The organism is Streptomyces sp. NPDC057287, from assembly GCF_042667905.1.
Taxonomy (GTDB): Bacteria; Actinomycetota; Actinomycetes; order Streptomycetales; family Streptomycetaceae; genus Streptomyces.
This window is the reverse complement of record NZ_JBHUYV010000003.1, coordinates 225,461-456,146: the sequence shown is the minus strand read 5'-3', so window position 1 is coordinate 456,146 and position 230,686 is coordinate 225,461. Positions and strand designations below refer to the sequence as shown.

The window sequence follows — 230,686 nt, the reverse complement described above, 5'->3', positions numbered from 1 at the left end:
ACTCGCCCCCGTGGTCGACCAGCACCTCCAGTTGCTGTTCCGGCAGTCCGAGCGCTTCGCGAGCCGGCTCGTCGACAGTCGCGGCTGGAAGGCCCGCCGACCGCTCGACGTGGAGGCCAGGACGTTCTGGAGCACGGCGCTGGGTGCGGTGCTGCTCGTCCGCGCCGGGGCACACGGCACCGTCGCCGACCTCGACCTCGCCGGAGCGCTGACCATTCACGACGAGCCCGGGCCCGGCTAGCCCGGCCGAACGGACCCCCCTCGCCTCCCGCCCGACACCTCGCGACGTCTCGTGTCCGACGTCGCCGGCCGCCGTGGCCCCGGCACGGTTCCGGAGGGCGACGGCGACGGACCGCATGGTCGGTATGCCAGGTTTGGGGGTAAAGGTACGCTGCTGCCCGTGGAGAACCGCGGCCTGGATCCCGTCCCCGACCACGAGCGCACCGGCCGGGTCCGCGCCCTGTTTCCCACCTGGGTGACGGCCAACATGACGGTGCTGCTGCTGACCGTGGGAGCCGGGCTCACCGTCTTCAACGGGCTGAACGTATGGCAGGTGCTGGCCGTGGCGGTCACGGCGCCCGCGCTCTCGTTCGGGCTGGTCGGGCTCGTGTCGATCGCGGGGAAGCGCGGCGGGGCCCCCGGCATGGCCCTGTCCAGGGCGGTCTTCGGGCAGCGCGGGAATCTCTTCCCCGGAGCCCTGCTGTGGGTGGCCCGATGGGGGTGGGAGACCGTGAACGCGGTCACCGGCTCCTACGCCCTGCTGGCCGTGCTCGATCTGCTGTTCGACATCCGGAGCACCCACACGCTGACCCTGATCACTCTGACCACGTTCGTCTCCGCGAGCTTCGTCGTCTCGGGGCTGGGCATCAGAGCACTGCGGATGTGCTCCCGGGCCTCCGCCTGGCTCTTCGGGGCCGCGAGCCTGCTCGTCCTGGTCCATCTGATCGGGTCCACCCCGTGGCGGACCGTCCTCGACCGCCCGCCGGGGCCGGCGGCGCTGATGATCGCGGGGGTCGGGACGCTGGCCGCCGGGGGCATCAGCTGGGTGCCCTCGGCACCGGACTTCGCCCGCTACCTGCCGCGCTCCGCCTCGGGCCGGGCGATGGTCGGCGCAGCCGTGGGCGGCGCCCTGGTGACCGTGCTGCCGATGGTGATGATGGGGGCGGTGATGGCGGTGAGCTCACCCCATCTGGCCGTCACCAAGGACCCCGTGGCCTTCATCGGCGAGCTGCTGCCGCGGTGGATCTCGGTGCCGTATCTCCTGACCGCGGTTGTCGGCATGGTCCTGATCAACGCGATGTCGATGTACTCGGCGGGCTTCACCGCGCAGACGCTGGGATTCACCGTCCCCCGCGCCTGGGCCGTGGGCGTGAACGCGGCGATCAGCCTGCTGCTCGGCGGAACGCTGATGATGGTGGCGACGAGTTTCCTCGGCACCTTCCTCTCGTTCCTGACCCTGCTCGGTGTGACGTTCTCCGCCTGGATCGGGGTCTTCGGCGTGGACCTGCTGCGCGGGCGGACGTACGACGCCGCGGCCCTCATGGACACCACTCCCCGCAGCGGCTACTGGTACACGGCAGGGTTCAGCCGGCCGGCGATGGCCGCCTGGGGCGCGGGACTGGTGTCGGGACTGCTGCTCACCGACGTGGAGTGGTTCAGCGGCCCCCTCGCCACGTCATGGACCGGGCGCCACGGGCTGGGCTGGGCGGTCACGATCGTCGTCGCCGCGGGGGTGTACGCGGCGCTGCCCCGCCCGGTGGACGGGACGGGCGGGGCGCCGGAACGGTTCTGACCCTCCGCCGGCGGACCGGCCCGCGGCAGAACGCTGCCCCGGGCCGGCACGGGCCGGACCGGGGCAGCGGTTCGAGGAGAGGGGCAGCGGGGATCAGCCCATCTCCTCCAGCGCCTTGCCCTTGGTCTCCTTCACGAACTTGAGCACGAAGGGGATCGAGAGCACGGCGAAGCAGGTGTAGATGATGTAGGTGCCCGAGAGGTTCCAGTCGGCCAGGCTCGGGAAGCTCGCGGTGATCGCCCAGTTGGCGATCCACTGCGCGGAAGCGGCGACGCCGAGCGCGGCGGCGCGGATGCGGTTCGGGAACATCTCGCCGAGGAAGACCCAGACGACGACACCCCACGACAGGGCGAAGAAGAGCACGAACACATGGGCCGCGACCAGGGCCACGACGCCCTGGGTGTTGGGCAGCTTGCCGTCGACGAGGTCCGCGGAGAAGGCCCAGGCCTCGAACGCCAGGGCGATGGCCATGCCGACGGATCCGACGAGCGCGAGCGGCCGGCGGCCCACCCGGTCCACCAGGATCATGGCGATCACGGTGCCGATGATGTTGATGATCGACGTGGTGAACGAGTAGAAGAACGAGTCGGTCGGGTCGATGCCGACGGACTGCCACAGCGTCGCCGAGTAGTAGAACGCGACGTTGATGCCCACGAGCTGCTGGAAGACCGACAGGCCGATACCGACCCAGACGATCGGCAGGAAGCCGAAGCGGCTCCCGAGCAGGTCGCTGAACTTGGACTTGTGCTCCCGGCGCATGGCCGTCTCGATCTCGTTCACGCGCGCGTCGAGGTCGATGTTCTTGCCCTCGACCTCTTCGAGGATCTTCCGGGCGCGGTCCTTCTTGCCGACGGAGATCAGGAAGCGCGGCGACTCGGGGATCGCGAAGGACAGCAGCCCGTACAGGATGGCGGGCAGGACCATCACCCCGAGCATCCACTGCCAGGCCTCGAAGCCGGCGATCTCACCGCGCTGGTCACCGTCGGCGATCTGCAGGATCCCGTAGTTGACCAGCTGCGAGATGGCGATACCGATGACGATGGCGGCCTGCTGGAAGGAGCCGAGGCGCCCTCGGTAGGCGGGCGGCGAGACCTCGGCGATGTAGGCCGGGCCGATGACGGAGGCCATGCCGATCGCGAAGCCGCCGATGATCCGCCACATGGCGAGGTCCCAGAGGGCGAACGGAAGTGCGGAACCGACAGCACTGATGGTGAACAGGACCGAGGAGATCTGCATGCAGCGGATACGGCCGATCCGGTCGGCGATGCGTCCCGCGGTCGCCGCGCCGATCGCACAGCCGATCAGCGCGATGGCGATCACCTGTGCCAGCGTCCCTGACCCGATGTCATAGCGGTCACGGATGGCCTCGACGGCGCCGTTGATCACGGAGCTGTCGTATCCGAAGAGGAAGCCGCCCATCGCTGCGGCTGCCGTGATGAAGATGACATGGCCGAGATGGTCCGGGTGGGCCTCCCGGGCTCCGGACTCCGGTCCGCGCGGTGTGCTGGTCACATGAACTCCTGATGCCTGGCCGCAACGTCAGGCGTGGGGGGGGTGATCCCTCCCAGTGGCGCACAACTTCTGGCCGAACACCACTTGAAGGTAAAAACAACATTGCTGAGGTTATGCGTTCAAGTTTCGAAGTCAAGGCTCGATTCGAGTGAAGGCGTCACTCACAAGTACCCAGGAACGCCCAAAACGTACGTTGAAGTGTTGAAGATTAGGTAAAGAGGATGTGACTGCCCCTCAGCCAGGGCGAATGGTCTCAGCGGAGCCGCTGACTGATCACCTTGGAGACTCCGTCGCCCTGCATCGAGACGCCGTAGAGCGCGTCGGCGACCTCCATCGTCCGCTTCTGGTGAGTGATGACGATGAGCTGGGAGCTCTCCTGGAGCTCCTCCATGAGTCGGATCAGACGCTGCAGATTCGTGTCGTCGAGCGCCGCCTCCACCTCGTCCATCACGTAGAACGGGCTCGGCCTGGCCTTGAAGATGGAGACCAGGAGGGCAACGGCCGTAAGGGATCGCTCGCCTCCGGACAGCAGCGAGAGCCGCTTCACCTTCTTGCCCGGCGGCCTGGCCTCGACGTCGAGACCGGTCGTCAGCATGTTGTCCGGGTCGGTGAGGACCAGCCGGCCCTCGCCGCCCGGGAAGAGCCGGGAGAAGACGCCCTCGAACTCGCGTGCGGTATCCCGGAACGCCTCTGTGAACACCTGCTCGACCCGCTCGTCGACCTCCTTGATCACCTGCATCAGATCGGCCCGGGTCTTCTTCAGGTCCTCGAGCTGCTCCGAGAGGAACTTGTGCCGTTCCTCCAGTGCCGAGAACTCCTCGAGAGCGAGAGGATTCACCTTCCCGAGTTGCTGGTACGCCCGTTCGGCCGCCCTCAGCCGCTTCTCCTGCTCGGCCCTGACGAACGGCTTCGGCTGGTTGCGCGGATCCTCCGGATCGGACGGGAGCTCCTCACCCTCCGCGGCGGGCGAGGGCGGCACCAGCTGCTCCGGCCCGTACTCGGCGGCCAGACCAGCCGGTTCGACACCGAACTCCTCGAGCGCTTTGGCCTCCACCTGCTCCATGCGCAGCCGCTTCTCGGCCCCGAGCACCTCACCCCGGTGCACGGAGTCGGTGAGCCGGTCGAGTTCGCCCTTGAGGTCGCGGCCGCGGCCGCGCTCGGCGGCAAGGCCCCGCTCGCGCTCGGCCTTCGCCGCCTCGGCCCTCCCCCGCTCCTCCTCCGCGCGTACGACCGAGACCTCCACGTGGGCGAGCAGCTGCCTGGCGCCCGACGCGACGGCGGTGGCCACGGCGGCCTCGTGACGGAGCCGGGCACGGCGCTGCTCGGCGCGGGCGCGGGCCTCACGCTCGGCACGGGCCCCGCGGTCGAGGGCGTCGGCCCGCCCGGCGAGCGCCTTCACCCGTTCCTCATGGGTACGGGCCTGGAGGCGGGCCTCCATCTCGGTCTGGCGTGCGTTGGCACCGTCGGCGGCGAGCCGGTCCCGTACGGAGGTGTCGGGCTCCTCCTCGACCGGGGTCTCCTCGGCCACGAACAGCCTCTCCGTCAGCTCCTCGGCCTCCTCCGTCGCGCGCTCCAGCGCCTCCTGCGCCCGGACGGCGGAGGCGGTCGTGCGCTCGGCCTCCCCCGCGGCGCCACGGGCCTGCCCGGCCAGCCGACCGAGCTGCTGCGCCACTCCGGACTTCTCCCGCTCGGCGGCCCGGCGCCGTTCCCCGAGCTCCTCCACCAGCGTGACGGACCCGGCGCGCCGGAGGGACGCTGCGCGCTGGGCGGACGCCAGCTCCTCGCAGCGCACGGCGAGCTCGGCCAGCTCGGCGGCGGCCTCGTCGACGGAGGCCTGCACCTCCAGCAGGCTGGGGGCGCCGGCGGACCCGCCGTGCGCGAAGTGGGATCCCAGCACATCACCCTCGGCGGTGACCGCGGTCAGCCCCGGGTGGGCGGCGACCAGCTCCTCCGCGTCCTCCAGCGTGCCGACGACCACCATGTCGCGCACCAGCCGTCCTACGGCGGCCATCAGTTCGGCGGGCCCGCGCATCAGGCCGGCGACGGCCGGGGCGGCGCATTCCCCGGCGACGAGGGAGCGGCCCGCCGGCGCCGCGGCGCCCGGCCCCGGTCCCGAGACCGCCGGACCGTGCTCCGCACCGGCCGACACCTGCCCGGAGACGGCGAGGGCCGGGGGTGTGTGCTCCGCCCCGGACGCCTGCCCGGGTACGTGCCCGGCGGGGCCGGCAGCCGGCTCCGTACCCTGCGCGGGTACGTGCCCGGCCCCCGCCCCGCCCGGCACCAGCGCAGCGCGTCCCGCGTCCTGCTTGCGCAGCAGCCGGATCGCGTCGGCCGCCGTGGCCGGGTCCGTCACCGCGATCGCGTCCGCCGCGGCGCCCAGTGCGGCCGCCACCGCGACCTCGTGCCCAGGAGCGACCGTGAGCAGCTCCGCGACCGGCCCGAGCAGTCCCGCGAGCCGGTCCCCCGCACCGAGCAGCACGCCGGTGCCGTCCTTGCGGCGCAGCCCCAGCGACAGGGCCTCGTGCCGGGCCGAGACCGCCGCGCGGCTGCGTTCCGCCGAGGTGACCGCCTCGCGCGCCGCGCTCAGCTCCGACTCCGCCGCGGTGAGTGCCCGCTTGGCTGCCTCGTGCTGCTCCGCCAGCTCCGCGTCGCCCGCGTCCAGGCCGTCGACCTCGGCCTTCAGCTGCTCGTACTCCTCCTGAGCCGCGACCGCCCGTTCCCGCGCCTCGTCCCGGGACGCTGCCAGCCGGTCGATCTCCGCCTGCGCCGAACCCGCCCGGCTCCGGGCGGCGTTGACCTGCCCGTGGAGCCGTGCGAGGCCCTCACGCCGGTCGGCGATGGCGCGGGCCGCGTCCCGGAGCCTGCGCTCCTCCGCCGCCAGCTCCCTCTCGAGCTCGGAACGGTGCGCCGTGGTGTCCTCCAGGGCGTGCTCCGCCGCTTCGAGTGCCGCCTCCAGCTCCGCCTCCTGCTCGCGGATCCGGGCGGCCTCACGCTCCATGTCCTCGGGGTCCCGCCCGCGCCGCTCCTCGTCCGGCGCCGAGGTGGCACTCTTCACCCGCGCGTCGGCCAGCGAGATCGTGCCCCGGACGCGCTCGGCCAGCTGCGAGAGTTCGTACCAGGTCTGCTGGGCGCGCTGCAGCCGTGGCGCCAGGCGGCGTACCTCGTCCTCCAGGTCCGCCTCGCGGGCGAGTGCCGCCTTGAGCTCGGCCTCCGCCGCCTCCCTGCGCCGTTTGAGGGCCGCCTCGTCGGCGATCTCTCCGCGCAGTGCCTCCCGCAGCCTGACCAGGTCGTCTGCGAGCAGTCGCAGCCGGGCGTCCCGCAGGTCGGCCTGGATGACGGCGGCCCGGCGGGCGACGGCCGCCTGTCTGCCCAGCGGTTTGAGCTGGCGTCGCAGTTCGTCGGTGAGGTCCTGGACACGGGCGAGGTTGGCGCCCATCGCCTCCAGCTTCCGCAGCGCCTTCTCCTTGCGCTTGCGGTGCTTGAGCACGCCCGCCGCCTCTTCGATGAAGGCGCGGCGTCCCGTCGGGTCCGCGTGCAGGACCGAGTCCAGACGGCCCTGGCCGACGATGACGTGCATCTCCCGGCCGATACCGGAGTCCGAGAGGAGTTCCTGGATGTCGAGCAGCCGGCAGGTGTCGCCATTGATCTGGTATTCACTGCCGCCGTTGCGGAACATGATCCGGGTGATCGTCACTTCGGCGTACTCGATGGGCAGAGCGCCATCGGAATTGTCGATGGTCAGCGACACTTCCGCACGGCCCAGCGGCGGCCTTCCCGTGGTGCCGGCGAAGATCACGTCTTCCATCTTGCCGCCGCGCAGGGATTTGGCCCCCTGTTCGCCCATGACCCAGGAGAGCGCGTCCACCACATTGGATTTGCCCGACCCATTGGGACCGACGACACAGGTGATCCCTGGTTCGAACCGGAGGGTCGTGGCGGAGGCGAACGATTTGAAACCGCGGAGGGTCAGGGCCTTGAGGTGCACGCCGCCGGACTCTACCTTTCGCTCTCGGTTTCGCTGATGAAGGTGCAGGGCACATCAGACGTTAAGCGAAGAGCGATAGGCCGGAGACGGGCCGGGGGGAAAGAAAGAAGGGACGCCGGAGCGTCCCTTGTGAATCCTGCACGGTACTGCGTACGCAGTCATCCGAGCACAGTCCTGCGTAACGGATCGTGGGCGGACCGGATCACGAGCGATCCTCGGTGTTCCGGGACGATCCGTGACGAAGACATTCGTTGGTTGGTCCCGAGCGGCTGGCGTGCGGCCCGACCGGCCCCGGCAGGGCCTTGGGGTCAGGTCAGCGCGGGCTCCGCCTGGGGTACGTCGATGTCGATGCTGTCGAGCAGCGACTCCTGGTGCTGAGCGGCGGCGTTGAGCGCGTCGTTCTCGTCCTGGATCCGTACGAGCTCGGATTCCAGGTCCTGGACGCGCTTCTGAAGCCGTCGCATCTCGGCGAGGAGTCGCGGATCGGAACCGCCGACGTAACCGAGAAGCGCCTTTGCCATGATGAATGGTCCTCCACACTGAGTGACCGACCGGATGCGGTGTGGGTCGTGAGGGAATCGCACCCGCGGTGCTCGGCAGTCTTCTGTATTCACTGCTGTTCTGCTGTCACCAGCTCTGCCGAACAGCTGAGGTGCGCGGGGTTTTCAGCGTCTCACCAAAAAGTTTGACGGTCAACACGATCACACGCCTGCGGGCCGGGTGTCCCGGGGGCGCGCGGCTCGACGATCATGCGGCGCGACTCTCGTACGGGTTCCCGAAGGGTGTGGAGATCTTCGTCAATGCCGCAGCCTGGCATGAGGCGCGCCTCTTGGCAACCATGCCCCGACGCCGACTTCTTTCGCAGGTCATTTCGGGTGCGCCGCTCTCACCGCCCCTCCCGGTCACCGGTCGGCACCCCTCCCTCGCACGGCGGATCCGGCCCCCTTTCCCAGCCGCGGTCAGCGGATCGCGAATCCCTCATATCCGCCGCGAGGCGTGTCCCAGATCTCAGTGACGCCGTCCACGCGGCCGGGTGTGTCGTCGGATCCGAGCCAGTCGAGCAGACGGTGGCAATTCTCACGCGGTCCTTCGGCCACCACCTGCACCCGGCCGTCGTCGAGATTGAGGGCGAACCCGGTGAGTTTTCCGATCTCCAAAGCATTTGCCCTGGTGAACCAGCGGAACCCCACTTGCTGTACCCGGCCGCGTACCCATACGACGAGTCGTGCATCTTCGTTCATGCCCGAACGCTAACCGGCCAATTGCTCGACGAGCACGTCGCCCCAATCCGCCATGGCGTAAGGTCCCCTCGCAATAGCCTCACCCGAACGGGTGAGCTTGATCTTGAATACGGTGACGTCGCCACGGCGCCCGGAGCACGAGGAAGGCACAGCGCATGGGACGGCATCGACGCGCAGGCGCGGCCCCCGCCGCTGAGCAGCACACGGCGGGCGCGGCGGAGGGGCACCGGAGTGCTCGCCGGAAGAAGCGGGCCGGCATACCCGTGCGCGCCGGGCTCCTCGGTGTGTCGGCCGCCGTGGCCGTCGGAGCGGTCGCTGTCGCCTCCGGCCTGCTGCCCGGCGGGGACAGCTACAGCGTCAGCGGGGGCGGGTCCTCCGACCAGGTCCACGCGGGCGGTGCTCCCGACCTGCTGACACAGGGCGACTCCTCCGCCGAACCGACCAGCCGCACATCGGCCTCCGCGTCGGCCGAGGCCGACCGGGGCCCGGGCAGGTCAGCCGCACCCTCCAAGTCCCCCTCGGCGACCCCGAGCGCGAAGCCGAGCAAGAAGCCGTCCGCCACCGCATCGAAGCAGGCGGCGAAGACGCCGGAGGGGACGAAGGCTCCCTCGGCCGCACCGAGGAAGAGCACGTCGTCCGGTCCGGCGGCCAAGGCCCCGGCCGCTCCGAAGACCTCGTCGGCCTCCCCGAGCCGCGCGGCTCAGGCTCCGGCGAGCCCGTCCACCGCCTCCGCTCAGGCCACCGTGCTCAGCCTGGTCAACCAGGAGCGCGCGAAGGTCGGGTGCAGCCCGGTCACCGCCAGCGCCTCGCTGACCGCTCTCGCCCAGGACTTCAGCGAGGACATGGCCGCCCGCGACTTCTTCGGCCACACCGACCCCGACGGCGCGACCCCCTGGGACCGTGCCGCCGCGGCGGGCGTACAGGGGCTCGGCGGCGAGAACATCGCCCGCGGCCAGGCCGACGCACAGGCCGTGATGGACGCCTGGATGAACAGCGACGGCCATCGCGCGAACATTCTCAACTGCGACTACAAGACGCTTGGCGTGGGAGTCCACCTCGGTTCCGGCGGCCCCTGGTGGACGCAGGACTTCGGCTTCTGACGCGTCGGCGGAGCGGTTCCGACGAGTCGCCGGCCCCAAGGGCGTTCGCGGCCGTGCGGTAGTCCGTCCCAGCGGCGCGGTCCACGCCGCTCCGATCGCTCCGCGCGTACAACCATGCGCCGTCCCGGAAAGTCTTGATCGTCAGCAGTCACAGCGTGACTCATGACGATCAAGACCGAAGGAACGCATGAACCGACCCAGACGCACGACGGTGGCCACCGCCGCCACCGTCGTGCTCGCCACCGCGGGCGGCCTGCTCACCGCGGCCGTCCCCGCCTCCGCAGCCGTGACGTGCGCCTCGCCCGTCTTCAAGCGGACGTTCTACGCGAACACCACCTTCACCGGTACCCCCAAGGGCACGGACTGCGACTCCGTGATCGACCAGAACTGGGGCACCGGCGCGCCCGGCTACAAGGGGATGCCCTCCAACGACTTCGGCGTCCGCTGGTCCATGACCCGCGACTTCGGCTCCGGCGGCCCCTTCACCTTCACCGCGTCCTCCCGCGACGGCATCCGCGTGTACGTGGACGGCGCCCGCAAGCTCGACCTGTGGAAGAACGTCGCCGACACCGTCTCCAAGACCGTCAACCTGACCATCCCGTCGGGCAGACACAGTCTCCGCGTCGACTTCGTGAACTGGACGGGCGCCGCGAACGTCAAGTTCGCGTACACGCCGCGCACCACGGCGACCGTCGACAAGGTCAAGCCCCTCGTGCCCACCGGGACCACCGTCGCCTACAGCACGGCGACCACGTCCACGAAGGTCAGCTGGGCGGCGAACAAGGAGATGGACCTCGCCGGGTACCGCGTGTACCGCCGGCTCAAGGGCGCCGCCTACCCCACGAAGCCCCTCGCCACGACGACGGCCACGTCGTGGACCGACACGACCGTCCCGAAGGACGGAAACGTCTACTACTACGAGGTCCGCGCCTACGACAAGGCGGGCAACACCTCCTCGGGCACCGCCGACCTCGGCATCACCACGCTCGACCGCACCGCCCCCGCCGCCCCGAAGGGCGTCGAGGACAACTGGGCCATCGGCAGCCCCACCAAGATCACCCTCTACTGGGACAGCAACACCGAGCCCGACCTCGCCGAGTACCGGGTCTACCGCTCGACCTCCCTCCCGGTCGCCCTCACCCCCGCCAACCGCCTGGCCTCCTCGGGCGGCGGCTACAGCGGACCGCTGCCGCAGACCGGCGACACCTACTACTACGTCGTCACCGCCGTCGACACGCACGGCAACGAGTCCCCGGCCTCAGGCACCGCCGAGTACTACAGCGACGACCTGACCGGCCCGGTCGACACCGCCCTCGGCGCGCGGGCCTCGGAGAGCGAGGCGGGCGTCACGGTGACCTGGGACGCCTCCGAACGGACCAACGCCGACTTCGCGGGCTACTCGGTCTTCCGGACCAGTCGCCCCGGCACCACCGGTTCGGTGCGCTCGGAGGTCGGCTCGGGGGTGAAGGGGACCAGCTTCACCGACGCAGCGCCGCCGGCCGGCGCCACCTACTCCTACCGGGTCGTCGCTCTGGACCACGAGGGGAACGGCGGTACCCCCTCCGCGGAGCTCTCCGTCACCGTCGCCGGAAACACGACCGCACCCGCCGCGGTCACCGGCGTGAGGGCGGTCCCGAAGGCGAACGGCGTCACGGTCTCCTGGGACGCGAGCAAGGACCCCGGCCTCGCGTACTACCACCTGCTGCGCGGCACCCTCGTCGACGGGCAGTGGACGTACAAGGCCGTCCCGCACCCCGCGGACTTCAAGCCGTGGAAGATCACGGAGACGACGTTCCACGACCACGTGCCGGCCGACGGTCAGCAGGTCCGCTACAGCGTTGTCGCCGTCGACCAGTACGAGAACCAGCTCACGCCCGCCACCGGCGCCACCGCGCTGGACGTCACCGAGCTGGACCTCCGCCCGACCGTCCCGGCCGCGCCCGGCGCGCCGCTCGTCTACTTCGGCGCCGACCAGAACGGCTGGATGTCCTGGGCCCTCGCCGCCTCCGAGAGCCTCGGTGAGGTCTCCGGTTTCGCGATCCACCGCTGGAACCCGCTGACGAGCACCTTCGACCTGGTCCGCACCGAGCCCATCGGCGCCGGCACCACGTGGCACTGGCTGGACCCCGCCCTGCCGCCCGCGAGCACGGTCTACTACCGCGTCTCGGTCCTCTACACGGACGGCACCACGTCCGGCGCGAGCGAGACCGCCGTCGTGACCCGCTGAGCGGACCGGTGCAGCGCTCACCAGGAGTGAGCGCTGCACCGGCGTAAGCTGTTGGGCATGGGTGAGACGGTTACGGAATCTGTTCAGGACCACGGTGACTCGGCCTTCGACGTCTTCTCCCGCCAGTGCCCCTCCCGCGGAACCCTGGAACACGTCACCGGCCGCTGGGGCGGCCTGACCCTGGGCGCCCTGTACGAGAGCGGCGCCCGCTTCAACGAGCTGCGCCGCCGGGTGGACGGCGTCAGCGAGAAGATGCTCTCCCAGACGCTGCACGCGCTGGAGCGCGACGGGCTGGTCCACCGGGAGGCCCGGCTGACCAACCCACCGCGCGTCGACTACGACCTGACGGCGCTCGGCCGTGAGGTCACCGCCCGGCTGATGGACCTCATCCAGCTCGTCGAGGGGCGCATGCCCGAGATCGTCGAGGCCCGGAGCAGGTACGACGCCGCACGCGAGGCCTGATCCGGGAACGTCAGGCGGGCCGCGGCGGACGCTGGCAGCGCGGGCAGAAGTAGCTGGAGCGGTTCATCCAGGGCCGACGGCGCATCGGCGTACCGCAGCGGCGGCAGGGCTCGTCCTCACGCCCGTAGGCGTCCAGCGACCGGTCGAAGTAGCCGGACTCGCCGTTCACATTGACGTACAGGCTGTCGAAGCTGGTGCCGCCCTGGTCGAGTGCCTCCCGCATGACGTCCCGTACGTGGCCGAGCAGCTCCGCCGTCCTCGGGCGGGTCAGGGTCGCGGTCGGCCGCTCGTAGTGCAGCCGGCTCCGCCACAGTGCCTCGTCGGCGTAGATGTTCCCCACGCCGCTGATCAGGGACTGGTCGAGCAGGGCACGCTTGACCGTCGTACGGCGCAGGCGCAGCGCCAGGCGGAAGGCGTCGTCGTCGAAGGCCGGATCGAGGGGGTCGCGTGCGATGTGCGCGATGACGTCGGGCAGACCGTCGGGGGTGTTCTCGTGCAGCGACAGCCCGCCGAAGGTGCGCTGGTCGACGAAGCGCAGCTCGGTGCCGAGCGCGTCGTCGAAGCGGATCCTGATCCGCAGATGTTTCTCGTCGGGGGCGTCCTCGGGCTGCACGAGCAGTTGACCGCTCATGCCGAGATGGCCCAGCAGCGAGGCCTCCACCTCGTCGAGGGGGACCCAGAGGTACTTGCCGCGGCGCATCGCCGTGCCGAACCGCAGGCCGCGGAGCCGGGCCGCGAAGTCCGCGCCTCCCGCGAGGTGCCGACGGACGGCCCGCGGGTGCAGGACCTCGACCGCCTCGACGGCGCGCCCGGCGGTCCAGCGCTCCAGTCCCCGCCGCACGACTTCGACCTCGGGCAGTTCGGGCACGGTGGGCGCTCCTTCACAGACGTGGCGGGACAGCGAAAACCCCCCGGTGCGCCGAGGCACCGAGGGGTTTCCGGATGGTTCAGGCCGGAGCGGCGTCCGACTTCGGCGACGGGTCGGCAGAGGTGTCGGCGACCCCTCCGTCGGCTGCGGCCTTGGCCGCCGCCTCCCGTGCTTCCGCGGCGGCGCTGATCTCGCGCCAGGCGGACTCCGCCGCCTGCTGCTCCGCTTCCTTCTTGCTACGGCCGGTGCCGGTGCCGTACGAGACACCACCGACGCGAGCAGCAGCAGTAAAGGTCTTCTCGTGATCGGGGCCGGTCTCCGTGACGAGGTACTCGGGGACTCCGAGGCTCTCGCTCGCGGTGAGCTCCTGGAGACTGGTCTTCCAGTCCAGGCCGGCTCCGAGGTTGGAGGACCTGTCGATCAGCGGGTCGAAGAGCCGGTGGACCAGCTCCGAGGCCGCGCTGAGGCCCTGGTCGAGATAGACGGCGCCGATCACCGCTTCAAGGGTGTCGGCGAGGATGGAAGCCTTGTCCCGGCCACCCGTGCCCTCTTCACCGCGGCCGAGCCGGATGAAGGAGCCGAGTTCGAGGCCGCGGCCCACTTCCGCAAGTGCACGCGAGTTGACCACCGCGGCCCGCAACTTGGCCAGCTGGCCTTCGGGCAGGTCGGGGTGGGTGCGGTACAGCGTGTCCGTGACCACCAGGCCGAGCACCGAATCCCCGAGGAATTCGAGCCGCTCGTTGGTGGGCAGACCGCCGTTCTCGTATGCGTACGAACGGTGGGTCAGCGCACGCACCAGAAGGGCGGACTCGAGGTGATACCCGAGCCGCCCTTCCAGAAGCGTGTGGGACGAGGCTGTGTTGACGTTGTCTGCCTGCTTCTTGGCGCTGGACAACTCAGACATCGGGCCTCTCACCAGCCGCTCAGACCTCGAGGACCTGGCGCTTGTTGTAGGTGCCGCAGCTCGGGCACGCAATGTGCTGGAGCTTCGGCTCCTGGCAACGCTCGCACGAAACCAGGGTGGGGACCGCAGCCTTCCACTGCGACCGGCGGTGGCGCGTGTTGCTGCGCGACATCTTCCGCTTCGGAACAGCCACGGCTACTTCTCCTGCTTCTCGTCGACGCCGGGTTCGGCGCCGCCCATGTTGTCCTTCTCGCCGTCCTGAACGGTCTCGGCGAGTCCTTGCAATGCCGCCCACCGGATGTCGGCGACGTCGTGGTGGTGGCCCGGATTCTCGTCCAGCCTGATTCCGCATTCGGAACACAGACCGGCGCAGGTCTCCTTGCACACCGGCTGCAGCGGCAGTGCGAGCACCACCGCGTCACGCAGCACAGGCTCGAGGTCGACTGCGTCGTCCTCGAGAAAGTACCTGTCCTCGTCGTCCTCGGCGTCGTCGACCGGGTCCGCGGTCCTGCTGCGGTTCCGGTCGTCGGCGTCAGGGTACGAGAACATCTCCTGGAAGTCCGCTTCGACCTCGAGGGCCAGCGGCTCCAGACACCTTACGCACTCCCCCTCGGCGGTCGCACGGGCGGTGCCTGTGACGAGCACCCCTTCCATGACCGACTCGAGGCGGAGGTCCAGCGCCAGGGGCGCGTTCTCCGGAACGCCGATGACCCCGTCGATGCCGAGGTCCTTCGGTGCTTCCGCCGTGCGGGTCAGCCGCTTCATGGCACCCGGACGCCGGCCCAGCTCGCGCGTATCGAACACGAGAGGGCTGCGGTGGTCGAGGTGGCCGTTCAGGGCTTTTCCTGCTTTCGAGATCATGTGCGTGGTGCGGCTTCGGGAGGGCCGCCCCTCTCCTGACGGAAAGAGGGCAGCCGGGATCGCGGACATACACGCGACCGAAGAGCCAGGATACTGGACGTACCGCCCAGCTCCCAATCCGGTACGACCCTCTCCGGTCAGCGCCCCTGTTCGTAGCGGCGCAGCTGTTCCAGGTCGATCATGCTGGTGTCGAAGAGGCTGGTCTCGTCGAGCGCGCTCTCGCCCTGCTGCGCGGGCACCTGGCCCTGCTGCGGCCAGCCGTACTCCTGCCCGCCCTGCTGCTGGTTCGGGTCGTACGCCTGCTGCTGGTAGCCGGCGTAGGGGTCGGGCTGCTGCTGCGGGTAGCCGTAGCCGTCCTGGACCTGCTGCTGGTCCTGGTAGCCGTACGTCTGGGCGTACTGCGGCTCCGGCTGGGCCTGGACCGGGAAACCGCTCTGCGCGGGGTCCTGGTAGTCGGCCACCGGCGCGTAGTCCGGCTGTGCGGGCTCCGCGTAGGAGGGCTGCTGGGGGCTCCGGCGCGGCTCCGGGGCGGACAGCTCCGCCAGGCCCGCCCAGTGGTCCTCGTCGCTGGTGTGCTGCCGGCCGCCCGCGGCGTCCTGGGCCGCCATGTGCGCGCCGAGGTCGTCGGTGGCGACCCGGCCGTGCAGCTTCTGGCGGCCCCGGCCGACGGCCTCCAGGGTCTTGGCGAGCACGGCCTCGAAGGCACCGAGCTTGGTGTCCACGTAGTCGTCGGCGCGCCGGCGGAGCGTCTCGGGATCGGCGCTGCGCTCGGGGGCCTCGGCGAAGTCCGGGTCCTGGTAGCCCTGCTCGTCGAGACCCTCGCCGCGGCCCAGGAGCTTCTCGCGGCCCCGGTCGACGGAGCCGATGGTCTTGGTGAGGACGACCTCGAAGTTGGCGAGCTTGCTGTCGACGTACTCGTCGGCCTCACCGCGGACCTCGTCGGCCTCGCGGCGGGCCTCGGAGAGGATCCGGTCCGCCTCGGCCTGGGACCGCTGGGCGACCTCGGTGCCGGACACCAGGGAGCCGCGCTCCGCGCGGGCGGACTCGATGATCCGCTCGGCCTCCTGCCGGGCCTGCTCGACGAGCTGCTCGCGGCCGCCGATGAGCTCCTCGGCGTGGGCGAGCGAGCCGGGCAGGGCCTCGCGCACCTCTTCGAGCATCGCGAGCAGTTCGGCCCGGTTCACCACGCAGGACGCCGACATGGGCATGGAACGGGCGTTCCCGACCGTTTCGACGATCTCGTCGAGCTTCTTCTGCACGTCCACCGTGTGCTCGCCACTCTCTGCTGCTGTTGGAGACGGACGGGACGACTGTAAGGCCAGTCGCCTCCCCTCCGACACCTGGTGACGGACGGTCAGCCCGTCACTTCCGGCCGAGACGGTCCACGAGCGCCCCGTGGACCGTCGGCGGCAGCAGGTGTGCGACGTCGCCGCCCCAGGCGGCGACCTCCTTGACCAGGGAGGACGACAGGAAGCTGTAGGTCGGGTTCGTCGGCACGAAGAGCGTCTCGACACCTGAGAGGCCGTTGTTCATCTGGGCCATCTGCAGCTCGTAGTCGAAGTCGCTGACGGCCCGCAGGCCCTTCACGATCGCCGGGATGTCGCGCTGCTTGCAGAAGTCGACCAGCAGGCCGTGGAAGGACTCGACCTCCACGTTGCCGAAGTCCGCCGTCACCTCGCGGATCATCTCGATCCGCTCGTCGACGGTGAACAGGCCCTTCTTGGACTGGTTGATCATCACGGCGACGTGCACGACGTCGTACAGCTTCGAGGCTCGTCCGATGATGTCGAGATGTCCGTTGGTGATGGGGTCGAACGACCCCGGACAGACGGCGCGGCGCAACGTGATTCCCTCGCTCTCCGGTGCGGTCATCGTGCGTCTTCGCACGTAGAGGCGGCGCGACCGTACCAAAACGTCGCTTCGCCGTAGCGACGCGACCGCTGTGGCTCGAATCCGCCGGGCCAGCCGAATTCACCGCCTCTGGTGCTCCGTTCCACCGTGACGAGAGCATCGTCCGTGAGCCACCCCTGAGCACGGAGTGTGAGCAGGATCTCCCGAAGATCGTCGTCGGTCACGGCGAAGGGCGGATCGAGGAAGACCACGTCGTACGGGTCCGAGGGTGCCGGTCCGGTCACGATCTGCTCGGCTTTGCCCGCACGGAATTCCGCGCCGGGCAGACCGAGGGTGCGGATGTTGTCACGGACGGTGCGCGCGGCCTTGGCGTCGGCCTCCACGAGCAGTGCGTGGGCGGCTCCGCGCGAGAGGGCCTCCAGACCCACGGCGCCCGAACCCGCGTACAGATCGGCGACACGGATGCCGTCGAGCGTGCCCAGGAGCGCTTCCCACGTGGAGAAGAGCGCCTCGCGCGCGCGGTCGGAGGTGGGGCGGGTGCCGGTGCCGGGCGGGACGGCCAGGCGGCGTCCGCCGGCCGTGCCGGCGATCACGCGGGTCATGGGTGTCTGTTCCTCGGGTCGCGGGCGGCACACAGGAAGGGACGTGTGCCGTGCTCCCCACGATATGGCGTCGCCGGAGATCCGCCCGGTCACCCCTTGTCGAGGTACTCCTCACGGTCCTTGTCGAGCAGGGCGTCCAGCGCGGTGCGCAGCTCCGGCAGCCGTTCGAGCCCGGGGTCGTCGGCGACGACCCGGACGGCCTCCTCGCGGGCCGCCGCGATGACCTCCTCGTCGTCGATGACGCTGAGCACCCGCAGGGAGGAGCGGACGCCGGACTGTGCCTGGCCGAGGACATCGCCCTCGCGCCGCTGCTCCAGGTCGATCCGGGAGAGCTCGAAGCCGTCGAGGGTTGCGGCGACGGCGGAGAGCCTGGCCCGGGCGGGGCTCGCCTCGTGCGCCTCGCTCACCAGCAGGCAGAGACCGGGGGCGCTGCCGCGCCCGACGCGGCCTCTGAGCTGGTGCAGCTGGGACACTCCGAAGCGGTCCGCGTCCATGATCACCATGGCGGTGGCGTTGGGGACGTTCACCCCGACCTCGATGACGGTGGTGGCGACCAGGACGTCGGCCTGTCCGGCGGCGAACCTGCGCATGACGTCGTCCTTGTCGTCGGGCGCCATCCTGCCGTGGAGCACCTCGACACGCAGCCCCGCGAGCGGTCCCTTCGCGAGCTGGTCCGCGATGTCCAGCACCGCGAGCGGCGGCCGCTTCTCCGCGTCCTCCTCGGGGGCGGCCTGCTTCGTGCCGGCCTTCCCCTTCTTCTCCGCCGCCCCGTCGGCGTCGTCACCGATGCGGGGGCACACGACATAGGCCTGGTGGCCGTTCTCCACCTCCTCCCGGACCCGCTCCCAGGCGCGGCTGAGGAAGTGCGGCTTGTCCTTGGCCGGGACGACATGGCTGGCGATCGGCGACCGGCCGGCCGGGAGCTGGTCGAGTACGGAGGTCTCCAGATCGCCGAAGACGGTCATCGCGACCGTACGGGGAATGGGGGTGGCCGTCATGACGAGCAGGTGGGGCGGCTGCTTCCCCTTCGAGCGCAGCGCGTCCCGCTGCTCCACGCCGAAGCGGTGCTGTTCGTCGACGACGACCAGACCGAGGTCGTGGAACTGGACCTTGTCCTCGATCAGGGCGTGGGTGCCGATCACGATCCCGGCCTCGCCCGTGACCAGGTCGAGCAGCGCCTTCCGGCGGGCCGCCGTGCCCATGGAGCCGGTGAGGAGGACGACCTTCGTGCCCATGTCGGAGCCGCCCAGCATGCCGCCCTCGGCGAGCTCGCCCATCATCTCGGTGATCGACCTGTGGTGCTGCTGGGCCAGCACCTCGGTGGGTGCGAGCATCGCCGCCTGGCCGCCGGCGTCGACGGTGCGGAGCATGGCCCGCAGGGCGACGAGGGTCTTGCCGGACCCGACCTCGCCCTGGAGCAGGCGGTGCATGGGGTGTTCGGTGGCCAGGGCGTCGAAGATCTCCCCGGTGACCTTCTGCTGCCCCTCGGTGAGGGTGAAGGGGAGCGTGGCGTCGAAGGCGTCGAGCAGTCCGCCGGCGACGGACCGGCGTGCCACGGCCGGGATCTGGGTGTCCGCGTAGCGGCGGCGGGCGAGCGCGACCTGGAGGACGAAGGCCTCGTCCCAGCGCAGCCGGTCCCGCGCGGCGGCGATGTCCGCCCTTGTCTGCGGGCGATGGATCCTGAGCAGTGCCTCGGGGAGCGGGACGAAGCCCCTGCCGTCGCGCAGCACCGGGGGCAGCGGGTCCACCGCCTCCTGCGCGCTGGGCAGGACCGTGTCGACCGCCTTGGCGATCCTCCAGGAGTCGAGCTGCTTGCACGTCGGGTAGATCGGCAGCAGCTGCCCCGCGAAGGCGTCGACGGCCTCGGTCACGTCGGCCACCTCGTCCTCGGACCGTGAGTCGAGGAGCTGGTAGGTGGGGTGTGCCAGCTGCATCTTGCGGTTGAACACGGAGACCTTGCCCGCGAACATCGCCCGCCGGCCGGGGAGGAGCTCCTTGTGGGGCTTGTGGACTCCGTGTCCGAAGAAGACCAGCTGGAGTCTGCCGCTGCCGTCGGTGAGAGTGACCTCCAGCCGCTTGCCCCGGCCGTTGTTGAACATCATGATCCGCGCGTCGGCGACCTGGGCGACGACTGTCACGTGCTCGTCCAGCGGCAGCTCGGTGAGCGTCGTGAGGCGGCCCCGCTCCTCGTAGCGCCGCGGGTAGTGGTGCAGCAGATCACCGACCGTGTGCAGGTCGAGGTGTTCGGCCATCACCTTCGCGGTGGCTCCGCCGAGCAGCTTCTTGAGGGGTTCATCGAAAGCGGACACGCGGACCATTGCACACCACGCCACTGACAGATGCCGCCCGGCGCCGCGCCCCGGGGCGGCGCCGGCCGACGCCGCCCGGCCCCCGACGTGTCACTCGACGCCGATCAGCAGGGGCGCAGCCTGGTGTCCGCCCCGGTAGACGACCGTGTCGACGGCGAGGTAGCTCTCGCGGACGTGCGCGGTCAGGCCGTCAGCCAGGTCATCGGGCATGTCCTCGCCGAGGACCAGGGTGACGAGTTCGCCGCCGGCCGACAGCATCCGGTCCAGGACGGTGCGTGCCGTGCCGGGGACGTCCTCGCCGATGACGGCGACGTCCCCGTCGATCAGGCCGAGGATGTCCCCGGCCTGGCAGATGCCCGCCATGGTCCACGACTGCCGTTCGGCGACGGCGAGTTCGGCGTAGCGGGTGGCTCCGGCCGCCGACGTCATGGCGACGACGTCCTCGTCGAAGCTGCGGTCGGGTTCATGGACGGCGAGCGCGGCGATGCCCTGGACCGCGGCGCGGGTGGGGACCAGGGCGACACGGATGCCCTCGGCCCTCGCCTGCTCGGCGGCGACGGCGGCGGTGTGGCGCAGCTGTGCGTCGTTGGGGAGCAGGACCACCTCTCGGGCGTGGGCCCTGCGGATGGCGTCGACCAGCTCGCCGCTGGCGGGCGGCTCGCCGGGCCGGGCCAGCACCGTGGTCGCCCCCGCCTCGGCGCACAGGCCGGACAGCCCGTCGCCGGGGACGACCACCACGACGGCGCGCTGCGCGGGTTCCCGGTGCGCCGCGCCCCGGTCGGCGGCGAAGTGGGTGATCCGGATCCGGTAGGGCCGGCCGGCCTCGACCCCGGCCTCGACGGCCGCTCCGGCGTCGTCGACGTGGACGTGGACGTTCCACAGGCCGTCGCCGCCGACCACGACGAGGGAGTCCCCCAGGGCGTCCAGCCGGCCGCGCAGCCGGGCGACCGCGTCGTCGGACGCCTCCAGCAGGTAGATGACCTCGAAGGCGGGGCCGCCGTCCGGGCCCGCGTCGGCGCAGTCGCCCGTCAGGGGCGCGGGCTCGGGCGCGGGCCGCACGCCACGCTCCTGCGCCCGTCCCCCGACCGCTTCCAGCAGGGCTCCGAGGACGGTCACCAGACCCTGTCCGCCCGCGTCGACGACGCCCGCGCGCCCGAGGACGGCGAGCTGACCGGTGGTGGCGGCCAGGGCCGCGCGCGCTCCGTCGTACGCCGCGTCGATCACGTCCCTGACGCCGGCGCTCCCCCCTGTGGCCCCGGCCGCCCCGGCGGCGGCGTCGGCGACGGTGAGCACGGTGCCCTCGACGGGGTGGGCGACGGCCTGCCGTGCCGCGGAGGCCGCCTCCGCCAGGGCGGTCCGCAGGTGATCCGCGTCACCCGACTCGGACAGCACGCCGGCCATGCCGCGCAGCAACTGGGCCAGGATCGTCCCGGAGTTCCCGCGGGCGCCGATGAGCGCGCCGTGGGCCATGGCCCGTACGGCGTCGGCGGGTGAGGGCACGGTCGAGCCCGTCTCGTGCGCGGCGAAGACGGCCTCGACGGCCGCGGCCGCCGACTCGACGGTGAGATAGAGGTTGGTGCCGGTGTCCCCGTCGGCGACGGGGTAGACGTTGATGGCGTCGATGGCCGCCCGCTCCCGGCCCAGAGCCTCCAGGGCCAGTGAGCACCAGGTGCGCACCGCGACGGCGTCCAGATCGTCGGGTGACTGCGGCACCGTTGGTCCTCCTCGGACGGCCGTGGTGGGGGCTGGCTGCACCGCAGAGTAGTCCTCGTCCGCAGGCCCGGCGGGCAGAGGTGCGGGACGGAGGGCCTGGGGAGCCGTGGTAGTTTCGTATCTCCGACGCAGCCGTTGTATGCTGCTTCGGTTGCCCGACGAGAGTCGGGACATTCCTCCGGTACCGCCACTTCAGTAAAATGATTCCGGCGCGCCGGAATTCACTGTAAGTGCATCTGAAGTTTTGGAGTGACCCGTGGCTGCCAACTGCGACGTTTGCGGCAAGGGGCCGAGCTTCGGCAACAGCATTTCGCACTCGCACCGCCGTACGTCCCGTCGCTGGAATCCCAACATCCAGCGCGTGCGTGCCGTGGTCGGGCGGACGCCGAAGCGGCTCAACGTCTGCACCTCGTGCATCAAGGCCGGCAAGGTCGCGCGCTGACGTCCCCGTCGTAGCGCAGCCTTCCGGTTGCCCAAAAAGCCGGTCCACCTCGGTGGACCGGCTTTTTGCTGTGCTTCACCGGGCAGGGCGCGTGAGCCAGCCGTGATCGACGGGGCCGATGCCGCCGCCCAGCGCGAAGCCGGCCCGGATCGCGCCCGTGACGTACTCCTTCGCGCCCCGCACCGCCGTCGGCACGTCCTGGCCGAGGGCGAGTCCGCAGGCGATCGCGGAGGCGAGGGTGCAGCCCGTGCCGTGGGTGTGCCGGTTGTCGTGCCTCGGCGCGCGCAGCCAGTGCTCCTCGCTTCCGTCCGTGAGCAGGTCCACGGCCTCGCCGGGCAGATGGCCGCCCTTGATCACCACCCAGCGCGGGCCGTACGCGAGGATCTCCGAGGCGGCCCGCCGCATCCCCGCCTCGTCGGTGACGGCGACGCCGGTGAGCTGGGCCACCTCGTCGAGGTTCGGGGTGGCGACCGTGGCGACGGGCAGCAGCTTCGTGCGTACGGAGTCGAGGGCTTCGGCGGCGAGCAGCGCGTCCCCGTGCTTGGAGACTCCGACGGGGTCGACGACGACGGGTGCGCCGGTCCCCGCGAGCAGTTCCGCGACGGTGTCGACGAGTGCGGCCGAGGACAGCATGCCGGTCTTCACCGCCTGGACCCCGATGTCGTCGACGACACTGCGGTACTGGGCGCGCACCGCGTCCACCGGCAGCTCCCAGGCGCCCTGCACGCCCAGCGAGTTCTGGGCGGTCACCGCGGTCAGGACACTCATGCCGTGGGCGCCGAGGGCCAGCATCGTCTTCAGGTCGGCCTGGATGCCCGCACCGCCGCCGGAGTCTGATCCGGCGACGGTGAGGACACGGGGCGGTATCGGGGCAGGTGCGGTCATGCCCAGGAATCTACTAGGCGTGCTGGGGACGTGGCGCCGTCCGTCCGAGGGCGGGCGGGACTTCCCCGGCACGCCCTAAGCGTCCTCGATGGATCCGAAATGGTCCCAGCCGCCCTTGCTCGTCCAGGGCGCCCCGTCGACGGTGACCTGGGGCAGCGCCGAGGGGTTGAGGACCTCCCCGATGACCTTCCAGCGTGCGGGGAGCTTCACGTCGGCCGGGAACGTCGCCACGATCGCGTGGTCCTCTCCCCCGGTGAGCACCCACTGGAGCGGGTCGACCCCGACGGCCTGCCCGATGTCGGACATCTGCGAGGGGATGTCGATGAGCCCGGACCGCAGGTCTATGCGGACCTTGCTGGCCTCGGCGATGTGCCCGAGGTCGGCGACGAGCCCGTCGCTGACGTCGGTCATCGCCGTGGCACCCAGCCCGGCCGCCGCGGGGCCCGCGTGGTACGGGGGTTCGGGGCGCCGGTGGGCCTCCACGAAGGCGCGCGGCGAGCGGAACCCCCGGGAGAGCACGGCGAATCCGGCGGCGGACCAGCCGAGCCATCCGGTCACGGCCACGACGTCGCCGGGGCGGGCGCCGGACCGGGTGACGGGTTCGTGGTTGCGCAGGTCGCCGAGCGCGGTGATCGCGACGGTGATGGTGTCGCCGCCGACGACGTCACCGCCGACCACGGCCGCGCCGGCGACCTGGCATTCGTCGCGCAGCCCGTCCATCAGCTCGGCGGCCCAGGTGACCGGCAGGTCCGCCGGCACGACGAGGCCGAGGAGCAGCGCGGTGGGCACGGCGCCCATGGCCGCGATGTCGGCGAGGTTCTGGGCGGCGGCCTTGCGGCCGACGTCGTACGCAGTCGACCAGTCGCGGCGGAAGTGCCGCCCTTCCAGCAGGATGTCCGTACTGGCCACGACCCTGCGGTCGGGAGCGGCCACGACCGCGGCGTCGTCGCCGGGTCCCAGCCGTACCGCCGGAGTGGTGGTGAGCCGGGAAGTGAGCTCTCTGATGAGCCCGAACTCCCCCAACTCGCCCACGGTTCCCTTCACCGAGTCTCACCTCTCATCTATCGCACCGGACACCTGTCCGGGCTGCTGCAGCGGCCGGAGGTCCGGACCCTGGACGGACGGCCCGCGGGGGCCGGTGGCCCCGGGACGTGCGGGCGTCACCGTCCCCCGTCCGCACCGGTGGGCTTGCGGTCGCGAGCCCCAACTGCTGTCGGTACCGTCAAGAGATACGTCAACTTCTGTGGTGCGTACGCCACGCTGTGGGCGTCAACCGGCCCGTAGGTCTCCCCGCGGCCCGGGGCAACGCGATAACGTGGCGTCCCTTTCCCCCACATGATCCTCGTGGCCGCCCTGGAGGTTCCGTGGTACAGGCGTACATCCTTATCCAGACCGAGGTGGGCAAGGCGTCGATCGTCGCCGAGACCATCGCCAAGCTCCCGGGAGTGATTCAGGCAGAGGACGTCACAGGCCCCTACGACGTGATCGTGCGCGCGCAGGCCGACACGGTCGACGCGCTCGGCCGCATGGTGGTCGCCAAGGTCCAGCAGGTGGACGGCATCACACGTACTCTGACCTGCCCGGTCGTCCACCTCTGACCCCTGTCTACGCTGGTCCGGTGACTCACACCCGCCGCCGGTCCGCCCGCTCACGTGTACTCGCCCCGTCCGCCGCCCTCCTCGTCCTGGCCGTGGCGGGCTGTTCCGGCGGTGCCCAGCCCTCGGTGGCGGTTCCCACGCCGTCGTCGGAGGCCGCCGCCGGGTACTGCGAGAAGCTGCACGAGGAACTGCCGGAGACCGTCGCCGGTCTGGAACGGAGTGATCCCTCGCCGGATTCGGACCTGACCGCCGGCTGGGGGGACGGGGCGATCGTACTGCGCTGCGGTGTCCCCCGGCCCGCGAGGATGGACGATTCCCAGTCCAAGGCCGTCGACGCGGACGGCGTCAACTGGCTGCTGGAGCAGAGCGACGACGCCGGCCCGCGTTTCACCACCACGTACCGCAAGGCGTACGTCGAGGTGACGCTCGGGACGGAGTACGCCCATGACATCACCCCGCTGTCCGCGTTCGCCGTCCCGGTGAGGAAGACGGTCCCCGACAGCCTCTGAGGGCTGTCCCGCACGGGACAGCCCTCGGAGCCGGGATCAGCGCAGGCCGGTGGAGCGGTTCAGCGCGGCCGTGATCAGCCGGTCCACCAGCTCCGGGTACTCGACGCCGCTCGCCTGCCACATGCGGGGGTACATGGAGATCGGGGTGAAGCCCGGCATGGTGTTGATCTCGTTGATGACGAACGTGCCGTCCTCGGTGAGGAAGAAGTCGGCGCGCACCAGGCCCTCGCAGGAGGCCGCCTCGAAGGCCTCGACGGCGAGCCGCTGCACCTCGGCGGTCTGCGCCTCGGTCAGCGGCGCGGGAACCATGCCTGCCGCCGAGTCGATGTACTTGGCTTCGAAGTCGTAGAAGTCGTGCGCGGTGACGGGCGGGATCTCGGCGGGCACGCTGGCGCGCGGTCCGTCCTCGAACTCCAGCACGCCGCACTCGATCTCCCGGCCGCGCAGCAGGGACTCCACGAGGAACTTGGGGTCGTGCCGGCGGGCCTCCTCGATCGCCTCGTCGAGTCCGGCGGCGTCGTCGACCTTGGTGATGCCCATGGAGGAGCCACCGCGGGCGGGCTTGACGAAGAGCGGCCAGCCGTTCTCGGCCGCGAACTCCATGATGCGCTTGCGGGCGGCGGGGCGGTCGGACTCCCACTCCCGGGGGCGGACGACCTCGTAGGGACCGACCGGCAGCCCGAAGGAGGTGAACACCCGCTTCATGTACTCCTTGTCCTGGCCGACGGCCGAGGACAGGACGCCCGCGCCGACGTAGGGCACCCCGGAGAGCTCCAGGAGCCCCTGGAGCGTGCCGTCCTCGCCGTAGGGGCCGTGGAGCATGGGGAAGACGACGTCGACCTCACCCAGGACCGTGGGCACCGCGCCGGGTTCACCCACGACGACGTCGCGGTTGCCGGGGTCGACGGAGAGCGTCACGGCGCCCTGCCCGGACTCCGCCAGCTGGTCCACGTCGGGCACCTGCCGGTCCGTGATGGCCATGCGGGCCGGATCGTCGGACGTGAGCGCCCAACGTCCGTCCCTGGTGATGCCGATCGGCAGGACGTCGTACTTCGTCCGGTCGATGGCGCTCATGATGGCACCGGCCGTGACGACCGAGATGCCGTGTTCGGAGCTACGGCCGCCGAACACGACGGCCACGCGCGGCTTGCGGCCCTGCGCGGAGCTCCGCTCGGAGCTCAGGGGGCTCTCAGGGCTCTGGGGGAGGTTCTGGCTGCTCATATCGCGACGAGCGTACCTGCTGGTAGGGCTCGAGTCAGCGTCGCTCGGGCTTGGCGCTGCGCGACATCAGCTCCTTGAGGGCGACGACCGGGGGCTTGCCCTCGTGGACGATGCCGACGACCGTCTCGGTGATCGGCATGTCGACACCGTGCCTGCGCGCCAGATCGAGCACGGACTCGCAGGACTTGACGCCCTCGGCGGTCTGGCTCGTGACGGCGACGGTCTCCTGGAGGGTCATGCCGCGCCCGAGGTTGGTGCCGAACGTGTGGTTGCGCGAGAGCGGCGAGGAGCACGTGGCCACCAGGTCGCCCAGTCCGGCCAGTCCGGAGAAGGTGAGCGGGTCGGCGCCCATGGCCAGTCCGAGGCGGGTGGTCTCGGCGAGGCCCCGGGTGATGAGGGAGCCCTTGGCGTTGTCCCCGAGCCCCATGCCGTCGGCGATGCCCACGGCGAGGCCGATGACGTTCTTCACGGCGCCGCCGAGCTCGCAGCCGACCACGTCGGTGTTGGTGTACGGGCGGAAGTACGGGGTGTGGCAGGCGGCCTGGAGGCGCCGGGCGACGTCCTCGTCCGAGCAGGCGACGACGGCCGCGGCGGGGCGGCGTTCGGCGATCTCCTTGGCGAGGTTGGGGCCCGTGATGACGGCGATCCGGTCGCGGCCGACCTTCGTGACGTCCTCGATGACCTCGCTCATCCGCTCGGCGGTGCCGAGTTCCACGCCCTTCATCAGGGAGACGAGCACGGTGCCGGGCTCCAGGTGGGGCGCCCAGTCGGCGAGGTTGGCGCGCAGGGTCTGGGACGGCACGACCAGGACGGCGAAGTCGGCGCCGCGCAGCGCCTCGGCGGGATCGGTCGTGGCCCGCACGGAGGCGGGCAGCTCGACGCCCGGCAGGTAGTCCGGATTGGTGCGGGTCGTGTTGACGGTGTCGACGATCTCGGCGCGACGGCCCCAGAGGGTCACCTCGCAGCCGGCGTCGGCGAGGACCATGGCGAAGGCCGTACCCCATGAGCCGGTTCCGAAGACGGCCGCCTTTGCGGGGTGCGTCACGTCATTCCCTTTCCCTCTGCCTCGCGCCGCTGTTCGGCGCGGGCCTTGCGGTGATCGTAGAGCTCCGCCGGGGCCTTCTCGCCGCGCACCTCCTCCAGCTGGGCGGTGACGGCGGCCATGATGGTCTCGGTCGCCCGGCGCAGGACGTCGGGCGTCGGTTCGAGGCCGTAGTAGCGGGAGAGGTCGACCGGCGGCCCGGCCTGCACCCGCAGGGTCTTGCGGGGGAACAGCTGGAGCTTGTTCTCCTTGGCGTAGGGCGGCATCGCGAGGTTGGCGCCCCACTGGGCGACCGGGATGACCGGGGCCTTGGTCATCAGGGCGACCCGGGCGGCGCCGGTCTTGCCTGCCATCGGCCACATGTCGGGGTCGCGGGTGAGGGTGCCTTCCGGATAGAAGGCGACGCATTCACCGCGCTCGATGGCGTCGACGGCTGCGCGGAAGGCGTCGAGCGCGTTGGTCGTCTCGCGGTACACGGGGATCTGCCCGGTGCCGCGCAGGATCATCCCGACGAAAGGCGTCCTGAAGAGTCCGGCCTTCGCGAGGAGCCGGGGCACGCGTCCGGTGTTGTACTGGAAGTGTCCGTACGACAGCGGGTCCAGGTACGAGTTGTGATTGACCGCGGTGATGAATCCGCCATCGGCCGGAATGTGTTCCATTCCCCGCCAGTCCCGCTTGAACAGAACCACCAGGGGCGGTTTCGCGATGACCGCCGCCAGGCGGTACCAGAAGCCGATTCTGCGGCGGGACACTCGGACGCCTTCCTCTAGGAACTGTGCTGCTGCGGGGCCGGCGGCCGTGCTGCCTCGCCCCCGGGCCCCTGCTGTGTGGAGAACACCGTACGCCTCACCCGTGGGGGCGGACCTCCGGGTTGTCGTACCGGCAGGCGAGAATATGGGCTGATGCGTACGGAGGGGGAGATCGCCACGAACACCGACCCGACCGGCTCCTGGTCACTGGTCGTTCCGCTGAAACCGCTCGCACGGGCCAAGAGCAGGCTCGGCCGGGCGGTGGGCGGGGAGCTGCGTCCCCGGCTGGCCCTGGCGTTCGCGCAGGACACCGTGTCGGCGGCGCTGTCCTGCCGGGCGGTGGGAGATGTGGTGGTCGTCACGGACGACCCGGTGGCAGGGGCGGCACTTGCGGCGCTCGGCGCGCGCACGGTGGCCGACGCCCCGGCGGCCGGGCTCAACGCCGCTCTGGAGCACGGTGCGCGCTCGGTGCTCGCCCGGCGCGGGGGCGCGGCGGTGGCCGTGCTGAACGCGGATCTTCCCGCGCTGCGCCCGGACGAATTGGCGCGGGTGCTCGAATTCTCTTCGACATTTCCCCGTGCATTTGTCGCCGACGCGCAGGGAATCGGCACCACATTTCTTTCCGCGACGCCCGGGGTGGAATTGAGTCCGGGCTTCGGCGGGGCGTCCCGGGCACGGCACCTGGCGTCGGGCGCGGTGGAGATCGCGCTGCCGGGACTCGATTCGGTCCGCAGGGACGTGGACACCGGCGAGGACCTCGCGGCGGCGCTCGCGCTGGGGGTGGGGTGGTTCACCGCTGGGCTGGCGGCCCCGGTGGCGCCGGCCGCGGACCGATAGGCTGCCGCTCATGCAGGCGACCTCGTTCACGTACGACTCCGAGACCCGCACCGGCAGCGTGCTGCTCGACGACGGCACACCGGTGGACTTCGACGCGCCCGCCTTCGACGCGGGGGCCCTGCGGCTGCTGCGTCCGGGGCAGCGGGTGCGGATCGAGACCGACGGCGCGGGCGCCTCGCTGCGGATCACCCTGGTGACGCTGCAGACGCTCTGAGCGCCCCGGTGAGGCAGCGACAGCCCTGACGGGGCCGCTGGAAACAGCCCGCGGGCCGGGCTCCCCGAGGGGAGCCCGGCCCGGCGCGTATGAGGAACGAGCGGTGCCCGGTCTCACTTCTTGCGTGCGGTGACCTTCTTGGCTGTGGTCTTGCGTGCCGTGGTCTTCTTCGCGGGCGCCTTCTTCGCCGTGGTCTTCTTGGCAGGCGCCGTCTTGGCGGCGACGGTCTTCTTCGTGGCCGTCGCCTTCTTCGCCGGGGTCGCCTTCTTCGCGGCCGCCGTGGTCTTCTTGGCCGCGGTGGTGGTCTTCTTCGCGGTGGTCTTCGCCGCGGTCGTCTTCTTCGCCGCCGCCGTGGCCTTCTTCGCCGCGGTGGTCTTCTTGGCGGTGGCCTTCTTCGCGGCCGCCTTCGCCGTCGTACGGGTGGAAGAACCGCCCGAGAGGCTGCCCTTGGGCGCCTTCTTCACGGCCACGTCGTTCTTGGGGAGCTTCTTGGAGCCGCTCACCAGGTCCTTGAACCCCTGTCCCGCACGGAAGCGGGGCACGGAGGTCTTCTTGACCCGTACGCGCTCGCCCGTCTGGGGGTTGCGGGCGTACCTGGCGGGGCGGTCGACCTTCTCGAACGAGCCGAAGCCGGTGACCGAGACACGGTCCCCCGCGACGACCGCGCGGACGATCGCGTCGAGTACCACGTCGACTGCGTCTGCGGCCTGCTGGCGGCCGCCGACCTTGTCGGCAATCGCTTCTACGAGCTGCGCCTTGTTCACGTCTTCCCCTTCGGAGACATTGCCAGAACGAAACTGTTCAGGCTTTTTCGCACGTTAGGCAGATATATACCGCAAATCAAACACGAAACGGGCTAATCACCCTAGTGCCGCAACGAAGTCGACCGCTGCGCTGTCCGCAGAGTCAGTCACCTTCGGGGAATCGGCCCTCATCGAGGTCCTTCATCAACCGGTCCAGACGCCTTGCCGCGCCTGGGAGATCGTGCTTAGCCGCGGCCGTGACGACCAGCAGCTTCCGGGACAGCGCCATCCGTACGCCCTCCGGGACTTGCAGTGTGCGCACCTTTGCGTGTGCTTCTTTCAATCGGTCGGCGACTTGGCCATAGAGCTCGAGTTGGCTGTCGCGTTCCATGCACCGATTGTGCCATCTGGGGCGAGTTGTCGCCCGAGGGGGTCTCAACAAGCGACTGCGCCCCCTGCCTTCCGGCAGGGGGCGCAGTTCGGGAAAAGCGCTGCTCAGGCGTCAATCGTACGCGGCTTGTGGGACGGCCTGGCCGCCTCATAAGTCGCAATGTCCGCTTCGTTCTGAAGAGTGAGGCTGATGTCGTCCAGCCCGTTCAGCAGACGCCAGCGGGCGTTCTCGTCGAGCTCGAAGTCGGCCGTGATCCCGTCCGCGAGGACCTGGCGCTTCTCCAGGTCGACGGTCACCTCGGCCGTCGGGTCGGCCTCGGTCAGCGCCCAGAGGCTGTCGACGACCTTCTGGTCCAGGACGACGGTCAACAGACCGTTCTTCAGGGAGTTGCCACGGAAGATGTCGGCGAACCGGGAGGAGATGACGGCCTTGAAGCCGTAGTTCTGCAGCGCCCAGACGGCGTGCTCACGCGAGGATCCGGTGCCGAAGTCCGGGCCGGCCACCAGAACGGTGGCGCCCTGGCGCTCGGGGCGGTTGAGGACGAAGCTCTCGTCCTTGCGCCAGGCCTCGAAGAGCCCGTCCTCGAAGCCGTCGCGGGTGACCTTCTTCAGCCAGTGCGCGGGGATGATCTGGTCGGTGTCGACATTGCTGCGGCGCAGCGGGACGGCCCGGCCGGTGTGTGCGGTGAATGCTTCCATGGCTCTCAGACTCCGGCGGGCGTGCGGTCGTCGGACAGATCGGCGGGCGAGGCCAGATGGCCCAGCACGGCGGTGGCGGCGGCGACCTGCGGGGACACCAGATGGGTGCGTCCGCCCTTGCCCTGCCGGCCCTCGAAGTTCCGGTTCGAGGTGGAGGCGGAGCGCTCGCCCGGGGCCAGCTGGTCGGGGTTCATGCCGAGGCACATCGAACAGCCCGCGTGCCGCCATTCGGCTCCGGCGGCGGTGAAGACCTTGTCCAGGCCCTCCTCGACGGCCTGCAGGGCGACCCGGACGGAGCCCGGCACGACCAGCATCCGTACGCCGTCGGCGACTTTGCGGCCGTCCATGATCGAGGCCACGTTGCGCAGGTCCTCGATGCGTCCGTTGGTGCAGGAACCTACGAACACGGTGTCCACGTTGATGTCGCGCAGCGGCTGCCCCGCGGTCAACCCCATGTACTCCAGGGCCTTTTCCGCGGCGTAGCGCTCCGAGGCGTCCTCGTACGAGGCGGGGTCGGGGACGCTGGCCGACAGGGGTGCGCCCTGGCCCGGGTTGGTGCCCCAGGTGACGAACGGGGCGAGTGCGGTCCCGTCGATGACGACCTCGGCGTCGAAGACGGCGTCGTCGTCGGTGCGCAGCGTCTTCCAGTACTCGACCGCGGCGTCCCAGTCCTCGCCCTCGGGCGCGTGGTCGCGGCCCCGCAGGTAGTCGAAGGTGGTCCCGTCGGGGGCGATCATGCCCGCGCGGGCGCCGGCCTCGATCGACATGTTGCAGATGGTCATCCGGGCTTCCATCGAGAGCTTCTCGATGGCGGAGCCGCGGTATTCGAGGATGTAGCCCTGGCCGCCGCCGGTACCGATCCGGGCGATGATCGCGAGGATGAGATCCTTGGCGGTGACGCTGTCGGGGAGTTCGCCCTCGACGGTGATCGCCATCGTCCTGGGGCGGGCCAGCGGCAGCGTCTGGGTGGCCAGGACGTGCTCGACCTGGCTGGTGCCGATGCCGAAGGCCAGCGCGCCGAAGGCGCCGTGGGTGGAGGTGTGCGAGTCGCCGCAGACGACCGTGGTGCCGGGCTGGGTCAGGCCGAGCTGCGGGCCGACCACGTGCACGACACCCTGCTCGACGTCACCCAGCGGGTGCAGCCGGACGCCGAAGTCCGCGCAGTTCTTGCGCAGGGTCTCCAGCTGGGCGCGGGAGACCGGGTCGGCGATCGGCTTGTCGATGTCGAGGGTCGGGGTGTTGTGGTCCTCGGTCGCGATGGTGAGGTCGAGACGCCGTACCGGGCGGCCGGCCTGGCGCAGACCGTCGAACGCCTGCGGGCTGGTCACCTCGTGCAGCAGGTGCAGATCGATGAAGAGGAGGTCGGGCTCGCCATCGGCGCGCCGGACGACGTGGTCGTCCCAGACCTTCTCCGCGAGTGTCCTACCCATCGCTTTCCCTCCGGCCGGCATCCTCGCCGGCCCAACTAGAGATTCGGGTACCGCCGCCCGGGCCCCCGAGCGGGGCGGTGGCTGCGGGCCGTTGTACGGCCGCATGTACAGGTTCGCAACTTCCGGGGAAAATTGAACTTGCGTTTCACAGAGTGAGACGCGAGTATCGTCGTATGGACAACTCTAGTGGCGTCGGCGTTCTCGACAAGGCAGCTCTGGTATTGAGCGCCCTGGAGTCCGGTCCGGCCACCCTCGCCGGGCTGGTCGCGGCGACAGGGCTCGCACGACCCACGGCACACAGACTCGCCGTGGCACTCGAACACCACCGCATGGTGGCGAGGGACATGCAGGGCCGCTTCATTCTCGGCCCCCGGCTCGCGGAGCTCGCGGCCGCGGCGGGCGAGGACCGCCTCCTGGCGACGGCCGGCCCCGTACTCACACATCTGCGGGACATCACCGGCGAGAGCGCGCAGCTCTACCGCCGGCAGGGCGACATGCGGATCTGCGTGGCGGCGGCGGAGCGGCTGTCCGGACTGCGGGACACCGTGCCGGTCGGCTCCACCCTCACGATGAAGGCGGGTTCCTCCGCACAGATCCTGATGGCCTGGGAGGAGCCGGAGCGTCTGCACCGGGGCCTTCAGGGTGCCCGCTTCACGGCGACCGCCCTTTCCGGCGTACGGCGGCGGGGTTGGGCCCAGTCGATCGGCGAACGCGAGCCGGGCGTGGCCTCGGTCTCGGCGCCGGTCCGCGGACCGTCGAACCGGGTCGTCGCGGCGGTGTCGGTCTCCGGCCCGATCGAGCGGCTCACCCGCCACCCGGGCCGGATGCACGCGCAGGCGATCATCGACTCGGCCGCGCGGCTGAGCGAGGCCCTGCGCCGCACGGGCTGAAATCCTCCCTCAACTCCTCCGGCCGCCCCAGCGTCGTGGCGGCCCAAGTCACCTGTAACGCACCCGAGATGAAGCTCCGTCCGCAGTTTTCCGCTCCGGCGCGAGCACCGTCCGTCGCGCAGGCACGCAGAAGAAGGCCCCTCACCGAAGTGAAGGGCCTTGTCGTACTGCTCTGTTGTACCCCCGACCGGATTCGAACCGGCGCTACTGCCGTGAGAGGGCAGCGTGCTAGGCCGCTACACAACGGGGGCGTGTTTACTGCTGACTTGCGCTGGGCTACCAGGACTCGAACCTAGAATGACGGTACCAGAAACCGTAGTGTTGCCAATTACACCATAGCCCATGGTGTGACAAGTACCCCCGACCGGATTCGAACCGGCGCTACTGCCGTGAGAGGGCAGCGTGCTAGGCCGCTACACAACGGGGGCCCTAGCGATCCTGCATCAAGAACGTGGGTGCGACCCAGATGTTCTCGCGGGAAGGATCTGTACCCCCGACCGGATTCGAACCGGCGCTACTGCCGTGAGAGGGCAGCGTGCTAGGCCGCTACACAACGGGGGCGTGTTACTTGGTTTTGCGCTGGGCTACCAGGACTCGAACCTAGAATGACGGTACCAGAAACCGTAGTGTTGCCAATTACACCATAGCCCACTGAAACGCAACCCCTGAGGGTTCTGTTTCTGTCTGCGCCTCCCTGCCGGACCTTTCGGCCCGCTCGGGCGGCGCAGGAAGAACATTACCCGAAGGTGTCCGGCGCTCCAAAACGGGTATCTCCCGCCAACAGGCCGGGGAGCTCGGCCAGCCCCGTGATCCGGACGAGCTCGGGGCGTCCGCCCCGTCCGCGCCGGTCCAGCCACACACCGGCGAGACCCGCGGCCACGGCTCCGGCCGCGTCGATGTCCGGCTGGTCCCCGACGTACACGACCTCGTGCGGGTCGAGCTCCAGCGCCTCGCAGGCCGTGCGGAAGGCCCTGGCGTCCGGCTTGTAGACGCCGAGTTCCTGTGCGCACAGCAGGACCTCGAAACGGTCACGCACGCCGAGGGCCCGCAGCTTCCGCTCCTGGTGGTCGACGGAGGAGTTCGACAGGATCGCGTGCCGGTGCGTGGCGGCCAGCGCGTCGAGGACGGGCACGGCGTCCGGGAAGAGCTCCCAGGAGCTCTCGTAGTGCCCGACGTACCGGTGGAACCACGCGTCGGCGTCCTCGTCGCTCAGCTCCGCGTCCAGGAACTCCCGCACCCGGTCCCGGCAGTGCGCGGGCCAGTCGGACTCCCCCGCGGCGACACGCGCCCAGTGGGTGGTGGCGATGCGCATCCAGCGGCCGTGGTGGTCCTCGTCACTCTCGGTCAGCCCCTCCGCCCGGAGATGCCGCAGCAGACCCGTCCGGTCCGAGCCCGCGTAGTCGAAGATCGTGTCGTCCACGTCCCAGAGGACCGCGCGAATCGCCATGTACGGGAACCTACCCGCCCGAAAACGCGGAGAAGCCGGAACGCGGGAATCAGGAGACCGCACTCCGCTGCCGACTTCCGGGGCCGGCCCGGTGGACCGCATCCGCCGCCGGCTTCCGGGGCCGCCCCGGTGCCGTGAACGGCCGGAGGCCGGGCACCCCGTGGGGAACCCGGCCTCCGGCGTGACTACGACCCGTTACGCGGCCAGCTTCGCCAGCGCCGCGTCGATGCGGGCGATCGTCTTCTCGCGGCCCAGGACCTCCAGGGACTCGAAGAGCGGCAGGCCGACCGTGCGACCGGTGACGGCGACGCGGACCGGGGCCTGCGCCTTGCCGAGCTTCAGGCCGTGCTTCTCACCGGCGGTGAGGACGGCCGTCTTCAGCGCCTCGGCGTTCCACTCGGCGGCGGTCAGCTCGGCGCGGGCCGTGACGAGCAGGGCGTCGGAGCCCTCCTTCATGGCCTTCGTCCAGGACGCCTCGTCGGTGACGGGCTCGTCCAGGAAGAGGAAGTCGACGTTGGCCGTGATGTCCGAGAGGACCGTCACACGGGTCTGGGCGTGCGGGGCGATCTCGGCGAACTGCTCCGCGTCGAAGGCCTCGGGCGCCCAGGGGGCGAAGGGTGCCTTCAGCCAGGGGCCGCAGGCCTCGGTGAAGGTCTTCACGTCGAGCATCCGCAGGTGCTCGGCGTTGATGTGCTCGGCCTTCTTCAGGTCGAAGCGCGCCGGGTTGGCGTTGACGTCGGCGATGTCGAACGCCGCGACCAGCTCGTCCCTGCCGAAGATGTCGCGGTCCTCGGCGATCGACCAGCCCAGCAGCGACAGGTAGTTGAGCAGCCCCTCGGGCAGGAAGCCTCGCTCGCGGTACAGGTTGAGCGACGCCTGCGGGTCACGCTTGGAGAGCTTCTTGTTGCCCTCCCCCATGACGTACGGGAGGTGGCCGAAGGCCGGGGTGCCCTTGGCGACGCCCAGCTCGATGAGCGCCCGGTACAGGGCGATCTGGCGCGGGGTGGAGGAGAGCAGGTCCTCGCCGCGCAGGACGTGGGTGATCTCCATCAGGGCGTCGTCGACCGGGTTGACGAGCGTGTAGAGAGGAGCACCGTTGGCGCGGACGATGCCGTAGTCCGGCACGTTCTCCGGCTGGACCGTGATGTCTCCGCGGACCAGGTCGGTGAAGGTGATCGCCTCGTCGGGCATCCGGAAGCGGACGATCGAGGTGCGGCCCTCGGCCTCGTACGCCGCCCTCCGCTCGTCGCTCAGGTCGCGGCAGTGGCCGTCGTAGCCCGAGGGCTTGCCGGCCGCACGGGCCGCGTCGCGGCGGGCGTCGAGCTCCTCGGTGGTGCAGTAGCAGTGGTACGCGTGCCCGGCGTCCAGGAGCTTGGCGGCGACGTCCTTGTAGAGGTCCATCCGCTGCGACTGCCGGTAGGGCTCGTGCGGGCCGCCGACCTCGGGGCCCTCGTCCCAGTCGAGGCCGAGCCAGCGCATCGAGTCGAGCAGCTGGCCGTAGGACTCCTCGGAGTCACGGGCCGCGTCGGTGTCCTCGATACGGAAGACCAGGGTGCCCCGGTGGTGCCGGGCGAAGGCCCAGTTGAAGAGAGCCGTCCGGACCAGGCCCACGTGGGGGTTGCCGGTCGGGGAGGGGCAGAAACGTACGCGGACAGGTGCGTTAACCACGCTTGATCACCTTATTGGTGAGAGTGCCGATGCCTTCGATGGTGACGGCGACCTCGTCGCCGACGTGCAGGGGTCCGACCCCTGCGGGGGTCCCGGTGAGGATCACGTCGCCCGGGAGCAGGGTCATCGCTTCCGTGATGTGGACGACGAGGTCCTCGACGGAGCGGATCATGTCGCTCGTACGGCCGAGCTGGCGCTGCTCGCCGTTGACCGTGGCCTGGATGGCCAGGTTGCCGGGGTCGACGTCGGTCTCCACCCAGGGGCCGAGCGGGCAGGAGGTGTCGAAGCCCTTCGCCCGGGCCCACTGGCTCTCCCGGCGCTGGACGTCGCGCGCGGTGACGTCGTTGGCGCAGGTGTAGCCGAAGATCACGTCCTTGACGCGCTCACGCGGGACCTCGCGGCACATGCGGCCGATCACCACGGCCAGCTCGGCCTCGTGGTGCAGCTCCTCGGAGAAGGAGGGGTACTCGATGGAGTCGCCGGCACCGATCACCGAGGTGGTGGGCTTGAAGAAGGCGACCGGCACATCCGGGACCTCGTTGCCCATCTCGGCGGCGTGTTCCGCGTAGTTGCGGCCGATGGCCACGACCTTGTTGGGGAGCACGGGCGGCAGCAGCCGGACCTTCTTCAGCGGGACCTTGGTCCCCGAGAGCTCGAAGTCGGTGTACGGGATGCCCTTGATGATGTCGAGGACGAGGCTGTCGGGGCTGTCGCCCTCGACCGCGCCGAAGGCGACATTGCCGTCGATGGAGAACCTGGCGATGCGCACGGGATGCTGTCGCCCCTCACTTGCTGGCTGGCTGAAGACTGACGCTCCAGGCTAACTCGGGAGAGGCGGACAGCCGCGCGCATGACGCCGGGGACGGCGGCCGTTCACCGGGCCGTGGCGACCGGGGCTTCCATGAGGATGGTGCGGCGCGGGTTGGCCGTCTGGGTGGGCAGGTCGACGGCGTGCTCCCGCTCTTCCGGCGTCCGCAGCGCTTCGGCGCCCTCGAGGTGCGCCAGCGTCGTGCGCCGGGGGTTGGCAATGTTGCGGAACGTCATCGTCGTCTTCATCTGCCGTGTGGACCCTTGTCGCTGGGGCGCTCCCCGGAGGTGCGCCGGTTGTCGGATTCGCTATCCCTGTAAAGCGTCAGGCTAAACATCCGATTCCCGGACGTGGCCGGGATGAGACGGCGATCATCATGTGAGTTTGCTCACGAAGTTGCTGACAATACCCTCATTCCGGACAGTTGATCCCGGGATGCAAACCCGACATTACGTCACTGAATCTGCTATTCCGCTCCCGATCATGGCGTCTGGGGCACCTGTCACCCCTGAAATGCGCACCCTTAATTGCCCGGTTTGACCCTGAACACGCTCCACGCCTTGTGACTCACCCATCACACGGTGTCATCCAGGTCACAGCCCGGTACGCGGGCCTTGTTGGAGATCCTCCACTGTGCTGGAATTCCACGCACCGCCGCGGGTTTCAGGCCCAGCGCGCAGGGGCGCAACGCAGCGCCGAGTGGCGGCGGGAGGGGGAAGTACGCCGGTCACTCACGACCACCATGGGGCGCGTCCAGCGCCCCACGACGCCGACACCGTTCCGCCGCGCCACGCGCGGAGGGGCGCCTGGTCCAGAGGTTGCGACGCTAGTGCAGGGACGTTTCAAGAGGGATGGCATGGGGTCGCCCCAGCCCCGCCAGGGCCGAGGGGAAACCCCGGCGGATCAGGAGCCGCGCGGCGGGAACGACCGCGGTTCCTCGCCCCAGCACGCCCAGAATCCCGGCGCGGCCGGTGACGGCGGCGACCGCGCGCAGCGCTCCGGCACGACGGGCACCGGCGGCGCGGAGGCCGCGGCGCCCCTCAAGCCGGCCGGCCCCACCACCGCCGGCTCGCGCATAGCCCTGCGCAACTGGCGCATCAGCACGCGTCTGGTGTCCCTGCTCGCCCTCCCCGTGGTCGCGGCGACCACTCTGGGCGGGCTGCGCATCAACGAGTCCATGAACGACATGGACCAGTTGGAGCACATGCAGCTGCTCACCAAGATGACCAAGCAGGCGACCGCGCTCGCCAACGCGCTCCAGGAGGAGCGCGACAAGTCGGCCGGCCCGCTGTCCAACGGCGTGAAGGCCACCGACTACAAGGTCACCCAGCCCCGGGAGCGCACCGACCGGGCGAAGGCCGCCTTCTTCGAGGCCACCGACGAGATCGGCAACACCCCCGGCGACGCCGCGCTGGACAGCATCCACGCGAGCGTCAGCCAGATCGGCGTCCAGCTGGGCAACATCACCAGCATCCGCAAGGACGCGTACGCCGCCGACAGCCCGAGCCTCAACACCGTCGACCAGTACAGCCAGCTGATCACCTCGCTGCTGAGCCTCTCGCAGGACATGGCGCAGGCCACCAGCAACCCCGAGATGATCAAGCGGACGCGTGCGCTGGCCGCCTTCTCCTCCTCCAAGGAGTACGCCTCCGTCGAGCGCGCGATCATCGCCGCGGCCCTGCCGGGCGGTGACAGCAACAAGACGCACCTCAACGACAACGACCAGGCGTTCGGGCGCAACGCGCTCGGCAAGGCGAACACGACCCTCAAGACCTTCGAGACGACCTACGAGTCCACCGGCAGGAGCTCCGCCGAGCTGCTGGCACCGCTGGACAACGGGAACCCCGAGATCACCGCCGCGGACATCTACGCGAAGAAGGTGCTCGACAGCCCGCTCGGTATGGAGGGCACCGGCAAGACCCGTACGTACATGGACTGGTACGACCAGAGCTCGAACAAGATCCAGGCCATGAAGACCATCGAGGAGACCCTCCTCGGTGAGATGGAGAGCAAGGCCCGCGAGCTCCGTGAGGAGTCGCAGCGGGACGCGATCCTCAACGGTGCGATCATCCTCATCGTCCTCGGTGTGTCGCTGGTCGGCGCCTTCGTCGTGGCGCGGTCCATGATCCGCTCGCTGCGGCGCCTGCAGGACACCGCGACCCGGGTCGCCCAGGACCGGCTGCCCGAGCTCGTCAAGCAGCTCTCCGAGACGGACCCGCAGGACGTCGACACCTCCGTCGAGTCGGTCGGTGTCCACTCCCGCGACGAGATCGGCCAGGTGGCCGCGGCCTTCGACGACGTGCACCGCGAGGCGGTCCGTCTGGCCGCCGAGCAGGCGCTGCTGCGAGGCAACGTCAACGCGATGTTCACCAACCTCTCGCGCCGCAGCCAGGGCCTCATCCAGCGTCAGCTCTCGCTCATCTCCGAACTGGAGTCCCGCGAGGCCGACCCGGACCAGCTGTCCTCGCTGTTCAAGCTCGACCACCTCGCGACCCGTATGCGCCGTAACGGCGAGAACCTCCTCGTCCTCGCGGGCGAGGAGCCGGGCCGCCGGTGGACCCGTCCCGTGCCGCTGGTCGACGTGCTCCGTGCCGCCGCCTCCGAGGTGGAGCAGTACGAGCGCATCGAACTGGCCGCGGTTCCCGCGACCGAAGTCGCCGGCCGAGTGGTCAACGACCTCGTGCACCTCCTCGCCGAGCTGCTGGAGAACGCCACGTCGTTCTCCTCGCCCCAGACGAAGGTCCGGGTCACCGGCCACGCACTGCCCGACGGCCGTGTGCTCGTCGAGATCCACGACACCGGCATCGGTCTCTCCCCCGAGGACCTGGCCGCGATCAACGAGCGGCTCGCCTCGCCGCCCACCGTGGACGTCTCGGTGTCCCGCCGCATGGGTCTGTTCGTGGTCGGCCGGCTGTCCCTGCGTCACGGCATCCGCATCCAGCTGCGGCCCTCCGACTCCGGTGGTACGACCGCGCTGGTCATGCTGCCGATGGAGGTCGCGCACGGTGGCAAGCAGCCGCCGAAGCCCGGCCAGCAGGGCAAGGGCCCGCAGGGCGGCGCCCCGGGCGGGCTCCTCGCCGGCGGTGCTCCCGCAGCGGGCGGCCAGCGCCCCGGACTCGCCGGTACCGGCTCGGCTCCCGCCAAGGGCCTGGGGGCGACCGCTCCGCGTGGGCAGGTCGGCGCGGGCTCGTCCCCGCGGGCCGCGCTCCCCTCGCGCGACGGCGGACCGCGCCAGCCGCAGCAGGGCAACAACCAGCAGCCTCCCGGTCAGCAGGGTCTCGGCCAGCAGGGTCCCGGACTGCCCAACCAGGGCCGGCCGGAGGGCCCGCGCCAGGGCGGCGGCCTCGCCGGCGCCTTCGCGGGCGGTGCCCGTCCGGGCGCACGCCCGCCGCAGGACCCCTCGGGCGGCGCGGACTCGGGCCGGCCCAACCTCTTCGGCCACTCCGGCCAGCAGGGCGGCCCGCCGGCACGGCAGGCGCCGCAGCCGCAGCAGGCCCAGCTCGGTCAGGGCAACCAGGGCGGCCAGCAGCAGCCCGGCGGCCCCGGCCGTCAGCTCCCGCCCTCGGGCGGACCCCGGGCCGAACTGCCCGGCGGCAACCCGCAGCCCCAGCGCCCGCAGAACACGAGCTGGGGTGTCGAGGAGCAGGGTGCTCCCCGGCGTACGCAGTCCGACTCTCCGCGCGGTCACGAGGAGCACGACGCCGGCCGGTTCGCCCGGCCGGGCACCTCCGGCCCGAACCAGCCCTTCGTCCCGCCGAACCAGCGTCCGCCGATGAACGACCGCCAGGGCCCCGGTGCCACGTCGGAGTTCGCCCGCCCGGACTTCTCGGCGCCGCAGGCCCCTCAGGCCCAGGACCCGGCGAGCACCGCGCAGTTCGCCCGCCCCGACTTCAACGCCCCGATGCCGCAGGACCAGGGGTACGGTGCGCAGGCTCCGCAGGCCCCCGCTCCGCGCCGGCACGACAACGCCGACTTCGGCGCACCGCGTCCGCCGGTCCCGCCCGCGGGTGAGCTGCCGCGCCGCCCGGGTCTGCCGCAGCAGCCCGAGGGGCTGCCGCCGGCCGGTCCCGGTGACGGACGTACGCCGCTGTACGACACGCTGGAGACGAACTGGTTCCACGGCCCGCAGCAGGGTGGCCAGCCGCCCGCCGCCGAGCCGCAGGCACCGGCCGCCCCCCAGCCCGCAGGCACCCCGCCTCCGCCCATGCCCCGGCGTGGCGCGGCCGACACCGGTGCCACCAGTTCGTGGCGTGCTTCGCCCAACGACGACCTCGTACGGCAGGCGGAGCGGGTCAAGAAGCCCGCCGCCGGCGGGATCACCACTTCCGGGCTGCCCCGCCGTGTCCCACGTGCCAATTTGGTGCCGGGCACTGCTCAACAGCAGAATCATCAGTCCGGACCTCAGGTTTCGCGTGCGCCCGATGACGTACGCGGCCGTCTGACCAATCTCCGCCGGGGCATCCAGCAGGGACGACAGGCCAACACAGGCTCGTCTACCGGCAGTTTCCAACTCGGCCCCACTCACCAGCAGGAGCGTTAGTTGAGCCCCATGAGTCAGGCCGCGCAGAATCTGAACTGGCTGATCACCAACTTCGTGGACAACACCCCAGGGGTGTCGCACACGGTGGTGGTCTCCGCGGATGGCCTGCTGCTGGCGATGTCCGAAGGTTTCCCGCGCGATCGCGCCGATCAGCTGGCGGCTGTCGCCTCCGGCCTGACGTCGCTGACGGCGGGGGCCTCCCGGATCTTCGAAGGCGGCGCCGTGAGCCAGACGGTCGTGGAGATGGAGAGAGGTTTCCTCTTCCTCATGTCCATCTCGGACGGGTCCTCGCTCGCCGTCCTCGCCCACCCGGACGCGGACATCGGTCTGGTCGGTTACGAGATGGCACTCCTCGTCGACCGTGCGGGGACCGTCCTCACCCCTGACCTCCGCGCCGAGCTACAAGGAAGTCTGCTCCACTAGGCGGCCATGCGGCATACACCTGACACGATCCCCCCAGGTACTACTCAAAACCCTCACCCGTCCGGCCGACACAGCCCCCCACCGGCCACCTTCAGACGGCAAGCCGACACCCTGCTGTCACGCCCGGAGGATTTATGACCCCGCCACCCGCCTCACCTGATCCGTACGGCGCGCTGCATCACGCGTCGTACGACGGTGAAGGCGACCAGCCGTTGGTCCGCCCCTACGCCATGACCGGCGGCCGGACCCGGCCTCGCTATCAGCTCGCGATAGAGGCACTGGTCAGCACCACAGCGGACCCCGCCCACCTCGGGACACTGCTCCCCGAACACCAGCGGATCTGCCACCTGTGCCGCGAGGTCAAGTCGGTGGCCGAGGTCTCGGCCCTGCTGTCCATGCCCCTGGGTGTGGCACGGATCCTCGTGGCGGACCTGGCGGAAGCCGGCATGGTGGCCATCCACCAGCCGGGCAACGGAGAGGCCGGCGGCGCGCCGGATGTGACACTGCTCGAAAGGGTGCTCAGTGGACTTCGCAAGCTCTAGCGGCGGGACCGCCCGCGCTACCACCTCGGCGAAGATCGTGGTGGCAGGGGGCTTCGGCGTGGGTAAGACCACGTTTGTCGGTGCCGTTTCGGAGATCAATCCGCTGCGCACCGAAGCCGTGATGACGTCCGCCTCGGCGGGCATCGACGACCTGACCCACACCGGGGACAAGACCACCACCACGGTGGCCATGGACTTCGGACGCATCACCCTGGACCAGGACCTGATCCTCTACCTGTTCGGCACCCCCGGACAGGACCGCTTCTGGTTCATGTGGGACGACCTGGTCCGCGGCGCCATCGGCGCCGTCGTCCTCGTCGACACCCGCCGCCTCGCCGACTGCTTCCCCGCCGTCGACTACTTCGAGAACAGCGGCCTCCCCTTCGTCATCGCCCTCAACGGCTTCGACGGACACCAGCCCTACACACCCGACGAAGTACGCGAAGCCCTCCAGATCGGCCCCGACGCCCCGATCATCACGACGGATGCCCGGCACCGCGCGGACGCCAAGAGCGGCCTGATCACACTGGTCGAGCACGCCCTGATGGCCCGGCTGAAGTAGTCGCAAGTCGGTAGCGATCTACGGAAGTTGCTGTAGTCACACGGGGGCGGCCTGTGTCCTTTGACACGATCCGCCCCCGTGTTCATAACATTTCGACAGAGAATTGGAGCCTCATCAATACCCGACGCGCACGACCGGTACCGCTGTGCTCATACGAGCCTCGCCTTTTGACGGGGCTCGCTCTTTATGCCCGTTTTATCTTCGGGCGAGCTTAGCCGGAATCACACATTCCGACTGTTTGGAACGCGACCGGTCCGCGTGCTGCAATGCCTCGAACTACTCAGTAGTACGGCCCCCTGAACGATAATTCCGGCACAACGTAGGTGCCGACGCCGAGAGGTTGTTGGTCGAGTGAGGCGAAGCAACGAGGGCTCCGCGGCACAGCCGGAGCGGGGCAACTTCACCCCGCCGTCGCGTGCTGCGCTGTCCCCGCCTGCGGACACGTCGTCCGAGGCGGAACCGGCGGCCGGCAGCACCAGCCGGCTGTCACCGCGCAACTGGCGGGTGCCCACCCGGCTGAACGCGATTCTCCTGATACCCGCGCTGGTCGGCCTGGTCATGGGCGGCTTCCAGGTGAAGGGGTCGGTCGACACCTGGAACGAGGCTCAGGACGCCGAGAAGACGGCCCTGGTCGTCCGTGCGGCCGCGGAGTACGGGCAGGCGCTGCTGAACGAGCGTGACCTCACCGCTCAGCCCCTGCTGTCCAACAAGCGCACCGCCGCCGAGGTGGAGAACGTGCGCGCCACCACGGACAGCGCCGCGTCGAAGTTCGACGCCGCCGTGCAGAACATGCCGGACAAGGAGGGTCTCCACCGCCGCCTGAAGCTGTTCAAGGTGGAGGAGCCCCTGCTCCCCGAGCTGCGCAAGGCCGCCTACGCCGAGGCGATGGACCCGGTGAAGACGGAAGAGGGCTACACCAAGGTCCAGCACTCGCTGATGGAGTTCTCCAACGAGCTCGGCCTGGGCACCGGCAACATCACCAGCTACGGCCGGACCGTGTACGCGATCGAGCTGGCCAAGGCCGCCGAGTCGCTCCAGCGCTCGATCGGCATGCACCTGCTCGTGCGTCCGAGCCAGGAGCAGCGCAACTTCAACGGCCAGGTCACCGCGTTCAGCTCGTACAACTACCTGGAGCAGATCGCCCTCGGCGAGTTCGTCTCCGGTGGTACGGAGGCCGACGCGGCCCGGCTCAAGGAAGTCATGGCGGGCAAGGCCGCCGAAGGCGCCAAGCAGCTGAAGGCCGCCGCCGCGCAGGCCAAGGCCGCCGGCGAGCCCTTCGTGGCACCGCCGAGCATCGACGGTTCGGTCTTCGACGGCATGGCCCAGCAGATCGGCCAGGGCAAGCAGCCGGACGAGCTCAAGGCCAAGGGCATCACCCCCGAGACCTGGATGGCGGCTTCCACCGCGAAGTTCGACGGCTACTCGACGGTCGAGAACGAGCTCGTCGACAAGGCCGTGGCCGAGGCGGCGGAGATCTCGACCGACGCCAGGAACGACGCCATCGTCAACGCGGCGATCGTGATCATCGCGCTGCTGGCAGCCTTCATCATCGCCGGCCTCATGGCCCGCCAGATGAGCCGCTCGATGCGCCAGCTGCGCACCGCCGCCTTCGGTATCGCCGAGCAGCGGCTGCCGATGCTGGTCGACCAGCTGTCGCGGACCGAGCCGGGCCGGGTCGACACCCGGGTGCAGCCGATCCCGATCAACAGCCAGGACGAGATCGGCGAGGTCGCCCGCGCCTTCGACCAGGTGCACCGTGAGGCGGTCCGGCTCGCTGCCGAGCAGGCCATGCTGCGGGGCAACGTCAACGCGATCTTCACCAACCTGTCGCGCCGCAACCAGTCGCTCATCGAGGGCCAGCTGACCCTCATCACCGACCTGGAGAACAACGAGGCCGACCCGGACCAGCTGGAGAGCCTCTTCAAGCTGGACCACCTGGCCACGCGTATGCGGCGCAACGGCGAGAACCTCCTCGTCCTCGCCGGCGAGGAGCCCGGCCGCCGCTGGAACCAGCCGGTGCCGCTGGTCGACGTGCTGCGGGCCGCCTCCTCCGAGGTGGAGTCCTACGAGCGCATCGAGCTCACCGGCGTGCCGGAGAGCGAGATCCACGGCCAGGCCGTGACCGACCTCGTGCACCTGCTCGCCGAGCTGCTGGAGAACGCCACCACCTTCTCCTCCCCGCAGACCAAGGTCAGGGTCACCGCGACCCGGCTGCCCGACGGCCGTGTCATGGTCGAGATCCACGACAAGGGCATCGGCCTCACCGCCGAGGACTTCGCGGACATCAACCACAAGCTGGCCAACCCGCCGACCGTGGACGCCGCGGTGTCCCAGCGGATGGGCCTGTTCGTGGTCGGCCGGCTGGCCGACCGGCACGGCATCCGCGTCCAGCTGCGCCCGTCGGGCGAGCAGGCGGGGACCACGTCGCTGGTCATGCTGCCGGACGCCATCACGCACGGTGGCGGTGGCGGGTCGGTCCAGGAGAGCGACTTCACGGTCTCCTCGATCATGCCCGAGCAGCAGCAGCCGCAGGCCTTCGACCCGATGCCGCAGCACGCGCCGATGCGTACGGCTGCGGAGCTCGGATTCGACGACTCGCGCTACGAGACCGCCGCGGCGGACTCCCCGCAGCTGGACCCGGTCAACCGCTCGCTGATGCGTGAGGAGCGCCGGGCCGCGCTGGAGGCGCAGACCGGCGGCGACCACCCGGCCTTCCCGGACAACGGCGCGGGACAGCGGCAGGACTACTCCCCGGAGCAGCAGCAGCAGTACGGCCAGGAGCAGTACGCCACCGACCAGTACGCCCCGCAACAGCAGGAGTACGCGCAGCCGGGTTACGAGGGCGGCTACGACCCCTACGCCGGAAACGGCTACCAGGAGCCGCAGCAGAACGCCTATCCGGAAGCGGCGTATGCCGCTCCGGAAGGTCAGCAGCAGCAGTACACCGACCAGTTCGCACCGCAGGACGACCGCTCCCACCAGGGAGACTGGCAGGATCAGGGTTCCTACCAGGGGGCCTTCGAGTCCACGGCGCAGCCCGAAGCGGAATCTCTGCCGAGCTCTCCCGCCGAGACGCAGGAGCGCGTAGGCTTCGACCGCCCGGGGCCCACACCGAATCCCGGTCAGGACCTGACCGAAGCGGGGCTCCCGCGCCGGGGCGCGGGCCAGCAGCACTGGCAGCCCACCGGTCGCGGAAACGATCAGCCCGCTCCGCCGGAACAGCGGCAGCGGCCGCAGCAGGAACAGCCCCAGGCGGAGCCTGCCGACGGGGAGGGCCCCGACGACTGGCGCTCGGCGAACGACGAGCGCTGGGAGCGGGCCGAGAAGCTCCGGGACCCGAAGGCGGGCGGAATCACTCCTTCCGGGCTCCCGCGGCGCGTACCCAAGGCCAATCTGGTCGAGGGCACGGCGGAGCAGACCCAGCAGGGCGGCCCACAGGTCTCCCGCGCTCCCGAGGACGTGCGGGGCAGGTTGAGCAACCTGCGCCGCGGTGTCCTGCGGGGACGTACCGCGGGGTCGGACACAAGTAATACCTACAACCAGGAGCGTTAGTGTGAGCCCGATGAGCCAGGCGGCGCAGAATCTGAACTGGTTGATCACCAACTTCGTGGACAACACCCCTGGGGTGTCGCACACGGTGGTGGTCTCCGCCGACGGACTCCTGCTGGCGATGTCCGAAGGTTTCCCACGTGACCGCGCCGATCAGCTGGCGGCCGTCGCCTCCGGTCTGACGTCGCTGACCGCGGGTGCCTCCCGGATCTTCGAGGGCGGCGCCGTGAATCAGACCGTTGTGGAGATGGAGCGAGGATTCCTCTTCATCATGTCCATCTCTGACGGATCTTCACTTGCTGTCCTCTCCCACCCGGACGCCGATATCGGCCTGGTTGGGTACGAAATGGCACTTCTCGTAGACCGTGCAGGAAGTGTCCTTACCCCGGATCTCCGTGCCGAACTCCAGGGAAGTCTTCTTAACTAATAGACAGACAGTGCGTTTCTCGTCACCGCGCCATAAGGTGCGGTGGCGCGGCACCACTGGGATGGCGACCGGCATTCGGAGGAGGAAACGTGGCAGCACCCACAGGCGGACACCCGTACGAGGGCGGTCAGCGGGTCCCGGGTGAGCAGGGTGACAACCGTTTCGACACCCCCTCCATGCCCGGCAGACAGGGCCCGCAAGACCCTTACCAGCCGTATCAGCCCTACCAGCCCTACCAGCAGCAGCCCCAGCAGGGCTCTCAGGGCGGCGACTGGCAGCAGCAGCCCCAGCAACCCGGTCCCGGGTGGCCCCAGCAGCAGCCTCGCTACCAGCAGCCGCAGCAGGACCAGCAGCCGCCGCAGCGGTACGACGCGCCCCCGTCGCGCATCCAGCCGGTTCAGCGGCAGGCCCCCGCGCCTGCGAAGCCCGCGGCGCACAACCCGCTGGTCCGTCCGTACGCCATGACCGGCGGACGGACCCGGCCGCGGTACCAGCTCGCCATCGAGGCGCTGGTCAGCACCACGGCCGATCCGTCGCGGCTGCAAGGGCAGTTGCCCGAGCACCAGCGGATCTGCCGGCTCTGCATCGAGATCAAGTCGGTCGCCGAGATCTCGGCCCTTCTCTCGATCCCACTCGGCGTTGCCCGGATCCTCGTCGCCGACCTGGCCGAGGCCGGGCTCGTCGCTATTCATCAGCCCGGCGGCGACGAGGCCGCCGGCGGCCAACCAGCCGTGACACTGCTCGAAAGGGTGCTCAGTGGACTTCGCAAGCTCTAGCGGCGGAGCAGCCCGCTCCACTACCTCGGCGAAGATCGTGGTGGCAGGGGGCTTCGGCGTGGGTAAGACCACGTTTGTCGGTGCCGTTTCGGAGATCAATCCGCTGCGCACCGAAGCCGTGATGACGTCCGCCTCGGCGGGCATCGACGACCTGACCCACACCGGGGACAAGACCACCACCACGGTGGCCATGGACTTCGGACGCATCACCCTGGACCAGGACCTGATCCTCTACCTGTTCGGCACCCCCGGACAGGACCGCTTCTGGTTCATGTGGGACGACCTGGTCCGCGGCGCCATCGGCGCCGTCGTCCTCGTCGACACCCGCCGCCTCGCCGACTGCTTCCCCGCCGTCGACTACTTCGAGAACAGCGGCCTCCCCTTCGTCATCGCCCTCAACGGCTTCGACGGACACCAGCCCTACACACCCGACGAAGTACGCGAAGCCCTCCAGATCGGCCCGGACACCCCGATCCTCACCACGGACGCCCGGCACCGCGCGGACGCCAAGAGCGCGCTGATCACACTGGTCGAGCACGCCCTGATGGCCCGCCTGCGCTAACCGGGCCACCGCACGGCGAAGGCCCCGTACTCCTCGTGAGGAGTACGGGGCCTTCGTCCGTACGGGGCCGGTGGGCCCGGGAACGGCCTCAGCGGCCGTTCTCAGCCCTGCCAGCTGTGCGGGGCGCGGAACCCGGGGGTGCGCTCCAGTCGGCGCCATCCGGCGGTGCTGCGGCCCCGGTGGGCCGGCGCGTCGGGCTGGGCGGCCGCGCGGGCGAGCAGGACCGCGGTGATGGCGGCGAGCTCCTCGGGGCCCGCTTCGCCCTTCTCGACGCGCAGGACCGAATCGGCGGCGGGAGTGATGCTCATGGTGTCTCCGTCTTCTGGGGCGGTTGTCGCGGACGTGGGCGGGGTCGCCGCTGCGGCTGCGACTACTGCGGGGGGTTGCCGTGCTTGCGGGACGGCAGGTCGGCGTGCTTGTTGCGGAGCATCGCGAGCGAGGCGATCAGTACCTCGCGCGTCTCGGCGGGGTCGATGACGTCGTCGACCAGGCCGCGCTCGGCCGCGTAGTAGGGGTGCATCAGCTCGGCCTTGTACTCCTTGACCATGCGGGCCCGCATGGCTTCGGGGTCCTCGGCGTCGGCGATCTGACGGCGGAAGATGACGTTGGCGGCGCCCTCGGCGCCCATCACCGCGATCTCGTTGGTGGGCCACGCATAGGTGAGGTCGGCGCCGATGGACTGGCTGTCCATGACGATGTACGCGCCTCCGTAGGCCTTGCGCAGGATCAGGGAGATCCTCGGCACGGTGGCGTTGCAGTACGCGTAGAGCAGCTTCGCGCCGTGCCGGATGATCCCACCGTGCTCCTGATCGACGCCGGGCAGGAAGCCGGGTACGTCCAGCAGAGTGATGATGGGGATGTTGAACGCGTCACACATCTGGACGAATCGAGCGGCCTTCTCGGACGCCTCGATGTCCAGGACCCCGGCCAGCGCCTGGGGCTGGTTGGCCACGATGCCGACGACCTGGCCGTCGAGCCGGGCCAGGGCGCAGACGATGTTGCGGGCCCAGCGCTCGTGGACCTCGAGGAAGTCGCCGTCGTCGACGAGCTCCTCGATGACCTTGTGCATGTCGTACGGGCGGTTGCCGTCGGCCGGGACCAGGTCCAGCAGGACGTCACCGCGCCGGTCGGCCGGGTCGTCGCTCGGCACGACGGGCGGGTTCTCCCGGTTGTTGGACGGGAGCATCCCGATCAGGTAGCGGACCTCGGCGATGCAGGTCTCCTCGTCGTCGTACGCGAAGTGTGCGACGCCCGAGGTCTCGGCGTGCACGTCCGCGCCGCCGAGGCCGTTCTGGGTGATCTCCTCACCGGTGACCGCCTTGACGACGTCCGGGCCGGTGATGAACATCTGCGAGGTCTCACGGACCATGAAGACGAAGTCGGTCAGGGCGGGGCTGTAGGCCGCGCCGCCCGCGCACGGGCCGAGCATCACGCTGATCTGCGGGATGACACCGGAGGCCCGGGTGTTGCGCTGGAAGATCCCGCCGTACCCGGCGAGGGCGGAGACGCCCTCCTGGATGCGGGCGCCGGCGCCGTCGTTCAGCGACACCAGCGGGGCACCGGCCGAGATGGCCATGTCCATGATCTTGTGGATCTTCGTGGCGTGGGCCTCGCCCAGCGCCCCGCCGAAGATCCGGAAGTCGTGTGCGTAGACGAAGACCGTCCGGCCCTCGACCGTGCCCCAGCCGGTGATGACACCGTCGGTGTAGGGCTTCTTGGTCTCCAGGCCGAAGCCGGTCGCCCGGTGCCGACGCAGCTGCTCGACCTCCTTGAACGATCCCTCGTCCAGCAGCAGCGCGATGCGCTCCCGCGCGGTCAGCTTGCCCTTGGCGTGCTGCGCCTCGGTCGCCCGGTCGCTCGGTCCCCGCCGGGCCTGCTCGCGCAGCGCCAGCAGTTCGGCCACCCGGCCACGCGTGTCGCTCGGCTCGCCCGGGATTTCGTCCACAACGGTCATACGTCGACCCTACGAACCCGACCGCGGAAACCCTGCCGTTCACTCCGGACAGTCTCCTGCCCGGTTTACTGGTGGCACCTGACAGAAGCCGGGTCCCATGCAGCCCATCTGCCAGCTCACGGGGCTCGCGCGTTGTAGAGCTCCGACAAAGCGTGAGATGTGGCCCCGGCCACATGCCGGGCCTCGCGCGCCACGCCGCGGATCCACCGGGCGGGCGACCGGGCACACCGCAATGGCAGGGGGCGCCGCCGGATCGTCCACTGTCGAGACGCGCTCCGGGCGACCGCTCCCGTCCCGCACGGGACCGCACCCGCTCGGGGCCGGAGGGACAGTACCCCCGCGACGGGCTCGCGGACGACCGGCACCCCGACCGCGAGGACACGCCCCGGCGCACGCCCCCTCCCGTCCCACCGCATCCGGTCGCCGACGCGTTCAGTTCCTGTTCACTCCATGCGCACGGCGATCGACCATGCGTGGCCAAAACCCTTCCGAGAGCGTCGAGTTGTGAAGAACGGCTAGTTCTTGAGAGCGCTCTCAGTCATAACTCTTGACGCTCGACGGAGGCGTCGCAAGAGTGGTGCGCACCGCAGACACCCCCCACTGCTCCACCTCCCCGCACCACCCTCTGCCCCCCCTGTCTGCGGCCCCCACACCTCGGGAGTTCCTCCGTGATTTCTCGCAGAATGTTCCTGACGGGCGCCGCCGCCTCCGCGACCGCGCTCACCTACCCCCTCTGGGGCAGCGCCCTGAGCCCCCGCACCTCGGCAGCGGCCGCGACGTGCGAGCTGGCACTGGAGAACCGCTCGCTGCCCGGCACCGTGCACGCGTACGTGACCGGCCACGAGCAGGGCACCGACCGCTGGGTGCTCCTGCGCCCCGACGGCAGCGTCTACCGCCCCGACTCCCCCGGCGCCCCGCAGACCCCGCTGCCGGTGGACTGCGCCATACCGCTGAAGGCCGCGGGCGCCGGCCCGGTCGTCCTGACCCTGCCGCAGATGTACGGCGCGCGGGTCTACTTCGTCCGTGACGACAAGCTGGACTTCTACCTCAACCCGGGGCCCTCCCTGGTCGAGCCGGCCTTCGCCACGCCCACCGACCCGAACTACGGGCGCACCTGGTCGTTCTGCGAGTTCACCTTCAACCCGCAGCAGCTGTACGCGAACATCAGTTACGTCGACCTGGTGACCGCGCTGCCGATCGGGCTGACCCTGGAGGGCGACACCACGCACACGGTGGCCCCGCTCCCGGACGGCGCGGTCCAGCGCATCGCCGACGACCTCACGGCCCAGGCGGCCTCCGACGGGCAGCCCTGGGACAAGCTGGTCACCCGCGGCTCCGACGGGAAGGTCCTGCGGGTCGTGTCGCCGCAGAACCTGATGGCCCCGTTCTTCGACCGGCCGGACCAGATGCCGTTCCGGGACCTGTTCACCGCGCAGATCGACGAGGTGTGGGAGAAGTACCGGTCCACCGACCTGAAGATCGACCTGCAGGGCGGCCGGGGCACGCTCGCGGGCCGTGTCAGCGGGGACACGCTGACCTTCGAGGGCGGCCACACGTTCGTGAAGCCGACGTCGAAGGACATCCTCACCTGCAACCACGGCCCCTTCGCGAACAACCCGGGTGACTCCGACGACAAGAAGGCGCTGCTGGCCCGGATCTCCGCCGGCTTCAACCGCTCGATCATGCTCAGCCACCCGCAGCAGCCCAACGGCACCACGGTCGCGGACTACTACAAGGGCGCGGTGACGAACCACTGGTCGCGCGTCGTCCACGCGAACTCCCCGATCGGCTACGCGTTCCCGTACGACGACGTACGCCCGGACGGCGAGCCGGACGTGTCGGGGGCGGCGCACGACGGCAACCCCCGCCGATTCACGGTGACCGTGGGCTCCTGACGCCCCCGCGGCACGGGGCCGCCCCCTGGAACAGCCGTGGAGGGGGCGGCCCTGCCGTGCGCGGTACCCGTAAGGCCCACGCCGGACTGCGCCGCCGCTTCGCGCGGCGGATCGTTGTCGGATGTCCTCCCTCGACGAACCGCCCGCCGGCGAGTCCGGTGCCCGGGTCCTCCTCCACGGCCTTCGCCTGATCGACGGCACCGGCGGCGCCCCCGTGCCGGACGCCTCCCTGCTGATCGACGGCGAGGTGATCCGGTGGGCCGGCCCCTCGGCGCGGCTCCCCTCGGACCTCGGACCCGTGCGACGGCTCGGCCTCGGCGGCCGGACCGTGTGCCCGGGCTTCATCGACACCCATGTGCACTTCGCCCTGCCCGGGCCGGCCGGCAACCCCCTGCAGGGCCTCTACGAGCTGCCCAGCTACCGGACCCTGAAAGTGCTGGACCGGCTCCGCGTCACCTTGGAGAACGGGGTGACCACCGCCCGCGACCTGATGGGCCTGGACGCGGGATTCCGGCAGTCCGTGGCGGAGCGGAGGATCCCCGGCCCCCGCCTGCTGGTCTCGGTCACCATGCTCAGTCAGCGTGCCGGTCACGCCGACTTCACCCTCGCCGGGGGCATCGACGGGCTCGCGCTCGCCGTCACCTTCCCCGGGAGCCCGCGCAGCCTGGTCGACTCCGTCGACGACATGCGCGCCCGTGTGCGCGAGCTGGTCGCGGCGGGCGCCGACTGCGTCAAGCTCGCCACGAGCGGAGGCGTCACCTCCCCTCACGACCGGCCCGAGTGGCTGGGGCTGCGGCCCGAGATGATCCGGGCGGCCGTCGAGGAGGCCCAGGCATACGGTGGCCTGCCGGTCGCCGCCCACGCGATCGGACGGCCGGGTATCGAGGCCGCCGTCCGGGCGGGCGTCAGCAGCATCGAGCACGGCTACGCCCTGGACGACGGACTGCGGGCCGAGATGGTGGAACGGGGCCAGTACCTGGTGCCCACGCTGCTGGAGACGACGCAGGACCTGGATCCCGCGCGCACCTCCCCGGCGGCGTACGAGAAGGGGGTCCGATGGCACCGGATCGCCCAGGAGTCGGTGGCCCGTTCGGCCGAGGCGGGGGTCAGGATCGCCATGGGCACCGACAGCGGGCTGGCCGTCGGCCACGGGAGGAACCTCCAGGAGCTGGCGCTGCTCGTGGACATCGCCGGGCTGACCCCCATGACCGCCATCGTGGCCGCGACGCGTGACGCCGCCCGACTGTGCGGCGTCGACGGGACGACCGGCACCCTGGAGGCGGGCAAGGCCGCCGACCTGGTGATCACCGACGTCGACCCCCTGACCGACATCGCGGCGCTCGGCGACCCCTCCCACATCCTGGCGGTGGTGAAGGAGGGCCGGATCGCCGTCGACCGGGCCGGTGTCCTGGGCGGCGTCCTGCCCGCGCTCTGTCCCTGAGGGCGCCGTCTCCGGGACCGGCCGGCCGGAGCCGTCCGCAGCTGTCACCGCGGAAGCGGAGCACGTAACTCCGCGGTTACGCCGATCTATTGACTTCGCAACAAGCGGAATGGAGAGTGCCGGGCACTGTACTTGTACATGCCATCGGACCGGAGGCGCCCGTGTGCGACCTGCACGACCCCAGCGACCACGACCACGCGGTACACACGGGCGACGGGCTGAGCCGCCGCCGGATCATGCAGATGCTCGGGGCCGCGGGAATCGCCACCACGGCGATGGGGGCGACAGCGGATCCGGCCATGGCGGCCGCCTCGGACGAGACCGCCGGTGCGGCGGTGGACGCCGCCGCCTACACCCCGCCCACCGGGCTCGCCCAGGACTCCGCGGCCAAGCGGACGGCCCTCACGTGGATCGAGCGGAACACGTCCCGGATCAACGCGCTGAACGACGAGATCTGGGAGCACGCGGAGCTGAGCCTGCGGGAGTGGAACTCCTCCCTCGCCGAGGCCGACTTCCTGCGCGGGGCGGGTTTCGACGTGGAGTTCGGCACGGCCGGCTTCCCGACCGCCTTCACCGCCACCTACACCCGGGGCAAGGGCGGTCCGGTCATCGGCTTCAGCGGTGAGTACGACGCCCTTCCAGGTCTGTCCCAGAACAGGGGCGTGGGCGAGCACGACCCGAAGGAGTACGTCCACGACCCGTTCGCGCCGGGCTACGGGCCCGGCCACGGCTGCGGGCACTGCGCCCTCGGGACCGCCGCGGCGGCCGCCGCGGCAGCGGTGGCGGAGGCGTCCCGCCGCCACAAGCTCGACGTGACGGTGAAGTTCTTCGGCTCCACCGCCGAGGAGCAGCTGATAGGCAAGACGTACGCGGTCAGCCAGGGCGTCTACGACGGGCTGGACGCCTTCCTCGACTGGCATCCCTCCACCGGCAACGCGACCGGCTGGGGCACCTCCAACGCGATGACGGCCGTCACCTTCACCTTCCTCGGCGTCGCCGGACACGGCGGCACTCCGCTCGGCAACAAGAGCGCGCTGGACGCCGCCGTGATGATGGCGACCATGTCGGAGTTCCTCCGCGAGGAGAGCATGGCGCCCTCGGCGCGACTGCACTGGGTGATCAACAACGGGGGCGACATCCCCAACGTGACCCCCGAGATCGCGGAGATCTGCTACTACGTGCGCGAGGGCAGCGTCGCGCGGGTCACCTCGCTCCTGGACAAGGTCATCGCCGTCTCGAAGGCCGCGGCGACCGCCAGCAGCACGTCGGTACGGCACCGGATCACCTCGGCGTGCTGGAACCAGCTCCCCTCGAAGGCATTCGCCGAGCTGATGTACGACAACATGCGGCAGATCGGCCCCCCGGTCTTCTCCGAAGACGCCCAGCGCCTGGCCAAGGAGCTCCAGAGCTCTCTGGGGCTGCCGGAGAGCGGGCTCCACGACAAGGTCGGTGAGCTGGCGCCGCCCAACCCGGTCTTCCTGGGCGGCGGTTCCACCGACGTGGCCGATATCAGCTGGCAGGTGCCGACGGTCTCCATGGGCGCGGCAGTCGCCCCCATCGGGTCGAAGATGCACACCTGGTCGACCGCCTCCTGCGCGGGATCGGCACCCGCCCACGCCGCGATCCGGGCCGCCGCCTCCTATCTGGCGGCGACCGCCGTCGACCTCCTGGTGAAGCCGGAGCTCCTGCGCGGGGTCAAGGAGGAGTTCGGTAGGCGGACCGAGGGCGTGACCTGGAGGACGGCGCTGCCGGAGGGCTACGAGCCGCCGATGTACGAGCCGCCGGCCTGGTTCCTGAAGAGGACGGGCCAGAAATGGCCGCCGCCGAACATCACCTGGCCGCCGCGCCGGATCGTCAGCAAGGAGAAGTTCGCCTCGCTCGGACCGGCGCTGGAGCCGCAGGTCTGAGCGAGCCGCGGGTGCGTCCCCTTCGGCGCGCGTCCCTCTCGGCGAGGGGGACGCGCGCCGTCGGCCGCAATCTGCTCGCGGGCCGCCCGGCGGCTGTCGCACCATGTCCTCCATGGGTACGGACATCTACGGGTTCATCGAGTGCCGCCGCGGCTACTCCGCGGACGGCGGCCCGGCGCCCGTCTGGCAGCCCGCCATCGAGCTGGGCCACCTCTACGACACCCGGGACTACGACGCGTTCGGCAGCCTGTTCGGCGTCCGGAACCACCATGGAGCCTTCGAGCCACTGGCTCCTGGGCGAGGGCTGCCCGAGGACGCCTCGGAGACGGTCGCCCGTGAGCACCTCGGCCACGGGACGACCTGGATCAGCTGGGCGGAGCTGGCCGCGGCCGACTGGGACGAGGCGACGGCCGAGCCGGACACGTACCTCCACCGCTACCGGCGGCGCTCCCCCGGCGACGCGTGGGTGTTCGAGGAGCGCGCCTTCCCCGTGGACCGTCTCGCGGAGCTCTCCGGGCTGACGCCGCCCGGGGGCGGCCATGGGTGGCCGGCGGGGACGGAGTGGGAGGACGGCGACGTCCTGCTGAGGATCGAGCCCTTGACCCGACGCCAGACCGTTCATACCGCGACCTGGGCACCTGTCCTGACCGTCATGAGGGTGCTGGCCGAGCTGCACGGCGGCACCTGCGTGCGCCTGAGCGTCTGGTTCGACTGAAACGGCCCTCGCCCCGTGGGACGGGACGAGGGCGTTCGTGCGTGCGGTCAGCAGCCGCCGCAGTTGTAGTACGTCACGTCCCAGTGGTTGCCCTCGTCGGCGTAGACGTTGCCCGAGCCCGACTTGTACTGGGGGGCGCCGTCGCCCCGCAGGCCGATGTAGCTGAAGACGCCCTTCACGTAGTTCGTGAGGCAGGTGGTCTTCGCGAAGTCGAGCTTGTAGCCGTTCCAGTGCGAGTACGTGCCACTGGCGTGCCCGGTCTCGGTGCCCCCGGTGATGTTGAGCGCGCAGCCCGTCGCGCTCTTCAGCGTCTGGGCGCCCTGCGCGCTGGTCAGGTTCAGCTGGTCGAAGGACGTACAGGTGGAGACGTTGCGGTTCGAGCAGCCGCCCGAGGAGGACCAGGTGACCCCGGACGAGGAGAAGCGGGAGGTCGCCTGCGAGTGGGTCAGCTTGGTGACGGCGTGCGCCTCGGTCGCGCCGCCGCCCAGCACACCGACGCCGGGCGCGAAGAGCGCTCCGAGGACGAGGGCGAGGGCGGTGAGGGCCGAGCGGAGTCTGGGACGGGTCAGCATGGGGGAAGTCCTCCTGCTCATGACAATTTGGGGGCAGGGAGATAGTGCCCCAGCTCTACGCGCGTCCGCCAGGGTGCGACGGGGATGCGCATAGCCCCTCCGCGACTTTCGGACCGGCCTGGACCCTTGATGTTGAACTTTGAACAAAAGAGGTCTACAGTCGAACTCGTTGAAGGTTAAACCAAACGTTCGGCGGGCTGTCGTACAGAACGCGTCGGACCACGTCCCGAGGAGGAGCCATGGCTCTGTTCAACCGCAAGAACACCGCCCCGTCCACCACCGCCACCCTCGCCGTGGACCCGGCGCTGGCCGCGCTGACCGGCACCTACACGATCGACCCGGCGCACAGCAGCATCGGCTTCACCGTGCGTCACGCCATGGTCACCAACGTGCGGGGCTCCTTCGGTGAGCACGAGGGCACCCTCGTCCTGGACGGCACGGCTCCCGCCGCCTCCACCGCGTCCATCGACGTCAAGATCGCCAGTGTCGACACCGGTATCGCCGACCGCGACGGCCACCTGGTCAGCGGCGACTTCTTCGACGCCGAGGCGTTCCCCCTCATGACGTTCCGGTCCACGCAGGCCGAACAGCTCGGCGGCGACACCTACCGCGTCACCGGCGACCTCACCATCAAGGACGTCACCCGCCCGCTCTCCATCGACCTGGAGTTCAACGGCACCGCCACCGACCCCTACGGGAACCAGCGCGTGGGCTTCGAGGGCAGCGCCGAGATCCTGCGCTCCGACTGGGGCCTGACGTACAACGCCGCGCTGGAGACCGGCGGCGTGCTGGTCGGCGACAAGGTCAAGCTGAACTTCGACATCTCCGCCATCAAGGCCGCCCCGCAGGCCTGACACTCCCTGACTGAGCGCGCCCGCCGGCTCTCCCCTTCACGGGGGAGGCGGCGGGCGCTCGGCATTCCGGGTTCAGCAGGTGGTGGTGGAGAACTCGACGGAGGCGTTCTCGTTGTAGGTGTCGACCAGGTTTCCCGACTGGTTGTAGCCGAACGAGTCCCACGGGCCGCCGTAGTTGGAGCGGAAGTACACCGTCACCGGGCAGAGCGTCTTGTTCCAGGCCGACGCGGCGTTGTTCTTCACGGCCGACCCCTGCCCGGCGCCGCTGGTCGAGAACGTGTAGCCGGCGAGGTCACGGGCACTGTTGGTGAGCGAGAAGCGGGAGCCTCCCAGGCCCGAGTTGTAGTACAGACAGAACGTACCCGACGAACAGGTGGCCGCCTCGGCCGAGGAAGCCGCCAGCGGGACGAGCAAGGTGGCTCCGAGTGCCGCGGCGACTGCAGAAACAATACGGTTCATCGAGTGACTCCATCATCGTCGGAACTGCATGGCCCGGCGCAAGGATCGCTCCGGTTGCGTCGGCCCTCCCACTCGCCTGCCGATGGCACCGAGCGGGAGAGTTCATTTTTTGAAGCATCGGACCGATGGGCCGGAGGACATGCGCCGAATTCCCATGGACATCGATGCGAGTCAAGGCGGCCGGATGCGTGATCCTGCCCGTCAACGGCTTTCGAGAGTGGATTCGGCCCGCGCGAGTTGGCTCTTCTTAGATGTGAGTGCTGCCGCGAATTCCAAGGCGTTCCCGGCGATCATGTCTTTCTGCAGAACGGCCTCCACGCCGAACCAGACACCGACGAGATCCGTCCTCCGCTTGCACTCGACATCAGCCTGCGCCGTCCTGAGCTCTTTCGGCGTGGGTGATTTCCCCCGGAAGCTGGAGTCACTCATTGCGGCGAGCGGGTCGGGGTACGCGTACCCCTTTTCCTTCATGCACGCGGACCAGGCTCCGAGCACCCGTGCGACGCGCGGGTCCGATCGTGAGTCGTCGAAGCTCGCGAAGTTGGCGCGCCGAGCCACCTCGCCCGGTCCCAGCTTCCCGGATCCCCCGGATATGCCCTCCGCCGCCTCACCGGCACAGCCTCCTGCCGGGACCCGCACCCCGTTCACCCGAAGCCCGTCCCCGTCACCGGCCCCGGATGCGGTGTCCCCGTGCAGGGCCACCATGAGCCGCGCCCGCTGCGGGGCGGCCAACGTCTTCATCTGAGCGGTGAGAGACCCCGGTCGCGTGGTGCGGGTACCACCGAGGCGGTAACCGTTGACCTTCGCCGGCCCGGCGTCCGTTATCCCGTACCGGCGCTCCGTCATGCTGCGGGGCCCCGGCGCGGGTCCTGGTGATTCGAGGGTGTGGTCCAGCCCCAGGCGGCGCAGGCACTTTCCAATGAGCACGAATTGCGCTTCCGTCAGCCTGGCCAGCTCCGCATTCGAGAACAGGTAGTCCTCTATCGGGAGATGCAGATCGTCATGCTTCACGCCGACCGGGGCACGCTCTTCCTTCTCGCTTCCAGCGCCCGGGCGCGACGAACAGCCGACCGCCAACATCGCGAGAACGCAGGAAAGCCCCACCAGAGCCATGCGTCGCGGGTCGTTCGTAAAACGTTTCCTCGCGCCCACAGCCCAGTCCCCCAAGAGATCTCACCGCCCGGCGATCGACTCATCAGAATTTCACCGGGGAGTAACGCCGCATGTACACGGACGAATACATCGGCAACTCGCACCGGCGGCTTCATTCCACACCCGGACATCCCCCGAGTTCATTCACCATCCAAGCACGCCTTCACCACGTGATCAACTGCCATTACCTCAGCCCGAGCTCGAAAGAAGAGAATGCGGGGATGCACAGCAATTTTTGAGCCAATGTTCCCCACCGGGTAAACCTGGGATATGTGGGGTAAACGCCTCATGCCGGATTCGGGCGTCCGTCGCGTGCGGCCGGTAACACCCTCGTGCTGAAACGTCCTGATGATCCGTGACCCGTGTGGTGAGGGAACCGTCCCTCAAGGTGCGGGTATCGGGCCAAGAATCGTGGACGACGGGTCGCGGCTCCGGCCGGGTTCGCTGTTCCCGGCGTGGCCGAAACGGTCGTCGGGCAGGCCCGAGTGGAGGGCGGGCGAACCGGCAGGCGGCGAAGGGCCTGAGCCGGTGCGCCCGCGCCTCCTGCTTCGGTCCGGGTCAGCGGCCCGTCGTGCGGCGGACCTTCAGCGCGTTGTCGGTGCGGGTGGTGGGGTTGCCGTCGGGGTCGTTCTGGACGCGCTCGTGCTCCGCGCTGACCAGCACCTCCCACTCCCCTTCCGGGAGTTCGAGGGAGGCGAGCACCTCGTCCGTGGTCGGCAGTTCCATGTCCGCGTGGTCGTGCTCCCAGGAGGGGAATCCGGCGTGGCCGACGACCAGCAGCACCCCGCCCGGCGCGACCGCCGACGCCGCCCGCCGCAGGATCTCCTCACGGGGCAGGTCGCCCATGGAGTGCAGGAACTGGGCGGAGACCAGGTCGTACTCCCCCTCGGGGAACGACGCGCCGAGGTCGTGCCACTGCCAGTCGATCCGGTCCGCGACGTCCGCATCGGCCGCGTGCCCGGCCGCCCGGTCCAGGGCGACCCGGGAGATGTCGGTCGCGGTGACCGTCCAGCCCTGCCGGGCCAGCCAGACCGCGTCGGCGCCCTCCCCGCAGCCCAGGTCGAGGGCGCGACCCGGCTTCAGCTCCTCCACTTCACGGACGAGGGCGACGTTGGGGTTGCCGCTCCAGATCCGGTCGCTCTCGCGGTACCGGTCGTCCCACATCTCGGCGTCGGTGCGGGTGCTGTCAGCGGTCATCGCGCTGTCTCCTGAAGTCCGTGTCGGCGGTCCCCGAGCACACGCTCGGTGACCTTGCGCTCGGCGTCGGCCGAGAAGGGTGTGCGACGGGCGTCCACCGCGCGGCGGGTGTCGTCGGTGACGAGGTCCATGTTGATCATCGAGGCCGCCTTCAGCCCGGCGGACGCAGCTCCGACGACCTGCTCCATGAGGTTGGCGACGTTACCGGCGACCCATACTCCGGGCACGTCGGTCGCCCCGGCGGGGTCGGCCGAGATGTACGTGCCGATGACGTGGTCGCCCAACGTCATCTCGGTGGGCACCAGGCCGAGGCCCTCCAGGACCGTCGAGCGCGCGGTGAAGCGCGGCTGGACGACGACCGCCTCGCGCGGGATCACGGTGCCCCCGGCCAGCCGCACCCCGGTGAGCCGGTCTGCGGTCGTCTCCAGCGCGGCCACCCGGCCTTCGACCACGGCGATGCCCCGGGCGGCGAGCTGCTCGTACTCCTCGTCACCGAAATCGGGCTGCTCGTGCCGGAACAGCACCACGTCGTCGGACCACTGGCGCCAGAGCAGCGCCTGGTGCACGGCCATGGGGCTGAGCGCCAGGATGCCGACCGGCGCGTCCCGCACCTCCCAACCGTGGCAGTACGGGCAGTGCAGCACGTCGCGGCCCCAGCGCTCGGCCAGGCCCTCCACCGGCGGCAGCTCGTCGACGATTCCCGTGGTCACGAGCAGCCGACGGGCCTCGACGGCTCCCCCGTCCGCCCGCACGACACGGAAACCCCCGTCGGGCAGCCTCTTCGCCGAGACGACCTCGCCCCGGACGATCTCGGCGCCGTAGTCCGCCGCCTCGGCCCGGCCGACGGCAAGCAGCTCGGAGGGCGGGGTGCCCTCGCGGCCCAAGTAGTTGTGCACATGGGCCGCCGGCGCGTTGCGGGGGCGGCCGCCGTCGATCACGAGCACGGAACGCCGCGCCCGCGCGAGGGCCAGCGCCCCGCTCAGCCCGGCGGCTCCACCGCCGATCACCACTACGTCGTACCGCTGGTTCATCCCACTCATGCGGATCACCTCCTGTTACGGAAGATGGTGCGCGCACGGCGCCAGTTCGACAAGCTTGCTTGCCGAACCGGCAAATTCGCACCAGACGGTCCTCCCCGGGTCCCTCTCCCCCACCCCCCATGCGTCGGCGAGCGCCCCGACCAGCAGCAGCCCGCGCCCGTACTCCGCGTACGGGGCAGGGCAGGGCTCCTCCCGAACCGCGCCGCCCCCGCTGTCGTCGACCTCGATCCGGAGCAGGTCACCCCAGGTCGGCCGTACCCGAAACCCCCGGCCGGGTGGCACGCCGTGGACCAGGGCGTTGGTGGCGAGCTCGCTCACGCAGAGCAGTACGTCGCCGAGGTCCACCTCGCACGCCCAGTCGAGCAGGGCCTCACGGACGAACTGACGCACGAGGGGAACGGACCTGCGCTCACGGCGGTAGAACGCCTCGCGGAAGGGGACGAGTCGCGTTGATTCATTCACGGGACGACTGTCACAGAACGTCACTACTGTGGGTCACCGCGTCAGGTCGTACACCGCTTCTGTACGAGCGCTGACGGGTCCGGCGGGGTTCGCGTACGGGGAGAGGCACTCCATGCACTCGGCGAAGAAGAACAAGCGGGTCACGTCCTGGCACCTCATCGGCGCACAACTGGCCGCGTTCAGGCGAGCGGCAGGACTCACGCAGACCTCCCTGGCCGACCGGTTCTGCGTGGGCGAGGACACGATCGCCTCGATCGAGCAGGGGCGCCGGGCCCTCCAGGCGGACTTCGCGTCGCAACTGGACGAACTGCTGGACACCAAGGGCGTGTTGCAGATCGCCGTCGCGAAGGTGCCGCAGAAGGAGCGGTTCCCGGCGTTCGTGCAGGACTTCGTGGAGTACGAACAGGAGGCCGTGACGCTGCTGTCGTATCAGAGTCAGGTGGTTCCAGGGCTCCTCCAGACCGAGGACTACGCCCGATTCCTCTTCTCCTGCCTCTACCCGCCGATCGAGGAGGACGAGGTCGAGGAATGGGTGGCAGCTCGGCTCGACAGGCAGGCGCTGCTCGAACGCAGGCCGCGCCCCATGCTGCATTTCGTTCTGGAGGAGAGCATTCTCCGTAGCCGGATCGGCAACCGCACGGTGTTGCGGGACCAAATCCAACACTTGCGCAGATGTATGGAACTCCCCTTTCTGGGACTCCAGATCATGCCGATGATGCTTCCTAAGCACGCAGGCCTGGCGGGACCGATGGTGCTCCTGGAAACGCCTGATCACGACCACATGGCATACATCGAAGGGCAGCGCGTCAGCTATCTCCACGAAGATCCTGATGACGTCAGTGTCCTGCAGCAGATGTATGGGATGCTGCGTTCGCAGGCGCTGTCCGTCGAGAACAGCGCACGCCTACTGGATGACCTGCTTGGAGAGTCATGACTCGCGCAACACGCGGTAAAGCCCTCGACTGGTTCAAGTCCAGCCACAGCAGCAGCCAAGGCGGCGACTGCCTCGAAGTCGCCTACGACTGGTGCAAGTCCAGCTACAGCAGCGACCAAGGCGGCAACTGCGTCGAGGTCTCCGCCCACCCCGCCGCCGTGCACATCCGCGACTCCAAGGTCACCGACGGCGCGGTCCTGACCGTGCCCCCGGCCGCCTGGGCCGCGTTCGTCCGCGCCGCCCTCTGAAACGGCTCAGCGGGAAAGTAGTCCCTGCCGGTCGCTCTGGTCCGGACCGGGTGGCACGGTGGGCCTTTCGGTGGAGATATCGACCGGTACCGGCGGCGCTTCAAGGACATCGGTTTCGGGCACGTCCAGGGGCAGGGACGGAATCGGCGCCGAAATGGCCACCGGCCGCAGTACGCGGGCGCGCTCGCCGAATCCGATCCCTATCTCCACGACTGCCGCATTCGACGGCTCGCGCGTTCTCGGCGGCTTCCTCGGCGTCGGCCGCACATGGTCCCGGAGCTTCCGGTCGGTGGAGTCCGGGGAGGCGGAGGGCGTGGGATGACGTCCCGGAGTCACTCGGGGAGCGGGAGCCTCCACGGCCCGCGGGGCGGAGCTGTCCGCCCGAGGCCGGCTCTCCGGCCGGACGGGGGAATCGGCGTGCAGGTTCAGCCCCACCACGGCGACCGTCACCGCAGCCGATGCCGCAACCGCCTGCTGCGTGACGCCCGTACGCGGGAACCTCCGCACGGACAGCCACACGGCCATGGCGAGAGTGAGGCCCCCGGCCAGGGCGTTGCGCAGCGAGCGCCTGGCCCTGGCGAGCAGTGACTCGGTGGCCCGGTAGCTCAGGCCCATGGTCCGGGCCACCTGTCCGACGTCGAGATCCTGGGAGTGCAGCCGCAGCGCCTCCGCCTGGCGCGCGGGCAGCAGCTCCGCGCTGCGGGCGGCCAGCCACCTGGCCTCCGCCCGGTCGCACGCCGCCTCCTCCACCAGGAACGGGTCGGCGGGGGCGGCGGAGAGGCTGTCGCTCAGTTCGGAGTCCCGGGCGACCTGGCGCCGCCGGTCGGCGCAGGCGCGTACGGTCGCGAGCCTGAGCCACGAGCGGACCCGGCCGTACTGGACGTCCGGGTCCTCCACCGCGCGGACCATCGCCTCATGGACGGCGTCCTCGGCCTCTTCGGCGCTCGCCGAGCGGCTGCGCGCCATCTCCAGCAGTTCGTCCCGGTGGCTCCAGACGAGCTCCCACCGGTTGCCCGGACCGTGCGGTCGACGAGCGGTACCCGAGTCCTTCACGTGCAAAGCCCTCTGGTCCGTGGTTCAGCGTTCACCATCTGCCCGGTCATGGTGCCCCACGACCCGTGTGCCCCGCGGCCTGGGTCGGCATCGGGGCACACGGGCTGGGTGTCGGATCAGGCCGAGAGCGTGGCGGCGGAGCCGAGCCCGGCGACGCCCAGCACGTTGGCGCCGACGGCACCGGCGACGCTGCCCGCGAGCGGCGCCACGCCCGTCAGGTCGGCGTTGAGGCCGCCCGCGATGCCACCGACGAGCGGCGCGTCGAGAGAAACCGCGCCGCCGAGGCCACCGGACACGTTGTCCAGGTCGGCGTCGGAGATTTCCTGGGTCTGCACCTGGGGGGCGGAGCTCATGATGTGAATTCCCTTCGCGTCAATTCCGAGATGGCAAGGACCGGCACCGTCAGGAAAGAAGGTCCTTGCCGCTTTCACGGTCGCCGACGCCCCGATGGGGCCCGAGGCATACGGCACATTTTTGTGCGGCTTCCGCGATGTGGAGGATGTAAGCACGGGAGATCGGGGGGAAGCCACCCGCCCGGCAGCCCCCGGTAAGGCTTTTGCACGTCGAAAGGCAGGCGCGCTCACATCGCACTTCGGACCGGTACAGCTTCTTCACTTCGCTGACCGACGGACGGCCGGGCGGCCAGCTCTTTAAGCCGCAGCGAACGAGACATTCCCGGCCGTGGACGCGCCGCCCCCGGTCCGGCCCCGTGGGACGGCCTCCGGAGGCGCGCCACCTGCGCGCACGGTGTGCAGATCTGCCGCAGGGGGCCTGACGGGGCGCCCCGCGCTGTCGGCGGACAGCGTGCACCGCACGTCGCCCCGGAGCTCCGGGGCGACGTGCGGGTTCCGGTCTCACACCGAGAGGCGCTGCTCGGTTCCGGAGCCGTCGGCAGCCGCCTCGGGGGTGATGTCGTGCTGCTCGCCCTCGGGGCGGCCCTTCCTGGGCAGCAGGAAGGTGATCGCGAGGAAGACCACCAGCAGACATGCCTGGACGATCAGCGCGCGGCGGAAGCCGCCGGCGAAGTCACCGGTCTCGGCCCGGGCGAAGAACACCGAGCCGAAGATCGCGACCCCGATGGAGCCGCCGATGGCCTGAACCGCCGACAGGACGCCGGAGGCGGATCCGATCTCGTCGTTGTCGACCGCGGCCAGGATGAAGCTGAACAGGGCGGCGATCACCATGCCGGCGCCGATGCCCGCCACCGCCACGCCGGGAGCGATGTCCCAGATCGAGAACGAGGCGGCATCGAGGCCGTCGAGCTCGAACCACAGCACCGCTGCGCCGGCCAGCTGGACGAGCGGTCCGATCTGCAGCACCTTGCGGCCGATCCTGTCGGCGAGGAACGCGCCGCTGACCGCACCGCCGATCGCGGTTCCCACCGCGAGGGGCAGATTGCCGAGCCCCGCGTCACCGGCGGTGAAGTGCTGGCCGATCTGGAGGAACAGGGTCAGTACGAGCTGGGTGCCGATCAGTCCGCCGAAGAACAGGGCGATGCCGCCGAGACCGACGGTGAAGGCCGGCTTGCGCAGCAGGCCCGGGGTCACCAGCGGCTCGCGGCCCTCGGTGGCCGCACGGCGCTGCTGGAGGGCGAAGAGGCCGAACCCGATCACCGAGGCGGCCATGCACAGCCACGTCCACACCGGCCAGTCCTCCTCCTGCCCCTGGTTGAGGGGCAGCACCAGCAGGGCGCAGGACACCACGACCAGGGCGGCGCCGGTCATGTCGACCCGTACCGTGCGGTCGCCCGCCTTCCTGGGCACGAACGCAGCGGCGACGATCAGTGCCGCGATACCGATGGGCAGGTTGATCAGGAACACCGACCGCCAGCCCAGCCCGAAGAAGTCACCCTCGATGAGGAAGCCGCCCAGGACCGGGCCGATGATGCCGCCCAGGCCGAGGACGGGTCCGAAGATCGCGAAGACCTTGGTGAGTTCGGGGCCGGAGAAGTTCTCCCGCAGCAGGCCCAGCCCCTGGGGCAGCAGCATCGCTCCGGCTGTGCCCTGCAGCAGGCGGAAGGCGATCAGCAACTCGATGTTCGGCGCGATCGCGCACAGCAGCGAGCTCGCGGTGAAGGCCGCCAGGCCGATCAGGAACATCCGGCGCCGGCCGTAGCGGTCACCGAGCCGCCCGCCGAGCACGAGCCCGGCACCCAGGGTGAGGGCGTAGCCACCGATCACCCATTGCAGTCCGACGGAACCGGCACCGAGGGATCTCTCCAGGTCCGGCCCCGCGACGTTGACGATCGAGGCGTCCAGGAGATCCATGATCTCGGCGACGATCATCACCGCCAGGATCAGCCAGCGCCACCGGTAGGGCGCGGTCGTCTCGTCGGACTGGGGCGAGGGGTCACGCACGTCAGATACCTCCATGGTGAAGTAATTCCATGGTGAAGGTAGATTGCAGTAGGTAGGTTGTCAAAGCGAGGTGGCCGGGTGGGCCTCACAGCAGGGGAGAAAGGTGGAGGTCGGCATGGACGACGCCGTGCGCGAGGGTGTCGCGGAGCAGCGTGAGCGGCTGATGGAATCGCTGAGGATCTACGGCGGCCACTACGCCGAGCTCAGCCGGCGCTTCGCCACCTGGCTGGGGCTGCACTCCACCGACGCGATCGCGGTCCTGGAGATCGCCGCCGCCGAGGAGCGTGGCACTCCCCTGTCACCGGCGCGACTGAGCGAGCGGATCTCCCTGTCCACGGGCGCCACGACCGCGCTGCTGAACCGTCTCGAAGCGGCAGGGCACATCACCCGCGCCCGGGAGCACTCCGACCGGCGCATCGTCACACTGCGCAGCGGGGGACACATCCAGGAACGGGCGGACGAGTTCTTCGGCCCGCTCGCCCGCCGCCTCGACACCGCGATGGCGCACTACCCGCCGCGATTCCTGGAACAGTTCGAAGCATTCGTGGCCGACCTGAACGCCACCATGGACAGCCACCTCTCGGAACAGACCCCGACGACACCGCGCTCCCCCGACACCCCTGACCGCCGGACCGCCTGAGCGTCCCACCCCCGGCCCGCCCGGCCGGCCCCCTCGCCCCTCGCCGGGCACTCTTCGTCGAATGCCTGTCGAATCTCTGTACGCACCCCCGCGCACCGGTGTACGGTCTCGGGCCGATGGGCTTTGGGAGCGCTCCCATAGCGCTGTTTCCGCTTCACCCCCACGAGGAGGAACGCTATGAAACGCCTACTCGCCTTACTGGCGACCTGCGCGACAGTCCTGGGCCTCACGGCAGCAGTGGCTCCCCAGGCGGTGGCCGCCCCCGGCTGCAAGGTCGACTACACGGTCACCAGCCAGTGGTCTGGAGGCTTCCAGGCCGGGGTGAAGGTCACCAACCTGGGCGCTCCCGTATCCGGTTGGACGCTCGGGTTCTCCCTGCCGGACGCCGGACAGAAGATCACCCAGGGCTGGAACGCCACCTGGTCGCAGTCCGGCTCCAAGGTCAGCGCCGTCGGTGTCGACTGGAACCGTTCACTGGCCACCGGGGCGGCGGCCGACCTGGGGTTCACGGGCACCTTCACGGGCGCCAACCCGAAGCCGACCGCCTTCACGCTCAACGGCGTCGCCTGCACGGGTTCTCTCGAGGAGCCCCCGCCCGTCCCGGTCGACGGCACTCCCGTGGACATCAACGGGCAGCTGCACGTCTGCGGCGTGAACCTGTGCAACCAGTACAACCGCCCGATCCAGCTGCGGGGCATGAGCACGCACGGAATCCAGTGGTTCAGCCAGTGCTACAACAACGCGTCCCTGGACGCACTGGCCCACGACTGGAAGGCGGACCTCCTGCGCACCGCGATGTACGTGCAGGAAGACGGTTACGAGACCGACCCGGCGGGCTTCACCAACCGCGTGAACGGACTCGTCGACATGGCCGAGGCGCGCGGCATGTACGCACTGATCGACTTCCACACCCTGACGCCCGGCGACCCGAACTACAACCTCGCCCGCGCGAAGACCTTCTTCGCGTCCGTCGCCGCCCGCAACTCCGCCAAGAAGAACGTGATCTACGAGATCGCCAATGAGCCCAACGGAGTGAGCTGGGCGGGCATCAAGAGCTACGCCGAGCAGGTCATCCCGGTGATCCGGGCCACCGACCCGGACGCGGTCGTCATCGTCGGCACCCGCGGCTGGTCCTCGCTGGGAGTCTCCGACGGCTCCAACGAGAGCGAGGTGGTCAGCAATCCCGTCAACGCCACCAACCTCATGTACGCGTTCCACTTCTACGCCGCGAGCCACAAGGACTCCTACCGTTCCACGCTGAGCCGGGCGGCCTCGAAACTCCCGCTCTTCGTCACCGAGTTCGGCACGGTGAGCGCCACCGGCGGTGGTGCCATGGACGTGGCGAGCACCACGGCATGGCTGGACCTGCTCGATCAGCTGAAGATCAGCTACGCGAACTGGACCTACTCCGACGCCCCGGAGAGCAGCGCCGCGTTCCGGCCCGGCACCTGTGCCGGCGGCGACTACAGCAGCAACGGCGTGCTGACCGAGTCCGGAGCGCTGCTCAAGAGCCGGATCAGCACTCCCGACAACTTCCCCACCAGCTGACCTTCGACGGGGGCTCCGCCCTGACCCGGAGCCCCCGTCGAGGACGGGGACACCGCCCGTCGCCCTTACGCACTCCTCACCCCCACCCCGGAGGCACACGTGCGCACCCTTCTCCCCCGGTCACCCCGCCGCTCCTGGGCCGCGGTCCTCACGGCCGTCCTGCTGACGGCGTCCGGCTTCACGGCGACGTCCGAGGCCGCGTCACCACCCGCCGAGGCGGACTGCGCGGGCCTGGTGATCTGTTCGGACTTCGAGGACCAGACCGGCCCCACCCCCTCAGGCGCGTGGCAGTTCACCGCACCCGACTGCCAGGGCACCGGCACGGCTTCCGTCGACAGCGCGGTCGCGCACAGCGGCAGCAGGTCGCTGCGGGTGGACGGCGGGTCCGGCTACTGCAACCACGCCTTCGTCGCCTCCACCGCCGACCTGTCCTCGGCCGGGCCGGTGATGTACGTGCGCATGTGGGTACGGCACACCACCGCACTGCCCTCCGCCCACGTCACGTTCGTCTCGCTGCCCGACGCCTCCCAGGGCGGGCGGAGCCTGCGGGTCGGGGGCCAGAACGGCGCCCTGCAGTGGAACCGGGAGAGCGACGACGCCACACTGCCGGCCCAGAGCCCGGTCGGCGTGGCACTGAGCAGGCCGCTGCCGACGGGCAGTTGGCAGTGCCTGCGGTTCGCGATCGACACGACGGCGCCCGGTCTCGACACCTGGCTCGGCGACGAGCTGGTCCCCGGCCTGCACGCGGACGGTGTCCCCACCCAGGACGTCGACCAGCAATGGCTCGTCCGCACCACGCCGCCGCGGCCCACCGCCCTGCGCCTGGGGTGGGAGAGCTACGGGACGGGCGACGACACCCTGTGGTTCGACGACGTGACCGTCGCTTCCGCACCCGTCGGCTGCTGACGCCCCTCCGGCCCCCACCGGGCCGGCAACGCCCCGGCGCTCCGGCCTGCACACGGCCGGGGCGCCGGGGCCCGTCATCCGCTCGCCGCTACGGGCGGACAGCCGGAGTGACCGCTTGCATGATCACCGCGCCGATGGCCTCGACCGCCCTGGTGTCGTCGCGCGGCGTCTGGGCGTCCCAACGGTTCCAGGTCAGGTCGAGATCGGTACGCCGGGCGTTCCACGCCGCGTCCGCGTTGCGCTTCATGAAGTCGTAGTACTGACCCCACAGGTTGTTCTCGCGGACGAACTCGCCCATTCCCCGGGCGAACTCGGACTGCCAGGTTCCCTCCCGTTGCCCGTTCGTCATGATGCCGCCGACGGTGCGGTCCCGGATGACCCAGTCGACGGTCCGCCGGGCGTCGTCGAACAGGGTCGACTGGCCCTGGTTCCGGTACAGGGCCTGCGCCGCGCCGACGAAGACACCTGCCGAGTACACGGTCTGTCCGTCCGAGACGCTTCCGTCGGCCAGCATGTTCTCGTGCACGCCGCCGGTCGAGCGGTCCAGCAGCCTCTGCCACACCCAGTCGAAGATCGCCCGTGCCCTGTCCAGGTACCAGCGGTCGCCGTTCGACTCGTATATCAGGCAGCCGAGAACCACCGCCGGACTGTTGCTGAGCGCACTCTTCTCACGCTTCTCGACACTCCACCAGACGCCGCCGCCGAGGGCGCCGTCCCACCCTCGGCCGTAGACCCGGTCGAAGGCGTACCGCGCCTGGTTCAGGTAGGTCTGGTTGCCGGTGATCCTGTGGCCACGGGCGAAGGCCAGTCCGGCCCAGAGCAGGTCGTCGTTGTAGTCGTTCCAGTCCCAGTCGTACAGCCCGCCCGAACCCCGGTTCTGCTGGAGGAACGTGTCGAGGAGGCGGCTGATCAGGTCACGGGTCTCCGTGCGCGGGGCGCTGTCATGAACGTCCTGCACCGCTTGGATGTCCAGCGCCTGGCGCCAGAAGTAGTCCTTGTCCGTCCTGGTGAGGGACTCCTTGTAGTACCGCTGATCGCCGTTGGAGACGAGGAACGCGCTGTTCAGCGCGGCGAAGGCCGCGTCGGTGTTGCCGGTGCCCGACGGCTTGGCGCCGGTGGCCCCTTCCGGGGGGCGCTCCGCCGTCTCGGCGTGGCTCGGCACGGTTGTCGCGACGGCCGCCGTGGCTCCTAAGGCTGACGCTGCCGCGAGGAACGATCTGCGTCTGATCATCTGCGTTCTCCTGGGGGCGAGTGTGCGGATGGGTTCGGGATTGCGGGAGTACCCCAACTGCCGTGCGGATCGTTGCCGGGAACCCCGGGGGGCTTCGCCTGCGGGGCACGGGCGAGCCCCGGGCGGCGGGGGCCGGGACCGGTCGGCCTCGGCCCCCGCCCCCTGGTCAGCTGCCGCAGTGCACGGTCGCCCCGGCCCAGTCAGCGTGGTCGAGGGCGTTGCCGTCACCGGCGTCGGTGACCCGGAGGGTCAGCCGTTCGGCGCCCGTGACGTCCACGTCCACGGAGACGGCGTCGAGGTCGTTCGTGATCTTCCTGCTCGTGTGGACGTCCTTCTCGTCGGCGAGGACCTGGAAGACGACGCTGCCGTTCGTCCCGGCCTCGTCGTCCAGGCCGACCTCGGCTGTGAACCGTGTGCACCTGCCGCCCAGGTACGCCTCGACGGTGGAGTCCGCGTGCACTCCCAGGCCCTTGGGGTAGGCGACCCCGCCGATGGTGAGGGGACCGCCGTCCCCGGTCCCCGCCTCGCCGTTGCTGAGGTCCCGTTCGACCGGCCCCCAGCCGTTGTCCGCCGTGATCAGGTCCAGCTCGGAGAGCTGGGTGGCGCCGGTGGGTGCCGGCGGGGTGCCGAGAAGGCCGAGAACGGCGTGACCGCCGGCCCGCGCGCCGCCCGTGGAGGTGGCCGTCACCGTGGCGACGGCCTGGTGCCGGCCGTTAGGGCTGTCCTTCCCACGCGTCAGCTCGATCCGCAGCGTCTTCTCCCCTCCGGCCGGCAGGTCGCCGATGCCCGCGGTGGCGGGGTCGGCGCTCCAGCCGGTGACCGGGTCGATGCTCGCCACGGCGTCCTTCAGCGGCCGGTCGCAGGGGTTGTGGACCGTCAGTGTCGCCGTGGTCGACTCCCCCGGCGCCACCGCGGTGTCGGCGGCGGCGAGCTTCGCCTCGGGGGCGCAGACGACGGGCCCCAGGGGCGTGCCCCTGCCCGCCTCGGCCCGGGTCATCGGGCGCAGCCTCAGGCTGTAGGCGTACTCCTGGGCCGGACGTACTTGGTACTCGGGCAGCACGGTGTGGAACGTCTCGCTCACTCCGCTCACCGCGTGGTCCAGGTGCAGGGTGTTGCCCTTCGGGCTGCGCTGGAGCGCGAACGGGTAGGCGGCCCGGTCGATGTCCTGGTACGGGGTCACCCCGGCGGAGAACACCGAGGAGTCGCCGGAGACCAGGAGTCCGCTGCTGCCGTCGGTCAGCGCCGCCCAGCGGACCTCCTCGTGGTTGCCGTAGTCCTGTGGGCGCGTGTAGCCGGAGAACTGCTCGTCCACGTCGGTGGAGTGGACACCCGCCGGGGCGCCGTCCTCACGGTCGTTGTAGTTCTCCTCGGGGCCACGCCCGTACCAGCTGAACCGGTCGTAGCGGTCCGGGAGCTGCAGTGAGAGGCCGATGCGCGGCAGGTAGGGAACGGTGCGAGCCCTGCCCTGGGCCTCCACCCGGTGGTCGATGCCCAGTTCGCCGCTTCCGGTGACCGTGTAGCGCAGCCTCTGGGAGAAGGAGGAGTCCTGCACTCCGGGAGCCGCCACGGTGCTGTCCACGGTGAGGACCACCGCGCCGTCCGTCTCGGTGATCTTCACGTTCTTCGGTTCGGTCCGCAGCCGGTCGAGCCCTGCCTCCCGCCACGCGCCGTCCTCCGAGTTGTACTCGTTGCTCAGCGGAGCGCGCCAGGCGTCCAGCTCGGGACCACGGCTCAGCAGCTCCCGGCCCTCCGCCTTCATCGAGAGCAGATCACCGCTGCGTCGGTCGAAGGTGTAGGAGAAGCCCTCTCCCGTGGCGGTGAGACGGTCGCCCGACCCGCCCGCCCGTACCTTGCCGGGCTTCTCGGCCTTCACCACACCGGCCAGTTGACGACCACCGATGTCGAACTGTTCGACGGAGACGGTGTGGCCTGCGGGGGCGGACTGCGTCCTCTTCGTCTGGACGGCCCGCACCGTCAGCTGGCGGTCGGCGTCCTGAGGGTTGTCCGGGGCCTCGGGCAGGCGTATCGCGGCCTCCTCGCCCGGCTCCAGCGAAAGCAAGCTAGTGCCCTGGTCGAGGGTGCGCGCTCCCTCGGTGACCGTCCACCGGAGGGCCAGGTCGTCGGTGTCCTTGAAGGAACGCTCGTTGTGCACGGTGACACTGTTCGGCACGACGGCCCCGTCCGCGTCCTTGGTCTGCGAGATGCGCAGAGGGGCGTGGACGGCGGCCAGCGCGCGTGTCTCCGGCTGCGCGGTGCGGTCGGTGCTCACCAGACCGTCGACACCGCCCGGACCCGAGCCGTACGACGCGTACTCGCCCTTCCGGGTGAGGGTGTCGAAGTTCAGGGCCAGGACGGCCTCGTCGGCGGGATCGGCGTCGAGCTGCGGCAGGGACAGTGCCTGGTGGTAGATGCGGACCTGGTCGATGACGCCGTGCGCCATACGGGTGTTGATGTTCTCCTGGCCGGTCTCGGGATTGCGGCCGATGTTGACCGGCTGGGCCGAGCGGGCGACGTTGCCCCGCCAGTTGGCCGTGGCGGACACGGAACCGTCGACCAGGAGCTTCAGCGTGCTGCCGTCGAAGGTGCCCGAGACGCGGTGCCAGGAATCCTGCCAGTCCGCCGGGACCTTCGCCGACACGGTGTGCCGCTGCCCGTCGTCGCCCTGGACGGTGAATTCCAGCGTCTCCTTGTCGCGCATGCGCAGGGCGTAGGAGTGATCGCCCTTGGCGGCGATGGTGAAGTCGCCGGTCCAGGTGTCCGGCTTGGCCCAGGAGTCGACGGTCAGCGCTCCGGAGACCTCGTCCAGTGCGGGGTCACGGTAGACCTCCACGAAATCGTCCAGCCCCGAGAGCGCGAGCGCCTTCCCGCTGTGTCCGTCGACGTGCTCCGGCTTCCCGGACAGGTGGGCGAGGATGCCGTTCCCCGAGGAGTCGGGGGTGGTGATCAGGGGCTGGGTGATGTTCTGTTCCGCCCAGTCCCAGATGAATCCGCCCTGCACCTCCGGGTACGTGCGCACCACGTCCCAGAACTCACGGAAGTTGCCGAGGGAGTTGCCCTGCGCATGGGCGTACTCACCCATGACGATCGGCTTCTCCGTGGTCTTCGCCTTCTCCTCCAGGCTTGCCGGGGAAGGGTAGCGGGGGCCCCAGATGTCGGCGTACGGGGCGTCGCCGTCCGGTGTGTTGCTCTGGTGGTAGAGCGGACGGCCCGGGTCGTTCTCCTTGAGGAAGTCGGCCATCGTGTAGTGCGCCTTGCCGAGGCCGGCCTCGTTGCCGGTGTCCCACATCAGGACGCTGGGATGGTTCTTGTCCCGCTCGTACATCGCCACGGCACGGTCCTGGAACGCCTTCTGCCACTCCGGCTTCTCGGCCAGGCAGTTGTCGGGGCAGTTGTCGTGGTGATGGGTCTCGATGTCGATCTCGTCGGCGATCCACAGGCCCTCGTGGTCGGCCCGCCGGTAGAGGTACGGGTCGGAGGGGTAGTGCGAGGTACGGACGGCGTTGATGTTGAGCCGCTTCATCAGGGACACGTCGGAGGAGGTGCGTTCGCGGGTGGCGTGGCGGCCGGTCTCCGGGTCGGTCTCCGCGCGGTTGACTCCCTTGATCAGGATGCGCTCCCCGTTGACCAGGAGCCTCTTGTCCCTGACCTCGATCTCCCGGAACCCGACCGGCTGGCTGGTGGTGTGCGTGACCTTGCCCGCCTCGTCGGAGAGCTGCACGACGAGGGTGTACAGGTCAGGCGTCTCGTCACTCCATTTGTCAGGGTCGGCCACGTCGGCCCGCAGGGTGGCCGTGGCGGCTCCGTCCCGCGCGTCCAGCTCGGCCGCCGTACGCGTCACGGCGCGGCCCCGCCGGTCGTAGAGCGTCCCGGTGACCTTTCCGCCGCCGAGCGCCGCGGACGAGCTGACATCGATGTCAGCGGTCAGTTCCGCGTCACGGTAGGCGTCGTCGAGATCGGTACGGACGGTGATGTCGCGGATGCGGGTGGCGGGGGTCGAGTAGAGGCCGACCGAACGGAAGATGCCGGCGAACCGCCACTGGTCGACGTCCTCCAGGTGGGAGCCGGCGCCCCAGCGGTGCACCTGGACGGCGATGGTGTTCCGCCCCGGGTGCAGGTGGTCGGAGATGTCGTACTCGGCAGGCGTGTAGCCGCCCTGGTCGTAGCCGACGTAGTGGCCGTTGACCCAGGTCAGGTATCCGCTGGTCACACCCTCGAACCGCAGGAAGGTCTCCCGCTCCCGCCAGTTGTCCGGCAGCTGGAAGGTGCGCACGTACGCGCCGGTCGGGTTGACGTCGTGCGGGACCTTGGGCGGGTCGTCGGGGTACATCTCGGTGGGGATGTTGCGGAAGACCGGGTGGTCGAGGCCGTCCGTCTGCCAGGTGTGGGGGACGCTGACGCCCCTCCAGCCCTCGCCGCCGGTGTCGTAGCCCTCCCTGAAGAAGTCCTTGGGGACCTCCTCGGGGCGGTCCGACATGTGGATCTTCCAGTCACCGTCCAGCGACTTGGTGAAGGCGCTCACGCCCTCGTCGGCACGGGCCTCGGCGACGGTGGCGTACGGGGTCAGATCGACGTGCGGAGGCTCCTGGCCGTAGCCGGTCGCCTCGGGGTCCTCCAGCAGCGAGTAGACGTCCGCGGGTGGGGGCTGGGAGGGGGTGGTGTCCGCCGCCGCGGGGGCCAACGGGGCGCTCAGCGCCACCGCGACCGCCAGCACGACACATCTGCGCAGTAAGTGGGGGTAAGGCATCCGGTGCTCACCTTCCGGTGCACGCGGCCGCAGGTCGGCCGACTGCTATTGCACAACTCTGAACGGGGAACCACACAAGGCACGGCCAGTTCCCAACTTTCCCGAACGTAACGCACCATCACAGCGCCCGTACAGGCTGCGGACAGCACCTGTTGACCCGATGCCTCCGTGACAGCCGTACGGACGCGCGGCCCGGCCGGCAGGGACGCGGGGAGCCGGTACGGCCGCCCACCCCGACGTCCTCGTGCCGTCGCCCCTGTTCGGAGCCCTTTCTTCGGCCCGTCGGCCTGGACGGCGCATGTTTGGCGCGGGTTGCCGGGAGCGTGCCTTCGGATGCCCGACTCGGGGAAGGCGGGGAGGCATGGACATCATGGCTCTGACGCACAGACAGCGATGGGCCGCAACTCTGGCGGCCGTCCCGCTCCTCGCGGCGTGCGGTGGGGATCCGGGCACACGCCCGGCGGGGGCACCACTCGCCCTGGAGCAGGGAGCGCGCCTGCTGATCACGACCGACAACGGGGTGCGACTGCGCCCGGCGGATGACGACCGGGCCGTCACCGACACCCATGTCGAGAGCAGTTGGTCCCACCGCAACGGCACCTGGATCCTCGATCTGTCCTGCCCGGGGCACGAGGAGGGGCACGCGGGCAGGCCGTGCCCCCGCATGCCCACGATCGGTGTCCCCGCCGGCGTCCCGGTCACCGTGAGCGCCAGGAACGCGGGCATCGACGCGGTCGGCGTATCGGCGGGCATGGACCTGACCACCGTCAACGGCGATGTGACGGTGACTCGCTCGGGCAGGGACGACGCCGCCGTCCGGCTCGCCACCCGCAACGGTTCCGTCCGGACGGGGGCGCTGCGCTCCGCACGCCTGCACGCCGAGACGGTCAACGGCGACGTGACGATCGGCAGCGCGACCTCGCCCGCCGGCCTCACCGCCGTCACGGCCAACGGTTCGGTGCGGGTGGCGCTGCCGCACGACTCCCCCGCCTATCGCACCACCGCCACCACGCGGAACGGCCGGACCTCGGTCACCGTCCCGAGCCCCACGGACGGGAACGGGCACGCGATGGCGCTCACCACCGTCAACGGTGATGTGACGGCAGCCCGCGACTGAGCGCGGCCGCCGACGTCGGTCGCGGTCGCGGCCGCCCGACGGCCCCGGCCGTGGGCTCACCTGCCGGCTGTACGCGATCCGGCAGGGAGGCCTAGGGTTCTCGGGGCGGCCGAAGCCAGTTGCGTTGGCTTCGGCCGCCCCTCGCGCACCGGTCAGGTGAGGCGGCGGCGCAGCCACCAGGCGCAGAAGCCGGCGAGCAGGCCCGCCAGCGCCGCGAAGACCGCCGTCTCGATCCACTGGAACGTCCAGTAGCGGTCGGCCGGGTGGTAGGCCACCTCCACGTAGAGGTCGGACTCGGCGAAGCAGCCCATCGGCTCGGCCTCGGGGCGGGCGCAGCCCTCGGCTCCGCGCACTTCGGCGCCCGACTCGTCGACCACCGGTGTCGCGCCGGAGACCACCCAGGCCCCGGGTGTGGCCAGGGCCACCGTCAGCTGGGCGTCGTCACCCATGCCCTTCAGGGTGACCTGCTGTGCGTCCCACGTGCCCGCGCCCCCTGTACCGCCCATGCCCACAGAGCTGAGGGCCACGTCCGTGTGCTCGGGAGCCATCAGGTGCGGCCGGACCACGTACGGCATGAAGATCTGGACCGCGGCGAACAGTGCGAGGGTCGCGGCCATCGCGGGGACCGTCCGGCGGATCAGGAGACCCGCACAGGCGCCCGCGGTGAAGGCGAAGGCCGCGTAGGCGAGGGGGACGATGCCCCGGCCGTCGAAGAGGAGCGGGGTGAAGCGGTCGCTGTTGACCCGGTCGAGCGGGGACGCCCACCAGGTCACCAGCAGACTGAGCACGCCCGTGAGGGTGACGGCGACGAGGCCGACGGCGGTGAGCTTCACCGCGAGCCAGCGCGTGCGGGTGATGCTCTGGTTCCAGATCAGCCGGTGGGTTCCGGTCTCCAGTTCCCGTGCGACGAGCGGGGCGCCCCAGAAGATCCCGACGATGCCGGGGACGGCGATCAGGAGGCCGGTGGCGAGGAAGGACAGGGGGTTGTACTCGTTGACGAACGCGTTGGTCGCGGAGCCGCAGTTGCTCCCGCAGCCCGCGACGGTGCTGTCGTAGGCCTCGCGGAGCTGGAGGCCGGTGATCACGAGGGCCGCCGACACCGCGGCGAGGGCGGCGAGGGCCACCAGGGTCTGGACGCGGTACTGGCGCCAGGTCAGCCAGATCATCGCTGTGCCTCCAGGGCGGATCGGCGGGCGGGGCCGGACGAGCCCTCCGCCATGTACGTGAGGACGAGGTCCTCCAGCCCGAGGGCCTCCAGGGCCCAGGCGGGGTCGTGGACCGGGGTGGCGGCCCGGACGATGAACGTGCTCTGCCGTTCGGTGTGCGTGGCCTGGAGGACCGTCATCCCGTCCGGCAGGCTGTCGGCCTCGCGACGCGCCGTGGTGAGCCGGAAGTGGGTGGCGAGGAGGTCGTCCACGTCTCCGGCGACCTGGACGCGGGAGGCCACCAGTGAGATCAGGTGGTCGCAGACGCGTTCCAGGTCGGAGACCAGGTGCGAGGAGAGGATGACCGCGGTGCCGTGCTCGGCGACGTGCTCCATGAGTCCCTGGAGGAACTCGCGCCGGGCCAGGGGGTCCAGGGCGGCGACCGGTTCGTCGAGGATGAGCAGTTCGGGCCGCTTCGCGACGGCGAGCGTGAGGGCGACCTGGGCGCGCTGGCCACCGGAGAGCTTTCCGACGCGCTGGGCGGGGTCGAGGCCGAGGTCCCTGATGCGGTCCTGCGCCAGCCGGTCGTCCCAGGCGGGGTTCAGCCGCCGCCCCAGGCCGAGGTGGTCGGCTATGGAGAGCGCCGGGTAGGTCGGGGTGTCCTGGGCGACGAATCCGACCTTGGCCAACTGCGCCGGGTCCACGGCGGGGCGCCCGCCGAGGACACGGACCGTGCCCGAGGTCGGGGTGATCAGTCCGCAGGCGAGCTGTAACAGGGTGGACTTCCCTGCCCCGTTGGGGCCGACGAGGCCGACGACGCGACCCGACGGCACGCTGATGGTGCAGTCCGAGAGGGCCTGGCGGCGGCCGTACCGCTTGCCCAGGCCTTTCGCTTCCAGAATGGCGGTCATTGCTCCTCTTCGGTGGATGTGCGGAAGGTGCTCAGGAACAGGGCCTCGATGCTCTCCTCGTCCAGTCCCGCGGTCCTCGCCCGGCTCAGCCAGCCCTGCAACTCCTGTCGCAGCGGCTCGTGTTCGGAGAGCGACGCGTCGCTGAGAGTGCTGGAAACGAAGGTGCCCACACCGGGCTTCTTGGCGACCAGACCCTCGTACTCGAGCTCCCGGTAGGCCTTGAGCACGGTGTTGGGATTGATCGCGACCTTGGCGGCGACGTCCTTGACCGTGGGCAGCCGATCACCCTCGAACAGCAGCCCCAGGCGCATGGCCCGGCGCACTTGGTGGACCAGTTGCAGGTACGGCGCGACACCGGACCGGGCATCGAGGTGAAACTCGATCACCGTCTCCTCTATTCATCTAGGTTCCTAGCACTATAGGACTCTAGATGCCCCAAGCCTGTCAACGAGGTTCAGGGAAGTGGGAGTTGAGACGCCGGCCCGCGACCGGTGGCCCTTGCGACGGGAACATGGCCGGCACACGGCGCGGTGTGCCGGTCCGGCGGGCGTGGATCGGCAGTCCGAGAGCCCGGAACCCGGGCGTTCCTGAAGTCCCCGCACCGCGGCGACATCCTGTCCGGCACCGCCGCGGTCGTGATCGGCGGACAGGTCCTAGCGCCCGACGACCGCGCCGTCGTAGACGTGGTCGGGGGTGGCGACCGCGGTGATCGCACGGGCGAGGAGCGTGGACGGCTCCACGCCGGCGGTCTGGATGTCCGTGTTGATCATGATGACCAGGGTGGCCTTCCGCGCGGGCAGATGGACGGTCACGGTCTCGTATCCCGGGATCGAGCCGTTGTGACCGATCCACCCGTTGGTCTCGAAGATTCCGAGCCCGTAGCTCGTGCCGGGGAAGCCGGTCGGCAGCGTCTTGAGCCGCTGTGCCTGCGTTTCGGGGCTGAGCAGTGCGCCGGTGGCGACGATCCGGGCCCAGCGGCGCAGGTCGTGCAGATCCGAGATCATCGCCCCGGCCCCCCAGGCCCAGCTGGGGTTCCGGTCCGTGGCGTCCGCGGTACGGCCACTGAGCGTCTGGTCGGTGTATCCGCGCGGGTGCGGCTCGGGGAACTCCGCCCCCTGCGGGAACAGCGTGCGGCGCAGGTGGGACGGGCGGAGCACCCGGTGGCCGATGAAGTCGGCGAGCCGGTGGCCGCTGACCTTCTCGATCACCAGACCGAGCAGGAGGAGGTTGCTGTTGGAGTACTGGAACTGCTTGCCCGGCGCGGAGGTGTTGGCGTGCTTGAAGCCGTAGGCGAGCGATTCCCGCGGGGTGAAAGAACGCTGCGGGTCGCTCAACAGGGCTTTGATGAAGCCGGGGTCGGAGGTGTACGGGAAGAGGCCGCTGCGCATCTCGGCGAGGTGGCGCAGCGTGATCCGGTGGCCGCCCGGCACGCCGTGGACGTAGCGGGAGATCGGGTCGTCGAGCCCGATCCGGCCGTCGTCCACGAGTTCGAGCAGCGCGGTGACGGTGAAGGTCTTGGTCTCGCTGCCGATCCTCACGAAGGAGTCTGCCGCCATCCGCTCGCCGGTGGCCTTGTCGGCCACCCCGGTCGCGCGGACGTAGCACCCCTTGCCCGGCATCCACAGTCCGACGACGGCGCCGGGGACACCCGCCTTCTTCCGTACGTCCTCGATGGTCCTGTCCAGGCGGGCGGTGAGCCCGGCACCGAAGCCGTCCGGCGGGCAGCCGTCCTCGTCGTGCCGGGCGGCGCCCGTCGCGGGGCCGGCCGTGGCGGGGAACGCCGTCATCGGGGCCAGTGCGGACGCCACGAGCAGGGCCGCGGCGAGCAGCCGGCGGGAGGGGGTACGTCGCATGCGGGGGCACCTCTTCGTGCGGGGGGAACGGACGGCAAGAACCTCACCATCCGGACCCGCCGCGGGCGCCCTTTCCCCTCCGTGCGCCGAGGAGTCCACTCATTCGGAGCCGCGCGCCCTCCCGGCACGGGTCACGGATGTTCGCCGGGCCCCTCGGCGTTGGTAGCGAAGCGGGTGGGCGAGAGTGCGGTGTCCTCCTCGCCCGGCTCCAGCAGGGTGGCCGCGGCACCCACGACGAGGGGGTCCGGCACGCCGACGGCGTCGGGGTCCTTCGCCGCGTAGTCGACGCGCGCGAGGAGGCTGCGCATCGCTTCGAGACGGGCCCTGCGCTTGTCGTTGCTCTTCACGACGGTCCAGGGCGCGTGCTCCGTGTCGGTGGCGCGGAACATGTCGATCTTCGCTGTTGTGTAGTCGTCCCAGCGGTCGAGGGAGTCGATGTCGGTGGGCGAGAGCTTCCACTGGCGTACGGGGTCGACCTGCCGGATGGCGAAGCGCGTGCGCTGCTCGGCACGGGAGACGGAGAACCAGAACTTGACCACGACGACCCCGTCGTCGACGAGCATCCGCTCGAAGGCGGGGCACTGCCGGAGGAACAGTTCGTACTCGGGCTCGGTGCAGAAGTCCATGACGCGCTCGACGCCGGCCCGGTTGTACCAGGAGCGGTCGAAGAACACGATCTCGCCGGGCGCCGGCAGGTGGGCGACGTAGCGCTGGAAGTACCACTGGCCCCGCTCCCGGTCCGTGGGCTTGTCCAGGGCCACGATGCGGGCGCCACGGGGATTGAGGCGTTCGGTGAAGCGATGGATGGTGCCGCCCTTGCCGGCCGCGTCCCGTCCCTCGCAGACCACGACGACCCGCGCGCCGGTGTCCCTCGTCCACCGCTGCAGCTTGAGCATCTCTATCTGCAGGATGCGCTTGACCCGCTCGTACTCCTTGCGGCGGAGCTTGCGGTCGTACGGGTAGTTCTCCCGCCAGGTCTTGATCGGCCTGCCCGCCTCGTCCAGCAGGATCGGCTGCTCCGGCCTGCTGGTGTCGACGGTCAGGCCGTGCAGGAGTTCCTTCTCGACCCGTTCACGGTTCACCATGTAAAGCCTGTCACCTCATCGCGCCCGCGCAAACCGGGGGAACGGGCGCGATGAGGCAGTGTCTACTTCATCTTCTCCGCGAGGAGCGGGACGACCTTCTCCAGCGCGTAGGAGGTCGACAGCACCGAGTCGGTGGCGAACGCCTGGCTGATGCCCTGGTCGTCGAAGACGAGGGAGTGTCCGGCCTTCACCGACGGGACCGCCTTGTACAGCGGGTCGTCACTGATGTCGGCGGCCGGGATGCCGATCGGGGCCATGACCGTCAGGTCGGCGTCGAGGAGGTCCAGGTTCTCCTTGGAGACGGAGACCGAGAAGGCCTTGCCGGCCTTGGCCTCGACGGCCGGGTTGTTCTCGAATCCGAGGCGCTCCACGAAGTCGACCCGCCCGGTGCCCGAGACGTAGGCGCCGTAGCCCTCGGAGGTGCGGGAGCCCAGTGTGATCGTGCTGCCCTTGAACTCGGGGTGCGCCTTCACGGCGTCGGCGTACTCCGCCTCGGTGTCCGCGATGAGCTTCTCGCCCTTCTCCGGGACACCCATGGCGGCCGCGACCATCTCGGTCTGCTTCTTCCACGTCTGCTTGTACTGGTCGCCGCCCTCGGGCACGCCCACGGTCGGGGCGATCTTGCTCAGGGTGTCGTAACGCGTCCGGTCACCACTGGACTTCGTGTCCAGGATCAGGTCGGGCTGCAGGGCCGCGATCTTCTCGTACTCCGGCTCGAGGGTACCGATGATCTCGGGCTTCTCGTCGTACATCCCCTTGGCCCACGGTCCGACGCCCTCTCCGCCGAACGCCAGCCAGTCGCTCGCGCCGACGGGCTGCCCGCCGAGCGCGAGCACGGTCTCGGCGTCGCCCCAGCCGAGCGCGACGATGCGCCGGGGGGCCTTGTCGACGGTGATCTCGCCGAACTTCGTCGCGACCTTCGCGGGGAAGGAGCCCTCGGCCGCTCCGCCCGAGGCGGACGCGGAGCCGGAGGCGGCGGTGTCGTCGGAGGAGCCGCAGGCGGCGAGGCCGACGAGGAGGGCCGCGACGACCCCGGCCATCAGGACCGGGGTACGGCGGGCGCGACGAGTACGAGGAGCGGAATCGTTCATGCTGCTTAGGCTAGCCTAACCTAATGCACGATCATGACGCGGGGCGGCCGGACGCTGCCTTCACGTGATGGCGTCCCAGCGGCACCACCATCGGCGTGGCCGACGCCGGGTCCTCCATCACCGAGCAGCGCATCCCGAACACCTCGCCGACCAGGGACTCCGTCACGATGTCGGAGGGGCGGCCCTCCGCGACGATCCGGCCGTCCTTCATGGCCACCATGTGATCGGCGTAGCGGCAGGCGAGATTCAGGTCGTGCAGCACCGCGACCATCGTGACGCCGTGCTCGTGGTTCAGGTCGGTGAGCAGGTCCAGGACGTCCAGCTGGTGGCTGGCGTCCAGGAACGTCGTCGGCTCGTCGAGCAGCAGGATGTCCGTACGCTGCGCGAGCGCCATCGCGATCCACACCCGCTGGCGCTGCCCGCCCGAGAGCTCGTCCACCGGGCGGTCCGCGAGGTCCAGGGTGCCGGTGGAGAGCAGCGCCTGCGCGACCGCCTCGTCGTCCTCGGGGCTCCAGCGCCGGAACCATCCCTGGTGCGGGTATCGGCCTCGCCCCACGAGGTCGGAGACCGTGATGCCCTCCGGTGCGGACGGGCTCTGCGGGAGGATGCCGAGCACGGCGGCGACCTCCTTCGTCGGCATCTCCTGGATGCTGCGGCCGTCCAGCAGCACGGCACCCTCCGAGGGTGCGAGCAGTCGCGCCATCGCCCGCAGCAGGGTCGACTTGCCGCAGGCGTTCGGGCCCACGATGACGGTGATGCGCCCCGGTGGGACGCTCACGTCCAGGCCGGCGACGATCTCGCGATCGCCGTAGCCGAGGCGGACGCCCTGGGCTCGAAGAGTGTGCTCAGCCACGGCTCGGCCACGCCTTTCCTTGGTGTCGTCATCCGTCTCGTACGTACGCGTGTCAGCCACCGGTGCCCCCGCGGTTGGCGCGGGCCAGGAGCAGCAGCAGGTAGGGGGCGCCGATGATGCTGGTCACCACGCCCACCGGGAGCTGAACCGACGGCAGCAGGTGCTGGGCGCCGAAGTCGGCGACCAGGACGATCAGGGCCCCGGTCAGCGCCGCGTGGGGCAGTGCGGCGCCCCGGCCCGGCACGAGCCGGCGGGCGATCGGCCCGGAGACGAAGGCCACGAAGCCGACGGGCCCCGCCGCCGCCGTGGCGACTCCCGCGAGGGCCGTCGCGCAGCCCAGCAGCGCCAGCCGACCGGGTTCGACGCGGGCGCCGAGACCGGCTGCCGCGTCGTCCCCGAGCTGGAGGGGGCCGAGAGCGCGGGCGGCGAGGGCGGTGAGCGGGACGAGCACGGCCAGTGCGGTCAGCAACGGCCACACCTGGCCCCAGGAACGGCCGTTGAGGGTGCCCGTCAGCCAGAGGTACGCCTCCTGCGCGTCGGTGGTGTCCGAGCGGGCCATCACGTACCAGACGACGCTGCTGAGCCCGGTGCCGAAGCCCACGCCGATCAGCACGAGGCGCTGGCCTGCGACGCCCTGGCGCCAGGCGAGCAGGTAGATGGCCGCACCGGCGGCGACGGACCCGGTCAGGGCACTGCCGGACAGGGCAAGGCCGCTGACCTGGAACAGCAGCGAGGCGGTGACGGCGACGGCACTCGCGCCGGCGCTGATGCCGATGACGTCGGGGGCTGCCAGCGGGTTGCGCAGGACGGACTGGAAGACGGCCCCGGACAGCCCGAAGCCGATCCCGACGAGGACCGCCAGCAGGGCGCGGGGCAGCCGGAGTTCCAGCACGACGAAACGCGAACCGCCGTCACCGCCTCCGAACAGGGTCTCCACGACCTTGCCGAGCGGCATCACCATGTCGCCGACGCTGAGCGAGACGGCGAACATCGCCGCCACGGCGGCCAGCAGACCGGCCGCCACCACGACGGAGCGCCCGCGTTCCCGCCCACGTGCGCGGGTCACCACGCGCACGGCGTCCGCGAGGCGGGCGTCGGGCGCCGCCCGCAGCCGGGTCCCGGTCACAGCTCCACCTGCTTCCTGCGCCGGACGAGCCAGATGAAGGGGACGCAGCCGATCGCCGCGGTGACCACGCCCACCTGGATCTCGCCTGGCGGGGCGACGACCCGGCCGACGATGTCGGCGACGAGCAGCATGACCGGGGCGAGCACCATGCTGTACGGGAGGATCCAGCGGTAGTCGGGGCCGGTGATGAGCCGGGCCGCGTGCGGCACGGCGAGGCCGACGAAGCCGATCGGGCCCGCGACGACGGTCGCCGCACCGCACAGCAGCACCACGGCGAGCGCCGACGTCAGCCGGGCGAGGCCCACCCGCTGTCCGAGGCCGCGCGCCAGGTCGTCACCGAGGGACAGGGCGTTGAGCTGCGGCCCCAGCAGCAGGGCGAGGACGGCGCCGGCCGCGATGAACGGGGACACCTGCACCAGGACGTCCCCGTCCCGGGCGGTGAGCGCGCCGAGCTGCCAGAAGCGGAAGCGGTCGTAGCCCTCGCGGTCCTGGAGCAGGACCGCGCTGGTCACGGAGGTGAGTACCGCGCTGGTGGCGGCGCCCGCCAGGGCCAGCTTCACCGGGGTGGCGCCCTCACGGCCGAGCGAGCCGACGCCGTAGACCAGGAGCGCGGCAAGGAGCGCGCCGAGGAAGCCGAACCAGATGTACTGGGTGACGACGGTGAATCCGAGGAAGCTGATCGAGCACACCACGGCGACCGAGGCACCCGCGTTGATGCCGAGGAGCTGGGGGTCGGCGAGCGGATTGCGGGCGACACCCTGCATCACCGTGCCCGCGAGGCCGAGCGCCGCACCGGCCAGCAGTCCGGCGACGGTGCGGGGGATGCGCACCTCCTGGACGATGAGCTGGCCCTTGACCCCGAGGTCCGGGTCGAACACGCCGTCCAGTACGTCGCCGAAGGGCACGTCGCCCGAGCCGACGGCGAGGCTCGCCAGCACGGTCAGCAGCAGGACGGCCACGGCAGCGAGCAGTCCGAGGGCCAGGACCGGGCGGTTGCGCGCGGGGCGCCGCTCCGGTGTCCGGGCCGTGTGTTCCTTCGCTCCCTGGAGCACCGGGCCGCTCACGGCCGGTCTGCCCGGGACGGCGGCATGCGGTGGTGCACTGTTCCTCGCCCTTGCTCGTCGCCCCCGGGACGGGGGGCACCCGCGAGCATAAGTAAGGTTAGCCTAACAGTGCCAGGTCAGCGATCCCCTGCTGCGGCCATGTGAGCTACGGAGAATCCCTTGTCGAACGCCGCGCCCGTGGCCCCCGCCACCGTCCCCTCCCCCGGAGGCGACCCGCTCGCCGGAGCGGTGCCCCTGCGGTCGGCGGAGCAGCTGCGGGAGATCCTGGGCGAACCCTGGCCGATCGTCATCGACAAGGTCCACGACGAGCTCACCGAGGACGACCTCGGCCTGCTGGCCCGCGCGCCGTTCTGCGCCGTGTCGACCTCCGACGCCGACGGCAACTGCGACACCTCCCCGCGGGGCGGCCAACCGGGCTTCACCAGGGTCCTGGACACACGCACCCTCGTGCTGCCCGACCTCCCGGGCAACCGGCGCGGCGACAGCTTCCACAACATCCTGTCCAACCCGCACGTGGGCCTGCTCTACCTGATACCCGGCGCGATGACCGTCCTGCGGATCAACGGCCGCGCCCGCATCCTGACGGACGCCCCCTTCTTCGACGAGATGGTGGTCAAGGGCCGGCGCCCCGACCTGGCCCTCGTCGTGGACATCGACGAGGTCTACCTGCACTGCCCTGCCTCGCTCAAGCGCTCGGGCGTGTGGGCGCCGGAGACGTGGGGAGGAGCGGCGGTCTGAGGGCCAGGGCTCGCCGGTCCGGTCCCGGCACACGGTGTGCCGGGAACCATGAGGCGGGACCGGCGCGGAACGCGCCGCGCTCGTCGGTCGCCTCAGCTGTCGCGGGCCTCCTCCACCGTGCTGACGACCGTGGAGACGGTGGATGCCGTGGCTCCGGCGGCGCCGTCGACCAGTTCGCCGAGTCCCCCGGCGTCGTCGAGCGCTCCGAGCGAGACGGGCTGTCCGGCCGCGTGTGCGACGTCCCCGTCTCCCGGGTGCGGACTGATCGCGGCGATGACCGCGCCGGTGGCGAACGTGAGAACGGCGAGTGCGCTTCGCTTCTTCATGCCGGATCAACGGCTCGCGGCCCCGGAGGACACGCCGGATCTCCACGCCACCCGCACCTTCCCGCCGTGGCCCCACCTCGCCGTCCCGCCGGACCGGCGCGCTGCCTACGCTGTGCGCATGGTGATCTACGCCCCGGCGGCGCTTCTTCTCCTCGCCTTCTGCGTGAGCGTCTCGCGTGAGCGCCGGAAGTTCAGCAATGCTGTGGTCCTGGGGCTGGCGGTTCTCTGCGCCCTGGCGGGCCTTCTGTACAGCATGGTCTCGTCGGGGTCCGCGTCGGCACGGGTCGTGGCTGTGTCGCTGCTGGTTCCGGGGGCCGTGGCCGTCCTCGTCCTGACGTACTTCCTCTTCGTCAACGGCGTACGGATGCTGCGCAAGGAGGGCAGGAGCCCGTCCAACCTGCTGTCGCTGCTGAGCGCCCTGGCGATCCTCGCCGTGCTCGCCCTGCTGGCCGTCGCCGCCGTGCTGCGGACCCCGGTGCTGATCGGGGTGGCGGCCACGGCCGGCGGGCTGGCGCTCTACTTCTCGTTCCTGTTCCTGTCCTTCGTCTGCTACGCCTTCCTCTACGGACGGCTGCTGGTACGCCGCAAGGCCGATTTCGTGGTGGTGCTGGGTTCGGGGCTCGTCGGCGGGTCCACCGTGCCGCCGCTGCTCGCGAGCCGGCTGAAGCGGGGGAGGGAGGTCCACGCCCGGCTCTCCCGGCGCGGCGGTTCCCCCGTGCTCATCACCTCGGGCGGGCAGGGACCCGACGAGGACCTGCCCGAATCCCACGCCATGGCGGATCACCTGGTGGCCGAGGGCTTTCCGGCTCACCTCATCGAGCGGGAGGACCGGTCGACGACGACGGAGGAGAACCTGCGGTTCAGCAAAGCGATCATGGAGGAGGCCAACCCCGGCTACCGGTGCGTCGTCGTGACGAACAACTACCACGCCTTCCGTGCCGCCCTCACCGCCCGACGGGTCCGGATCCGGGGACAGGTGGTGGGCGCGCCCACGGCCGCGTACTTCTGGCCCAACGCGACGATCCGCGAGTTCACGGCGGTCCTGATGGACTACCGGCGGAGCAACGCCGTGATGTGCCTGCTGATCGTCCTCGGCGGAGTGGCCGTCTGGTGGGCCCGCCTGAGGTAGGAGCGCTGACACGCTGCGAGGACGCTCAGAACCCGCCGCCCCCGTCGAACCCTCCGCCGCCGAAACCACCGCCGTCGCCGAAGCCGCCGCCGCCGAAGCCGGAGGAGTCGAAGTCGGAACCGGAGACGTCGCCGCCGCCCCAGTCGCCGCCTCCTCCGCCCCCGCCGAAGTCACCCCCGCCGTACTCCGCCGCGTACGCCGGGGTGGAGAGCATCGAGCCGAGCATGGTGCCGACCAGCAGGCCGGGGAGCAGGCCTCCGCCGAAGTAACCGCCCGCCCAGGGGCCGTACGCCGGGCCCGCCTCCCAGTAGGGGCGCCGTCGCCCGTCGCCGACGTCGACCGTGCGGCTCATGGGGTCCTCGCCCTCGCGCAGGCGGACCTCGTCCGCACCGCAGACCGGGACCTCCCGGGCCGATCCGCCGGACGGTGTCCACAGGACGTCCGCGACGGCGGGACCGTGGCGCGGGTCGAAGAAGCAGGGAGGGCGGCGCGCCGGGAGCGCGCGGCCCGTGCGGCGGGCCTCCAGCACGGCGAGCGAGAAGCGGCCGTCCTCCAGGGCCTGGGTGACCCCGCGTACGTCGGACGGGTGCTGCGCGTCGCCCATGCGGGACTTGGCGTCCTCGTAGGAGTCGAGCGCGCGCTCGTAGTCGATGCGCATCGCGTCGTCGGCGCCCTTCTCGGCGGGATGGAAGTCCAGCCGGTCCAGGGTTTCGCCGTACGCGGTGATGTCCTCGTCCACGACGACCCGGAGCTTCTCCAGGGCGGCCCGCTCCTCTTCCTCCTTGCGCTTCCTGCTGCGGCGGGCGACCGCGAACGCGGTGCCCCCGCCCAGGAGGACCAGGCCTCCGAGGACGACCAGACCCGTCACCGGTGCGCCGGTCCCGGCGCCGTTCCCGGAGTCGCCGCCGGACCAGGAGGCCGGGGCGCTGCCCTTGGCCTGTTCGACGGCCTTGTCGACGAAGGCGTTCAACTGGGTCGCGGCGTCGGCGTCCGCGCCGGGTGCCTTCACCGCCGTGCTGAGGTTCTCGACGGCCCGGGTCGGCATCACCTGCGGGTCGGCGCCCGCGTCGAACCCGTCGCCGAGGCGGACGGCGTAGACGCCGGTGATCCCGGTGTCGGTGCGCAGGTTCTGGAGGAGGTCCTCCGACGGGTACTGGGATGTCGCCGGCAGGACGGCCACGAAGACCGGCTTGTCGGCGTCCGTGATCTTCTTCTCCAGCGCGGCCTCCTGGGACGCCGAAAGCTGGTCGGCCGCGGCCGGGTCGACGTACACAGGGCCCTGGCGCAGGGCGCGGGCCGCGTCGTCGATGGTGGCGGGGGCGGCATGGGCAGTGGAGGTCATGGCCAGCAGTGCCACCGAGATCATCAGCAGCAGGCAGGCCCACAAGGGGGCGAACAGCCTCTTCCGCATACTCCGAAAGTAACCCGAACGGGCGACGAATGCGTCGCCCGCCCGGGTTCCGTTCGTGCTGTTACACGGCGCGGTACGCCGCGCGCAGCTTCGCCACCGCTCCGGTCAGATCACCGGTGAGCAGCAGGTGGTCGGCATCGGCGAACGGCTTGGACACCGCCGGGGTCAGCTTTCCGCCGGCCCTCTGCTGGACCAGGAGCCTCGCCCGGTCGACGATCTCCTTGCCGGCCGCGGTCCTCCCGAGGCCCGCCCGCTCGGCGAGCTGGGCGGCGACGGCGAGACCCGCGAGGGTGAGGTCACCGCCCGTCGGGACCTTCTTCAGGGTGGTCAGTCCCCAGCCGTACGGGAACTGCGGGTCGTAGGCCGCGTCGCCGACGTTGAGCGGCAGCTGCGACTCCGACTTCGGCCAGGTCACCGGGAGCTGTCCGGTGAAGGCCCGCTTGCCGTAGAGGACGTCGGCGACGCCGTCGCCCTCGGTGCCCGGCAGCCAGGAGGCCACCAGCGCGTCGATGTCGCCGAGCCGGTCCCCGATGAGCTGGGGGCGGCCCGAGACGATCAGGACCGCGCACTTCATGGCGGCGCAGACGGTGTCGACGGCGGCCTTGTCGGCGTCGGACAGTTCCAGGTCGTGGCCGTTGCCGACGTCCCCGATGCCCTCGGCGTACGGCTTCTCGCCGACGATCACGACTCCGGCGTCGTACCCCTCGGTCGGGGCGGAGGCGTCCTTGGAGAAGGTGGCCGAGGAGGTGTTCTTCTCGATGCCCTTCAGGATCGTCGTGCCGGTGGTCGTGGCGCCGGAGGCGCCCTGCCAGCTGACGGTCCAGCCGCCGGCCTGGTTGCCGAGGTCGTCGGCGTTGGAGCCGGCGACGTAGACCTTCTGCGAGGCCTTGAGCGGCAGCACCGCCCCGTCGTTCTTCAGCAGCACCTGGGACTTGGCCGCCGCCTCACGGGCGACCGCGCGGTGTGCGGAGGAGCCGACCTCGTCCAGGTTCGACGTGTCCGCGTACGGCTTCTCGAAGAGGCCGAGGCGGAACTTCTGGGTGAGGATGCGGGCGACGGCGTCGTCGATGCGGGCCTGGCCGATCCGGCCGGCGGTGACCTCGTCCTGGAGGGTCTTCGTGAAGTCCTGGTACGCGGTCGGGACCATGATCATGTCGAGGCCGGCGTTGACCGAGGTGCGGACGTCGCTCGCGTAGTCACCCGGGATCTGGTCGATGGCCTGCCAGTCGCTGATGACGAAGCCCTCGAAGCCCATCCGGTCCTTGAGCACGCCGTTGATCATCTCCGCGTTGGCGTGCATCTTCACCGGGCCCGCGTCGTCGCCGAGGATGTCCAGCGAGGAGTACGACGGCATGACCGTGCCGACGCCCCGCTTCACGGACTCGGCGAACGGCGCCAGGTGGACGGCTTCGAGCTCCTGGCGCGTGACCTTCGTGACGCCCTGGTCGATGGTGTACGAGCCGGTGGTGGAGGAGCCGAACTCCGTGCCGCCGTCACCGACGAAGTGCTTGGCGCTGGCCAGCACCTTGTCGTTGCGGTCGAGGTCCTTGCCGGACGGGCTGCCCTGCATGCCGGTGATGACCGTCTCCATGGCCTCGACCAGGGCCGGGTCCTCGCCGTACGCCTCGTAGGAGCGGCCCCAGCGCTCGTCACGGGTGACGCACACGCAGGGGGCGAAGTCCCACGGGATGCCCGTGGCGCGGACCTCGCTCGCGGTGACCGCACCCGTCTTCTCGGCGAGCTTCGGGTCACGGCCCGCGCCGATGCCGATGTTGTGCGGCATGATCGTCGAGCCGATCACGTTGTTGTGGCCGTGCACCGCGTCCACGCCGTAGATCAGCGGGATCTGGAAGCGGGTGGCCTGGGCGCGCAGCTGGTAGGCGTCCACCATCTTCGCCCACGCCTCGGGCGTGTTCGGGGTGGGCACCGAGCCGCCGCCCGAGAGCAGCGAGCCGAGGTCGTACGTCGCTATGTCGCCCTGCGACTTCAGCGCGTTGCGCTCGGCCTGGGTCATCTGTCCGGCCTTCTCGGCCGGGGACATCCGTGACAGCAGGTCGGCGACGCGCTTCTCCACCGGGAGCTTCGCGTTCTGGTAGGGCAGCCCGTGGGCGTCGATGACGACCTGTGGGTTCTCCTTGGGCGCCTTGGCACCGGTGACCGTGAGCTCCAGCGGGATCGTCTCCGCGGACTCGGCCCCCTTGTCCTTGGCGGTGGCCACGGTGACGGTGTGCGTGGTGCCGGAGGCGGTGCCCGCGGGGAAGGTGTGGGTGCCGGTGACCGGGGTGTAGTCCTTGCCGGACTCGGCGCTGCCGCCCTTGGTGGTGTACGCGACGGTGACGGGCTCCTCGGTGGGCACGGAGCCGGTGGTGGCGACGGAGATCCTGATGTCCGCCGAGCCGCCCTCCTTGACCGTGTGCACCGCGGAGTCGACGACGACACTCGACTTCAGGGCCGGGTCGGCCTTGCCGTAGAGCTCGACGGCGTCCATGGCGAAGGAGCCGGGGGCGCCGGTCGGCAGGGTGAGGGCGTAGCCCCACATCTCGTTCAGGCCGAGGACCTGGTCGATCCCGCCGACGGGCTGGTAGTCCGCACGGTAGACGAAGTCCGCGAAGGGGATCTCGACCTGGTGCCACCCCTCCCAGTCGTCGGTGAAGGAGGTGGTCCACAGCTCGGAGGCGCCGCCGTTCGCGCCGCCGTCCTTGATCTCGAAGTTGATCCGCTTGCCCGAACCGGGCGGCAGGGGGGCGGTGTTCTGGCCGTACCACCAGAAGCGGATGCCCTTGTGGGCGGTCCAGTCCTCGGGCGGCTGGTCGACGGCGAACTCGTGGCTGAGTCCGCCCCAGGCACTGATGTCGTAGGTGCCCTGGAGGACCTTGGCCCCCTCGGGGGCGTCGGCGCGCTCCTTGAACTCCAGCGCGGGGTGGTCGTCCGCGTCGCCGCCCCAGGTGAACAGGGAGTCGGCGGGCGGGTTGCCGAAGGGGACCTCGCCCTCGAAGCGGTCGACGAGGACGGGTGCGGGGTCCTCGGCGTCGGCCGCCGCGCTGGGGACGGCCCCGGCGAGGAGTGAGGCGAGGACGGTGGCGGCGGCGAGCGCGGCGGTCGCCGGTCTCGCGCGGTGGCGTGCGCGGGCGTGCGGTGTACGCGGCATGTGCGGCTCTTCTCTGCTCCGGTGGACGGTGGCCGGCCCGGGGGGTGATGGCCGGGGCTACTTCTGCTCGACCCGCACCCAGTCGGTCTCCGCCTTGATGCCGCCCTGGGCGACGCGGTCGACGCTGGACTGCGGGAGACCCCAGCAGGGCTGGGTGACCTTTCCAGCCGGCGGGACAGGCGCCGCCGAGGGCGAGGTCGAGGATCACGCCTGGTTGTGGTCGAACACCCACCGACAGGGATCAGCCGGTGCGGGATTCACGCGTGAGACGGATCGTGTCGCGGTACCACTTGGCGCTGTCCTTGAGCGTCCGCACCTGCGTGTCGTAGTCGACGCGGACGATGCCGAACCGCTTGTCGTAGCCGTAGGCCCACTCGAAGTTGTCCATCAGCGACCAGGCGAAGTAGCCCCGGACGTCTGCGCCCTGCCGGCGTGCTTCGGCCACGGCCTCGATGTGGTCGGCGAGATAGGCGGTGCGGTCGGTGTCGGGCACGGAGCCGTCCGCGGCGACGGTGTCGTCGAAGGCGGCCCCGTTCTCCGTGATGACGGTCGGCAGCGCGTAGTCGCGCTGGAGCCGTGTCAGCAGATGGGTGAGCTCGGTGGGGGTGATCTCCCAGTCCATGGCGGTGCGCGGCAGGTCGCGCTCCACCCCGCGGACGACGGGGAGGCCGTCGGCGTCGGTCGGCGATCCCTCCTCGGTGACTCCGGAGAACAGCGCGCCCCGGTAGAAGTTGACGCCGAGGACGTCGAGGGGGGTGGCGATGGCCTCCAGGTCGCCGTCCCGTACGGGCAGCTCGATCCCCTGGGCCGCGAGGTCGTCGACGACGTCCTGCGGGTAGCTCCCGTGGACGATCGGGTCGAGGTACAGGCGGGTGCCCATGCCGTCGGCGCGGCGGCAGGCCTCCCGGTCGGCCTCGCTGCCGGTCTCCGGGGTGGCGGTGCCCAGGTTGAGGGTGATGCCGAGTTCGAGGGGGTTGCTCCCCGCCGCCTCGCGCATCTGCCGGGCGGCGAGGCCGTGGCCCAGGAGCAGGTGGTGGACGGCGCCCATGGCGTCGCCCATGTCGCTGCGGCCGGGGGCGTGCGCCCCGTAGGCGTATCCGAGCATCGCCGAGCACCACGGCTCGTTCAGGGTCGTCCAGTGCTCGACCCGGTCGCCGAGCGCCTCGTAGGCGAGCATGGCGTACTCGGCGAACCGCAGGGCGGTGTCCCGGGCCGGCCAGCCGCCCGCGTCCTCCAGCTCCTGCGGCAGGTCCCAGTGGTAGAGCGTGATCCAGGGGGTGACTCCCCTGCCCCGGAGCTCGTCGACGAGCCGCTTGTAGAAGTCGAGGCCCTTGGCGTTGGCGGGGCCCCGGCCGCCCGGCTGGATGCGCGGCCAGGCGAGCGAGAAGCGGTAGGTGTCGACGCCGAGGCCGGCGATCAGCTCCACGTCCTCGGGCATCCGGTGGTAGTGGTCGCAGGCCACGTCTCCGTGCTCCGCGTGGTGCACGGCGCCCGGGACCCGGCAGAAGGTGTCCCAGATGGAGGGGGTGCGGCCGTCCTCGGAGGCGGCGCCCTCGATCTGGTACGAGGAGGTGGCCACGCCCCAGCGGAAGTCCGCGGGGAGTCCCTGGACGGCGGCGGGGTGCAGGCTGCTGCGGGGCGTGACGAGATTCATGGGTCTCCGTAACTCCGGTTGTGCTGTGGGGTGGTGAGCGGTGGTGCGGTCAGTGGTGCAGCCAGCAGGCGACCTCGCGGTCCTGGCCGGCGTCCGGCGCGGCGAGGACCGGGACCTTCTGGGAACACTGGTCGAAGGCCTTGCCGCACCGGGGGTGGAAGGCGCAGCCGGCGGGCATCGCGGACAGGTGCGGGGGTGAGCCGGGGATACCGGTGAGCTCGCGCCTGGGTCCGTGCAGCGCGGGGAAGGAGTGCAGCAGCCCCTCGCTGTAGGGGTGGCGGGGATCGCGGTAGATCTCGGCGGCCCCCGCCTGCTCCACGATGCGACCGCCGTACATGATGGCGATCCGGTCGGAGAACTCGATGAGCAGCGAGATGTCGTGGGTGATGAACACGACGGAGAACGACAGGCGCTCGCGCAGCTCCACCAGCTTGCGCAGGATCTGCCGCTGCATCACGACGTCCAGCGCGGTGGTGGGCTCGTCCATGATGACGATCTCGGGCTCCAGGGCGAGTGCCATCGCGATCATCACGCGCTGGCGCATGCCGCCGGAGAGCTGGTGGGGGTAGGCGGCGAGCCGGTCGGCGGAGATCCCGACGAGGTTCAGCAGCTCCTCGGCCCGGGCGGTCCGTTCGGCGGCGCGCATGCCGGGGCGGTGCGCGGTCAGGACGTCGGTGAGCTGACTGTGGACGGTGTGCACGGGGTTCAGCGAGTTCATCGCCCCCTGGAACACGATCGACAGCTCCTGCCAGCGGAAGGCGCGCAGCTCGTCCGGGCTCAGGGCGAGGAGGTCGACGGCCTCACCACCGGGCCGGTGGTAGTGCACGTCGCCGCCGGTGATCACTCCGGGCGGCGAGAGCAGCCGGGTGACGGCGTACGCCAGGGTCGACTTGCCGGAGCCCGACTCGCCGGCCAGGCCGAGGACTTCACCGCGGTGCAGGGTGAGATCGATGTCCCGCAGCGCGTGGACGCCGCTCACGCCGGTGCCGTAGTCGACGTTCAGGCCGCTGATGGTGAGGATCGGCTCGGCGGTCATGCGCTGTGCTCCTTGCTGGGCTTGCCGGGCGAGTCGGGTGTGCCGGACGGGGCCGACACACCGGGCGGCCGGGTCACGCCGTCGCGGACCACCGGGGTGAACGCGGGCGGCACCGGTTCCCCGGAGGCGGTGGCGCGGGCCACGGGGGTGAAGCCGACCCGCATCCGGACGGTGCGGGAGGAGCCCGTCGCCGTGCGCAGGCGCGGGTTGACGAACTCGTCGATGCCGAAGTTGATGAGGGAGAGCGCCGTACCCAGGAGCGCGATGCACAGGCCGGCCGGGACGAACCACCACCAGGCGCCCTGGGCGAGGGCCTGGTTGGACTGGGCCCAGAAGAGCACGGTCCCCCAGTTCCAGTGGGAGATGTCGGCTACGCCGATGAAGGCGAGGGTGATCTCCGAGAGGACCGCGAAGATGACGGTGCCGACGAAGCCGGACGCGATGACGGCGGTGAGGTTCGGCATGACCTCGAACAGGATGATCCGCCAGGTGGACTCGCCGGTGGCCCGCGCCGCCTCGACGTAGTCGCGGCGCCGGAGCGACAGGGTCTGGGCCCGCAGCACGCGCGCCCCCCAGGCCCAGGAGGTCAGGGCGATGACGGCGGCGATCAGCAGGTCCCCGGTGTCCTCGACGAAGCTCGCGATGATGATGATCAGCGGCAGGCCGGGGATGACGAGGAAGATGTTGGAGAGCATCGAGAGGATCTCGTCGGCGGCTCCGCCGAGGAATCCCGCGCTGACCCCGATGAGCACGGACAGCACGGTCGCCAGGATGCCGGCGAGGAACCCGACGAGCAGCACGCCGCGGGTGCCGACCAGGATCTGGGAGAGGACGTCCTGCCCGGTCTGGGTCGTCCCGAACCAGTGTTCCCCGGACGGCGGTTGCAGCAGCTGGTCACTCATCGCGTCCGGGTCGTACGGGGCGAGCCAGGGGCCGGCCACGGCGAGGATCACGAAGAACGCGAGGATCAGCAGCCCGGTGCGGGTCTTCCCTCCGCGCAGGAAGCGGAACCTCGCCCGGCCGGCCGCGGCGGGGGTGGGCGGGTCGTCCAGTACGGCGACGTCGGTGGCGGTGACGGACACAGTCGTCATGCCTCCTTACGAGTGCGGGGGTCGAGGAGGGCGTAGGCCATGTCGGCCAGCAGGTTCGCGGCGAGCACGGAGAGCGTGATGATCAGGAAGACGCCCTGCATGAGGGGGTAGTCCTTGGCTCCGACGGCCTGGAAGAGCTGGTAGCCGATGCCCGGGTAGGAGAAGACCATCTCGACGAGCAGGGTGCCGCCGACGATGAAGCCCAGCGAGAGCGCGAAGCCCGAGATGTTGGGCAGGACGGCGTTGCGCGCGGCGTAGGAGAACATCACGCGCCGCTCCGAGAGCCCCTTGGCCTGCGCCACCATGACGTAGTCCTCGGAGGAGACCGTCACCATCATGTTGCGCATGCCGAGGATCCATCCGGCGATGGCGCTCAGGACGATCGTGACGCCGGGGAGCACCCCGTGGTAGAGCGCGCTGGAGATGAACGGCCAGTCGAAGGCGGGCACCAGGGAGTTGTCGTAGCCCCCGGCGGCGGGGAAGATCTGCCACTTCACCGCGAACACCGCGATGGCTATGAGACCCAGCCAGAAGTACGGGATGGCCGAGATGAAGGTGGTCACGGGCAGCAGCCCGTCCAGCCAGGAGCCGCGCCGCCACCCGCTGTAGACGCCGATGCCGGTGCCGAGCAGGAAGCTGATCAGGGTGGTGATCCCGACCAGGGCGAGCGTCCAGGGCAGCGACTGGGAGATCACCTCGCCGACCGGGGTCGGGAAGAAGGTGAAGGAGAGCCCGAGGTCGCCGTCGAGCAGGTGCGACCAGTAGTCGGTGTACTGCGACCAGACGGACTGGTTCTCGTCGAGTCCGAACAGCGCCTTCAGCGAGGCGATGGCCGTGGTGTCGAGCTGTCCCTGGTAGCGGCTCATCAGAGCGTCGACGGGGTCGCCCGGCATCATGCGCGGGATCAGGAAGTTGATGGTGACGGCCGCCCACGCGGTGACCGCGTAGAAGGCGAACCGCTGGAGGATGTACTTCACTTCGCTGCTCCCTCGGCGGTGGTCCCTTCGTACAGCCAGCACGCGGCCCACTGGCCGTCGGCCAGGTCGAAGCGCGGCGGCAGCTCGGTGCGGCAGCGTTCCATGGCCTTGGGACAGCGGGGGTGGAAGCGGCATCCGGCCGGCGGGGCGATCAGGGAGGGCGGCTCGCCGCTCCCGGTCTCCTCCTGCGCCTCGGTGTCCGCGACCCGGTCGGGGTCCGGCGCGGAGGCGATGAGCAGCTGGGTGTAGGGGTGCGCGGGGTGCTGGGTGACGGTCTCGCTGTCACCGCCCTCGACGATCCGGCCGGCGTACATCACCAGGGTCGTGTCGGCGAAGTAGCGGGCGGACGCGATGTCGTGGGTGATGTAGAGGATCGCCAGGTGCAGGCGCTCCTTGAGGTCGCGGAGCAGGTTGAGGACGCCGAGCCGGATCGACACGTCCAGCATCGACACCGGCTCGTCGGCGAGCAGGACCTGGGGGTCGGCGCCGAGCGCGCGCGCGATCGCGACGCGCTGGCGCTGCCCTCCGGACAGCTCGTGCGGGAACTTGTCCAGGTACTGATGAGGAGGAGTCAGCTGGACGCGCTCCAGCAGAGCCGCCAGGTTGGTCTCCAGTTCCGCGTCCCCGCTCCCCGCCCGGCCGTGGATCTTCAGGGCGCGGGACAGGTGGTAGCGCACGGTGTGCACGGGGTTGAGCGAGGCGAAGGGGTCCTGGAAGATCAGCTGGACCTGCTTGACGTATCTACGGAAGGACCGGCCACGTCCGGCCTTCACCGCCGTGCCGCCCAGCTCGATCTCCCCCGCGGTGAGCGGGTACAGCTGGGCGAGCAGCCGTGCGACGGTGGACTTGCCCGAGCCGGACTCCCCCACCAGAGCCGTGACGGTGCCGCGCCGGAGCTTCAGCGAGACGTCGTCGACGGCGTGGACGGTACGGCGGCTGCGGGTGAGGAGGTCCTTGCCGGTGCGCCGTACGGGGAAGTGCTTGGTGACTCCGCGTGCTTCGAGCACCACATCCGTCGTGGTGCGCACGTCCTGGGACTGTTCGGTGGTCATGGCCGGTTCTTCCCGTGCTTACTTGGCGGGCTTCAGGTTCAGCACGACTTCCAGCGCGTCCTGCTGGGTGTGCTGCGGGGCTGCGTACGGGTCCGCCTCGGTCGGCCAGCCCACCCAGTTCTTCGTGGAGTACTCGGCGCCGATGGGGGCGGCGGCGGTCGGGATGAGCGGGGCCTGCTCGACCATGATCTTCTGGAGGGCGTTCATGGCCTTGGTGCGCGTCGCGTCGTCCGTGGCGTTGGCGTACTCCTTCAGCGCGGCGGTCGCCTCGGGGCTCTTGAAGCGGCCGAAGTTGCCGAGCTGGGAGGCCTTGCCGACGGGCTGGAGGATCGCCCCGTCCATGATGTTCTGGTACATGTCGTACGGGGTGGCGCCGCTGTTGGTCCAGTGCAGGGTGGCGTCGAAGTTGCCGACGGCGACGTCGTTCGTCCAGGCCTCGGCGGTCTGGGTCTTGACCTTGGCCTCGATGCCCAGCTGCTTGATGCTGTCCTTGATGATCGAGAGCCCGGTGATGTAGTCGTTCCAGCCGGCCGGGTCGGTGAAGGTCAGTTTCACGGGCTTGCCGCTCGGGTCCTTCAGGACGCCGCCGCTGAGCTTGAAGCCGGCGTCCTTGAGCAGCGCCTTGGCGCCGTCGATGTCGGGCTTCGTGGTGGCGCTCTTGTACTCCGGGGCGAGGAACGGATCACCGGCGGGCAGCGGGATGCCGGTCGGGTTGGTGATCTCCGGGTAGAGCGTCGCCTGCGCCTGCACGTGGATCGCGTTGCGGTCGACGACCATGGCCATCGCCTTGCGCAGGGCCGGGTTGTCGAACGGCTTGCGGGCGGTGTTGAACCACAGGCCGTGGATGCCGAGCCCCGAGGGGAACCAGAGCTTGTGGTTCTTCGGGTCCTTGGCGACGTACAGCTGCTTGTAGTTCGGCATGAAGACGAACGACCACTCGAGCTTGCCGTTGGCCAGGGCCGTGGTCGCGGCGCTGTTGTCGTTGTAGGTGCTGTAGCGCAGCTCCTTGACCTTGGTCTTGCCCTTCCAGTAGGTGGGCGTGGCGGTCAGGGTGGTGGTCTGCGGGGTGAAGGTCTTCAGCTTGTACGGGCCGGAGCCGACCGGGGTCCGGTTGGGCCAGGTCTCGGGGTTCTCGACCTTCTCCCAGATGTGCTTGGGCACGACATAGGTCGATATGATCTTGTTCTGGTTGACGAACTGCGATTCCTTGAAGGTCAGGACGACCTTCTCGCCCTCGACGGCGACACCGTCGTAGGGGATGCCGTTGCCGTTGAGCGCCGGGTGCTTCTTCAGCAGCTCGAAGGTGAACGCGACGTCCTCGGCCGTCAGCGGCTTGCCGTCGGCCCACTTGGCGCGGTCGTCCAGGGTGAAGGTGAGCTTGGTGAAGTTGGACTCCCAGTCCCACGCGGTCGCGAGCCAGGGGTCCGCCTTGTCCGTGGGGCGGATCATGTTGGTCATCGCCAGCGGCTCGTAGATCATGTACCGGTAGCCGAGGGTGGCGCTCGCCGAGGTGGCCAGGAACGGGTTGCTGTTGTTCGTCTGCGGCCCGTCGGGCTTCCCGAGGTTCAGCACGCCGGAGGCGCCTGCCCCGCCCCCCTTGTTCGCGCCAGAGTTGGCTGACGAGCAGCCGGCGGCGAGCGCGACCACCGCGATGGCGGCTGAGAGCGCTCTCAGAGTGTGACGACGACGTACGGACATGGCGACTCCAGGAGGACTGCGGGTCTGGGAGATCCGGTGGTGTGGGCAGCGCTCGAAGCGCCGGGTGCGGTGAGGTGTGTTCTGGTGCGGCGGGTTCGGGGATGCGGACGGGTGACCGGCGGAGCCGGGTCCGTTACGGCGCCGAGTGGCGCACGACCAGTTCGGTGGGCAGCACGACCGGTCCGTCCGGTACGGCGGTGCCGCCGAGGTGGGAGAGGAGCAGGCGGGCGGCCGCCTCGCCCATCTGCCGGGTGGGCTGGTGCACGGTGGTGAGGGGTGGTTCGGTGTGCTGGGCCATCGGGATGTCGTCGAAGCCGACCACCGCGATGTCGTCGGGTACGCGGCGGCCGGCGGCTCTCAGGGCGCGCAGGACACCGGCCGCGCTGATGTCGTTGTGGGCGAAGACCGAGTCGAACTCCGTTCCCGACGCCAGGAGTTCCTCCACGGCGAGCCGGCCCCGGCCCTCGGTGAAGTCCCCGTCCACGACCAGCCCGGCGGGCAGGACCGACCGGAAGCCCGCGAGGCGGTCGCGTACGCAGCCGAAGTGCTTCGGACCGGTTACGACCAGCGGTCTGGTGCGCCCCGCATCCCGCAGGTGACGGGCGGCGGACGCTCCTCCTTCGTGATTGGTGGTCACGACGGAGGGGAATTCGGGGTGGTGGCCCCGGTCGTCGATCAGCACGATCGGCAGCCCGGAGCGGTGCAGTTCGGTGAGCTGGTCGAGCGTGTTCTCCGGTTCGACGACGACGAGCCCGTCGAAGGCGCGCGCCGACACCTGGGTGGTGAAGCGCTTGACGGACTCCGCCCCCCGGGTGCACGTGAAGAGCAGCAGCCCGTAGTCGGCGGCCTCCACGGTGTCGACGATCCCCTGGAGCACCTCACCCATCCACGGCCAGGTGAACGACGGCACCAGCAGGCCCACCGTGCGACTGCGGCCGCGTGCCAGCCCGACGGCGCCGGAGCTGGGTACGTAGCCGAGGTCCGCGATCACTTCACGAACGCGGGAGGCCGTCGAACCGTCCACTTCGCCCTTGAGGTTGATGACCCGGGACACGGTCGTCTTGCTGACGCCGGCCTCGCGGGCGACATCGGCGATGGTGACACGCAACGGGGCCTCCAGGGACAAGGCAGGACAGGGGGTCGGCCGGGCTTCGGTACCGGTTCCGCAACCGGTACCGGAACCGGTACCGGCGTTGCGGCTGGAGTTAACCCCGCCGGAACAGAGGCGTCAATACTTCACACCGAGATTGGTCCGTACCCATGATCGAAGCAGCTCCCACAAGACTTTCGTTCACTTCTTGAACAGACGCAGCTCTTGACGTGAGCACGTAAGAGCAGTTCACTCACGGCTCGTTCGACGGCACCTTCCCCACACCCTGCCGAGAAAGGCAGCAGCCATGATTCGGACCAGCAGAACGGCGAGAGTCCTCGTCGCGACGGCGCTCGCGACCGCGGGACTGGCCGGCCTCTCCGCCGGCCCCGCGCAGGCGGCCGGCGAGACCGTGAACATCGTGCTGACCACCACGGACGACTCCGGCGGCCGGCATGTCACCCGCGGCCTCCAGGCCCAGACGCCGGTCGCCTTCGGCGCGGGCAACGGCGGCTCCGGCACCAACATCACCGTCGACGAGAACACCCGCTACCAGACCTTCACCGGCGGCGGCGCCTCGTTCACGGACACCGCGGCCTGGCTGATGAAGGGCAGCGGGGCACTGAGCCAGGCGACCCGTGACGCGACGATGAAGAAGCTCTTCTCGCCCACCGAGGGCATCGGGCTGTCGTTCGTACGCAATCCGATGGGCGGATCCGACCTCGCGCGTTTCGGTTACACCTACGACGACATGCCGGCCGGACAGACGGACCCGAATCTTGCCAACTTCTCGATCGCACACGATCTGCAGGACGTGCTGCCGCTCACCCAGCAGGCCAAGCAGCTCAACCCGGCCCTGACGACGGTCGCCTCCCCGTGGACGGCCCCGGCGTGGATGAAGGACAACGGGCAGCTCAACGGCGGCTGGCTGAAGGCCGAGAACTACGGCGCCTACGCGAGCTACTTCGTGAAGTACCTCCAGGCATGGAAGGCACAGGGCGTCCCGGTCGACTACGTCACCGCACAGAACGAGCCGACCTGCTGCTCCGGTTACCCCTCGATGAGCTGGAACGGCTCGGGGCTGGCCTACTTCACCAAGAGCGAGCTGCTGCCGAAGCTCCTGTCGGCGGGCCTGGCGACCAAGGTGCTGGCGCACGACTGGAACTGGGACAGCTACGACGCGTACGCCGCCCCGACGGTCGACGACGCCGCGGTGCGCAGCCATCCCAACTTCGGCGGGATCGCCTGGCACGGCTACGGCGGTGACATCGCGAAGCAGACGGCCGTGCACAACCAGTACCCGCAGCTGGACGCCTTCCAGACCGAGCACTCGGGCGGCACCTGGATCGCCGACCAGCAGCGCGAGGACATGCTCAACATCATCGACTACACCCGCAACTGGGCGAAGTCGGTCACCAAGTGGTCGCTGGCCGTCGACCAGAACCGGGGCCCGCACAACGGGGGCTGCGGCACCTGCGACGGGCTGGTCACCGTGCACAACGGGGACAGCAGGCACGGCCAGGTCGACTACACGATCGAGTACTACACGATGGGCCACCTGACGAAGTACGTCCGGCCCGGCGCCGCCCGCATCGCCTCCACCGCCGCCTCGACCGTCCCCAACGTCGCCTGGCGCAACCCGGACGGCTCGAAGGCCCTGATCGCCTACAACGGTTCGGCGTCCGCCCAGCAGATCACCGTCAACTGGGGCGGGCAGAGGTTCACCTACTCCCTGCCCGGCCGCACCTCGGCGACGTTCACCTGGTCGGGCACCCAGTCAGGCTCCTCCGGCACCGCCGGCACCCTCACCGGCGTCGGCGGCAAGTGCCTGGACGCCACGGGCAACACCGGCGCCGACGGGACCCCGGTCCAGATCTGGGACTGCTCCGGCGCGGCCAACCAGCGCTGGACGGTCGGCGCGGACGGCTCCGTCAAGGTGCTGGGCGCCTGCCTCGACGTCACGTCGGGCTCCACGGCCGACGGAGCAAAGGTCCAGCTGTACACCTGCAACGGCTCCGGCGCGCAACGCTGGACGTACAACGCCTCGACGGGGGACGTGGTCAACACGGCCGCGGACAAGTGTCTTGACGTGACCGGCCAGTCCTCGGCGAACGGCACCCGCGTCCAGATCTGGACCTGCACCGGGGCCGCCAACCAGAAGTGGCGGCTCCAGTAGGAGAAGGCTCCGGTCCGGCAGGACGCGCGACGGCGGTCGCGTGTCCTGCCGCGGCCGGCCGTCCCGTCCTAGTCGGTGGGCTCGACGCCGGCCCGCAGCAGACCGTAGGTGTACGCGTCCTCCAGCGCCTGCCAGGACGCCGCGATGACGTTCTCGGCGACGCCGACCGTCGCCCAGTCCCCTGTTCCGTCGCCCGTGGTGATCAGCACCCTGGTGGTGGAGTCGGTGCCGGTGCGGCCTTCCAGGATGCGCACCTTGTAGTCGACCAGCTCCAGCTTGGCGAGCTGCGGGTAGATCCGCTCCAGGCCGACGCGCAGGGCGCGGTCCAGGGCGTTGACCGGGCCGTTCCCCTCGGCGGTGGCGACGATCCGCTCGCCCTTGGCCCAGAGCTTCACGGTCGCCTCGTTGGCGTGGGTGCCGTCGGGGCGGTCCTCGACGATGGCCCGCCAGGACTCGATGCGGAAGTAGCGGCGGGGCCGGCCGTCCACCTCGGCGCGCAGCAGCAGTTCGAAGGAGGCGTCGGCCGCCTCGTAGGTGTAGCCCTTGAGTTCGCGCTCCTTGACCCGCTCGACGACCCGGCCGACAAGAGCGCGGTCGTCCCCCAGATCGATGCCGAGCTCCTTGCCCTTGAGCTCGATCGAGGCCCTGCCCGCCATGTCGGACACGAGCATCCGCATGGTGTTGCCGACGCGTTCCGGGTCGATGTGCTGGTAGAGGTCCGGGTCGACCTTGATCGCGGAGGCGTGCAGTCCGGCCTTGTGCGCGAACGCGGAGACGCCCACGTAGGGCTGATGGGTGGAGGGCGTCAGGTTGACGACCTCGGCGATGGCGTGCGAGATCCGGGTCATGTCGGCGAGCGCGCCCTCGGGGAGGACGGTCTTGCCGTACTTGAGTTCCAGGGCGGCGACGACGGGGAAGAGGTTGGCGTTGCCGACCCGCTCGCCGTAGCCGTTGGCGGTGCACTGGACATGGGTGGCGCCGGCGTCGACGGCGGCCAGGGTGTTGGCGACGGCGCAGCCCGTGTCGTCCTGGGCGTGGATGCCGAGCCTGGCGCCGGTGTCGGCGAGGACGGTGGAGACGACGGCCTGGACCTGGGCCGGAAGCATCCCGCCGTTGGTGTCGCAGAGGATGACCACATCGGCGCCGGCCTCGTGGGCGGTGCGCACGACCGACTTGGCGTACTCGGCGTTGGCGCGGTAGCCGTCGAAGAAGTGCTCGCAGTCGACGAAGACCCGGCGGCCCTGCTCCCGGAGGTGGGAGACGGTGTCGCGGACCATCTCCAGGTTCTCCTCCAGAGTGGTGCGCAGGGCCAGTTCCACGTGCCGGTCGTGCGACTTGGCGACCAGGGTGATCACCGGGGCACCCGAGTCCAGGAGCGCCCGCACCTGCGGGTCCTCGGCGGCCTTGCCGCCGGCCCTGCGGGTGGCGCCGAACGCGACGAGTTGGGCGTGCTCGAAGTCGATCTCCTGCTTGGCCCGCGCGAAGAACTCGGTGTCACGGGGGTTGGCGCCGGGCCAGCCGCCCTCGATGAAGCCCACGCCGAAGTCGTCCAGATGCCGGGCAATGGTCAGCTTGTCCGCGACCGTCAGGTTGATGCCTTCACGCTGCGCACCGTCGCGCAGGGTCGTGTCGAAGACATGGAAGGTGTCGTCGGGGGCTGTGGCCTTGGTGGTCATGCTGATCTGACTCCTGTCGGGTGAGCGGATCCGGACGAATCGGCTCCACTTGCCCCCATCATCTCGCGGGCCTCGCCCCGGCCGTGGTGTGGGCCGGAAAACGAAAAAACCCCTCGCGGGTGCGAGAGGTCTGCGCGCGGGTCTGGGGCACGATGTCCGTTCCGTACGTGGTGGTACGGGACGGTCACTGCGGACCGGCGCGCCTGCTGCCGATAATCATGGCGAACGAGGACACGCACGCAGTCTGGCACAGCGCCGTTCCCGCGTCTGTGCCCGTCTCAGGATGCGGGCGCGACGTCCGTCGCACGGGTGACGGCGGGGGGCGTGAGCGTCTCGTCCGCATACGTGCGCATCTCGTCCAGGACCCGCTCCCGCCCGGTGCCGGGGATCCCGACGGTGACGTGGACGCTGAACCCGTCCATCAGCGCGCGCAGCCGGGTCGCGGCCCGGTCCGTGTCGACGGTGGTGAACTCGCCGCGCGCGATGCCGTCGGCCAGCAGCTCCGTCAGGTCGCCGTGCCAGGCGTCCTCGATGGCCGCCTGCCGGGCGCGGGCGTCGTCGTCCGCGTCCTGCGAGCGGTTCCAGACCTCCAGCCAGAGCGTCCAGTGCGGGTCGCGGTGGCCGTCGGGCACGTACAGCGCGATGTAGGCGTCGAGCCGCTCCCGGGCGGTGCCGGGGCCGGCGAGCAGGGCCCGGCGTTCGGCGCCCAGCCGGGCCTCGCTCCACTCCAGGGTCTGGAGCAGCAGCTCGTCCTTGGTGCGGAAGTAGTAGAGGAGGTGCCCGCTGCTCATCTGCACCTCGCGGCCGAGCCCCGCCATCGTGAGCCCGTCGAGCCCGCGCTCGGCGACGGTGGCCATGACGGCGGCGAGCACGTCCTCCCTGGGCGGGGCGATGTTGCGGCGGCGCGGGGTTCGGGTCACGGTCTCAGGTCCTGGGCTGTTGCTGCGTGATGCAGTGGATGCCTCCACCACCGGCAAAGATCGTACGGGCGTCGACGAGCGTCACCGTACGGTCGGGGAACAGGTCGCCGAACACGGCGGCCGCCTCCTCGTCCCTCGGGTCGTCGAAGGCGCAGAGGACCACTCCGCCGTTGCAGAGGTAGTGGTTGATGTAGGAGTAGTCGGCCCATTCGCCGTCGGCGTCCCGGAGGACGGTCGGCGCCGGTATCTCCACCACCTCCAGCGGGCGGCCCCGGGCGTCGGTGGCGGCCCGCAGGATCCGGACCGTCTCGCGGGTGATCCCGTGGTCCGGGTGGGAGGGGTCGGGCTGGACGTGGGCGACGACGACACCGGGGCGGGCGAAGGCGGCGACGATGTCGACGTGGCCGAGGGTGCCGTAGGTGCCGTAGTCCCCCGTCAGGCCCCGTGGCAGCCAGATCGCCTTCTCGGTGCCGAGGCGGGCGTGGATCTCCTCCTCGACGGCCTTCCGGCTCCAGCCCGGATTGCGCTCCTCCCCCAGCTGGACGGTCTCGGTGAGCAGCACGGTGCCCTCGCCGTCCACGTGGATCGCGCCGCCCTCGTTGACCAGCGGCGAGCTGTGCACGGGCACTCCGGCCAGCTCGGCGACACCGCGCGCGATGTGCCGGTCGTGCTCCCAGCGCGCCCAGCCCTGAGCGCCCCAGCCGTTGAACGTCCAGTCGACGGCGGCGAGTCGCCCGCCTTCGTCGTCGACGACGAAGGTCGGTCCGATGTCCCGCATCCAGGCGTCGTCGAGGGGGCGTACGGCCGTCTCGACGTCCGGGCCCAGGAGCGCCCGGGCGCTGTCCTCCTGGCCGGGTCCGACGATCACGGTGACCGGCTCGAAGCGGCGTACGGCGCGGGCGACGGAGGCCCAGGCGGCGCGGGCCTCGTCGAGCTCGGCGTCGGTGGCGAACGTGGGGTTGGGGCCGGGCCAGGCCATCCAGGTGCGCTCGTGCGGTGCCCACTCGGGCGGCATGCGGAAGGTCATCGCGGGTCCTAGAGGAAGTAGAGGCGGTTGAGGGAGACGGACTCGGCGGCCGGTGAGCGCAGCGGGTCGCCGTCCAGGGTGACGAGCCCGGTCTCGCCGTCGACGCCGACCTGTCCGGTACGGGAGTTCAGGCGCAGGTCCGCGGGGCCGATGCCGCGCGTCCCGCGGACGGCCACCCGCCGGCGGCGGGTGGGCATCAGGTCGGAGCCGAGCTGGGTGGCGGCCTCCGCGACGAAGGCGACCGAGAGGTCGGCGGGCGTCGCCCCGTACGCGCCGAACTGCGGTCCGAGGACGAGGGGTTCGCAGGTGTCCGTGGCGGCGTTGGGGTCACCGGTGACCCCGTAGGCGGGGAAGCCCGCCTTCAGGACCAGCTGCGGCTTCGCACCGAAGAACTCGGGGCGCCAGAGGACGATGTCGGCGAGCTTGCCCGTCTCGATGGAGCCGACCTCGTGGGAGAGGCCGTGGGCGATGGCGGGGTTGATGGTCAGCTTGGCCATGTAGCGCAGCACCCGGGCGTTGTCGTCGCCGGGACCGTCGCCCTCCATCGGGCCGAGTTCGGCCTTCATCTTCGCGGCCATGGCGAAGGTGCGGCGCACGGTCTCCCCGGCCCGGCCCATGCCCTGCGCGTCGGACGAGGTGATGCCGATGGCACCCAGGTCGTGCAGCACGTCCTCGGCCCCCATGGTCCCGGCCCTGATCCGGTCACGGGCCATGGCGGCGTCACCGGGGAGGTCGGTCTTGAGGTCGTGGACGGAGACGATCATGCCGTAGTGCTCGGCGACGGCGTCGCGGCCGAAGGGGAGCGTCGGGTTGGTGGAGGAGCCGATGACGTTGGGGACGCCCGCCATCTTCAGCACGTTGGGCACGTGCCCCCCGCCGCAGCCCTCGATGTGGAAGGCGTGGATCGTGCGGCCTTCGAGCACGCTCAGGGTGTCCTCGACGGAGAGGCACTCGTTCAGCCCGTCGCTGTGCAGGGCGACCTGGACGTCGTACTCCTCGGCGACCCGCAGGGCGGTGTCCAGGGCGCGGGTGTGGGCGCCCATGTCCTCGTGGACCTTGAATCCGCACGCACCGCCCTCGGCGAGCGCCTCCACCAGCGGGGCTTCGTGGGAGGACGAGCCACGCCCCAGGAAGCCGATGTTGACGGGCCAGGCGTCGAAGGCGTTGAAGGCGTGCCGCAGGGCCCACGGGGAGTTGACGCCGACGCCCCAGACCGGGCCGAACTCCTGGCCGATGATCGTGGTCACGCCGGAGGCGAGGGACGCCTCCATGATGCGCGGGGAGAGCAGGTGGACGTGGGGGTCCACGGCGCCCGCCGTCGCGATCAGGCCCTCGCCCGAGACGATGGTCGTGCCCGTGCCGACGACCACGTCGACCCCGTCGAGGGTGTCCGGGTTGCCGGCCCGTCCGATCGCGGCGATACGGCCCTCACGGATGCCGACCGAGACCTTCCGGATCCCCAGCACGGCATCGATGACCAGCACGTTGCTGATGACGACGTCACAGGTCCCCCGGACGGCGGCGGCCTTCAGGTGCAGGCCGTCGCGGGCCGTCTTGCCGAATCCGGCGAGGAACTCGTCCCCCTGCTTCTGGGCGTCGGACTCCACCCGGACGGTGAGCCCGGAGTCGCCGAGCCTGACCCGGTCGCCGGCGCGCGGTCCGTGCACGGAGGCGTACTCGTGGGGATCCATCAGTTCTCCTCCGCTCCGAGGTAGCCGCAGGCCGCCGCCCTGCGCAGCGCCTCCTCCTTCGCACCCGGCGCGTCCAGGGGCCCGTCGACGAGCCCGGCGAAGCCGATCGCGATCCGGCCGCCGCCGATGGGGACGAGCGCCGCCTCGGCCGTCTCCCCCGGGCCGAAGCGGACGGAGGACCCGGCCGGCACGCCCAGCCGCATCCCGTAGGCCGCGGCCCGGTCGAAGTCGAGCCGGGGGTTGGCCTCGAAGAAGTGGAAGTGGGACGTGACGCTGACCGGGACCGTCGCGGTGTTACGGACGGTGATCCGCACCGGGGGCTCGGGATCGGGCGTCGCCGGGCCGGGGAGCAGGGCTCCTGGGGCCTCGTCGCCGAGCGTGCCGCCGGCGAGCGGGGCACTGACGACGGCGAGGCGGGAACCGTCGTCGAACACGGCCTCCACATGGACCTCGGTGACCACGTCGGCCACGCCGGGCAGCACGTCGTCGGGACCCAGCACGGCACGGGCCGCCTCGATCGCCTCGGCCAGCCTGCGTCCGTCCCTGGCCGCCTCGCAGACGGTGTCCGCGATCAGGGCGGTCGCCTCGGGGACGTTGAGCCGCAGACCGCGGGCGCGCCGCGCCCGGGCAAGCTCGGCGGCTCCGAAGAGCAGCAGACGGTCGCGTTCGGTCGGGGTCAGTCGCACGTCTCGGCACCTCCTGGTTGGAGCAGCACTCTAACCACGTTTTGAGCAGCGCTCAAAACGCGCGGCGCGCGATGGCGGAACGGCGAAGGCCGCGCCCCCGGTGAGGGGCGCGGCCTTCGCGGGCGGGAGCAGGCGACTAGCCGAGCTCGTGCATCCAGCCGTGGGTGTCCTCGGCGATGCCGCGCTGGATGTCCAGCAGGCGCTCGCGCAGCTTGAGGGTGACCTCGCCGGGCGTGCCGTCGCCCTGGATCCACTCGCCGCCCGCGGACTTCACGGTGCCGACGGGCGTGATCACGGCGGCCGTGCCGCAGGCGAAGACCTCGGTGAGGGTGCCGTTCTCGGTGTCGGCGCGCCACTGGTCGATGGAGACGCGGCCCTCCTCGGAGGCGTAGCCGAGGTCACGGGCGACGGTGAGGAGGGAGTCACGGGTGACGCCGGCGAGCAGCGAGCCGGTGAGGGAAGGGGTGACGATCCGCTTGCTGCCGTCCTCCTGCCCGTACACGAAGTAGAGGTTCATGCCGCCCAGCTCCTCGACCCACTTGTGCTCGACGGCGTCGAGGTAGGCGACCTGGTCGCAGCCCTGCGCGGCGGCCTCGGCCTGGGCGAGGAGGGAGGCGGCGTAGTTGCCACCGGTCTTGGCGTCGCCCATGCCGCCGGGGACGGCGCGGACCCGGTCCTGGGAGAGCCAGATGGAGACCGGCTTCACACCGCCGGGGAAGTAGGCGCCGGCGGGAGAGGCGATGACGAGGAAGAGGTACTCGTTGGCGGGCCGGACCCCCAGGCCGACCTCGGCGGCGATCATGAACGGGCGCAGGTAGAGGGACTCCTCACCGCCGTGCGCCGGAACCCAGGCCCGGTCCTGCTGGACCAGCACGTCGCAGGCCTCGATGAAGGTCTCGGCCGGCAGCTCCGGCATCGCGAGCCGGGCGGCGGAGCGCTGGAAGCGGGCCGCGTTGGCCTCCGGGCGGAAGGTCGCGACCGTGCCGTCGGGCTGGCGGTAGGCCTTGAGGCCCTCGAAGATCTCCTGCGCGTAGTGCAGGGTCATGTTGGCCGGGTCCATCGACAGCGGCCCGTAGGGCACGAGCTGGGCGTCGTGCCAGCCGCGGCCCTCGGTCCAGCGGATGGTCACCATGTGATCGGTGAAGTAACGGCCGAAGCCGGGGCTCACCAGGATCGCCTCGCGCTCCGCGTCGGACAGCGGGTTCGAGGAGGGCTTGAGCTCGATCGTGGGCGTCGTCATGAGTGCGTGTCCTTCACCGGTCTTGTGTGTGATGGACCGCGCTCACGCCCGCTCCCGCCCGGCGGCTGCCGGACAGGTCGTAGGACGTCCGAGCTCTACCGCGAGCCGCGGTCCCGTTCGATTATCTCCCGGGGGCGGCTCTGCACGAAATGATGTGTTTGCGGTGGGGCACGAGGGCGACGCGAAAACGCGGTCCAGGGGTCGATGGTGGCACCCGGAGACCGCGAGGTGAAGCCGCCGGGTGCGGTTGCGACCCGGCGGCTTCGAAGTGGAGGCGTCGGGTCAGCTCGCTACGCGTACCGCGAGCGCGTCGCCGATCTCGTCGGTGGTGCGCGCGTTCTGCCCGTCACGCTCCGCGAGGTCGGCGGAGACGGCCTCCTCGATGCGCACGGCCTCGGCCTCGTAGCCGAGGTGGCGCAGCAGGAGGGCGACGGAGAGGATCGTGGCGGTCGGGTCGGCCTTGCCCTGGCCCGCGATGTCGGGCGCGGTGCCGTGCACCGGCTCGAACATGGACGGGAAGGCACCCGTCGGGTTGATGTTCCCGGACGCGGCCAGGCCGATGCCGCCGGTCACGGCAGCGGCGAGGTCGGTGAGGATGTCGCCGAAGAGGTTGTCGGTGACGATGACGTCGAAGCGCTCCGGCTGCGTCACGAAGAAGATCGTCGCGGCGTCGACGTGCAGGTAGTCGGTGGAGACCTCGGGGTACTCGGCCGCGACCTTGTCGAAGGTGTTCTTCCACAGGTGGCCCGCGTACACGAGGACGTTGTTCTTGTGGACCAGCGTCAGCTTCTTGCGCGGGCGGGCGGCGGCACGCGCGAAGGCGTCACGCACGACGCGCTCGACGCCGTAGGCGGTGTTGACGCTGACCTCGGTGGCGACCTCGTGCTCCGTGCCGGTGCGCAGGGAACCGCCGTTGCCCGTGTACGGGCCCTCGGTGCCCTCGCGGACGACGACGAAGTCGATCTCGGGACGGCCGGCCAGCGGGGTCGCGGTGTTCGGGAAGAGCTTCGACGGCCTCAGGTTGATGAAGTGGTCGAAGGCGAAGCGGAGCTTCAGCAGCAGCCCGCGCTCCAGCACGCCGGACGGCACCGACGGGTCGCCGATGGCGCCGAGCAGGATGGCGTCGTGGCCCTTGAGGGCTTCGAGCTCCGCGTCCGGGAGGGTCTCACCGGTGCGGTGCCATCGCTGGGCGCCTAGGTCGTACTCCTTGGTCTCCAGCTTCACATCCTGCGGGAGAACAGCGTTGAGAACCTTGAGGCCCTGGGTGACGACCTCCTGGCCGATACCGTCGCCGGGGATCACTGCGAGATCGATGCTGCGAGACATAGAGGCACCCTAGCCTTCCGTCCCACCCCATGACATTCGATGTCCATGATGCGGACATCCCGACGGCTGTCCGGAAACGTCGGCACAGGGTGGGAACGCACCCTCAGTGGCCGGTGGAACCGCCGTTGTCCCGGCGGTCGAGGGCCCGCTGGAGGGCTGCTGCGGCGTTCTTGCGCTCCGACTCGGCGGGGCGGGGGGTGTGACGGACGCGGCGGACAGTGGTCTCGGCCATGAGGGATCAGCTCCTTGAGATCGCGTGGATTTCGAGATCGGGACTTCGCGCAACGGATGTCGAGATCGGGATTTCGAAGCGCCTGAAGGGGCGGGGAGCGGATGCCGCAGGGGTTGCCTGCTTCGTGGCACGCTCACGCACGCCGGTCGCTGGATCAGCGATTCGTTCGGCTCCTACAAAGTTAGGACAGCTCGGCCCATCTGTCTCTACAGATACTCGGACTTCCTACTATCTGAGACGGCCGCACGGACGGACACCGCCCGCGGAGGGGGCGGAGCCTCAGAGATCCACGGTGAGCTGCGCCTCGATGTGCGCGCGCAGCACACCGGCCATGTCCGCCGCACAGTCGCTGAGCAGCCACTGCACCTGGAGACCGTCCATCAGGGCGATCAGCTGCCGCCCGGCGTCGTCGGGGGCGATCTCCGCCCGCAGGGCACCCTCCAGGCGCACCTGTTCGTAGGCGAGCCGGGCGCCCGCGACCGAATTCTCGTAGCGGCGCACGAAGTATCCGTGGGCGGGGTGGTCGGCGGCCGTCGCCTCGGCCGAGACCACCGAGAACAGCTCGACGATCCCCCGCCGCGCGGCGTTCAGCTCGGCCAGTTCGGCGAACCGGCGCAGCCGCCGCACGCCCGTGGTGCCGCCGAGCGAGAGCCACTCGTCGTCCACGTCGTCGCGGTGTTCGAGCACCGCGAGCAGCAGCGCCTCCTTGGTCGGGAAGTGGTGCAGCAGCCCGGTGTGCGAGATTCCGCACCGGGTGGCGATCACCCGCAGCGAGGCGCCCCGGTAGCCCGCCTCACCGAACAGGGACATGGCCTGGTCGAGGATTTCGCGCCGCTTCGCACGGCCCTTCGCGTAGCCGCGCCTCGTATCGGCCGTCACTCGCCACTCTCCCGGTCCGCCGGACCGTTCCGGCCGTCACTTCGGTGCATCGGATCCCATTCAACCCTCCGGCGATTCCGCCCCCGGAGATTCGATCCCGGGAGATACTTACCAGGTGGTCGGTATTGACTCTATGGTGAAGCGAACCGTGTCGCGAAAGGACCCCCCGTGTCCCCCTCCCTGCCCTACCTCGACCCCGCGCTCCCCGTGGCGGAGCGGGTCGCCGATCTCCTGGACCGCATGACGCTGCCCGAGAAGGTCGGCCAGATGCTCCAGCTGAACGCCAAGGAAGGTGTGCGGCACTTCGTCGAGGACCTGCACGTGGGGTCGATCCTGCACACCTCGCCCGAGCGGGTCCTGGAGGCCGCGGAGCTGACCGACCGCTCCCGGCTGCGCATCCCTCTGCTGGTCGCGGAGGACTGCATCCACGGGCACTCCTTCTGGGAGGGCGCCACGATCTACCCCACCCAGCTCGGCATGGCCGCCACCTGGGACACGGAGCTGGTGGAGCGGATCGCGCGGGCCACGGCGGTGGAGGTCGCGGCGACCGGCGTGCACTGGACGTTCTCACCGGTCCTCTGCATCACCAGGGACCTGCGCTGGGGACGGGTCAGCGAGACGTTCGGCGAGGACCCCCACCTGATCGGGGAACTGGCGTCGGCGATGGTGCGCGGGTACCAGGGCGACGGCTTGGCGGACCCGACCGCGATCCTGGCCTCGGCCAAGCACTTCGCGGGGTACTCCGAGACGCAGGGCGGCCGGGACGCCAGCGAGGCTGACATCTCGCGGCGCAAGCTCCGGTCCTGGTTCCTGCCGCCGTTCGAGCGGGTCGCCAAGGAGGGCTGCCGGACGTTCATGCTCGGCTACCAGTCCATGGACGGCGTGCCGATCACGGTGAACGACTGGCTGCTCAACGACGTGCTGCGCGAGGAGTGGGGCTACACCGGGACGCTGGTGACCGACTGGGACAACGTCGGCCGCATGGTGTGGGAGCAGAAGGTCTACGCCGACTACGCGCAGGCCGCCGCGGCCGCGGTCCGCGCGGGCAACGACATGGTGATGGCGACCGAGGGGTTCTTCGAGGGCGCGCTGGAAGCCGTCGGGAACGGCACGCTGGGCGAGGCCGAGATCGACGCGGCCGTGCGCCGCGTCCTGACGCTCAAGTTCGAGCTCGGCCTGTTCGAGAACCCGCGCCGCCCCGACACCGCCCGCCAGGCCGAGATCATCGGCAGCGCCGGGCACGCCGCACTGAACCTGGAGGTGGCCCGGCGCTCGCTGGTGCTGCTGACCAACGACGGCTCGCTGCCGCTGGCCGGCGGCCTGACGGCAGGGGAGGACGGGCGGGCCACCGGCTCCCCCGGCCCCCGTACGGTCGCGGTGATCGGGCCGAACGCGGACGACGCGCAGACCCAACTGGGCGACTGGGCGGGCTCGTCGGGCCAGGTGGACTGGCTCCAGGACGGCCAGCCGCGCGCCATGATCCGTACCGTCCTCGACGGCTTCCGCGAGCACGCGCCCGCCGACTGGACGGTCTCGTACGCGCGGGGCGCCAGGATCCTCGATGTGGGAGCGGACCCGGAGGGGCAGTTCTTCCCCGACGGCCAGCCCCGCCCGGAGGTGGTCATCCCCGCCGACCCGGACGCCGCACTGATCGGTGAGGCGGTCGCCGCCGCCGAGGCCGCCGACTACGTCGTCGCCGTGGTCGGCGACCGCATCGAGCTGGTCGGCGAGGGCAAGTCCACGGCCACCCTGGAGCTCGTCGGCGACCAGGCCGCGCTGCTCGACGCGCTCGCGGCGACCGGCAAGCCGCTGGTCGTCGTGGTCATCAGCTCCAAGCCGCTGGTGCTCCCGCCGTCCGCCCTCGGCGCCGCGGCGGTCCTGCACGCCTTCAACCCGGGCATGCAGGGCGGCCGGGCGGTGGCCGAGGTCCTGCTGGGCCTCGTCGAGCCGTCGGGACGGCTGCCCATCTCCTTCGCCCGTCACGCGGGCCAGCAGCCGACGTACTACAACCAGATCCGGGGCCAGCACGGCTCCCGGTACGCCGACCTGACCCAGCGTCCGGCGTTCGTCTTCGGCGAGGGCCTGAGCTACACGGACGTGGCGTACTCCGACCTGGAGATGCTCACGGCGAGCGTCGGGGAGAACGACACGCTGCGGGCGCGCGTCACCGTCCACAACACCGGCGCCCGGCCGGCCCTGGAGACGGTGCAGGTGTACATCAGCGACACCGTGACGTCCGTGACGTGGGCGGAGAAGGAGCTCAAGGCCTACCGGCAGGTGACGATCGCGCCCGGCGAGTCCCGCGAGGTGGTGCTCGAACTGCCGGTCTCCGAATGCACCCTGGTCGATTCGGCGGGCCGGCGGATCGTCGAGCCCGGCGCCTTCGAACTGCTCGTCGGCCCGTCCTCCGCCGACGAGAGCCTCCTGCGGGCCGGTTTCACCGTGAAGGGCTGAGGTCACCGGGGGCGTCCGGCGGCCCGGACGCCCCGAGCTCCTGCAGCCCGACGACGCGCAGGAGCCGCAGCCGCTCGTAGGACTCGCTGCCGGGTTCCGCCGTGTGGACGACCAGGCGCTGGCCGCAGTCCGCGGTGAGCAGCACCTCGCAGCCGAGCTCCAGCAGCCCGACGACAGGGTGCAGGAATCGCTTGCGCTCCGCGCGCCGCACGGCCACCCGGTGCTCCGTCCAGAGCGTGTCGAACTCCTCCGAGGCCGACCGCAGTTCGCGTACGAGCGCCAGGAGCTGCGGATCGTCGGGCCGTGCGGCGGACACCGCCCGGAGCTGGGCGACATGGATCAGGGACTGCCCGGCGTGGTCCTCCGGCGGGTACAGCCGACGGGCGCTGCGGCCGGTGAACCAGGCCCGGATCACGTTGTGCCCCGGGTCGGCCTCCCCGGTGAGCGCGGTCGCCAGTGCGTTCTGCGCGAGCAGTTCCCCCCGGTCGCTGTAGACGTGCGCGGGGGCGTCGTGCAGCCGGTCGAGGATCATCAGCAGTCCGGGCCGGACGTGCTGGGAGGGGCCCACGCCCCTCCGGGGCGGCTCCTCCCCCGCCAGGTGGAAGAGGTGGTCGCGCTCGTCCTCGGTGAGCCGCAGCGCCCTGGCCAGGGCGGCGAGCATCTGCCGCGACGGCCTGGAGCCACGGCCCTGTTCCAGGCGCGTGTAGTGGTCCACGGACGCGCCCGTCAGCCTGGCCGCCTCCTCCCGGCGGAGACCGGGCGTCCGGCGCCTGGAGCCGACGGCGAGTCCGACGGCGGCCGGGTCCAGGCGGATACGGCAGCGGCGCAGGAAGTCGGCGAGTTCGACGCGGTCCAGGTCCATCCGCCCAGCATGGCCCGCCGCGCCCGGCTGCTCCAGGGCGTATCCGGGGACTGCCGGTCCCCGGATACGCGGGTCTCTCCCGCGATCACGGCGCCGGACCCAGGCTGAGGCCGTTCAGGAGATCCACGAGGAGGGGACCGGCGATGAGAATTCTGGTGACGGGCGCGACGGGCGAGGTGGGGCGCCGGTTCGTGCCGCGGCTGCTCCGGCGGGCCGCCCCCGGCGACACGGTGCGGGTGATCGTGCGCGACGGGAGCCGGGGGGACGTCTTCGCGGCGCTGGGTACGGAGGTCGTCACGGGCGACCTCCGCGACGCGGGCGATGTGGACGAGGCCCTCTTGGGCGTGGACGCCGTCGTGAACATCGCGGCGGCCTTCCGGGACGTCCCGGAGGACGAGATGTGGTCCGTCAACCGCGACGCGGCCGTAGCCCTGGGGGAAGCCGCCGTCCGGTCGGGCACGGGCAGGTTCGTGCACGTGGGCACGAACCTCTCGTACGGCGCGGGGCGCGGCCGTCCGCTGACGGAGGACGACCCGACGGTGCCGGGCGGCCCCAAGTGGGGGGCGTACGCGCAGTCGAAGGCGGGGGCCGAGGAAGGCCTGCTCGCCCTGCACCGCGAGCACGGGCTGGACGTGCGGATCGCCGTTCTGCCGTTCGTGTACGGGGAGGGCGACCCGCACCTCGCGGACGCGATGAGCTGGGTGGGCGGCTGGGCGGCGGCGCAGCGGCTGGCGGTGGTGCACCACGCGGATGTGGCCCAGGGGCTGCTGCGCCTGCTGCACGCGCGCGAGGTCGCGGGCCGCCGCTACAACATCTGCGACGACGCCCCGGTGACGGCGGTGGACCTGCACCGCCTGAACGGGGTGCCGGTGCCGCCGGAACTGGCGGACCGCACCGATCCCGATCCCTGGTACGGCCAGATGTCGACACTGCGCATCCGGGACGAGCTGGGGTTCCGGCCGCTGTATCCGTCGGTGTGGACGGCCCGGGACGCGGGGGCCCTCTGAGCGGCCCCGGCCCGGAATGGAAACCGCCTCCCGGCCGGCGGGGGGGGGGAGCCGGTCGGGAGGCGGAGTGCGGGGCGGGGCGCCCGGTGCGGGCGCCCCTGGGGCGTCAGCCCTGGTGGGGGTAGGTGTACTCGGTCGGCGCGACCAGCGTCTCCTTGATGGCGCGGGTCAGCGTCCAGCGCTGCAGGTTCTGCGGGGCGCCCGCCTTGTCGTTGGTGCCGGAGCCACGGCCGCCGCCGAAGGGCTGCTGGCCGACGACGGCACCGGTCGACTTGTCGTTGATGTAGAAGTTGCCCGCCGCGTAGCGGAGCTTGTCCATCGTGTACGCGGCCGCCGCGCGGTCGTTGGAGATGACCGCACCGGTCAGCGCGTAGTCGGAGACCGACTCCATCTGCTCCAGCATGGCGTCGTACTTCTCGTCCTCGTAGACGTGGACGGCGAGGATCGGGCCGAAGTACTCGGTGGTGAAGACCTCGTTGGCCGGGTCGTCGCACACGATGACGGTCGGGCGGACGAAGTAGCCGACGGAGTCGTCGTAGGTGCCGCCCGCGACGATCGTGCACGTCGGGTCGGCGGCGGCGCGGTCGATCGCGGCCTTGTTCTTGGCGAAGGAACGCGCGTCGATGACGGCGCCCATGAAGTGCGACAGGTCGGTGACGTCACCCATGGTGATGCCGTCGACCTCGGCCGCGAACTCCTCCTTGAAACCGGAGTTCCAGATGGAGGCCGGGACGTACGCACGGGAGGAGGCGGAGCACTTCTGGCCCTGGTACTCGAAGGAGCCGCGGGTCAGCGCGGTCTTCAGCACGGCACGGTCGGCGCTGGGGTGCGCGACGACGAAGTCCTTGCCGCCCGTCTCGCCGACGAGGCGCGGGTAGGTGCGGTAGTTGGCGATGTTGTTGCCGACCGTCTTCCACAGGTGCTGGAAGGTGGGGGTCGAGCCGGTGAAGTGGACACCGGCCAGGTCGCGGTGGTTCAGCGCCACCTCGGAGACGGCGATGCCGTCGCCGGTGACCAGGTTGATGACGCCCTTGGGCAGCCCGGCCTCCTCCAGGAGCTGCATCAGCAGCACGGCGGCGTGGGTCTGCGTCGGGGACGGCTTCCACACCACGACGTTGCCCATGAGGGCGGGCGCGGTGGGCAGGTTGGCCGCGATGGCCGAGAAGTTGAACGGCGTGATCGCGTAGACGAAGCCCTCGAGCGGGCGGTGGTCCATGCGGTTCCACACGCCGGGAGAGTTCGCCGGCGGCTGCTCGGCGAGGATCTGGCGCGCGTAGTGCACGTTGAAGCGCCAGAAGTCGACGAGCTCGCAGGGGCAGTCGATCTCGGCCTGCTGGGCGGTCTTGCCCTGGCCCAGCATCGTGGAGGCGGCCAGCGTCTCGCGCCAGGGGCCGGAGAGCAGCTCGGCCGCGCGCAGGATGATCGCGGCGCGGTCGTCGAAGGACATCGCGCGCCAGGCCGGGGCGGCGGCGAGGGCCGCGTCGACCGCGTCCTGGGCGTCCGCCTCGGTGGCCGCGGCGGCGGTGCCGATGACGGCCTTGTGGTTGTGCGGCTGCACGACGTCGAAGCGCGCGCCGCCACCCATCCGCTTCTCGCCGCCGATGGTCATCGGCAGGTCGATGGGGTTCTGGCTGAGCTCCTTGAGCTTCGCCTCCAGGCGGGCTCGCTCGGCGGTGCCGGGGGCGTAGGAGTGGACCGGCTCGTTGACCGGCGCGGGGACCTGGGTGACAGCGTCCATGGGTGCCTTGTCTCCTTGGTTGAGGTGGGTGGTCGGCCGGGCAGGTCAGCCCTTGGTTCAGCCTGGGTGCGGCCCTGTGGTTCGAGCCCTCGGGTCAGCCTGGGGCGGCCCCGTGGTTCGGGGTCGCGGCCGGACGGGTCAGCCCTTGGTGAGCACGGAGCGGCCGAAGAACAGCAGGTTGGCCGGCTTCTCCGCGAGGCGGCGCATGAAGTATCCGTACCAGTCGGTGCCGTACGCCGTGTAGACGCGCATCCGGTGGCCCTCGGCCGCGAGCCGGACGTGCTCCTCGCTGCGGATGCCGTACAGCATCTGGAACTCGTACTCGTCCAGTTTGCGCCCGGCCTGGCGTGCGAGCTCCTGGCCGATGGCGATGAGACGGGGATCGTGCGAGCCGATCATCGGGTAGCCCTCGCCCAGCATCAGGGTCTTCAGGATGCGGACGTACGCCTTGTCGATCTCCGGCTTGCTCTGGTACGCGACGGAGGCGGGCTCCTTGTAGGCGCCCTTCACCAGGCGGACCCGGCTGCCCGCGGCGGCCAGACGCCGGGCGTCGGCCTCGGTGCGGAACAGGTAGGACTGGATCACGCAGCCGGTCTGCGGGAAGTCCTTCCGCAGCTCCTCGTGGATGGCGAACATCGAGTCCAGGGTGGTGTGGTCCTCGGCGTCCAGCGTGACCGTGGTGCCGATCGCGGCGGCGGCCTCGACGACGGGTCGGACGTTGGCGAGGGCCAGCTCGTGGCCGCCCTCCAGCGCTTGGCCGAACATCGAGAGCTTGACGGACATCTCGGCCCGGGCGCCGAGCCCGAGCTCCTTCAGACGGCCGACGAGCTCCAGGTAGGCGTCGCGCGCGGCGGCGGCCTGCTCGGGGGTGGTGATGTCCTCACCCACGACGTCCAGGGTGACCTCGAGGCCCTTCGAGGCGGCGTCCTCGATGACGGGGACGACCTGGTCGACGCTCTCACCGGCGATGAAGCGGTCGACGACCTGCTTGGTGCCGGGCGCGGCCGAGATGAAACGACGCATCTTGTCGCTGCGGGACGCGGCGAGAATCACGGGACCCAGCACGGGGCACCTCCACGGAGTACGAACGAGGCCGGACCGGTACGCGGGTGAACGGACCGGGACGGCACGGAGAACCACTGTGAAATCTAGGTACCCCCGCGATCCCGTGCCATCGACAGCTGTCACGCATCAGTGGACCGGATCTCAGACATTTGTCTGAAGGGGTGCGAGAATGGCGGGGTGAAGGGCGATTACCAGGAGCTGGTCGACGAGATCTCCGCGCTGCTCAGCGCCCCCGCCACCCTGGAGAACCGCGATTTCGGACTGGTCGCCTTCGGTGCGCACGACAGCGACGACGACACGGCCATGGACCCGGTCCGTACCCGCTCGATCCTGACCCGTCGCTCCACCCCGGCGGTCCGCGCCTGGTTCGAGGGGTTCGGCATCACCCGCGCGACGGAGCCCGTCCGTATCCCGGCCGCCCCGGAGGCCGGGGTGTTCCGGGACCGCATCTGCCTTCCGGTACGCCATCGGGGTGTCGTCCTGGGCTATGTGTGGCTGCTGGACGCGGACCCCGGACCGACGGAGGACCAGCTGACGGCGGCCATGGAGGTGGCAGCCCGGATCGGCGCCCTGCTCGCCGACGAGGAACGGGCCGGCACCGACCTGTCCCGGGAGTTCGGCGCGGTGCTCGTCGCCGGCCGCGGCTGGCAGCGCGACATGGCGGTGGCCGCACTGCACGAGGCTCTGGGCACCGACGCGGACGGGCTGCACACCGTGGTGTGCGTGACCCCCTGGCCGGGCGGGACGCCGTCCGCGCGGACGGTGCCGTCGGCGGCGGCCCTCGCCACCGCCCCCGGAGCGTGCACCCAGGCCCTGGCCGCCCTGGTCCGGCTGCGCTCCCCCGAAGCCCTCGATCCGGCGAGGAAGGCCGTGGAGCAGCTGCGCGCCGCCGCCGGACCCGCCGCCACCGGCGGCCTCGCCGCTCCCCGCCGCGGTCTGACGGAGCTGGCCGACTCCTGGCACGAGGCCCTGTCCGCCGCCCGCGCGGCCTCGGCGGAATCCCGCTACGGCCCGGTCGCCGAATGGTCGGCCATCGGCCCGTACCGCATCCTGGCCGCCCTGCCCCGCACCACGGGCACCGCCCCGGACCAGGCCGTCCGCCCTCTGCTGACCCCGGCCCACGCCGAACTGGCCCGGACCGCCGAGGTGTTCCTCGACCGTGCGGGCCAGGCGAGCCGGACGGCCACCGAGCTGGGCATCCACCGCCAGACGCTCTACTACCGTCTCGCCCGCGTCCAGCAGCTCACCGGCCTCGACCTGAACGACGGGGAGGACCGGCTGCTGCTGCACATGGCGCTGAAGCAGGCCCGGCTGTGAGTCGCGCCCCGGATGAGTACGGCGAAGCCACGAGGTGAGTACGCCGACGGAGTGAGCGGGGCGTCACACACGGTGAGATGGGTCCATGAGCACCGACGCCAGGACCCCCCTTTCCCTCGCCGCACGACCGGAGACCGAAGCGCGCTGGTGGGCAGCCCCGTTGACCGGCACCGTGCTGGCACCCGCACTGACCGCCGCGGTGTCGTCGGCGGAGAACACCTTCGCCGACCGGACGTTCCTGGCGGCCGCGGGCCTGCTGATCTCCTACGCGCTGATCCTGCCCAGCTGGTTCCTCGCCCGGACCCCCGCGCGCCGGCAGCGGCGCAACGGTCTCGTCATCGCCGGCTGCGCGATCGCCGCCTGGTTCCCCGCGCTGATCTCCACGGCGGGGTGGGCCGTCTTCCTGATCGCGCTCTTCACCGGGCGGATCGACGGGTAGGCCGTCGGCCCGCCTCCGGAACCGGGAACGACCGCGCCCGGCGGACAGGGAGCCTGTCCGCCGGGCGCGGTCGTCGTGGGGCGGCCGATCAGTCGGTGAGGTTCACCGAACGCGCCGAGGCGGCGCCGATCTCCTCGGCGATCTCGGTGAGGACCGACTGCGGGATGGTGTCGTCGACGGTGAGGACGACCAGCGCCTCGCCGCCCGCGTCCTGCCGCGAGACCTGCATGCCGGCGATGTTCAGCCCGGCCTCGCCGAGGATCTTGCCGACCGCGCCGACGACGCCGGGACGGTCCTCGTAGCGCAGGACGACCATGTGGTCGGCGAGCGCCAGGTCCACGTCGTGCTCGCCGATGGCGACGATCTTCTGGAGGTGCTTGGGACCGGCGAGCGTGCCGGAGACCGCGACCTCCTCGCCGTTCGACAGGGTGCCGCGGACGGTCACCACGTTGCGGTGGTCCGGCGACTCGGAGCTCGTGGTGAGGCGGACCTCGACACCGCGCTCCTGCGCGAAGAGCGGGGCGTTGACGTAGCTGACGGTCTCGTCGACGACGTCCTCGAACACGCCCTTGAGCGCGGAGAGTTCGAGCACCTTCACGTCGTGCTGGGTGATCTCGCCGTAGACCTCGACGTCGAGGCGGGCAGCGACCTCGCCGGCGAGGGCGGTGAAGATCCGGCCGAGCTTCTCGGCGAGCGGCAGGCCGGGGCGCACGTCCTCGGCGATGACCCCGCCCTGGACGTTGACCGCGTCGGGCACGAGCTCACCGGCGAGTGCCAGGCGGACGGACTTGGCGACGGCGATGCCGGCCTTCTCCTGCGCCTCGTCGGTGGAGGCACCGAGGTGCGGGGTGCAGACGACCTGGTCGAACTGGAACAGCGGGGAGTCCGTGCAGGGCTCCTTGGTGTACACGTCCAGACCGGCTCCGGCGACACGGCCCTCCTTGAGGGCGGAGGCGAGCGCCTCCTCGTCGACGATGCCGCCGCGCGCGGCGTTGACGATGCGCACCGTGGGCTTCACCTTGTGCAGCGCCTCGTCGCCGATGAGGCCGAGCGTCTCGGGGGTCTTGGGCAGGTGCACCGTGATGAAGTCGGAGACCTCGAGCAGCTCGTCCAGCGTGAGGAGCTTGACGCCCATCTGCGCGGCGCGGGCGGGCTGTACGTAGGGGTCGTACGCGACGATCTTCATGCCGAAGGCCGACATGCGCTGGGCGACCAGCACGCCGATGCGGCCGAGGCCGACGACGCCGAGCGTCTTCTCGCTGAGCTCCACGCCCGTGTACTTGGAGCGCTTCCACTCGCCGTTCTTCAGCGCGGTGTTGGCCTGCGGGATGTTACGCGCGGTGGCCACGAGCAGACCGCAGGCCAGCTCGGCGGCGGTGACGATGTTCGAGGTCGGGGCGTTGACGACCATCACGCCGGCCTTGGTGGCCGAGGAGACGTCGACGTTGTCCAGACCGACGCCGGCACGGGCGACGACCCTGAGCTTCTTCGCCGCGGCGATGGCCTCGGCGTCGACCTTGGTGGCGGAGCGCACCAGGATCGCGTCGACGTCGGCGATCGCGGGGAGGAGTGCGGCGCGGTCCGCGCCGTTGCAGTGCCGGATCTCGAAATCCGGACCCAGGGCGTCGACCGTGGCGGGCGACAGCTCTTCGGCGATGAGTACGACAGGTTTCGAGCTCACGTGTGTCCTCACAAGTCCAGTGCGGACGGCCGTCCCGACGGCCGCAGGCGGTGGAGGGGCTAGCCGCGTGGAAGACGCACGACACTGTGGGCCCTGACGCGTGTATGTGTTGAGAAGTGTAGTCATGCGGCCGGGCATCGACTGCGCCCCGGTGGAAGGATCACCCTCACGGGGTGGACGGTCTGTACAGACGTACGGCGCCGCCTCCTTCCACCCACCTCTCCCCGCAGTGACACGAGGTGTGAGGCCGGCCGTGCGCCGGGGGGCAGGCCCGTGCGGACCTGCCCCCCGGCGAGAACTCAGGCGTCCTCGTTGTCGACCCAGCTCATGAGCTTGCGGAGCTCCTTGCCGGTGGTCTCCAGCAGGGACTCGCTGTCGGCCTTCTTGTACTCGTTGTACTTGGGCAGACCGTTGTGGTACTCGGCCATCCAGGCCTTGGCGAAGGTGCCGTCCTGGATCTCGGCGAGGACCTTCTTCATCTCGGCCTTGGTGGCGTCCGTGATGATCCGCGGGCCGGTGACGTAGTCGCCCCACTCGGCGGTCTCCGAGATGGACCAGCGCATCTTCTCCAGGCCGCCCTCGTACATGAGGTCGACGATGAGCTTCAGCTCGTGGAGGCACTCGAAGTACGCGATCTCCGGCTGGTAACCGGCCTCGGTCAGCGTCTCGAAGCCGGCCTTGACCAGGGCGGCGGTGCCACCGCAGAGGACGGCCTGCTCACCGAACAGGTCGGTCTCGGTCTCCTCCGTGAAGGTCGTCTTGATGACGCCGGCGCGGGTGCCGCCGATTCCCTTCGCGTAGCTGAGGGCGAGCTCCAGGCCCTTGCCCGTGGCGTCCTGCTCGACCGCCACGATGCACGGGACGCCGCGGCCCTCCTCGTACTGGCGGCGGACCAGGTGACCCGGGCCCTTCGGGGCGACCATGCAGACGTCGACGTTGGCCGGCGGCTTGATGAAGTCGAAGCGGATGTTCAGGCCGTGACCGAAGAACAGCGCGTCGCCGTCCTTGAGGTTGTCCTTGACGGACTCCTCGTAGACCTGGGCCTGGATCGGGTCCGGGACCAGGATCATGATGACGTCGGCCTCGGCCGCGGCCTCGGACGGGGTCACCACGCGCAGGCCCTGCTCCTCGGCCTTCGCCTTGGACTTCGAACCCTCGTGCAGACCGACACGGACGTCGACACCCGAGTCACGCAGCGACAACGCGTGGGCGTGCCCCTGGCTGCCGTAACCGAGGACCGCGACCTTACGGCCCTGGATGATGGACAGGTCGGCATCGTCGTCGTAGAACAGCTCGGCCACTGGGTCTTCTCCTTGGTGTGCAGGTGTTGCGTCCCACCGTACGGCGGGGTGCGTCGGATACGTTGCCGGGTCTCGCCATACGAGCGGCGAGGCGTCCCGTGAGGTTTTACGCCGAACGGTCGAGGGCGCGCAGAGAACGGTCGGTGATCGAGCGCGCGCCGCGCCCTATGGCGATGGTGCCGGACTGGACGAGCTCCTTGATGCCGAACTGCTCGAGCATCTTGAGCATGGCCTCCAGCTTGTCGGCGCCCCCTGTCGCCTCGATCGTGACGGCCTCCGGGGAGACGTCCACGGTCTTGGCGCGGAACAGCTGGACGATCTCGACGATCTGGGAGCGGGTCTCGTTGTCTGCGCGGACCTTCACCAGGACGAGCTCCCGCTGGATCGCTGCGGCGGGCTCGAGTTCGACGATCTTCAGGACGTTGACCAGCTTGTTGAGCTGCTTGGTCACCTGCTCCAGGGGCAGGCCCTCGACGTTCACGACAATGGTGATGCGTGAGATGTCGGGATGTTCGGTGGTACCGACCGCGAGCGAGTCGATGTTGAAGCCGCGCCGGGAGAACAGGGCCGTGATCCGGGCGAGGACACCGGGCTTGTTCTCGACCAGGACGGAGAGGGTGTGCTTACTGGACATGGAGTCGGTCTCTCTCTGTCTCTCAGTCGTCTTCGTTGTCGCCGAAGTCGGGGCGGACGCCGCGCGCTGCCATGACCTCGTCGTTGGAGGTGCCGGCGGCGACCATCGGCCAGACCATGGCGTCCTCGTGGACGATGAAGTCGATGACGACCGGGCGGTCGTTGATCGCGTTGGCCTCGGCGATGACCTTGTCCAGGTCCGCCGGGTCCTCGCAGCGGATCGCGTAGCAGCCCATGGCCTCGGACAGCTTGACGAAGTCCGGGACGCGGGTGCCCTTGGCGGCGTTGCCGTCCGCGTCAGGGCCCGAGTGCAGCACGGTGTTGGAGTACCGCTGGTTGTAGAACAGGGTCTGCCACTGGCGGACCATCCCGAGCGCGCCGTTGTTGATGATCGCGACCTTGATCGGGATGTTGTTGAGCGCGCAGGTGGTGAGTTCCTGGTTGGTCATCTGGAAGCAGCCGTCGCCGTCGATCGCCCAGACGGCACGCTCGGGCATGCCCGCCTTGGCGCCCATGGCCGCCGGGACGGCGTACCCCATGGTCCCGGCACCGCCGGAGTTGAGCCAGGTCGCCGGCTGCTCGTACTGGATGAAGTGCGAGGCCCACATCTGGTGCTGGCCGACGCCCGCCGCGAAGATCGTTCCCTCGGGGGCGAGTTCGCCGATGCGCTGGATGACCTGCTGCGGCGAGAGGCTGCCGTCCTCCGGCAGGTCGTAGCCGACGGGGTAGGTCTCGCGCCAGCGGTTGAGGTCCTTCCACCAGGCGCTGTAGTCGCCGGTGTTGCCCTCGGTGTGCTCCGCCTGGACCGCCTGGACGAGGTCGGCGATGACCTCGCGGGCGTCACCGACGATCGGGACGTCGGCGGCGCGGTTCTTGCCGATCTCCGCCGGGTCGATGTCCGCGTGCACGATCTTGGCGTACGGGGCGAAGCTGTCCAGCTTGCCGGTGACGCGGTCGTCGAACCTGGCCCCCAGCGCGACGATCAGGTCGGCCTTCTGCAGCGCGGTGACGGCGGTGACCGAACCGTGCATGCCGGGCATTCCCACGTGCAGCGGGTGGCTGTCGGGGAAGGAGCCGAGCGCCATCAGCGTGGTGGTGACGGGCGCTCCGGTGAGCTCTGCCAGGACCTTCAGCTCGGCGGTCGCGCCGGCCTTCATGACGCCGCCGCCGACGTACAGCACCGGGCGCTTGGCCTGGGTGATGAGCTTGGCGGCCTCGCGGATCTGCTTGGCGTGCGGCTTCGTGACCGGACGGTAGCCGGGCAGGTCCATCGACGGCGGCCAGCTGAAGGTGGTCTTCGACTGCAGCGCGTCCTTGGCGATGTCGACGAGGACCGGGCCCGGGCGGCCGGTGGAGGCGATGTGGAAGGCCTCGGCGATGGTGTGCGCGATGTCCTCGGCGCGGGTGACCAGGAAGTTGTGCTTCGTGATCGGCATCGTGATGCCGCAGATGTCGGCTTCCTGGAACGCGTCCGTACCGATGGCCGCGGAGGCCACCTGCCCGGTGATCGCGACCAGGGGCACCGAGTCCATGGCGGCGTCGGCGATCGGGGTGACCAGGTTGGTCGCTCCGGGACCCGAGGTGACCATGCAGACACCGACCCTGCCGGTGGCCTGCGCGTAACCGGTGGCCGCGTGACCGGCACCCTGCTCGTGGCGGACGAGGATGTGGCGGACCCGGGTGGAGTCCATCAGCGGGTCGTACGCCGGGAGGATGCAGCCGCCGGGGAGCCCGAATACGGTGTCGGCGCCGACTTCCTCGAGAGAACGGATGAGGGACTGCGCGCCCGTGAGGTGCTCAACGGAGGCGGAGGACGGTCCGCCGTTACGGGCCCGCGGCTGCGGGTGCTGGGCCCCGGTGGCCTGCTCGGTCATCGGCATTCTCTTCTCGAAGCTGAGGGTTTATGCGGTGTTTTTGCGGGATTTTGACAGGTCCCGGTGCAACAAAAAACCCCTCGTGCCGTGAGGCAAGCGAGGGGAGCGCGCCGGTGCGGTCTGCAAGGTGTCCATGAGTGACCCTGCTTCAGCCGACGCGCTTTCCAAGTACGAGAATTCGGGTGCGCATGGCATTGACCCTCTCTCCGGGGCGCCTGCGGTGTCAAGTGGGTGGGACGGGAGTCTCATCATGTGAGCGGCTCTGGAGGGGGATCACGCCGCCCACCAGGACGGGCTGAGCGGCCGGACCGATGCCCGGGACGGGGTACTTCCCACGGATCAGAGTGCGCCGCAGCCGGTACTCGTCCAACGGGCCCGCGAAGGCCATCCCCTGGCCGTGCGTGCACCCCATGGCACGCAGCGCGCGCACCTGTTCGGGCACGTCCACCCCGTCGGCCACGGACTGCATCCCCAGATCGCCGGCGATCCGCAGCAGCCCACTCGTGATCTTGTGGAGCCTCGCCGACTCGACGACACCCTCCACCAGGCATCTGTCCAGCTTCAGTACGTCGATGGGGAGCCGGCGCAGGGCGTTGACCGCGGCATACCCACTGCCGAAGCCGTCGAGCGCGATCCGGACACCGAGGCGGCGCAGCGCGACCAGCCGCTGCTCCAGGTCGTCGAAGGAGATCCGCGGGTCGCTGTCGGCCACCTCGATCATCAGGGCGCCGGAGGGCAGCCCGTGCCGGGTCAGGAGCGCCTCGACGGAGCCCGGCGGGAGGGCCCGGTCGAGCAGCCGGGCGGCCGACACGCGCACGGAGACGGAGACCGGATGGCCGGATCTGAACCGCTCCCCTGCCTGCTCGACCGCCTCCTCCAGCAGCCAGGTGCCCAGCTCGGCCGCACGGTCGCTGCTCTCGGAGACGCGGAGGAACTCGGCCGGGGTGAACAGGATGCCCTGGGCGGAGCGCCAGCGGGCCTGGGCGGAGACGGCCGCCACCGTGCCGCTGGCCAGGTGGACGACGGGCTGGTGGAGCAGGGCGAACTCGCCGTCGCGCAGGGCGGTGCGCAGCCGTGTGGCGAGCTCGGAGCGGCGCACGACGTCGGCCTGCATCTGGGGGGCGTAGAGCTCGACCCGGTCCTTGCCGCCGGCCTTCGCCCGGTACATGGCGAGGTCGGCGTTGCGCATGAGGTCCTTGGGCGTGATGGAGGGTTCGGCGAAGGCGACGCCGATGGAAGCGGCGACCCGGACCTCCCCGGTGCCGATCCGGTACGGCTGGGAGAGCCTGAGGCGCAGCCGGTCGGCGATCTCGTGGACCTGGCACTCCCTGGCGGCCTGGTCGCGGGTGCCGTCGCCGACGATGAGCGCGGCGAACTCGTCGCCCCCGAGGCGTGCCGCGGTGTCCGAGGTGCGTACGGACTCCTGGAGCCGGCGGGCGGCCTGGACGAGGAGCTCGTCGCCCGCCTGGTGGCCGATGGAGTCGTTGACCGCCTTGAAGCCGTCCAGGTCGATGAAGAGCACGGCGGTGCCCGGGTCCCCGGCCCGGCGGCCGCCGAGCGCCTGGCCGACCCGGGTGGTGAAGAGGGCCCGGTTGGGGAGGTCGGTGAGCGGGTCGTGTTCGGCGTTGTGCTGGAGCTGGGCCTGCAGCCTGACCCGCTCGGTCACGTCACGGCTGTTGAGCAGCAGGCCGCCCTGGTGGCGGTTGACCGTGGACTCGACGTGCAGCCAGTCGCCCGTACCCGATCCGAAGCGGCACTCGATCCGGGTGGTGGGCTCCTCCCGGGAGGGCGCGGCGAGGAAGCGCCTGAGTTCGTGGACGACTCCCCCGAGGTCGTCGGGGTGGATGATCGACGACAGCTCCGCGCCGACGAGGTCCTCGGCGTCGCGGCGGTAGACCCCCGCCGCCGCCGGGCTGACGTAACGGAGCACACCGCTGGGCTCGGCGATCATGATGACGTCGCTGGAGCCCTGCACCAGGGAGCGGAAGTGGTTCTCCTTCTGGGCCAGTTCATGGGTGAGCGCGATGTTGTCGAGGAGCATGATGGCCTGCCGCAGGACCAGGGCGAGCACGACCGTGCAGCCCGTGAGGACCACGACCCGGTCGACCCTGCGGCCCTCCACCACGTTGTAGAGGATGCCGAGGGTGCAGACCGCGGCGGCCAGGTACGGGGTGAGCGCGGCGAGGGACCCCGCGATGGGGCGGCTCACGGCTCGCGGCTCGGGGGCCGGGGCCTCTTCGACAGCGTTGTCCTGGCCGCGGCGGGCCCCCCAGGGGGCGTACGCGAGGATCAGGGAACCGGCGAACCAGCCCGCGTCGAGCAACTGGCCCGAGTGGTAGACCGAGCGCAGCAGCGGAGCGGTGAACAAGGCGTCGCAGACCACGGTCAGCGCGAGGCCGGCGATGGCGGTGTTCACCGCGGAGCGGTTCACGTTGACCCGCCTGAAGTGCAGCGCGAGGACCATGGAGACCAGCACGATGTCGAGGAGTGGGTAGGCCAGGGAGAGAGCGGCCCTGGCCACGCTCACCCCCGCGGCGTTCGCGACATGGGCGGTGTGGGCCAGGGCGAGGCTCCAGGAGAGCGTCAGCAGGGATCCGCCGATCAGCCAGGCGTCGAGCACCAGGCAGACCCAGCCGGCCCGCGTGACGGGCCGCTTGGCGAGGACGAGCAGCCCGACGATGGCGGGAGGTGCGAAGCAGAGGAAGAAGAGGTCCGCCAGGGAGGGGCTGGGCACCGGGCGCCCGAGCACCACCTCGTACCACCCCCAGATCGCGTTGCCTCCGGCGGCCATGGCCGAGGAGAGCGAGAAGAGGAGCCAGGCGGGCCGGAACCTGCTGCCGCCGGCCCGCGCGTAGAGGAAGCACGACACGGCGGCGATCAGGGCGGCGACGCTCAGGCCGAAGTCACCCATGAACAGGGCGACTTCGGGTGACCCCCAGCCGACCGCCGCCCCCACGGCATATCCGGCGCAGACGGCGGCGAGGGCGAGCTGGGAGCGCAGCCCCACGGCCCGCCCGGAGGACTGCTGCCCGGAGAGCAGGGTCCCGAGGGCGCTCACCGGTGCGCTCCGCCGGCAGGTCCCGGTGCTCGCGCCGCCGCCGGCCGCTCCTGCCCACCCTGCCGCGTCGGATCGTCTCTCCACTGGCCGAACATCGCCCGTCGCCCCCTCGCGTTGCGCTTGCTCCCAGGCGCCGTCCCTTCCACGGCGCTGCCCTGTTGTGGACGATACACCAGAGCCGTCACTCAGGGACATAGCTCCTCTACTCTCCGTGACCACCAGGGGTGTTGCGGGGGCACGATGCCGCCGCGCGGCTGCGGAGCGTGTTCAGCCCGTCGTGAGCACGAGGTTGCCGACCGGCTCCCCCGCGGCGAAGCGGGTGAGCTGTCCGGCCAGCAGACGCTTGGCCCGGGGCAGGAACGCGGAGGTGCTGCCGCCCACATGGGGAGTGATCAGTGTGTGGGGAGCATGCCAGAGAGGGTGGCCGGCGGGCAGCGGTTCGGGATCGGTCACGTCGAGCGCGGCACGCAGGCGACCGGACTCGAGTTCGGACAGGAGGGCTCCGGTGTCGACGACGGCGCCCCGCGCGACGTTCACGAGCAGCGCTCCGTCCCGCATCGCGGCGAGGAAGCCGGGGCCCACCAGCCCTTGTGTGGACGGGTTCAGCGGAGTGGAGAGAATGACGATGTCGGCCTCGGGCAGCAGGGCGGGAAGATCCTCGATCGCGTGTACGGGGCCGCGCGCGGTTGCCCGTGCGGAGCGTGCGACGCGCACCACCCGCGCGCACTCGAAGGGTTCGAGCCGGTCCTCGATGGCCGCGCCGATCGATCCGTAGCCCACGACGAGGACGGACTTGTCGGCGAGCGCCGGATAGAAGCCGGACCGCCACTCCTCCTCGTCCTGGCCGTGCACGAAACCCGGGAACCCACGGAGCGAGGCGAGGACCAGGGCGAGCGCGAGCTCGGCGGTCGAGGCCTCGTGCACGCCCTTCGCGTTGCACAGCCGGACCCCCGGCGGCAGCAGCCCGAGCCCGGGCTCCACGTGGTCGATGCCCGCGGAGAGGGTCTGGACGACCTGGACCGCGCGCATCGCCCCGAGCGGGCGGACCGCGACCTCCGGGCCCTTCATGTACGGGACGACGTAGAACGCGCAGTCGGAGGGGTCCGCCGGGTAGTCCCGGCCGCCGTCCCAGAAACGGTAGTTGAGATCCTCGGGGAGGCCGTCGACCTCGTCGGCGGCGAACGGGAGCCATATGTCGGTGGCGGATGCAGAAGTCATGGTCAGGAGGCTATGCGAAGGACACCGGACCGCAGAGGCTACTTTGGGGTGGCCCCGTGATCACGGGGCCGAGGAAGGGTTCGGGGAGTTGGAGCGCAGGACTATCGGTGCGGCGGCCCTCGCCGTGGGCGCGGTCGGGCTGGGCTGTATGCCGATGAGCTGGGCCTACGACACGTCGCAGCAGCGCGGTGACCGCTCGGTGCGGACCGTGCACGCCGCGCTGGACGCGGGCGTCCAGCTGCTGGACACCGCCGACATGTACGGGCCCTTCACCAACGAACTGCTCGTCGGACGGGCGCTCAAGGGCCGCCGCCAGGAAGCCTTCCTCTCCACCAAGTGCGGTCTGCTGGTGGGCGATCAGCACATCGTGGCCAACGGCCGCCCCGGATACGTGCGCCGGGCCTGCGACGCCTCTCTGCGGCGCCTCCAGACCGATGTGATCGACCTCTACCAGCTGCACCGGGCGGATCCCGAGGTTCCGGTGGAGGAGACCTGGGGTGCCATGGCGGACCTGGTGACCGCGGGCAAGGTGCGGTCGCTCGGGCTCTGTGCCGTGGGCGCCCGCGCCGGGCGGCGGCCGGGGGCGCGGATGCACGACGGGACCATCCGGCAGCTGGAGCGGATCCAGCAGGTCTTCCCCGTCAGCGCCGTCCAGGCCGAGCTCTCCGTGTGGTCGCCCCAGGCGCTGGAGGACCTTCTGCCGTGGTGCGCGGCCCGAGGGGTGGGTGTGCTTGCGGCGATGCCGCTGGGCAGCGGCTATCTCACGGGGACGCTCAAGCCGGGCCAGGGATTCGAGCCGGATGATCCGAGGGCGAGGCACTCCCGCTTCACCGCGGAGATGATGGCGGCCAACCAGCCGGTGGTGGCGGGGCTCCGCAGGATCGCGGAGCGGCACGACGCCACTCCGGCGCAGGTGGCTCTCGCGTGGGTCCTGTGCCAGGGCCGCCACGTGGTGCCCGTGCCCGGCGCGAAGCGGGAGCGGTGGGCGGTGGAGAACGCGGAGGCGGCACGGCTGGTGCTCACGGACCGGGATCTGGCCGAGATCGCCGGGCTGCCGCCCGCCCTTGGGTCGTGGGACTGACCGCGCGGCGGGAGAATCGGCGGAGACCGGGAACCCGTGACGGAGCGGCGGTGTAAGAACAGTAGTCGTGCGACCGTCGAAAGGATCGGTGCTGTGCAAAGTCCCGTGCTGCGCAAGGGGGCGGTGGCCCTGCTCGCCTCGGCCTCCCTCCTGCTGTCCGCCTGCTCGTCCGGTGACGGCCCGGCGGCCGGCGAGGGCGCCTCCTCGTCCCCCGCGAGTGCCTCATCGGCCCCCGCGGGCTCGGCGAGCCCTCCGGCGGACCTGCCGCCGGCCAAGGGCTCGGTGGAGGTGGTGAAGACGCTCACGGACGGCCTCTCGTCTCCCTGGGGCCTCGCGGCACTGCCCTGGGGCGATCTGCTGGTCTCCTCGCGTGACAAGGCGACCATCACCCGGATCGACGGGGAGAGCGGCAGGAAGACGCTGCTGGGCTCGGTGCCGGGGGTCGCGCCGTCGGGCGAGGGCGGCCTGCTCGGCCTCGCCGTCGCTCCGACCTTCGGTGCGGACCATCTGATCTACGCCTACTTCACGACCGAGTCGGACAACCGCATCGCCCGCCTCCAGTACGACGAGAAGAAGCCGGCCGGCCAGCAGCTGGGCGCCCCGGACACCATCCTGCGGGGCATCCCGAAGGGCTCCATCCACAACGGCGGGCGGATCGCGTTCGGCCCCGACCGCATGCTGTACGCGGGCACGGGCGAGACGGGTGACACGGGACTCGCCCAGGACAAGTCGTCCCCCTCGGGCAAGATCCTCAGGATGACGCCCGACGGCGAGCCGCTGCACGGCAATCCCGAGGGCGACTCACTGGTCTATTCGTACGGGCACCGCAATGTGCAGGGGCTGGCCTGGGACAGCGGGAAGCGGCTCTGGGCGGCGGAATTCGGCCAGGACACCTGGGACGAGCTGAATCTGATCGAGCCGGGCCGGAATTACGGCTGGCCCGATGTCGAGGGCAAGGAAGGGAAGACAGGATTCGTCGACCCGGTGGCCCAGTGGAAGACGTCCGAGGCCTCACCGAGCGGCATCGCGTACGCCGAGGGATCGATCTGGATGGCGGGACTGAGGGGCGAGCGGCTCTGGCGGATCCCGCTGTCGGGCAAGGCGGACGGGGAACCCCTGGCTGCTCCCCAGGCGTTCCTCGAAGGGAAGTACGGCCGTCTGCGCACGGTGCTCGCCGCGGGTGGCGACATGCTGTGGCTGGTCACGAGCAACACGGACGGCCGCGGCACCCCGAAGCAGAGTGACGACCGGATCCTGCTGCTGAAGGTGCGGTAGCCGGGAGCCGTCGGACCGATCTGCCCCGCGCCGGGGCGGGCGGGCCCGGGCGGGTCGTCGGCACGACGTCGGAGGGAGCACAGCCCGTGTTCAATTTCTTCGAGGAGCTGTTCGCGCCGGGCCGCAAGCACGCGGCTGAGGAGCAGAAGCGGCTCGAGCTGAGCCGGGTGGACCTGGGAATCGGCGACCCCGCTCGGGGCCCCATAGACCTCACCTCGGGAAAGGTGACACTCCACCGCCCGGCTCGCGAGGCCGGCCGGGTCGGCGACGACCGGCCCGAGGCCGACAGCGAAGAGCCGGAGCAGGGCCCGCCCGGCGATTGAGACCCCTGGAGGCCCGCCGCCGGGTGCGGGTCACGTGCTCACCTCCCTGGGGCCCGGCCACGGGCTCACCTCAGCTGGGGGCCAGGTCACAGACTCACCCCAGGGGGCCTCACGCCACCGCGTACAGGCGGAAGCGGTGCGCCAGCGCGGCTGCCTCTCCGCGGCTGGAGACGCCCAGCTTGGCCAGGATGTTGGAGACGTGGACGCTCGCCGTCTTCGGCGAGATGTAGAGCTCCTCCGCGATCCGGCGATTGGTGTATCCCGCCGCGACCAGCCGGTGCACCTCCTGCTCCCGCGAGGTCAGCCCGAACGACTCGATCGCGTCCACCACCGGGGCCGGATCACCGGGCCCGGCGGCCTCGCCCCCGGTCGCTGCACCCGGTGCGGTGAGCGCGATACGGGCCCGGCCGGCCAGCAGCTCGACCCTCTCCGCGAGCGGCCGCGCGCCGAGCCGCAGGGCCACGGCGTGGGCCTCGCGCAGGAGTCCCGCGGCCGGTGTCCGGTCGCCCGAGGCGGCAAGGATCGCCTCCGCCCAGCGGTGGCGGATCTGGGCCAGTTCGTAGGGGCGCCGGAGCGGAGCGAAGGCCGCGGCGGCCCGGCACCAATGGTCCGGGGTGTCCGCCCCTTCCGCCCGGGCCAGTTCCGCCTCGATCAGCACACCGTAGGCGGCCCAGACGGGCACCAGCATCGGCAGCCGCTTGAGGTGGCCGCGTATCCGCTCCAGGATCGCGGGCCGTCCGGGGTCCGTGGCGGGGAGCCCGCGCGCGTCGGCCTCGATCGTGGCGACGGTGTGGAGCAGCGGCAGGGCATACCGCTGCGTTCCCGCGGGCAGGCCGGCGTCGGACTGTGCCTGGAACATGGCCCGTGCCTCGGTGAGCCTGCCCTGCTGGGCCGCGAGGGTCATGGCGTGCCGGACCGGGCAGATCAGGTGCTGCGGCTGTGGGTCGTGGAGTCCTAGATGTCGGCGGTTCAGGGCCAGTTGTTCCTCGGCCTCCTCGAAGTCGCCGCGGGCCAGGGCCAGATCCGCGCGCCGGGCGGCGACGAGACCGTTCGACTTGCGGGACCGGGCCAACGGAGCCGCGGCGTCCGCCGCCGCCAGGCTCTCCTCCCAGTGCCCCAGCGAGAAGTACGACTGCGCCTGGTTGGCCCGCACCCAGGCCTCGGACTCGGGGAGCCCGTGGCGGTTGCAGATGCCGATGCCGTGGTCGGCGGCGGCCACCGCTTCCAGGGAGCGTCCGGTGGATTCGAGCGAGGAGGGCAGGTTGATGGAGGCGCGGCTCATGACGCCCACCAGGTGCAGCTCCTCCGACCGGTTCCGGACGTCGTACATCTCGGCGACGCCCTCCTCGACGTCACCGGCGTCGATCGTGAGCCAGCCGCGGGTGAGCCTGGCGTGCAGCTCGATGGACTCCTCGCCGACGAGCCGTGCGTACTCGACGGCCCGGTCGGCCGCGACGAGGGTCTCGGGTCCCGGCCGGTGCAGGGCGCCCCAGCTCGCGACGGATGCCAGGACGTCGGCGTGCACCGCGGACGGCTGCAGCCCTCGCACCAGGTCCTCGGCGGTGGCCAGTTCCTGTCGGCCGTCGCCCCGGGAGAGGCTCTGCATCAGCAGGGAGCGCTGCACCCAGAACCACGCCGCGCGCAGCGGGTCCTTCTCTCCGTCCAGGATGCGCAGGGCCTTCTTCGTCAGGGTCATGGCCCGTTCGCGGTCGCCGCCGAACCGTGCGGCCACCGTCGCCTCGGCCATCAGGTCGAGGTAGCGCAGCGGGTCGGCCCCCGGCTCGCAGCCGCAGCCCGGGTAGGCCTCGGCGTGGTCGAGGGGCCGCAAGGTGGCGCGTACCGCGTCGGGGACGTCGTCCCAGAGCTCCATGGCTCTTTCCAGCAGCCGGAGCTGCTCGCTGTACGCATAGCGGCGTCTGGCCTCCACGGCCGCCTGGAGCACGGCGGGCAGTGCTCGGACCGCGTCGTGCGCGGCGTACCAGTAGCTGGCGAGGCGTGCCGCGCGCTCGTCGGCGCGCACGAGCGACGGGTCGGCCTCCAGCGCTTCGGCGTAGCGGCGGTTGAGGCGGGTGCGTTCGCCGGGGAGCAGGTCGTCGCTGACGGCTTCGCGCACCAGCGAGTGACGGAAGCGGTATCCGTCGGTGTCGGGGGCGGGCAGCAGCAGGTTGGCCCCGACGGCCGCCCGCAGCGCCTCGTCGAGATCGTCCTCGGCGAGGCCGGCGACGGCGGCGAGGAGCGGATGTTCGACCGTGGAGCCGCCTTCGGCGATGATCCGGGCGATCCGCTGGGCGTCCTCGGGGAGTGCCTCGACCCGTACGAGGAGGAGGTCACGGAGCGAGTCGGAGAGCCCGGAGCTGTCGCCGCAGCACTCCACACTGCGGGCGAGCTCCTCGACGAAGAAGGCGTTGCCGTCGGATCGGTCGAAGATGTCGTCGACCAGCGAGGCGTCGGGAACCATGGCGAGGATGCCGGTGAGCTGCCGGCCGACCTCGCTGCGGCTGAAGCGGTCGAGTTCGATCCGGCGGACCGTGCGGAGCCGGTCCAGCTCGGCGAGGAGCGGGCGCAGGGGGTGGCGCCGATGGACGTCGTCGGCGCGGTACGTGGCGATCACGACGAGTCTGCCGTTGCGCAGGGTACGGAAGAGGTAGGCGAGCAGATGCCGGGTGGAGGCATCGGCCCAGTGCAGGTCCTCCAGGACGAGGACGACGGTGCGGGTCGCGGAGACGCGTTCCAGCAGCCGGGCCGCGAGCTCGAAGAGCCGGGCGGTGCCGTGCTCGTCGTTCGGCGCCCTGTCGGCCTCGCCCAGTTCGGGCAGGAGCCGGGCGAGCTCGCCCACCTGTCCGGCCAGCGCCTCGGCCAGTTCCTCCGGCATCGCGCGGCGCAGGGCGCGGAGCGCCGTGGCGAACGGCGCGTAGGGCAGGCCGTCGGCTCCGATCTCCACGCATCCGCCGACGGCCACGACGGCATCACGGCGGCCGGCCGCCGTGATGAACTCCTCGACCAGCCGGGTCTTGCCGACGCCCGCCTCGCCGCCGAGGAGCATGGCCTGCGGCTCTCCGACGGCGGCGCGGGCGAGCGCGTCGGTGAGCGCGGCGAGTTCCCCGGCCCGGCCGACGAAGACGGGGCTGACGGTGTTGGTCTCCACGCCGCTGAGCATCGCATACGCGTACGACACCCCGGCCACCGATTTACGCAGGACGTCCATCGTCACGCGGCACGGACGAACCAGCTCCGGTTCTTTCCCACCCGCCCCTCGGTGTCGTCCCGTCCGGCACGACGGGCGGCGCGGCGGGCGAGCACGGCCCGGCGGACGGTGCGCTGCTCCTCGGCCCTGCGGATCAGCTCGGCGACGGCGAGCTGGTGGATCTCGTACTCGTACATGGTCTTCTCCCTGAAGCGGAACGAGAGTTGGGGCACGGCTTCTTGCCGTGCCCCAACTCTCGTACGCCAGGGGGTGCCGCCACATCGGGCGAGTGCCGCATCTCTGCGGGGAGGGGTCCTTAGGCCCCGGTGCCGGATGCCTTAGGCGGCTGCCCGAGGGGCCTCAGCCTCCGGCGGCGGCGGACGGCATGGCGACGAACAGGTCGAGGTACATGCCTACGGAGATCAGCACGCCGAGGACTCCGAGCGCGACGCCCGCGAAGGCGACGGAGCGGACCCAGCCCGCCTGCGGACGGACGGAGGGGGCGCCGAAGGCCGGCCGGACGAGGACGAAGACGCCCACGAGCAGCGCGAGCAGCGCGAACAGTCCGTTCACGAGGGCCGTGCTGTGCCAGGCGTCGCCGTAGATCTCGGAGATCTGCTGGGCGGCGCTGCCACCGCCGGAGGTCTTGATCTGGCCGATCAGGGTCTCGCGCTCGGCTGCGACGCGACCGGTCCAGGCGCCGGAGAGCGAAACGATGCCGAGCCCTGCGGCCACGACGGCCGCTGCTCCGGTGCCGACCCCGGAGGCTGCCGCGGCCTCGGCCTCGGCGTAGGGGTCGGGCTCCAGGTCGGCCTCCAGGCCGTCCTCCGCGGCCGCGTCCGTCGCGGCGACGTCCATCTCCGTGACGTCCGACGCGGTGACGCCCGGCGCGACGCCGTCCGGCACGGCCTCTTGCTTGGGGCCGGCCTGCTTCGTCACGACCGGCGCGGCGGCGGTCCCGTCCGCAGCCTTCTTCTCCTCGGTGTCGTCAGTGGTCGGGGTGGAGGGGGTGGTGTTCATGCGCCGCACGCTAGGGGTCCCGTATGAGAACCTCCTTAACACTGAGCGCCTCAGCCCCGTCCTTTACGCCATTCAGGGGCCAGGACGGCCCAGATCTCTTCGTCGTGACGCTTGCCGCGGTACGGATAGGCCTCGCGCAGCACGCCTTCGCGGGTCATTCCGAGCCGCTCGGCCACCGCGACGCTGCGCGTGTTGGCGGAGGACGCGATCCACTCCACCCGGTGCATTCCCCGGACGTCGACGGCCCAGTCGATCAGCTTCCGTGACGCACGGGTCACCAGGCCCCGGCCCTCGGCGGCGGACTCCAGCCAGACGCCGATCTCGCAGTTGCCGGTCTCCGCCTCGAATATCCGGAACAGGACACCGCCGACCAGGGTCCCCTCCAGCCAGATGCCGTAGAGCCGTCCGGTGTCGGCCGCCTGCTTGTCCGCGTACCGCTGGAGCAGCGCCCGTGCGGAGGTGAGGTCCGTGGCGGCCGCCGCGAACGGGATCCAGGGGTCGACCAGAGCCCGCGCCCGGTCCATGTGAGCCAGGAACTCCTCCGCCTGCCAGGGCTCCAGGGGGCGGAGTTCCGCCCCGTCATCGCCCAGTGACACCGTGAACACAGTGACTCTCCTCGGTTCTTCGTGACGCTCGGTGGGCGCGCTGCGCGACCGGTCGGTCGGCGTTCGTCCAGCGCGCTCCCCCGGGATTTTCGCACGCGGTGGCGCTCGGCCGGCGGCTCTCCCCGGGCCCCCGGCCGAACGGCCCCCCGGAGGCTCCTGACGTCGCCGACACCCGGAGCGGCGCCGTCCCGGGCCGCCCGTCCCGTCCGGTCAGCCGGTGACGCTCGCCCGCCCGTTCTCGATGTGCCCCATCAGCCGGCGGCGGAAGGAGCCTTCCGCGTCGACCGTCACCAGCAGGTCGTACCAGCCGTGGGCGTCGGCCGCCGAGTGCACGAGGGTGCGGCTGCGCCCCGGCTTGACCTTGACCGTCCGGCTCCAGTCCCGCAGGTCGTCCTCGTCGACGTAGCCGAGCGGCCGGACGGTGTAGGTCAGCGTCCGCCGGCCGTTGTTGCGCAGCGTGAGGTGCAGGTCCCGTTCGTGGGCGTCGATGCGGGAGGCGAGCTCGGCGGCGCCGTCGGCAGCTCCTTCGAACTCCCGCCGGAAGCCGTTCGGGCCGGTGACGGTGAAGCGGTACCCCTCACCGGTCAGGGGCACGGTCCACTGTGCCCTGCCCCTGACGTCCCTGTGCTGCGGCGCGGGGAACTCCCGCGCGTAGGGGTAGAGCGCGAAGTGCGCGGAGGACCTGCCGCTGTTGCTGAGGGCCACCCGCAGCTCCCCGTCCACGCGCCTCGCCTGTGCGTCGGGCTGGTACGGGAGCGGCCTGGCGGGGCGGCTGCCCGGCTCCTGGACGGGCATCCGCTGGACGGCCGGCGGCTTCGGCTGCCAGCGTCCGCCGAACGGCGGGATCGCGGCCGGGCGCTCCGTCTCGGGCCGGCGCCGCGCCCGTGTGAAGTCGAAGGCCGAGGTGAGGTCGCCGGTGACCTGGCGCCGCCAGTCACTGATGTTGGGCTCCGCCACGCCCGTCCACCGCTCCAGGAGACGGATGACGGAGGTGTGGTCGAAGACCTCGGAGCAGACGTGGCCGCCTACGGTCCAGGGCGAGACGACGAGCAGGGGCACCCGCACTCCGAGCCCCGTCGGCTTCCCCTCCCACTGCTCCTCGGTCACCTCGGCGGGGGCGACCGGTGGCGGCACGTGGTCGAAGAAGCCGTCGTTCTCGTCGTAGTTGATGAGGACGACGGTGCGCCTCCAGACGTCGGGGTGCCTGCCGAGCGCGTCGAGGATCCTGTAGACGATCGTCGCGCTGTGCACGGGCGAGGAGACGCTCGGGTGCTCCGAGTCCACGGCCGACGGGACCAGGTAGGAGACCTCGGGCAGCGTCCCCGCCGCCACGTCCCGGGCGAACTCGTCGGCGAGGGTGCCCGTCTCGACCCGGCGGAGCCCCCGCTCGAACAGACTGCGCTCGGCCGCCGTCAGAGTGGCGACGCCGTCGTCGAGCAGGCCGAGCAGCCGCTCGCGCTCGCCCGCCCCCTCGGCGCCGCGCACCGCCGCGTAGAAGGACTCCATGTAGGTGTGTCCGCCGGTCCTCACCAGCGCCTTGCGGGCGACCGCCTTGAAGGTGGTGAAGAACTCGATCTGGTTGTCGGTGAAGTTCTCCCACTCGGTGTACGTCTTCCAGCTCCGCCCGGCCTTCTCCAGCCGCTCGGCGTAGGTGCCCCAGTCGTATCCCGGGTGGGTGCCCTCGTCGTAGGCGTCGTTCCCCACCGCCCGCCTGCCGTCGGCCTCGGCGCCCGTCCTGCCGCTCCACAGGTGGTTGCGGTTCGGGCTGGTGGAGGTGTGGATCGAGGAGTGGTAGGCGTCGCAGACCGTGAAGGTGTCCGCGAGTTCGTAGTGCAGCGGAATGTCCCGGCGGTCGTAGTACGCCATGGTCGCGGCCGACTTGGCGCTGATCCAGCCGTTCGTCCAGCCGCCCGCCCAGGCCTTGGCGCCCCCGTTCCAGGAGTGGTCGAGGGCCCCGATGTACTGAAGGTCCTTCTTCTGCGCCTCGGCGGCCTCGCGCACGGGGAACGGCAGGACGGTGGTCCCCTGCGGCCCGGGCTGTTCGAAGACGGACGTGCCGGAGGGAAGTTCGATCGCGTTGCGGTCGGCGAAGCCGCGCACCCCGCGCAGCGTCCCGAAGTAGTGATCGAAGGAACGGTTCTCCTGCATCAGGATCACCACATGGTCGACGGCGTCCAGACCGTCGCCACCGGTCTTCCCGCCGGCGGGCTGTGCGGCGATGGCCGCCTGGAGCGACGGAGGGAGGAACGATCCCGCCGCCGCGGCGCCGAGCGCGCCGCCGCCGAGTGCGAAGAGCCGCCGCCGTGACATGTCCGTGGTCAAGTGAGCCTCCCGGTTCCGTATCTACGCCTCGGAAGCTAGTCACGCCGGGTGGCGCCGGGAAGACCGCCGTACGGCCTCACGGTGAACGGCCCCCACAGGGCCGCCGCGCGTCCCCGTACTCCGCGGGCCGCCGCACGGGAAGCGCCACGGCCGGACCGGGCCTCCCGCGCCGGGGCCTGCGACGTCTTCCAGGGACTCCACGGACCGATCGGCGCCGAAGTGTGATCCGCAGAGCCCCGGGCAGCGAAAAGGGGCGGTGCACCCGGACCACGGGTGCACCGCCCCTCGGGCGTATCGGGGGTCAGCCCTCGACGCCGAGCTTCTCCAGGATCAGCTCGCGCACGCGCGCCGCGTCCGCCTGGCCCCGGGTGGCCTTCATGACCGCCCCGACCAGCGCACCGGCCGCGGCCACCTTGCCGCCGCGGATCTTGTCGGCGATCGCCGCGTTGCCCGCGATGGCCTCGTCGACGGCCGTGCCCAGCGCGCCCTCGTCCGAGACGACCTTCAGGCCACGCTTCTCGACGACGGTGTCCGGGTCGCCCTCGCCCGCGAGGACGCCCTCGAGGACCTGGCGCGCCAGCTTGTCGTTGAGGTCGCCGGAGGCCACGAGCTCCGCCACCCGGGCGACCTGCGCCGGGGTGACCGGCAGCTCGTCCAGGCTGCGGCCCGTCTCGTTGGCGTTACGGGCGAGCTCGCCCATCCACCACTTGCGGGCCTGGTCGGAGGGGGCTCCCGCATCCGTCGTGGCGACGATCAGGTCGACCGCGCCGGCGTTGAGGATGGACTGCATGTCGTGCTCGTTGACACCCCACTCCTCCTTCAGCCGCTTGCGGCGCAGCCGGGGCAGCTCGGGGAGCTCCTTGCGGAGCTCCTCGACCCAGTCGCGTGCGGGGGCGACCGGCACCAGGTCCGGCTCGGGGAAGTAGCGGTAGTCCTCGGCGTTGTCCTTGATGCGGCCGGCCGTGGTGGAGCCGTCCTCCTCGTGGAAGTGCCGGGTCTCCTGCACGATCGTCCCGCCGGAGTTCAGCACCGCGGCGTGGCGCTGGATCTCGAAGCGGGCGGCGCGCTCGACGGAACGCAGCGAGTTGACGTTCTTCGTCTCGGAGCGCGTGCCGAACGCCTCGCGGCCGTGCGGGCGCAGCGACAGGTTGACGTCGCAGCGCATCTGGCCCATCTCCATCCGGGCCTCCGAGACACCGAGCGCCTTGATGAGCTCTCGGAGCTCGGCGACGTATGCCTTGGCGACCTCCGGGGCGCGCGCGCCGGCACCCTCGATCGGCTTGGTGACGATCTCGATGAGGGGGATGCCCGCACGGTTGTAGTCGAGCAGCGAGTGGGACGCGCCGTGGATGCGGCCGGTGGCACCGCCGACGTGCGTCGACTTGCCGGTGTCCTCCTCCATGTGGGCGCGCTCGATCTGCACGCGGAAGATCTCGCCGTCCTCCAGCTGGACGTCCAGATAGCCGTTGAAGGCGATCGGCTCGTCGTACTGGGAGGTCTGGAAGTTCTTCGGCATGTCCGGATAGAAGTAGTTCTTCCGGGCGAAGCGGCACCACTCGGCGATCTCGCAGTTCAGCGCGAGCCCGATCTTGATGGCGGACTCGACGCCGATCTCGTTGACGACCGGGAGCGCGCCCGGCAGTCCGAGGCAGACCGGGCAGGTCTGCGAGTTGGCGTCCTGCTTGAGCTCGGTGGAACAGCCGCAGAACATCTTGGTCTTGGTGCCGAGCTCGACATGGACCTCGAGGCCCATGACGGGGTCGTACGTCGCGAGGGCGTCCTCGTACGACTCCAGGTCAATGACAGTCACGGTGAAACTTTCCCTCTCAGCCCAGCAGGACGTCGTCGTCGCCGAGACGCTTGAGTTCGCGGTAGAGGATCGCCAGGCCGGTGACGATCGCGGCTGCCGAGACGGCGGCGTCGATCAGCCGGAGGGTGTCGTTGTCCGACCGGGCCATCTTCACCTGCTTGTAGACGCTGAGCGCACCGAAGGCGGTGGTACCCATGGACACGTAAGCGCCGGTCTTGGACTTCTTGAAGTTCTTGGCCTTCTTAGCCATTGCACTCATAGCGACGGAGCCTCCTCAAGCAGCGGGTGCCCCCACTTTTCCACGAAGGCGGCCTCGACGGCGGCTCCGACCTTGTACAGCCGGTCGTCCTTCATGGCGGGGGCGATGATCTGCAGCCCGACCGGCAGGCCGTCCTCGGGGGCCAGGCCGCACGGCAGCGACATGGCGGAATTTCCGGCGAGGTTGGTCGGAATGGTGCACAGGTCCGCGAGGTACATCGCCATCGGGTCGTCGGCGCGCTCGCCGATCGGGAAGGCGGTGGTGGGCGTCGTCGGTGAGACGATGACGTCGACCTGCTCGAACGCCTTCTCGAAGTCCTGCGTGATGAGGGTGCGGACCTTCTGGGCCGAGCCGTAGTACGCGTCGTAGTAGCCGGAGCTGAGCGCGTACGTACCGAGGATGATGCGGCGCTTGACCTCGTCGCCGAAGCCGGCCTCACGCGTGAGGGCGGTGACGTCCTCGGCGGAGCGCGTGCCGTCGTCGCCGACCCGCAGTCCGTAGCGCATGGCGTCGAAGCGGGCCAGGTTCGAGGAGCACTCGGACGGCGCGATCAGGTAGTACGCCGAAAGGGCGAGGTCGAAGGAGGGGCAGTCCAGCTCGACGACCGTGGCGCCGAGGGACCTCAGCAGCTCGACCGACTCGTTGAACCGCTGGACGACCCCGGCCTGGTAGCCCTCGCCCGAGAACTGCTTGACCACACCGACGCGCATGCCCTGTACGGAGCCGTTGCGCGCGGCCTCGACGACCGGCGGGACCGGTGCGTCGATGGACGTCGAGTCCATCGGGTCGTGTCCGGCGATCGCCTCGTGCAGCAGCGCCGCGTCCAGGACCGTGCGGGCGCAGGGGCCGCCCTGGTCGAGTGAGGACGAGAAGGCGACCATGCCGTAGCGGGAGACACCGCCGTAGGTGGGCTTGACGCCGACGGTGCCGGTGACGGCGGCGGGCTGGCGGATGGAGCCGCCGGTGTCCGTGCCGATGGCCAGCGGAGCCTCGAAGGAGGCCAGCGCGGCGGCGGAGCCACCGCCGGAGCCGCCCGGGATGCGGGTGAGGTCCCAGGGGTTGCCTGTCGGGCCGTAGGCGCTGTTCTCGGTGGAGGACCCCATGGCGAACTCGTCCATGTTGGTCTTGCCGAGGATGACGACGTCGGCCGCCTTCAGCTTCTTGGTGAGGGTGGCGTCGTACGGCGGGACCCAGCCCTCCAGGATCTTGGAACCGACGGTGGTCGGCATGTCCTGGGTGGTGAAGATGTCCTTGAGCGCGAGCGGGACGCCGGCCAGCGGGCCGAGCTTCTCGCCCGCCTCACGCTTGGCGTCGACGGCACGGGCCTGCGCGAGCGCGCCCTCGCGGTCGACGTGCAGGAAGGCGTGGACCTTCTCGTCCACGGCGTCGATCCGGGCCAGGTGGGCCTCGGTGACCTCGACGGCCGTCAGCTCGCCGGAGGCGATCTTCGCGGCGGTCTGTGCCGCGGTGAGCTTGATGATGGTGCTGATGTCCGTCATGACTGTTAGTCCTCCCCCAGGATCTGCGGCACCTTGAAACGCTGCTGCTCCTGGGCCGGGGCGCCGGAGAGCGCCTGCTCGGGGGTGAGCGACGGACGGACCTCGTCCGCGCGCATGACGTTCGTCAGCGGCAGCGGGTGGGAGGTCGGCGGTACGTCTTGGTCGGCGACCTCGGAGACGCGGGCGACCGCGCCGATGATGTCGTCGAGCTGACCGGCGAAGTGCTCGAGCTCTTCGCCCTTCAGCTCCAGACGCGCCAGCCGGGCGAGGTGGGCGACCTCCTCGCGCGTGATGCCAGGCATGCAGCGATCCTCAGGGGTTGGTGTGTGGTTTTGGCCCAATCCTATGGGGTCGCCGGACACGCCTGTGGCGAGCGGATCGGGCCCGGCCCGCGATTGAGGACAAATCGGCCACCGGGCAGTCCTTCGCCCCGCGCCGGCTCCGCCCTTCCGGGACCCCGGGCCGTGGCCGGTGGCCTTCCCTCACCTCAGACGGTGGCCCTCCCGCACCTCGGACGCCGGCCCGTGGCCTTCCCGCACCTCAGGCCGTGGCCGGACCGGGATTCAGCGCGCGGCCCGCGGATCTGGGCGCCGGCTCGACGGCCGCCGCCTGCGCTGTCGCGGCCTCCCGCTCCACCGGTCGCCGCCATCCGTGCTCGCCCCGCGCCCGCAGCCAGGCCGTCGTCTCCAGCGGGGGCATCGCGGCGGCGACGAGCCACCCCTGCACCGCGTCGCAGTGCAGGTCGCGCAGCCGCTCCCAGGTCTCGTCGTCCTCGACGCCTTCGGCGACGACGATCAGCCCGAGCGAGTGGGCGAGGTCGATGGTGCAGCGGACGATCTCCGCGTCCTCGTGGTCCACCGCGAGCCGCGCCACGAACGAACGGTCGATCTTGAGCTCGCTGACCGGGAGCTTCCGCAGGTGGACGAGGGAGGAGTAGCCGGTGCCGAAGTCGTCGAGGGACATCTTCACCCCGTGCCCGGTCAGCCCGGCCAGGGTGTCGGCGGCCCGCTGGGGGTCCTCCAGCAGGACGTGCTCGGTTATCTCCAGTTGCAGCGCACCGGCCGGAACGCCGTGCCGGGCCAGCCGGGCGGCGACGCTGCCCGCGAAACCGGGGGTGTGGACATCGCGCGGCGAGACGTTGACCGCGACGGGGACGAACAGCCCCTGGGCCCGCCACCGGGCCACCTGGGCCAGCGCCGTCTCCAGTACGTACTCGGTGAGGTGCGGCATCAGGCCGGAGGATTCGGCGATCGCGATGAACTCGTCCGGGGGGACCCGGCCGCGCTCCGGGTGCACCCAGCGTACGAGCGCTTCGAGGCCGGCCACCTGGCCGTCGAAGCGGACCTTCGGCTGGTAGTGGAGCTCCACCTCCTGGGCGTCCAGGGCGCGGCGCAGATCGCCGAGCAGGCCGAGCCGGTCCGGGGTGTTGCTGTCCCGCTTCGACTCGTACACCTCCACGCCCGTACGGTCGCGCTTGGCCTGGTACATGGCCACGTCCGCCCGCCTGAGCAGACCTTCGGCGTCCAGCGCGTGGTCGGGATGCACGGCGACGCCCGCGCTCGCCTCCAGCACCAGCGTGAGCCCGTCGAGGTCGAGGGGCGAGGAGAGTTCGGCGACGAGGTGGCGGGCGATGCGCTGGGCGCTGGTGGTCGAGTCAGCGGTCGGCAGGAGCACGGCGAACTCGTCGCCCCCCAGACGTGCGGCCTCCGCACCTCGCGGCAGGGCGAGCTTCAGCCGCTCCGCTATCTGGAGCAGGAGCCGGTCCCCGGCGAGATGGCCGAGGGTGTCGTTGACGGCCCGGAAGCGGTCGAGGTCGATGAGGACGAGGGCCGACCGGGTGCCGGTGTGGTCCGCCTCCTCCAGGGCCGTCCACGTTCTCTCCAGGAGCCACTGGCGGTTGGGCAGTCCGGTCAGCGGGTCCCGCAGTTGCTCCTCGGCCCGGGCCCGGGCGATCCAGAGCGTGGAGTCCAGTGCGATCAGCGGAACGGCGAAGAGCGGGAGCAGCACGGGCATGGCGGACGCCACCACACAGATCAGCGGCGCGATGCCGACCAGCGCGACGGCGACGAGGCCCTGGCGCAGCAGCGCGGTCCGCGCGACCGTCGGCAGCCCGCCGCCCTGGGACGCCCTGGCGTACCAGAGCAGGAGGCGGGTGACGAGGAGATACGTGCCGGCGGCGAGCAGCACTTCCGGTACGGCGTCGATGCCCCAGTGGAGTGGCCGCCAGGGCGTCTCGACGGTCGGCACGTCGCCGAAGGCGGACAGCACGAGGGCGGCCGCCCCTATGCCGAGTATGTCCACCGCGCCGTGCAGCAGTCCCTGCCACCACCGGTGACGCCTGGCCGTGCCGACGAGCACCACGACGACCAGGCTGACCAGCCCTGCGGCCACCCAGCCGTAGAGCAGCAGCACGGCGAGGGTGAGGGCGGCGCCGGAGCCGGTGCCGCCCCACCAGCGGTCGCGCCCGAGGGCGACCAGATGCCCCACGATGATCCCGGTGAGCACGGCGAGCGACCAGCCCGCGGTGCCGGCGGGGAAGAGCGCGCGGCCGTCCGCGACCGTCCGGTAGAACCCGGTGGCGAGCTGCACCGCGGCGACGGCCACGACGACGGCGCCCACCCTTGACGTGAGGCCCACGAAACCCTGTAGCCGCGACACCGGTGCGGCGCTCTCGGTCGGTTTCATTCCGTCCCTCTCACAGCCGGCGGTGCCGATGTCCCACGGTGGCCCCCGCTCCCATGCCACCACGACCCAAATCCCACCACGCGGCCGGGCACGGCAGGTGCTCGTTCAACAGTAGGCCGCCGAAGGCCCCCGCGGGCAGCGCTCTGCAGGTCTTGCCCGAATGCGAACCAGGCACCCTCCGCTGTCTGGTATGCGCCGGACGGGTGATGCGGGCGAGCCCGGAGCCGTCCCCCGGCCCCCTCTCGTCCGCTTGATTCCCCCCTCGCTCGCGGCCACGCGCCGTCCGGCGTCTCGATCGCGCCTCGATCAGGCCTCGGCGGGAACAGCGGCCTCCCTGGCCGCGTCCGGCCCCTCCTCCAGAAGCACGGCGAATCCCTCCTCGTCCAGGACGGGCACCTTCAGCTGCATCGCCTTGTCGTACTTCGAGCCCGGGTTGTCGCCCACCACCACGAACGAGGTCTTCTTCGAGACGGATCCGGTGACCTTGGCCCCGAGGCTCTGGAGCGCGTCCTTCGCGCCGTCCCTGGTGTGCGTCGCCAGGGTGCCGGTGACCACGACGGTGAGCCCCTCCAGGGGCCGCGGGCCCTCGTCCTCGCCGGCGCCCTCGTCCTCCATGCGGACCCCGGCCTCCCGCCACTTGCGCAGGATCTCGCGGTGCCAGTCCTCGGCGAACCACTGCTTGACGGAGGCGGCGATGATCGGCCCCACCCCGTCGGCGGCGGCCAGCTCCCCCTCGGTCGCCTCGTCGATGCGGTCGACGGAGCGGAACTGCCGGGCCAGCTCGACGGCGGCCACGGGTCCCACATGGCGGATCGAGAGCCCGGTGAGGATCCGGGCGAGCGGGGCCTGCCTGGCCGCCGCGATGCCCTCCAGCATGCCGAGGGCGTTCTTCCTCGGCTCGCCCTGCTGGTTGGCGAAGACGGTGGCGGTCTTCTCCTCGCCGGTCTTCGGGTCGCGCTTGGGCAGTCCGCTGTCCGTGTCCAGGACGTACGCACGGATCGGCAGCAGCTGCTCCACCGTCAGCCCGAAGAGGTCCCCCTCGTCCAGCAGCGGCGGCTCGGCGGGCTCCAGGGGCTTGGTCAGGGCCGCCGCCGCCACATAGCCGAAGTGGTCGATGTCCAGGCACTTGCGGCCTGCGAGGTAGGCCAGCCTCTCCCGCAACTGGGCCGGACAGGAACGGGCGTTGGGACAGCGGAGGTCGATGTCGCCCTCCTTCATGGGGCGCAGCGCCGTCCCGCACTCGGGGCACTCGGACGGCATGACGAACTCCCGCTCGCTGCCGTCGCGCAGGTCGACGACCGGCCCGAGGATCTCCGGGATGACGTCACCCGCCTTGCGGAGCACCACCGTGTCGCCGATGAGGACGCCCTTGGCCTTCACCACGTTCTGGTTGTGCAGGGTGGCGAACTCGACCTCCGATCCCGCCACCTCGACCGGCTCGACCTGGGCGTAGGGCGTGACCCGGCCGGTGCGTCCCACGCCGACCCGGATGTTGACGAGCTTGGTGTTGACCTCCTGCGGGGCGTACTTCCAGGCGATCGCCCAGCGCGGCGCGCGCGAGGTGGAGCCGAGCCTGCCCTGGAGGGGGATCTCGTCGAGCTTCACGACGACGCCGTCGATCTCGTGCTCGACGGACTGGCGGTTCTCACCGAAATAGGTGATGAACTCACGCACCTCGTCGAGGGACCGGACCACCTTGTTGTGCTGGGCCGTCGGCAGGCCCCACTCCCTCAGCAGGTCGTACGCCTGGGAGAGCCGGTCGATGTCGAACCCCTCACGGGCGCCGATGCCGTGCACCACCATGTGCAGCGGGCGGGTCGCGGTGACCTTGGGGTCCTTCTGCCGCAGCGAGCCCGCCGCCGCGTTGCGCGGGTTGGCGAAGGGTTTGTCGCCGGCCTCGACCAGCCGGGCGTTGAGCCCTTCGAAGGCCTCCATGGGGAAGAAGACCTCGCCGCGGACCTCGACGAGCGCGGGAACGCGCTCGCCCTTGAGGCGGAGCGGGATCTCGGCGATCGTACGGACGTTGGGGGTGATGTCCTCCCCCGTGCGGCCGTCGCCGCGGGTCGCCGCGCGGGTCAGCCTCCCGTGCTCGTAGGTCAGGTTGACGGCGAGGCCGTCCACCTTGAGCTCGCACAGGAAGTGGTACCCGCCCCTGCCCACGTCCTTGGCCACGCGCTCGGCCCAGGCCGCGAGCTCCTCGTCGTCGAAGGCGTTGTCCAGGGAGAGCAGGCGTTCGCGGTGCTCCACGGAGGTGAACTCCGTGGTGTAGGGGCCCGCGACCTTCTGGGTCGGCGAGTCCGGGGTGCGCAGCTCGGGGTGCTCGTCCTCGATGGCCTCCAGCGCGCGCATCAGCCGGTCGAACTCGGCGTCGTCGACGACCGGCTGGTCCTTCACGTAGTACCGGAAGCGGTGCTCCTCGATCTGCTCGGCGAGGAGTGCGTGCTGTTCCCGCACCTCCGCCGGCACACCGGTCAGCTGCTGCGCCTGCTCTTCGCCGGCCATCGCCTGTTCCTCCCGTTGCCCTGTTGACTCCGCGACCCGTTACTCAGGGTTGTCCGCGAGCGACTTCGCGGCCCGGGCGCAGTGGGCGAGCGCGGCGCGCGCGTACGCGGGTGACGCTCCCGCCAGCCCGCAGGACGGGGTGATCACGACGGACTCGCTGAGAGTCCCCGGATTCAGCCCCAGCCTGCTCCACAACGTCCTGACCTCCTTGACGCTACCGCCCGGGTCCGACAATGCGGTCGAGGCGGCGTCGAGACCGGGAACCACGCCGAGGAAGAGCTGGGTGCCGGCTTCGACGGCTTCCCCGATCGACTCCTCCTCACGCTCGGTGAGCAGGGAGAAGTCGAAGGAGACCGCGTCCGCCCCGGCGCGGCGCAGGAGCGCGAACGGCACCTCGGGGGCGCACGAGTGGACGGCCGTGAGTCCCTCGCCGTTGACGGCGAGCACCTCGCGGAGGGTTCCCTCGACGACCTGGCGGTCCACGGCGCGGTAGGTGCGGTAGCCGCTCGCCGACCTGACCCGCCCCAGCAGTACGGCGGTCAGGGAGGGTTCGTCGAGCTGGAGGACGACCTCGGCGCCGGGGATCCTGCGCCGCACCTCGGCGAGGTGGGAGCGCAGCCCCTCGGCCAGCGAGCCCGCCAGGTCACGGCAGGCCCCCGGGTCGCCGATCATGGCCTCGCCGCCCCGCAGCTCCAGTCCGGCGGCCAGCGTCCAGGGCCCGACGGCCTGGACCTTCAGCAGCCCTTCGTATCCCTGGGTGAACTCCTCCAGCGCGTCGAGGTCCTCACCGAGCCAGGAACGGGCCCGGCGGGTGTCGCGGCCGGGACGGTCGCTGATCCGCCAGCCACTGGGCTCGACATGGCCGTACATCTCGACGAGGAGGCCGATGGTCCGGCCGATCATGTCCGCACCGGGTCCACGCGCCGGCAGCTCCGCCAGATGCGGCATTCCCCGGCCGTCGGCGAAGGACCCGGTGACGGTCTTGGCCGCCTCCCGGGCGTCTCCCCCCGGCATGGATCCGATCCCGGTGGCCGCACTCGCACTGAACCCGCTCTTCTCGCTCACGCGGAAAGCGTACGGGTCCGGGGGACGGGCTCCCGGCGGCCGGGTGCGGGACCACCGGAACCGTGTCCCGACGGCCGGTCTCAGCGGCCGGGACGGACCGTCAGGTCGTTGACCTCGGCGTCCCGCGGGAGGTCGAGCGCGAGCAGGATCGTGGTGGCCACCGACTCCGGGTCGATCCAGCGCGAGGCGTCGTACTCCTTGCCCTCCTGCTGGTGGACCTTGGCCTGCATCGGGCTGGCGGTGCGGCCGGGATAGACGGAGGTGACCCTGACACCGTTGCCGTGCTCCTCGTGGCGCAGGGAGTCGGCGAGCGCCTTGAGTCCGTGCTTGCTCGCCGCGTACGCGCCCCACTCGGCGTGCGCCGCGAGCCCGGCGCCGGAGTTGACGAAGACGACCTGGCCCTGGGCGACGCGCAGCTGGGGCAGCAGCAGACGCGTCAGCTCCGCCGGGGAGACCAGGTTGGCGTTGAGCTGGAAGTGCCAGGCCTTGGGCGTGAGGTCGCCGATCGTGCCGAGCTCGACGACGCCCGCGATGTGCAGCAGCGAGTCGAGGCGGTCGGGCATGGTCTGCTGCCCGAACGCCCAGGAGAGCCGGTCGGGGTTGCCGAGGTCGCCGACGAGTGTGCGGGCACCGGGGTGGAGGGCGGCCAGTTCCCTGGCGCGTCCGGCGTCCCGGGCCAGCAGCACGAGCTCGTCGCCGCGCTCCAGGAGGCGGCGGGCGACGGCCGCGCCGATACCGGAGCCGGCGCCGGTGATGAGGTGAGTAGGCATGCCCTCATGCTCGCATCACTGCTGACCGGCGGACTCCTCCAGGTAGGCCAGCGCCCCGACGCCGTCCTTGGCGAAGAAGACCAGTTCGGTCAGGGGCAGCGGCAGGAAGCCCTCGTCCTCCATGCGCAGGAACTGCTGGTGCAGGCCGTCGTAGAAGCCGGCGGTGTTCAGCAGGACGACGGGCTTGGTGTGCTTGCCGTGCTTCTTGAGCTCCAGGATCTCCGTCGCCTCGTCGAGCGTGCCCGTGCCGCCCACCATGATCACGATCGCGTCGGACTTCTCCAGGAGCAGTGCCTTGCGCTCCGCCAGGTCCTTGGCGATCACCATCTCGTCGGCGTTCGTCCGCGCCTTGGCGGCGAGGAAGTCCACCGACACGCCGACGAGCCGCCCGCCCGCCTCCTGCACCCCGTCCGCGACGACCTTCATCAGCCCGCTCTCCGAGCCTCCCCAGACCAGGGTGTGTCCGCCCCGGCCCAGCAGTTCGGCGAATTCGCGCGCGGGCACGGTGTAGCGGTCGTCGAGGTCGGCTGCGGAGAGGAAGACACAGATGTTCATACGGACACCGTACGACCGTCTCCCGGCGCGGGAAGAAACCGGCCTGCCGCGGGGCTGAAGCAGGTATGGCCTCCATCACAGGACACACCATCACCGTCGAACCCGCCGCCGTGCACGTGCGGGCGGTGCACGAGGGGCAGGTGCTCGCCGACAGCCGCCGCCCGCTGGTGCTGCGCGAGACGGGCTGCCCCGACCGCTACTACCTGCCGCCCGAGGACGTCCGCACCGACCTGCTGTCGTCCTCGGACACCCGTACGCACTGTCCGTTCAAGGGGGACGCGTCGTACTGGTCTCTGCCCGGGGCGTCGGACCTCGTCTGGGCCTATCCGGATCCCAAGGAGGAAGTCGCCGCGATCAGGGACCACTTCTGCTTCTACGCCACGGAGGTGGTCCCCGACTGACGGCGGTGGCATCCGACTGACCGTCAGAAAACTTTCCCGGCGGCTGCGATGAGTTTCCCGGGGCCCGGCAGTCCACCCTCACATGGACAAGACTCTCTCCCGTGACGGCACGTCGATCGCGTATCGCCGCCGCGGCGACGGGCCGCCGGTGATCCTGGTCGGCGGGGCCCTGAGCACAGCGGCCGACGAGGCGCCGCTGGCCTCTCTGCTGGCCCCGCGCTTCACGGTCGTCACGTACGACCGCCGGGGCCGCGGCGCCAGCGGCGACGGCGGACCGTACGCGCTCCGCCGCGAGATCGAGGACCTGGCGGCGGTCGCGGCCGCGGCCGGTGAGCGCGTCTCGCTGTTCGGGATGCTGTCGGGCGGGGCGCTGGCCCTGGAGGCGCACGCAGCGGGGCTGCCGGTGGACCTGCTCGCGGTCTACGAGCCGCCGTACACCCCCGGCACCACCGGTCTCCTGTACAAGTCCCGCTGCACGGCGCTGCTGCACCGGCTGCTGGCGAGCGGTGACCGGGGCGGCGCCGTCGAGCTGTACCTGTCCCGCACCGGCGTCCCGGAGGCGACGATCGCCCGCATGCGGCGCGCCCCGCTGTGGCCCGGCCTCGAAGCGGTGGCGCACACCCTCGCGTACGACGACGCGCTGCTGGGGGACGGTTCGGTGCCCACCGGCAGGCTCGCGTCCCTCACGGCACGCACCCTGGTGGTGACGGGCGGCTTCAGCACCGCCCAGGCCCAGGAGACGACCCTCGCCCTGGCCGCCGCGATCCCCAGGGCCAGGCACCGCACCCTGACGGGGCAGACCCGCGAGCTGGCACCCCATGTGATCGCCCCCGTCCTGTCGGACTTCTTCTCCCGGGACAGGGTCCTGCGCACCGCGTCCTGACAGGGGCCATGAAGCAGGGCCGGGTCGTCGCAGGGGAGCGACCCGGCCCGGACGTGTCAGCCGGCCGCCGCGGCCTTCTCCCGGCGCACCGTCGTCGCGATCGTCGCGGAGCCGACGACGCGCGTCCCGTCGTAGAGCACCACCGCCTGGCCGGGGGCGACGCCCCGGACCGGCTCGGTGAAGGCGACGGACAGGGTGCCGTCGACCAGCTCCGCCGTCACCTCGGTCTCCCCGCCGTGGGCGCGGAGCTGGGCGGTGTAGGTACCGGGCCCTTCGGGGGCGGTACCGCACCAGCGGGGCCTGATCGCGGTGAGGGCCGTGACGTCGAGGGCTTCGACCGGGCCGACCGTCACCGTGTTGTTCACCGGGGAGATGTCCAGGACGTAGCGGGGCTTGCCGTCGGGGGCGGGGTGGCCGATGCGAAGGCCCTTGCGCTGGCCGATGGTGAAGCCGAACGCACCCTCGTGGGTGCCCACCTTCGCACCCTCCTCGTCGAGGATGTCGCCCTCCGCCGGGCCGCCGAGGCGGCCGGCCAGGAAGCCCTGGGTGTCTCCGTCGGCGATGAAGCAGATGTCGTGGCTGTCGGGCTTCTTGGCGACCGCCAGGCCCCGGCGCTCGGCCTCGGCCCGGATCTCGTCCTTGGTGGTGAGGGTGTCACCGAGCGGGAACATCGCGTGGGCGAGCTGCTTCTCGTCCAGGACGCCGAGGACGTAGCTCTGGTCCTTGGCCATGTCCGAGGCGCGGTGCATCTCCCGGGTGCCGTCCTCGTTGAGCACGACCGTCGCGTAGTGGCCGGTGCACACCGCGTCGAAGCCGAGCGCCAGCGCCTTGTCGAGCAGTGCGGCGAACTTGATCTTCTCGTTGCAGCGCAGGCAGGGGTTGGGCGTGCGCCCCGCCTCGTACTCCGCGACGAAGTCGTCCACGACGTCCTCGCGGAAGCGTTCCGCCAGGTCCCAGACGTAGAACGGGATGCCGATGACGTCGGCCGCGCGACGGGCGTCCCGGGAGTCCTCGATGGTGCAACAGCCGCGGGCGCCCGTACGGAAGGACTGCGGGTTCGCGGAGAGTGCGAGGTGCACACCGGTCACGTCGTGGCCTGCCTCGGCGGCTCGGGCCGCCGCGACGGCGGAGTCGACTCCGCCCGACATGGCGGCGAGCACGCGGAGGGGGCGCTGGGAGGTCTGAGTCATAGCTTCACCAGAGTACGGGGCGCCGGGAACCGAATGCTCGCGGATAAGCGTTGAGGAGCACATGGGGAACAACGGGAGTGCCGGCGGATCGGGTAAAAGCCCCGGTCACGGCATCAGCCGGCGCTCACTGCTGATCGGCGGCGGTGTCGCGGCAGCGGGCACGGCCGTGCTGGCCGCGGAGGAGATCCGGCGCGTGTGGTGGCGGGTGCCGGGCGTGGAGAAGCCTCGCGAGGCCGGAGAGCTGGACTACTCCCCGGCGCGCTGGGTGGCCGCCTCCGAGGCGAACTGGCGGCGGGCCGACCGCCCCGACGACTACGGCGTGGACCGGGTGATCGTCCATGTCACCCAGGGCAGCTACGCGAGCGCGGTCAAGGTCTTCCAGGACCCCGCGCACCAGGCGGCGACGCACTACATCGTCCGGCAGGACGGCCGGGTGACGCAGATGATCCGCGAGCTAGACGTGGCGTACCACGCGGGCAACCGCTCGTTCAACGAGCGCAGCGTCGGCATCGAGCACGAGGGCTTCGTCGACCGCCCCCAGGACTTCACCGCCGAGATGTACGCGTCGTCCGCCCGGCTGACGGCCGCGATATGCAAGCGGTACGGGATCCCGGTGGACCGGGAGCACATCATCGGGCACGTCGAGGTGCCCGGCACGGATCACACCGATCCCGGACCGCACTGGGACTGGCCCCGCTACATGAAGCTCGTGCGCGCGGCGTCCACAGCCGGGGTGCGGGCTAGCTGAGCCCCGCCGTCCTGGCCCGCTCGACCGCGGGGCCGATGGCCCGCGCGAGCTCCTCCACGTCCTGCCGGGTCGAGGTGTGGCCGAGCGAGAAGCGCAGCGTGCCGCGCGCCAGGGCGGGGTCGGTGCCCGTAGCCAGCAGCACGTGGCTGGGCTGCGCGATGCCGGCGGTGCAGGCGGAACCGGTGGAGCACTCGATGCCCTGGGCGTCGAGCAGCAGCAGGAGGGAGTCGCCCTCGCAGCCGGGGAAGGTGAAGTGGGCGTTGGCGGGCAGCCGCCCGCCGGGAGCCGGGTCGCCGCCGAGGATCGCCTCGGGGACGGCCTTCAGCACGGCGGCGGCCAGCTCGTCGCGGAGCGCGCCGATCTCGCGGGCGAAGCGCTCGCGCCCGTCGGCGGCGTGCCGTCCCGCCACGGCGTACGCGGCCACGGCGGGCACGTCGAGGGTGCCGGAGCGCACGTGCCGCTCCTGCCCACCGCCGTGCAGGACGGGTACGGGGGTCTGGTCGCGGCCGAGCAGCAGGGCGCCGATGCCGACCGGGCCGCCGATCTTGTGCGCGCTGAGCGTCATGGCGGCCAGCCCCGAGCGGGCGAAGTCGACCTCCAGCTGCCCGAACGCCTGCACCGCGTCGGCGTGCATGGGCACGCCGAACTCACCGGCCACCTCGGCCAGTTCACGTATCGGCATGATGGTGCCGATCTCGTTGTTGGCCCACATCACGGTGACCAGGGCGACGTCGTCGGGGTTGCGGGCGAGCGCCTCGCGCAGCACGTCCGGATGCACCCGCCCGTACGTGTCCACCGGGAGGTATTCCACGGTGGCGCCCTCGTGCCCGGCCAGCCAGTCCACGGCGTCGAGGACGGCGTGGTGCTCCACGGGGCTGGCGAGGACACGGGTGCGCCGGGGATCGGCGTCGCGGCGGGACCAGTAGAGGCCCTTCACTGCGAGGTTGTCGGCCTCGGTGCCGCCGGAGGTCAGGACCACCTCGCTGGGGCGTGCGCCGAGCGCTTCGGCGAGGGTCTCTCTGGACTCCTCGACGGTACGGCGGGCCCGGCGCCCGGCAGCGTGCAGGGAGGACGCGTTGCCGGTGACGGCGAGCTGCGCGGTCATCGCCGCGATCGCCTCCGGAAGCATCGGCGTGGTCGCGGCGTGGTCGAGGTAAGCCATGGTGGACCCGATTCTACGAGCCCGTGGCGCGACTTGTGCCGGGCCGTCCCCCAGCGCCGGTGGATACTGCAAGCGGAAGCACTTTCTAGAACAGCACTCCAGAAGTTCACGGCGGCAGAGCTCCGCCTCACGAACCACAGGACGGCCACTCGATGAGCCCCAAGCAGCACCGCGGCGAGGTCACTTCCGATCTGCTCCTGGACGCCGCACTGCGCGTGTTCGTCGAGTCGGGCGAGCGGGGCCTCACGGTCGACGCAGTCATCCGGGCCAGCGGTGTCAGCCTGGGCAGCCTCTACCACCACTTCGGCAGCCTCGACGGCCTGATCGGCACCCTCAGCCACCGCTGGCTGGACCGGCTGCTGGGAGAGCTGACCGAAGCCCTGCAGGGCGCCTCCACGGCGCGTGCGGGTGTCGCCGGCGCCGTGGAGGCCTACCTGGCCTTCGTACGGGAACACCCCGGCCCCGCCCTGCTCCTGCACTCCCCCCTCGCCGACCGCAAGAGCATGGCCCGGGGCAGGGAGTTCCGCGACGCCCAGGAAGCCAGGGTCTCCGAGGTGGGCCGCTGGATCAGGCTCCGCACCGAGTCCGGGGAGCTCGCCCCGCTGCCGCCGCCCCTGGTCGAGTCCCTCGTCATGGGGCCGGTCGTGGCCGTCGCACGCAGATCGCTGTCGGGCATCGGCGACGTCGACCTCGACGAGGCCGCGCGCCTCCTGCCGGAGCAGATCTGGCGGTCGGTCCGCGCGTAGGGACCGCGCACGGGCACTCCGCCCGCCCGTTCGCCGGTCAGCCGGTCATCCGGTCAGACTCCAGGAGACCGTGCCGTTGGCGGTGACCAGCACGGCGAGGACGGCCAGGTCCGCGACCCCGAGGGCCAGGCCGAGCAGGGCGCGGCCACGGCGGGCGGTGGACCGGGCGAGAGCCAGCAGCGCCATGACGATGGCGACCGGCCCGAGCACGATGTTCATCACGAGCAGGCCGAGCAGCCCGAGCACGAACGAGGCGACGGCGAGACCGTCGGCCTCCCGGGAGGCCGGGCGCCTGCCGGTGGACGGCGTACCGGCGGACCCGGCACCTGCGGGGCCGGTAGGGCCGGTGCCGGTGGAGCGGGCGTCACGCGATGCGGCGCGTGCGGTGGTGAGTGCCATGGTGTGGACTCCTTCCTCAGCGGGTGCGGCGGGCGAGACGCTCACGGGCGCCGAAGACCGCGAGCCAGAGGCCGATCACGGCGGCGGCGGCCAGGGCCACGGGGAGCGGGAGGTGCGCCACCGCTCCGAGGACGACCCCCAGCAGGAGCAGGGCGGCGACGAGCACGAACATGTCCGGCCTTTCTGCGAGCTTTGAGAGTACGACTGTTCACTGACTCATGAGTCTAGACCCTGCACCCCTTCCAAGACTCGGAGAACGGTTGTTTACTGAATGGCATGAGTCACACCATCGGCATCCGCCAGGCCCAGAAGCTGAGAACGCGTCAGGCGCTGCTCGACGCGGCGCTGGAGCTTCTGGAGCACCAGAGCCTGAGCAGCCTCGGCCTGCGCGAGGTGACGCGGGCCGTGGGGGTGACCCCGACCGCCTTCTACCGCCACTTCGACGGCACGGCGGCACTGGGCGTGGCCCTCGTCGAGGAGACCCTCGGGAGCCTGCACGGCATGATCGGTGCGATCCTCGCCGACACGGGGGACAGCGAGGAGCGGCTCGACCGCAGCGTCGGGCTGATAGCCCGTCATGTCGCGGCGCAGCCGGCCCACTTCCGCTTCATCGCCCGCGAGCAGCACGGCGGCGTGGGCCAGGTCCGCGAGGCCATCGCCGCCCAGCTGCGCGGCTTCGCCGAGGAGGTGGCCCACGTCCTCGGCGCGGAACCGGAGTCGGCGGGCTGGGACAGGGAGGACCTGCTCATGCTCGGCGGCCTGTACGTCGACCACATGGTGCTCACCGCGTCGGCCCTGCTGGACGCGGGCGCTCAGGGCGAGCAGGAGGTCGTCCGGGTGGCGCGGCGCAGGCTGCGCCTCGTCACTCTGGGCCGGGCCCACTGGCTGGACAGGCCGTAGGGTCGGCGCCATGAGCGACTGGACACCGGACCGGACCTTCGCCTCCTCCTCGGGGGAGGTGCACTGGGCCGCCCTCGGCCCCGAGGACGCCCCGGCCGTCGTCCTGGTGCACGGCACGCCCTTCTCCTCGTACGTCTGGCGCGGCATCGCCCGGGGGCTGGCTCAGGACCACCGGGTGTACGTGTGGGACCTGCCGGGTTACGGCTGCTCCGCACAGTTCGCCGGGCAGGACGTGTCGCTGCGGGCCCAGGCCCGGGTGCTCACCGAGCTCCTCGCCCACTGGAGGCTGGACGAACCGGCCGTGGCCGCCCACGACTTCGGGGGCTGCGTCGCCCTGCGCGCCCGCCTCCTGCACGGCGCCCGCTACCGGCGCCTGGCCCTGGTCGACCCGGTGGCGCTGGCCCCGTGGGGTTCCCCCGCCTACCGGCTGCTCGGCGGCCGGGCCGAGGTCTTCGGCGAGCTGCCGCCGGACCTGCACCGGGCGCTGGTGACCGAGTACATCGCCTCGGCCAGCCACCAGGGGCTGCATCCGGCCGTGCTGGACCGGCTCGTCGCCCCCTGGTGCACCGAGGCCGGTCAGCCCGCGTTCTACCGGCAGATCGCCCAGAACGACCAGCGGTTCACCGACGAGATCCAGCACCGCTACGGAGAGCTGGATCTGCCCGTCCTCATCTGCTGGGGCACGGAGGACACCTGGATCCCGGTGGCTCGCGGCCATGAGCTGGCCGGGATGATCCCCGGTGCCGAGCTGCGGCTGATCGACGGCGCGGGACATCTGGTCCAGGAGGACGCGCCCGCCGAGCTCACCGCGGCGCTCACCCGCTTCCTGCGTACGGCTCCGTGACCGCCGACTGAACGCGCAGGGGCGCGCCCGGTCCGGTGGACGGCGCGTACGCACCGTCACGGCGCGGGGCTCACCCCTGCGTCACGGCGCGGGGCTCACCTGCGGGGCGCGCGGGCCAGCTGGCGGGACTGGGCGACGAGCCGGTCGGCGCTGTCCCAGACGTCCGCGTCCTCCTCCAGGAACCCGCCCGCGAGGTTGCGGGTGGTGATGGAGACGCGCAGGGGGCCGGGGGCCGGGCGGCACCGGATGTGGGTGGTGAGCTCGATGGTGGGGGTCCAGCCCTTCAGCCCCAGCTCGAAGGAGGTCGGCGGCAGTGCGTCGACCGTGAGCAGCAGCGAGAGCGGGTCCGCGTCACGGCCGTCCGCGAGCCCGAACCATCCCCGCATCTCCCCCTTGCCCGAGGGAGCGCCCACGGCCCAGCCCACCGTCGCCGGGTCGAGCTTGATGTCGAGCCGCTCGGTGATGGCGGAACTGCCGGGGATCGGCGCCGTACCGTCGCTCGCCCCGAGGCACTGGTCCAGGGGCGGGATGGCCGGCGGCAGGGCGGTCGTACGGATCTCGTCGGTCAGCGAGTCCAGCTCGCCGTAGGTGGCCAGTACCCGGATGCGCTCGATCTCCGAGCCGTCCTCCGCGAACTGGAACAGGGAGGCCTCGCCGGTGGACAGGGTGCGGCCGGTGCGGACGACCTGGGTGCGGATCACGGCGGGGCCGGGCACGGACGCCGTCAGGTAGTGGGCGGAGACCGAGAAGGGGTCGGAGTGCGGAAGCGCCTCGCCGAGCGCGCGGCCGAGCATGGCGAGCAGGTAGCCGCCGTTGACGGCGTGGATGATCGTCCACCCCGCCGAGAGCTCCGCGTCGTAGACGCCTTCCTCCCGGAGAGTGACTGCGGTGTCGCGGTCGAACTCGCTGTCACCGATGGTCGCCTGTACCGTGCGCGACTCCTGCGCTGCTGCCTGTGCCATGGCATGCACCGTACACCGATCCTGTTACTGAGCGGTAGCTTTTTGTTGCCGTCAGATGACGGCAGGATTCTCCTCCGCCGTGGCCGAGCGCCTGTTGTAGGCCCGCGGGGCCCGCCAGTGGAAGCGCATGGCCAGCAGCCGCAGGACGAACGCGGTGACCACGGCGGCGCCGCTGGTGTAGGCGTTGAGGGCCTCGAAACGGATACAGAGGACCACCATGACGGAGCCGACGATCGCGGGCACCGCGTACAGGTCGCGGTCCCAGCGCAGCAGCGAGGGCACCTCGTTGGCCAGGACGTCACGCAGCACGCCCCCGCCGACGGCGGTGGCCAGCCCGAGGGCGGCCGAGGAGGTCAGGCCGAGGCCGTAGTCGTACGCCTTGACCGTGCCCGCCACGCAGAAGAGCCCCAGCCCCGCGGCGTCGAAGACATTGACGCCGACCTGGATGCGCTCCACGTGCGGGTGCAGGAAGAAGACCAGGCAGGCGGCGATCAGCGGGGTCAGGAAGTAGCCGAGATCCGTGAACGCCGCCGGCGGGATCGCGCCGATCATCACGTCACGGAAGATCCCCCCGCCCAGCGCTGTCACCTCGGCGAGGACCGCGATGCCGAAGACATCGAAGTTCTTGCGTACGGCGAGCAGGGCGCCCGAGATCGCGAAGACGAAGATTCCCACGATGTCGAGCGCATGCTGGACGGAGGGGGTGAAGAGTTCGTTGAGCACCGGGCAATTGTGCCGGTACTACTCCTTCGGCCCGGCCTCCGCACCCTTGGACGGCGCGGCAGAGGGCTCGCCGTCCCCGTCGGAGGCGGGTTCGGCGGACCGCTCCGGCGCTTCCTCCGCGCCCGGTTCGGGCGCCGTGCCGGGCTCGTCCGACGCGGCCGTGGCTGCTGCCGGCTCGTCCGACGCGGACGGCTGGACAACCGACTCGTCCGACGCGGACGGCTCGACAACCGGCTCGTCCGACGCCACGGGCTCGGCGGGCTTTCCGTTCCCGTCAGTCGCGACGGCCTCCTCCGCCACCGCGACGGACGTCGACTTCACCGTGATGACGTCCGCGACGAGCGGCGCGTCCCCCGGTGCCTGGTCCTCACCGTTCTCCGGGTGGTGGCACGCCACCTGGTGCCCGGTCTTCAGCTGGAGCAGCGGCGGCTCGGTCGTCCCGCAGATCTGCGTGGCCTTCCAGCACCGGGTGTGGAAGCGGCAGCCGGACGGCGGCGAGATCGGCGACGGGACATCGCCCTTGAGCAGGATGCGGTCGCTCTTGGCGCCACGCCGGCGAGGGTCGGGGACCGGAACCGCCGACATGAGCGCCTTGGTGTACGGGTGCATCGGCGCCTCGTACAGCGACGTGCGGTCCGCGAGCTCGACGATCTTGCCGAGGTACATGACCGCGATCCGGTCCGAGACGTGGCGGATGACCGACAGGTCGTGCGCGATGATCATGTATGTGAGCCCGAGCTCGTCCTGGAGGTCGTCCAGCAGGTTCACCACCTGCGCCTGGATCGACACGTCCAGCGCCGAGACCGGCTCGTCGGCGACGACCAGCTTCGGCTTCAGTGCGAGCGCCCGCGCGATGCCGATGCGCTGGCGCTGGCCGCCGGAGAACTCGTGCGGGTAGCGGTTGTAGTGCTCGGGGTTGAGCCCCACGAGCTCCAGCAGCCGCTGGACCTCCGCCTTCACGCCGCCCTCGGGCTTGACGCCCTGGAGCCGGAAGGGGGTGCCGACGATCCCGCCGACCGTGTGGCGCGGGTTCAGCGAGCCGTACGGGTCCTGGAAGATCATCTGGATGTCGCGGCGCATCGGCCGCAGACGTCCCGCGGACATGTGCGTGATGTCGCGCCCCTGGAACTCGACCGTGCCGCCGGTCGGCTCCAGCAGACGGGTCACCAGCCGGCCCATGGTCGACTTGCCGCAGCCCGACTCACCGACGACGCCCAGGGTCTCCCCGGGGCGCACGTCGAAGGTGAGCCCGTCCACGGCCTGGACCGCTCCGACCTTGCGCTTCAGCACGCCCTTGGTGATCGGAAAGTGCTTGACCAGGCCGTCGACCTTGAGGAGCGGCTCCGACCCGGATCCGTCCGACCCGGCCGCGGGAGACGCGGGAGTCCTCTTGTTCAGATCAGTCACAGCTTCGGCGCAATCTCTTCGGTCCAGATCCGGTCGCGCTGCTCACGCGACATGTGGCACGCGGAGTAGTGCCCGTCGCTGACCTGCTGCAGCTCCGGACGCTCGGTGCGGGTGATGTTGTCCGGCGGGACGTCGGCGTACGGGCAGCGCGGGTGGAAGGCGCAGCCCGACGGGACGTTGATGAGGCTGGGCGGCGAGCCCTTGACGGGGATGAGCCGCTCGGTCTGCTCCCGGTCGATGCGCGGCATCGAGCCGAGCAGCCCCCACGTGTAGGGGTGCTGGGGCTGGTAGAAGACCTTCTCGGCACTGCCGCGCTCGATGCAGCGTCCCGCGTACATCACGAGCAGGTGGTCCGCGATCTCGGCGACGACGCCGAGGTCGTGGGTGATCATGACGACCGCGGAGCCGAACTCCTTCTGCAGGTCGCGGATGAGGTCGAGGATCTGCGCCTGGACGGTGACGTCGAGGGCGGTCGTCGGCTCGTCCGCGATGAGCAGCTGCGGGTTGTTGACCAGGGCCATCGCGATCATGGCGCGCTGGCGCATACCGCCGGAGAACTGGTGCGGGTAGTCGTCGTACCGGCGGTGCGGCTCGGGGATCCCCACGCGGTCGAGCATCTCGATCGCGCGCTTCTTCGCGGTCTTCTTGTCGACCTTGTTGTGGACCCGGTGGGCCTCGACGATCTGCGCGCCGATGCTGTAGTAGGGGTGCAGGGCCGACAGCGGGTCCTGGAAGATCATGGCCATCTTCTGGCCGCGCAGCTTGCGTACGCGCTCGGGGCCGGCGCCGATGAGCTCCTCGCCGTCGAGCCAGATCTCACCGCCGATCCGGGCCCGCTCCGAGGTGTGCAGGCCCATGATCCCCAGGGAGGTCACGGACTTGCCGGAGCCGGACTCGCCGACGATGCCGAGGGTCTGGCCGGCCTTCAGGTCGAAGCTGACGCCGTCGACGGACTTGACCAGGCCGTCGTCGGTGTCGAAGTGGACGCTGAGGTTGCGTACGGAGAGGAACTCGTGGCCCTCGCCGGACCGCGGGGCCGGGACGGTGGTGTCCGCCGCCGGGGTGTCCTTCTTGATTGCGTCGCTCATGAGAGCCTCACCCGGGGGTCGATCGCGGCGTACACGAGGTCCACCAGCAGGTTGCAGATGACGATGAAGAAGGCGGCGACCAGGGTCACGCCCATCACCTTGGGCAGGTCGGCGGTGGTCACGCCCTGGATGGCGAAGGCACCCAGCCCCTGGAAGGAGAAGACCCGTTCGGTGATGACCGCGCCACCGAGCAGCAGCGCGAAGTCCATGCCGAAGATCGTGACGAGCGGGGTGAGCGCCGAGCGCAGCCCGTGCTTGACGACCACCTTGCGTTCCTTGAGGCCCTTGGCCCGTGCGGTCCGGATGTAGTCCTCGCCCATCGTCTCCAGCATCCCGGCCCGGGTGAGCCGGGCGTAGAGCGCGGAGTACAGGAGGGCGAGCGTGCACCAGGGCAGCACCAGGCTGCCGGCCCATTCGACCGGACTGTCGGCGAACGGTACGTACTCCCCGTTGCCGAACAGCGCCAGCACCACGAGACCGGTGAAGAACATCGGGAGCGAGACACCGGCGAGCGCGACGCCCATGGAGAGGCGGTCGAAGAACGAGCCCCGCTTCAGGGCGGAGACGACGCCGATCGCGACACCGGAGACGACCCAGATGACCGCGGCACCGACGGCCAGCGACAGCGTGACCGGGATGCGGTCGACGAGCTGCGGCCAGATCTCGGTGTGCGTCTTGAAGGAGTAGCCGAAGCACGGGGCGTTGCAGGTGACCGGGTCGGGACCGAACTGGTAGTCGGCGCCGACGACGATGCCCTTGATGAAGTTCCAGTACTGGAGGTAGAGGGGCTGGTCGAGCCCCAGGTTCTTCTTGACCGCGGCGATGACGTCCGGGTCGGGGCTCTTCCCGACGTACTGGGCGGCCATCGAGTCGAGGGTCTGCCCACCGAGGCGGGGGACCAGGAAGAAGATCGCGAACGTGACTGCGCTGACCACCAGCAGCAGCAACACCGCGGCGAATACGCGTCGGATGATGTACGCAGCCACAGCCGTGCGGCGCCGGGCGGGCGGACGGGGTACGCCCGCCGGCCCGGCGCCTTCACCTGCCTTTCAGGGGATGCTGTCGATGAACAGGTGTTACTTGGTGGACGTCATCAGCACGTAGTCGTACATGCCGAGGTACGCGTCCGTGACCGTGACGTTCGCCGCGGAGTCCGGGCGGTAGAGCAGGTTCTTGCGGTAGACGAGCGGAACGACCGAGGCGTTCTCCATGACCTTCTGGTCGACCTCGCCCCACGCGGCGTTGCGCGCCGTGGTGTCCACGGTGCCGATGCCCTTGACGAGGGCCTCGTTGACGCCCTTGTCGTCGAGCTCCATCAGGTTCGTGCCACCGGACGGCTTGATGGCCGTGCCGTTCACGATCTGGTCGAGGAAGCCGAAGCCGGTCGGCCAGTCGGCGCCCCACTGCATCATCATCATGCCCGCGTTGTTCTTGTGGACCCACTCGGGAACACCCGCGAAGTCGGTGAAGTACTTGTCCGACGGGAACTGCTTGATCTCGGCGGTGATGCCGATCGCCTTCAGGCTGCCCTGGAGCTGCGTGGCGGCGGTGATCTCGTCAGGACGGTCCGAGCGCGCCGTCAGCGTGGTCTTGAAGCCCTTGGGCTGACCGCACTTGGTCAGGTGCTCCTTCGCCTTGGCGACGTCACCCTTGTTGCCCTCGGTCGGGTACAGGTCGAACTTCTTGTAACCGGCGACGGTGGGCGGGATGACCGTGGTGGCCGGGTCGCCCTTGACCGAGCCGCCGATCGAGTCGATGAGGCTCTGCTTGTCGACCGCGTACTGGACGGCCTTGCGGCACTCGACGTTGTCGAACGGCTTCACGTTGACGTTCAGCGCCATGTACTGGAGGGCGCCGGCGTACGGGTTGTCCGTCTTCGCCTTCTCCGCGGCCTTGACCAGGACCTTCGGCTGGGTCTTGGACTGCAGACCCGTGCCGTTGACGTCCGCGGTGGTCACGTCGTTGAGCAGGTGGTCGTCGACCGTGGTGGGGTTGACGTTGAGCTTCAGCTCGATCTTGTCCGGCAGCGCCTTGCGGATCGGGTCCGTCTTCGGGTCCCACTCCGGGTTCCGGACGAGCGTCGCGCCCTTGCTCTCGTCGTACGCCGAGAACTTGTACGGACCCGAGGAGACCATCTTCTGGACGTAGCTGGCGCCCGTGTCGGCCTTCTGCTGGATCGGCGCGGTCTGCGAGAACGCGGCGAGGTAGTCCATGTCCGCGAACGGCTTGTTCAGCTTGAAGACGATCGTGTGGTCGTCCGGGGTCTCGATGGACTTGAGGCCCTCGGGCGACTTGTCCTTGTACGGACCCTTGTACTTGTCGCCGCCGTCGAGGTAGGCCTTGAAGTACGTCGGGCCGTTGGACAGGGCCTCCGGCGCGAAGTTGGAGCGCTCGACGGCGTACTTGACGTCCTTCGAGGTGATCTCGGTGCCGTCCTCGAACTTCACGCCCTCGCGGAGCGTGTACGTCCAGGTCTTGGCGTCCGCGCTGGCCTTGCCGAGGCTCGTGGCGAGGTCCGGGACGACCTCCAGGCCCTCCTTGCCGGCGGCCGGCTTGAACGTCACCAGGGCACGGGCGTACAGGCGGGAGAAGTTCTGCACCCAGCCGTAGTACGTGTTGCCCGGGTCCAGGGAGTCCGGTCCGCTGGAGTGCTCGTACGTGACCGTCCCCCCCTTCTTGTCGGTCGCGTTGACGATGCTCGTCAGCGCGGCGTCCGCCTTGGCGTTGCCCCCACCGCCGTTGCTGTCACCGCCCGAGTCACTGCTGCTGCACGCCGATGCGCCGAGCGACACCGCTACGGCCACGGCTATGGCCGCTGCTGTCTTTCTGTTCTGCATGCTGAGGAAAGCCCCCTCGCTAGTCCGGTGCGGCACTGCCGCGATTACTTGCCACGAGGGTCGAGTGCGTCACGCAGCCCGTCCCCCAGCAGATTGAAGGCCAGCACGGTGATGAAGATCGCCATGCCGGGGATGACCATGAACATCGGGTCCACCTCGTAGAGGTCGACCGCCTGCGTGAGCATGCCGCCCCAGGACGCCTGCGGCGGTGCGATACCCACGCCGAGGAAGGACAGGGACGCCTCGAAGAGGATGTTCGTGGGGATCAGCAGCGTCGCGTAGACGAGGATCGGCGCGATCAGGTTCGGCAGCAGCTCGCGGAAGAGAATGAACGGACCGCGTGCGCCGAGCGACCTGGCGGCCTCGACGAACTCCCGCTCGCGCAGCGACAGGGTCTGCGCGCGGACGATACGGCCGATGTAGGGCCAGCTGAAGAAGCCGATCACGAAGATCAGGACCGCGATCCGCAGTGTGAGGCCTTCCAACCCGAAGGCGTTGCCCTGCAGGGAGGCGGAGATGGAGATCGCGAAGAGGAGGAGCGGGAAGGCCAGGAAGGTGTCCATCAGGCGGCTGATGAAGCTGTCCACCCAGCCGCCGTAGAACCCGGCCACGACGCCCATGACGACGCCGATGACGACGGAGAGCAGCGTGGAGCCCACGGCGACCACGAGGGAGACCCAGGAGCCCTCGAGGATGCGCGCCAGGATGTCGCGCCCGGTCTGCGGCTCGACACCGAGGGGGTGGTCCCAACTGATGCCGCCCAGAGCGCCCTTGGGCGCCAGCAGGACGGGGTCGACCAGGGTCTGGTTGAACCCGTTGGGGTCGAGCCCCAGGAGCGACTGGAGCGGCTTGGACAGGAGGGCGGTGAGGATCAGCAGCACGACAACGATGCCACCGGCCATCGCGGCCTTGTCCCGCTTGAAGCGCGTCCAGGCGATGCGGCCGAGCGAGCGGCCCTCGATCTCCTTGCGCCCGGCGCCTTCCAGCACCGTTTCGGGCCGTACATCCGCCCCGGTGGTCTCGATCGGTGCCGTCATTGCGCTGGAGACCCCTCTCGGCCGACGGTGGCCGGCCTGTGACCGCCGCTGTAGCGGCTCGTATCAACACGTGATTCATGTGGCGGTGCCTGGCCGAACGAACCCTGTTTGAAAGAGGGATACGCCGGGCATGGAGCACCTGCTGTAGTGAGTCTTCAACCACTTTGCGATCACCCGCCAGACCTGGCGGGGAATGTTTGCTCAAACGTGATGCTGCCAGAGGGCTTCCGTTATCCGGACAGCCGTGCTTGCTGAGCGGACCTCTCGGTCGCTAATCCGCTATAGCGGACATGGCGCCCAACAGTGCTGAACAGGTGCCTAATTGCCCTGTCGTCGCAGGTGCCCGCTGACGCCTGCTCAGTAGGCGCGCGGAGCCTGGCCGGTGGCCGGCGGGTACCCGTAACCAGGTGCGGCAGGTGCCGGGGCGTGCGCCTCGCGGTCGTAGAACGGCCGGGTGTTGGCCTGCAGCCACATCGCGACCGGGTCGTACTCGTCGGACATCGAGACCGTGGAGACGGGAAGCCCGTCGGGGACCACGCCGATCGACTGCTGCATCATCGCGCGGACCGCGTCGACGGACGGCCTGCCGGTGTCGTAGAGGTCGAGCCCGATGGCCAGGTACGGGGCCCCGAGCGCCGGCTGCACCCAGGCCCTGCGCAGCGCGCGGACGGCGGGGGTGCGGTGGGCGTTCTGTGACAGCAGGGCGTAGAACTGCGGGATCTCGACGGCGGGTTCGGTGATCCTCAGCGGCCCCGCCGGCATCCGGTCGAGACCGGTGGCGACGCGGCGCAGGTCCAGCCAGGGGATGCCCAGTCCGCCGCCGGGAGCGTGCGGATTGAGCCAGATGCCCCAGCGGTCGGGGAAGAGGGCGCGGGCGATGTCGCGACCGGTGGTGACCTCGTGGGCCCTGTTCCAGCCGCTCGCCGAGAGCTCCTGGGCGGAGGTCACGCAGGGGGCGTAACCCAGGCCCTCCACCTCCATGTTGCCGTACTGGGCTTCGGGGGAGCCCGCCGTGCCGTGCCAGAGCAGCATCCAGACCTGGCCGTCCGCCAGGGACCGCAGCAGCGACTCGTAGGCGTCGAGGCGCCCGGGGCCCACTTGGCGCAGCATGTGCTCGACCTGCCCGGCCGCCGCGGTGCCTGACGCACTCACCCTGGGTCCCGCCCCTCTTCGATCCGCTGTTCCCGCAGGCTTCACGGTGCTGTGGCGCCGCTCCCGGGCACACGGGGCGGCCTCGTCATCCAACCAGCTTATGCGCCGCCCCCGACACCGGCTCGACGCCGTGTGGCGGTGCGGACCTCCGCCCTCAGTGCCCGTCGCGCCGGTGGAACGGGCGCACCTTCTCCAGCATCCACTCGCCGACCGGGTCCTGCGCCACGTCGAGCAGGAGGAGATTGACCGGCCAGGGGAGCTGGACGCGGCCCAGCGCCCGCCCGAGCGCCTCCAGCGGGACGCTCTGCGCCGTGGCGTCCAGGACGGCGAGCTCGACGCCGACGAAGAGGACGGGGCTGTCGCCCTCGATGCTGGCCAGCGCCCTGCGTGCCGTGCTCACCACGCCGGTGGCCTGGAATTCGGCGGACACCGCGGACAGGAAGTCGACGGGGTCCTCCTTCCAGTCCGGCTCGTACAGCCGCACCCGGCCACCGCTCGCGGAACCGTCCAGCGGGGTGCGCCCGGCCCGGCAGAGCTCGGCGACGGCGGGTGGCGGCAGGGGTATCCCGACCGCGCCGCCCGGGTTGACCGCGATACCGAGCTGCGGCGGGAGTCCGCGGGCGAACTCCCGGGCGGGTGCGACGGTGAAGGAGAGATGGGAGCCGACGCACTGGAGGAACTGCGCCTCGGAGCTGAAGACGGGGATGTACGCGCCGCCCTCGATCTCGACCGTCGGCAGGTCGAGATCGGCACTGTCCGGCCCGCCGCCGTTCGGCAGGGGCACCCAGACATGGCTGCGGCCGAGCACCTCGACGAGCCGTCCGCCCGCGCCGGGCACGCCGAGCGAGGCGCTGAGCACTTCTTCGAGCTCGTTGGCCGGCCATCCCTGCGATGGATACGGGGCCTGGGCCTGAGCCGGAATGTCCACGGTGTCTGTGTCCCTCTCTCGCCATGCGGTGCGGCTGAAACTCTAGACCGGCTCGCGCCGCGAAGGCAGTGCCGCAGGCGGGAGCGGCCTCCGGTCCCACCGCACCGTCCAGATTCCGGACAGGGTGCCGGCAGGGTGCGAACTGTGCGTATGCGAACGGTGACGCCGCCGGCGGCACTTTCCCCGCCTCCGGCGCCCGCCGGGTGCCGACCGTTCCCCCACTACTCCTGCGGGGGCCGCGGAGCCGGGAAGGAGATCAGGTCGATCGCCGCTGCCGTCTCGCGGTCGAGCAGCACCGCCGAGGCGCACCCCGGTGGCAGCAGGCCGCTCTCGGTGTCGCGCAGCAGCCGGCCGACCGCGCGCCGGTGCCGGGCGAACGCGTATCCGGAGACCCCGCGCCCCCGCTCCCGCTGCCCCTGCCGGGCCACCCGGGGGGTGACGTCGAGCAGCACGAGGTGCAGGGTGCTGCCCCGGCGCCGGGCGTCGCGCGCCAGCCAGCGCCGCACCCAGGCCTGCGTACCGCAGTCGTGCACGACGACGGACCCGCCCGACCGCAGGGCCCGCCACAGCCCGGCGTAGTGCGCGGCGCGCACCAGGGGGCGATAGAGGGCGTACGGGAGTAATCCGGGCAGCACGGCCGCCCAGCGGTCCCTGGTGTCCTGCGAGTCGATGGCGTGCCCCTGGACCGCCCGCCGGATCAGCGTCGACTTGCCGCTGCCGGGCAGCCCCGAGACCACCACCACGTCACCGGCCGCGAAGTCCAGCCCGCGCGGTCCGCGGCCGCCCTTGCCCCGCAGGTCACGCACCACCGGCGCACCCCCGCCGACCGGCTCGCGGGCGGGCACGCCCGGCTGCCGGGGCATCGCACCGAGTGCCGCCCCCGCCGCTGTCGCATAGCGCTGCAACGTCATCGCCTTCCCCCTGCCGAGTCACCCACCGACCTGCCCTAGAAGTGTAAAGAAAAGGTAATGCGGCACAACCGCTTCCGGCTCCACGTGTCGGTGTCGGCACCCGTACGGACCGGGACGCCCCACTCTCCCCCAATGCGTGCGATGATGACCCCGCCAACTGCATACCGGCCGTTTGAATCCGCGCGGGAGAGTCCCGGTCACTGTGTGCGCCGGGCGCCGAAGGAGCAAGTTCCTCCCTTGAATCTCTCAGGCCCCGTACCGCGTGGATGAGGCAGATCTGAAAAGCGGGCCGCTGCGCGGCTCCACCCAAGGTGCAAGCCGACCCTGACGGGGCCGTCCCTGTCAGGACCCTTTCAGGGGCTCTCGGCGAACCTCTCAGGTTCCGATGACAGATGGGGAGGGAACCACCCTCTGTCGTCATGCCCTGGAGCCATGTCCATGAGCACTGCCCCGAGCGCCGCCCCCCGCCTGACCGCCCTCGATGCCCTGCATCGCTCCCTGGGCGCGACCATGACCGACTTCGCGGGCTGGGACATGCCGCTGCGCTACGCCAGCGAGCGCGAGGAGCACAACGCCGTACGCACCCGGGCCGGCCTCTTCGACCTGTCGCACATGGGCGAGATCACCGTCACCGGACCGCAGGCGGCGGCCTTCCTGAGCTACGCGCTGGTCGGGAACATCGCCACCGTCGGCACGGGCCGGGCCCGCTACACGATGATCGTCGCGGAGGACGGCGGGATCCTGGACGACCTGATCGTCTACCGCCTCGGAGAGACCGAGGCCCCCGAATACCTGGTCGTCGCCAACGCGGGCAACGCCCAGCTCGTCCTGGACACCCTCACCGAGCGGGTCGGCGGCTTCGACGCCGTGGTGCGGGACGACCGCGACGCGTACGCACTGCTCGCCGTCCAGGGCCCCGACTCCCCCGCCGTACTGAAATCGGTCACGGACGCCGACCTGGACGGACTGAAGTACTACGCCGGGCTCCCCGGGACGGTCGCCGGTGTCCCCGCGCTCATCGCCCGTACCGGATACACCGGCGAGGACGGCTTCGAGCTCTTCGTGGCCCCGGCCCACGCCGAGCAGCTGTGGAAGGCCCTCACCGAGGCCGGCGCACCGTACGCGCTGATCCCCTGCGGGCTCTCCTGCCGCGACACGCTCCGCCTGGAGGCGGGCATGCCGCTGTACGGGCACGAGCTGACCACCGCGCTGACGCCCTTCGACGCGGGCCTGGGCAGGGTCGTGAAGTTCGAGAAGGAGGGCGACTTCGTCGGCCGCGAGGCCCTGACCGCCGCGGCCGCGCGTGCGGAGACCGCGCCGCCCCGCAAGCTCGTCGGCCTGGTCGCCGAGGGCCGCCGGGTACCGCGCGCCGGGTTCCCCGTCGTCGTCGGCGGAGAGGTCGTGGGCGAGGTCACGTCCGGTGCGCCGTCGCCCACCCTGGGCAAGCCGATCGCCATGGCCTACGTGGACGCCGCGCACGCCGAGCCCGGCACCGAGGGTGTCGGCGTCGACATCCGGGGCACGCACGAGCCGTACGAGGTCGTGGCACTGCCCTTCTACAAGCGCCGCAAGTGACGCGGCACCCGCGCACGTGACGCAGTCGTGTCTCACACCGTAAGACCACCGTTCATCAGCACTCCCCCGCGTACAGGAGAATTCAGGTCATGAGCAACCCCCAGCAGCTGCGGTACAGCAAGGAGCACGAGTGGCTGTCGGCCCTCGAGGACGGCGTGGCCGCGGTCGGCATCACCGAGTTCGCGGCCAACGCGCTCGGTGACGTCGTCTACGCCCAGCTCCCGGAGGTCGGTGACACGGTGACCGCGGGCGAGACCTGCGGAGAGCTGGAGTCGACCAAGTCGGTCAGCGACCTGTACTCGCCGGTGACCGGCGAGGTGACCGCGGCCAACCAGGACGTCGTGGACGACCCGTCGCTGGTGAACTCCGCTCCCTTCGAGGGCGGCTGGCTGTTCAAGGTGCGCGTCGCGGAGGAGCCGAAGGACCTTCTCTCCGCCGACGAGTACACCGCGTTCTCCGGCAACTGAGACCTTAGGGACTTAACTGATGTCGCTTCTCAACTCCTCCCTCCACGAGCTGGACCCGGACGTCGCCGCCGCCGTCGATGCCGAGCTCCACCGTCAGCAGTCCACCCTCGAGATGATCGCCTCGGAGAACTTCGCTCCGGTCGCGGTCATGGAGGCGCAGGGCTCCGTCCTCACCAACAAGTACGCCGAGGGCTACCCCGGCCGCCGCTACTACGGCGGCTGCGAGCACGTCGACGTGGTCGAGCAGATCGCGATCGACCGCATCAAGGCGCTCTTCGGCGCCGAGGCCGCGAACGTCCAGCCGCACTCGGGTGCGCAGGCCAACGCCGCCGCGATGTTCGCGCTGCTGAAGCCGGGCGACACGATCATGGGTCTGAACCTGGCCCACGGCGGTCACCTGACCCACGGCATGAAGATCAACTTCTCCGGCAAGCTCTACAACGTGGTCCCGTACCACGTCGACGACACCGGTGTCGTGGACATGGCCGAGGTCGAGCGCCTCGCCAAGGAGTCGAAGCCGAAGCTCATCGTGGCCGGCTGGTCCGCCTACCCCCGCCAGCTGGACTTCGCCGCCTTCCGCCGCGTCGCGGACGAGGTCGGCGCGTACCTGATGGTCGACATGGCGCACTTCGCGGGCCTGGTCGCCGCGGGTCTGCACCCCAACCCGGTGCCGCACGCCCACGTCGTCACGACCACCACGCACAAGACCCTCGGCGGTCCGCGCGGTGGCGTGATCCTGTCGACGCAGGAGCTCGCCAAGAAGATCAACTCGGCGGTCTTCCCCGGTCAGCAGGGTGGCCCGCTGGAGCACGTGATCGCGGCCAAGGCCGTCTCCTTCAAGGTCGCGGCGACCGACGAGTTCAAGGAGCGCCAGCAGCGCACCCTGGACGGCGCCCGCATCCTCGCCGAGCGCCTGGTGCAGCCGGACGTCACCGAGGTGGGTGTCTCCGTCCTCTCCGGCGGCACGGACGTCCACCTGGTCCTGGTCGACCTGCGCAACTCCGAGCTGGACGGCCAGCAGGCCGAGGACCGGCTGCACGAGCTGGGTATCACGGTCAACCGGAACGCCATCCCGAACGACCCCCGGCCCCCGATGGTCACCTCGGGTCTGCGCATCGGTACGCCCGCCCTGGCCACCCGCGGCTTCCAGGCCGAGGACTTCACCGAGGTCGCCGAGATCATCGCGGCCGCCCTGAAGCCCGCGTACGACGCGGACTCCCTCAAGGCCCGCGTGATCGCGCTGGCCGAGAAGTTCCCGCTGTACCCCGGCGTCAAGTAGTCGCCCGCAGTTTGCACGCAGGGTGGGGGCACCGCGCACACTGAACACAGTGAGCGCGGTGCCCCCACCCCTTTGCCCCGCGCTCCCGGGCCCACCGGCCCGTCCCGCACCACCCGGCGGACAACGACGTCCACCAACGCCTTAGGAGTACTCCCGTGGCCCTCTCGGTCTTCGACCTCTTCTCGGTCGGTATCGGCCCGTCCAGTTCCCACACGGTCGGCCCGATGCGCGCGGCCCGCATGTTCGCCCGCCGCCTCAAGAACGAGGGCCTGCTGGTCCACACCGCGTCCGTACGGGCAGAGCTCTACGGCTCGCTCGGCGCGACCGGCCACGGCCACGGCACGCCCAAGGCCGTGCTGCTCGGCCTGGAGGGCGAGTCGCCCCGCACGGTCGACGTCGAGGGCGCCGACGCACGCGTCGAGGAGATCCGCGCCTCGGGGCGCATCAGTCTGCTCGGCGTGCACGAGGTCCCCTTCGACGCCGACGAGCAGCTGGTCCTGCACCGGCGCAAGGCCCTGCCCTACCACGCCAACGGGATGACGGTCCTCGCGTACGACCGCGAGGGCGCCACCCTCCTGGAGAAGACGTACTACTCGGTGGGCGGCGGTTTCGTCGTCGACGAGGACGCCGTGGCCGGCGAGAACCCGATCATCCCGGACGACACCGTCCTCAAGCACCCCTTCCGCACCGGTGACGAGCTGCTGCGCCTCGCCGGGGAGACCGGCCTCTCCATCTCCTCCCTCATGCTGGAGAACGAGAAGGCCTGGCGCACGGAGGACGAGATCCGGGCCGGCCTCCTGGAGATATGGCGCGTCATGGAGGCCTGCATCGCGCGCGGCATGTCCCGCGAGGGCATCCTCCCCGGCGGCCTGAAGGTCCGCCGCCGCGCCGCGAACTCGGCCAGGCAGCTGCGCGCCGAGGGCGACCCCCAGGCGCACGCGATGGAGTGGATCACCCTCTACGCGATGGCCGTCAACGAGGAGAACGCCGCCGGGGGCCGTGTCGTCACCGCCCCGACCAACGGCGCGGCGGGCATCATCCCCGCCGTCCTGCACTACTACCTGAACTTCGCGGCGGGCGGCTGCACCCAGGCCGAGAAGGAGGACGGCGTCGTCCGCTTCCTGCTGGCCGCCGGGGCGATCGGCATGCTCTTCAAGGAGAACGCCTCCATCTCCGGCGCCGAGGTCGGCTGCCAGGGCGAGGTCGGCTCCGCGTGCTCCATGGCCGCGGGCGCCCTCGCCGAGGTCCTGGGCGGCTCCCCCGAGCAGGTGGAGAACGCCGCGGAGATCGGCATGGAGCACAACCTGGGCCTCACCTGCGACCCCGTCGGCGGCCTCGTCCAGATCCCCTGCATCGAGCGCAACGGCATGGCGGCGGTCAAGGCGGTCACGGCGGCGAAGATGGCGCTGCGCGGCGACGGCAGCCACAAGGTCTCCCTGGACAAGGTCATCAAGACCATGAAGGAGACGGGCGCGGACATGAGCGTGAAGTACAAGGAGACGGCGCGCGGCGGTCTCGCGGTGAACATCATCGAGTGCTGAGCCAGGACGCCCCGGCCACCGCCCTCCCCTTCGCCGCCCGGCAGGGCCCACGGTGAGGGCTGTGGCCGATGGAGGTGGGCTCACGCGTCGTGCGCCGGTGATCGGCTCTGCGGTGCGGGCCGACCGGCGGGTGCCGGGTGATTTCAGCCACCGGGCGGCCGGCGGAGAGCGCGGTGAGAGGCCCGGGTCCCAGGATGCCCCTGGTCGTTGTGGCCGCCGTCCGTCCGAGTCGTGCGCGGACGTCCGCAGCCTTCGTCAGGAGCACGCACATGCGCCTTCGCCGTCTCGTCACCGTCGCCGTTCTCGCGACCGCCCTGGCCGGCTCCACCGCGACGGCCTCGTCCGCCGATCCCAAGACGGATCCGGACAGGAACTACCTCACCGACACCAAGTACGAAGCCGTGGCCTTCGGTATGAGCAGGCAGCAGGTCGAGGCCGTCATCGGCACGCAGCCGAACTGCTCCGCCATCGGGGCCGGCGGCGCCCTGGTCTGCTGGGCGAAGAACCAGTTCGTCGACCAGACGGCGTCGTTCACCTTCAACGCGTCCGACCAGCTGGTCAGGAAGGAGAAGGACTACGCCTTCGCCTACGCCTGGTACACGTACGACCTGCCCAGGACCATGACCAAGGTCCAGTACGAGCAGGAGTTCGCGGTGGGCGACACGCTGGCGGAGGTCGACGCCGTCGTCGCCGGTACGGCATGCACCGACATATGGGCCGAGCGCCCCGGCTACCCGTCGTCCGACGGATGGAAGACCATGATCCGTTGCACCGGGACCGTCGACGAGTCCTACCCGGAGATCGAGTTCTTCTTCACCGACGGCGTGCTGACGAGCAAGACCTACTCGTCCCGCGACGACGCCGGCTGACCCGGGGCGGGCCCCCGGTGACCCGGGCCGGACCCCCGGTGGCCCGGACCGGCCGCCAGGGTCCGGGAACCCGGGCCCGGCGCCGGCGGGCGGAGCGGCCGGTGGGCCCGGTGATCCGCCCGGGCGCGCGTGATCAGATGCGTACGGCCGCCTGGTAGCTGCCGATGGTGTCCATCGACTCGTAGCGGACGTAGGCGCCCGGGTACGGCGCGTGCAGCACGGTGTTGTTGCCCGCGTAGAGGCCCACGTGCGAGGTGTTGCTGAAGAAGACCAGGTCTCCGGGCTTCAGCTGGCCGCGCCCGATGCGGGTGCCCTCGTTGATCTGGGTGAACGTGGTGCGGGTGATGTCGGCACCGGCCTGGGCGTACGCCCACATGGTCAGACCCGAGCAGTCGAAGGAGTCGGGGCCCGTGGCCGTGCGGACGTAGGGCTTGCCCACCCGGGTGTCGGCGGCCGCCAGCGCGGCCGCCCCGAGGGCGGAGGCCGGGACCTCGTTGCCGAGCTCGACCCGGTCTCCCGCGGAACGGCTCGCGCGCTGCTCCTGGTCGGCCATCTTGGCGCGCTCGGCGGTGGTGAGGGTGTTGAGCAGCTTCTGTGCCTCGGCCAGCTTGCTCTGGAACTTCTGCTTGTTCTTGCCGAGCGTCGTGCGGACCTCGGTCAGATCCGCGAGTTTGCCCTGCGCCTCCTTGCGCTGCTGCGCGAGGGTCCGCTGCTTCGCCTGGATCTTCTGCAGCGACTCGGCCTGCTCTGCCGACAGCTGGTCGAGCGCGGAGGCCTGGTCGAGGAAGCTGTCCGGGTCGGAGGACAGCAGCAGCTGGATCGACGGGTCGAGGCCGCCGGAGCGGTACTGCGCCGTGGCCAGCGAACCGAGCTGGCCGCGCAGGGTGTTGAGCTCGTCCTGACCGCGGGCGACCTTGTCCTGGAGGGCGTCGGCCTGCTTCTTGAGCTTGTCCTGCTGCTCCTTGGCGCCGTTGTACTTCTCCGTGGCCTCCTCGGCCTCGTGGTAGAGCTTGTCGACCTTCGCCTTGACCTCGCTCTTGGTCGGCTTGGGGTCGGCGTGGGCGGCCTGGGAGGTCAGGGCCACGGCTGCGGCTGCGGTCGCGGTGAGCACGGTCACGCGGGTGCGGCTCGGCTGCTTGGGACGACGGTGGGACGCCACGGAGGCGAGCTCCTTCTTCCTCGAGCCGCCTACCGGGATGTGGGGGAGGGTCCCCCGGCTCCGCGCACGTCACGGACTCGGCGGTTCCTTCGCTGCCACCCCGAATGGGCGATCAACCGTACGAAGGTTCGGAGCACGACCTTAGTGACCATCCTGTGACCAGTTCAATGTTTCGGTGAAGATTGTCGACACACTGAGTCGATCTTTACCGGCATCGCACGCCGCGTAGCCGCAGGCTGACGGACCGTCCGCCGGTGCCGGGCCGGGCTCCGGCCGGGGCGCACCTCGGCCCGGCGGGGGGACGAGGTGCGCCCGGCGCTCCTACGGGAGAGGTGGCGCGTCCCGGCGGAGGGCCACGACGTCGATCTCCACCAGGATGTCCATGAGGTCGGAGCCGACGGTCGTGCGGACCGGGTGCGGCGCGCTGAAGAAGGTGCGGTACACGGCGTCGTAGGCGGCGAAGTCACGGCGCAGGTGCTGGAGATGGGCCGTGACCTTGACGACGTCCTGCGGCCCGAGCCCTTCCGCCTCCAGTACGGCGCAGACGTTCCGCAGGACCTGCGCGGTCTGCTCCTCGACGGTGCCGGCGACCGCACCGGTGTCCGGATCCTGCGGGCCGAAGCCCGAGGTGAAGAGGTAGGGGCCCGCGGCGATGCCCTGGCTGTAGGCGCCGGCCGGGTCGGGTGCCCGGCCGGTGCGGACCGCGCGCCGGGCGCCGGGAGGGGTCGCGGTCATCGGGTCAGGTCTCCTTCGCGGGCGTTGACCTCCGCGTAGTGGCGGAGCTTGTCCTCGTCGACGGTGACGCCGAGACCGGGACCGTCCGGGACGCGCAGGCTGCCGTTCTCCAGCGTGAGCGGCTCGATGATGTCGTCGGCGTGCAGGTAGTACATGGAGTCGATGGCGCGGGACAGGACGGGCGTGCTGGCGACCACCGCGAGATGGGCGGCCGTCGCGATGCCGAGCTCGCCGCCGCTGTGCAGGTTCATGCCGAGCCCGAAGGTCTCGCAGTGGGCCGCGAGGGCCTTCGTCGGCGCGATGCCGCCCCACTTGTAGACGTCCCCGTGGATGACGTCCACGGCGCCCAGGCGCATGGCCGGCGCGAAGTCCTCGAACCGTACGACGCACATGTTGGTGCAGAGCGGGATGCGGACCTTGGCGCGCACCTGGCTCATCCCCTCGATGCCGACACAGGGGTCCTCGAGGTATTCGAGGTCCAGTTCCTCCAGGGCTATGCCGGCGCGGATCGAGTCGGGGACGGACCAGGCCGCGTTGGGGTCGACGCGCAGGTCCACCGCGGGCAGCGCGGCGCGCAGGGCGCGAAGGATCTCGACGTCCCCCTGGACGTCCTTGGTGCCCTTGAGCTTGACGGCCCGGAAGCCTCCCTCCGTGACGACGCGGACGGTGTGCTCGGCGAGCGCGGCGGGCAGGTCGGCCGGCCCGGCGCCGGGGGCATCGGCCCGGGTGACGAGCGCGGTGAGCGGCACCTCCTCGCGCACCGGGCCGCCGAGCAGGTCGGTGACGGACTGGCCGGTCGCCTTGCCCATGGCGTCCCAGCACGCGACGTCGAGGGCGGCGATCGCGGCGTAACCGAGGTAGCCGTAGAAGAAGGGGACCATGTGCTGCTTGCGGTGGAAGGCCTCGAGGGCGAAGGGGCTCATGCCGATCAGGTCCTCGGCGAGGATCTTGACGATGGCGGCGACGGGCCGGCCCCACATGGTCTCGCCCCAGCCCTCGACACCGGTGTCGGTCCGGATGCGCACGACGGTGCGGGTCTCCCCGGTCTTCGTCTCGAAGGAGCTGGTGAACGGGTTGACCAGGGGCAGGTTCACGACGTGGACGTCGACATCGGTGATCTTCATGCTGTTCCTCGTTCGGTTCGGGTGGTGCGGTCGGTGCGGGCCTGCCCCGTTCACGGCCCGGAGCGGGTCGCGGTGTCGAAGGCCTGGACGGCGCGGGCGAGGCCGAGGGCGCGGTCGTCCAGGAGCCTGTGCCCGTGCGCGGCGTCGGCGGAGGAGGCGTCGTCGGTGGAGCCTCCGACGCGCTCCCATTCGCCGTGCCGCTCGACGGTGAGCCCGGGGTAGGGCGGGCGGTCGAAGAGCGGCGGCGGGTCGACCGAGGCCCGGGAGGGGACGGGCGTGCGCACGAGGGCGGGGTGAGCGGCGAGCATGAGGGAGGTCTCGAACCAGCCCGCGTGCCCGGGAGTGACGTCGGGGCGGCCGCCGTCCTCGTCCCCGGACGTCACCGTCCAGTACGAACAGGCGGCGGCGGTTACCTCGGCGCGCAGGGCGAAGCGCTTGACGGCGAGCTTCATGATCTCGTCGTTGCCGCCGTGCCCGTTGACGACGAGGATGCGCCGGTGTCCGCACGCGGCGAGGGAGTCGAGTATCTCGCCGAGGACGGCTTCCAGCGTGGGCGCGGACAGGGTCAGCGCCGCCGCGAACAGGTGGTGGGGGCTGTGGCCGTAGGGCAGCGTCGGCAGCCGCACCAGGGACGGAGCCCCGGCTGCGGCGTCCTCGTCCAGCAGGGTGAGCGCCCGGTCCACCACGGCGTCGACGAGGAGGGTGTCGGTGCCCATCGGCAGGTGGCCGGCGTGCTGCTCCTGGGAGCCGATGGGCAGCAGCGCGATGGCGTCGGGCGCCGCCTCCCGGGTCTCCTGCCAGGTGGTTTCGGTCAGGTGCCGGTGACTCATACGGCTATCTCCCGGGAACACTGTCGTGGCAGAGTCGGCGTATGGCGCATGAACGTTCTCCCTTGCGGTTGGTGCCGGACCCCGTGCCGGGTCCGGAGGTGCGGGCGGTTCCCCGCACGCTGGGGGCCGTGGAGCTGCTGCCCGGCCGGATCCGCGCGGCGCTCCTCGACCGCTCGGGTGCCGTGCTCCTCCGGGCCGAGGCGGAGTTCGACGCGGCGTCCCCGCGTCCCGCCGGGGCCGACGAGGCGCTCGCCCGGGTGGCGGCCGTGTTCGAGGGGCACCGTCCGTCCGGGATCGGCGTCGCCGCGGCCGGGGTGATCGATCCGGCCGGCGGCCGGGTGATCGAGGTCAACGAGGCACCGGCGCTGCGCGGCTACCGGGTCGCCGAGCGGCTGGAGGAGCTGACCGGGGCGCCCGTACGGGTCGAGCACCGCGCCCGGGTCCAGGTGCTCGGCGACCGGTGGTTCGGGCCGGGCCGGGGCCGTCGCTCCTTCGCCTCGGTGTCGACCGGTGAGGTGCTGGGGGTGGGCATCCTGTACGACGGCGAGGTGCTGGCCCCCGAGGGCGGCCGCAGCGGCGCGCACATGACGGTGTCGGCCAGTGGTGAACCGTGCACGTGCGGCCGCCGGGGCTGCTGGAAGACGGTGGCCACCACCCGCTGGCTGCGGCAGCGGGGCGAGGCCCTCGGTCTCGGAGCCGCGGGTGGATCGCTCGCTGCTCTGGTGGCCTCGCGCGACGAGGCGGCCCGGGCCCTGGTGGCGGAGTACGCGGAGAATCTGGTGCTGGGCCTCGCGACGGTCCAGCAGCTCTTCGCCTGCGGTCTCTTCGTCCTGCACGGGGAGGCCCGGGAGGGCGGGGAGCCGTTCCGGGCCCTGGTCGAGTCCCGGCTGCGCTCGGACGCGCTGGGCGGCGGGGAGCTCCCCCGCGTGGTGGTGAGCGAGGCGGCGGTGGACGATGTCGCCCTGCTCGGCGGGGCCGGCCTCGTCCTGTCGGGCAGGTAGGCGCGGGGCGGCGCTCATGTGGTGCCGTCGTGCGCGGGGTGACGGCCGGCCGGGACCGTAGCTCCTGCCGCCTCCCTGCCGTCGGACACGGCGTACCGGGTCCTGCGCGCCTTTGCCGGGTCCGGAACCGGTACGGCGTCGAGGAGCAGGCGCGTGTACGGGTGGCTGGGGGCGGTGAACACCTGGTGGGCGGTCCCCACCTCGACCAGGCGGCCCCGTCGCATGACGGCGACCCGGTCGGCGACCTGCTGGACGACGGCGAGGTTGTGGCTCACGAAGACGTAGGTGAGGCCGAGGCGTTGCTGGAGGTCGGCGAGCAGGTCGAGGACACGGGCCTGGACGGACACGTCGAGGGCGCTGGTGGGTTCGTCGAGGACGACGAGGCGGGGTTCGAGGCCGATCGCGCGGGCGATGGAGATGCGCTGGCGCTGGCCACCGGAGAACTCGTGGGGGTAGCGGTCGAGGATCGTGTCGTCGAGGCCGACGGCTTCGAGGAGCTCGCCGACGCGCTGCCGGACGTGCGCCCGGCCCCGCCGGCCCCGGGCCCGCGGGTCGTGGGTGACGAGGGGTTCGGCGACGATGTCGACGATCCGCAGCCGCGGGTTCATGCTGGAGTAGGGGTCCTGGAGGACGACCTGCATCTGGCGGCGGACCGCCCGCATCGCGGCGGCGTCGAGGCCGAAGAGGTCGGCTCCCTCGAAGCGCACGGTGCCCGAGGTCGGCTCCAGCAGGCGCAGCAGCAGCCGGGTCAGTGTGGTCTTTCCGCAGCCGGACTCCCCCACCAGCGCGAGGGTCTCGCCCGCACGGACGGTGAGGCTCACGTCGTCGACGGCGACGCTGCCGCCGAACTCCTTCCGCAGCGCGTCGAGTTCGAGCAGAGGCGGAGCTGTGGCGGTCATCCGGCGGTCTCCAGTCGGGGTGTCGCGTCGAGCAGTTGGCGGGTGTAGGGGTCCTCGGGGCGGGCGAACACGTCGTGGACGTCCCCGCTCTCGACGGCCTCGCCGTGGTGCATGACCACCACGCGGTCGGCGGTCTCCGCGACGACGCCGAGGTCATGGGTGATGAGGACGACGGCCATGCCGTGCCGTTGCTGGAGCTGGACGAGGAGGTCGAGGATCTGGCGCTGCACGGTGACGTCGAGGGCCGTGGTGGGTTCGTCGGCGATCAGGACGCGGGGCCGGGCCACGAGCGCGGCGGCGATCATGACGCGCTGGCGCAGGCCGCCGGAGAGCTCGTGGGGGTACTGGCGGTAGCGGCGTTCCGGGTCGGGGATGCCCACCTCGTCGAGTGCGGAGAGGGCGGCGGCCCTGGCTTCGGCCCGGCTGTGGGCGCCGTGGTGACGGAGGACCTCGGCGACCTGGCTGCCGATGCGCTGCAGCGGGTCGAGGCTGGTCATCGGGTCCTGGAAGATCATGGACAGTTCGGCGCCCCGGATGCGGCCCAGTTCTCGTTCGCTGCGGGTGAGGAGGTCCTTCCCGTCCAGGAGGATGTGGCCGCCGGCGTAGACGCAGGGCGGTTCGGGGTTGAGGCGGAGCGCGGACAGGGCGGTCGCGGACTTGCCGCTGCCGGACTCGCCCACGACGGCGAGGGTCTCCCCGGGGGCGACGGCGAAGCTGACGCCGCGGACCGCGTGGACGGTCGTGGCGGCGAGGCGGAAGTCGACGCGCAGGTCGTGGATCTCGAGGACCGGCGCTGCGGAGGTGGTGGAGGTCATCGGCGGTAGGCCTTCGGGTCCGCGACGTCGCGCAGGGCGTCGCCGGTGATGTTGACGGCGAGGGAGGTGAGCATGAGGGCGACGCCGGGGAAGACGGCGACCCACCACGAGGTGCCGAGGTAGAGCTGCCCGTCGGCGAGCATCGAGCCCCAGGTGACGGTCTCCTTGGGGACGCCGAGGCCGAGGTAGCTGAGCGAGGCCTCGGCGACGACGGCGGCCGCGACGTGGAGGGTGCCGATGGTGGCGAGCGGGGCCATCACGTTGGGCAGCAGGTGGCGGCGCATGATCGCGGTGTGGCCGACGCCGATGGCTCGGGCCTCCGTGATGAAGTCCCGGGAGCGCAGGGACAGCACCTCGGAGCGGACGACGCGGGCGTACGACACCCATCCGGTCACGCCGAGGACGAGGATGACGTACCAGAGGCCCGAGCCGAGGAAGCCGACGATCGCGAGCGCGAGGAGGATCGCGGGGAAGGCGAGCTGGACGTCGGCGAGGCGCATGAGGACGCGGTCGGGCCAGCCGCCGAAGTAGCCGGAGACGAGGCCGGTCACGGTGCCGATGACCCCGGCGAGCAGGGCCGCACCGGCGCCGACGAGCAGCGAGACACGGGTGCCGTAGATGACGCGGGAGAGGAGGTCGCGGCCGAGCTGGTCGGTGCCGAGGAGGTGGGCGCCGCTGCCGCCGTCCTGCCAGGCGGGCGGCCGGAGCCGGGCCAGCAGGTCCTGCGCGTTGGGGTCGGTGGGCGCGATGAGCGGGGCGAGGAGCGCGCAGACCACGACCAGGGCGAGGAAGGCGAGGGCGACCACGGCGAGCCGGTTGCGCAACAGCGTGCGCAGGGCGGCGGACCGGTGCGCGGGGGCGGCGGCACGGTCGCGCGGGGGAGCCGGGGTCCGGGAGGCAGTGGTCATCGGGAGGTCCTCACCCTCGGGTCGAGGAGGCTGTAGGAGAGGTCCACGAGCAGGTTCACCACGACGAAGGTGGCGGCGAACAGCAGCACGGTGGCCTGGACGAGGGGGAAGTCGCGGTTGGAGATGGCTTCGATCGTGAGCTGGCCGACCCCCGGCCAGGAGAAGACCTGTTCGGTGAGGATCGCGCCGCCGAGGAGGCTGCCCACCTCCAGGCCGACGACCGTGACGACGGGCAGGGAGGCGTTGCGCAGCCCGTGGGTGAGGACGACCTTGACGGGTCCGAAGCCCTTGGCGCGCGCGGTGCGGATGTGGTCGGCGCTCAGTACGTCGATGAGGGACGAGCGCAGGAGTCGTGCGACGACGGCGACGGAGTACACCGCGAGGGTCACGGCGGGCAGGACGAGGTTGGCGAAGGTGCCGTATCCCGAGGCGGGCAGGGCGTGCAGGCCGACCGCGAAGACGAGGATGAGCAGGATGCCGATCCAGAAGGGCGGGGTGGACTGGCCGAGCAGCACACCGGTCATCACGGTGCGGTCGGTGGCCCGGCCCCGGCGCATCGCGGCGACGGTCCCGGCCGGAAGGGCGACGACGAGGGTGACGACGAGCGCCCCGGCGGCCAGCAGGAGGGTCGCGGGGATGCGGTCGGCGAGGACCGCGCGCACCGGCTGGTTGTAGAAGAGCGAGTCGCCGAAGTCGAGGCGGGGGATGCCCCACAGGTAGTCGAGGTACTGAGTGAGGAGCGGCCGGTCGAGCCCGAGGCTGTGGCGCAGGACGCCCTCCTGCTGGGCGGTGGCGTCCGGCGGCAGGAGGACCTTGACGGGGTCGCCGGAGAGCCGTACGAGGAAGAACGCGACCGTGGCCGTGCACAGCAGGACCAGCAGCGCGGTCCCGATGCGGGAGGCGGCCGTGCGCAGGACGCGGAGCGTCGCGCGGCGGGGCGCCGCCCGCCGCTCGCCGTCCTCACCGGGTGCGGGGGCAGGAGGGGTCAGGAGCTCGCTCATCGGGAGACCTCCGCGCTCGCCATGTCGAGGACGCCGGCGAAGCCGGGTGTCCAGCGGGGCCTGCTGTTGCGGGCGTAGATGTTGTCGATCTGGTAGAGGGGCACGAAGGGCGCCTCCGTCCTGATCAGCCGCTGGAGGCCCGAGAAGGCGCGCTGCCGGGTCTCCGGGTCGACGGAGAGTTCTTCGAGGTCGACGAGCCGGTCGGCCTCCTCGTCGTGCCAGCGGCTCTGCCGCCGGTCGCTGCGCACGTTGGACTGGATCATGCTCTCGCCGTCGAGGGTCCACACGGTGGACGCGGCCAGGTACATCGGGCCCAGCGCTCCGTGGTTGTCGGAGGTGAGGCGCTGCGCGTAGGTGCCGGGGTCGAGCAGATCGACCTTCGCGTGCACTCCGGCGCGGTCGAGGAGCCCGGCGATCGCCTCCGCCACGTTGGCGTCCACGTTCGACGCGGTGAGGGTCGTGCGGATGCCGTCCGGGTGCCCGGCCTCGGCCAGCAGCGTGCGGGCCCTGGCCACGGAGCGGGTGAAGGGCTTGACGGAGGGGTCGAAGCCGTAGGCTCCGCGCGGGATCATCGCGGGGACCTCGGTCCCCTTCCCGCCGAGGACGGCCTTGATGAGCAGGGGCACGTCGATCGCGTGGTTGAGCGCCTGGCGCACCCGGCGGTCCTGGAGCGGCCCTTCGGTGAGGGTGTCGAGGGAGAGGTACGAGGTGCGGATCCCGGTGTGGTTGTCGAGGCTGACGCCGGTGTAGCCGTCGAGCTGCTGGGCCGCGTCGGGGGTGAGTCCGGCGACGAGGTCGACACCGCCGCTCTGGAGGGCGGCGAGCGCGGAGGACGCGTTCGGGGCGGGGGTGAAGACGAGTTCGTCGACGGCGGGCCTGCCCTCCCAGTGCTTCTCGTTGGCGCGCATCCGCAGCTGGTGGTCGCGTTGCCAGCTCGCGAAGGTGAAGGGCCCGGTGCCGACGGGACGGGCCGCGAAGCCCTCGTCACCGACCCGGCCGATGTAGCGCGGGGGGACGACGACCCCGCCGAAGAGGGACACCTTGTCGGGCAGGATCGGGTCGTGGACGGTGGTGTGGAGGTCCACGGTGAGCGGGTCGACGACGGTGACGCCCTCGACGTAACGCAGTTCGACGATGGGCGACTTGGTCGCCGGGTCGAGGAGGCGTTCGATGCTGAACTTCACGGCGGCGGCGTCGCAGACCTCGCCGTTGTGGAAGGTGACGCCGGGCCGCAGCCGGAAGCGCCAGACGCGGGGCGAGACCGCCTTCCAGGACAGCGCGAGGCGGGGGATCAGGGTGTTGTCACGGCCTCGCGCCGTGAGGGTGTCGAACATGTTGATCAGGGCGTTCATCGAGATCATGTCGCCCTGCTTCTGCGGGTCCATGGTCTTGGGGTCCCCCGTCTGGGAGACCCGGAGGACGTTGCCGGCGCCGGCCGCGGGATCGGTGCCGCAGCCGGTGAGCAGTGCCGGTGCGGCCGTCACGGGGAGCAGTGCGCCGCCGTACCGCAGGATCGTGCGGCGGGAGGGGCGGCTGCGGCCCCCGATCCACCCTCCACGTATTCGTTCCATTGAACAACACATCCGTTCCGGCAGATGGAATGCAGTGGGGGTAAGCTAAGCGACATGGGGAAACCGGTCAATAGCCGTCCGAAGGAGCAGCCGCCTGCGGGCCGGGCTGTCGAACACTCCGTCATGGGTCCGGTGGACAAGGCGATGGAGGTCCTGTCCGCGCTGGTGGAGACGGGTGCGCCGCACCGCCTGGCCGACCTGGCCCGCCGCACCGGGCTCACGAAACCCACCGTGCACCGCCTGCTGCGCGGACTCGCCGCCTCCGGCTTCGCCGAACCCGCCGAGGGGGGGAGCTACCGGGCGGGGCCCCGGCTGCTGGGCATGGCCGCCGCCGCTCTCGACGGCGGTCCGGGACTGCGCCTGATCCGGCCCGTCCTGGCCGAACTGCGCACCCGCACCGGGCTGCTCGCGCACTACGCCGTGCGCGACGGGGACTCCACGGTCTGCCTGGAGGTGTCGGAACCGGCCCGGGAGTACGCGCTGGAACTGCGCCCCGGCACACGCGCCCCGCTGCTCCTCTCCGCGCCGGGGCTCGCGACCCTGTCCGCCCTGCCGGCCGCCGAGACCGAGCAGGCCTTCGCCGCCGCCGAGGCTGCCGGCCACCCGCTGCCGGTGTCCGCCGAGGACCTGCGGGCCGAGATCACCGCGGCGGCCGAGCGCGGGTACGCGCTCGACGACCAGTACGAGCAGGAGGACCGCCGCGCCCTCGCCGCGGCGGTCCGGGACGACGAGGGACGGGTCGTCGGGGCCGTCGCGCTCACCGGCCTGGTCTTCACCCTGGACCGGGCGGGTGTCGAGCTGTACGGCCCGATGGTCCGGGCCGCCGCGGGCGCGGTCTCCGCGGGACTGGGATCCGGCGGACGGGCCCGCCTCACGGTGGCCCGCGACGGTGCGCGCACGGGAGACCGGAGCACCGGACTGTGAGCGCCGCGGTCCCGGACGTCACGGGCGCGCGCGGGCGCGCCGCACTGCTGGCCGAGGGCAGGGCGCGGCACCTCTACTCGGGCGCCGCGTGGTCGGTGGGTTCCGCACGCGGGCCCGCGGACCGGGGGTCGCTGGGCACCAGGAGCCGGTACGGGGCGGAGCTGGACGGCACCGACCTGTGGGACCTCGCCTCGGTCACCAAGCCCGTCGTCGGCCTGGCCGTCATGGCACTCGCCGAGCGCGGCGCGCTGTCCCTGACCGCCACGGTGGGGGAGCTCCTCCCCCGCTACCGGGACACCGACAAGGCGGGCCTGACCGTCACCGGCCTCCTCGCCCACACCTCGGGCCTGCCCGGCGGGGTGCCCATGTACCGCGACCACGGCACACGGGAGTCCCTGCTCGCCGCCCTCGGCACGCTGCCGCTGCTGTCCGCGCCCGGCGCGCGGGTCACCTACTCCTCCCAGGGCTTCATGCTGCTGGGCCTGATCGCCGAACAGGCGGGCGGGCAGGGGCTGGACGCCCTGGTGGCCGACCTGGTGTGCGCACCGCTCGGCATGGAGGACACCGGCTTCAACCCGGGCCCCGCCGACCGGGAGCGCGCCGTCGCGACCGAGCGGTGCCCCTGGCGGGGAAGGACCGTCGCGGGCGAGGTGCACGACGAGAACGCCGCCGTGCTCGGCGGGATCGCCGGCCACGCCGGGCTGTTCACCACACTCGCCGACGCGGAGCGGCTCGCCGTCTCCCTGGCGGGCGGGGCCCGTGAGCTGTTGCGCCCGGAGACCTACGCCCTGATGACCGCCCCGCACACCGACGGACTGAACCTCCGGCGCGCCCTCGCCTGGCAGGGCCAGGACCCGGAGGGGTCCCCCGTCGGCCCGTCCTTCGGGCCCGCCTCGTACGGCCACACCGGTTTCACCGGGACGAGCCTCTGGGTCGACCCCGGCACGGGCCGCTACGCGGTGCTGCTCACCAACCGGGTCCATCCCACGCGGGAGGGCGACGGCATCGTCGCCCTCCGAAGGGAGTTCCACTCCCTGCCGGAGTAGCCCGGCGGGAGGCCGGCAACCGAAGCACCCGGACTCCGGGGTCGGCACCTTTCGTGGTGCGGGCCCCGGAGTCCTTGCTTGACAGGCACGCCCCCGCATGACCATGATTCCATTAATTGACTAATGGAATTGGGGTGAGGCGCGTGACGGGGACGATCAACTCCGGTGGAGGTTCCGGCACATGGGCCCTGGAGGCCTCCGGGCTGGGGAAGCGCTACCGGCGCGGCTGGGCGCTGCGCGACTGCTCCTTCCGGCTCCCGGCCGGACGGATCTGCGGTCTCGTCGGGCCCAACGGGGCAGGGAAGAGCACCCTGCTGGGCCTTGCGTCCCGTCAGGTGAAGGCGACGCAGGGCGAACTGCGCCTGTTCGGGGTGCCCGTGGGCGACCCCGAGGTGATGCCGAGGTTCGCCTTCCTCGGGCAGGACAAGCCGATGTTCAAGCGGTTCACCGTGGCGGAGACGCTGCGGATCGGCGGCGAGCTCAACCCCGGCTGGGACGCCGCGGCGGCGGAGCGGATCGTGCGATCGGGCGACGTACCGATGAACGCCGCGGTCGGGACGCTCTCCGGCGGGCAGCGCACCCGGGTCGCGCTCGCGCTGGCCTTCGGGAAGCGGCCGGATCTGCTGCTGCTCGACGAGCCGATGGCGGATCTCGACCCGCTGGCCCGCGACGAGATGAGCACCCTGTTGATGGCCGAGGCCGTCGAGCGCGGCACCACGGTGGTGATGTCCTCGCACATCCTGGCCGAGCTGGAGGACATGTGCGACTACCTGCTGGTCGTCGCCGACGGCAGGATCCGGATGGCCGGTGACGCCGACGCGCTGGTCCCGGCGCACGCCCTGGTGACCGGACTGGCCGAGGACGGGGCGGTGCCCGCCGCCCTCGCCCGTCACACGGTCATCGAGAAGCGCGTCCAGGGACGGCAGTTCCAGGCGATGGTGCGGACCTCGGGCCCGCTGTCCGGGGACTGGCAGGTGGCCGAACCGAGCCTGGAGGAAGTGCTGCTCGCCCATCTGCGCTCACCGGACGCACCCCCGCTGTACACACCCGGCGCGCGGATCGAGACCGAAGGGACCAGGACCGCATGAGCACCACCCTGACCGGCACGCCGGCCACACGCACCGCCCGTCCGAGGCTGCTGCGCGGACTGACCTGGCTGGTCCTGCGCCAGCACCGGACCGCACTGTGGTGCATCCTCGCCCTGGTGGTACTCGGCTCGCTCTGGATCGTGTACCAGCGCGGCCAGCTGATCGATCTGCTCGCCGCCGCGGGATGGCCCGAGAAGTCCGTGCCACTGCCCGTCGTGGGCGAGGGCTACAGCAGGCTCACCTCCCTGCTGGCCCTGCTGCCCGGCATCCTCGCCGTCTTCCTCGGCGCCCCTCTGATCGCCGCCGACCAGGAGCAGGGCACCACGCAGCTCGTCACCACGCAGTCCGTGACGCGCCGCCGCTGGCTCGTCGCGAAGCTCGGCTGGTGCCTCCTCATCGCCCTGGTGTCCTGCTCGGTGCTCTCCGCGGTCTTCACCTGGTGGTGGCGGCCCTACCGTTCGGTCCTCGGCAACCACTGGATGGACGCCTCGGCCTTCGACACCACGGGCCCCGTGCTCCCCGCGCTCGCGCTGTTCCTCACCGCGGCCGGTTTCACGATCGGCATCCTGCTGCGCCGGGTCCTGGCCTCCATGGTCGTCACCTTCGTCTTCTGCGTGGCCGCGCAGACCGCCTGGGGCATGTACCGGGACCTCCTGGGCACGGTGCGCACGGTCGCCTATCCGCTGAACGGCGAGTCCCCCGCGTACCTCGACGACACGTACGAGGTGGACCGCTGGGTCGGCAGCGCCGACGGCCATCTGTACGGATGGGGCTCCTGCGCCGAGGCGACCGAGAAGGCCACGAACGCGTGCATCGAGAAGTTGGGCATCGTCGACAACGTCGTCCAGTACCTCGACTACGGCCAGATGGCCGCCATGCAGTGGACCGGCGCCGGAATCCTGCTGGCCGGCACGGCCGCGCTGACCGCGTTCGCCCTGTGGTGGGCCTCCCGGCGCCCCCTGTAGGGCCGCCCCCGATCCTCTACGTACAGTGTCCTGATCGAGCGGAAGGTGATGTCCGTGGTCGTGTTCCGCATCGACCGGCGCAGCGGAGTGGCGACGTATCTCCAGATCGTCCGGCAGGTCGAGCAGGCCCTCCGGATGGGCGCGCTGGAGGAGGGTGACCGGCTGCCCACGGCGGCGCAGGTCGCCGCCGCCACCAAGGTCAACCCGAACACGACGCTCAAGGCCTACCGGGAGCTGGAGCGTGCGGGGCTGGCGGAGGTGCGTCAGGGGGCGGGGACGTTCATCACCCGCACCCTCGCCGAGCCGGGGTCGGGCCCCGAGTGGCCGCTGCGCACCGCGCTCAACGAGTGGCTGCACCAGGCGCGCGAGGAGGGTGTCGGCGCCGAGGAGGTGCAGACCCTCTTCCGGGCCGCCTTCGAGGCCGCCTACCCCCCGGGCCCCGAGGACTGAGCGTCCGCCCATGCCGGCGGCGACGGATCCGGCGTCCTCCGCCGGCGCGTACCGCCCGGCCGGCCGCCGCCGGGCGCACCGTCGGGATCGTGGTGGCCGGCACGAAGGGCCGGCCCACCCTCACCCCTGACGGCCTGGTCCACCTCAGGTGGCCGGGCCGCCCGCCGCACCGGGCCGGCGCCTGCCGGTCCGGTGCGGGTCAGGCCTTGTTCTGCGACGCCCAGAACTCGTCGAACGTGAGCTCGCCGTCGCCGTTGGCGTCGTGCGCGTTGATGACGGCCTGCGCCACCGTCTCGGTGACGTAGGGGTCGCCGAGCTGCGCCATCGCGCTCTTGTACTCGGCGGCCGTGATGCTGCCGTCGCTGTTCTGGTCGAAGCGCTCGAATGCCTTGCGTGCCGACTCGATGTCCGCCACTGTTCCGCCCCTTCGTTGAGCATTGCTGACGGGGGTCAGATTATCCGGCAGTCGGGGCGGCGGATCCGGCGGGCGGCGGGCAGGCCCGCCCCCGTACGGCTGTCAGCGGAAGACCCCGGTGTGGCCGAGCGAGTAGCGGCCCGGCTGCGGGTAGACGGCCAGTCCGTGCGGGCCGCTGCCGACCGGGATCCTGGCGAGCTCCTTGCCGTCGGCGGTGTCGATGGCGTACACCTCGGCGTCGTAGCGGCCGGACAGCCAGAGCACCTTGCCGTCGGCCGAGACCCCGCCCATGTCGGGGCTGCCGCCGCCGGGGAGGTGCCACTTCTTGGTGAGCTTCTTCCTGGCGAAGTCGAAGACCGACACGGAGCCCTCCCCCCGGTTCGAGATGTACATCTCCTCGGAGTCCCGGCTGACGTAGAGCCCGTGTGCGCCCTTGCCCGTCGGCAGCAGCTTCGGGGTGGTGAACGCCTTGCCGTCGAGCACCCACATGCCGTGCGCCATCATGTCCGCGATGTAGAAGGTCGTGCCGTCCGGGGAGAGCTTCACGTCCTGCGGCATCGCGCCCTGCATCGGCAGCTTCTGCTGCCCGACGACCTTCATCCTCTCCGTGTCGACCTTGAGCAGTTCACCGGAGAACTCGCAGGAGACGATGAAGTACCGCCCGTCCGCCGCGAAGTCCGCGTGGTTGACCCCCGCGCAGTCCACGGGCAGCGTCTTCGCGACCTTCATGGTGCGGGGGTCACGGAAGACCAGCTCGCGGTCCATCGAGGCCATCACCACGGCGTACCTGCCGTTCGGGGTGAAGTAGAGGTTGTACGGATCGGAGACGTCGACCGTCCGCCCCTTCTTCCCCGTCGCCGGGTCGATCGCGGTGAGGCTGTCCCCGAGGTCGTTGTTGACCCAGAGCGTCTTCAGGTCCCAGGAGGGCACGACGTGCTGCGGCTGGTTCCCCACGGGAACGGTCTCGATGACCTTGTACGTCGCCGGGTCGATCACCGTCACCGTGTTGGAGTTGGTGTTGGGGACGTAGACCCGCGAGGGGAAGTCCTTGACGGCCGGGGCCAGCTTTCCCGCACGGTCCGCCGCGTAGACGTCCCGGGGGTCGAGCACGGGAGGCATGCCGGGCAGCCCGGGCGGAGCGGCGGGCCGGTCGGGCCGGGCCGCCTCGGTACGGGAGGGTTCGTGCCGGGCGCCGCCCGCGGGGGCGGCGCAGCCGGCGAGCGCGGCGACGAGCAGGGCGGCGGCGGTGAGGGCGCGCGGGGAGGGAGGCATCAGGTCAACAGCTCCGTGGTGGTCACCGCGCGCAGTCGGCGCCGGTCGATCTCGGTGAGGAGGAGGGGCAGGGCGGCGATGGTGTCCCGGTAGCCGAAGTGCAGGCTCACCACGGAGCCGTTGCGCAGCTCACCGGCGACCTTCCGGGTCACGGCCGCGACCCCTGGGGACGTGAAGTCGAGGGAGTCCACGTCGTAGGAGAGGACGTGCGGGTATCCGGCCCTGCGGGCGAGGTCCTGGACGAGCGGGGTGGCGTACTGCGCGCGCGAGGGCCTGAACCAGGTACCCGCCGATCCGGTGAGCCGGCGCAGGCGCCGGGCGCAGCCGGTGATCTCCTCGTACGCCTGTGTCTCGTCCATCGTGTTGATGTCGAGGTGGCTCTGGGTGTGGTTGCCCAGTTCGTGGCCTCCGTCCAGGATCCGGCGGGCCATGCCGGGGTGCTGGTCGAGCCAGCTGCCGACGGCCAGGACCGTGAGCCGGGCGCCGGCCCGCTCCGCCTCGGCGAGGACGGTGCCGGCCAGGTGGGGATCCCCCTGTCCGTGGAAGGTGAGGGCGACGCGGGGACGGTCACGGGGGCCGTGCGCGATCTGGACCGGCTGCCCGGGGAAGCGGCGCGCGACGGCGGCCGGGCGCGCGGCGCCGTGGGCCTTCCGGGGGTCCCCGGTGCTCCCGGCGTCCTGCGTCTCCGGGACGGCGGTGGGCCGGGGGGTCGCGTCCGGTGCGCAGCCCGCGGCCGAGGTGCCTGCCAGGAGGGCGCCCGCGGCCGTGCGCAGAGCGCTGCGGCGGGGCAACGGTGCCCTGCGACCGTCCATGGCCGTCCACCTTGCGGGTCGGTCGGGTGCTGTTCCCCCGAGACCCGAGACACAGTAGGACGAAAGGGACCCGATATGCAGAACATGTGAAGAGGCAGCTCCTTCGAGTGTTCGAGGAATCACCCGGCGGAGTCAGCAGATACACAAAGAATGCCAGGCGCGTGACCCATCGCACCTTCGATTCGGAAACCAAATTGGGGAGACTGTGGGCTTTTGACTGTTTTGAGGCTTTGGCTCCGCGGCCACCCGTCTGCCATAGTCGGATCCACGACCTCCTCCGACCCGAGCCAGGTCCCGTATGCGGCCGTGGACACACCCCCCATTCCACGGCCCCCTCAGGAGCCCCCGCAGCGCCGCACACCGGCCGACCGGGGGCTTCTGCGTGTCAGCGGTCCGTGGTGCGCATCTCGAACCAGGTGGTCTTGCCGCGGGGTAAGAGGTCCACGCCCCACCGGTCGGAGAGCTTGTCGACCAGGAAGAGGCCCCGCCCGCTGACGTCCGTCTCACGGACGGGCATCAGGCACGGCAGCCCGCGGGAGGGGTCACGCACCTCGATACGGACCCAGCCGCGGCGCCGCAGCATCCGCAGGCCGAAGATCCGCGCCCCGGTGTGCCGTACCGCGTTGCCCACGAGCTCGGAGACCAGTAGCACTCCGTATTCGGCGGTCTGCGGAGGAAGCTGCCACTGACGCAGCATCACGCACGAGGTGATCCGGCGGGCGGTGGCGGCGGACTCCGGACGGGAGGGCAGACGGACTTCACCCTCCGTCGGATTTCCGAACAACTCCAGCGCCTTGAACGCCTGTTCGTCTTCGACGGCAGTCGTCCAGCGCGCCGCTGTCGCGCCACTGCGCGGTCGCGGCTGTTCCACACCCTCCAGGCCCGCCATGCCCCCCATCATGGCGGCACGGAACGCTCTCCGTGACCGTTCCGGCAGAATCCCCTTCCCGGAACCAGTCATTCCGCGCCGGTTCTCCGGCATATGCCAGGGGCAGAACGGGAGCCCCTGCAGCCACACCCACCTGCGGGGACGGAGAGGGGCCGAGCAATTGCACGGGCGGCAGGGACGCCGGACCTTAAGGCTGTCTTAAGGTCCGGCTGATCCGCCCGCACGGATGAACGCGCGTTCCTGTGTACGCAACTCACGCTGGGTCAGAGGAATGTGGCCTTGCCCGGGCCCTCCTCCACGAAGCTGCGCATGCCGCGCTCCCGGTCCTCGGTGGCGAACAGGCCCGCGAACCAGTTCCGCTCGATCGTCAGCCCGGTGTCGATGTCCGTCTCCAGACCGGCGTCCACGGACTCCTTGGCGGCCCGCAGCGCGAGCGCGGGGCCCCGGGCCAGCCGGGCGGCCCAGGCGTGCGCCTGCTCGTACACCTCCGCCGCGGGGACCACGCGGTCCACCAGGCCGATCGCCAGCGCCTCCTCGGCCTTCACCTGACGGCCCGTGAAGATCAGGTCCTTGGCCCTGGACGGACCCACGAGCCGGGCCAGGCGCTGAGTGCCTCCCGCACCGGGAATGAGCCCCAGCAGGATCTCCGGCTGACCCAGCTTCGCGGTGTCCCCGGCGATCCTGAAGTCGGCGCAGAGCGCGAGCTCGCAGCCGCCGCCCAGGGCGTAGCCGGTGACGGCCGCGACGACGGGCTTGGGGATGCGCGCCACCGCGGTGAAGGACTCCTGCAGGGCCCTGGAGCGCACCACCATCGCGGTGTGGTCCATCGCCTGCATCTCCTTGATGTCCGCGCCCGCCGCGAACACCTTCTCGCCGCCGTAGAGGATCACCGCGCGCACGTCGTCGCGCCGGCCCGCCTCGTCGGCGAGCTCGCGCAGCCGGTCCTGGACCGCGACGTCCAAGGCGTTCATGGGCGGACGGTCCAGCCGGATCGTGCCGACGTTGTCGCGTACTTCGAGGGTTACGGTCATGGGAGGCAGGTTAACCGCCGCTAACGCGGAGGGGCCCGGTGCTGTTGGTCACAGCGCCGGGCCCCTCCGTACGGCGGGATCTACTCGATCCACTCCGACCAGTCCATGTTCCAGCCGTTGAGGCCGTTGTCCGGCTGGATCACCTTGTCCTCGGAGTTCTTCACGATGACGACGTCACCGATCAGGGAGTTGTCGAAGAGCCAGGCGGCCGGGGTCTTGCCGTCCCAGGCACCGCGCACGTCCCGCAGACCGACGCAGCCGTGGCTGGTGTTGGTCGTGCCGAAGATCCCGGACCCGCCCCAGTAGTTGCCGTGGATGAAGGTGCCCGACGTCGACAGGCGCATCGCGTGCGGCACGTCCTTGATGTCGTACTCGCCGCCGAAGCCGACGGTGTCACCGTTCATCCGGGTCACCTTGAGCTTCTCGCTGATGACCATCTGGCCGTTGTACGTGGTCGTCGAAGGGGCGCCCGCGGAGATCGGGATGTCCTTGATCTGCTTGCCGTCACGGACGACCTTCATCCGGTGGGAGCTCGCGTCGACCGTGGAGACCTGGCTGCGGCCGACGGTGAACTTCACGGTCTTGGCCTGCTTGCCGTAGACACCGGGCCGCCCCTCGACGCCGTCGAGGTCGAGGCGCAGGGTCACCTTCGTGCCGGCCGCCCAGTAGTTCTCGGGGCGGAAGTCGAGGCGGTCGTTGCCGAACCAGTGGGGCTCGATCTCCACGGCGGGCTCAGCCGTCACGGCGATCGCCTTCTCGACGGCCGCCGGGTCGGTGATGCCGCGGGTGAAGTGGATCGACACCGGCATGCCCACGCCGACGGTCGAGCCGTCCTCGGGCGTGTACTGGCCGATGAAGGTGTTCTGCGGGACCAGCGTGGTGAAGGTGGTGTCCTTCGCCGACTGACGGCCCTTCGCGTCCTTGGCGACCGCGTGCACCGTGTACTTCGTCGCGGCGGCCAGGTGACGGTCGGGCACCCAGCTCAGGCCGTCCTTCGCTATCCTGCCCGCGACTTCCTTGCCCTTGGGATCGGCGACCTTCACCGTGCTCAGCTTGCCCTGGGCCGCCGAGATCTTCAGTGCCCCGCTGGTCGCCACGGAGTCGGCGCCGTCCTTGGGCGCGATGGTCACCACCGCCTGCGAGGCGCTGGTGTCGTCGGTCTTCGCGCCCGCCCCCTTGCCGTCCTTCTCGGCGGCGGCCCCGCTGCCGCCGCAGGCGGTCACCAGCAACAGCAGCGCACCCAGTGCCAGTGCGGAGAGTCCGCGGGCTCCTCGCCCGCGCCGTCCCCCGCCCGCTCCGGCCCATGCCCCCGATATCGGCTGCCCGTTCAATGTGGTCGTCTCCCCTCGCGCGGCCTGGCCCCGCCATGGCCCGCACTCCCGCACGCTGTACATGCATGCTCGGCGCAAGATAATCACACCGCGCGCGAGGAGAACTCCCCCGGACTGTCACCGTTCCGTCCCAAGTCGTCCCGGGCCCCCGCCCGATGGCCCCGGAGGCGGCGCCTCCGGGACCCTCGCAGGTCGGACCGGGGGTCAGCGCAGGGCCGAGCCCTCCTTCCACTGCGGCCAGCCGATGTTCCAGCCACCGAGGCCGTTGTCCGGAGCGACGGTGCTGTCGGCGGAGTTGATCACCTCGACGACGTCGCCCACGAGCGTCCGCTCGAAGAACCAGCCGGCCGGTGTGTCCGAGCCGCCTCCCTTCACGTCGCGGAGCCCGATGCAGCCGTGGCTGGTGTTCTCGGAGCCGAAGATGTCCGGGGACTCCCAGTAGTTGCCGTGCAGGAAGGTGCCGGACTTGGTCAGCCGGATGGCGTGGGGGACGTCCTTGATGTCGTACTCGCCGCCGAAGCCCACGGTGTTCCCGTCCATGCGGGTCACGTCGTGCAGCTCGGAGACCACCATCTTCCCGTTGTACGTGGTGGTCTTCGCCGCGCCCGCCGTGATCGGCACGCTGCTGACGACCTCGCCGTCACGGCGTACCTCCATGGTGTGCGCCCTCGCGTCCACCAGCGACGTCTGGGAGCGGCCCACCCGGAAGGTCACCTTCTTCCGCTGGCTGCCGTACACCCCGGGTGCGCCCTCCACGTCACGCAGGCCGACGTCGACGGTGACCTCGGTACCCGGCTCCCAGTAGTCGGCGGGACGGAAGTCGAGGCGGTCCTTGCCGAACCAGTGGCCGACCACCTCGGTCTCGGGCTCCGTGGTGATCCTGATGGCCTTCTCCACCGCGGCACGGCGGGTGACGGGCCGGTTGAAGTCGAAGGAGACGATCATGCCGGTGCCCACGGTGGAGCGGTTCTCCGGCTTGAAGTAGCCGATGAAGCGGTCCTTGGGGACCAGCGTGGTGAACGTGGTGCTGCGGGCCGAGCGGTGGCCGTCGCCGTCGACGGCGACGGCCTCCACGCTGTACTTCCCGGCCAGCCCGAGCCGGTACCCGGCACCCCGGGGCTTCCACGAACGGCCGTCGTCGGCGATCCGGCCCGGCACCTCCTGGTGCTCCGCGTCCTCCATCCGCGTCACTTTCACCCGCTCGAGCCGCCCGTCGGGGACGGTCACCTCCAGCCGGCTGCCCGCCCCGACGTTCTCGGCGCCGTCCTTGGGGACGATCCTGATGGCGTCCCCGGGCGAACGGTCGTCCCCGAAGAACGACGTCGCCCCGGTGCAGCCGGTCAGTACGGCCGGCACGGTGAACAGTCCTGCCCATGTCAGCACGGCAGCCGAACCGGCCCGCGCTCTCTTCGCTACGTGGTTCACGCTCCCCCAACGACACCGCCGCTCCGGGGAAACGTGAGTGCGGGCCCACCGGTGGGCAGAACAGAGGGGAGGACACCGCCAGGAAGGCCGCGGCCGGGACGCCGCGTACTCCTCCCTACGGGTGGCCGCTCCTACGAGCCGCAGGAGGCTGAGAGGTGTCGAGCACAGCCGAGCAGGAGGAAACGCCGCGTACGACGGGGAGGGTGGTGGCCACCGGACCGGTCCTCAGGGACGAGCCGGACAATCCACCCGTATGGCCGGGTGCCCCGATGCCGCTGGGAGCCCGCTACCGGGTCGGACCGGACGGCGTGGCAGGCACCAACTTCGCCCTCTGGGCGGGCGGGGCCGAGTCCGTCGAGCTCTGCCTCTTCGACGAGCGGGGCGCCGAGACCAGGCTGCCGCTCACCGAGCTGACCCATGAGATCTGGCACGGATTCGTCCCCGGTGTGTCCCCGGGACAGCGCTACGGCTACCGGGTGCACGGCCGCTGGGACCCCTGGACCGGCGCCCGCTGGAACGCGGCGAAGCTCCTCCTCGATCCGTACGCGCGCGCGGTGGACGGCTCGTTCACCCTGCCGCCCGAGGTGTACGGCCATGTGAGGGACTGGCCCGAGCAGCACGTCGCCGACACCGTGCGCGACGACCGGGACTCCGCGCCGTACGTCCCCAAGGCCGTCGTGGTGCACGACGACGACGACTGGGCGGAGGACCGCAGGCCCAAGACGCCGTGGGCCGACTCGGTCATCTACGAACTGCACGTGCGCGGCTTCACCAAGCTCCACCCGGACATCCCGCCGGAGCTGCGCGGCACCTACGCCGGGCTCGCCCACCCCGCCGCGATCGGCCACCTGCGGCGCCTCGGGGTCACGGCGGTCGAGCTGCTCCCCGTCCACCAGTTCGCGCACGAGGACCACCTGCTGCGGCGCGGACTGCACAACTACTGGGGCTACAACTCGATCGGCTACTTCGCCCCGCACGCCGGCTACGCGGCGAACGGCACCACCGGCCAGCAGGTCGGCGAGTTCAAGCAGATGGTGCGCGCCCTGCACGACGCCGGGATCGAGGTGATCCTGGACGTGGTCTACAACCACACGGCCGAGGCCGGGGAGCTCGGACCGATGCTGTCCCTGCGCGGGATCGACAACCGCGGCTACTACCGCCTCCAGCCGGACGCCCGCCGCTACGCGGACTACACCGGCTGCGGCAACACCCTGCACGTGGTGCAGCCGCAGGTCCTGAGGCTGATCACGGACTCGCTCCGCTACTGGGTGACGGAGATGGGCGTCGACGGCTTCCGCTTCGACCTCGCGGCCGCCCTCGCCCGCTCGATGCACGACGTCGACATGCTCTCCCCGTTCCTCGCGGTGATCGCCCAGGACCCCGTCCTGCGCCGGGTGAAGCTGATCGCCGAGCCCTGGGACGTCGGCAACGGCGGCTACCAGGTGGGGGCGTTCCCGCCGCTGTGGACCGAGTGGAACGACCGCTACCGCGACGCCGTACGCGACTTCTGGCGCGGCGCGCTCCCGGACGTGCGTGACATCGGCTACCGGCTGACGGGATCGAGCGACCTGTACGCCTGGGGCGGCAGACGCCCGTACGCCTCGGTCAACTTCGTCACCGCGCACGACGGCTTCACCCTGCGCGACCTGGTCAGCTACGACCACAAGCACAACGAGGCCAACGGTGAGGGCAACCGGGACGGCACGAACGACAACCGCTCCTGGAACGGCGGCGCGGAGGGCGAGACCGACGACGCCGAGGTCAACGCGCTGCGCCGCCGGCAGCTGCGCAACCTCCTGACCACCCTGCTCCTTTCGACCGGGGTGCCGATGCTGGTGGCCGGGGACGAGATGGGCCGGACGCAGGGCGGCAACAACAACGCCTACTGCCAGGACAACGAGGTCAGCTGGGTGGACTGGTCGCTCCTGGAGGACCCCCGGTGGCGGGAGCTGACCGAGCTGACCGCCCGGGTGCTGGACCTGCGCCACCGCCACCCGGTGCTGCGGCGCCGCGCCTTCTTCGCCGGGACGCCGCAGGCCCCCGACGGACTGCGGGACCTGGCGTGGTTCACCCCGCAGGGCGAGGAGATGACGGACGGCGACTGGTACGCACCGGCGGCCACGCTCGGCCTCTACCTCTCCGGGCGCGACATCCCGGGCCGGGACGCCCGGGGCGGGCAGATCACCGACGACAGCTTCCTCGCCGTCCTGCACGCGGACCACCGGCCCTGCGCCTTCCGGCTGCCGGGCCCGCCCTGGGCCCAGTCCTACGAACTGGTGCTGGACACCTCCGGCGAGGACCAGTCCACGGCCCCGGGCACCCTCCACCCCGGCGGTACGGAACTCACGGTGGAGGGCAGGTCGGTGCTGCTGCTGCGGGTGGCGGGGTGACGGACCGGGTCAGCCGAGGATGCCGCGCTCGTAGGCGGTGGCGACGGCCGCCGCCCGGTCCTTCGCGCCCAGCTTGGCGAAGACATGGGTGAGGTGGGTCTTCACGGTCGCCTCGCTGATGAACAGCTCGGCGGCGATCTCCCGGTTCGAGGTCCCCCGGGCGACGAGCCCGAGCACCTCGCGCTCGCGCGCGGACAGCGGCTCACGGCCGGGCGCGGCCGGAGTGCGCACCCGTGAGATGAGGCGCGAGGCGACGGCGGGCGACAGCACGGCGCGCCCGTCGGCTGCCGCACGCACGGCGGTGAAGAGCTCCTCGCGGGGCGCGTCCTTGAGCAGGTAACCGGTCGCGCCCGCCTCGATGGCGGGCAGCGTGTCGGAGTCGGTGTCGTACGTGGTGAGGACGAGCACCCGGGACCGGGCGCCGAGCCGGGTCAGCTCGGCGATGGCGGCGACGCCCCCGCCGCCGGGCATCCGCAGGTCCATCAGGACGACGTCGGGGTCCAGGCGGGTCGTGAGCTCCACGGCGGCCACCCCGTCCGCGGCCTCGCCGAGCACCTCGAAGCCGGGTGCCGGGGCGAACATCCCGCGCAGACCGTCCCGTACGACGGGGTGGTCGTCGACGACGAGCAGGGTGATGACGCGCGCGGTTCCCGTGGCCTCGGTCATGAGGGCCCAGGCTACTGCGCGTCAGGTCCGCCGTACCAGCGGCACCCGTGCGCAGACCGCCGTGCCCTGCCCGATGTCCGTCTCGACCTCGACCGTCCCCGCGATCCGCTCGGCCCGGGCCCGCATCCCGCCGAGCCCGAAGCCTCCCGTGCCGCTGCGCGGAGGCAGGGCCGCCGGATCGAAGCCCCGGCCGTCGTCGCGGATGTCCAGGGTGATCTCGTCGCCCATGTAGGAGAGGGTGACACCGGCCCGGGCCGCCCCGGCGTGCCGGGCGGTGTTGGCCAGAGCCTCCTCCGCGATGCGGAGCAGGGTGGCGCAGACCTCGTCGTGGAGGGGCTCGACGGTGCCGGTGACGGTGAAGTCCGCTCGCACCCCGGCGCGTTCCGCCCAGACCGAGACCGTCTTCTTCAGTGCTCCGGGCAGGTCGTCGTGGGCCAGGGCGGCGGGCACGAGGTTGTGCACGGAGCGTCGGGCCTCGCCGAGGCTGTGCCGTGCGAGCCCTGCCGCGCGGTCGAGGTGCTCCCGGGCCAGGGCGGGGTCCGCGGTCGAGGTGGCGGCCTGGAGCTGGGCGATGATCCCGGTCAGGCCCTGCGCGAGGGTGTCGTGGATCTCGGCGGCGAGCCGCCTCCGCTCGTCGGCCACGCCGGCCTCCCGTGCCTGGATCAGGAGCTGGGTGTGCAGGGTGGCGTTCTCGGCGAGGGCCTGTTCCAGACGGGTGTTGGCGAGCTCCAGTTCGGTGATGGTCTCGTTCTGACGCGCGGTCCGCTCCGTCTCCCTGGCGCTGATGTTGCCGAAGAGCAGGGCCAGGGAGAAATGCAGGACGAACAGTGCTCCGAAGGCGCCCCAGTGGATGAGGGAGGCCGGGGGCATGCCGCTGCCGGACTGGGCGCCCGCCATGGTGACGGCGGTGCACAGCAGGCCGGCGCGCACGAGGCGTTTCGGCAGCAGGTCACCGACGTCGAAGTAGCCGGAGATGGCGAAGATCGAGAAGAACGGGTTGTTCCAGCAGAGGGCGAAGGCGATCAGGGTCCGCACCACGTAGTAGGTCCCGGCGGCGGCTCCGCGCGGCGGGGCCCCGGACCTGACCCGGCCCCACCACAGTTGGAGCGCACAGGCCGCCGCGACGAGGACCGCCGCGGCGTACCGGTCCGCTCCGGACATCCCGACGAGGTCCGCGGAGAGCGCGGCCATCAGGGTGCCGATGCCGAGCAGGGTGTTCGGGCCGTGCCGGTAGAACTGCTCCCAGCGCTCCTCGACCGTCAGACCGCTGCCCATGACGCCCTCCCCGTCCCATTCTCTCCCGCGCGGGGCGCCTCGGTCACTCCCAGCGGAAGAGCCTGGTCGACGCGGTGCCCAGCACGGCGGTCCACACCAGCATCACCCCCAGGTGTGTGATGCCCGGCCAGTTGCCCGAGGCCGCCTGGTCCAGGGCCTGGGACGCGGCACCGAACGGGGTGAACTCGACGATCGTGCGCAGCAGGCCCGGCATGGCCTGGACCGGCACCCAGACCCCGGCGGTGAACATCATCAGGAGGTAGGCGACCGAGCCGACGGCCGTCGCGATCCTGGACGTCCGGGACAGTGCGCAGATGGTCGCGCCGAGGGCGAGGACGCAGGCGACGGCGAGGAGGAGCGCCAGCAGGTAGCCGGCCACCTGCCCCGGCAGCCGCACGCCGAAGGCGGCCCGCCCCACGGCGATCACGAGTGCCGCGGAGCCCAGGGACGCCGCGCCGTGCAGCACGATCTGGGCGGCGAGCAGGGCCGAGGGGCGCACCGGCGTGGCCGACATCCGGCGCAGGATGCCGCGTTCGCGGTATCCGGTGAGCACCGGCGGCATGGCCTGGAGTCCGGCCATGATCATGGCCAGCAGGACGGCCACCGGCACGTACAGCTCGATGACGCTGCGGCCGCCGAGTGCCTCGTCGGCCTTCCTGAAGGAGGGGATCAGGCCCAGGATCGTCATCAGGACGGACGGGAAGACGAGGATCCAGAACAGACTGCCCGGCTCGCGCAGGAAGAGCCGGGTCTCCGTCCTGAGGACGGCGGCGAGCGGGGCGGACCGGGGCGGGGTCGTGGTCATTGACGTGGTCGTGGTCATGAGGCCTGTTCCGTGAGGTCGAGGAACACGTCGTCCAGGCCGGCCTCGGCGACGCGCAGCTGACGGGCGGTGATGTGGTGGCGGGCAAGGAGCGTGATCACGGCGTTGGCGGTGTCGTCCGTACCCTGGATGACCACCCGGCCGCCGGGATCGGTCACGTCGACGGAGACGGCCCCGGGCAGGGTCTCGAGTTCGGCGTACGCGATCGGCTCCGAGGGGGTGAAGGAGATGGCTGTCGATCCCGCCGCCCCGCCGGTCAGACCGCCGGGGGTGTCGAGCGCGACGATCCGGCCCCTGTCGATCACCGCGACCCGGTCGCAGAGCCGCTGGGCCTCCTCCATGAAGTGGGTGACCAGCAGGACGGTCACCCCGCTCTCCCGGATCTCCTCGATGAGGCGCCAGGTGTCCCGGCGGGCACGGGGGTCGAGGCCGGTGGTGAGCTCGTCCAGCACGACCACCCTCGGGTTGCCGATGAGCGCGAGCGCGATGAACAGCCGCTGCTTCTGGCCGCCGGACAGCTTGGCGAAGCGGCGGTCGAGGTGGCTGTCCAGGCCGAGGCGTCCGGCGAGCGCACGCCAGTCCGCGGGGCGCGGGTAGAAGGCGCTGTAGAGCTCCAGAGCCTCGCGGACGGTCAGCTTGGGCTGGATCTCGCTCTCCTGGAGCTGGGCTCCCAGCAGCTGCGTGACCGCCCGGCGGTCGGTTGCGGGGTCGAGCCCGGCGACCCGGACGGTGCCCGAGTCGGGGACCCGCAGTCCTTCGACGCATTCGACGGTGGTGGTCTTGCCGGCTCCGTTGGGGCCGAGGATCCCGAAGATCTCCCCCTCGTCGACGGTGAAGCCCACCCCGTCGACCACGGGGCGGCCGCCGTAGGCCTTGTGGACCCCGTTCACTTCGATGATTGCCATGCCCGCAAGGATTCCGCCGCCCGGGCGGCGCCGGTATCCGCCGTCACGCTCGGAACCGCATCAGCCGATCGGTTGACGGCGTGCTCCGACCAGCGGCGCGTGACCGGAAAACCACGTGAACGATGTCAGTGGTGAACCATAGGGTCGGCCCTGATGCCCGAAAAACCTGCAGAGTCCACGGAACGGTCCGCCGTGCGCTCACTCCTGCGACTGTGGCCCTACGTCAGACCGGTGCGGGTGCGCTGGATCAGCGCCGCCCTCGTGGCGGTTCTCGCCTCCAGTCTCGTCCTGGTGATCCCGCTGGTCCTGAAGTGGATGGTGGACGGCCCCGTCGCGGACCGTGATCCGGGCGGGGTCTGGCTGGGGGCGCTCTACCTGCTGCTGCTGGGGATCGTCGAGGCAGGGCTGTTCGGGCTCCGGCGGTGGCTCGTGGCCCGGCCGCTGGCCGGTGTGGAGGCGGCCATGCGCGCCGACCTCTACCGCCATCTGCAACGGCTTCCCGTGGCCTTCCACGATCGCTGGCCGTCGGGGCAGCTGCTCTCGCGCGGGACCACGGATCTGATGCTGATGCGGATGTTCCTCGCGTTTCCGCTGACGTTCCTGCTGGTCAACGGCACCACGATCCTGGTCGGTTTCATCATCCTGTTCGCCCAGGAGTGGTCGCTGGGGCTGGTCCTGCTGGCTCCCGCGGTCCCCCTGATGGTCCTGTGCTCGCTCTTCGAGACGAAGTACGCACTGGTGGCGCGCAGGGCCCAGGACCAGGTCGGCGATCTGACGACGGTCGTCGAGGAGAGCGTGCTGGGCATCCGCATCGTCAAGGGCTTCGGCCGTAACCGCAGTCAGGCGCTGGCCTTCCGTGCGCTCGCCCAGCGGCTGCGCACGACGGAGCTGCTCAAGGCCCGTCTGCTCGCGGGTATCTGGGCGCTCGTCACCGCCATCCCCGAGCTGGCCATCGGTGCCGCTCTGGTGCTCGGCACGATCGAGGTCGCGGACGGCACTCTGTCGGCGGGGACGCTCGTCGCGTTCCTCTCGACGGCCCTGGCCCTGCGCTGGCCGGTCGATTCGATCGGCTTCCTGCTCGCGATGAGCCAGGAGTCGGCGACGGCCGCCGACCGCTACTTCGAGGTCATGGACGCGGCGGAGGAACCGGAGCCCGAGGGTCCGGGCTCCCGGGCCGTGGACGCCGACGCGGGCATCGTCTTCGAGGGGGTCGAGTTCCGCTACCCCGACTCCGAACCGGGCTCCCCGCCCGTCCTGGCCCGGATCGACCTGCGGATCCGTCCCGGGGAGACCATGGCCCTGGTGGGGGCCACGGGTTCCGGGAAGACCACGCTGACGGCGCTCGTCCCCCGGCTCCACGAGGCCACCGGCGGCCGGATCCTGCTGGACGGCGAGGACATCGCCACCATGGAGCGGTCCCGGCTGCGCGAGCTGGTGTCGGTGGCGTTCGAGGAGCCGACCCTCTTCTCGGCGACCGTCGGGGAGAACGTGCTGATGGGCGCGGAGGGCGCGAGCGGCGAGGAGCTGCGCCGGGCGCTGTCGGTCGCCCAGGCCGACTTCGTGCACGAGCTCCCGCAGGGCGTCGACACGCAGGTCGGCGAGCAGGGCCTGAGTCTCTCCGGAGGGCAGCGCCAGCGCCTCGCACTGGCCCGCGCCGTCGTCGGTGCGCCGCGCTTCCTCGTGCTCGACGACCCCCTCTCCGCGCTGGACGTGCATACGGAGACGCTGGTGGAGGCGGCGCTGCGGCGCGTGCTGGAGGAGACGACCGCCGTGGTCGTCGCCCACCGGCCGTCCACCGTGATGCTTGCCGACCGGGTGGCCCTGCTCTCCGAGGGCCGGATCAGCGCCGTGGGGACCCATCAGGAACTCCTGCGCACCAACGCCGAGTACGCCTGGCTGATGTCCGGCGCCGGTGACGCCGGTGTTCTTGTCTCCGAGGAGGGCAGCGCCCGATGACCAGCACGACTGCAGACGGACCCGCCCTCGCCGACGAGGACCTGCCCGGGAAGGGGCCCGGCGGGGCCCGGGGCGACGGGGACCCGTTCGACGCCGATGCCCTGCCCACTCCTCCCGGCGCCACCCGGACGCTCCTCGCCTCACTGCTGGCATCGCTGCGGGCCAGGGTGGTCGTGGCCTCGCTGCTGCTGCTCGTCCAGCAGGCCGCCGTACAGGCGGGGCCGCTGCTGGTGGCGTACGCCATCGACAGCGGTGTGCCCGCGTTCCGGGACCACGACTACGGGCCGCTGGCCGCCGTGGGCATCGGGTACGCACTGTGCTCGGTCGGCGCGGGGCTGCTGCAGTACGCCTTCATCCGGGCGGCCGCGCGGATCAACCAGGATGTGCTCCTCGACCTGCGCGGCCGGATCTTCCGTCACGCGCAGGCGCTGAGCGTGGACTTCCACGAGCGCTACACCTCGGGCCGGCTGATCTCCCGCTCGACCACGGACGTGGAGTCCCTGCGGGAGCTGCTCAGCGAGGGGCTGCAGGAGCTCATCGGGGTGGTCCTGTCGTTCGTGTCGATCTCCTTGCTGCTGCTCTGGCTCGACCTCGGGATCGGCGCCATCGCGGTGGCCTCCTTCGCTCCCCTGTACCTGCTGGTGCGGAGCTACCGCCGGAGGGCCGCCGACGCCTACTCGGCCCGCTCCTCGGCGATGGCCGCGGTGATCGTGAAGTTCGCCGAGACGATGAACGGGATCCGTCCCGTGCAGGCCTTCCGCAGGGAGCGGGCCAACGACGAGGACTTCGCGGTGTTCAACCGCCGCCACGAGCGGACGAACGGCGACGCGCTGCTGGAGATGGCCCGCTACGTCGTCGGCTCGCGGCTCGTCGCCAACACGGCGGTCGCCGCGATGGTGCTGTGGGGCGCCCACCGGGTGGCGTCGGGCACGCTGGCTCTCGGTGTGCTGGCCGCGGCGGTGCTGTACCTGCGACGGCTGTACGACCCGATCGACCGGCTGGCGATGTTCCTCAACTCCTACCAGTCGGCCGCCGCTTCACTGGAGAAGATCGCGGGCCTGCTGGCGCAGACGCCCGCCGTGCCCGAGCCCTCCGTGCCGAAGGCGCTGCCCGCCGCGGCCGGTGAGCACCCAGGCCGCGAGGTCGTCTTCGACGGGGTGCGGTTCGCCTACCGCACGGGGGGCGAGGTCCTGCCGCGTTTCGACCTGACGATTCCTGCGGGCCGGACCGTGGCCGTGGTCGGTTCGACGGGCGCGGGCAAGTCGACGCTGGCCAAGCTGCTGGCACGCTTCTACGACCCGACGGAGGGCCGGGTCCTGCTGGACGGCACCGATCTGCGCGACCTGGCGACGGCCGAACTGCGACGGGGTGTGGTCATGGTGACCCAGGAGGCGTTCCTCTTCTCCGGGACGATCGCCGAGAACATCGCGATCGGGCGTCCGGAGGCGACACCCGAGGAGATCGAGCACGCGGCCAAGGCCATCGGGGCGCACGACTTCATCAGCTCCCTGCCCGACGGGTACGAGACGGATGTCCGCAAGCGGGGCGGCCGGATCTCCGCAGGCCAACGCCAACTCGTCGCGTTCGCGCGGGCCCTGCTCGCGGATCCCGCCGTACTGATCCTCGACGAGGCCACCAGCTCGCTGGACGTCCCCGGGGAGCGGGCGGTGCAGCGGGCGATGGACACCGTGCTGCACGGCCGCACCGCGGTGGTGATCGCGCACCGCCTGTCGACCGTGGAGATCGCGGACCGGGTCCTGGTGATGGAGCACGGCCGGATCGTCGAGGACGGCGCCCCGGCCGAACTCATCGGCGGCACGGGCCGCTTCGCGGGCCTGCACAAGGCGTGGCGGGAGAGCCTGGCCTGAGGCCCTTCGACGGCGGCGGGCGTCCCCTCCCCCGGTCCGGCTCCGCCTCGCCGGCCCGGGGGCACGCGGCGACGACCGCCGCCGACGACGTCTGCGACGGCACGGCCCTCCGCGGAACCCGGCCGTGCCGGGGCCGGGCACGTGGGAGGCCTCGGAGCAGGAGGCCCTGACCACCGTCCCGGTGTCGTTCGACAGCAGCGGCCCCGTCACCGGATTCGAGCCCTGCGGTACGGCAGGACGCTGGGGCTCCGGGCCCGCGTCGGCGCCCCCGGCAACGGGGGATCACCGCCTCCTGGCTGCCCCTCCGGCGTGAGACGGCCGGGCGGTCCGGGCCCGTCGCGCCACCTCGAAGGCTTGCAGCACACGGCGGGTCTCGCGCACCCGGCCCGGAACCGGCCATACCGGCGCACCGTCTCAGCCCGTGGTCCCCGTCCGCTTCCGCACGCGCGCCCCGGCCGCGACGGGTACCGACGGAAACCCCTCTCCGCCCTGCGGTGTCCGGCGGATGACGATCGCAGCAACCTCCTGCGCCACACGAATGACACACGGCGAAACGTCCGCTTAACGAACATGACCATTCCGGCAACGGACGACTTCCGGCCAATGTGTTGACGCGGTCCTGACACACCCCTGCTCCGGCTGACACTCTTCGTCCGTTCCGCGCACCGCCTGCTCTGCCCGGCCCGCTCACCCAGCGGGCCGTAAGCCCCCCTCGCAGAAGGAGTCCGCGTGAGACCCACGCCCAGCCGTCGTGCCACCGCGACCGGCGCTCTGATAGCCGCAGCAGCCCTCCTCGCCGTCGGAATGCAGGGCGGTGCCGCAACGGCCGCCCCCGAAGGCGCGTCCGCGGCTCCCGCCGCCGCGGTGAAGGGCGCCGACCCCGGCGCGCTCCCCGCGAAGCTCTCCCCCGCCCAGCGGGCCGAACTGCTCCAGGAGGCGAACGCCACCAAGGCGGCCACCGCCGAGCAGCTCGGGCTCGGCGCCACGGAGAAGCTCGTGGTCCGCGACGTCGTCAAGGACGTCGACGGCACCACCCACACCCGCTACGAGCGCACCCTCGACGGTCTCCCCGTCCTCGGCGGCGACCTGGTCGTGGCCGAGTCGAAGTCCGGGACGACCGAGGGCGTCACCAAGGCGTCCAAGGCGACCGGCGCGCAGCTGAAGGCGGTCGGCAGCACCGCGGACGTCGCGCCGGCCACCGCCGAGAAGCAGGCGCTCACGGCCGCCCGGGCCGACGGCTCCAAGAGCACCGAGGCGAGCAAGGCACCGCGCAAGGTCGTCTGGGCGGCGAACGGCACCCCGCAGCTGGCGTACGAGACCGTGGTCGGCGGCCTCCAGCACGACGGCACCCCGAACGAGCTGCACGTCATCACGGACGCCTCCTCGGGCGCCAAGCTGTACGAGTGGCAGGCCATCGAGACCGGCACCGGCAACACCCAGTACAGCGGCCAGGTCACGCTGGGCACCTCGGGCTCCGGCAGCTCGTACAACCTGACCGACGCGGCGCGCGGCAGCCACAAGACGTACAACCTGAACCGCGGCACCTCGGGCACCGGGACGCTGTTCTCCGGCACCGACGACGTCTGGGGCAACGGCAGCGCGTCGAACGCCGAGACGGCAGCGGCCGACGCGCACTACGGGGCCGCGGAGACCTGGGACTTCTACAAGAACGTCATGGGCCGCACCGGCATCAAGGGCAACGGCGTCGGCGCGTACTCCCGCGTCCACTACGGCAACAGCTACGTCAACGCCTTCTGGTCCGACAGCTGCTTCTGCATGACCTACGGCGACGGCAGCGGCAACCTCGCGCCCCTGACCTCGCTGGACGTGGCGGCCCACGAGATGACGCACGGTGTCACCTCCAACACCGCCGGTCTCAACTACAGCGGTGAGTCCGGCGGCCTCAACGAGGCCACCTCGGACATCTTCGCGGCGGGTGTGGAGTTCTACTCCAACACCGCCACGGACCCGGGCGACTACCTCGTCGGCGAGAAGATCGACATCAACGGCGACGGCACCCCGCTGCGTTACATGGACAAGCCGAGCAAGGACGGGGCGTCCAAGGACTCCTGGTACTCCGGCCTCGGCTCGGTCGACGTCCACTACTCCTCGGGCCCGGCCAACCACTTCTTCTACCTGCTCTCCGAGGGCAGCGGAGCCAAGACCGTCAACGGGGTGTCGTACAACTCCCCGACCTCCGACGGCCTCCCGGTGACCGGCATCGGCCGGGACAAGGCGCTGCAGATCTGGTTCAAGGCGCTCACCACGAAGTTCACCACCACCACGAACTACGCCGCGGCCCGCACCGGCACCCTCGCCGTGGCGAGTGAGCTGTACGGCGCCACGAGCGCCGAGTACGCCGGCGTGGCCAACGCCTGGGCCGCCATCGCCGTCGGCTCCCGCCCCGGCGGCACCGACCCGGGCGGCAAGGTCTTCCAGAACACGACCGTCAAGGCGATCGCCGACCTGAGCACCACCAACTTCCCGGTCGTCGTCAGCGGCGTCACCGGCAACGCGCCCAGCGCGCTCTCCGTGGCGGTCAACATCACCCACACCTACCGCGGTGACCTCGTCCTCGACCTGGTCGCCCCGGACGGGACGGCGTACCGCCTGAAGAACTCCTCGTCCAGCGACTCCGCGGACAACGTGGTGGCGACCTACACGGTCAACGCGTCGTCCGAGGTGGCCAACGGCACCTGGAACCTCAAGGTCCAGGACGCCTACTCGGGCGACACCGGCACCTTCAACAGCGTCAAGCTCACCTTCTGAGCACCGCCCGGGGACGCTGAACAGGCGTCCCCGCGGCAAGGATCCGAAGCAGGACGGCCCCGGGGAGCACGCTCCCCGGGGCCGTCCGCGTGTCAGTGAGCGGAGTCGGGACCCCGTCCGGGGATGTTCTGCTCCGCCCAGACGATCTTCCCGGTCGCCGTGCGGCACGAACCCCACCTGCGGCACAGCAGGTTGATGAGCTGGAGTCCCCGGCCGCCCTCGTCGCTGACGTCGGCGTGCTGGATCTGCGGCAGGTCCGGCCCGGTGTCCGCGAGCTCGACCTGGAGGCGCTCGTCGCACAGCAGCCGGAGCCGGCCGGGGCCGCCGCCGTAGCGCAGGGCGTTGCCCACCAGTTCGCTGACGACCAGTTCCGTCACGTCCGCGAGTTCGGCGAGGTCCCACCGCGAGAGCTGCTCGGTGACCAGCTTGCGGGCGGTGGAGGCGGGGTTGCCCTCCGTGGGCAGGTCCCACTCCCGCAGCCGCACCCCGGGCGGGAGCTCGTGGCCCCCGGCGACCAGCAGCACCGCCTCGTCGAACCGGCCGTCGTCCTGCCGCGGCGAGGTGAGCGGGCCTCCGGCGTCGAGCCGCTCCGGCGCCATCGCGGCCACCGACGTGCGCAGTCCCTCCAGCTGGACGTCCACGTCGTCGGTGCGTGTCTTGATCAGGCCGTCGGTGTAGAACACCAGCCGGCCGCCCACCGGGCCGCGCACCCGCAGGGGGTCGTACGGGATGACCCCGGCGCCCAGGGGCGCCCCGACCGGCACGTCCAGGTAACGGGCGGTCCCGCCCGCGTCCACCAGCAGGGGCGGCGGGTGACCGGCGCTCGCGAGCGTGTAGCTGGAGTCCGCGGGGTCGTAGACGGCACAGAGGCAGGTGGCGACCTGGTCGTCCTCCAGATCGCGGGTGGCCAGGTCGAGCCGGGCCAGCAGACGGTCGGGGGCGATGTCCAGCATCATGAGCGTACGGGCGACGGTCCGGAGCCGTCCCATGGTGGCGGCGGCCGGCAGGCCGTGGCCCGTGACGTCGCCGACGACCAGAGCCGTTCGCCCGCTGGGGAGCGCCACCACGTCGTACCAGTCGCCGCCCACCCCGTGCGCGTCGACGGCGGGCGCGTAGTGGGCGTGCACCCGCAGGCCCGGCGTGTGGGGCGTGGCACGCGGGAGGAGGGAGCGCTGGAGCGAGACGACGTGCTCGCGCTCGCGCCCGTAGAGCCGGGCGTTGTCTATGAACACAGCTGCCATGGAGGCGAGTTGGCTCGCCAGCTCCAGATCGGCGCGGTTGAAGGGCGGGCGGTCGCCGGCGCGTACGAAGTCGGCGGAGCCCAGCAGGACACCGCGGGCGATCAGCGGCACGGCCAGGTAGCTGTGGACGCCCTGACGCCGCATCGCCGCCTCCGCGCTGTCCGTCGGCGCGACGAGGGCGTAGTCCTGCGGTGTCATCCGGCTGACCAGCACGGGCCTGCCGTTGCGCAGGCACTCGGCGGTCAGCAGCGTCTCGCGGCGCTCCCGCCGGTCCACCACCTCGCCCACCGGCGCGGGTTCGAGCTCCCCCAGCGCGTCGATGGCGCGGACGGCCATGGCGCGGGTGACCGGCACCGCGGCTCCGGTGACGCGCTCGCCCTCCTCGCCGCGCAGCACCGACTCCAGCAGGTCGACCGCGGCGGCGTCGGCCAGTCTGGGGACGCTGAACGCGGCCAGCTCCTCGGCCGTGCGCTCCAGGTCGAGGGTCGTACCGATCCGGGTACCCGCCGCGTTGAGCCAGCGCATCCGGGCCGCGGTGGTGAAACGGTCGCCCGGTGGTGACACGGCGGGGTCCGGGCGCCGGACGTGCAGCTCCCGGGACGTCCCCCTCTGCGCGGCCAGCCGACGGGTCAGGCGTCTCGCTCGGCCTCCGCCGCCGTTCACCGTGCTGACCTCCACTCGCGTCCGGTGGGACGCCTCGCTGTCACGTCGGTGGCCGCAGGGCCACACGGCAGGGGTGTCATGGTAGCGAGATCACGGCGAATCCACCCCTGCCGGTTCTCCGGTGGCCGCGCGGGCACGAGGGCGGGCCCGGCGCAGAGGCACGCCGGGCCCACCGTGAGCGGGAGGTGTCAGCGCAGCAGCACCCCGCCGCCGTCGCCCGTGGACTCGTTGGGCACCGCCACGAGGCCCAGTTCCGCGCCCGAGGCGAGCAGCGGATGCGAGGGCAGGACACGCACGGTGTAGCCGTACGGGCCGGTGCGGTCGAGGGCGAGGGGGCCCTCGTACAGCCAGCGGCCCTCCAGGTCGTGGCCGCCCGCCGGCTTGAGCGGGAACGTCTGCGCGTCCGCGATCGCGTCCCCGGAGTCGACCCGTCCGGCGACGACCTGCACCTCCACGTCCTCCGGTTCGAGGCCGCCCAGGGCGATCCGGACCCGGAGCGCCAGGGTGGCCCCCAGCTCGGCGGAACCGCCGACGACCGTGTCGGCGGAGGCTTCCACGTGGTCGACCGCCACCTGCGGCCAGGCCGCGCGGATCCTGGTCTTCCAGGAGGCGAGCGCGCGGGCCGCGGCGGGCTCCAGCGCCCGGCGGGACAGCGCGGCGGGTGCGTAGAGCCGTTCCACGTACTCCCGCACCATGCGCCCCGCGAGGACCTTGGGCCCCAGGGTGACCAGGGTGCGGCGGACCATCTCGATCCACCGCTCGGGCAGGTCCTCGGCGTTGCGGTCGTAGAAGCGCGGGGCGACCCGGTCCTCCAGCAGCGCGTAGAGGGCGTTGGCCTCCAGTTCGTCGCGGCGCTCGTCGTCGACGGCGGAGCCGTCGGCGGTCGGGATCGCCCAGCCGAAGTCGGCCTCGAACCACTCGTCCCACCAGCCGTCGCGCACGGAGAGGTTGAGGCAGCCGTTGAGCGCGGCCTTCATCCCGCTGGTGCCGCAGGCCTCCAGGGGGCGCAGCGGGTTGTTGAGCCAGACGTCGCAGCCCGGGTAGAGCTTCTGGGCCATCCCCATGCCGTAGTCCGGAAGGAAGACGATGCGGTGGCGCACCCGCGGGTCGTCCGCGAACCTCACCAGCTCCTGGATCAGCCGTTTGCCGCCGTCGTCGGCGGGGTGGGCCTTGCCGGCGACGACGATCTGGATCGGGTGCGTCGGATGGAGCAGCAGCTCCCGCAGCCGGTCGCGGTCGTGCAGCATGAGCGTCAGCCGCTTGTACGAGGGCACCCGGCGGGCGAAGCCGATGGTCAGCACGTCCGGGTCGAGGACGTCGTCGATCCAGCCCAGTTCGGCGGTGCCCGCGCCGCGCCTGCGCCAGGAGGCGTACAGCCGCTTGCGCACCTCGGTGACGAGCTGCTCCCGCAGACCGCGGCGCAGCTCCCAGATCTCCCGGTCCGGGACGCGGGCCACGGCGTCCCAGCGTCTGGGGGTGCCCGCCGTCCCGCCGTCGGCTCCGGTCTCCGAGCCGACGTCGGCTCCGGCGAGGGCGTTCTCCGCGCGTTCGGAGCCGAAGGTGCCGGCTCCGAGCCGGAGAACCTCGGGCGCGACCCAGGTCGGGGCGTGCACCCCGTTGGTCACGGAGGTGATCGGCACCTCCGAGGGGTCGAATCCCGGCCACAGCCCGGAGAACATCTCCCGGCTGACGGCTCCGTGCAGGGTCGAGACCCCGTTGGCCCGCTGGGCGAGCCGCAGGCCCATCACCGCCATGTTGAAGAGACCGGGCTCGCCGCCCTCGTAGGTCTCCATCCCGAGGCGCAGGACCTTCTCCACGGCCACACCCGGGAGCTCACCGTCGTCGCCGAAGTGACGGGCCACCAGCTGGCGGTCGAAACGGTCTATCCCGGCCGGGACCGGGGTGTGGGTGGTGAAGACCGCGCCGGCCCGCACGACCTCCAGGGCCGCGTCGAAGTCCAGGCCCGTCTCGGAGAGTTCCCGGATGCGCTCCAGGCCGAGGAATCCGGCGTGCCCCTCGTTGGTGTGGAAGACCTCGGGGGCCGCGTGCCCGGTGAGCCGGCAGTAGGTGCGCACGGCGCGCACCCCGCCGATGCCGAGCAGCATCTCCTGGAGCAGCCGGTGGTCGCTGCCCCCGCCGTAGAGCCGGTCGGTGACGTCGCGCTCCCCCGGTGCGTTCTCCTCGACGTCGGAGTCGAGGAGCAGCAGGGGGACACGCCCGACCTGGGCCTGCCAGACCGAGGCGTACAGCGAGCGGCCGCCGGGCAGGGCGAGCACCACCCGGCTGGGGGTGCCGTCGGCCTCCCTCAGGAGGGTGAGCGGGAGCTCGTTGGGGTCCAGGACGGGATAGTGCTCCTGCTGCCAGCCGTCCCGGGAGAGGCTCTGGCGGAAGTAGCCGTGCCGGTAGAGCAGACCGACCCCGATGAGGGGCACACCCAGGTCGCTGGCGGCCTTCAGGTGGTCACCGGCCAGGATGCCGAGCCCGCCCGAATACTGGGGCAGGGCGGCGGTGACCCCGAATTCGGGGGAGAAGTAGGCGATGGCCGCGGGGAGCTCCGCGCCCTGGGAGAGCTGGTCCTGATACCACCTCGGGCCGCCGAGGTACTCCCGGAGGTCCTCGGACACCTCGGTGAGCCGGCGCATGAAGTGCTGGTCCCCGGCCAGCTCGCCGAGGCGCGCGGCGGAGACGGCGCCGAGCAGACGCACGGGGTCGGCGTCCGCGGGCCGCCAGCCCTCCGGGTCGGCCGCCTGGAAGAGCTGTTGGGTCTCGTTGTGCCAGGACCAGCGCAGGTTGCGGGCGAGGTCGCTGAGCGGTCGCAGGGGTTCGGGGAGGACGGGACGCACGGTGAATCGACGAATGGCCTTCACGTATCCCACCTTTACAGGGGACGTACGGATCCGAGGGGACGCACGACGGTGGGCGCCCTCTCCGTCACCCTCGACGGTAGCGGTGTGCCTCCGTACGCGGCCACGGCGCGCGACGGGCTCAGTGGGTCCACCGCCGCGCGGCGGACCCGCTCCCGTCCCCGGTGCAGCACCCTGCGCGCCCTCCCTCTGCCACCTCCTGGAACACCTCCGCCACGGACACCTCAGAAGTACCTGCGCCCCCACACGTTCCATCGGCCAGATGCGCCAGTTACGTACCCCTGTGTCACGGGCGATATGGCTGATTTCCCCTCCGTACGCGCACTTGTGGCACCCCGCACCACAGGGAAGGCTGCGGAGGTGCCCGCGTGACGGCCGGGGGACCGGCGCGCGGCCCACAGCGCGTGCGCCAGTTGCACCCAGGAGTTAACACGCCGCCGGGTTGGCCGCCCGAAAACGGTGGGAAGGCTTCCCCGGTAACACCCCCGCGCTGCACACCGCAGGTGCCCCGGTCCGGGCCCGGACCCCCCGCGCGCCTGCCATTCGAGTGCCATTCGAGTGAACGCGGACAGGAGCGGCCATGCCCACAGCCCGCCAGCCGACGACCGAGCAGCTACAAAGGACGCAACCCCACCATCGCGGCGCGCGCGGTCAGCCCTTCACGCCCACGTCGCGCGCCGTGCATGCCGAGCTCCGACCCCCAGGTGATTCCATGATCGGTCGCATTCCCGTCCTGGACGTCCGTCCGCTCGTCGACTGCGGCAGACGGCCCGCCAAAGCCGTCGCGGGCGAGACCTTCGAGGTCAGCGCCACCGTGTTCCGCGAGGGGCACGACGCCGTGGCCGCCAACGTCGTCCTGTGCGACGCGAACGGACGGCCCGGACCCTGGACGCCGATGCGCGAGCTCGCTCCGGGGACGGACCGGTGGGGCGCCGACGTCACCCCGGAGTCGGAAGGGCGCTGGACGTACACGGTCGAGGCGTGGAGCGATCCGGTCACCACCTGGCGCACCCACGCGCAGATCAAGATCCCGGCGGGCATCGACACGGCGCTGGTACTGGAGGAGGGCGCCGCCCTCCACGCCCGCGCCGCAGAGGGCGTACCCAAGCAGGACGGGCGCGAGGCCGTGCTGGCCGCCGTCGACGCGCTGCGTGACACGAGCCGCCCGGCCGCCTCACGTCTGGCGGCCGCGCTGGCCGCCGAGGTGGACGAGGCGCTCGGTCGCCACCCCCTGCGCGAGCTGGTCACCGCGTCCCGGCCGCTTCCGCTGAACGTCGAGCGCCGGCGCGCCCTGTACGGCTCCTGGTACGAGCTGTTCCCGCGCTCCGAGGGCGCGCGCATGGAGGAGCCGGCACCCGCGAAGCCCGCCCGGAAGCCCCGGGCGGCGAAGACCGCGAAGACCGCCGCCGCCACCGCCGCCGCCCGGAAGAAGGCTCCGGCGGTCTCCGCGGAGCTCCCCCCGCCCGCCCCGCGGATGATCAGCGGCACCTTCCGGACGGCCGCCGAACGGCTGCCCGCCGTGGCCGCGATGGGGTTCGACGTCGTCTACCTCCCGCCGGTCCACCCCATCGGCACCACTCATCGCAAGGGCCCGAACAACAGCCTCTCCCCCGGCGCCGACGACCCCGGCGTGCCCTGGGCGATCGGTTCGGCCGAGGGCGGGCACGACGCCGTGCACCCGGACCTGGGCACGATCGAGGACTTCGACCACTTCGTCGCCACGGCCCGCACCCTGCGGATGGAGATCGCGCTCGACTTCGCCCTCCAGTGCTCCCCGGACCACCCCTGGGTGACCGAGCACCCCGAGTGGTTCCACCACCGCTCCGACGGGTCCGTCGCCTACGCCGAGAACCCGCCCAAGAAGTACCAGGACATCTATCCGATCGCGTTCGACACGGACCTGCGCGGGATCGTCACGGAGACCGTGCGCATCCTGCGGTTCTGGATGGAGCACGGCGTGCGGATCTTCCGCGTCGACAACCCGCACACCAAGCCGGTGGTCTTCTGGGAGAAGGTGATCGCCGACATCAACGGGACCGACCCGGACGTGATCTTCCTGGCGGAGGCCTTCACCCGCCCGGCGATGATGCGCACGCTGGCCTCGGTCGGCTTCCAGCAGTCCTACACGTACTTCACCTGGCGTAACACGAAGCAGGAACTGACCGAGTACGTGACCGAGCTTTCGGGCGAGAGTTCCTCGTACATGCGGCCCAACTTCTTCGTGAACACGCCCGACATCCTTCCCGGTTACCTCCAGGAGGGCGGCCGTGCCGCCTTCGAGGCCCGGGCCGTCCTGGCCGCGACACTGTCCCCCTCCTGGGGTGTGTACGCGGGATTCGAGCTGTACGAGAACACCCCGGTGCATCCCGGGAGCGAGGAGTACCAGGACTCCGAGAAGTACCAACTCAGGCCCAGGGACTGGGAGTCGGCGGAACGTGAGGGCCGCTCGCTCGCTCCCCTGATCACCTCGCTCAACCGGATCAGGCGTCGCCATCCGGCACTCCAGCAACTGCGCGACGTCCACTTCCACTCCGTCGACAACGAGGCACTGATCGCCTACAGCAAGCGGTCGGGCCAGGACGTCGTCCTTGTGGTCGTCAACCTCGACCCTCACCACACCCAGGAGGCCACGGTCTCGTTGGACATGCCGCGGCTCGGCCTCGACCGGCACGAGCGCGTGCCGGTGCGCGACGAGCTCACCGGCGACACCTACCACTGGGGCAGGACCTTCTATGTGCGCCTCGAGCCGGGCGTCACGCCCGCGCACATCGCGGTCCTGCGACCGTCCCCGCCGACCGGAGGGTCACCCACACCATGATCGTCAACGAGCCTGTCCACGACCTGTTCGAGGACACTCCCGCCAAGGACCGCGATCCCGACTGGTTCAAGCGCGCCGTCTTCTACGAGGTACTCGTCCGGTCCTTCCAGGACTCCAACGGGGACGGCGTCGGTGACCTCAAAGGACTCACCGCCAAGCTGGACTACCTGCAGTGGCTCGGCGTCGACTGCCTCTGGCTGCCGCCGTTCTTCAAGTCACCACTGCGCGACGGTGGTTACGACGTATCCGACTACACCGCCGTGCTGCCCGAATTCGGCGACCTCGCCGACTTCGTGGAGTTCGTCGACGCCGCGCACCAGCGCGGCATGCGCGTGATCATCGACTTCGTCATGAACCACACGAGCGACCAGCACGACTGGTTCCAGCAGTCGCGCACCGATCCGGACGGGCCCTACGGCGACTACTACGTCTGGGCCGACGACGACAAGCAGTTCCCGGACGCGCGGATCATCTTCGTCGACACGGAGACGTCCAACTGGACCTTCGACCCGGTCCGCAAGCAGTACTACTGGCACCGGTTCTTCTCGCACCAGCCCGATCTCAACTACGAGAACCCGGCGGTGCAGGAGGAGATCATCTCGGCCCTGCGCTTCTGGCTGGACCTCGGCATCGACGGCTTCCGGGTCGACGCCGTGCCCTACCTCTACCAGCGCGAGGGCACCAACTGCGAGAACCTCCCCGAGACCCACGACTTCCTCAAGCGGGTCCGCAAGGAGATCGACGCCAACTACCCGGACACGGTCCTGCTGGCCGAGGCCAACCAGTGGCCCGAGGACGTCGTCGACTACTTCGGCGACTACACGGCCGGCGGCGACGAGTGCCACATGGCGTTCCACTTCCCCGTCATGCCCCGCATCTTCATGGCCGTACGGCGCGAGAGCCGGTACCCGGTCTCGGAGATCCTGGCGAAGACCCCGGAGATCCCGTCGAGCTGCCAGTGGGGCATCTTCCTGCGCAACCACGACGAGCTGACGCTCGAGATGGTCACGGACGAAGAGCGCGACTACATGTACGCGGAGTACGCCAAGGATCCGCGGATGCGGGCCAACATCGGCATCCGCCGGCGCCTCGCGCCGCTCCTGGACAACGACCGCAACCAGATCGAGCTGTTCACGGCGCTGCTGCTCTCCCTGCCCGGCTCCCCGATCCTCTACTACGGGGACGAGATCGGGATGGGCGACAACATCTGGCTGGGCGACCGCGACGCCGTGCGCACCCCGATGCAGTGGACCCCCGACCGCAACGCCGGTTTCTCCTCCAGCGATCCGGGGCGGCTCTACCTCCCCACGATCATGGACCCGGTCTACGGCTACCAGGTCACCAACGTCGAGGCGTCGATGGCGTCGCCGTCCTCGCTGCTCCACTGGACGCGCCGGATGATCGAGATCCGCAAGCAGAATCCGGCGTTCGGCCTCGGCTCGTACAGCGAGCTGCCGTCGTCGAACCCGGCGGTCCTCGCGTTCACCCGTGAGTACAAGGACGATCTCGTGATGTGCGTCCACAACTTCTCGCGGTTCGCACAGCCCACCGAGCTCGATCTGCGGGCCTTCGACGGACGTCATCCGGTGGAGCTGATCGGCGGGGTGCGCTTCCCCGCCGTCGGTCAGTGGCCCTACCTGCTGACCCTGGCGGGGCACGGTTTCTACTGGTTCCGGATGCGGAAGGACGCCCCGGTCGGCTGACCTCCGGTGAAGGCCGGCTGACGGCGCCTCACCGCCGAGGCGCCGCCCGCGGGGCGGTTTCCACCGCCCCGCACGGGGCACTCTCCCCCATATCGAGCGCTACCGGGCTCCATCGGGCTCTCCGTGGCCCAATGATCGAGTCCGTACGGACTTTCCTCACCCGACACGTCCCGCACAGCCGGACAGCCATTGCCGCAATCCGGGACACTCTTCGCATCCTGTGGTGTGCCCGGGGAAAGGACGCGATGCCATGTCGGAGGCTGCATCCACTCGAGTCGCCCTGGCGAAGAGCACAACATCGAGAAAGACGACAAGAAGACATTCGACGAGCGCCACGGGCACGACCGCCCTTCTGCCGTCGCTCGCCCCGCTGCTCCACGAGTGGGTGCCCCGGCAGCGATGGTTCGCGGGCAAGGGCCGGCCCGTCACCGGGTTCTCCCTCGTCGCCGCCACCGAGATACTGCCACTGGACACCGCCGGCGCGGGCCCCGGGCTGCTGCACCTGCTCGTCCGGGTCCACCAGCCGGACGGACGCCCCGTTCCGGACCGGGGGGACTGCTACCAGCTCCTGCTCGGCGTACGCACCACTCTGCCGCCTCGTCTGGCCGACGCACGCATCGGCCAGGTCGCCGAAGGCCCGCTGGCCGGCCGCACCCTGTACGAGGGGCTGCACGACCCGCGCGTCGCCGACCTCCTGCTGGAACGATTCCGTAACCCCGGATCCCTCGGCCCGCTCCGCTTCGACCGGGCGGAACCGATCCCGCCGGGCCTCACCCCCCGCGTCCTGGACACCGAGCAGTCCAACTCCTCGCTCGTGTACGGGGACGCCTTCATCCTGAAGATCTTCCGCCGGGTCTTCCCCGGCACCAACCCCGATCTCGAACTGCCCCTCGCGCTCGGCCGCGAGGGCTGCGGCCGGGTACCGGCCCCGGTGGCCTGGTTCGAGGCGACGACGGGCCCGGAACCCCTCACGCTCGGCGTGCTGCAGCCCTTCCTGCGCGGTGCGCGGGACGGATGGCAGCTCGCGCTCGCCGCCCTGGCCGCCGGGCGGGACTTCGTCCCCGAGGCGCACGCGCTCGGCCAGGCCACCGCCGAGGTGCACACGGCCCTGGCCGCCGCACTGCCGACCCCTGACCTGGCCCGTGACCGGACCGAGGACCTGGTGGCCGGCATGGTGGAACGCCTGGAGGCCGCCGCCCAGGCGGTCCCGGCGCTCGTTCCCTACGTGCCGGGACTGCGCACCGCCTTCGACGCCGTCGCGGCGCTGGGGGACACCGGGCGCGGCTGGCCGGCGCAGCGGGTCCACGGGGATCTGCACCTCGGGCAGACCCTGCGGGACGACGACGGCTTCTGGTCGCTGATCGACTTCGAGGGCGAACCGGCCCGACCGCTGCCCGAACGCCGCAGCCCGCAGCCGACGGTGCGCGACGTCGCGGGGATGCTCCGGTCCTTCGACTACGCGGCACGCTCGCACCACCCGTGGAACCCGGAATGGGCGGCCCGCTGCCGTGCCGCGTACTGCGAGGGCTACGCGAGCGCGGCGGGCTCCGACCCGCGCGGCGAGCCGGAGCTGCTGCGCGCCCACGAGACCGACAAGGCGGTATACGAGGTGCTGTACGAGGCCCGTCACCGCCCCGACTGGCTGCCGGTCCCGATGGCCGCCATCCAGCGCCTGGCCGGCACGACCGTGTGACCTCCCCTCCCACCACTCACCTTTCGAGCCTTCCGAGGAGGCAGTCTCTGTGACCGCCCGCAAGCCGTCCCGCAAGTCGTCCGAGCCCATCGAGGTCCCGCCCACGGCCAAGCCGGTGACCACCGAGGTCACGGCGGCCGCCCCGGCCGAGCCCCCCGCTCCCGCCCCGGCGGCCGAGCCCTCCGACCCGCCTCCCGCCAAGCGCCCCCGGGCCCGGAAGGCGACCGCGGCGGCCACCGGAGCCCCGCCCCGCCCGCGGCGCGGCGGAGGCAGCAAGAACGTCCTGCCCGCGACCGCCCTCGACGAGGCGGACCGGGGCCGGCTGCTCGCCGGTGAGCACCACGACCCGCACGGCGTCCTGGGCGCGCACCCGGTCCCGGCCGGAGTCCTCTTCCGGGTGCTGCGCCCCTTCGCTCGCTCGGTGACCGTGCTGGTCGAGGGCAAGCGGACCGGGGCCGAGCTGCAGAGCGACGGCGACGGCTTCTTCTCCGGGGTGCTGTCCCTGCCCGCCGTGCCCGAGGGGTACCGCCTGCGGGTCGCCTACGAGGACAACACGATCGAGGTGGACGACCCGTACCGCTTCCTCCCGGCCATCGGTGAACTCGACCTCCACCTGATCGGCGAGGGCCGCCACGAGGAGCTCTGGACGGCGCTCGGATCCCAGCCTGCGGAGCACCAGGGTGTGACCGGCACCCGCTTCACTGTGTGGGCGCCGGACGCCCGCGGGGTCCGGGTCGCGGGCGACTTCAACTACTGGGACGGCACGGCCTTCCCGATGCGCTCGCTCGGCTCCACCGGCATCTGGGAGGTGTTCCTCCCCGGTGTCGGCGAGGGCGCCGTCTACAAGTACGACATCTGCCGGCCCGACGGGTCGCACACCCAGCGGGCCGACCCGATGGCCCGTCACACGGAGGTCCCGCCGGCCACCGCCTCGGTGGTCACCGCCTCGCACCACGAGTGGCAGGACGCGGACTGGATGGCGCACCGCGGCGACCGCCCGGTGCACGAGGCGCCCTTCTCCGTCTACGAGATCCACCTCCCGTCCTGGCGGCCGGGCCTGTCGTACCGGCAGCTGGCCTCACAGCTCCCCTCGTACGTGAAGGAGCTGGGCTTCACCCACGTCGAGCTGATGCCGGTCGCCGAGCACCCCTTCGGGGGGTCCTGGGGCTACCAGGTCACCGGCTTCTACGCGCCGACCTCCCGCATGGGCACCCCGGACGACTTCCGCTTCCTGGTCGACGCGCTGCACGCCGCGGGCATCGGCGTCCTCATGGACTGGGTGCCGGCCCACTTCCCGCGCGACGACTGGGCACTCGCCGAGTTCGACGGCCGCCCGCTGTACGAGCACTCCGACCCGAACCGGGCCGCGCACCCGGACTGGGGGACCCTGGAGTTCGACTACGGCCGCAAGGAGGTCCGCAACTTCCTGGTCTCCAACGCCACTTACTGGTGCGAGGAGTTCCACATCGACGGCCTGCGGGTCGACGCTGTCGCCTCCATGCTCTACCTCGACTACTCACGCGAGGAGGGCCAGTGGTCGCCGAACGAGTTCGGCGGCCGGGAGAACCTGGACGCGGTCGCCTTCCTCCAGGAGATGAACGCGACGGTCTACCGGCGGAACCCCGGTGTCGTCACGATGGCGGAGGAGTCCACCGCCTGGGACGGCGTCACCCGCGCCACGGACTCCGGCGGCCTGGGCTTCGGCCTGAAGTGGAACATGGGCTGGATGCACGACTCCCTCGTGTACATGTCGAAGGAGCCCATCCACCGCAAGTACCACCACAACGAGATGACCTTCTCGATGGTGTACGCGTACAGCGAGAACTACGTGCTGCCGATCTCGCACGACGAGGTGGTGCACGGCAAGCAGGCACTGGTCAGCAAGATGCCCGGCGACTGGTGGCAGCAGCGTGCCAACCACCGCGCCTACCTCGGCTACATGTGGGCGCACCCCGGTAAGCAACTCCTCTTCATGGGACAGGAGTTCGCCCAGGGCGCCGAATGGTCCGAGGGCCACGGCCCGGACTGGTGGCTACTCGACGAGACCTACGAGGCCTCCGGCGACCACCGGGGCGTGCGCACCCTGGTCACGGACCTCAACGCGGTGTACAACGCGCTGCCCGCGCTCTGGCAGCGGGACACCTCCCCGGAGGGCTTCAGCTGGATCGACGGCGGGGCGGCCGAGGACAACGCGTTCGCGTTCGTCCGCTACGACGCGGACGGCTCCCCGCTGATCGCGGTCTCGCACTTCTCCCCGGTGGTGCGCGACGACTACCGCATCGGCGTACCGGACGGCCCGGAGGCGTGGGTCGAGGTCCTGAACACGGACGCGGCGCGGTACGGCGGCAGCGATGTGCGCAACGAGGGTCCGCTGAAGCCGGAGGCGGTACCGGCCCACGGCAGGGAGACGAGCCTGACGCTCACACTCCCGCCCCTGGCGACGGTGTGGCTGCGGCCGGCCTGACGGCCGGGACCCGAGGAGGGGCCCGCACCGCCCCGGGGCGGTGCGGGCCCCTCGCCGTGCGGGGCGGTGCGGGCCCTCGCCGTGCGGGGCGCTCGGGGTCAACCGCCGAGCAGCGTCCCGGCCACCGCCGGGAGCACGTCCTCCAGCTCCTGGAGCAGCCGGCGCTTGGGGCGGGCGCCCACCATCGACTTCACCGGTTCGCCGTCCTGGAACACCATCAGCGTCGGCATCGACAGCACCGCGTAGCGGCTCGTGATGTCCGGGTTGTGGTCCACGTCGATCTGGACGACCTTGACCCGGCCGGCCTCCTCCCTGGCGATCGAGCTGAGCACCGGGGCGAGCTGGCGGCAGGGGCCGCACCAGTCGGCCGTGAATTCGACCAGGACCGGCAGACCGGCCCCCAGGACCTCTTCGTCGAACGTCGTGTCGGTGACCTCGGCCACACCCTCTGCGTGGATCATCCCTCGTCCTCCCATGTCAGTTCACATCGTGGTTCGGGGCCGCCCGGCAGTTCCGCGGAGACCTCCAGCTCGGCGCGGGCCAGCTGGACACCCACCTCCGTACGGACCGACTGCAGCTGGCCGATGAGCGCGTCCAGCTCGCCGAGCTTGCGGCGGTAGACGGCCAGCGAGGCGGGGCAGGCGTCGCCCGCCGGGTGGCCGGCGCGGAGGCAGTCGACGAAGGGGCGGGTCTCCTCCAGGTCGAACCCGAAGTCCTGGAGGGTCCGGATCTGCTGGATCAGCCGCAGATCACCCTCGTCGTACGTGCGGTAGCCGTTCTTCGCGCGGCCTGCGTGCAGCAGGCCACGCGACTCGTAGTACCGCAGCGTCCGTGTCGTCGTCCCGGCGCGTTCGGCCAGCTCCCCGATTCGCATACCGCGACGTTAATCCTTGACGTCGGCGTCAAGGCAAGGCAGGCAGGAAGACGCCGGGGAGCACCTTCGGCCTTGACCGCCGCCCGGGTGCGTCCACAGAACTCCGAGGGGTCAGGCAGATCTGAGGTAGCAGGTGTAGGAACCCTTCACCAGCCAGGCGGAGTCGCCGCTGCGGACGTAGACGTCGTCGTCCGCGGGCCGCCGCGGGAACGTGACGACGCGGCCGGTCCGGAACCCCCGGACCGGCCGCGTCGTCACGTGCTACGCCTTGACGAGCGAGGGCTGCTCCTCGTCGCCGTCCCTGGCCTCGGGGACCTGCGGCTCGCCGGTGTGGACGTCGTCCGTCATCGTCTGCTCGTCGAACGGGAGGGCGCCGGAGAGGACCTGGTCCACCCGCTCCCGGTCGATCTCCTTGGTCCAGGTGCCGACGAGCACCGTGGCCACCGCGTTGCCCGCGAAGTTCGTCAGGGCGCGGGCCTCGCTCATGAAGCGGTCGATGCCGACGATCAGCCCGACGCCGTCGACCAGTTCGGGGCGGTGGGACTGGAGGCCGCCCGCGAGGGTCGCGAGACCGGCGCCGGTGACGCCCGCCGCGCCCTTCGACGCGATCACCATGAAGACAAGCAGCGAGATCTGCTCACCGATGCTCAGCGGGTCGCCCGTGGCGTTGGCGATGAAGAGCGAGGCCATCGTGAGGTAGATCGCGGTGCCGTCGAGGTTGAAGGAGTAGCCGGTCGGCACGGTGATGCCGACGACGGGCTTGCTGACACCCATGTGCTCCATCTTCGCGATCAGCCGCGGCAGGGCCGACTCCGACGAGGAGGTGGAGAGGATCAGCAGGAACTCACGGCCCAGGTACTTCAGCAGCGAGAGGATGTTGACCCCGGCCACCAGGCGCAGGATCGCGCCCAGGACGACGAACACGAACAGCGCGCAGGTGACGTAGAAGCCGACCATGATGATCGCCAGGGACTTCAGCGCGTCCACGCCGGTCTCCCCGACCACCGCGGCCATCGCGCCGAACGCGCCGACCGGAGCCGCCCACATGATCATGGCGAGGATGCGGAAGACGAGGCGCTGGATGTGGCCGATGCCGCGGAGGACCGGCTCTCCGGCCGAACCCATGGCCTGGAGCGCGAAACCCGCGAGCAGGGCGATGAGCAGGGTCTGGAGGACCTCGCCCTCGGTGAAGGCCGACACCATGGTGGTGGGGATGATGCCGAGCAGGAAGTCCACGGTGGACTCGCTGTCGCCCGCCTGCGCCTCACCGGCGGCGCGGGCCGCGTCGGTGAGGTGGAGGCTGGATCCGGGCTCCAGGATGTTGCCGACGACCAGGCCGATGGCCAGGGCGACGGTCGACATCACCAGGAAGTAGCCGAGGGCCAGACCGCCGACGGCGCCGACCTTGGCGGCCTTCCGTACCGAGCCGACCCCCAGCACGATCGTGCAGAAGATGATCGGCGAGATCATCATCTTGATGAGGTTGACGAAGCCTGTGCCGATCGGCTTGAGCTCCACGGCGAAGTCCGGGGCCACGAGGCCCACCGTGATGCCCAGCACCACGGCGGCGATCACGGCCAGGTAGAGATAGTGGGTGCGGTCCCGTCGTGCGGCTTTCTCTGCCACGGGGGTCTCCTCGGGTATGCGTCGGCTCCCCGTCCCTGGGGGCCCCGGTGACTATTCACTTCCCTGTGACGGCCGTCACCCTTGCGTTCATATCGTTCACAGACGCTTATCGGCCACCTTGGGCCGGTGGGTCCCGCCGTGCAGACTGTGAGGCATGCGCCTGCCCCGGACCCTCCCCCGCAGCCTGGCCGGCCAGCTGTTCGCGATGCAGGCCCTGCTCGTGGCAGCGGTCGTGGCCGGGTGCGCCTTCTTCGCGTACGCCTCCGGCCGGTCCCAGGCGGAGGAGACCGCGGCCCGCCAGGTGCGGGCGGCCGCCCTCGCCATGGCCGGATCGCCTTCCGTGCGGGAGGCGATCCGTACCCCGGACCCGTCCGGAGTACTCCAGCCGTACGCGGAGCAGGTCCGCGAGGACACCGGGATCGCGTTCGTCACGATCATGGACCCCCGGGGCGTCCGGTGGACCCACCCCGACCCCTCCCAGATCGGCAGGAGGTTCATCGGGCACACCGAGCGCGCACTGCTCGGCGAGACCTTCGAGGAGACCTACACCGGGACCCTGGGGCCTTCGATACGGGTGGTCACTCCCGTACGGGACGGGGGCAGGATCGTGGGCCTGGTGAGCGCGGGCATCACCGTCGAGCGGGTGTCCACGCAGGTGCGGGAGCAGCTGGGGGCCCTGGGGACGGCGGCGGGGGGCGCCCTGGCGCTCGGGGCGCTCGGGACGTACGTGATCAACGCGAGACTGCGGCGGCACACGCACGGGATGAACGCCCGGGAGCTGAGCCGGATGCACACCTACCACGAGGCCACGCTGCACGCGGTGCGCGAAGGGCTGATCATGCTGGACGGCCGGCGCCGGGTCGCCCTGATCAACGACGCCGGCCGGGAGCTGCTGGGGCTGGCCCCGGGGTCGGTCGGACGCAGGATCGACGAGCTCGCGCTGCCGAAGCCGCTGACCGGGGCCCTCCTGGCGTCCGAGCCGCGGGTGGACGAGGTCCACCTCACGGCGGACCGGGTGATCGTCGTCAACACCAGTCCGGTGGTCGGCGGTGAGCGGCGCGGCACGGTCGTGACCCTGCGGGACCACACGGAGCTGCAGGCGCTGTCCGGTGAGCTCGACTCGGAGCGCGGCTTCACGCAGGCACTGCGCTCGCAGGCGCACGAGGCGGCGAACCGGCTGCACACCGTGGTCTCGCTCATCGAACTGGGACGGGTCGACGAGGCGGTGGAATTCGCGACGGCGGAGCTGGAGCTGGCGCAGGTCCTCACCGACCGGGTCGTGGACGCGGTCGCCGAACCGGTGCTCGCCGCCCTGCTGCTCGGTAAGGCGGCCCAGGCCAACGAGCGGGGCGTGGAGATGGTGCTCGCCGAGGACAGCCTGATCGACGACGGAGCGCTGCCGCGCTCGCTGGCCCCGCGGGACCTGGTCACGATCCTCGGCAATCTGATCGACAACGCGGTGGACGCCACGTCCGAGACGGCGACGGGCACCGCCGGCGCCCCACTCCCCGCGCAGCGGGCCGCGACGCGCGCCCTGGTCACCGTGACGGCGCGGACGGAGGCCGGGGAGCTGCTGCTGCGGGTGGCGGACACGGGCGCCGGGATCGGCCCGGACGACGCGGACGAGGTGTTCCGTCGCGGCTGGACGACCCACGGCACCGGTCGCGGCCTGGGCCTGGCGCTCGTACGGCAGGCGGTCCACCGCAACGGCGGGACGGTCACGCTGGGCCGGGCGCCGGACGGCGGAGCGGAGTTCACGGTGCGGCTGCCGCTCGCCGGCCGTACGGCGGAGGTGGTCGCCCCGTGATCCGGGTGCTGGTCGTGGAGGACGACCCGGTGGCGGCCGACGCCCATCAGCTGTACGTGGACCGGGTGCCCGGTTTCGAGGTGGCGGCTGTCGCCCACTCCCGGGCGGAGGCCGTCCGCGCGCTGGAGCGCACGGAGGTGGACCTGCTGCTGCTCGACCTGTACCTGCCCGACGGGCACGGTCTGCAGCTGCTGCGCTCGCTGCGGGCGGCGGGGCACGGTGCGGACGTCATCGCGGTGACGTCCGCGCGCGACCTGGCGGTGGTGCGGGAGGGCGTGTCGCTCGGCGTCGTGCAGTACGTGCTGAAGCCGTTCACGTATCCCACGCTCCGGGACCGGCTCGTGCGGTACGCCGAATTCCGGGCGGCGGCCGGTGAGGCGAGCGGCCAGGAGGAGGTGGACCGGGCGCTCGGCGCCCTGCGGGTCGCGGACCCGGCCGCACTGCCCAAGGGGCTGAGCGGCCCGACGCTGGAGGCGGTGACCCGGGCACTGCGGGAGGCGCCGGACGGGGTCACCGCGGCGGCCGCCGGCGAGGAGCTGGGGATCTCCCGGATCACCGCCCGCCGCTACCTGGAGCATCTGGTGACGGTGGGCCGTGCCGCGCGGCGGCCCAGCTACGGCCAGGTCGGCAGGCCCGAGCTGCACTACCACTGGGTGGCTGAAACCCGCTGATGGCCCGGAGTGCCACCGGGAGGCACGCTAGGAGGATCATACGAAGGGTGAACTGATAGGAACAGCCTGTAGCCAGGCCGTTCCCGGCCTTCTACGGTGGGGCCGTGCACCCCACCCCGCCCTTCAACGCCCCCGCCGCGCGCCGCCTCCGCGAGGCGCTGGGAATGGCTCCCGGACATGTTGCGTACGGGCTCGGCGCCCAGTACGGACTGCGGATCACGGCCGAGACCGTGATGGCCTGGGAGCGCGGCACGGCCTTGCCCGGTGAACGCGAACTCATGGCCCTGGCCGGGGTGCTGTGGTGCGCGCCGGGCGAACTGCTGGCCGCCGCGAGCTCGTTGCGCGACCACCGGCTGGCTCGGGACCTCGCGGTGGACGAACTGGCGCGGACGCTCGGGATGACGGTCGCCGCGTACCAGCGGATCGAGGATTCGGGCCGCTGGCGCGGCAACGAGCGCCAGGCCGTGTCGCTCTGCGAGGCGCTGGACATGTCGGCCGCCCAGTTCCTGACCGCGACCGGCCGGAACGAGGAGCTGGCGGGCCTGCTGACCAGGGCGGTCACCACCCGCTGGCAGGCGTACGTCCGCCCCGTGGACAAGCTCGTCCCGCTGGACCGGATCCTGGTCCAGGACGTGCTGGAGCAGCTGCACAGCGACTACCAGTCCCTGATGGTGTCGACGCTGAGCTGGAACACCACGGGCCGGGACCGGGCCGGGACCGGGGGCGAGGAGGGCCGGGTGTTCCTGGACCGGGTGGTCGAGGAGTTCTGGCGGACGGCGGGCATCTGAGCCCGGAGGGCGGACGCCGCTCCGGCCCGCCGGGCGGGGTCACGGAGGGTGATCCCCGGGCGCGCCGGGAAACGGGAACGGCCCCGGGCCGTCCGCGGGGGACGGCCAGGAGCCGCGTGCGCCTGCTGCCGGGGCGGGCTCAGAAGACCGACTCGGCCTCGTACATCCGGTCGCTGGGAACGGTCTTCAGACGGGTCACGGCGTCCGCCAGCGGGGCCATCACGATCTCGGTACCGCGCAGCGCCGTCATCCGGCCGAAGTCACCGCGGTGCACGGCCTCCACGGCGTTCCACCCGAAGCGGGTCGCGAGCACCCGGTCGTAGGCGGTCGGCGTACCACCGCG

The 230,686-nt window shown here is 71.1% G+C and carries 198 protein-coding genes, 5 tRNA genes, 1 pseudogene and 1 riboswitch (2 of these 205 cut by a window edge); of the genes and pseudogenes, 68 read left to right on the top strand and 136 right to left on the bottom strand.

Annotation, left to right across the window (positions count from 1 at the left end; translation table 11 throughout):
• Positions 1-241, top strand: the 3' portion of a protein-coding gene (locus ACFUNE_RS08580; protein ID WP_383564039.1) for a TetR/AcrR family transcriptional regulator C-terminal domain-containing protein. 377 nt of this gene lie to the left of the window's left edge; 241 of the gene's 618 nt are visible here — the last part of the coding sequence; the start codon falls outside the window, past its left edge; its stop codon occupies positions 239-241.
• Positions 242-400: 159 nt separating this feature from the next.
• On the top strand, positions 401-1,792 hold the full coding sequence (locus tag ACFUNE_RS08575) for a purine-cytosine permease family protein (RefSeq protein ID WP_383564037.1): 1,392 nt from the start codon (positions 401-403) through the stop codon (positions 1,790-1,792).
• Between the two features lie 93 nt (positions 1,793-1,885).
• Here the strand turns inward: ACFUNE_RS08575 and ACFUNE_RS08570 are convergent, their stop codons facing one another.
• From ACFUNE_RS08570 to ACFUNE_RS08555, 4 genes are all read right to left on the bottom strand, one after another.
• Positions 1,886-3,304: a sugar porter family MFS transporter gene (locus ACFUNE_RS08570; RefSeq protein ID WP_383564035.1), complete on the bottom strand. Its 1,419-nt coding sequence runs from the start codon at positions 3,302-3,304 to the stop codon at positions 1,886-1,888.
• Between the two features lie 253 nt (positions 3,305-3,557).
• Positions 3,558-7,289 (bottom strand): AAA family ATPase, encoded by a 3,732-nt coding sequence (locus tag ACFUNE_RS08565; protein WP_383564033.1) that lies wholly within the window; start codon positions 7,287-7,289, stop codon positions 3,558-3,560.
• A gap of 308 nt (positions 7,290-7,597) precedes the next feature.
• Complete coding sequence (locus ACFUNE_RS08560) at positions 7,598-7,810, bottom strand: hypothetical protein (protein ID WP_033304037.1); 213 nt, start codon at positions 7,808-7,810, stop codon at positions 7,598-7,600.
• A 438-nt stretch (positions 7,811-8,248) separates the two neighbouring features.
• Entirely contained in the window at positions 8,249-8,530 is a 282-nt protein-coding gene (locus ACFUNE_RS08555) for an acylphosphatase (RefSeq protein ID WP_147959695.1), read from the bottom strand.
• A gap of 155 nt (positions 8,531-8,685) precedes the next feature.
• Here ACFUNE_RS08555 and ACFUNE_RS08550 point away from each other — a divergent pair, with 155 nt between their 5' ends.
• The 3 genes from ACFUNE_RS08550 (at position 8,686) to ACFUNE_RS08540 (ending at position 12,319) form a co-directional block, all read left to right on the top strand.
• The gene (locus ACFUNE_RS08550; protein WP_383564030.1) at positions 8,686-9,630 is read left to right on the top strand and encodes a CAP domain-containing protein; all 945 of its coding nucleotides are present in this window, start codon (positions 8,686-8,688) and stop codon (positions 9,628-9,630) included.
• A 187-nt stretch (positions 9,631-9,817) separates the two neighbouring features.
• Positions 9,818-11,857: a PA14 domain-containing protein gene (locus tag ACFUNE_RS08545; protein WP_383564028.1), complete on the top strand. Its 2,040-nt coding sequence runs from the start codon at positions 9,818-9,820 to the stop codon at positions 11,855-11,857.
• A gap of 57 nt (positions 11,858-11,914) precedes the next feature.
• On the top strand, positions 11,915-12,319 hold the full coding sequence (locus ACFUNE_RS08540; RefSeq protein WP_383564026.1) for a winged helix-turn-helix transcriptional regulator: 405 nt from the start codon (positions 11,915-11,917) through the stop codon (positions 12,317-12,319).
• A 10-nt stretch (positions 12,320-12,329) separates the two neighbouring features.
• Here ACFUNE_RS08540 and mutM read toward each other — a convergent pair whose 3' ends face one another.
• The 9 genes from mutM to ACFUNE_RS08495 form a co-directional block, all read right to left on the bottom strand.
• Positions 12,330-13,187 (bottom strand): bifunctional DNA-formamidopyrimidine glycosylase/DNA-(apurinic or apyrimidinic site) lyase, encoded by an 858-nt coding sequence (mutM, locus tag ACFUNE_RS08535; RefSeq protein WP_383564024.1) that lies wholly within the window; start codon positions 13,185-13,187, stop codon positions 12,330-12,332.
• 79 nt (positions 13,188-13,266) lie between these two features.
• Positions 13,267-14,091 (bottom strand): ribonuclease III, encoded by an 825-nt coding sequence (rnc, locus tag ACFUNE_RS08530; protein ID WP_383564022.1) that lies wholly within the window; start codon positions 14,089-14,091, stop codon positions 13,267-13,269.
• A gap of 19 nt (positions 14,092-14,110) precedes the next feature.
• The gene (gene rpmF / locus ACFUNE_RS08525) at positions 14,111-14,284 is read right to left on the bottom strand and encodes a 50S ribosomal protein L32 (protein WP_003965982.1); all 174 of its coding nucleotides are present in this window, start codon (positions 14,282-14,284) and stop codon (positions 14,111-14,113) included.
• A gap of 2 nt (positions 14,285-14,286) precedes the next feature.
• Positions 14,287-14,952, bottom strand: a complete 666-nt coding sequence (locus ACFUNE_RS08520) for a YceD family protein (protein ID WP_383564020.1) — start codon at positions 14,950-14,952, stop codon at positions 14,287-14,289.
• A gap of 137 nt (positions 14,953-15,089) precedes the next feature.
• On the bottom strand, positions 15,090-16,217 hold the full coding sequence (locus tag ACFUNE_RS08515; protein ID WP_383564018.1) for a cell division initiation protein: 1,128 nt from the start codon (positions 16,215-16,217) through the stop codon (positions 15,090-15,092).
• 97 nt (positions 16,218-16,314) lie between these two features.
• Entirely contained in the window at positions 16,315-16,794 is a 480-nt protein-coding gene (coaD, locus tag ACFUNE_RS08510) for a pantetheine-phosphate adenylyltransferase (RefSeq protein ID WP_383564172.1), read from the bottom strand.
• 26 nt (positions 16,795-16,820) lie between these two features.
• The gene (rsmD, locus tag ACFUNE_RS08505) at positions 16,821-17,405 is read right to left on the bottom strand and encodes a 16S rRNA (guanine(966)-N(2))-methyltransferase RsmD (protein WP_383564016.1); all 585 of its coding nucleotides are present in this window, start codon (positions 17,403-17,405) and stop codon (positions 16,821-16,823) included.
• Positions 17,406-17,494: 89 nt separating this feature from the next.
• The gene (gene recG / locus ACFUNE_RS08500; protein ID WP_383564014.1) at positions 17,495-19,723 is read right to left on the bottom strand and encodes an ATP-dependent DNA helicase RecG; all 2,229 of its coding nucleotides are present in this window, start codon (positions 19,721-19,723) and stop codon (positions 17,495-17,497) included.
• Between the two features lie 81 nt (positions 19,724-19,804).
• Positions 19,805-21,427 (bottom strand): DAK2 domain-containing protein, encoded by a 1,623-nt coding sequence (locus tag ACFUNE_RS08495; protein ID WP_383564012.1) that lies wholly within the window; start codon positions 21,425-21,427, stop codon positions 19,805-19,807.
• 256 nt (positions 21,428-21,683) lie between these two features.
• Between ACFUNE_RS08495 and rpmB the strand changes: the two genes are divergently transcribed.
• Positions 21,684-21,869 (top strand): 50S ribosomal protein L28, encoded by a 186-nt coding sequence (gene rpmB / locus ACFUNE_RS08490; RefSeq protein WP_003965989.1) that lies wholly within the window; start codon positions 21,684-21,686, stop codon positions 21,867-21,869.
• 75 nt (positions 21,870-21,944) lie between these two features.
• On the opposite strand, the gene thiD is transcribed toward rpmB, so the two are convergent.
• Together thiD and ACFUNE_RS08480 are read right to left on the bottom strand one after the other, a co-directional pair.
• Complete coding sequence (thiD, locus tag ACFUNE_RS08485; protein ID WP_383564009.1) at positions 21,945-22,754, bottom strand: bifunctional hydroxymethylpyrimidine kinase/phosphomethylpyrimidine kinase; 810 nt, start codon at positions 22,752-22,754, stop codon at positions 21,945-21,947.
• A gap of 75 nt (positions 22,755-22,829) precedes the next feature.
• Positions 22,830-23,798 carry a thiamine-phosphate kinase gene (locus ACFUNE_RS08480; protein ID WP_383564007.1) on the bottom strand — a complete coding sequence of 323 codons (969 nt, stop codon included), beginning with the start codon at positions 23,796-23,798 and terminating at the stop codon, positions 22,830-22,832.
• Between the two features lie 320 nt (positions 23,799-24,118).
• On the opposite strand from ACFUNE_RS08480, the gene ACFUNE_RS08475 reads away from it, so the two are divergent.
• The gene (locus ACFUNE_RS08475; RefSeq protein WP_056791028.1) at positions 24,119-24,352 is read left to right on the top strand and encodes an Lrp/AsnC family transcriptional regulator; all 234 of its coding nucleotides are present in this window, start codon (positions 24,119-24,121) and stop codon (positions 24,350-24,352) included.
• Positions 24,353-24,372: 20 nt separating this feature from the next.
• Positions 24,373-24,861 (top strand): DUF3515 domain-containing protein, encoded by a 489-nt coding sequence (locus tag ACFUNE_RS08470; RefSeq protein ID WP_383564005.1) that lies wholly within the window; start codon positions 24,373-24,375, stop codon positions 24,859-24,861.
• A gap of 36 nt (positions 24,862-24,897) precedes the next feature.
• On the opposite strand, the gene ACFUNE_RS08465 is transcribed toward ACFUNE_RS08470, so the two are convergent.
• The 3 genes from ACFUNE_RS08465 to ACFUNE_RS08455 are packed head-to-tail and all read right to left on the bottom strand — an operon-like array spanning position 24,898 to position 27,876.
• Positions 24,898-26,082, bottom strand: coding sequence for a D-alanine--D-alanine ligase family protein (locus ACFUNE_RS08465; RefSeq protein ID WP_383564003.1), 1,185 nt, complete (start codon positions 26,080-26,082; stop codon positions 24,898-24,900).
• 34 nt (positions 26,083-26,116) lie between these two features.
• Positions 26,117-27,127, bottom strand: coding sequence for an NAD(P)H-dependent glycerol-3-phosphate dehydrogenase (locus ACFUNE_RS08460; RefSeq protein WP_383564001.1), 1,011 nt, complete (start codon positions 27,125-27,127; stop codon positions 26,117-26,119).
• On the bottom strand, positions 27,124-27,876 hold the full coding sequence (locus ACFUNE_RS08455) for a lysophospholipid acyltransferase family protein (RefSeq protein ID WP_383563999.1): 753 nt from the start codon (positions 27,874-27,876) through the stop codon (positions 27,124-27,126). The genes ACFUNE_RS08460 and ACFUNE_RS08455 overlap by 4 nt, the downstream gene beginning before the upstream one ends.
• 150 nt (positions 27,877-28,026) lie before the next feature.
• Here ACFUNE_RS08455 and cofC point away from each other — a divergent pair, with 150 nt between their 5' ends.
• Complete coding sequence (gene cofC, locus ACFUNE_RS08450) at positions 28,027-28,710, top strand: 2-phospho-L-lactate guanylyltransferase (RefSeq protein ID WP_383563997.1); 684 nt, start codon at positions 28,027-28,029, stop codon at positions 28,708-28,710.
• 10 nt (positions 28,711-28,720) lie between these two features.
• Positions 28,721-28,924, top strand: coding sequence for a hypothetical protein (locus tag ACFUNE_RS08445; RefSeq protein WP_383563995.1), 204 nt, complete (start codon positions 28,721-28,723; stop codon positions 28,922-28,924).
• A 113-nt stretch (positions 28,925-29,037) separates the two neighbouring features.
• Here ACFUNE_RS08445 and ACFUNE_RS08440 read toward each other — a convergent pair whose 3' ends face one another.
• The 4 genes from ACFUNE_RS08440 to leuC all read right to left on the bottom strand — a co-directional run bounded on the left by ACFUNE_RS08440 (position 29,038) and on the right by leuC (position 32,186).
• Positions 29,038-29,688 carry an HU family DNA-binding protein gene (locus ACFUNE_RS08440; RefSeq protein WP_383563993.1) on the bottom strand — a complete coding sequence of 217 codons (651 nt, stop codon included), beginning with the start codon at positions 29,686-29,688 and terminating at the stop codon, positions 29,038-29,040.
• Between the two features lie 142 nt (positions 29,689-29,830).
• Complete coding sequence (locus ACFUNE_RS08435; protein ID WP_383563991.1) at positions 29,831-30,058, bottom strand: hypothetical protein; 228 nt, start codon at positions 30,056-30,058, stop codon at positions 29,831-29,833.
• A gap of 104 nt (positions 30,059-30,162) precedes the next feature.
• Positions 30,163-30,756, bottom strand: coding sequence for a 3-isopropylmalate dehydratase small subunit (leuD, locus tag ACFUNE_RS08430; RefSeq protein WP_383563989.1), 594 nt, complete (start codon positions 30,754-30,756; stop codon positions 30,163-30,165).
• 5 nt (positions 30,757-30,761) lie between these two features.
• A complete protein-coding gene (gene leuC, locus ACFUNE_RS08425) occupies positions 30,762-32,186 on the bottom strand; it encodes a 3-isopropylmalate dehydratase large subunit (protein ID WP_383563987.1) in 1,425 nt (474 codons plus the stop codon).
• 173 nt (positions 32,187-32,359) lie between these two features.
• Here leuC and ndgR point away from each other — a divergent pair, with 173 nt between their 5' ends.
• Entirely contained in the window at positions 32,360-33,076 is a 717-nt protein-coding gene (gene ndgR, locus ACFUNE_RS08420; protein WP_033303994.1) for an IclR family transcriptional regulator NdgR, read from the top strand.
• A gap of 178 nt (positions 33,077-33,254) precedes the next feature.
• Here the strand turns inward: ndgR and ACFUNE_RS08415 are convergent.
• From ACFUNE_RS08415 to ACFUNE_RS08375, 9 genes are all read right to left on the bottom strand, one after another.
• Positions 33,255-33,327 (bottom strand) — tRNA-Glu (locus ACFUNE_RS08415).
• 20 nt (positions 33,328-33,347) lie between these two features.
• Positions 33,348-33,419: transfer RNA gene (locus ACFUNE_RS08410), tRNA-Gln, on the bottom strand.
• Positions 33,420-33,431: 12 nt separating this feature from the next.
• Positions 33,432-33,504: transfer RNA gene (locus ACFUNE_RS08405), tRNA-Glu, on the bottom strand.
• A gap of 60 nt (positions 33,505-33,564) precedes the next feature.
• Positions 33,565-33,637 (bottom strand) — tRNA-Glu (locus ACFUNE_RS08400).
• A gap of 18 nt (positions 33,638-33,655) precedes the next feature.
• Positions 33,656-33,727 (bottom strand) — tRNA-Gln (locus ACFUNE_RS08395).
• A gap of 85 nt (positions 33,728-33,812) precedes the next feature.
• A complete protein-coding gene (locus ACFUNE_RS08390) occupies positions 33,813-34,523 on the bottom strand; it encodes an HAD family hydrolase (RefSeq protein ID WP_383563985.1) in 711 nt (236 codons plus the stop codon).
• A 195-nt stretch (positions 34,524-34,718) separates the two neighbouring features.
• Positions 34,719-36,191, bottom strand: coding sequence for a glutamate--tRNA ligase (gltX, locus tag ACFUNE_RS08385; RefSeq protein WP_383563983.1), 1,473 nt, complete (start codon positions 36,189-36,191; stop codon positions 34,719-34,721).
• Positions 36,184-36,960 carry a fumarylacetoacetate hydrolase family protein gene (locus tag ACFUNE_RS08380; protein ID WP_329233260.1) on the bottom strand — a complete coding sequence of 259 codons (777 nt, stop codon included), beginning with the start codon at positions 36,958-36,960 and terminating at the stop codon, positions 36,184-36,186. Before ACFUNE_RS08380 ends, gltX begins: the two co-directional genes overlap by 8 nt.
• 104 nt (positions 36,961-37,064) lie before the next feature.
• Positions 37,065-37,247 (bottom strand): hypothetical protein, encoded by a 183-nt coding sequence (locus ACFUNE_RS08375; RefSeq protein WP_383563981.1) that lies wholly within the window; start codon positions 37,245-37,247, stop codon positions 37,065-37,067.
• A 608-nt stretch (positions 37,248-37,855) separates the two neighbouring features.
• On the opposite strand from ACFUNE_RS08375, the gene ACFUNE_RS08370 reads away from it, so the two are divergent.
• The 8 genes from ACFUNE_RS08370 (at position 37,856) to ACFUNE_RS08335 (ending at position 48,380) form a co-directional block, all read left to right on the top strand.
• Positions 37,856-41,539, top strand: a complete 3,684-nt coding sequence (locus tag ACFUNE_RS08370; RefSeq protein WP_383563979.1) for a nitrate- and nitrite sensing domain-containing protein — start codon at positions 37,856-37,858, stop codon at positions 41,537-41,539.
• Positions 41,540-41,548: 9 nt separating this feature from the next.
• A complete protein-coding gene (locus ACFUNE_RS08365; RefSeq protein ID WP_006127850.1) occupies positions 41,549-41,962 on the top strand; it encodes a roadblock/LC7 domain-containing protein in 414 nt (137 codons plus the stop codon).
• 134 nt (positions 41,963-42,096) lie between these two features.
• Positions 42,097-42,504: a DUF742 domain-containing protein gene (locus ACFUNE_RS08360; protein WP_003966010.1), complete on the top strand. Its 408-nt coding sequence runs from the start codon at positions 42,097-42,099 to the stop codon at positions 42,502-42,504.
• Positions 42,485-43,066, top strand: coding sequence for an ATP/GTP-binding protein (locus ACFUNE_RS08355; protein WP_015611636.1), 582 nt, complete (start codon positions 42,485-42,487; stop codon positions 43,064-43,066). Before ACFUNE_RS08360 ends, ACFUNE_RS08355 begins: the two co-directional genes overlap by 20 nt.
• A 351-nt stretch (positions 43,067-43,417) precedes the next feature.
• On the top strand, positions 43,418-46,618 hold the full coding sequence (locus ACFUNE_RS08350) for a nitrate- and nitrite sensing domain-containing protein (RefSeq protein WP_383563976.1): 3,201 nt from the start codon (positions 43,418-43,420) through the stop codon (positions 46,616-46,618).
• A gap of 10 nt (positions 46,619-46,628) precedes the next feature.
• On the top strand, positions 46,629-47,042 hold the full coding sequence (locus ACFUNE_RS08345; protein WP_124272100.1) for a roadblock/LC7 domain-containing protein: 414 nt from the start codon (positions 46,629-46,631) through the stop codon (positions 47,040-47,042).
• An 89-nt stretch (positions 47,043-47,131) separates the two neighbouring features.
• The gene (locus ACFUNE_RS08340; protein WP_383563974.1) at positions 47,132-47,818 is read left to right on the top strand and encodes a DUF742 domain-containing protein; all 687 of its coding nucleotides are present in this window, start codon (positions 47,132-47,134) and stop codon (positions 47,816-47,818) included.
• Positions 47,799-48,380, top strand: a complete 582-nt coding sequence (locus ACFUNE_RS08335; protein ID WP_014048542.1) for an ATP/GTP-binding protein — start codon at positions 47,799-47,801, stop codon at positions 48,378-48,380. The genes ACFUNE_RS08340 and ACFUNE_RS08335 overlap by 20 nt, the downstream gene beginning before the upstream one ends.
• Positions 48,381-48,481: 101 nt before the next feature.
• On the opposite strand, the gene ACFUNE_RS08330 is transcribed toward ACFUNE_RS08335, so the two are convergent.
• Together ACFUNE_RS08330 and ACFUNE_RS08325 are read right to left on the bottom strand one after the other, a co-directional pair.
• Positions 48,482-48,688 carry an acyl-CoA carboxylase subunit epsilon gene (locus ACFUNE_RS08330; RefSeq protein WP_383563972.1) on the bottom strand — a complete coding sequence of 69 codons (207 nt, stop codon included), beginning with the start codon at positions 48,686-48,688 and terminating at the stop codon, positions 48,482-48,484.
• Between the two features lie 62 nt (positions 48,689-48,750).
• Entirely contained in the window at positions 48,751-50,334 is a 1,584-nt protein-coding gene (locus tag ACFUNE_RS08325; RefSeq protein ID WP_383563970.1) for an acyl-CoA carboxylase subunit beta, read from the bottom strand.
• Positions 50,335-51,017: 683 nt separating this feature from the next.
• On the opposite strand from ACFUNE_RS08325, the gene ACFUNE_RS08320 reads away from it, so the two are divergent.
• The 4 genes from ACFUNE_RS08320 to ACFUNE_RS08305 all read left to right on the top strand — a co-directional run bounded on the left by ACFUNE_RS08320 (position 51,018) and on the right by ACFUNE_RS08305 (position 56,292).
• On the top strand, positions 51,018-52,229 hold the full coding sequence (locus ACFUNE_RS08320) for a glycoside hydrolase family 64 protein (RefSeq protein WP_383564170.1): 1,212 nt from the start codon (positions 51,018-51,020) through the stop codon (positions 52,227-52,229).
• 121 nt (positions 52,230-52,350) lie between these two features.
• Positions 52,351-53,670, top strand: coding sequence for an amidohydrolase family protein (locus tag ACFUNE_RS08315; RefSeq protein WP_383563968.1), 1,320 nt, complete (start codon positions 52,351-52,353; stop codon positions 53,668-53,670).
• A gap of 161 nt (positions 53,671-53,831) precedes the next feature.
• Positions 53,832-55,577 (top strand): amidohydrolase, encoded by a 1,746-nt coding sequence (locus tag ACFUNE_RS08310; RefSeq protein WP_383563966.1) that lies wholly within the window; start codon positions 53,832-53,834, stop codon positions 55,575-55,577.
• 112 nt (positions 55,578-55,689) lie between these two features.
• A complete protein-coding gene (locus ACFUNE_RS08305) occupies positions 55,690-56,292 on the top strand; it encodes a hypothetical protein (protein ID WP_383563965.1) in 603 nt (200 codons plus the stop codon).
• 47 nt (positions 56,293-56,339) lie between these two features.
• On the opposite strand, the gene ACFUNE_RS08300 is transcribed toward ACFUNE_RS08305, so the two are convergent.
• Complete coding sequence (locus ACFUNE_RS08300; RefSeq protein ID WP_383563963.1) at positions 56,340-56,864, bottom strand: hypothetical protein; 525 nt, start codon at positions 56,862-56,864, stop codon at positions 56,340-56,342.
• Positions 56,865-57,103: 239 nt separating this feature from the next.
• Between ACFUNE_RS08300 and ACFUNE_RS08295 the strand changes: the two genes are divergently transcribed.
• On the top strand, positions 57,104-57,718 hold the full coding sequence (locus tag ACFUNE_RS08295; RefSeq protein WP_383563961.1) for a YceI family protein: 615 nt from the start codon (positions 57,104-57,106) through the stop codon (positions 57,716-57,718).
• Between the two features lie 72 nt (positions 57,719-57,790).
• Here ACFUNE_RS08295 and ACFUNE_RS08290 read toward each other — a convergent pair whose 3' ends face one another.
• The 5 genes from ACFUNE_RS08290 to ACFUNE_RS08270 form a co-directional block, all read right to left on the bottom strand.
• Positions 57,791-58,177, bottom strand: coding sequence for a peptidase inhibitor family I36 protein (locus ACFUNE_RS08290; RefSeq protein ID WP_383563959.1), 387 nt, complete (start codon positions 58,175-58,177; stop codon positions 57,791-57,793).
• A gap of 201 nt (positions 58,178-58,378) precedes the next feature.
• The gene (locus tag ACFUNE_RS08285; protein WP_383563957.1) at positions 58,379-59,290 is read right to left on the bottom strand and encodes a hypothetical protein; all 912 of its coding nucleotides are present in this window, start codon (positions 59,288-59,290) and stop codon (positions 58,379-58,381) included.
• A gap of 597 nt (positions 59,291-59,887) precedes the next feature.
• Positions 59,888-60,526, bottom strand: a complete 639-nt coding sequence (locus ACFUNE_RS08280; protein WP_383563955.1) for an SAM-dependent methyltransferase — start codon at positions 60,524-60,526, stop codon at positions 59,888-59,890.
• Positions 60,523-61,566 (bottom strand): NAD(P)/FAD-dependent oxidoreductase, encoded by a 1,044-nt coding sequence (locus ACFUNE_RS08275; protein WP_383563953.1) that lies wholly within the window; start codon positions 61,564-61,566, stop codon positions 60,523-60,525. The genes ACFUNE_RS08280 and ACFUNE_RS08275 overlap by 4 nt, the downstream gene beginning before the upstream one ends.
• 15 nt (positions 61,567-61,581) lie before the next feature.
• Positions 61,582-62,028, bottom strand: a complete 447-nt coding sequence (locus ACFUNE_RS08270; RefSeq protein WP_383563951.1) for an ATP-binding protein — start codon at positions 62,026-62,028, stop codon at positions 61,582-61,584.
• Positions 62,029-62,140: 112 nt separating this feature from the next.
• On the opposite strand from ACFUNE_RS08270, the gene ACFUNE_RS08265 reads away from it, so the two are divergent.
• Together ACFUNE_RS08265 and ACFUNE_RS08260 are read left to right on the top strand one after the other, a co-directional pair.
• Positions 62,141-62,962 carry a Scr1 family TA system antitoxin-like transcriptional regulator gene (locus ACFUNE_RS08265; protein ID WP_383563949.1) on the top strand — a complete coding sequence of 274 codons (822 nt, stop codon included), beginning with the start codon at positions 62,141-62,143 and terminating at the stop codon, positions 62,960-62,962.
• Positions 62,959-63,210: a DUF397 domain-containing protein gene (locus ACFUNE_RS08260; RefSeq protein WP_383563947.1), complete on the top strand. Its 252-nt coding sequence runs from the start codon at positions 62,959-62,961 to the stop codon at positions 63,208-63,210. Before ACFUNE_RS08265 ends, ACFUNE_RS08260 begins: the two co-directional genes overlap by 4 nt.
• Before the next feature lie 6 nt (positions 63,211-63,216).
• Here the strand turns inward: ACFUNE_RS08260 and ACFUNE_RS08255 are convergent, their stop codons facing one another.
• The 3 genes from ACFUNE_RS08255 to ACFUNE_RS08245 form a co-directional block, all read right to left on the bottom strand.
• Positions 63,217-64,263, bottom strand: coding sequence for a sigma-70 family RNA polymerase sigma factor (locus tag ACFUNE_RS08255; protein ID WP_383563945.1), 1,047 nt, complete (start codon positions 64,261-64,263; stop codon positions 63,217-63,219).
• A 116-nt stretch (positions 64,264-64,379) separates the two neighbouring features.
• A complete protein-coding gene (locus tag ACFUNE_RS08250) occupies positions 64,380-64,616 on the bottom strand; it encodes a hypothetical protein (RefSeq protein WP_383563943.1) in 237 nt (78 codons plus the stop codon).
• Between the two features lie 501 nt (positions 64,617-65,117).
• Positions 65,118-66,635 carry an MFS transporter gene (locus tag ACFUNE_RS08245; RefSeq protein WP_383563941.1) on the bottom strand — a complete coding sequence of 506 codons (1,518 nt, stop codon included), beginning with the start codon at positions 66,633-66,635 and terminating at the stop codon, positions 65,118-65,120.
• A 100-nt stretch (positions 66,636-66,735) separates the two neighbouring features.
• Between ACFUNE_RS08245 and ACFUNE_RS08240 the strand changes: the two genes are divergently transcribed.
• The 3 genes and pseudogenes from ACFUNE_RS08240 to ACFUNE_RS08230 all read left to right on the top strand — a co-directional run.
• Positions 66,736-67,260, top strand: a complete 525-nt coding sequence (locus ACFUNE_RS08240; RefSeq protein WP_383563939.1) for a MarR family winged helix-turn-helix transcriptional regulator — start codon at positions 66,736-66,738, stop codon at positions 67,258-67,260.
• Positions 67,261-67,437: 177 nt separating this feature from the next.
• Positions 67,438-68,808 (top strand): cellulase family glycosylhydrolase, encoded by a 1,371-nt coding sequence (locus ACFUNE_RS08235; protein WP_383563937.1) that lies wholly within the window; start codon positions 67,438-67,440, stop codon positions 68,806-68,808.
• Positions 68,809-69,030: 222 nt separating this feature from the next.
• A pseudogene (locus ACFUNE_RS08230) lies at positions 69,031-69,714 on the top strand (cellulose-binding protein); the annotation flags it as partial.
• 88 nt (positions 69,715-69,802) lie between these two features.
• Here the strand turns inward: ACFUNE_RS08230 and ACFUNE_RS08225 are convergent.
• Both ACFUNE_RS08225 and ACFUNE_RS08220 read right to left on the bottom strand, forming a co-directional pair.
• The gene (locus ACFUNE_RS08225) at positions 69,803-70,945 is read right to left on the bottom strand and encodes a glycoside hydrolase family 76 protein (RefSeq protein ID WP_383563935.1); all 1,143 of its coding nucleotides are present in this window, start codon (positions 70,943-70,945) and stop codon (positions 69,803-69,805) included.
• A gap of 166 nt (positions 70,946-71,111) precedes the next feature.
• The gene (locus ACFUNE_RS08220) at positions 71,112-75,689 is read right to left on the bottom strand and encodes a glycoside hydrolase family 2 TIM barrel-domain containing protein (protein ID WP_383563933.1); all 4,578 of its coding nucleotides are present in this window, start codon (positions 75,687-75,689) and stop codon (positions 71,112-71,114) included.
• A 361-nt stretch (positions 75,690-76,050) separates the two neighbouring features.
• Between ACFUNE_RS08220 and ACFUNE_RS08215 the strand changes: the two genes are divergently transcribed.
• Complete coding sequence (locus ACFUNE_RS08215) at positions 76,051-76,806, top strand: DUF4097 family beta strand repeat-containing protein (RefSeq protein ID WP_383563931.1); 756 nt, start codon at positions 76,051-76,053, stop codon at positions 76,804-76,806.
• Positions 76,807-76,958: 152 nt separating this feature from the next.
• Here ACFUNE_RS08215 and ACFUNE_RS08210 read toward each other — a convergent pair whose 3' ends face one another.
• The 9 genes from ACFUNE_RS08210 to ACFUNE_RS08170 all read right to left on the bottom strand — a co-directional run bounded on the left by ACFUNE_RS08210 (position 76,959) and on the right by ACFUNE_RS08170 (position 85,934).
• Entirely contained in the window at positions 76,959-77,972 is a 1,014-nt protein-coding gene (locus ACFUNE_RS08210) for an ABC transporter permease (protein WP_383563929.1), read from the bottom strand.
• Positions 77,969-78,862 carry an ABC transporter ATP-binding protein gene (locus ACFUNE_RS08205; protein ID WP_383563927.1) on the bottom strand — a complete coding sequence of 298 codons (894 nt, stop codon included), beginning with the start codon at positions 78,860-78,862 and terminating at the stop codon, positions 77,969-77,971. Before ACFUNE_RS08205 ends, ACFUNE_RS08210 begins: the two co-directional genes overlap by 4 nt.
• Positions 78,859-79,248, bottom strand: a complete 390-nt coding sequence (locus ACFUNE_RS08200) for a GntR family transcriptional regulator (protein ID WP_383563925.1) — start codon at positions 79,246-79,248, stop codon at positions 78,859-78,861. The genes ACFUNE_RS08205 and ACFUNE_RS08200 overlap by 4 nt, the downstream gene beginning before the upstream one ends.
• Before the next feature lie 267 nt (positions 79,249-79,515).
• Positions 79,516-80,715: a serine hydrolase domain-containing protein gene (locus ACFUNE_RS08195; RefSeq protein ID WP_383563923.1), complete on the bottom strand. Its 1,200-nt coding sequence runs from the start codon at positions 80,713-80,715 to the stop codon at positions 79,516-79,518.
• A 131-nt stretch (positions 80,716-80,846) separates the two neighbouring features.
• Positions 80,847-81,800, bottom strand: coding sequence for a polyphosphate kinase 2 (ppk2, locus tag ACFUNE_RS08190; protein WP_383563921.1), 954 nt, complete (start codon positions 81,798-81,800; stop codon positions 80,847-80,849).
• A 62-nt stretch (positions 81,801-81,862) separates the two neighbouring features.
• Positions 81,863-82,891 (bottom strand): iron-siderophore ABC transporter substrate-binding protein, encoded by a 1,029-nt coding sequence (locus ACFUNE_RS08185; protein WP_383563920.1) that lies wholly within the window; start codon positions 82,889-82,891, stop codon positions 81,863-81,865.
• 31 nt (positions 82,892-82,922) lie between these two features.
• On the bottom strand, positions 82,923-83,744 hold the full coding sequence (locus ACFUNE_RS08180) for an ABC transporter ATP-binding protein (protein ID WP_383563919.1): 822 nt from the start codon (positions 83,742-83,744) through the stop codon (positions 82,923-82,925).
• A 52-nt stretch (positions 83,745-83,796) separates the two neighbouring features.
• A complete protein-coding gene (locus ACFUNE_RS08175; protein ID WP_383563918.1) occupies positions 83,797-84,870 on the bottom strand; it encodes a FecCD family ABC transporter permease in 1,074 nt (357 codons plus the stop codon).
• A complete protein-coding gene (locus ACFUNE_RS08170; RefSeq protein WP_383563916.1) occupies positions 84,867-85,934 on the bottom strand; it encodes a FecCD family ABC transporter permease in 1,068 nt (355 codons plus the stop codon). The genes ACFUNE_RS08175 and ACFUNE_RS08170 overlap by 4 nt, the downstream gene beginning before the upstream one ends.
• Positions 85,935-86,093: 159 nt before the next feature.
• On the opposite strand from ACFUNE_RS08170, the gene ACFUNE_RS08165 reads away from it, so the two are divergent.
• Complete coding sequence (locus tag ACFUNE_RS08165; protein WP_383563914.1) at positions 86,094-86,672, top strand: MSMEG_1061 family FMN-dependent PPOX-type flavoprotein; 579 nt, start codon at positions 86,094-86,096, stop codon at positions 86,670-86,672.
• A gap of 92 nt (positions 86,673-86,764) precedes the next feature.
• Here ACFUNE_RS08165 and ACFUNE_RS08160 read toward each other — a convergent pair whose 3' ends face one another.
• Positions 86,765-86,998: a hypothetical protein gene (locus ACFUNE_RS08160; protein ID WP_383563912.1), complete on the bottom strand. Its 234-nt coding sequence runs from the start codon at positions 86,996-86,998 to the stop codon at positions 86,765-86,767.
• 118 nt (positions 86,999-87,116) lie between these two features.
• Between ACFUNE_RS08160 and ACFUNE_RS08155 the strand changes: the two genes are divergently transcribed.
• Positions 87,117-88,127, top strand: coding sequence for a YdcF family protein (locus ACFUNE_RS08155; protein WP_383563910.1), 1,011 nt, complete (start codon positions 87,117-87,119; stop codon positions 88,125-88,127).
• Between the two features lie 25 nt (positions 88,128-88,152).
• Here ACFUNE_RS08155 and ACFUNE_RS08150 read toward each other — a convergent pair whose 3' ends face one another.
• From ACFUNE_RS08150 to ACFUNE_RS08110, 9 genes are all read right to left on the bottom strand, one after another.
• Positions 88,153-89,538 (bottom strand): hypothetical protein, encoded by a 1,386-nt coding sequence (locus ACFUNE_RS08150; protein ID WP_383563908.1) that lies wholly within the window; start codon positions 89,536-89,538, stop codon positions 88,153-88,155.
• A 61-nt stretch (positions 89,539-89,599) separates the two neighbouring features.
• Positions 89,600-92,686 carry a glycoside hydrolase family 3 N-terminal domain-containing protein gene (locus tag ACFUNE_RS08145; RefSeq protein WP_383563906.1) on the bottom strand — a complete coding sequence of 1,029 codons (3,087 nt, stop codon included), beginning with the start codon at positions 92,684-92,686 and terminating at the stop codon, positions 89,600-89,602.
• Positions 92,687-92,927: 241 nt separating this feature from the next.
• Positions 92,928-94,340: a GH1 family beta-glucosidase gene (locus ACFUNE_RS08140; RefSeq protein WP_383563904.1), complete on the bottom strand. Its 1,413-nt coding sequence runs from the start codon at positions 94,338-94,340 to the stop codon at positions 92,928-92,930.
• A 49-nt stretch (positions 94,341-94,389) separates the two neighbouring features.
• The gene (locus ACFUNE_RS08135; protein ID WP_383563902.1) at positions 94,390-95,376 is read right to left on the bottom strand and encodes an ABC transporter ATP-binding protein; all 987 of its coding nucleotides are present in this window, start codon (positions 95,374-95,376) and stop codon (positions 94,390-94,392) included.
• Positions 95,373-96,458 (bottom strand): ABC transporter permease, encoded by a 1,086-nt coding sequence (locus ACFUNE_RS08130; protein WP_383564168.1) that lies wholly within the window; start codon positions 96,456-96,458, stop codon positions 95,373-95,375. The genes ACFUNE_RS08135 and ACFUNE_RS08130 overlap by 4 nt, the downstream gene beginning before the upstream one ends.
• Positions 96,459-96,463: 5 nt before the next feature.
• Entirely contained in the window at positions 96,464-97,444 is a 981-nt protein-coding gene (locus tag ACFUNE_RS08125; protein ID WP_383563900.1) for an ABC transporter permease, read from the bottom strand.
• A complete protein-coding gene (locus ACFUNE_RS08120) occupies positions 97,441-98,496 on the bottom strand; it encodes an ABC transporter ATP-binding protein (RefSeq protein ID WP_383563898.1) in 1,056 nt (351 codons plus the stop codon). The genes ACFUNE_RS08125 and ACFUNE_RS08120 overlap by 4 nt, the downstream gene beginning before the upstream one ends.
• 18 nt (positions 98,497-98,514) lie before the next feature.
• Entirely contained in the window at positions 98,515-100,194 is a 1,680-nt protein-coding gene (locus ACFUNE_RS08115; protein WP_383563896.1) for an ABC transporter substrate-binding protein, read from the bottom strand.
• 133 nt (positions 100,195-100,327) lie between these two features.
• Positions 100,328-101,302, bottom strand: a complete 975-nt coding sequence (locus ACFUNE_RS08110; protein ID WP_383563894.1) for a LacI family DNA-binding transcriptional regulator — start codon at positions 101,300-101,302, stop codon at positions 100,328-100,330.
• A gap of 289 nt (positions 101,303-101,591) precedes the next feature.
• On the opposite strand from ACFUNE_RS08110, the gene ACFUNE_RS08105 reads away from it, so the two are divergent.
• Positions 101,592-103,460 carry a lectin gene (locus ACFUNE_RS08105; protein WP_383563892.1) on the top strand — a complete coding sequence of 623 codons (1,869 nt, stop codon included), beginning with the start codon at positions 101,592-101,594 and terminating at the stop codon, positions 103,458-103,460.
• 68 nt (positions 103,461-103,528) lie between these two features.
• Here the strand turns inward: ACFUNE_RS08105 and cimA are convergent, their stop codons facing one another.
• The 9 genes from cimA to ACFUNE_RS08060 form a co-directional block, all read right to left on the bottom strand.
• On the bottom strand, positions 103,529-105,136 hold the full coding sequence (gene cimA / locus ACFUNE_RS08100; protein WP_383563890.1) for a citramalate synthase: 1,608 nt from the start codon (positions 105,134-105,136) through the stop codon (positions 103,529-103,531).
• Positions 105,137-105,414: 278 nt separating this feature from the next.
• Positions 105,415-106,056, bottom strand: coding sequence for a TetR/AcrR family transcriptional regulator (locus tag ACFUNE_RS08095; RefSeq protein ID WP_383563888.1), 642 nt, complete (start codon positions 106,054-106,056; stop codon positions 105,415-105,417).
• 4 nt (positions 106,057-106,060) lie between these two features.
• The gene (locus ACFUNE_RS08090) at positions 106,061-107,083 is read right to left on the bottom strand and encodes an agmatine/peptidylarginine deiminase (protein WP_383563885.1); all 1,023 of its coding nucleotides are present in this window, start codon (positions 107,081-107,083) and stop codon (positions 106,061-106,063) included.
• Between the two features lie 8 nt (positions 107,084-107,091).
• A complete protein-coding gene (locus tag ACFUNE_RS08085) occupies positions 107,092-108,774 on the bottom strand; it encodes an urease subunit alpha (protein WP_383563882.1) in 1,683 nt (560 codons plus the stop codon).
• Positions 108,774-109,460 (bottom strand): urease subunit gamma, encoded by a 687-nt coding sequence (ureA, locus tag ACFUNE_RS08080; RefSeq protein ID WP_383563879.1) that lies wholly within the window; start codon positions 109,458-109,460, stop codon positions 108,774-108,776. Before ureA ends, ACFUNE_RS08085 begins: the two co-directional genes overlap by 1 nt.
• Positions 109,461-109,596: 136 nt before the next feature.
• Positions 109,597-110,700, bottom strand: a complete 1,104-nt coding sequence (locus ACFUNE_RS08075; RefSeq protein WP_383563876.1) for a branched-chain amino acid aminotransferase — start codon at positions 110,698-110,700, stop codon at positions 109,597-109,599.
• A 282-nt stretch (positions 110,701-110,982) separates the two neighbouring features.
• Entirely contained in the window at positions 110,983-112,026 is a 1,044-nt protein-coding gene (locus ACFUNE_RS08070; protein ID WP_383563873.1) for a 3-isopropylmalate dehydrogenase, read from the bottom strand.
• Positions 112,027-112,129: 103 nt separating this feature from the next.
• Positions 112,130-112,258, bottom strand: coding sequence for a hypothetical protein (locus ACFUNE_RS08065; RefSeq protein ID WP_376369187.1), 129 nt, complete (start codon positions 112,256-112,258; stop codon positions 112,130-112,132).
• A 279-nt stretch (positions 112,259-112,537) separates the two neighbouring features.
• Positions 112,538-113,137, bottom strand: coding sequence for a TetR/AcrR family transcriptional regulator (locus ACFUNE_RS08060; RefSeq protein ID WP_383563869.1), 600 nt, complete (start codon positions 113,135-113,137; stop codon positions 112,538-112,540).
• A gap of 168 nt (positions 113,138-113,305) precedes the next feature.
• Between ACFUNE_RS08060 and ACFUNE_RS08055 the strand changes: the two genes are divergently transcribed.
• Positions 113,306-115,591 carry a glycoside hydrolase family 3 N-terminal domain-containing protein gene (locus ACFUNE_RS08055; protein WP_383563866.1) on the top strand — a complete coding sequence of 762 codons (2,286 nt, stop codon included), beginning with the start codon at positions 113,306-113,308 and terminating at the stop codon, positions 115,589-115,591.
• Here ACFUNE_RS08055 and ACFUNE_RS08050 read toward each other — a convergent pair.
• On the bottom strand, positions 115,575-116,447 hold the full coding sequence (locus ACFUNE_RS08050; protein WP_383564166.1) for a helix-turn-helix transcriptional regulator: 873 nt from the start codon (positions 116,445-116,447) through the stop codon (positions 115,575-115,577). The genes ACFUNE_RS08055 and ACFUNE_RS08050 overlap by 17 nt on opposite strands.
• Before the next feature lie 149 nt (positions 116,448-116,596).
• On the opposite strand from ACFUNE_RS08050, the gene ACFUNE_RS08045 reads away from it, so the two are divergent.
• On the top strand, positions 116,597-117,460 hold the full coding sequence (locus ACFUNE_RS08045) for an NAD-dependent epimerase/dehydratase family protein (protein ID WP_383563863.1): 864 nt from the start codon (positions 116,597-116,599) through the stop codon (positions 117,458-117,460).
• A 106-nt stretch (positions 117,461-117,566) separates the two neighbouring features.
• On the opposite strand, the gene pruA is transcribed toward ACFUNE_RS08045, so the two are convergent.
• Entirely contained in the window at positions 117,567-119,198 is a 1,632-nt protein-coding gene (gene pruA / locus ACFUNE_RS08040; RefSeq protein WP_383563860.1) for an L-glutamate gamma-semialdehyde dehydrogenase, read from the bottom strand.
• 138 nt (positions 119,199-119,336) lie between these two features.
• Positions 119,337-120,263 carry a proline dehydrogenase family protein gene (locus tag ACFUNE_RS08035; protein ID WP_329233143.1) on the bottom strand — a complete coding sequence of 309 codons (927 nt, stop codon included), beginning with the start codon at positions 120,261-120,263 and terminating at the stop codon, positions 119,337-119,339.
• A 177-nt stretch (positions 120,264-120,440) separates the two neighbouring features.
• Between ACFUNE_RS08035 and ACFUNE_RS08030 the strand changes: the two genes are divergently transcribed.
• Together ACFUNE_RS08030 and ACFUNE_RS08025 are read left to right on the top strand one after the other, a co-directional pair.
• Positions 120,441-121,580, top strand: a complete 1,140-nt coding sequence (locus ACFUNE_RS08030) for a PucR family transcriptional regulator (RefSeq protein ID WP_383563857.1) — start codon at positions 120,441-120,443, stop codon at positions 121,578-121,580.
• A gap of 85 nt (positions 121,581-121,665) precedes the next feature.
• Positions 121,666-122,019 carry a hypothetical protein gene (locus ACFUNE_RS08025; protein WP_383563854.1) on the top strand — a complete coding sequence of 118 codons (354 nt, stop codon included), beginning with the start codon at positions 121,666-121,668 and terminating at the stop codon, positions 122,017-122,019.
• Between the two features lie 88 nt (positions 122,020-122,107).
• Here the strand turns inward: ACFUNE_RS08025 and serA are convergent, their stop codons facing one another.
• The 6 genes from serA to ACFUNE_RS07995 form a co-directional block, all read right to left on the bottom strand.
• On the bottom strand, positions 122,108-123,700 hold the full coding sequence (gene serA / locus ACFUNE_RS08020; protein ID WP_383563851.1) for a phosphoglycerate dehydrogenase: 1,593 nt from the start codon (positions 123,698-123,700) through the stop codon (positions 122,108-122,110).
• 299 nt (positions 123,701-123,999) lie between these two features.
• Positions 124,000-125,001: a ketol-acid reductoisomerase gene (gene ilvC / locus ACFUNE_RS08015; protein ID WP_329233136.1), complete on the bottom strand. Its 1,002-nt coding sequence runs from the start codon at positions 124,999-125,001 to the stop codon at positions 124,000-124,002.
• Positions 125,002-125,107: 106 nt separating this feature from the next.
• On the bottom strand, positions 125,108-125,635 hold the full coding sequence (gene ilvN / locus ACFUNE_RS08010; RefSeq protein ID WP_356531068.1) for an acetolactate synthase small subunit: 528 nt from the start codon (positions 125,633-125,635) through the stop codon (positions 125,108-125,110).
• A 22-nt stretch (positions 125,636-125,657) separates the two neighbouring features.
• Entirely contained in the window at positions 125,658-127,514 is a 1,857-nt protein-coding gene (locus ACFUNE_RS08005; RefSeq protein WP_383563847.1) for an acetolactate synthase large subunit, read from the bottom strand.
• A 217-nt stretch (positions 127,515-127,731) separates the two neighbouring features.
• Positions 127,732-130,566, bottom strand: coding sequence for a putative bifunctional diguanylate cyclase/phosphodiesterase (locus tag ACFUNE_RS08000; RefSeq protein WP_383563845.1), 2,835 nt, complete (start codon positions 130,564-130,566; stop codon positions 127,732-127,734).
• A 267-nt stretch (positions 130,567-130,833) separates the two neighbouring features.
• On the bottom strand, positions 130,834-131,784 hold the full coding sequence (locus ACFUNE_RS07995) for a 2-hydroxyacid dehydrogenase (protein ID WP_383563842.1): 951 nt from the start codon (positions 131,782-131,784) through the stop codon (positions 130,834-130,836).
• A 124-nt stretch (positions 131,785-131,908) separates the two neighbouring features.
• On the opposite strand from ACFUNE_RS07995, the gene ACFUNE_RS07990 reads away from it, so the two are divergent.
• From ACFUNE_RS07990 to ACFUNE_RS07980, 3 genes are all read left to right on the top strand, one after another.
• A complete protein-coding gene (locus ACFUNE_RS07990) occupies positions 131,909-132,865 on the top strand; it encodes an aldo/keto reductase (protein ID WP_383564164.1) in 957 nt (318 codons plus the stop codon).
• Between the two features lie 93 nt (positions 132,866-132,958).
• Positions 132,959-134,140 carry a PQQ-dependent sugar dehydrogenase gene (locus ACFUNE_RS07985; protein WP_383563840.1) on the top strand — a complete coding sequence of 394 codons (1,182 nt, stop codon included), beginning with the start codon at positions 132,959-132,961 and terminating at the stop codon, positions 134,138-134,140.
• 86 nt (positions 134,141-134,226) lie between these two features.
• Entirely contained in the window at positions 134,227-134,463 is a 237-nt protein-coding gene (locus ACFUNE_RS07980; protein WP_383563838.1) for a DUF6191 domain-containing protein, read from the top strand.
• 109 nt (positions 134,464-134,572) lie between these two features.
• On the opposite strand, the gene ACFUNE_RS07975 is transcribed toward ACFUNE_RS07980, so the two are convergent.
• The 14 genes from ACFUNE_RS07975 to ACFUNE_RS07910 form a co-directional block, all read right to left on the bottom strand.
• Positions 134,573-137,668: an AAA family ATPase gene (locus ACFUNE_RS07975; RefSeq protein ID WP_383564162.1), complete on the bottom strand. Its 3,096-nt coding sequence runs from the start codon at positions 137,666-137,668 to the stop codon at positions 134,573-134,575.
• 2 nt (positions 137,669-137,670) lie between these two features.
• Positions 137,671-137,880, bottom strand: a complete 210-nt coding sequence (locus ACFUNE_RS07970) for a hypothetical protein (protein ID WP_383563835.1) — start codon at positions 137,878-137,880, stop codon at positions 137,671-137,673.
• 127 nt (positions 137,881-138,007) lie between these two features.
• Positions 138,008-138,667 carry a hypothetical protein gene (locus ACFUNE_RS07965; RefSeq protein WP_383563833.1) on the bottom strand — a complete coding sequence of 220 codons (660 nt, stop codon included), beginning with the start codon at positions 138,665-138,667 and terminating at the stop codon, positions 138,008-138,010.
• A gap of 50 nt (positions 138,668-138,717) precedes the next feature.
• Positions 138,718-139,272, bottom strand: a complete 555-nt coding sequence (locus ACFUNE_RS07960) for a GNAT family N-acetyltransferase (RefSeq protein WP_383563830.1) — start codon at positions 139,270-139,272, stop codon at positions 138,718-138,720.
• A gap of 210 nt (positions 139,273-139,482) precedes the next feature.
• A complete protein-coding gene (locus tag ACFUNE_RS07955) occupies positions 139,483-141,594 on the bottom strand; it encodes a phosphocholine-specific phospholipase C (RefSeq protein WP_383563828.1) in 2,112 nt (703 codons plus the stop codon).
• 301 nt (positions 141,595-141,895) lie between these two features.
• Positions 141,896-143,404: an Asp-tRNA(Asn)/Glu-tRNA(Gln) amidotransferase subunit GatB gene (gene gatB, locus ACFUNE_RS07950; RefSeq protein WP_383563825.1), complete on the bottom strand. Its 1,509-nt coding sequence runs from the start codon at positions 143,402-143,404 to the stop codon at positions 141,896-141,898.
• Between the two features lie 16 nt (positions 143,405-143,420).
• A complete protein-coding gene (locus tag ACFUNE_RS07945; RefSeq protein WP_073745482.1) occupies positions 143,421-143,663 on the bottom strand; it encodes a hypothetical protein in 243 nt (80 codons plus the stop codon).
• Positions 143,660-145,162 (bottom strand): Asp-tRNA(Asn)/Glu-tRNA(Gln) amidotransferase subunit GatA, encoded by a 1,503-nt coding sequence (gatA, locus tag ACFUNE_RS07940; RefSeq protein ID WP_383563822.1) that lies wholly within the window; start codon positions 145,160-145,162, stop codon positions 143,660-143,662. Before gatA ends, ACFUNE_RS07945 begins: the two co-directional genes overlap by 4 nt.
• Before the next feature lie 5 nt (positions 145,163-145,167).
• Positions 145,168-145,464 carry an Asp-tRNA(Asn)/Glu-tRNA(Gln) amidotransferase subunit GatC gene (gatC, locus tag ACFUNE_RS07935; protein ID WP_014153935.1) on the bottom strand — a complete coding sequence of 99 codons (297 nt, stop codon included), beginning with the start codon at positions 145,462-145,464 and terminating at the stop codon, positions 145,168-145,170.
• 238 nt (positions 145,465-145,702) lie between these two features.
• Positions 145,703-147,847 (bottom strand): putative bifunctional diguanylate cyclase/phosphodiesterase, encoded by a 2,145-nt coding sequence (locus tag ACFUNE_RS07930; protein ID WP_383563819.1) that lies wholly within the window; start codon positions 147,845-147,847, stop codon positions 145,703-145,705.
• A 306-nt stretch (positions 147,848-148,153) separates the two neighbouring features.
• Complete coding sequence (gene ligA / locus ACFUNE_RS07925) at positions 148,154-150,349, bottom strand: NAD-dependent DNA ligase LigA (RefSeq protein ID WP_383563816.1); 2,196 nt, start codon at positions 150,347-150,349, stop codon at positions 148,154-148,156.
• Positions 150,350-150,388: 39 nt separating this feature from the next.
• Positions 150,389-151,414, bottom strand: coding sequence for a methionine synthase (locus ACFUNE_RS07920; protein ID WP_383563813.1), 1,026 nt, complete (start codon positions 151,412-151,414; stop codon positions 150,389-150,391).
• An 80-nt stretch (positions 151,415-151,494) separates the two neighbouring features.
• Positions 151,495-152,184 (bottom strand): SDR family oxidoreductase, encoded by a 690-nt coding sequence (locus tag ACFUNE_RS07915; RefSeq protein ID WP_383563810.1) that lies wholly within the window; start codon positions 152,182-152,184, stop codon positions 151,495-151,497.
• 15 nt (positions 152,185-152,199) lie between these two features.
• Positions 152,200-152,739 (bottom strand): TIGR00730 family Rossman fold protein, encoded by a 540-nt coding sequence (locus ACFUNE_RS07910; RefSeq protein WP_383563807.1) that lies wholly within the window; start codon positions 152,737-152,739, stop codon positions 152,200-152,202.
• A gap of 65 nt (positions 152,740-152,804) precedes the next feature.
• On the opposite strand from ACFUNE_RS07910, the gene ACFUNE_RS07905 reads away from it, so the two are divergent.
• Together ACFUNE_RS07905 and ACFUNE_RS07900 are read left to right on the top strand one after the other, a co-directional pair.
• Positions 152,805-153,140: a DUF427 domain-containing protein gene (locus ACFUNE_RS07905; protein ID WP_383563804.1), complete on the top strand. Its 336-nt coding sequence runs from the start codon at positions 152,805-152,807 to the stop codon at positions 153,138-153,140.
• Positions 153,141-153,222: 82 nt separating this feature from the next.
• Positions 153,223-154,023: an alpha/beta fold hydrolase gene (locus ACFUNE_RS07900; protein ID WP_383563801.1), complete on the top strand. Its 801-nt coding sequence runs from the start codon at positions 153,223-153,225 to the stop codon at positions 154,021-154,023.
• A gap of 56 nt (positions 154,024-154,079) precedes the next feature.
• On the opposite strand, the gene mnmA is transcribed toward ACFUNE_RS07900, so the two are convergent.
• Entirely contained in the window at positions 154,080-155,213 is a 1,134-nt protein-coding gene (mnmA, locus tag ACFUNE_RS07895; RefSeq protein ID WP_383563798.1) for a tRNA 2-thiouridine(34) synthase MnmA, read from the bottom strand.
• 61 nt (positions 155,214-155,274) lie between these two features.
• On the opposite strand from mnmA, the gene ACFUNE_RS07890 reads away from it, so the two are divergent.
• Positions 155,275-155,961 carry an N-acetylmuramoyl-L-alanine amidase gene (locus ACFUNE_RS07890; protein WP_383563795.1) on the top strand — a complete coding sequence of 229 codons (687 nt, stop codon included), beginning with the start codon at positions 155,275-155,277 and terminating at the stop codon, positions 155,959-155,961.
• Here ACFUNE_RS07890 and ACFUNE_RS07885 read toward each other — a convergent pair.
• Positions 155,954-157,123: a cysteine desulfurase family protein gene (locus tag ACFUNE_RS07885; RefSeq protein WP_383563793.1), complete on the bottom strand. Its 1,170-nt coding sequence runs from the start codon at positions 157,121-157,123 to the stop codon at positions 155,954-155,956. The two genes, ACFUNE_RS07890 and ACFUNE_RS07885, sit on opposite strands and share 8 nt — an antisense overlap.
• 152 nt (positions 157,124-157,275) lie before the next feature.
• Between ACFUNE_RS07885 and ACFUNE_RS07880 the strand changes: the two genes are divergently transcribed.
• Positions 157,276-157,869: a TetR/AcrR family transcriptional regulator gene (locus ACFUNE_RS07880; RefSeq protein ID WP_383563790.1), complete on the top strand. Its 594-nt coding sequence runs from the start codon at positions 157,276-157,278 to the stop codon at positions 157,867-157,869.
• A 45-nt stretch (positions 157,870-157,914) separates the two neighbouring features.
• On the opposite strand, the gene ACFUNE_RS07875 is transcribed toward ACFUNE_RS07880, so the two are convergent.
• Positions 157,915-158,268 (bottom strand): DUF4190 domain-containing protein, encoded by a 354-nt coding sequence (locus tag ACFUNE_RS07875; protein WP_383563787.1) that lies wholly within the window; start codon positions 158,266-158,268, stop codon positions 157,915-157,917.
• 16 nt (positions 158,269-158,284) lie between these two features.
• Positions 158,285-158,440, bottom strand: coding sequence for a hypothetical protein (locus ACFUNE_RS07870; protein WP_329233091.1), 156 nt, complete (start codon positions 158,438-158,440; stop codon positions 158,285-158,287).
• A gap of 104 nt (positions 158,441-158,544) precedes the next feature.
• Here ACFUNE_RS07870 and ACFUNE_RS07865 point away from each other — a divergent pair, with 104 nt between their 5' ends.
• Together ACFUNE_RS07865 and ACFUNE_RS07860 are read left to right on the top strand one after the other, a co-directional pair.
• A complete protein-coding gene (locus tag ACFUNE_RS07865; RefSeq protein ID WP_383563783.1) occupies positions 158,545-159,168 on the top strand; it encodes a TetR family transcriptional regulator in 624 nt (207 codons plus the stop codon).
• Positions 159,169-159,178: 10 nt separating this feature from the next.
• Positions 159,179-160,012, top strand: coding sequence for an alpha/beta fold hydrolase (locus tag ACFUNE_RS07860; RefSeq protein WP_383563781.1), 834 nt, complete (start codon positions 159,179-159,181; stop codon positions 160,010-160,012).
• A gap of 95 nt (positions 160,013-160,107) precedes the next feature.
• Here ACFUNE_RS07860 and ACFUNE_RS07855 read toward each other — a convergent pair whose 3' ends face one another.
• From ACFUNE_RS07855 to ACFUNE_RS07810, 10 genes are all read right to left on the bottom strand, one after another.
• Positions 160,108-160,974: a thioesterase family protein gene (locus ACFUNE_RS07855; RefSeq protein ID WP_383563778.1), complete on the bottom strand. Its 867-nt coding sequence runs from the start codon at positions 160,972-160,974 to the stop codon at positions 160,108-160,110.
• Between the two features lie 51 nt (positions 160,975-161,025).
• Complete coding sequence (locus ACFUNE_RS07850) at positions 161,026-161,697, bottom strand: trimeric intracellular cation channel family protein (protein WP_383563775.1); 672 nt, start codon at positions 161,695-161,697, stop codon at positions 161,026-161,028.
• An 18-nt stretch (positions 161,698-161,715) separates the two neighbouring features.
• Positions 161,716-163,104, bottom strand: coding sequence for a dipeptide ABC transporter ATP-binding protein (locus ACFUNE_RS07845; protein ID WP_383563772.1), 1,389 nt, complete (start codon positions 163,102-163,104; stop codon positions 161,716-161,718).
• Entirely contained in the window at positions 163,101-164,192 is a 1,092-nt protein-coding gene (locus ACFUNE_RS07840) for an ABC transporter ATP-binding protein (RefSeq protein WP_383563769.1), read from the bottom strand. Before ACFUNE_RS07840 ends, ACFUNE_RS07845 begins: the two co-directional genes overlap by 4 nt.
• Positions 164,189-165,178, bottom strand: a complete 990-nt coding sequence (locus tag ACFUNE_RS07835) for an ABC transporter permease (protein WP_383563766.1) — start codon at positions 165,176-165,178, stop codon at positions 164,189-164,191. The genes ACFUNE_RS07840 and ACFUNE_RS07835 overlap by 4 nt, the downstream gene beginning before the upstream one ends.
• A 90-nt stretch (positions 165,179-165,268) precedes the next feature.
• Positions 165,269-167,029, bottom strand: a complete 1,761-nt coding sequence (locus tag ACFUNE_RS07830; protein WP_383563763.1) for an ABC transporter substrate-binding protein — start codon at positions 167,027-167,029, stop codon at positions 165,269-165,271.
• Between the two features lie 44 nt (positions 167,030-167,073).
• A complete protein-coding gene (locus tag ACFUNE_RS07825) occupies positions 167,074-168,066 on the bottom strand; it encodes an ABC transporter permease (RefSeq protein WP_383563760.1) in 993 nt (330 codons plus the stop codon).
• A 357-nt stretch (positions 168,067-168,423) separates the two neighbouring features.
• Positions 168,424-169,218 (bottom strand): enhanced serine sensitivity protein SseB C-terminal domain-containing protein, encoded by a 795-nt coding sequence (locus ACFUNE_RS07820; protein WP_383563757.1) that lies wholly within the window; start codon positions 169,216-169,218, stop codon positions 168,424-168,426.
• A gap of 154 nt (positions 169,219-169,372) precedes the next feature.
• On the bottom strand, positions 169,373-170,146 hold the full coding sequence (locus ACFUNE_RS07815; protein WP_383563754.1) for an enhanced serine sensitivity protein SseB: 774 nt from the start codon (positions 170,144-170,146) through the stop codon (positions 169,373-169,375).
• 221 nt (positions 170,147-170,367) lie between these two features.
• Positions 170,368-171,057 carry an AAA family ATPase gene (locus ACFUNE_RS07810; protein WP_383563751.1) on the bottom strand — a complete coding sequence of 230 codons (690 nt, stop codon included), beginning with the start codon at positions 171,055-171,057 and terminating at the stop codon, positions 170,368-170,370.
• Positions 171,058-171,230: 173 nt separating this feature from the next.
• A riboswitch (glycine riboswitch) is annotated at positions 171,231-171,328 on the top strand.
• Between the two features lie 167 nt (positions 171,329-171,495).
• Here ACFUNE_RS07810 and gcvT point away from each other — a divergent pair.
• The 5 genes from gcvT to ACFUNE_RS07785 all read left to right on the top strand — a co-directional run bounded on the left by gcvT (position 171,496) and on the right by ACFUNE_RS07785 (position 176,788).
• Positions 171,496-172,632 carry a glycine cleavage system aminomethyltransferase GcvT gene (gene gcvT, locus ACFUNE_RS07805; protein ID WP_383563748.1) on the top strand — a complete coding sequence of 379 codons (1,137 nt, stop codon included), beginning with the start codon at positions 171,496-171,498 and terminating at the stop codon, positions 172,630-172,632.
• An 89-nt stretch (positions 172,633-172,721) separates the two neighbouring features.
• Positions 172,722-173,099, top strand: a complete 378-nt coding sequence (gene gcvH, locus ACFUNE_RS07800; protein ID WP_103760283.1) for a glycine cleavage system protein GcvH — start codon at positions 172,722-172,724, stop codon at positions 173,097-173,099.
• Positions 173,100-173,118: 19 nt separating this feature from the next.
• Positions 173,119-174,378: a serine hydroxymethyltransferase gene (glyA, locus tag ACFUNE_RS07795; RefSeq protein ID WP_383563744.1), complete on the top strand. Its 1,260-nt coding sequence runs from the start codon at positions 173,119-173,121 to the stop codon at positions 174,376-174,378.
• Positions 174,379-174,533: 155 nt separating this feature from the next.
• Complete coding sequence (locus tag ACFUNE_RS07790) at positions 174,534-175,919, top strand: L-serine ammonia-lyase (RefSeq protein ID WP_383563741.1); 1,386 nt, start codon at positions 174,534-174,536, stop codon at positions 175,917-175,919.
• 269 nt (positions 175,920-176,188) lie between these two features.
• Positions 176,189-176,788, top strand: a complete 600-nt coding sequence (locus ACFUNE_RS07785) for a BLIP family beta-lactamase inhibitor (RefSeq protein ID WP_383563738.1) — start codon at positions 176,189-176,191, stop codon at positions 176,786-176,788.
• Between the two features lie 133 nt (positions 176,789-176,921).
• Here the strand turns inward: ACFUNE_RS07785 and ACFUNE_RS07780 are convergent, their stop codons facing one another.
• The 4 genes from ACFUNE_RS07780 to ACFUNE_RS07765 all read right to left on the bottom strand — a co-directional run bounded on the left by ACFUNE_RS07780 (position 176,922) and on the right by ACFUNE_RS07765 (position 180,636).
• Complete coding sequence (locus tag ACFUNE_RS07780; RefSeq protein ID WP_383563734.1) at positions 176,922-177,947, bottom strand: NlpC/P60 family protein; 1,026 nt, start codon at positions 177,945-177,947, stop codon at positions 176,922-176,924.
• Positions 177,948-178,268: 321 nt separating this feature from the next.
• Positions 178,269-178,682 carry a RidA family protein gene (locus tag ACFUNE_RS07775; protein ID WP_383563731.1) on the bottom strand — a complete coding sequence of 138 codons (414 nt, stop codon included), beginning with the start codon at positions 178,680-178,682 and terminating at the stop codon, positions 178,269-178,271.
• Entirely contained in the window at positions 178,679-179,806 is a 1,128-nt protein-coding gene (locus ACFUNE_RS07770; RefSeq protein ID WP_383563728.1) for a mandelate racemase/muconate lactonizing enzyme family protein, read from the bottom strand. Before ACFUNE_RS07770 ends, ACFUNE_RS07775 begins: the two co-directional genes overlap by 4 nt.
• Positions 179,807-179,856: 50 nt before the next feature.
• Positions 179,857-180,636 carry a creatininase family protein gene (locus tag ACFUNE_RS07765; protein ID WP_383563726.1) on the bottom strand — a complete coding sequence of 260 codons (780 nt, stop codon included), beginning with the start codon at positions 180,634-180,636 and terminating at the stop codon, positions 179,857-179,859.
• Between the two features lie 62 nt (positions 180,637-180,698).
• Here ACFUNE_RS07765 and ACFUNE_RS07760 point away from each other — a divergent pair, with 62 nt between their 5' ends.
• Positions 180,699-181,637, top strand: coding sequence for an ROK family protein (locus ACFUNE_RS07760; protein ID WP_383564160.1), 939 nt, complete (start codon positions 180,699-180,701; stop codon positions 181,635-181,637).
• 14 nt (positions 181,638-181,651) lie between these two features.
• Here the strand turns inward: ACFUNE_RS07760 and ACFUNE_RS07755 are convergent, their stop codons facing one another.
• From ACFUNE_RS07755 to ACFUNE_RS07735, 5 genes are read right to left on the bottom strand one after another with little or no spacing between them, the layout of a single operon-like run.
• Positions 181,652-182,536, bottom strand: coding sequence for an ATP-binding cassette domain-containing protein (locus ACFUNE_RS07755; RefSeq protein WP_383563722.1), 885 nt, complete (start codon positions 182,534-182,536; stop codon positions 181,652-181,654).
• A complete protein-coding gene (locus ACFUNE_RS07750) occupies positions 182,533-183,351 on the bottom strand; it encodes an ATP-binding cassette domain-containing protein (RefSeq protein WP_383563719.1) in 819 nt (272 codons plus the stop codon). The genes ACFUNE_RS07755 and ACFUNE_RS07750 overlap by 4 nt, the downstream gene beginning before the upstream one ends.
• Positions 183,348-184,259: an ABC transporter permease gene (locus tag ACFUNE_RS07745; protein ID WP_383563716.1), complete on the bottom strand. Its 912-nt coding sequence runs from the start codon at positions 184,257-184,259 to the stop codon at positions 183,348-183,350. Before ACFUNE_RS07745 ends, ACFUNE_RS07750 begins: the two co-directional genes overlap by 4 nt.
• Positions 184,256-185,260, bottom strand: a complete 1,005-nt coding sequence (locus tag ACFUNE_RS07740) for an ABC transporter permease (protein ID WP_383563713.1) — start codon at positions 185,258-185,260, stop codon at positions 184,256-184,258. The genes ACFUNE_RS07745 and ACFUNE_RS07740 overlap by 4 nt, the downstream gene beginning before the upstream one ends.
• The gene (locus ACFUNE_RS07735; protein ID WP_383563710.1) at positions 185,257-186,831 is read right to left on the bottom strand and encodes an ABC transporter substrate-binding protein; all 1,575 of its coding nucleotides are present in this window, start codon (positions 186,829-186,831) and stop codon (positions 185,257-185,259) included. The genes ACFUNE_RS07740 and ACFUNE_RS07735 overlap by 4 nt, the downstream gene beginning before the upstream one ends.
• A 54-nt stretch (positions 186,832-186,885) precedes the next feature.
• Between ACFUNE_RS07735 and ACFUNE_RS07730 the strand changes: the two genes are divergently transcribed.
• From ACFUNE_RS07730 to ACFUNE_RS07710, 5 genes are all read left to right on the top strand, one after another.
• The gene (locus tag ACFUNE_RS07730) at positions 186,886-187,755 is read left to right on the top strand and encodes an IclR family transcriptional regulator (protein WP_383563707.1); all 870 of its coding nucleotides are present in this window, start codon (positions 186,886-186,888) and stop codon (positions 187,753-187,755) included.
• Positions 187,752-188,801 carry a serine hydrolase domain-containing protein gene (locus tag ACFUNE_RS07725; RefSeq protein ID WP_383563704.1) on the top strand — a complete coding sequence of 350 codons (1,050 nt, stop codon included), beginning with the start codon at positions 187,752-187,754 and terminating at the stop codon, positions 188,799-188,801. Before ACFUNE_RS07730 ends, ACFUNE_RS07725 begins: the two co-directional genes overlap by 4 nt.
• Positions 188,802-188,944: 143 nt before the next feature.
• Positions 188,945-189,889 carry an ABC transporter ATP-binding protein gene (locus ACFUNE_RS07720; protein WP_383563702.1) on the top strand — a complete coding sequence of 315 codons (945 nt, stop codon included), beginning with the start codon at positions 188,945-188,947 and terminating at the stop codon, positions 189,887-189,889.
• Positions 189,886-190,854 carry an ABC transporter permease subunit gene (locus tag ACFUNE_RS07715; protein ID WP_383563699.1) on the top strand — a complete coding sequence of 323 codons (969 nt, stop codon included), beginning with the start codon at positions 189,886-189,888 and terminating at the stop codon, positions 190,852-190,854. Before ACFUNE_RS07720 ends, ACFUNE_RS07715 begins: the two co-directional genes overlap by 4 nt.
• A 48-nt stretch (positions 190,855-190,902) precedes the next feature.
• The gene (locus ACFUNE_RS07710; RefSeq protein WP_383563695.1) at positions 190,903-191,304 is read left to right on the top strand and encodes a GntR family transcriptional regulator; all 402 of its coding nucleotides are present in this window, start codon (positions 190,903-190,905) and stop codon (positions 191,302-191,304) included.
• 199 nt (positions 191,305-191,503) lie between these two features.
• Here ACFUNE_RS07710 and ACFUNE_RS07705 read toward each other — a convergent pair whose 3' ends face one another.
• The 7 genes from ACFUNE_RS07705 to ACFUNE_RS07675 all read right to left on the bottom strand — a co-directional run bounded on the left by ACFUNE_RS07705 (position 191,504) and on the right by ACFUNE_RS07675 (position 198,479).
• Positions 191,504-191,719, bottom strand: a complete 216-nt coding sequence (locus tag ACFUNE_RS07705; protein WP_329233029.1) for an EF-hand domain-containing protein — start codon at positions 191,717-191,719, stop codon at positions 191,504-191,506.
• 102 nt (positions 191,720-191,821) lie between these two features.
• Positions 191,822-192,991 (bottom strand): hypothetical protein, encoded by a 1,170-nt coding sequence (locus ACFUNE_RS07700; protein ID WP_383563691.1) that lies wholly within the window; start codon positions 192,989-192,991, stop codon positions 191,822-191,824.
• A complete protein-coding gene (locus tag ACFUNE_RS07695) occupies positions 192,991-193,803 on the bottom strand; it encodes a polysaccharide deacetylase family protein (RefSeq protein WP_383563688.1) in 813 nt (270 codons plus the stop codon). Before ACFUNE_RS07695 ends, ACFUNE_RS07700 begins: the two co-directional genes overlap by 1 nt.
• Positions 193,804-194,188: 385 nt before the next feature.
• Complete coding sequence (locus tag ACFUNE_RS07690) at positions 194,189-194,704, bottom strand: ATP-binding protein (protein ID WP_383563685.1); 516 nt, start codon at positions 194,702-194,704, stop codon at positions 194,189-194,191.
• Between the two features lie 251 nt (positions 194,705-194,955).
• A complete protein-coding gene (locus ACFUNE_RS07685; protein WP_383563681.1) occupies positions 194,956-195,723 on the bottom strand; it encodes an enoyl-CoA hydratase/isomerase family protein in 768 nt (255 codons plus the stop codon).
• Between the two features lie 80 nt (positions 195,724-195,803).
• Complete coding sequence (locus ACFUNE_RS07680) at positions 195,804-197,054, bottom strand: Ig-like domain-containing protein (protein WP_383563678.1); 1,251 nt, start codon at positions 197,052-197,054, stop codon at positions 195,804-195,806.
• 204 nt (positions 197,055-197,258) lie between these two features.
• A complete protein-coding gene (locus ACFUNE_RS07675; protein ID WP_383563675.1) occupies positions 197,259-198,479 on the bottom strand; it encodes an Ig-like domain-containing protein in 1,221 nt (406 codons plus the stop codon).
• A gap of 269 nt (positions 198,480-198,748) precedes the next feature.
• Between ACFUNE_RS07675 and glgX the strand changes: the two genes are divergently transcribed.
• The gene (glgX, locus tag ACFUNE_RS07670) at positions 198,749-200,869 is read left to right on the top strand and encodes a glycogen debranching protein GlgX (protein WP_383564159.1); all 2,121 of its coding nucleotides are present in this window, start codon (positions 198,749-198,751) and stop codon (positions 200,867-200,869) included.
• 9 nt (positions 200,870-200,878) lie between these two features.
• On the opposite strand, the gene ACFUNE_RS07665 is transcribed toward glgX, so the two are convergent.
• From ACFUNE_RS07665 to ACFUNE_RS07650, 4 genes are read right to left on the bottom strand one after another with little or no spacing between them, the layout of a single operon-like run.
• Entirely contained in the window at positions 200,879-201,535 is a 657-nt protein-coding gene (locus ACFUNE_RS07665) for a response regulator (protein ID WP_383563672.1), read from the bottom strand.
• A 21-nt stretch (positions 201,536-201,556) separates the two neighbouring features.
• On the bottom strand, positions 201,557-202,810 hold the full coding sequence (locus ACFUNE_RS07660) for a sensor histidine kinase (RefSeq protein WP_383563669.1): 1,254 nt from the start codon (positions 202,808-202,810) through the stop codon (positions 201,557-201,559).
• Between the two features lie 43 nt (positions 202,811-202,853).
• Positions 202,854-203,633 (bottom strand): ABC transporter permease, encoded by a 780-nt coding sequence (locus ACFUNE_RS07655; RefSeq protein WP_383563666.1) that lies wholly within the window; start codon positions 203,631-203,633, stop codon positions 202,854-202,856.
• Positions 203,630-204,538, bottom strand: coding sequence for an ABC transporter ATP-binding protein (locus ACFUNE_RS07650; protein WP_383563663.1), 909 nt, complete (start codon positions 204,536-204,538; stop codon positions 203,630-203,632). Before ACFUNE_RS07650 ends, ACFUNE_RS07655 begins: the two co-directional genes overlap by 4 nt.
• A 153-nt stretch (positions 204,539-204,691) precedes the next feature.
• Between ACFUNE_RS07650 and ACFUNE_RS07645 the strand changes: the two genes are divergently transcribed.
• The 3 genes from ACFUNE_RS07645 to ACFUNE_RS07635 all read left to right on the top strand — a co-directional run bounded on the left by ACFUNE_RS07645 (position 204,692) and on the right by ACFUNE_RS07635 (position 211,131).
• On the top strand, positions 204,692-206,494 hold the full coding sequence (locus tag ACFUNE_RS07645; protein ID WP_383563660.1) for an ABC transporter ATP-binding protein: 1,803 nt from the start codon (positions 204,692-204,694) through the stop codon (positions 206,492-206,494).
• A complete protein-coding gene (locus ACFUNE_RS07640) occupies positions 206,491-208,362 on the top strand; it encodes an ABC transporter ATP-binding protein (protein ID WP_383563658.1) in 1,872 nt (623 codons plus the stop codon). The genes ACFUNE_RS07645 and ACFUNE_RS07640 overlap by 4 nt, the downstream gene beginning before the upstream one ends.
• Before the next feature lie 729 nt (positions 208,363-209,091).
• Positions 209,092-211,131: a M4 family metallopeptidase gene (locus ACFUNE_RS07635; protein ID WP_383563654.1), complete on the top strand. Its 2,040-nt coding sequence runs from the start codon at positions 209,092-209,094 to the stop codon at positions 211,129-211,131.
• A gap of 92 nt (positions 211,132-211,223) precedes the next feature.
• Here ACFUNE_RS07635 and ACFUNE_RS07630 read toward each other — a convergent pair whose 3' ends face one another.
• Entirely contained in the window at positions 211,224-213,035 is a 1,812-nt protein-coding gene (locus ACFUNE_RS07630) for a SpoIIE family protein phosphatase (RefSeq protein WP_383563651.1), read from the bottom strand.
• 188 nt (positions 213,036-213,223) lie between these two features.
• Complete coding sequence (gene glgP / locus ACFUNE_RS07625; RefSeq protein WP_383563648.1) at positions 213,224-215,902, bottom strand: alpha-glucan family phosphorylase; 2,679 nt, start codon at positions 215,900-215,902, stop codon at positions 213,224-213,226.
• Positions 215,903-216,611: 709 nt separating this feature from the next.
• Here glgP and ACFUNE_RS07620 point away from each other — a divergent pair.
• From ACFUNE_RS07620 to glgB, 4 genes are all read left to right on the top strand, one after another.
• Entirely contained in the window at positions 216,612-218,717 is a 2,106-nt protein-coding gene (locus ACFUNE_RS07620) for an alpha-1,4-glucan--maltose-1-phosphate maltosyltransferase (protein WP_383563644.1), read from the top strand.
• Positions 218,714-220,420 carry a maltose alpha-D-glucosyltransferase gene (gene treS, locus ACFUNE_RS07615; protein ID WP_383563641.1) on the top strand — a complete coding sequence of 569 codons (1,707 nt, stop codon included), beginning with the start codon at positions 218,714-218,716 and terminating at the stop codon, positions 220,418-220,420. The genes ACFUNE_RS07620 and treS overlap by 4 nt, the downstream gene beginning before the upstream one ends.
• A 250-nt stretch (positions 220,421-220,670) precedes the next feature.
• On the top strand, positions 220,671-222,113 hold the full coding sequence (locus ACFUNE_RS07610; RefSeq protein WP_383563638.1) for a maltokinase: 1,443 nt from the start codon (positions 220,671-220,673) through the stop codon (positions 222,111-222,113).
• Positions 222,114-222,162: 49 nt separating this feature from the next.
• Complete coding sequence (glgB, locus tag ACFUNE_RS07605; protein WP_383563635.1) at positions 222,163-224,577, top strand: 1,4-alpha-glucan branching enzyme; 2,415 nt, start codon at positions 222,163-222,165, stop codon at positions 224,575-224,577.
• A gap of 98 nt (positions 224,578-224,675) precedes the next feature.
• On the opposite strand, the gene trxA is transcribed toward glgB, so the two are convergent.
• From trxA to ACFUNE_RS07585, 4 genes are all read right to left on the bottom strand, one after another.
• Positions 224,676-225,038 carry a thioredoxin gene (gene trxA / locus ACFUNE_RS07600; RefSeq protein ID WP_383563632.1) on the bottom strand — a complete coding sequence of 121 codons (363 nt, stop codon included), beginning with the start codon at positions 225,036-225,038 and terminating at the stop codon, positions 224,676-224,678.
• Positions 225,035-225,451, bottom strand: a complete 417-nt coding sequence (locus ACFUNE_RS07595; RefSeq protein ID WP_383563630.1) for a MerR family transcriptional regulator — start codon at positions 225,449-225,451, stop codon at positions 225,035-225,037. Before ACFUNE_RS07595 ends, trxA begins: the two co-directional genes overlap by 4 nt.
• A gap of 111 nt (positions 225,452-225,562) precedes the next feature.
• Entirely contained in the window at positions 225,563-225,709 is a 147-nt protein-coding gene (locus tag ACFUNE_RS07590) for a hypothetical protein (protein WP_383563627.1), read from the bottom strand.
• A gap of 3 nt (positions 225,710-225,712) precedes the next feature.
• Positions 225,713-227,077, bottom strand: coding sequence for a cation:dicarboxylate symporter family transporter (locus ACFUNE_RS07585; protein WP_383563624.1), 1,365 nt, complete (start codon positions 227,075-227,077; stop codon positions 225,713-225,715).
• A gap of 154 nt (positions 227,078-227,231) precedes the next feature.
• Here ACFUNE_RS07585 and ACFUNE_RS07580 point away from each other — a divergent pair, with 154 nt between their 5' ends.
• The 3 genes from ACFUNE_RS07580 to ACFUNE_RS07570 all read left to right on the top strand — a co-directional run bounded on the left by ACFUNE_RS07580 (position 227,232) and on the right by ACFUNE_RS07570 (position 230,343).
• Positions 227,232-228,884: an ATP-binding protein gene (locus tag ACFUNE_RS07580; RefSeq protein WP_383563621.1), complete on the top strand. Its 1,653-nt coding sequence runs from the start codon at positions 227,232-227,234 to the stop codon at positions 228,882-228,884.
• Positions 228,881-229,555 carry a response regulator gene (locus ACFUNE_RS07575; RefSeq protein ID WP_383563618.1) on the top strand — a complete coding sequence of 225 codons (675 nt, stop codon included), beginning with the start codon at positions 228,881-228,883 and terminating at the stop codon, positions 229,553-229,555. The genes ACFUNE_RS07580 and ACFUNE_RS07575 overlap by 4 nt, the downstream gene beginning before the upstream one ends.
• A gap of 164 nt (positions 229,556-229,719) precedes the next feature.
• Complete coding sequence (locus ACFUNE_RS07570) at positions 229,720-230,343, top strand: helix-turn-helix domain-containing protein (RefSeq protein ID WP_383564157.1); 624 nt, start codon at positions 229,720-229,722, stop codon at positions 230,341-230,343.
• Positions 230,344-230,482: 139 nt separating this feature from the next.
• Here ACFUNE_RS07570 and ACFUNE_RS07565 read toward each other — a convergent pair whose 3' ends face one another.
• A protein-coding gene (locus ACFUNE_RS07565; protein WP_329232981.1) for an ATP-dependent 6-phosphofructokinase crosses the window boundary here: on the bottom strand, positions 230,483-230,686 show its end. Its footprint extends 822 nt past the window's final position; 204 of the gene's 1,026 nt are visible here — the last part of the coding sequence; the start codon falls outside the window, past its right edge — the gene reads right to left on this strand; its stop codon occupies positions 230,483-230,485.

Coding starts and splice junctions, on each gene's coding strand:
- treS (WP_383563641.1), top strand. CDS start 218,714: ATGATCGTCAACGAGCCTGTCCACGACCTGTTCGAGGACACTCCCGCC.
- ACFUNE_RS08540 (WP_383564026.1), top strand. CDS start 11,915: ATGGGTGAGACGGTTACGGAATCTGTTCAGGACCACGGTGACTCGGCC.
- ACFUNE_RS07750 (WP_383563719.1), bottom strand. CDS start 183,351: ATGACCTCCACCACCTCCGCAGCGCCGGTCCTCGAGATCCACGACCTG.
- ACFUNE_RS07915 (WP_383563810.1), bottom strand. CDS start 152,184: ATGCCTACTCACCTCATCACCGGCGCCGGCTCCGGTATCGGCGCGGCC.
- ACFUNE_RS07700 (WP_383563691.1), bottom strand. CDS start 192,991: ATGCCTCCCTCCCCGCGCGCCCTCACCGCCGCCGCCCTGCTCGTCGCC.
- ACFUNE_RS08005 (WP_383563847.1), bottom strand. CDS start 127,514: ATGCCGATGACCGAGCAGGCCACCGGGGCCCAGCACCCGCAGCCGCGG.
- ACFUNE_RS08195 (WP_383563923.1), bottom strand. CDS start 80,715: ATGCGACGTACCCCCTCCCGCCGGCTGCTCGCCGCGGCCCTGCTCGTG.
- ACFUNE_RS08120 (WP_383563898.1), bottom strand. CDS start 98,496: ATGACCACCGAACAGTCCCAGGACGTGCGCACCACGACGGATGTGGTG.
- ACFUNE_RS07645 (WP_383563660.1), top strand. CDS start 204,692: ATGCCCGAAAAACCTGCAGAGTCCACGGAACGGTCCGCCGTGCGCTCA.
- ACFUNE_RS07660 (WP_383563669.1), bottom strand. CDS start 202,810: ATGGGCAGCGGTCTGACGGTCGAGGAGCGCTGGGAGCAGTTCTACCGG.
- ACFUNE_RS08330 (WP_383563972.1), bottom strand. CDS start 48,688: ATGAGCATCACTCCCGCCGCCGATTCGGTCCTGCGCGTCGAGAAGGGC.
- ACFUNE_RS07775 (WP_383563731.1), bottom strand. CDS start 178,682: ATGACCGCGACCCCTCCCGGCGCCCGGCGCGCGGTCCGCACCGGCCGG.
- ACFUNE_RS08375 (WP_383563981.1), bottom strand. CDS start 37,247: ATGAAGACGACGATGACGTTCCGCAACATTGCCAACCCCCGGCGCACG.
- ACFUNE_RS07910 (WP_383563807.1), bottom strand. CDS start 152,739: ATGAACATCTGTGTCTTCCTCTCCGCAGCCGACCTCGACGACCGCTAC.
- ACFUNE_RS07685 (WP_383563681.1), bottom strand. CDS start 195,723: ATGACCGTAACCCTCGAAGTACGCGACAACGTCGGCACGATCCGGCTG.
- ACFUNE_RS08105 (WP_383563892.1), top strand. CDS start 101,592: ATGATTCGGACCAGCAGAACGGCGAGAGTCCTCGTCGCGACGGCGCTC.
- ACFUNE_RS07810 (WP_383563751.1), bottom strand. CDS start 171,057: ATGACGTTGCAGCGCTATGCGACAGCGGCGGGGGCGGCACTCGGTGCG.
- ACFUNE_RS08145 (WP_383563906.1), bottom strand. CDS start 92,686: ATGCCGCGTACACCGCACGCCCGCGCACGCCACCGCGCGAGACCGGCG.
- ACFUNE_RS07690 (WP_383563685.1), bottom strand. CDS start 194,704: ATGATGGGGGGCATGGCGGGCCTGGAGGGTGTGGAACAGCCGCGACCG.
- ACFUNE_RS08320 (WP_383564170.1), top strand. CDS start 51,018: ATGTTCCTGACGGGCGCCGCCGCCTCCGCGACCGCGCTCACCTACCCC.
- ACFUNE_RS08445 (WP_383563995.1), top strand. CDS start 28,721: ATGCAGGCGACCTCGTTCACGTACGACTCCGAGACCCGCACCGGCAGC.
- ACFUNE_RS07595 (WP_383563630.1), bottom strand. CDS start 225,451: ATGCGAATCGGGGAGCTGGCCGAACGCGCCGGGACGACGACACGGACG.
- ACFUNE_RS08210 (WP_383563929.1), bottom strand. CDS start 77,972: ATGATCTGGCTGACCTGGCGCCAGTACCGCGTCCAGACCCTGGTGGCC.
- ACFUNE_RS08245 (WP_383563941.1), bottom strand. CDS start 66,635: ATGGAGGTATCTGACGTGCGTGACCCCTCGCCCCAGTCCGACGAGACG.
- ACFUNE_RS08155 (WP_383563910.1), top strand. CDS start 87,117: ATGGTGATCTACGCCCCGGCGGCGCTTCTTCTCCTCGCCTTCTGCGTG.
- ACFUNE_RS07730 (WP_383563707.1), top strand. CDS start 186,886: ATGGGGAAACCGGTCAATAGCCGTCCGAAGGAGCAGCCGCCTGCGGGC.
- ACFUNE_RS08215 (WP_383563931.1), top strand. CDS start 76,051: ATGGACATCATGGCTCTGACGCACAGACAGCGATGGGCCGCAACTCTG.
- ACFUNE_RS08465 (WP_383564003.1), bottom strand. CDS start 26,082: ATGAGCAGCCAGAACCTCCCCCAGAGCCCTGAGAGCCCCCTGAGCTCC.
- thiD (WP_383564009.1), bottom strand. CDS start 22,754: ATGACCGCACCTGCCCCGATACCGCCCCGTGTCCTCACCGTCGCCGGA.
- ACFUNE_RS07930 (WP_383563819.1), bottom strand. CDS start 147,847: ATGAAACCGACCGAGAGCGCCGCACCGGTGTCGCGGCTACAGGGTTTC.
- ACFUNE_RS07905 (WP_383563804.1), top strand. CDS start 152,805: ATGGCCTCCATCACAGGACACACCATCACCGTCGAACCCGCCGCCGTG.
- ACFUNE_RS07855 (WP_383563778.1), bottom strand. CDS start 160,974: ATGGCACAGGCAGCAGCGCAGGAGTCGCGCACGGTACAGGCGACCATC.
- gatA (WP_383563822.1), bottom strand. CDS start 145,162: ATGACGGACATCAGCACCATCATCAAGCTCACCGCGGCACAGACCGCC.
- gatC (WP_014153935.1), bottom strand. CDS start 145,464: ATGCCTGGCATCACGCGCGAGGAGGTCGCCCACCTCGCCCGGCTGGCG.
- ACFUNE_RS07890 (WP_383563795.1), top strand. CDS start 155,275: ATGGGGAACAACGGGAGTGCCGGCGGATCGGGTAAAAGCCCCGGTCAC.
- ACFUNE_RS07745 (WP_383563716.1), bottom strand. CDS start 184,259: ATGACCACTGCCTCCCGGACCCCGGCTCCCCCGCGCGACCGTGCCGCC.
- rsmD (WP_383564016.1), bottom strand. CDS start 17,405: ATGACCCGCGTGATCGCCGGCACGGCCGGCGGACGCCGCCTGGCCGTC.
- ACFUNE_RS08555 (WP_147959695.1), bottom strand. CDS start 8,530: ATGAACGAAGATGCACGACTCGTCGTATGGGTACGCGGCCGGGTACAG.
- ACFUNE_RS07580 (WP_383563621.1), top strand. CDS start 227,232: ATGCGCCTGCCCCGGACCCTCCCCCGCAGCCTGGCCGGCCAGCTGTTC.
- ACFUNE_RS07830 (WP_383563763.1), bottom strand. CDS start 167,029: ATGCAGAACAGAAAGACAGCAGCGGCCATAGCCGTGGCCGTAGCGGTG.
- pruA (WP_383563860.1), bottom strand. CDS start 119,198: ATGGACGCTGTCACCCAGGTCCCCGCGCCGGTCAACGAGCCGGTCCAC.
- cofC (WP_383563997.1), top strand. CDS start 28,027: ATGCGTACGGAGGGGGAGATCGCCACGAACACCGACCCGACCGGCTCC.
- ACFUNE_RS07650 (WP_383563663.1), bottom strand. CDS start 204,538: ATGGCAATCATCGAAGTGAACGGGGTCCACAAGGCCTACGGCGGCCGC.
- ppk2 (WP_383563921.1), bottom strand. CDS start 81,800: ATGGTGAACCGTGAACGGGTCGAGAAGGAACTCCTGCACGGCCTGACC.
- ACFUNE_RS08260 (WP_383563947.1), top strand. CDS start 62,959: ATGACTCGCGCAACACGCGGTAAAGCCCTCGACTGGTTCAAGTCCAGC.
- ACFUNE_RS08305 (WP_383563965.1), top strand. CDS start 55,690: ATGGGTACGGACATCTACGGGTTCATCGAGTGCCGCCGCGGCTACTCC.
- ACFUNE_RS08265 (WP_383563949.1), top strand. CDS start 62,141: ATGCACTCGGCGAAGAAGAACAAGCGGGTCACGTCCTGGCACCTCATC.
- ACFUNE_RS08390 (WP_383563985.1), bottom strand. CDS start 34,523: ATGGCGATTCGCGCGGTCCTCTGGGACGTGGACGACACGATCTTCGAC.
- mnmA (WP_383563798.1), bottom strand. CDS start 155,213: ATGACTCAGACCTCCCAGCGCCCCCTCCGCGTGCTCGCCGCCATGTCG.
- ACFUNE_RS07610 (WP_383563638.1), top strand. CDS start 220,671: ATGTCGGAGGCTGCATCCACTCGAGTCGCCCTGGCGAAGAGCACAACA.
- ACFUNE_RS08240 (WP_383563939.1), top strand. CDS start 66,736: ATGGACGACGCCGTGCGCGAGGGTGTCGCGGAGCAGCGTGAGCGGCTG.
- ACFUNE_RS08135 (WP_383563902.1), bottom strand. CDS start 95,376: ATGACCGCCGAGCCGATCCTCACCATCAGCGGCCTGAACGTCGACTAC.
- ACFUNE_RS08520 (WP_383564020.1), bottom strand. CDS start 14,952: ATGATCTCGAAAGCAGGAAAAGCCCTGAACGGCCACCTCGACCACCGC.
- ACFUNE_RS07870 (WP_329233091.1), bottom strand. CDS start 158,440: ATGTTCGTGCTCGTCGCCGCCCTGCTCCTGCTGGGGGTCGTCCTCGGA.
- ACFUNE_RS08365 (WP_006127850.1), top strand. CDS start 41,549: ATGAGTCAGGCCGCGCAGAATCTGAACTGGCTGATCACCAACTTCGTG.
- gcvH (WP_103760283.1), top strand. CDS start 172,722: ATGAGCAACCCCCAGCAGCTGCGGTACAGCAAGGAGCACGAGTGGCTG.
- ACFUNE_RS08045 (WP_383563863.1), top strand. CDS start 116,597: ATGAGAATTCTGGTGACGGGCGCGACGGGCGAGGTGGGGCGCCGGTTC.
- ACFUNE_RS07710 (WP_383563695.1), top strand. CDS start 190,903: ATGTCCGTGGTCGTGTTCCGCATCGACCGGCGCAGCGGAGTGGCGACG.
- ACFUNE_RS08550 (WP_383564030.1), top strand. CDS start 8,686: ATGGGACGGCATCGACGCGCAGGCGCGGCCCCCGCCGCTGAGCAGCAC.
- ACFUNE_RS07640 (WP_383563658.1), top strand. CDS start 206,491: ATGACCAGCACGACTGCAGACGGACCCGCCCTCGCCGACGAGGACCTG.
- leuC (WP_383563987.1), bottom strand. CDS start 32,186: ATGGGTAGGACACTCGCGGAGAAGGTCTGGGACGACCACGTCGTCCGG.
- glgX (WP_383564159.1), top strand. CDS start 198,749: ATGCCGCTGGGAGCCCGCTACCGGGTCGGACCGGACGGCGTGGCAGGC.
- ACFUNE_RS07765 (WP_383563726.1), bottom strand. CDS start 180,636: ATGAGTCACCGGCACCTGACCGAAACCACCTGGCAGGAGACCCGGGAG.
- ACFUNE_RS08560 (WP_033304037.1), bottom strand. CDS start 7,810: ATGGCAAAGGCGCTTCTCGGTTACGTCGGCGGTTCCGATCCGCGACTC.
- ACFUNE_RS08225 (WP_383563935.1), bottom strand. CDS start 70,945: ATGATCAGACGCAGATCGTTCCTCGCGGCAGCGTCAGCCTTAGGAGCC.
- ACFUNE_RS07840 (WP_383563769.1), bottom strand. CDS start 164,192: ATGAGCGACGCAATCAAGAAGGACACCCCGGCGGCGGACACCACCGTC.
- ACFUNE_RS07770 (WP_383563728.1), bottom strand. CDS start 179,806: ATGAAGATCACCGATGTCGACGTCCACGTCGTGAACCTGCCCCTGGTC.
- ACFUNE_RS08250 (WP_383563943.1), bottom strand. CDS start 64,616: ATGAGCTCCGCCCCCCAGGTGCAGACCCAGGAAATCTCCGACGCCGAC.
- ACFUNE_RS08325 (WP_383563970.1), bottom strand. CDS start 50,334: ATGACCGTTGTGGACGAAATCCCGGGCGAGCCGAGCGACACGCGTGGC.
- ACFUNE_RS08370 (WP_383563979.1), top strand. CDS start 37,856: ATGGGGTCGCCCCAGCCCCGCCAGGGCCGAGGGGAAACCCCGGCGGAT.
- ndgR (WP_033303994.1), top strand. CDS start 32,360: ATGGACAACTCTAGTGGCGTCGGCGTTCTCGACAAGGCAGCTCTGGTA.
- ACFUNE_RS08300 (WP_383563963.1), bottom strand. CDS start 56,864: ATGCTGACCCGTCCCAGACTCCGCTCGGCCCTCACCGCCCTCGCCCTC.
- ACFUNE_RS08280 (WP_383563955.1), bottom strand. CDS start 60,526: ATGACCGCTGACAGCACCCGCACCGACGCCGAGATGTGGGACGACCGG.
- ACFUNE_RS07965 (WP_383563833.1), bottom strand. CDS start 138,667: ATGAACACCACCCCCTCCACCCCGACCACTGACGACACCGAGGAGAAG.
- ACFUNE_RS07570 (WP_383564157.1), top strand. CDS start 229,720: ATGGCTCCCGGACATGTTGCGTACGGGCTCGGCGCCCAGTACGGACTG.
- ACFUNE_RS08275 (WP_383563953.1), bottom strand. CDS start 61,566: ATGAGTGGGATGAACCAGCGGTACGACGTAGTGGTGATCGGCGGTGGA.
- ACFUNE_RS08070 (WP_383563873.1), bottom strand. CDS start 112,026: ATGTCTCGCAGCATCGATCTCGCAGTGATCCCCGGCGACGGTATCGGC.
- ACFUNE_RS08025 (WP_383563854.1), top strand. CDS start 121,666: ATGAGCACCGACGCCAGGACCCCCCTTTCCCTCGCCGCACGACCGGAG.
- ACFUNE_RS08290 (WP_383563959.1), bottom strand. CDS start 58,177: ATGAACCGTATTGTTTCTGCAGTCGCCGCGGCACTCGGAGCCACCTTG.
- ACFUNE_RS08090 (WP_383563885.1), bottom strand. CDS start 107,083: ATGACCTTCCGCATGCCGCCCGAGTGGGCACCGCACGAGCGCACCTGG.
- ACFUNE_RS08295 (WP_383563961.1), top strand. CDS start 57,104: ATGGCTCTGTTCAACCGCAAGAACACCGCCCCGTCCACCACCGCCACC.
- ACFUNE_RS08065 (WP_376369187.1), bottom strand. CDS start 112,258: ATGGCCGAGACCACTGTCCGCCGCGTCCGTCACACCCCCCGCCCCGCC.
- ACFUNE_RS07655 (WP_383563666.1), bottom strand. CDS start 203,633: ATGACCACGACCACGTCAATGACCACGACCCCGCCCCGGTCCGCCCCG.
- ACFUNE_RS08185 (WP_383563920.1), bottom strand. CDS start 82,891: ATGAACGATTCCGCTCCTCGTACTCGTCGCGCCCGCCGTACCCCGGTC.
- ACFUNE_RS08115 (WP_383563896.1), bottom strand. CDS start 100,194: ATGTCCGTACGTCGTCGTCACACTCTGAGAGCGCTCTCAGCCGCCATC.
- ACFUNE_RS07975 (WP_383564162.1), bottom strand. CDS start 137,668: ATGGACGTCCTGCGTAAATCGGTGGCCGGGGTGTCGTACGCGTATGCG.
- recG (WP_383564014.1), bottom strand. CDS start 19,723: ATGGTCCGCGTGTCCGCTTTCGATGAACCCCTCAAGAAGCTGCTCGGC.
- ACFUNE_RS08360 (WP_003966010.1), top strand. CDS start 42,097: ATGACCCCGCCACCCGCCTCACCTGATCCGTACGGCGCGCTGCATCAC.
- ACFUNE_RS08220 (WP_383563933.1), bottom strand. CDS start 75,689: ATGCCTTACCCCCACTTACTGCGCAGATGTGTCGTGCTGGCGGTCGCG.
- ACFUNE_RS08085 (WP_383563882.1), bottom strand. CDS start 108,774: ATGGATCCCCACGAGTACGCCTCCGTGCACGGACCGCGCGCCGGCGAC.
- ACFUNE_RS08235 (WP_383563937.1), top strand. CDS start 67,438: ATGAAACGCCTACTCGCCTTACTGGCGACCTGCGCGACAGTCCTGGGC.
- ACFUNE_RS07715 (WP_383563699.1), top strand. CDS start 189,886: ATGAGCACCACCCTGACCGGCACGCCGGCCACACGCACCGCCCGTCCG.
- ACFUNE_RS07885 (WP_383563793.1), bottom strand. CDS start 157,123: ATGGCTTACCTCGACCACGCCGCGACCACGCCGATGCTTCCGGAGGCG.
- ACFUNE_RS08285 (WP_383563957.1), bottom strand. CDS start 59,290: ATGGCTCTGGTGGGGCTTTCCTGCGTTCTCGCGATGTTGGCGGTCGGC.
- rnc (WP_383564022.1), bottom strand. CDS start 14,091: ATGTCTGAGTTGTCCAGCGCCAAGAAGCAGGCAGACAACGTCAACACA.
- ACFUNE_RS07740 (WP_383563713.1), bottom strand. CDS start 185,260: ATGAGCGAGCTCCTGACCCCTCCTGCCCCCGCACCCGGTGAGGACGGC.
- ACFUNE_RS08345 (WP_124272100.1), top strand. CDS start 46,629: ATGAGCCAGGCGGCGCAGAATCTGAACTGGTTGATCACCAACTTCGTG.
- gcvT (WP_383563748.1), top strand. CDS start 171,496: ATGAGCACTGCCCCGAGCGCCGCCCCCCGCCTGACCGCCCTCGATGCC.
- ilvN (WP_356531068.1), bottom strand. CDS start 125,635: ATGTCCAGTAAGCACACCCTCTCCGTCCTGGTCGAGAACAAGCCCGGT.
- ACFUNE_RS07755 (WP_383563722.1), bottom strand. CDS start 182,536: ATGACCGCCACAGCTCCGCCTCTGCTCGAACTCGACGCGCTGCGGAAG.
- glyA (WP_383563744.1), top strand. CDS start 173,119: ATGTCGCTTCTCAACTCCTCCCTCCACGAGCTGGACCCGGACGTCGCC.
- ACFUNE_RS08545 (WP_383564028.1), top strand. CDS start 9,818: ATGAACCGACCCAGACGCACGACGGTGGCCACCGCCGCCACCGTCGTG.
- ACFUNE_RS07995 (WP_383563842.1), bottom strand. CDS start 131,784: ATGACTTCTGCATCCGCCACCGACATATGGCTCCCGTTCGCCGCCGAC.
- ligA (WP_383563816.1), bottom strand. CDS start 150,349: ATGGCCGGCGAAGAGCAGGCGCAGCAGCTGACCGGTGTGCCGGCGGAG.
- ACFUNE_RS08150 (WP_383563908.1), bottom strand. CDS start 89,538: ATGCGGAAGAGGCTGTTCGCCCCCTTGTGGGCCTGCCTGCTGCTGATG.
- ACFUNE_RS08160 (WP_383563912.1), bottom strand. CDS start 86,998: ATGAAGAAGCGAAGCGCACTCGCCGTTCTCACGTTCGCCACCGGCGCG.
- ACFUNE_RS07825 (WP_383563760.1), bottom strand. CDS start 168,066: ATGACGGCACCGATCGAGACCACCGGGGCGGATGTACGGCCCGAAACG.
- trxA (WP_383563632.1), bottom strand. CDS start 225,038: ATGATCCACGCAGAGGGTGTGGCCGAGGTCACCGACACGACGTTCGAC.
- ACFUNE_RS07860 (WP_383563781.1), top strand. CDS start 159,179: ATGAGCGACTGGACACCGGACCGGACCTTCGCCTCCTCCTCGGGGGAG.
- leuD (WP_383563989.1), bottom strand. CDS start 30,756: ATGGAAGCATTCACCGCACACACCGGCCGGGCCGTCCCGCTGCGCCGC.
- ACFUNE_RS08075 (WP_383563876.1), bottom strand. CDS start 110,700: ATGACGACGCCCACGATCGAGCTCAAGCCCTCCTCGAACCCGCTGTCC.
- ACFUNE_RS07865 (WP_383563783.1), top strand. CDS start 158,545: ATGAGTCACACCATCGGCATCCGCCAGGCCCAGAAGCTGAGAACGCGT.
- ACFUNE_RS07665 (WP_383563672.1), bottom strand. CDS start 201,535: ATGACCGAGGCCACGGGAACCGCGCGCGTCATCACCCTGCTCGTCGTC.
- ACFUNE_RS08140 (WP_383563904.1), bottom strand. CDS start 94,340: ATGAATCTCGTCACGCCCCGCAGCAGCCTGCACCCCGCCGCCGTCCAG.
- ACFUNE_RS07875 (WP_383563787.1), bottom strand. CDS start 158,268: ATGGCACTCACCACCGCACGCGCCGCATCGCGTGACGCCCGCTCCACC.
- ACFUNE_RS07900 (WP_383563801.1), top strand. CDS start 153,223: ATGGACAAGACTCTCTCCCGTGACGGCACGTCGATCGCGTATCGCCGC.
- ACFUNE_RS07735 (WP_383563710.1), bottom strand. CDS start 186,831: ATGGAACGAATACGTGGAGGGTGGATCGGGGGCCGCAGCCGCCCCTCC.
- ACFUNE_RS07620 (WP_383563644.1), top strand. CDS start 216,612: ATGATCGGTCGCATTCCCGTCCTGGACGTCCGTCCGCTCGTCGACTGC.
- ACFUNE_RS07880 (WP_383563790.1), top strand. CDS start 157,276: ATGAGCCCCAAGCAGCACCGCGGCGAGGTCACTTCCGATCTGCTCCTG.
- ACFUNE_RS08205 (WP_383563927.1), bottom strand. CDS start 78,862: ATGACCGCCATTCTGGAAGCGAAAGGCCTGGGCAAGCGGTACGGCCGC.
- ACFUNE_RS07695 (WP_383563688.1), bottom strand. CDS start 193,803: ATGGACGGTCGCAGGGCACCGTTGCCCCGCCGCAGCGCTCTGCGCACG.
- cimA (WP_383563890.1), bottom strand. CDS start 105,136: ATGACCACCAAGGCCACAGCCCCCGACGACACCTTCCATGTCTTCGAC.
- ACFUNE_RS08315 (WP_383563968.1), top strand. CDS start 52,351: ATGTCCTCCCTCGACGAACCGCCCGCCGGCGAGTCCGGTGCCCGGGTC.
- ACFUNE_RS07785 (WP_383563738.1), top strand. CDS start 176,189: ATGCGCCTTCGCCGTCTCGTCACCGTCGCCGTTCTCGCGACCGCCCTG.
- ACFUNE_RS08435 (WP_383563991.1), bottom strand. CDS start 30,058: ATGGAACGCGACAGCCAACTCGAGCTCTATGGCCAAGTCGCCGACCGA.
- ACFUNE_RS07945 (WP_073745482.1), bottom strand. CDS start 143,663: ATGAGTGCAATGGCTAAGAAGGCCAAGAACTTCAAGAAGTCCAAGACC.